The following is a 162,871-nucleotide window of genomic DNA, read 5'->3' as shown; positions in this document are numbered from 1 at the left end:
TTAAGAGCTTTCGTCTCAACCGAGGCGCGCATTCTACAGCAGCCTCTGTATCTGTCAAGCGGTTATTTTAAGAAGTTTTCAAAGTTTCCTTATCAACTTCAACCACTTGCGCTTCGATCAACATCACGTTGCTCGTTAGCGGGAGGCGAATTCTACAGCGTTACAACCTGCTGTCAACTGCCTTTTTTCACCGCTTTCGATCAACTTCATCGAAGCCTCTTCTTCGCTAGCCGAATCGTCCAACTCATTGATTACCAAAGAGTTTTTCGTTCTGTCTGCGCCAGAAGAGGTGCGAATTATAGAGAGATCTGAGAGGCCGTCAACCCCTAATTTTGAGCTTTATTCCAAAACCAGCGTAATACGCCCAAAAGCCTTCTTCCCAGCCTGGCAAACATGAGTCGCGCCCACTTTAAAGACGAACGAGCGATCAACAACTTCACCATCTATGCGCACACCACCCGAAGCCAGCAGGTCACGCGCCACTGCAGAGTTCTTAACAAGGCCTGCCTTATTAAGGACGGCCGAGATCGGCATATCTTCAGGGGCACTTACCGAGATTTCCGGCAGATCGTCCGGCAGCTCGCCTTCCTTCATACGATTACCCGCAGAGCGGTGCGCATTGGCAGCAGCTTCTTCACCATGGAAACGAGCAACGATTTCTTCAGCCAGCTTGATCTTGATGTCGCGCGGGTTAGCCCCTTTCTCACAATCCGCCTTGAAGCCATTGATCTCTTCCATGGAGCGGAAGCTCAGCAGCTCGAAGTAACGCCACATCAACGCATCCGGAATCGAAACCAGCTTGCTATACATAACGCCCGGCGCTTCCTGGATACCTACATAGTTACCCAGCGACTTGGACATCTTCTTCACGCCATCCAGACCTTCCAACAAAGGCATGGTGAGAATGCATTGCGCCTCTTGCCCATAGGCGCGCTGAAGCTCGCGCCCCATCAGCAAGTTGAATTTCTGATCGGTACCACCCAGCTCGACATCTGAACGCAGGGCAACAGAGTCATACCCCTGCACCAGCGGGTAAAGGAATTCATGGATAGCGATTGGCTGGCTGCTCTTATAGCGCTTGTCGAAATCATCACGCTCAAGCATTCGCGCCACGGTGTACTGCGAGGAGAGACGAATGAAATCAGCCGGACTCAGCTTGTCCATCCAGGTGGAGTTGAATGCCACCTCGGTCTTGGCCGGATCAAGAATCTTGAATACCTGGGATTTGTAGGTCTCGGCGTAATCGAGAACCTGCTCACGGGTCAGCGGAGGACGCGTGGCACTTTTACCACTCGGATCACCGATCATGCCGGTGAAGTCACCAATCAGGAAGATGACGTGATGCCCCAGCTCCTGAAATTGACGCAGCTTATTAATAAGCACGGTATGACCCAAGTGCAGGTCAGGTGCCGTAGGATCAAACCCGGCTTTAATACGCAGCGGTTGACCACGCTCGAGCTTCGCGACAAGCTCGGCCTCAACCAAAAGCTCATCTGCCCCACGCTTGATCAGCGCTAGCTGCTCTTCAACCGACCTCATATCCATCCCCTACTAATAGCCGTTTTCGAAAGGGGACCAACCATACAAGATCAGCGCCCAATTACAAGTTTTGCCCAGCATTGCGGGACGAATCGAAAGCCGATTCATCCGCAGGGTTGCTTCGCACAGGTTTTGGTTATATTTTATACAGTTATTTCATCTTCATCATGTCATTCATCTTTTCCAATTCATCTTTTTTCAAAGTCAAATTACCTATGATAGACACGCCGCCTAAAGCGCCACCGCTTTATCCCAAGACCCACCTGCTCGCAGCCAGCGGTATCGCAGCCCTGTTAAGCCTGGCGCTCTTGGTCTTTCCTTCAAGCGAAGTCGAAGCTAAAAAAACCGTTTTGAATCTTGATATGGAAGCGCCTGCTGATCAAAGCGCACCTAACCAAGACGCTCTGGAAACGACGGAAGCCACACAATCGGCAACAGATTCTCCATTCGCCCAGATCGACAATGGCGATGAGCAAGCCGAGAGCAACGCGACCAATGAGCCGCAGAGCATTGAAAAAGCTGCTGCTCCAGTCGTTGCAGCCAAAGACCCCAATCATCGGGAAGTCACCGTAACCAGAGGCGACACTCTGTCCACCCTGTTTGAAAAGGTGGGTCTTCCAGCTGCAACCGTGCATGAAGTCATGGCCAGCAACAAGGAAGCCAAACAATTCAGCCGCCTGCAGGATGGCCAGGTCCTGCAATTCGAACTGACGCCAGAAGGTCAGTTGAAGCAACTGCACACCAAGCTCAGCCAGCTGGAAAGCATCAGCCTGTCCAAGACGGGCAGCGGCTTCACGTTCAATCGTGAGATCAGCAAACCCGATGTACGTACCGCCTATATACACGGTGTGATCACTAACTCTTTGTCTCAGTCCGCCCAGCGCGCGGGCTTGTCGCACACCATGACCATGGACATGGCCAACATCTTTGGCTACGACATCGACTTCGCTCAGGACATCCGCAAGGGTGACGAATTCGACGTCATCTACGAGCAGAAGGTCATCAACGGCAAAACGGTAGGTACGGGCAATATTCTTTCTGCCCGCTTTACCAATCAGGGCAAGTCCTACTCCGCAGTTCGTTACACCAACAAACAGGGCAACACCAACTACTACACCGCTGACGGCAACAGCATGCGCAAGGCCTTCATCCGCACGCCCGTTGACTTCGCCCGTATCAGTTCAATGTTCTCCATGGGTCGCAAGCACCCCATCCTGAACAAGATCCGCGCGCACAAAGGCGTCGATTACGCAGCCCCACGCGGTACGCCAATCAAGGCCACCGGTGATGGCAAGGTATTGCTGGCCGGCCGTCGCGGCGGATACGGCAATACTGTGATCATTCAGCACGGCGATACATACCGCACGCTGTACGGTCACATGCAGGGCTTTGCCAAAGGCATTCAGACTGGCGGCACCGTCAAGCAAGGCCAGGTGATCGGCTATATTGGTACTACCGGTCTGTCGACAGGCCCGCATTTGCACTATGAGTTCCAGGTAAATGGCGTGCACGTCGACCCTCTGGGTCGCAAATTGCCGATGGCGGATCCGATCGCCAAATCCGAAAAACAGCGGTTCATGCAACAGAGCCAGCCATTGATGGCTCGTATGGATCAGGAAAAGGCCACCATGCTGGCCTCGAGCAAACGATAAGCCATGGCCTTCTTTTATATAGGTGTGATGTCCGGCAGCAGTCTCGATGGGATCGATATCGCCCTTGTTGAGCAGGATGACCGGCCAAGACTGTTGGCAACTCACTACATCCCGATGCCGGAAGACTTGCGCGCCGAGCTGCTGGGGCTTTGCTCCAGTGGGCCGGACGAGTTGGCTCGCGCGGCGATTGCCGAGCAGAAGTGGGTTCGCCTGGCAGCCGAAGGCGTGCTTACGCTCTTGAGTCAACAAGGCATGGTTGCCGGGCAGATTCGCGCCATTGGTAGCCATGGCCAGACCATTCGCCACGAACCCGCCCGCGGTTTCAGCATTCAGATCGGCAATCCGGCCCTGTTAGCAGAGCTGACAGAGATCACCGTGGTCAGCGATTTCCGTCGTCGCGACATCGCTGCTGGCGGTCAAGGCGCACCTCTGGTTCCCGCGTTCCATGAGGCGCTGTTCGACGACAATAAAGATCGTCGCGCCGTCCTCAATATTGGCGGTTTCAGCAACCTGAGCCTGATCGAGCTGGACAGGCCGGTAACCGGCTTCGACTGCGGTCCAGGCAACGTATTGCTTGATGCGTGGATTCAGTCGCAGCGCGGTGAAGGTTTCGACCGTGACGGCGCATGGGGCGCAAGTGGTACGGTTGATCCTGCACTGCTGAAAGCGCTGCTCAGCGACCCGTTCTTCCTGACCAAGGGTCCGAAGAGCACAGGCCGAGAGGTGTTCAACCTCGGCTGGCTGCACCACCATCTCTTCCAACTGCCGACGCTTTCTGCTGAAAACGTACAGGCAACGCTGATGGAGCTGACCGCGCTGGCGATTACCGAGTCCTTGCAATCAGCTCAGTCTGAAACCAAGGAACTGCTGATCTGTGGCGGTGGTGCGCACAACGTGGCGTTGACCAATCGTCTGGCTGAATTGCTTCCCGACACCAAAGTCAGCAGCACGGCTGCTTTTGGCGTTGATCCTGACTGGGTTGAAGCCATGGCATTTGCATGGCTGGCGCATTGCTGCCTGGAAGGCGTGCCTGCTAACCGCCCAACCGTGACTGGCGCTCAGGGTCTGCGAGTATTGGGCGCTATCTACCCGGCCTGACTCCAGACGAACAAAAACGCCGCGCATTAGCGCGGCGTTTTTATGTGTGCACAAAGATCAGATCGAGAATGAAGACCCGCAACCGCACGTGGTGGAAGCATTCGGGTTCTTGATAACGAAACGCGAACCCTCCAGGCCTTCCTGATAATCCACTTCAGCACCCGCCAGGTACTGGAAGCTCATTGGATCGACCACCAGGCTTACGCCTTCGCGCTCAACGATGGTGTCATCGTCGGCGACGTCTTCATCGAAAGTAAAACCATACTGAAAACCTGAACAACCGCCGCCCGTCACAAACACACGTAGCTTCAGGCGATCGTTACCCTCTTCATCGACCAGGGTCTTCACTTTGTGCGCAGCACCATGGGTGAACTGCAAAGCCGTTGGAGTGAAGGATTCGACGCTCATGTTAAATATCTCCCGGCGCTAAGCCGTCATAATGCGTAATGACGCGCATTATCCGCTTCTCCTAGAAAATTGGTCAACTATTCCAGAGCAGCGGCAAGTTTCAAGCCTCAAGCTGCAAGTGGTCGCACCAACCTCTTGAAGCTTGAAGCTTGAAGCTAAAAACTGCTCCTAAGGCATCATACCGGCATGGGACAGACCCAGCTTCTCGTCCAGCCCGAACATGATGTTCATGTTCTGAACGGCTTGGCCCGACGCACCCTTGACCAGGTTGTCGATAACCGAAAGCACGACCACCAGATCCCCACCCTGCGGACGGTGGACCGCAATACGGCAAACGTTGGCGCCACGCACGCTACGGGTTTCCGGATGGCTGCCAGCAGGCATTACGTCTACGAAAGGCTCGTTGGCATAACGCTTCTCGAACAGCGCCTGCAGATCAACCGACTTATCGACGACTGTGGCGTACAGCGTGGAGTGTATACCGCGGATCATTGGCGTCAGGTGCGGGACGAAGGTCAGACCAACATCCCCGCCAGCCGCGCGACGCAGCCCTTGGGTGATTTCAGGCAAGTGACGATGACCTTTGACGGCGTAAGCCTTGAAGCTTTCGTTGGCCTCGGAGTACAGCGAACCAATGCTCAAGCCACGGCCTGCACCACTGACACCGGACTTGCAGTCAGCAATCAAGCGCGTGTTGTCGGCAAGACCGGCTTCCAGCAACGGCAGGAAACCAAGCTGCGTAGCGGTTGGATAGCAGCCTGGCACAGCAATAAGGCGAGCCTGCTTGATTTGCTCACGGTTAACCTCAGGCAAACCATACACTGCATCCTTGAGCAGCTCGGGCGCACCGTGGGGCTGACCGTACCACTTTGCCCATTCAACCGAGTCCTGCAGACGGAAGTCAGCAGACAGGTCGATGACCCGAGTGCCGGCATTCAACAATTCACCCGCAAGGGAATGCGCGACACCGTGAGGCGTGGCGAAGAACACGACGTCACAGGCGCCGAGGGTTGCAATGTCAGGCACGCTAAATGCCAGGCCATCGTAATGCCCGCGCAGATTAGGGTACATATCAGCAACAGGCAGACCTGCCTCGGATCGAGAAGTAATAACGACCACTTCAGCTTGCGGATGCTGTGCCAACAGACGCAGCAACTCGACACCGGTGTAACCCGTGCCGCCGACGATACCGACCTTGACCATAACCTGCCCTCAACGTACCAACTGGAAAGCCGTCGATAATATGGGCCTGGCGCGTCTGCGACAACCGACAACGTGACGTATGGGCGCTCAAGCCACTACTATTTGCATACCGTGAACCTGGGAATAACTAAAAATGCTTTTATGGATCAAGGCTTTTCATATCGTTTCAGTGGTCTGTTGGTTCGCAGGGCTGTTCTACCTGCCAAGACTTTTCGTGTACCACTCCATGAGCGAGGACGCGGTCAGCCGCGAACGCTTCTGCACCATGGAGCGTAAGCTGTACCGGGGCATCATGGGCCCGGCGATGATTGCGACACTGATTTTTGGCATCTGGCTTATCGCCCTGGTGCCGGGGTACATGAGCCAGGCCTGGATGCATGCCAAGCTCACACTGGTCGTTCTGCTGATCGGCTATCACCATGTGTGTGGCGCACAGGTCAAACGCTTCGCTCGTGGCGAAAATGGCCGTAGCCATGTGTTTTATCGCTGGTTCAACGAAATCCCTGTATTGATCCTGCTGGCAGTCGTCATTCTGGTGGTGGTTAAACCTTTCTAATCTCCTGACGGGACCGTCTGCTCTTCCATAGCCGGTCCGCGTTGCCCTTCTCACGACAAGGAAGCCAAGCATGACCACCCCGCTGTTCAAGATTGTGTTCGAAGGGCAGTTGCGTAACGGTGTTGAGTTGCAAACTGCCAAGCTCAATCTTGCTAGCCTTTTCAAGAGTGAAGTGACCGCTGTAGACAATCTGTTCAGCGGCAAGCCCGTCGCCCTCAAGCGTGGGCTGACTCAGGCCGACGCTCAGGTCTACCTCAATGCACTCAACGATGCAGGGGTTGAAGCGCGCATTGAAACGGATCCCGTCGTCATCCTGAACGTTGAAGAAGATGAAAAAAGCTCGCCGAAGCTCTATTCCTCTCAGCAAGAACCGATCTCACCCTACGCACCACCCCGCGCAAACGTCGTAGATGCCGAGACAGGATACTCAGACCTTAAAGTCTTCAGCTTTCAGGGCCGGATTGGTCGTATTCGCTATCTGGCGTGGCTTTCAGTTCTGACGTTTACAGGGGCTATAGCTGCTGGCATATGTACATTGATCATGAGCGCTTCCTTGGTCGGAGGCGGGCTCGCGCTGGCGGTCGTTGGAGCAGCGGCGTTTTTGGTCACTCTCCAGATAGGTACCCAGAGGCTGCACGATGCGGGATGGTCTGCCTGGCTTCTGTGTTTGTATCTGGTGCCCTACGTAGGCTTCATACTGTCTCTGCTTCTGGTTTTCGCACCCGGAAATAAAACCACTAACCGCTATGGCCCACCGCCGCCGCCTAATAACCGTGGTGTCATTGCTCTGGCGTGTACCTGGCTGTTCTTTATTGGCTTGTCCACTCTTGCCACGTTGACTGGCGGGATACTCTCACTGAAAGAAGAGCTCTCGGACGTCACCACTCAATATGAGCAGTCACTGCCTGATGACGATCAATAGCCTGCATTCAAGGCCCTGGACTAAACTCCGCAGCCCGCACTACGCTCAACGGAGAACCGCATGACCCGTTACGCCTTGATCACCGGGGCAACCAGCGGAATTGGCCTGGCCATGGCCGAGGCCTTGGCACGCAGAGGACGGAGCCTGTTACTGGTCGCCCGTCAGCGCGATCTGCTGGAAACGATCGCCATTGAGCTGACTCAGCGCTTCGGCGTAGAGGTATTGATTCGCGCCTGCGATCTGGGCGAACCCTTGCGCCTGTCAGGTTTTCTGCTGGAACTGGAAGAAGAAGGTGCGCACCAGATCGACCTGCTGGTCAATTGCGCCGGTATCGGAACATCCGGCCCATTCCTGGCTCAGGACTGGGGATTGGAGCAGGACCTGATTGACTTGAACATTCTGGCCCTCACGCGCCTGTGCCACACGGTCGGAAACCTGATGGCACTGCAGGGCGGCGGGCAAATCCTCAACGTTGCATCTGTGGCTGCGTTCAGCCCAGGCCCCTGGATGAGCGCCTATTACGCAAGCAAAGCTTACGTGCTGCATTTTTCGGAAGGGCTGCGCGAAGAGGTCAAGAAGAACGGGATCAAAGTATCGGTCCTGTGCCCGGGCCCTACGCGCACCGGTTTTTTCCGTACAGCCCAGCTGCAAGTGGGCAAGAGCGGTAATCAGAAAATGATGAGCCCCGAAGAAGTGGCGCTGTACACCGTTCGTGCGCTGGCGAAGAACCGGGCGGTGATCATTCCCGGCTGGCGTAATCGATTGATCACTTTCAGCCCCAGACTGGTCTCACGCTGGGTAAGTCGCAATATTGCCGGGCTGATCAACAAATCCGTGTGTTCGCGCTGACCGAGAAATATTGGGCGCAGACCGATGCCCTCAGTACACTCGGTGCGGTCCATTCATCTGCACGTTCCATCCACTACAAGGAGCAAATGGCTGTGGATACTTTGTTCACCAAGATCATTAACCGCGAGATACCCGCAAAGATCATCTACGAAGACGATCAAGTGCTGGCCTTTCACGACATTGCCCCCCAGGCACCGGTCCATTTTCTGGTTATCCCGAAAAAACCGATCCGCACGCTTAATGACCTGACCGAAGAAGATAAAGGTCTGGCCGGTCATATCCTGTTCACCGCACAACGTCTGGCGAAGGAGCTGGGCTGTGAGGATGGATTCCGCGTCGTCATGAACTGCAATGAGCTGGGCGGGCAGACCGTCTATCACATTCACATGCATGTGCTGGGTCAGCGCCAGATGAACTGGCCGCCGGGTTAATCCCGACTTTCAAACACTTGCGTTACGGCTGGAGCCCGCCGGGGCTCTGGCTATCTGATCCAGCCCAAGCCTCGTCTGGCTGATTGGGGTAAACTGGCCCCCATGGTTTTTCCGGAGGTGCCCATGGCTACCGAACGTCACTACTCACCTATCGACCGTATTCTCTTGCAGGCGGACGCCGCGATGCGCACGCTGTTGCCGTCCAAGGGATACTCCTCTCGCCCCTCGCCTGCCCTCGTCCAGCCCGAAGTCGCGATGAGCGACGTTGATACCCGGCACGTTGCGGGCCTGATGCGCATCAACCACACAGGCGAAGTGTGCGCCCAGGCGCTGTATCAAGGGCAGGCACTCACCGCCAAATTGCCCGATATACGCAAAGCGATGGAGCATGCAGCAGATGAAGAGATTGACCACCTGGTCTGGTGCGAACAGCGCATTCACCAGTTGGGCAGCCATACCAGCGTGCTCAACCCACTGTTTTACGGACTGTCCTTCGGCATCGGCGCAGCGGCGGGATTGATCAGCGACAAGGTCAGCCTGGGCTTCGTCGCAGCGACTGAAGATCAGGTCTGCAAACATTTGAATGAGCACCTTGAGCAGCTCCCCGCCGAAGACGAAAAGTCTCGTGCGATTCTTGAGCAGATGCGTGCAGACGAAGAACACCATGCGCAAAGCGCCCTGGATGCAGGTGGTTTCCGCTTCCCGGCGCCGGTCAAGTTCGGCATGAGCGTGCTGGCCAAACTCATGACCAAAAGCACTTATCGAATTTGAAGCCGACAAGTTGCGAGCACAAAAAAAGGCGCCCATGTAGGGCGCCTTTCTTTTTGCCTGAAACCTAGACGGCGACGTTAACGTTGCGGCCGTAGAAGATTTCCAGCATTTCGTGTTTGACCTTGGCGGTCACCTGATCGCGTTGCACCGGGGAGAGGTTGCTGGTCGCGTCGCCGAACAGGTAGTTATCCAGTTCGAAGTTCTTGAGCAGCATCTTGGTGTGGAACAGGTTCTCCTGATACACGTTCACGTCAGTCATCTGGTAACTGTTGCGCGTGTCTTCAGAGAGGTAGTTCTGAATCGAGTTGATCTCGTGATCGATGAAGTGCTTCTTGCCTTCGACATCACGGGTAAAGCCGCGCACACGGTAGTCGACCGTCACGATGTCCGATTCGAACTTGTGAATCAGATAGTTCAGCGCTTTAAGCGGTGAAATCACCCCACAGGTTGACACGTCGATGTCCACACGGAAGGTCGCGATACCATCAACCGGGTGAATTTCCGGATAGGTATGGACGGTGATGTGGCTCTTGTCGAGGTGCGCCAGAATGGTTTCCGGCAGCGGGCCCGGCGACTCTTCGATCTGGCTTTCGGTAGGCGTTACCGGCTGCTCGGAAATCAGAATAGTCACGCTGGCGCCTTGAGGATCGTAATCCTGGCGGGCGATGTTGAGGATGTTGGCGCCAATGATATCGACGACATCGGTCAGAATCCGCGTCAGGCGTTCTGCGTCGTACACACTGTTGATGTACTCGACATAGGCCTGCTGGTCCTGCGGGGTTTCCGCATAGCAGATGTCATAGATGTTGAAGCTCAAGGTCTTTGTCAGGTTATTGAACCCGTGGAGCTTGAGTTTGCTTTTCACCGTTAAAAACTCTCTATATATGTGCGGCCCAAGCCACGTGATCAAGCATGCCCGTCAGTTGAGCAAAGCTCAGCTGCGTAGGACGGTTAACACCTCTTCGCGGTGGCGATTTTGGTTGTCTGGTCGGGAGCGGCCGCAAACAACCTGCGCATCCTGCTCCCTGAAAAAGGGGCGCATTATGCAGACGTCAGGAGCTGTCTGCCAGAGTGTGCGCCGCTTTTATGATAATTGGGTGTCGTCAGCCCAATTCGATGATTTCGTAGTCGTGAGTAATCTCGACCCCGGCATTGCCGAGCATGATCGAGGCTGAGCAGTATTTCTCGGCGGACAGCTCGATGGCGCGCTTGACCTGAGCTTCTTTCAAGCCACGGCCCTTCACCACGAAATGCAGGTGGATTTTGGTGAACACCTTCGGATCTTCGGTGGCGCGTTCAGCTTCCAGGAAGGCCTCGCAGCTCTCTACCGGCTGGCGTGACTTCTTCAAGATACTGACCACATCGAAGTTGCTGCAACCGCCAAGGCCGATCAGCACCATCTCCATAGGGCGCACGCCCAGATTGCGACCGCCACTCTCGGGCGGACCGTCCATCACCACTACGTGACCACTGCCGGATTCGCCGAGGAACATGGCTTCACCAGCCCATTGAATGCGTGCTTTCATCGCCAGGGGCTCCAATGCTGAAAAGGCCGCCAGCTTAGCACAGCGCTCGCCACGCCCTGACCGCGCCGATAAATTCCATTTCGCCACTAGCCTGTAGGAATTTTCGGAAATGGACTCAAATGAGATCCAAAAAGCTGGCTAAATGCAATCTGCTGCCGATAACGCTAACAATGCCTCCGGCGATGTACTTTTTCAGGACAAAAGAATGCTAGCTATTCCCCTGTCATCAAAGACCAAGCACCTGGAAAAGTTTCTGGCTCACGCCCAGCGTCGCCGTTATTCAGCAAAATCCAATATTATCTGTGCGGGTGATCGCTCCGAGTCCTTGTTCTTCATCATCAAAGGTTCGGTCACTGTGCTGATCGAAGATGATGAAGGCCGCGAGATGATCGTTGCTTATTTGAACTCGGGAGATTTCTGCGGCGAGTTGGGGCTGTTCGAACCCGCCGGGAATGAAAAAGAGCGTAGCGCCTGGGTGCGCGCCAAGACCGAGTGCGAAATTGCTGAAATCAGCTACGGAAAATTCCGCGAGATATCGCTGCTGGAACCGGAAATCCTTTATGCCCTTGGCGCTCAGATGGCCGAACGTTTGCGCAATACCACGCGCAAGGTTGGCGACCTGGCCTTTCTCGATGTGACCGGCCGTGTCGCGGGTACGCTGCTGGATCTGTGCAAACAGCCGGATGCAATGACTCACCCTGACGGCATGCAGATCAAGATAACGCGCCAGGAAATCGGACGTATCGTCGGCTGCTCAAGGGAAATGGTGGGCCGGGTGCTTAAAGCCCTTGAAGAACAGAAACTGGTCCACGTCAAAGGCAAGACGATGGTGGTGTTCGGGACGCGTTGAGGAGTTCTAACGCAGCAGGTATAGGACGACCCACTGTGGGAGCCGAGCTCTACGCAACGTCGTGGGACCGGCTTCAGCCGGGAAGAGGCCGGGACAGTCACTGAAATGCGTCGTCAGACATATCGCTTTCCCGGCTAAAGCCGGTCCCACGTCCTTTGCGGGTAGACATAAATCTCCCACAGCTCGCTTATCCGGGTTTATCGTTAGAAGCCACGCCCCAAACTGGACAAGTCTGTCTGATAAACACTCGCCAACCTCTCCAACATACCTTCAACCGCAAACGCCTCGCGCAATGCGATATGGCTGTCTGCTCGGACACGCTGATCAAGCTCGCAGATTTCGTTGAACCGATTAACGGCGGCGACCATTTCATGCCGTTCGTTATCGACCAACAATGCACCGTGGGCCAATACCACCGGTCTCAGTCCGCCCTGACTCTGGCGCCAGCGCTGGGCGGTGCCGACCATCTTGCGGCCATCAAGGTTGACATTGAAGCGGCCGTCACAGAACGCACCTTCCACCTCGCCTAACGAAGCAGCGCCACCCAGTTCGTTCAAGACATCCAGAATCGGCTGACACAGGCGGCGATAGGCGATTTCGATACGGTCGCGATCAGGGTCGATTTTGGGCTGGGCGTAAACCAGTGCGATATTCACAGTGGCCGACGATTGCGGTACGGGCTCACCACCGGTTTCCCGCAACAGAATTGGCCAGCCGCTGTCGGCGAGGGTTTCGCTGGCCTCTACAAATCCGGGCAAGCGGCTCATGCGGCGAGGCATCACCAGCGCCCGATCACTCGGGCGCCAGAGCAACAAAGCGAAATCGGTAACCCCGTCGCAGACCGAGGCAAGCAGGTCCTGCTCGGCTTTCAGGCCAGCTTCGACGCAGATATCAATGACTGAATCAGACATGTTGATCCTCTGTAAAACCTGTCGAAGCAACGCCCGAAATGATCAGTCGAGCGTAGAGCTGCGCACCGGCGGCGTACCGCGCTCAGGGAAGAACAGGCGCTGCAATTCATCACCCGGATGCTCGGCGCGCATGAACGCTTCGCCCACCAGGAAGGAATACACATCGCTGATTTCCATCAACTCGACATCGGCACGGTTGAGAATGCCGCTTTCAGTAATCACCAGACGATCACGCGGAATACGCGGGAGCAAATCAAGCGTGGTTTCGAGGCTCACTTCGAAGGTGTGCAGGTTGCGGTTGTTAACGCCAACCAGTGGGGTATCGAGGGTTTTCAATGCCCGGTCGAGCTCGTCACCGTCGTGTACCTCAACCAGCACATCCAGCCCGACGCTTTTCGCGACCGAGGCCAGCTCAGCCATTTTCACGTCGTCCAGTGCAGAGACGATGAGCAGCACGCAGTCCGCACCAAGGGCACGAGCTTCAATGATCTGATAGGGATCAATCATGAAGTCCTTGCGAATCACCGGCAACTTGCACGCTGCGCGCGCCTGCTGCAGGTAGGCGTCGGAACCCTGGAAATAATCGATATCGGTCAGTACCGAAAGGCAGGTCGCGCCACCCTTCTCATAGCTGCGGGCGATGTCGGCAGGTACGAAGTTCTCGCGAATCACGCCCTTGCTCGGTGAAGCCTTCTTGATCTCGGCAATGACCGCCGGCTGCTTGCCCTTGGCCTGCTTGATCAGTGCATCAGCGAAGCCACGAACCGGGTCGGCAGCTGCAGCCAGCTTCTCGATTTCAGCCAGACTGACGAGCGCACTGCGAGCTGCCACTTCCTCAGCCTTGCGGGCAAGAATTTTTTCCAGAACTGTTGGCACGCTCATTCTTCGTTCTCCTGCTTGAATACCGCGGTAAAGGCACCCAATTCTTCAAGCTTCTCCCGGGCCAGGCCGGTATGAAGCGCATCGTGAGCCAACTCGACACCTTCTTTGAGCGTGTAGGCATGGTCAGCAGCATAAAGCGCTGCGCCCGCATTGAGCACAATCATTTCAGCCGCTTTCTGGCCATTTTCGGTTTTGCGACGACCCAGCGCATCGCGGATCAGGACCAGTGAAGCTTCAGGGCCATCAACGCTCAGGCCAAACAGGCTCTGGCTTTTCATGCCCAAGTCTTCAGGCTGCACCCAATATTCGGTCACTTCACCATTTTTAAGTTCAGCCACAAACGTTGGCGCCGCCAGACTGAATTCGTCCAGCCCATCCTGAGAATGGACCACCAACACATGCTTGCTGCCCAGACGAAGCAACACTTCAGCCAAAGGGCGGCACAAGGCCTGACTGAATACGCCGACCACCTGATGGCGCACACCGGCCGGATTCGTAAGCGGGCCGAGCATATTGAACAGGGTACGCAGGCCCAAATCGCGACGCGGGCCGGCGGCGTGTTTCATTGCGCCATGATGCGCTTGGGCGAACATGAAACCGATGCCCACGCTGTCAATGCAGCGCGCCACTTGTACCGGCGTGAGGTTGAGATATACGCCAGCCGCTTCCAGCAAATCAGCACTGCCGCTCTTGCCCGAGACTGCGCGGTTGCCGTGCTTGGCGACGGTACAACCCGCCGCAGCAACCACGAAAGAAGAGGCTGTCGACACGTTAAAAATGTTGGCACCGTCACCGCCGGTTCCCACCACGTCCACTACGCCATCGAGGGTTTTCAGCTCGACCTTGTCTGCCAGCTCGCGCATGACGGACACCGCACCGACGATTTCATCGATGCTTTCGCTCTTCATGCGCATGCCCATCATGAACGCGCCAATCTGCGCTTCCGTGCACTGCCCGGTCATGATGGCGCGCATGACATCGCTCATCTCGGCAGTGCTCAAATCCAGGTTATCGACAACACGCCCCAGAGCGGTCTTGATGTCCATTGGCTTAGTCATAAATGAATCCTTAACCCTGACGAGTGCCGCCGGTTTGCTTGAGGAAGTTGGCGAACAGCTCGTGGCCCTGCTCGGTCAGAATCGACTCAGGGTGGAACTGGATCCCCTCGACGTTCAGTGTCTTGTGACGCAGGCCCATGATTTCGTCCATCGAGCCGTCTTCAAGCGCAGTCCAGGCCGTCACTTCCAGGCAATCAGGCAAGGTGTCCAGCTTGACCACCAGCGAATGGTAGCGAGTGACGGTCAGCGGATGGTTGAGGCCTTCAAACACGCCGTCGTCTTCATGAACGACCGGGCTGGTCTTGCCGTGCATGACCTGACGGGCGCGCACCACATCACCGCCGAACGCCTGACCGATCGACTGATGGCCCAGGCATACACCCAGAATCGGCAGTTTGCCCGCGAAATGTTTGATCACTTCCAGCGAGACGCCCGCTTCATTCGGCGTACAAGGGCCGGGCGATACGACAATGCGCTCAGGGTTGAGGGCTTCGATCTCGGCGACGGTCAATTCGTCGTTGCGGATCACCTTGACGTCGGCACCCAGCTCACCGAAGTACTGCACGACGTTGTAGGTAAAGGAATCATAGTTATCGATCATCAGCAGCATTTGGCTTAAACCCATTGAATTACTGACTATTTTTTCAACCTTCAAATCACTGCCGATTGAGTGCCCGCTAGTGTAACGACCGGGGTTTGGCCCGAAAAAGCGGCAGGGCGGATTTATAAAGGCGTATCAGGAGGTCCGGACAGGCCGGAAGAGAATAAGTCAGGCGCGCCAACGCCAACGGGCGTGAGCCTTGATAACACGCATCAAGAGTTTGCTGACGATCAACACAGGGGAGGTCTCGTTTTTACGTTCCGGCACATTAGCGTACCAATGAGTGGCGTGCAATATGAGGACGCTCTGGCACAGGGCTCATCTCATGGATTTGCTCAATGAGTCAGCTACGCTTTTGTAACGTAAAAGATACACCCGGAACCCGAAACACCACCGTCCGGCGGTTTATGACCAACTTGCTTGGCGCTGACGGTTGAGCTGGCTACTTTTCGTACACCCTATAAAACAACAAGAGGGATCTTGACCATGCGTCAAAACAAACCGTTTGCAGCGATCGCCGCCTGCTTGCTTGTGTCTTCCTGCCCGATCACATTCGCCGCCCCCTCCCCCTACTCAACCATGGTGGTCTTTGGCGATAGCCTGGCCGATGCCGGGCAGTTCCCCGATGCAGGTGGTCCAGCCGGTTCCACGCTGCGTTTCACCAACCGCACCGGTCCGACGTATCAGAATGGCAGCGGCGAATTCTTCAGCCTGAACTCTTCAGCCTTGCTCGGCTTGAAACTCAATGTCGCGCCTGGCGACCTGGCGGCGTCTACCTCACCGGTCAATGCGGCGCTCGGAGTGGCAGATGGCAACAACTGGGCGGTCGGGGGCGATCGCACCGATCAGGTGTATGAGGCGATCACCTCCGAGTCCAACGTGATTGACCCGGACAACGGTACGGTGTTTCGCACTCGCCCGGGCTATCTGGTGGCCAACAACTTCCGGGCAGACCCCAACGCCTTGTACTACCTGACAGGCGGGGGCAATGACTTCCTACAAGGCCGGGTACTGAGTCTGTCGCAATCTCGCGACGCGGCTGACCGTCTGGCGGACAGCGCGCAGGTGCTGCAACAGGCGGGCGCGAAATACATCATGGTCTGGCTGCTACCGGATATCGGTCAGACGCCAGCAGTGTCGGGGACGATCCTCGAACCCATCACCTCAATCCTCAGTGGGGCATTTAACGCACAGCTGGTAAGCCGACTGGCGCAAATCGACGCCGAAATTATCCCGCTGAACATCCCACGCTTCTTGTCTGAAACCCTGGATAACCCGGCGCGCTTTGGCCTGGCAGCCGATCAGGATCTGGTAGGGACCTGTTTTAACGGTAACAACTGCAGAGAAAACAGCGCTTATGGCCTGAACAGCGGCACGCCGGATCCCAGCAAGTTGTTGTTCAACGACGGCGTCCATCCCACCGAAGCCGGCCAGCGGCTGATTGCCGACTACGCCTATTCACTGTTAGCGGCGCCGTGGGAGATTTCCCTTTTGCCGGAAATGGCCAACGGCACATTACGTGCGCAGCAGGATGAATTGCGCAGCCAATGGCTGGCGGACTGGGGCAATTGGCAAGGCGTCGGGCAGTGGCGTGCAATTGTCGCCGCAGGTGGTCAGAAAATGGACTTTGATGCGCAGGACAACTCAGCAGAAGCAGATGGCAAAGGCTACAACATGACCCTCGGCGGCAGTTATCGCCTCGCTGATCACTGGCGAGTCGGCGTGGTGGGCGGAGCTTATCGGCAACAACTGGACGCCGGGGATCGGGATTCGGACTACAAACTCAATAGCTATCTGGCGACGGCCTTTGTCCAGTATCAGGCGAACCATTGGTGGGGTGATCTTGCTGCATCAGGTGGACATCTCGACTACGAGAATGCTGAGCGCAAGTTCGCGCTTGGCGTCAGCGAGGGTAATGAAAAAGGGGATACCGATGGCGAAATCTGGGGTGCCAGCGCGAGGTTAGGGTTTGATATCGCGGGCGTCAGCAGCCGTTGGCATTTATCGCCCTTCATCAGTGCGGACTACGCACATGTGAACGTGAATGGTTATTCAGAAAAGGGCACTCGCTCAACGGCGCTGACTTTTGATGATCAGACGCGCAAGTCACGACGCCTGGGTGCGGGTTTGCAGGGCAAGTTTCAGGTTACGGATACGACGCAGCTGTTCGCGGAAGTCGCGCATGAAAGGGAGTTTGAAACGGATCAACAGGAAGTGACCATCGCCTTGAACAGCCTGCCGCTCAACGACTTCACCCTGCAAGGTTATACGCCGCAACGAGATCTGAACCGCGCCACACTTGGCGTCAGCCAGAAACTGACCCGCGACCTGACGCTGCGCGGCGGGTACAACTGGCGCAAGAATGATGATGTCACCCAGCAAGGGGTGAATCTGGCAGTGAGTCTGGATTTCTAAACAGCCCCCCTGTGGGAGCGGTGCTTGGTCTGGGCGGCATTCCGACGATAAGAGTGACGCGATCTAAAGTGAACCGCGTCCAGCCTTATCGCGGGCAAGCACCGCTCCCACAGGGTTAAGCCTCACTGCTCCTGCCCAGCCAGCGCCACGGCGCGGAACATCGCGCGGCGTTTGTTCAGGGTTTCTTCCCATTCCAGCGCTGGCACCGAGTCAGCCACGATGCCGCCACCGGCTTGCACATGCAGCTCGCCGTTTTTGATCACAGCGGTACGAATCGCAATCGCAGTGTCCATGTTGCCGTTCCAGGCCAGATAACCCACCGCGCCGCCGTAGACGCCACGCTTCACCGGTTCCAGCTCGTCGATGATTTCCATGGCGCGGATTTTCGGCGCACCGGACAAGGTGCCTGCTGGCAGGATCGCCCGCAGTGCATCCATCGCCGTCAGGCCGCTTTTCAACTGGCCAGTAACGTTGGAAACGATGTGCATCACGTTCGAGTAACGCTCGATGACCATTTTTTCCGTCAACCGCACCGAACCGATTTCCGAAACACGACCGGTATCGTTGCGCCCCAGGTCGATCAGCATCAAGTGCTCGGCGATTTCCTTGTCATCGGACAGCAAATCCTTTTCCAGAGCGACATCCGCCTCTTCGTTGGCACCGCGTGGGCGAGTGCCAGCAATCGGGCGAACGGTGATCAGATTGTCTTCAACCCGCACCAATACTTCCGGAGAGCTGCCGACCACATGGAAGTCGCCAAAGTTGAAGAAGTACATATAAGGCGTCGGGTTGAAGCAGCGCAGTGCCCGATACAGGTCGATCGGTGCGGCCTTGAAGTCGATGGACATACGCTGCGACGGAACCACCTGCATGACGTCGCCCGCCAGGATGTATTCCTTGATGGTATCGACTGCCCGCTCATAATCGTCCTGGGTGAAACTCGAACGAAATACCGGATCAGCCGCTTGCGGCCGGGTCAGGTCCAGGCCACGACGCGGGGTGATGGGCTGACGCAGTTGTTCCATCAGTTCGTCGAGACGGGCCAGGCCGTTTTCGTAAGCGTCCTGCTGCGCCGGGTCAACCAGAACGATGGCGTGCATCTTGCCCGCCAGATTATCGAACACGACGACGGCATCAGACACCATCAGCAGGATATCCGGCACGCCCAGCGGATCAGGGTTCGGGCATTTGCCGAGACGTTTCTCGACATAGCGAACACAGTCATAACCGAAGTAACCCACCAGCCCGCCGTTGAAACGTGGCAGGCCAGGAATGGTTGGCACGTTGTAGCGAGCCTTGAAGGCTTCGACGAACGCCAGTGGATCCTCGGCCACCAGATGCTCGATCTCGACGCCATCGTGAGTGACACGAACATCGTGATCATGCACCCGCAACACGGTGCGGCATGGCAGACCGATGATGGAGTAACGGCCCCATTTCTCACCGCCCTGCACCGACTCCAGCAGATAGGAGTTCGGTTGGTCGGCAAGCTTGAGGTAGATCGACAGCGGCGTGTCGAAGTCGGCCAGGGTTTCGTAGGCCAACGGGATACGGTTATAGCCAGCAGCAGCCAAACGCAGGAATTCTTCGCGATTCATCATCAGCCTCATTGGTGAGGGTTAGCAGTCAGGTAAGCAAACGGTGCCGGATTCAATCTCCGGCCGGATTAAAGTCAGGCGCGCCAACGCCAGCGGGCCAAGGCCTTGATGACTTTCATCCAGAGTTTGCGAGTGACCACCACGATGGAATCTCTAAAGGACGGATCTTTGATTTCCGGCAACAGTATCCCAGCGTCCAGATCCAGGCAACCGGGAATCAGACGCCGCAGGTCATCAATGACCAGAGCCGGCGACTCTTCTTCAATTGGCCGCCCATGGTTATAGCCGTAGCTCATGGCAACACAGGGCACGCCAGCGGCTTTGGCAGCCTGTACGTCACTGCGTGAATCACCGACGAACAGCGACTGCGAGGCTGGGATATTGGTCATCTTCATGACAAAAAACAGCGCCGCCGGGTCAGGCTTTTTGGTTGGCATGGTGTCGCCACCGATGATCAGACGGAAGAAGCGGCCCAGTTTCATCTCATCCAGCAACGGCGCGACAAAGCGCTCCGGCTTGTTGGTGATCAGCGCCATTTCCACGCCCATCTTCTGCAGCCACTTCAGGGTTTCGCGAACACCAGGATAAACCGCCGTGAACTCATGCTTTTCGGCATAGAACTTCATGAAGATCTCCAGCGCCTGCTCGGCCTGGGCATCATCGACGCCGCTGTGGTCCAGATCATTGGCCAGTGCGCGGCGTACCAGAACCGGCGCGCCGTTGCCGATCCAGTTTCTGACCTGCGCCAGACCGGCCGCAGGACGATCCAGTTCAAGCAGCATTTTGTCGACTGCAACGGCCAGATCGGGTACCGAATCCACCAGGGTGCCGTCCAGATCAAACATGATCAGCTTTGGCAGGCGCCCCGGAAACAGTTGCTCGAAGCCGCTCATGCGCGGGACAGCGCCAGTTCTGCACGCATCTTGTCGATGACTTGCTTGTAGTCCGGCGTATTGAAGATGGCGGAACCGGCGACAAAAGTGTCAGCTCCGGCGGCCGCGATCTCACGGATGTTATTCACGTTCACGCCGCCGTCGATTTCCAGGCGGATATCCAGGCCCGATGCATCGATCAAAGCACGTGCTTCACGCAGCTTGTTCAGCGTGCCCGGAATGAATTTCTGACCGCCAAAACCAGGGTTGACGCTCATGAGCAGGATCATGTCGACCTTGTCCATGACGTACTCCAGCAGGTTCAGGGGAGTCGCCGGGTTGAACACCAGGCCCGCCTTGCAGCCGCCCTCTTTGATCAACTGCAACGAGCGGTCAATATGCTGCGTCGCTTCCGGGTGGAAAGTGATGTAGCTGGCACCCGCCTCGATGAAGTCGCCGATGATGCGATCCACCGGGCTGACCATCAGGTGCACATCGATGGGTGCTGTCACGCCATATTTACGCAACGCCGAGCACACCATCGGACCGATGGTCAGGTTCGGCACGTAGTGGTTGTCCATCACATCGAAGTGAACAATGTCGGCACCCGCGGCCAGCACAGAGTCAACTTCCTGGCCCAGACGGGCGAAGTCGGCGGAGAGAATCGATGGAGCAATGAGGAAGGGCTGCATGACGCACCTTTTTGAGCAGAATCACGGTGGCGCGCATTGTACTCCAAGCGTTTCCGGAAAACCCCAACCCCTGTAGGAGCTGCCGAAGGCTGCGAAGGCAATTTGTCTGATACACCTCTATTCGCAGCCTTCGGCAGCTCCTACAGAATTGCATCACTGCAGAAGGCCTCAATACGCAGCGCGATAGATCTTTTCGATATCCGCCGCCGTCAGCTTGCGCGGGTTGTTGCGCATCAGTCGGTCGATCTTGCTGGCCTCCTCAGCCATCGCCGGGATGGCATCTTCCGGCACATTGAAGCTGCGCATGCCTTTGGGGATGTCCACTGCTTGGCACAAATCAGCCATGGCCTGCACTGCCTGATTGGCCGCATCTTCATCGCTCAGATGCTCAACCCGCAACCCCATGGCTTCGGCAATGTCGCGAAAACGCTCCACACACGCCATCTTGTTCCAGGCCATTACATACGGCAGCAACAACGCATTACTGACGCCATGGGCAATATTGAAGCGTCCGCCCAGCGGATAGGCCAAGGCATGCACTGCGCCCACTCCGGCATTACCAAATGCCATACCCGCCATCAGGCTGGCGGTAGCCATATGCTCACGAGCGACAAGATCAGCAGGGTTGGCGTAAGCCTTGGGCAGCGCCTTGACGATGAGCTTGATCGCACCCAACGCCAGCGAATCCGTAATTAACGAGCGGTTGACTGACAGATACGACTCGATGGCATGCACCAACGCATCCACACCGCTGGCAGCCGTGACAGTGCGCGGGCAGGTCAGGGTCATGACCGGGCTGACCAGTGCGACGTCCGGCAGTAAATAATCGCTGACGATGCCCTTTTTCAGTTGTGCTTGTTTATCGGAAAAAATCGCCACATTGGTGACTTCCGAACCGGTGCCCGCCGTGGTCGGGATAGCAATCAGCGGTGGTCCTTTGCGCCAGACCTGATCCACACCGAACAGCTCGCCGAGCGGGCCGTCGTGACCGACGAACGCCGCAACGCCCTTGGCAATATCAATTGCACTACCCCCGCCCAGACCTATCAAACCGTCATGGCCTCCCTGGCGATAAGCAACCGTGCAGTCTTCAACGATGGAGATTTCCGGCTCGGGTTTGACCTGATCGAAAATCCCGTAGGCACGCCCACCCAACTGCGCCAGCGCAAGGTCGACTGTGCCGCTCTTGACCAGAATCGCATCGGTGACGATCAGTGGATTGCTGATGTTCAGGCGGGTCAGCTCGGCAGCCAGTTGCTCGATGGCAGCGGCGCCGGTAATCAGCTTATTGGCGATTTTGAATGCAGCAATACTCATCAGCTCGGCCCTTTGGAATTGTTTTGGCGAGGGAGGACGAGCAGAAGGATAGATCAAATAGAGATGAAGACCCGCAGGAGGGCATCCGGTGTCCATGGCACCGCGCTGTCGCGCAGAAAACACGGGCACTGTAGGAGTGAGCTTGCTCGCGATTCGGGCTCTTGGTCGACAGATTTATCGCCTGAACTAACGCAATCGCAAGCAAGCTTACTCATACAGGGGGCGCTGTTATTCCACCGCCGTACGCAACTTCTCGCTACGCCCGCGCAACCACTCCAGCACCAACAGCAATACCACCGAGAATCCGATCAGCAGCGTCGCAGCGGCGGCGATGGTCGGGCTGAGGTTTTCACGGATGCCGCTGAACATTTGCCTTGGCAGGGTCGCTTGCTCGGGACCGGCGAGGAACAGCGTTACGACCACTTCATCAAAGGATGTCGCAAAGGCAAACAGCGCACCGGAAATCACACCCGGCGCAATCAACGGCAAGGTCACCCGACGAAACGCTGTCAGCGGCGAGGCCCCGAGGCTGGCAGCTGCCCTGACCAGGTTATGGTTGAAGCCCTGCAACGTCGCCGACACGGTAATGATCACGAACGGCACGCCCAGCACCGCGTGGACCAGAATCAGCGACAGAAAGCTGTTACCCATGCCCAGCGGTGCGAAGAACAGGTAGCTCGCCACACCAATGATCACGACCGGCACCACCATTGGCGAAATCACCAAGGCCATGACCAACGCTTTGCCGGGGAAGTTGCCGCGGGTCAGGCCAATCGCCGCCAGTGTGCCGAAGACCATGGCCAGCACGGTCGCAGCGGGAGCGATGATAAGGCTGTTCTTCAGCGCACGCATCCACTCGTTGGAATTGAAAAAGTCCTGATACCAATGCAGCGAGAAGCCTTGCAGCGGGTAGACCAGAAAACTGCCGGAGTTGAACGACAGCGGAATGATCACCAGCACCGGCAACACCAGGAATAACAGAATCAGCCCGCACAGGATTCGCAAGGCGTAATACCAGACACGTTCCAGCGGCGAAGAGTATGAACTCAACATGGTAATTCTCCTCAGCTCAAACGCAGGCGGCTTGCGCCGACCAACCAGCTATAGATCAGATAAAGCACGATGGTCGCCAACAGCAGCAGGCCGCCCAGTGCCGTGGCCATGCCCCAGTTGATGCTGGTATTGGTATAGAAGGCGACGAAGTAGCTGACCATCTGGTCGTTCGGGCTGCCCAACAATGCAGGGGTGATGTAGTAACCGATCGACAGAATGAACACCAACAGGCAACCCGCGCCGATTCCGGCATAGGTTTGCGGGAAGTACACCCGCCAGAAACTGGCAAACGGGTTGCAACCCAGAGAGATGGCTGCACGCATGTAGGTGGGCGAGATACCTTTCATGACGCTGTAGATCGGCAGGATCATGAACGGCAGCATGATGTGCACCATCGAAACGTAAACGCCGACCCGGTTGAACACCAGCTCCAGCGGCTTATCGATGATGCCCATGGCCATTAGCGCGCCGTTGATCAGGCCGCTGGATTGCAACAAGACGATCCACGCAGCGACCCGGACCAGAATCGACGTCCAGAACGGCAGCAAGACCAGAATCATCAGCAAGTTGCTCTGCCGCGCTGGCAGGTTGGCCAGCAAATAAGCCAGCGGATAAGCCAGCACCAGACAGATCAGGGTGATCACAAACCCCATCCAGAAGGTGCGGGCGAAGATGTCCAGATAGATCGCTTGATCAGGGGTCGCAGGCGCCACTTCACCGAGGTCATCGATGCGATGGTCCACTGCGGCCAGCAGATAATAGGGGGTGACGCTGCTGGTATTGCGACGGATCACCTGCCAATAGGCCGGATCACCCCAGCGCTCATCCATTGCTTCGAGTGCATCTTTATAAGAGGCAGGCTCTTCTTTGAACGGCAGCGCACGTGCGGTGCTCGTCAGGAGGCTGCGATATCCGGCAAGCTCCATGTTCAGACGCTTGGACAGATCGCCCAACGTCGAATTCTTGCGGGTTTGCGCCAGGTCCATGCTCAGCGCTTTGTAGACCGGCTCCGGGGGCAAGCCCTTGCCGTCCCACTTGGCGACTTCGATTACGGTAGTCGGCAAAGCATTGACCACTTCCGGGTTGCCGACGCTCTTGTAGAGCAGCGCCACAATCGGCACCAGAAACACCAGCAGCAGAAAGATCACTAACGGCGCGATCAAGGCCTGGGCCTTCCAGCGGTTGACCCGCTCGGCACGAGCCAGGCGTTGCTTCAAGGTGGGGCTGGCGCCTTCAGTCAGGGGCACGGCGATGGCCATAGCGAACTCCGAAATCTTTAAACGGAGGTCGCGCTCCCTGCATAAGAGAGCGCGACCGGATCAAACTCAGCGTGATGCGCTTACTTGGCAGCCCAGGAGTTGAAGCGCTGTTCCAGTTGCTCACCGTTGTCGTTCCAGAACGCCACGTCGATCTGCACCTGATCCTTGATGTTCTCAGGGGTAGTCGGCATGTTCTGCAGGGTTTCGGCACTCAACAGTTTGACGGCATCGGTATTGGCCGGGCCGTAGGCGATGTTTTCCGAGAAGGTCTTCTGCTGTTCAGGCTGCAGGGTGTAAGCGATGAATTTCTTCGCCGCTTCGGCGTTTTTCGAGCCCTTCGGGATGGCCCATGCGTCGAAGTCATACACGCCACCGGTCCAGACCACTTTGAGTTTGCTTTCTTTAGCGACCGCCGCGATGCGGCCGTTGTAGGCGGAGCTCATGACCACATCACCCGATTGCAGGAACTGCGGCGGCTGTGCGCCCGCTTCCCACCATTGAATGCTTGGTTTGAGCTTGTCGAGCATCTTGAACGCGCGATCCTGACCGTCTTTGCTGGCCAGCACTTTGTAGACGTCTTTTGGCGCAACGCCATCAGCCATCAGTGCGAATTCCAGGGTGTACTTGGCGCCTTTACGCAGACCGCGCTTGCCCGGGAATTTTTCAGTATTCCAGAAATCAGCCCAGCCGGTCGGAGCTGTAGCCAGTTTGTCGGCGTTGTACGCCAACACGGTGGACCACACGAAGAAGCCTGCGCCACAGTGGGTGATAGCGCCTTTGACATATTTTGCAGTGTCGCCGAACAGAGCTGGATCCAGCTCCTCGAACATGTCTTCGTCGCAGCCGCGAGCCAGTTCCGGCGATTCAACTTCTACCAGGTCCCAGGACACGCTTTTGGTGTCGACCATGGCTTTGACCTTGGCCATTTCGCCGTTGTATTCGCCTGCGATGATTTTGCCATTGCCAGCTTTATCCCAAGGTGCGTAGAAAGCTTTTTCCTGAGCAGCCTTGTTGGCACCGCCAAACGACACAACGGTCAGATCAGCGGCCATAGCTTGCGCGGCACACATCATGCCCAGCGTAATTGCGGTGAGTTTCAAAGATTTGAGCATTTGATTGTTTTCTCCACGAGCAGTGTTGGTATATGCGTTGGGGGCGATGTGCTCGCCTCTGGCTGATGCCTTTTTATTGGTTATTGATAGATCAATGCACGTGCTGCAAGGGATCGAGCGCGCGAACGTGCTCGATTTGCCATCCAATTGGCACAACGTCGCCAACGCTCAGGGCCGGATCCAGCTCGGCGATGGGCTGTTTGACGAAGAAGTCGGTTTTGCCTGCCACTTCCAGGCGCACACGAACGTGGTCGCCCAAATACACAAACTCTGCAACGCGACCGGAGAAACGGTTCACGCAGCTCTCGCTGTTGCCATTCAAACTGATGCGTTCAGGGCGGATCGACAGAGTTACCGGGTCGCCGACCTGACCGACATTGACTGCCAGCGCCTCAACCTTCTCACCGCGCTCCAACTCAACGACACAACGCTCGCCGGTATGGCTGAAAAGCTTGCCGTTAAGTCGGTTGTTTTCACCGATGAAGTTGGCAACGAAGGTGTTCTTCGGCTCTTCATACAGATTGCGTGGTGGTGCGATCTGCTGGATTTCGCCCTGGTGAAACACGGCCACGCGGTCGGACATGGTCAGCGCTTCGCCCTGATCGTGAGTCACGTAAACAACGGTCACGCCCAAGCGCTGGTGCAGGTGTTTGATTTCCATCTGCATGTGTTCACGCAGTTGCTTGTCCAGTGCGCCGAGCGGCTCATCCATAAGAACCAGCTGCGGCTCGAAGACCAACGCACGGGCCAGGGCCACACGTTGTTGCTGACCGCCGGACAGTTGCGCCGGGTAGCGATGAGCGAACGTGCCGAGCTGAACCATGTCCAGCGCACGCTTGACCTTCTCGCTGACGTCGGCCTTGCCCATGCCACGCACGGTCAGCGGAAACGCCAGGTTTTCGGCGACGGTCATATGTGGGAACAGTGCGTAGTTCTGAAACACCATGCCGATGTCGCGCTTGTGCGGCGGCACGTTATTGATGGCGCGCCCTGCCAGGAGGATTTCCCCTGCGGTCGGCGTTTCGAATCCGGCCAGCATCATCAGACTGGTGGTCTTGCCCGAGCCGGACGGGCCGAGCAAGGTCAGAAACTCGCCTTTGCGAATGTCCAGATTAAGGTCTTTGACGATAAGGGCTTCGCCGTCGTAGCTCTTCTGCACACCACGGAAGCTGACCAGAACATCATTAGCCCCAGCGCTTGAATCGACGTTGCTCATTACCCACACCTTTGTTTTGTCTGCGTGGGATCAGCCTAGTTTAGGCTGGGAACCGCGCAAATCGGGGGGCAGGAGAGATTGGGGTAGGGATTGCCCTACACGGATGGCGGGGATAGGTATGTGCTCGACGACGAATCTCATCACCTTATCGCGGGCAAGCCACGCTCCCACAGGGGAATCAATCTTCTGTGGGAGCGTGGCTTGCCCGCGATAAGGTCAATGAGGTCTCGGACATGTCGTTTTCAGATCACAACAACTTATGCTCCATCGCATATTTCACCAGGTCAGCCAGGGAATGCAGGTTCATCTTCTGCATCAGCCGCGCTTTGTGGGTGCTGATGGTCTTGCTGCTCAGGTTCAGTTGCTGGGCGATATCGTTGACGTTGGCGCCCTGCGCCAAGCGCTCAAACACTGAGAATTCGCGCTCGGACAAGAGCGAGTGCAACGGCCTGTTATCCGTCAGGCCCACTTCGAAAACCATGCGGTCGGCGAGGTCCGGGTCGATGTAACGACCACCCGCCGCTACCCGCCGAATCGCCGTCAACAGCAGCGCCGGATCACTGTCCTTGGTCGCATAACCGGCAGCACCGACTTTCAAGGCCCGCGCCGCCATCTGTGCTTCGTCATGCATGGACAGCACAAGGATCGCGGGCGGGTTGGTCAGCGCACGAATACGCGGGATCGCCTCAAGGCCATTCACACCCGGCATGGAGATATCCAGCAACACCACCTCGCATTCAGTCTGGCGGAGAGTCTCCAGCAACTGCTCACCGTTACTGGCCTCGCCTACCACGAGCATATCCTTTGCCAGGCCGATCAACTGCTTGATGCCTTCACGAACAATAGTGTGGTCTTCAGCTACCAGTACACGAATCACTTGTGTTGCTCCTGCCGGGCTTGATGCAGCGGAATATAGGCACGCAAGGTTGTGCCTTCACCTGACTCACTGTCCAGTTCCAATCGACCGCCAAGCATTAACACCCGCTCACGCATGCCCACCAGCCCGAACGACACGACCTTACCCTGGGGCTGAACAAAACCAATTCCGTCGTCAGCGATGGTCAGGCACATCACGCCGTTATCCAGCGTGAGGCTCACGTCCACCGTGTGCGCCTGAGCGTGACGCATCACGTTAGTCAGCGCCTCCTGCAGAATCCGGAACATGCCAATCGCCAAGGCATCACTGAGCGGCGGCAAATTATCAGGCACGTCCACCAGACACGGAATCTGTGTGCGCGCCTCAAATCGTTGCGTCTGCCATTCGATGGCCGACGCGATGCCCGCATCGAGGATCGGCGGACGCAGCGCGGTCGCCACATCGCGTACCAGCTGGAACAATTGCGATATCAGGCGCTTCATGCTGTTGAGCCGGTCACGCAAGCCTGGATCAAGATCGGCATAAGCCAGCTCACACATGGATGTTTCCAGCTTGAGCACGGTCAGCATCTGACCCAATTCGTCGTGAACTTCCCGAGCGATGCGCGCCTTTTCCTCCTCGCGCACGCTTTCCAGATGCGCCGACAGCTCACGCAGTTGTTCGTGGTAACGACGGCGCTCGGTCACATCAGTGAGGAACACCACCAGATACTCGGACTCCTCGAAACGCAGGAAACTCAAGGAGACATCGGCAGGCAGAATGCTTCCGTCGGCGCACACGCAATTGGTTTCGAATGTCTGGGCAATCCCTTCGCTGGAGCGCGCACTTTTCCAAAGGCCCAACCAGCGGTCCATGTGCAGCGTGGGCTCGAAATCAATCAAAGGCCGATCCACCACACCGCCGGACGAATAGCCCAGCATCGCTTCTGCCGCATGGTTGGCATAACGCACGCGGCTGTCCCAGTTGACCCAGAGAATCCCCACAGTACTTTGATCGATGGAAAACTGTGCGAGCCTTAACGCCTCTTCGCCCGCCTCGCGCCGAGCCAGCTCTTCGCGAGCCAGCAACACATCGCGTTCCAGCGACTGCTGCTGACGTCGCTGCCAGATGACGATGGCAAAACTGGTCAGCAGCAATACCAGCAGCAACAGGCAGATGTTTTGCCAGAACCCAGGGGATTCGCTGGCTTTCACAGCGTTGAGCGGCAGCCAGCGTGCATGCAGTTGATCAAGCTCCTTGGCCGGAATCGCATGCAGGGCGACGCTGATAATGTCCGCCAACTCAGGCACATCGCGACGGGAGGCGACGCGCAGCAGTTGGGGATAGCCGATATCGCCGACAATACTCAGCCCGGCAAACTCCGGCTCGCGAGACAAGCGACTGAGTTGCGCCTCATCGAGCACGGCATAGCGCGCTTGCTGACTCAGCAATAATTGCAGTGCTTGCCGATCCAGCGGCACGCCTTGCAGATTGAGATGAGGATACGTGCTGCGCAGGTAATCGGCGGTCACGCTGGGCATGCGAATCGCAACCCGCGTCCGGCTATCAAGCTTCTCCAGGTCCACTACACCAGAACCATCGCGCTCGCCCACTACCAATTGCGAAATCCGCATGTAGGGATCGGAAAACAACCAGATACGAAGGCCCGCCGGAGTTTGGGTCAGGCCGGGAGCGATATCCACCATGCCTTGCGCCAAGGCTTCTTCCAAAGCAGCCTGATCAGGAAAGTTACGCCACAGCAGTTCAGTTTGCAGGCTCCTGCCGAGCATATTCATCAGGTCAACGCTGGCGCCGGAAAGCTGCTGCTGGCGACGATCAAGCTGCGCATAAGGTGCCTGCATGACCAGCCCGACCCGCAAGGGGCCACGCTTTGCAAGCCATGCGCGCTGCTCTGCCGACAGAGGTGTGGAAACAGCAGGCTCTGAATCAGCCTGAGCCACGGTGTTGAAAATCATCAAGAGCAGGGCCAGACAGCCGATAACTCCAGTGCGCAGCAGAACCATCATCAAGGTGTCGTTCCCATGTGTTCTATCTAGTCGTTTGAACCGATGCGCCACTCAAGCATAAGCCTGACAAATCCTTACCAACCCATTAGGCTGCCGGGATAGTTTCTGGCCTGGAATATCCGATGTCCTACACATTTCGCGCAACGCTTCCTTCGCTCTGTCTGGCGCTGATACTACCTTGCGCGTTGCCTGTCATGGCGGCTGATCCCGCGCCTGCAAAAGATGCTGCAACCGAACCTGCTGTGGAAAGGGCTCCCCTGCTACCCCGGACTCAAGAAGATGCGCTGGCCCTTGAAGGGCGCTTGCCGGTTGCCGATCAACAGCAATTGCAGGCTGGCGAAGACAGTTTCCTCGCCTTGTGGAAGCCCGCTAACACTGACGACCCAAGAGGTGCAGTGATCATTATTCCTGGTGCAGACGAGTCGGCTGATTCCCCGGATGTCGTAGGTCCGCTACGACGCAAGTTTCCGGACATCGGCTGGTCAAGCCTGAGCCTGACCCTGCCCGACCAGATGGCTGATTACAACCAGGCCAGAGCCGCCGATGCCCCTGCAGAAGAGGGCGCAGCAGACAAATCCAAAGACCCGGCCAAAGCCACCCCGCCAACCGATGCCGACAAAGCCGCTGCCGCGGAAAAAGAGGCTGCTGCCGAAACAGCCAGAGCCGCCGCCGCAGAAGAGCAGGCCAAGGCTCAGACTGAACGTATCTTTGCCAGAATTGAAAGCGGCATAAGCTTCGCACAACAGAACAAGGCTCGTAGCATCGTGCTGCTCGGTCATGGCAGTGGTGCCTATTGGGCAGCCCGCTACTTGAGCGAACGCCCGGCGCCATTGGTACAGAAATTCGCCATGGTCACGGCGCGAGAGCCCGCAGACGCCAAACCGCTGCTGACCGAACTGATACCGGGCCTTAAAGTGAAAACCTCGGACTTTATCTTCAAGGACCCGACCAACAGGGCGCCAATGGAGCGCCTGCAAATCAGCAAGCGCACAAAAGGACCGGGCTACAGCCAGATTCCCCTGACCGCGATTCCGGGTAACGCCGCCGCCGAACAGGAACAGATGTTCCGCAGGATCCGCGGGTGGGTTGAGGCGCAGTAAAGATGATTGATCGGAGCGGAAATGCTGCACCTGTGGGAGCGGTGCCTGGTCTGGGCGGCATTCCGACGATAAACGATAACGCGGTGTGTCGTCTTACTGCGTCTCATGTATCGCGGGCAAGCACCCACAGGAACTACTGATGACGCGGGACCGGCTTAAGCCGGGAAGAGGCCAGTACATTCAGTACATCTTTATCGTCAGAAATGCCGCCTTCCCGGCTAAAGCCGGTCCCACGTCAGATTGCAGACGAACATAGAATCTCCCGCAGAATAAAGCACAACACCATGATCAAAACCCGCGCCGCGCTCTGATCACTTTGTAGGCGTTATGCAAATCCTGAGTCCGGTCCGTCGCATCCCGCACCTGCAACTGGCTAGCGCCTGAACCAGCGACTTTATCCGGGTGATGTCGACTGAGCAGACGGCGATAGGCACGTTTTACATGCGCGGGGTCTGCATCGGCCTGCACACCCAGCAGCTTCAACGCGGCCTGGTAATCGTTGCTGTTGTTCGCCAGCGGTTTTCGCGGTGTTTCGTGTTCGGAAGCCAGGGAGTCAACCCTCGCTGGCGACCAGCCCAGCCATTTCCCCCACCAGACGATCAACTCCCGTTCGCCACGCGAAGGTCTGCCGTTGGCCCATGCCATGCGCCAACAGGCGCGCAGCAGCGCTTCTGCCGTGTGAGGCTGGGGGGCGAGACGACGCAGATAACCACGCAGATTATCACCCCCCTCCTTGCCTCGATTGAAGGCCGCAATTGCCCGACGCTGAGCGGGTTCGCTCATGCCCATACGACGCATTTCGACTCGCGCCTGCTGGATATGCTGCTCTACCACCCGACCGTCACTTTTAGCCAACCGGCCCAGCAGAACGAACAGCAACTCATCATCGCGCAGCGCCACTCGACCGCCCATGCGCTCACGCAAATGCGCCCAGCTTTGCAGTGCCAGACGCCGATCCAGCGCCTGTCCCAATAGCGCTCCCAGCAAGGCGCCCGGAATGCTCGCAATGGCAAACCCGGCTCCGGCGCCCAACAGGGTCGATGGCCAGAGCATTCAGTGTCCCGCCGCGATTAACTGTTCGACATGAGCAAGCCGCTCATGGGTGCCGACATCGACCCACTGCCCGGTAAAATGCTCACCGGTCACTTGCCCTTGTTCCATGGCGGCGCGCAACAAGGGCGCGAGCTTGAAAGCACCGGCCTGACAACCTGCAAACAGTTTCGGGTGAAGGATGGCGATGCCGCTGTAGGTGAGCCTTGCACCGGCATCGCTGGAATCACGAACCTGCCCGTCGATCAACGAAAAGTCGCCCTCCGGGTGGTGCTCCGGATTATCGATCAACACAAGGTGGGCGAGACCGGCCAGTGGTACACGCAGCGCGCTGAAGTTGTAATCGGTCCAGACATCGCCGTTCACAACCACAAAAGGCTCGTCACCGAGCAACGGCAGCGCACGTAAGATACCGCCGCCCGTTTCAAGCGGTTCGCCTTCAGGCGAGTACGCAATACGCAGCCCCAGACGCTCGCCGTTCCCCAGATAATCTTCAATCTGCTGCCCAAGCCAGGCGTGGTTGATCACCACATCGTGGAACCCTGCGTCGTGAAGTGCGCGCAGGTGATATTCAATCAACGGCACACCGCCTGCACGGACCAGAGGCTTGGGGGTGTGCAGGGTCAATGGACGCATCCGCTCGCCCTTCCCTGCTGCCAGAATCATCGCTTTCATGCCTGCCTCGTCAACACAATCGATAGCCTTATTTCAATGATGACCTTCATACCGTGGCGCGATTCAGAGCGATCCGCTCGCCGGTCGCTTCAGGCTGGTCAGCAAATTAGCCAGTTCAGCCAGCTCTGGTCGGCGCTCCAGCACCGCCTCTATATAAGCAAAGAAGCGCGGAACATCGGCCAGATAACGCGGTTTGCCGTCACGATGGCAAATACGGGCGAAAATCCCGATGACCTTCAAATGCCGCTGCACCCCCATCAGGTCACTGGCACGCAGAAACTCCGCAAAGTCATCCTGAACAGGAATTCCCGCAGCACGGGCCTTTTCCCAGTAAATTTCCAGCCAGGCGTGCACGCGCTCTTGCGGCCAACTGATGAAGGCGTCCTTGAACAGGCAGGTGACGTCGTAAGTAACGGGGCCGTAGACCGCATCCTGAAAGTCCAGCACCCCCGGATTGGGTTCGCTGAGCATCAGATTACGCGGCATGAAGTCTCGATGCACCAGCACTTTGGGCTGCGCCAGCGCACTCTCGATCAAGAGATCACTGACCCGTTGCCAACTCGCCAACTGCTGCTGATCCATCTCGATGCCGAGGTGCTTGCGCACATACCACTCAGGGAACAGTTCCAGCTCACGGCGCAACAAGGCGACGTCATAACCGGGCAACGGCGCGTCTATCGGCAACTGCTGGTAAGCCAGCAGCGCGTCGAAAGCATCGGCGAACAAAGAGTCCGCGTTTTGCTCGTTGATAACATCAAGATAGGTTTTTCGCCCAAGATCGCTTAACAGCAAAAAGCCTTGAACAAGATCTTCGGCATAAATTTCAGGAACATTAATCCCTGATTTATTTAACAAACGGGCGATATCCACGAACGGTTTGCAGTTTTCCTGAGGTGGCGGAGCATCCATCACAATAAAAGTTTGCTCACCGCCCTCCCAGCGAAAATAACGGCGGAAACTGGCATCGCTACTGGCCGCAGTCAACGTGGCCGGGGGAATCGCGCCCCAGCCGTGCGCTGAAAACAGCGCTGGAAGCTGCTCATCGAGCCAGGTTTTCAGGCGTTGCAGGCGTACATCTTGATCTGGCATTACAAGGGTCTCCGACGGCGCTAGCCGTCAAGCGGGTCATGCTTTATTATCCGACATCTTTTTCAGCCCATCGAGAGGCGTGCGGCCCCCCCGCGGGCAGATGGCGCGCAGGAAGCCCGGATTAATAAGATGGCATTGAAATCCCCCGCGTTTCGTAGAAAGTTTCCGTTGCTCATAACCGGCAGTTTGCTGGCGATGCAACCTCTAGCCACTCAGTTCGTGGTCGCCGCGGAACAGTATGACTGCTCAGTCTCTGCTTCGGGTGCCTGGAATTGTGCGCCGAAAAGCAATGCAGTCGAGCTGCCTCCGCGTCCAGTGCACAGCACTACGTCGGTCAGCTCCAACGGCACTGTCACATCGGACAGTAGCTCCACCAGCGAACCCGCCGCGGCCAAGCCGCAGCTGGTGACCGAAGCCAAAGGCCGCGGTCTCAAGTCGCGCAGTGCTGACTACAGCCACCTTGACTGGGTTCCTCGCGAAAGCCTGACGCCTGCTCAGCTCGCAGAAACCGGACCTTATTGCTCCGGGGCCTACGTCGAGCCGATTCGTCCTGGCATGGATGACAAGACGCCGAAGAAAGACGCGCCGATGTTCATCGGTGCCAAGGCTTCGCGTTATCAGCAGGAAGAACAGATTGCTTCGCTGGCCGGTGACGTCGTTCTGCGTCAGGGCAGCATGCAGGTTCAGGCCCAGGAGGCCAACCTGTATCAAGCCGAAAACCGCGGCGAGCTGAACGGCGATGTCCGCATGCGCGACAACGGCGCACTCATCGTAGGTGACCGTGCAGAGCTGCAACTGGACACCGGTGAAGCCCAGATCGACAACGCAGAGTACGTGCTGCACAAGTCGAACGTTCGCGGTAACGCCCTGTATGCCAAGCGTGCCGAGAACGCGATCATTCGCCTCAAGGACGGTACGTACACCACGTGCGAACCGAACAGCAACGCGTGGACGCTCAAAGGCAACAACATCACACTGAACCCGGCCACCGGCTTCGGTACGGCGACCAACGCCACCCTTCGGGTTAAAGACATACCGGTGCTCTACACCCCGTATATCTACTTCCCGATCGATGATCGTCGCCAGTCAGGTTTCCTGCCGCCGTCCTTCAGCACCAGCAGCGATACCGGCTTCATGCTGGTGACGCCGTACTATTTCAACCTGGCACCGAACTACGATGCCACGCTCTATCCTCGTTACATGGCCAAACGCGGCATGTTGATGGAAGGCGAGTTCCGCTACCTGACCAAAAGCAGTGAAGGTCAGTTCGGCGGCGCGTACCTAAACGACGACGATGACGAGCGCAAAGACCAGACGGATTACAAAGACACTCGCTGGATGATTAACTGGCAACACAAGGGTGGTCTTGACTCCCGCTGGTTGACGCAAGTTGATTACACCGATATCAGTGACCCGTATTACTTCCAGGATCTGGAGACCAGCCAGATTGGCGTGGAATCCCGAGAGTACATCAACCAGCAAGGCTCTTTGACGTATCGCGGAGATACATACACAGCCGCTATCAACGCGCAGGCTTACAAACTCGCGACAGTTTCCAAGATCACGCCGTATGACCGGTTGCCGCAAATTACTTTTAATGGCGCGCTGCCATACCATCCGGGCGGCCTACAGTTCGATTATGAAACTGAAGCGGTGCGATTTGATCGTGACCTGCGCAATGGCAACTACATTGATCAGGACGGCAACTCCGACCCGCGCCTGGACAACAACGTTACCGGCCTGGCACGTGCCAACGGTGATCGCCTGAACCTGGCTCCTTCGGTCAGCCTGCCGATGAACTGGACCTACGGATTCCTGACGCCGAAACTGAAGTATGTCTATACCCAGTACGAGCTGGATCTGGATGCACGGGGCAAGGCATCTCTGCTTGCCGATGAAGAGTACAGCAGCAGCCAAAGCCGCAGCGTACCGATCTTCAGTGTCGACAGCGGCCTGTACTTTGACCGGAACACCAACTGGTTCGGCAAGGATTATCGTCAAACGCTGGAACCCCGTTTGTTCTATCTCTATGTTCCTGAGAAAGATCAGACCGACATTCCGGTTTTTGACAGCTCCGAAACCACTTTCAACTATGCCTCACTGTTCCGCGATAACCGTTTCGCGGGCTCGGACCGCATTGGTGACGAGAACAAGCTCTCACTGGGTATTACAAACCGCTGGATTGAAGACAATGGTTTCCAGCGTCAGCGCTTCAGCATCGGTCAGGCTCTGTACTTCAAGGATCGTGAAGTTCAACTGCCGGGCGTGGTCTTCAAGGACCGTGACGATGCACAAGCCAACGTCTCGCCTTACGCACTGGAATACGAATACCGCTTCAACCGGGACTGGCGCCTGAATTCCGACTTCAACTGGGATCCGGACAGCCGCAGTACTCGCTCGGGCAGTGCGATGTTCCACTACCAGCCCGAAGACAATCCGAACAAGATCGTCAACTTTGGCTATCGGTATCGCGATGATCAGATCCGCTACGACCAGAACACCGGTCGATGGACAGTGGGTGGCGGCGATTACGGCACTCCGGGTCAACCGGGTTACGTGAAGGACTACTACAAGATCCAGCAGCACGACTTCTCGGTCATCTGGCCGATCGTGCCGCAGTGGAACGCAATCAGCCGCTGGCAGTTCGATTACAACCGCAATCGCACAATCGAGGCCTTTGGTGGTTTCGAATATGACAACTGCTGCTGGAAACTGCGCCTGATCAGCCGTTACTGGATTGATTACGACGAGTTCAGCCAGAACGAGCCTGAAAACGAAAAAGGCGACCGCGGCGTATTCCTACAAATTGTGTTGAAGGGACTGGGCGGTGTAACTGGCGCCAAGGTAGAGAGTTTCCTCGACAAAGGCATCCAAGGTTATCGTGAACGTGAAGACCAAGCTTTCTGATTGTCTGCGCCCGCTAATGCTGGGCGCGTTACTCCTGGGGACTGCAGCCCACGCTGCAGTTCAACAACTGGACAGCGTTGCAGCCATCGTCGATAACGATGTGATCATGAAGAGCCAAGTGGACCAGCGTGTCCGCGAGGTTCAACAGACCATTGCCAAACGCGGTTCAGGTGTTCCTCCCGCAGAGGCCCTGCAGCCACAGGTTCTGGAACGTCTGATTCTGGAAAACCTGCAGTTGCAGATAGGCGACCGCTCCGGCATTCGCATCACTGACGAAGAGCTGAATCAGGCAATCGGTACCATTGCTGAACGCAACAACATGAGCGTGGAACAATTCCGCGCCGCGTTGGCCCATGACGGCCTTTCCTACAACGACGCGCGCGAGCAGGTTCGTCGGGAAATGATCATCAGCCGGGTGCGTCAACGCCGTGTGGCCGAGCGTATTCAGGTTTCGGAACAGGAAGTGAAAAACTTTCTGGCTTCCGGCCAGGGTCAGGCTCAGTTGTCCGAAGAGTTCCACCTGGCGAACATCCTGATTGCTACGCCTGACAGTGCGTCGTCAGACCAGATTCAGGCCGCTGCTCGCAAGGCTCAGGATCTGTACAGCAAGCTCAAGCAAGGCGCGGACTTCGGTCAGGCCGCCATTGCCAACTCAGCCAGCGAAAGCGCCCTTGAAGGTGGTGACATGGGCTGGCGTAAAGCCGCTCAACTGCCGCCTCCTTTCGGCGACATGCTGGGTTCGATGCCGGTTGGTGACGTTACGCCTCCAGCCCGTACTCCGGGCGGTTTCATCATCCTCAAGCTGCTTGAGAAGCGCGGCGGCCAGGGTCAGACACAGATGCGCGATGAAGTACACGTGCGTCATATCCTGATCAAGCCAAGCGAAATTCGTAGCGAAGAAGAAACCCGGCGTCTGGCGCAGAAAATCTATGATCGCATCCAGAACGGCGATGACTTCGCTGAACTGGCGAAGAGCTTCTCGGAAGATCCGGGTTCGGCACTCAACGGTGGTGACCTTAACTGGGTAGACCCGAACTCGTTGGTTCCGGAGTTCCGTCAGGTCATGAACGACACGCCGCAAGGCACCTTGTCCAAGCCGTTCAAGACTGCTTACGGCTGGCACGTACTGGAAGTTCTGGGCCGTCGCGCGACGGACGCAACCAACCAGGCGCGCGACCAGCAGGCCCTGATGGTATTGCGCAACCGCAAGTACGATGAAGAGCTGCAAACCTGGTTACGTCAGATCCGTGACGAAGCCTACGTTGAGATCAAGCTCCCTGGCGCAGCCCAGGCTGCACAGTGAAACCCCGGCGTTTCGCACTGACACCCGGCGAGCCGGCCGGCATTGGTCCTGACCTTTGCCTGCTACTCGCCACGCAACTTCAGCCACACCCCCTTATTGCCATTACCAGCCGCGACCTGCTCACCGAGCGGGCCGCGCAGCTGGGCGTGGTTGTCGATCTGATCAACGTTACACCTGATGCCTTTCCGGACACCGCCGCTCCTGCCGGCAGCCTTTATGTCTGGGATACGCCACTGCACGAGCCGGTGATTGCGGGCCAACTGAACAAAGCCAATGGCGCGTTCGTCCTGCAAACCCTGACCCGCGCCGGACAAGGCTGTCTGGACGGCCATTTCGCCGGAATGATTACTGCCCCGGTCCACAAGGGCGTCATCAATGAAAGCGGCATCGCCTTTTCAGGCCATACCGAGTTTCTTGCCGAGCTGACCGGAACAGAACAAGTGGTGATGCTGCTGGCGACCGGCGATCTGCGTGTCGCGCTGGTCACCACTCACCTCCCGCTACGCGATGTTGCTGACGCCATCACCCCCGAGCGTCTGGAGCGCGTAACACGCATTCTGCACGCCGACCTGGTGAACAAGTTCGGTATCGCCCGGCCGCGTATTCTGGTGTGCGGGCTCAACCCTCATGCCGGTGAAAGCGGACATCTGGGTCGCGAAGAGATCGACATCATAGAACCTGCTTTGGAGCGTCTGCGCAGCGAGGGCCTTGATCTACGAGGGCCACTGCCAGCTGACACTCTGTTTACCCCCAAATATCTGGAGCACTGCGACGCAGTGCTGGCGATGTACCACGACCAAGGCCTGCCTGTGCTCAAGTACAAAGGCTTCGGCGCTGCCGTTAACGTGACTCTCGGCCTGCCGATTGTCCGAACCTCTGTCGACCATGGCACTGCGCTGGATCTGGCAGGCACCGGCAATATCGACACCGGCAGCCTGCAGGTCGCTCTGGAAACCGCCTATCAGATGGCCGAGACTCATTCATGACCGAGCAATTTCAACACAAGGCGCGCAAGCGCTTCGGACAAAACTTTCTGCATGACGCAGGCGTGATCGACAAGATCCTGCGAGCCATACGTGCCCGGCCGGAAGATCGCCTGCTTGAGATCGGGCCCGGCCAGGGTGCCTTGACCCAGGGCCTGCTTGGCAGCGGCGCACAACTGGACGTCGTGGAACTGGACAAGGATCTGATCCCGATCCTGATCCACCAGTTTGGCAGCAAGCCCAATTTCAACCTGCATCAAGGCGATGCACTGAAATTCGACTTCACCACCCTCAACGCACCGGCCAACAGCCTACGCGTGGTAGGCAACCTGCCTTACAACATCTCCACGCCGCTGATTTTCCATCTGCTGCATAACGCCAACCTGATTCGCGACATGCACTTCATGCTGCAGAAAGAAGTGGTTGAGCGCATGGCAGCAGTTCCTGGTGGCGGTGATTACGGTCGTCTGTCGATCATGGTTCAGTACCATTGCCGGGTTGAGCACCTGTTCAACGTCGGGCCGGGTGCTTTCAACCCGCCGCCAAAAGTGGATTCGGCGATCGTCCGACTCGTGCCCCACGAAACACTGCCGCATCCGGCCAAGGATCATCGCCTGCTGGAGCGTGTGGTACGTGAGGCGTTCAACCAGCGCCGCAAAACACTGCGCAACACGCTCAAGTTACTGCTCAGCAGTGACGATATTACTGCTGCCGGGGTCGATGGCAGTCTACGCCCCGAGCAACTGGATCTCGCCGCATTCGTTCGCCTCGCTGACAAGCTGAGCGAAATGCCAGCACAGGCCTGAGCCCAAAGGACATGTCGATGATCGAAGTCCGATTGGTCATTTATCGTTTACATGTCCTAGACTGATTCCACCGGCTTGCCGGTTTTATCCGCATCCGCTTCCAAGGCCTACCGAATGCCCGATTCCCGATACCAGGTCGACGTCAGCGTCGTCACACGCTTCCTGGCAGAGCAGTCACAACCCGAGCAGAATCGCTTTGCCTTTGCCTACACCGTCACCGTCCACAACAGCGGCGAACTGCCCGCCAAGCTGATGTCCCGGCATTGGGTGATCACCGATGGTGATGGCCATGTCGAAGAGGTACGCGGTGAGGGCGTGGTGGGGCAACAACCTTTGATTGCTGCCGGTAAAAGCCATACGTACAGCAGCGGCACCGTGATGACGACCAAAGTTGGCAACATGCAGGGCTCGTATCAAATGCTGGCTGACGACGGTAAGCGCTTCGATGCGGTGATTGCACCCTTTCGCCTGGCGGTACCGGGGTCCCTTCACTGATGGCGGTGTACGCCGTTGGTGACCTGCAAGGTTGCCTTGAACCACTGCAGTGCCTGCTGGAACATGTGAATTTCGACCCAACCAGGGATCGCCTCTGGCTGGTGGGCGATCTGGTCAACCGCGGTCCTCAATCGCTGGAGACCCTGCGCTTTCTGTACAGCATCCGTGACTCGCTGACCTGCGTACTCGGCAATCACGATCTGCATATGCTCGCCGCAGCGCGCAACATTGAGCGCCTGAAGAAAGGCGATACCCTGCGCCCCATTCTCGAAGCACCCGATCGCGATAACCTGCTGCAATGGGTACGTCAGCAGAAGCTGCTGCACTACGATGCCGAGCGCAACGTTGCCATGGCTCACGCCGGTATCCCGCCCCAGTGGACCTTGAAGAAAGCCCTCAAGCTTGCCGCTGAGGTTGAAAACGCCCTGCTTGATGACGCGCTTTACCCCCAATTCCTTGACGGAATGTATGGCAACGAGCCAAACAAGTGGGACAACGACCTGCATGGCGTTGCACGGCTACGGGTTATCACCAATTACTTCACCCGCATGCGCTTCTGCACCAGCGACGGCAGACTGGACCTCAAAGGCAAGGAAGGCATCGAAACCGCCCTGCCCGGCTATGCGCCTTGGTTCAAGCATCAGGACCGCAGGACACGCGATGTGAAAATCATCTTCGGCCACTGGGCCGCGCTGGAGGGCCGTTGCGACGAGCCTGATGTCTACGCGCTGGACACCGGATGCGTATGGGGCTCCGCCATGACCATGCTTAACGTTGATACGTTTGAGCGGTATCTCTGCGATTGCGATGATCACGGCAATGCTGAATCAGGGGCGACCCGAACCATTCTGCATGACCCGATTGGCGTGATCAGGCGCTAAACTCAGCACAACGCACTTCAACTGTAGGCGCTGCCGAAGTCTGCGAAAGCTGTATATCTGCCACACCTCCATTCGCAGCCGTCGGCAGCTCCTACAGAATCACACCCCGGATAACATTCAAAGGAGCCAACCATGACCGAATTCAAACGCATCCAACCAGAACAGGCTCAAGCCTTGCGTGAACAAGGTGCAGTGCTGGTGGACGTTCGCGATCCCCAAGCCTTCGCTGGTAACCACATCCCGGACTCCCAGCATCTGGACAACCACTCCATTGCCGACTTCATCCGCAATGCCGACCTGGACAAGCCCGTGGTCGTGGTCTGCTATCACGGTAACTCCAGCCAGAGCGCCGCGGCCTATCTGGTGAATCAGGGTTTCTCCGACGTATACAGTCTGGACGGCGGCTTCGAGCTATGGCGCAGCACCTTTCCAGCCGACACAGCCCAGGGCTGACAGAAAATATTTTTATTGCAGTTGATCCCGCGTCCTGCGCGGGCTCGCGACCTAACTGACGGACGGTCAGCCAGTCTTTCTGCTCATCCCTTCTTTATCTTTCCGATTCCGAACTATCCTTAGCCTCAGGCCATCCGTAATCAGGGGAGAGCCGGTACACCGGCGCGTGGGTCATCGGTAGCTACTTTTATGGTGTTTGGGGGGTAAACGGCAGCTGGATTCTCGGCTGCTGCCAACATCGACTGACGATCCGCCGCCGGCTCTACGTATCGAGCGAGGTGACGTCATGAGTATTTTTAGCCACTTCCAACAACGCTTTGAATCGACACGGCAGGAGGAGCTCTCCTTACAGGAGTATCTAGAGCTCTGTAAGCAGGATCGCAGCGCCTATGCGTCTGCGGCAGAAAGACTGTTGCTTGCTATCGGCGAGCCAGAGCTGGTTGATACCTCGACCAACTCCCGGCTTTCGAGGATCTTTTCCAATAAGGTCATCCGCCGCTACCCGGCCTTCGCTGACTTCCATGGGATGGAAGAATGCATCGACCAGATCGTCTCGTACTTCCGCCATGCCGCTCAGGGCCTGGAAGAGAAGAAACAGATCCTTTACCTGCTCGGCCCGGTCGGTGGCGGTAAGTCATCGCTGGCTGAAAAACTCAAACAACTGATCGAAAAAGTCCCGTTCTACGCGATCAAGGGCTCGCCGGTCTTCGAATCTCCGCTCGGTTTGTTCAACGCAACCGAAGACGGTGCGATTCTCGAAGAAGACTTCGGCATCCCGCGTCGCTATCTGAGCACCATCATGTCGCCCTGGGCGACCAAACGTCTGGCTGAGTTCGGGGGCGACATCAGCCAGTTCAAAGTGGTCAAACTCTATCCATCGATTCTTAACCAGATCGCGGTAGCCAAAACCGAGCCGGGCGACGAGAACAACCAGGACATTTCTGCACTGGTGGGTAAGGTCGATATCCGCAAACTCGAGGAATACCCACAGAACGACGCCGACGCTTACAGCTATTCTGGCGCGCTGTGCCGGGCCAACCAGGGCCTGATGGAATTCGTCGAAATGTTCAAAGCGCCGATCAAGGTGCTGCACCCACTGCTCACCGCTACCCAGGAAGGTAACTACAACAGTACCGAAGGCCTGGGCGCGATTCCGTTCACCGGTATTCTGCTGGCCCACTCCAACGAATCGGAATGGCACAGCTTCCGCAACAACAAGAACAACGAAGCGTTCATCGACCGGATCTACATCGTCAAGGTGCCGTACTGCCTGCGCGTGAGCGATGAGATCAAGATTTACGACAAACTTCTGTTCAACAGTTCACTGTCCAAGGCCCATTGCGCGCCAGACACCCTGAAAATGCTCGCGCAGTTCACCACCCTGTCGCGCCTGAAAGAGCCGGATAACTCCAACATCTACTCCAAGATGCGCGTGTACGATGGCGAAAACCTCAAGGATACCGATCCAAAGGCCAAGTCGATTCAGGAGTACCGCGACGGCGCAGGCGTCGACGAAGGCATGAACGGGCTGTCCACACGTTTTGCGTTCAAGATCCTGTCCAAGGTATTCAACTTCGATCCACACGAAATTGCCGCCAACCCGGTGCATCTGCTGTATGTGCTTGAGCAGCAGATCGAGCAGGAGCAATTCCAGGCTGAAACCCGCGAGCGGTATCTGCGCTTCATCAAGGAATACCTGGCGCCGCGCTACATCGAGTTCATCGGCAAGGAAATCCAGACCGCGTATCTGGAGTCCTACAGCGAATACGGGCAAAACATCTTTGACCGCTATGTGCTGTACGCAGACTTCTGGATCCAGGATCAGGAATACCGCGACCCGGAAACCGGAGAAATCCTCAACCGCGTGGCCCTGAACGAAGAACTGGAAAAGATCGAGAAACCGGCCGGCATCAGTAATCCGAAAGATTTCCGTAACGAGATCGTCAACTTCGTATTGCGCGCCCGTGCTAACAACAATGGCAAAAACCCGACCTGGCTCAGCTACGAGAAACTGCGCGTGGTGATCGAGAAGAAAATGTTCTCCAACACCGAGGACCTCCTTCCCGTCATCAGTTTCAACGCAAAAGCCAGCAAAGAGGATCAACAGAAGCACAACGACTTCGTTACCAGAATGGTCGAGCGGGGCTACACCGACAAACAGGTACGGCTTCTTTCCGAATGGTACCTACGGGTCCGGAAGTCGCAGTAGTAGAGAAGCAGCTGCAAGCTTCTAGCGACAAGCTGCAAGAGAAAAGCGGTCGAGTCCCGGGCTCGGGGTTGATGGCGCGCTCTCTTGCAGCTTGAAGCTTACGACTTGAAGCTCCCCGGAGGGGCCTATGAGCTATGTGATCGACCGACGTCTCAATGGCAAGAACAAGAGCACGGTAAACCGCCAGCGGTTTTTGCGGCGTTACCGTGATCACATCAAGAAAGCAGTCGAAGAAGCCGTAAGTCGCCGTTCCATCACTGATATGGAACATGGCGAGCAAATCAGCATTCCCGGTCGCGACATCGACGAACCGGTGCTCCATCACGGTCGTGGCGGTAAACAGACCGTGGTTCATCCTGGCAACAAGGAATTCACCACGGGTGAGCACATTGCCCGCCCACAAGGGGGTGGCGGAGGCAAAGGACCCGGCAAAGCCAGTAATTCCGGCGAGGGCATGGATGAGTTTGTCTTCCAGATCACTCAGGAGGAGTTTCTGGAGTTCATGTTCGAAGACCTCGAACTGCCCAATCTGGTCAAACGCAATCTGACCGGCACCGACACCTTCAAAACCGTACGAGCTGGTATAAGCAACGAGGGCAACCCCTCGCGCATCAATATCATCCGCACCCTGCGTTCCGCTCACGCGCGTCGCATTGCCCTGTCCGGCAGCAGCCGCGCCAAACTCAGAGAAACGATTACTGAACTGGATCGTTTAAAGCGTGAAGAACCGGACAACTTCGGGGACATTCAGGAGCTGGAAGCTGAAGTTGATCGCCTTAAAGCCCGCATTCGACGTGTACCGTATCTCGACACCTTCGATCTCAAATACAACCTGTTGGTCAAACAGCCCAACCCAAGCTCCAAAGCGGTGATGTTCTGCCTGATGGACGTTTCTGGTTCCATGACTCAGGCCACCAAAGACATCGCCAAACGGTTCTTCATCCTGTTGTACCTGTTCCTAAAACGTAACTACGACAAGATTGAAGTTGTATTCATCCGCCATCACACCAGCGCCCGGGAAGTCGACGAGGAAGAATTCTTCTATTCGCGGGAAACCGGCGGCACCATCGTTTCCAGCGCACTCAAGCTGATGCAGGAAATCATGGCTGAGCGCTACCCCACCAACGAATGGAATATCTACGCAGCTCAAGCCTCGGACGGCGACAACTGGAATGATGACTCGCCTATTTGTCGCGACATCCTGATCAAGCAGATCATGCCTTTTGTGCAGTACTACACGTACGTGGAAATTACCCCACGTGAACATCAGGCCTTGTGGTTCGAATACGAACGTATCGGTGAAGCATTCGCCGACACGTTTGCCCAGCAGCAGCTGGTCTCTGCCGGTGATATCTATCCGGTATTCCGTGAACTCTTCCAGCGCAGGTTAGTGACATGACCGCTAGAGAGCAGAAGCGCCAACCCTTGTCCACGGGTTCCGAGTGGACGTTTGAACTCATCCAGGCCTACGACCGCGAGATCAGCCGTATCGCGGAACGCTATGCGCTGGACACCTACCCCAATCAGATTGAAGTCATCACGGCCGAGCAGATGATGGATGCCTATGCCTCAGTGGGTATGCCCTTGGGCTATCACCACTGGTCCTACGGCAAACACTTCCTGAGCACGGAGAAATCCTACACTCGTGGCCAGATGGGTCTGGCCTATGAAATCGTCATCAACTCTGACCCCTGCATCGCTTACCTGATGGAAGAGAACACCATCTGCATGCAGGCACTGGTAGTGGCCCACGCTTGTTATGGGCACAACAGCTTCTTCAAGGGTAACTACCTGTTCAGGACCTGGACCGACGCCAGCTCGATCATCGATTACCTGGTGTTTGCCAAGCAGTACATCATGCAATGCGAAGAGCGCCACGGCATCGACGCGGTCGAAGACCTGCTCGATTCCTGCCATGCACTGATGAACTATGGGGTGGACCGGTACAAACGGCCCTACCCGATCTCCGCCGAAGAAGAACGTCGTCGGCAGAAAGACCGGGAAGAGCATCTGCAGAAACAGATCAATGATCTGTGGCGAACCATCCCCAAAAATGCCGACAAAAACGGCAAAGAGGACAACGCTCGCTTCCCCGCTGAACCGCAGGAAAACATCCTCTACTTCATCGAAAAACATGCACCGCTGCTGGAGCCATGGCAGCGTGAAATCGTACGTATCGTGCGCAAGATTGCGCAGTACTTCTACCCGCAGCGCCAGACTCAGGTGATGAACGAAGGCTGGGCAACGTTCTGGCACTACACGCTGATGAACGACCTGTATGACGAAGGTTTGGTCACCGACGGCTTCATGATGGAGTTCCTGACCTCACACACCAGCGTCATCTATCAACCTGGTTTCGACAGTCCCTATTACAGCGGCATCAACCCCTACACGCTGGGCTTCGCCATGTACCGCGATATTCGCCGTATGTGTGAAGAGCCTACCGAGGAAGATTACCGCTGGTTCCCCGAACTTGCCGGTACTGATTGGCTGACTGCGGTGAAGTTCGCCATGAGCAGCTTCAAGGACGAAAGCTTCATCCTCCAGTACCTGTCACCCAAGGTGATCCGCGATCTGAAGCTGTTCAGCATCATGGACGACGATCAGAAAGACGACCTGCTGGTGCCAGCCATTCACGATGAGCCCGGTTACCGGATCATTCGCGAAACCCTGGCGGCGCAGTACAACCTGGGCAACCGTGAACCCAACGTACAGATCTACAGCATTGATCGCCGCGGCGACCGCTCACTGACTCTTCGCCATCAACAGCACGACCGTAAACCGCTGTCTGAGTCCACTGACGAGGTGCTGAAGCATCTGCACCGGCTTTGGGGGTTTGATATCCATCTGGAGACGCTGCAAGGCGACCAGATCATGAAAACCCATCACGTCCCACCCAGGAGCGAGCATGCCGACAGTGAATATCCCCGGCTTGATATGGCGGTAGTGCATCTCTAGATGCTTGCATTGGAGGAGTCATTTAGTGAGGTATTTGTTTGGCACCCCATGACTATTGATTCGGTTTTACCTCCGCAAGAGCGACACAAGGTTTATCCTGTCGCGCTTACGGAGGTTTTTTATGCAGATCTATAAAGTCGGTGGCGCAGTGCGCGACCGCCTGCTGGGCAAACCGGTTACCGATGTCGATTGGGTAGTTGTGGGCGCAACTACCGACGAAATGCTGATCAAGGGCTATCGCCCGGTGGGTACAGACTTCCCGGTTTTTCTCCATCCACTGACGGGCGAAGAATACGCCCTGGCCCGCACCGAACGTAAAAGCGGGCGCGGTTATGGCGGCTTTGTGTTCCATGCCAGCCCCGACGTCACCCTCGAAGATGACTTGATCCGTCGCGACCTGACCATCAACGCCATCGCCGAAGATAAAGAGGGCAACCTGACCGACCCTTACGGCGGCCAGCGTGACCTTGAGGCGCGAGTTTTGCGTCACGTTTCCCCCGCGTTCGCCGAAGATCCCCTGCGAGTTCTACGCGTGGCGCGCTTTGCCGCACGGTACGCGCCGGAAGGTTTCAGCATCGCGCCTGAAACACTTGAGCTGATGCGTCAGCTAAGCGAATCAGGCGAACTTGATGCGCTGACGCCGGAACGCAGCTGGAAGGAAATTTCCCGCGCACTCATGGAAAAACAGCCACAAGTATTTATTCGCGTGTTGCGTGACTGCGGCGCTCTGAAGGAGCTTTTGCCGGAAGTGGACGCACTGTTCGGCGTCCCCCAGCCACCCGCCCATCATCCGGAAATAGACACCGGCGAGCATGTGCTGAGCGTTCTGCAACAGGCAGCCATCCATCAGCAACCGCTGAACGTACGCTGGGCCTGTTTGCTGCATGACTTGGGGAAAGGCCTGACGCCTCAAGACGAGTGGCCGAGGCATATTGCCCACGAACACACTGGCTTGCGCTTGATCAAGGGAGTGAATACTCGCTTCAAGGCGCCACGCGACTGTCAGGAGTTGGCGTTGCTTGTAGGGGAATATCACACCCATGGCCACCGGGCATTGGAACTGAAGCCTTCGACAGTGCTCGATTTGCTGCACAGTTTTGACGTCTATCGTCGGCCTCAGCGCTTCGAAGACTTCATCATCGCCTGCGAAATGGACGCCCGAGGCCGACACGGCTTCGAACAACGCGACTACCCGCAAGCCGAGTACCTGCGCGGCGCGGCACAAGCGGCACGCTCGGTATCGGTGCAGCCGCTGATCGAGAAGGGTTTCAAGGGGCAGGAGCTGGGCGAAGCGCTCAAGGCCGAACGACTGGATGCGTTGAAGGTTTACAAGGCGCAGTACAACAGTTGAGATTGATACGATCTTCTGTAGGGGCTGCCGAAGGCTGCGAAAACGATATACCTGATCGATCGCGTTCGCAGCCTTCGGCAGCTCCTACAACATTCAGCTATCCAGCAAACTCCGCGGCGTCAGCTGTGTTTCGCGCCACTCGAACGCCACCGGCCACAATTGCTGCTCGATCTGCGCATCAGCCCAAAGCTGCTCGAAAGAAACGCCAGCCTCAGGGTGCAGACGATCCGGTGCAATCAGCGACAACGGCCACAGCACGAAAGCGTTCTTGAGAATCTCGGCACGCGGCAGGATCAAACCGTCGAAGTCCCCCACCTGATCGCCATACAGCAGCACATCGATATCCAGCGGCAGTCCCTTGCGGTCAGGGGCATAACGGCCGTTATCAGCCTCGATAAACTTCAGACGGCGGTCCAGCTCCATCAACGGCAGCGCGGTCAAACCCGTCGCCACCAGGTTGTAAAACAGACCGCTCTTGATCCCGACTGGCTGACTTTCAAATACCGGCGAGCAAACGATTTCGCTGACGAAGCCGTCCAGCGCTTCCAGCCCCGCGATCAGGTGCTTCTCGCGATCGATATTACTGCCCAAACCAAGATAAACCCGTGTCAGCGACATCCGCGCTCGATCTCCACGCCCACACCGGCTGCAGCTGCAACAGCGCCAGGCTTGGTCAGTTTCAGGTGCAGCCACGGAATCTGGAATTCACTCATGAGCACCTCTGCCAGTCGTTCGGCAAAGGTCTCCACCAGCTGAAACTGCGCCTTATCGGCAAAATCCAGGATGCGAGTGGAGACGCTGGCGTAGTCGAGTGCCTTGCTCAGGTCATCACCAGCAGCGGCTGGTCGATTATCCCAGGCAAAACTCAGGTCCAGACGCAGGTACTGGCGAATGCCCCGCTCCCAGTCGTAAGCACCGATCACGGTATCGACTTCCAGACCTTCAATGAAAACTCTGTCCAAACACCACTCTCCACTGCACGACAAGGGCGCGATGCGCCGTTAGAATCAGGGCTTCCCAGCCCGGAATAGTTAGCATGTTTTGGTTACTGGCGATCTTCGCCTACCTGCTTGGCTCACTGTCCTTCGCCATTCTTCTGAGCCGCCTCACTGGCAGCCCGGACCCGCGCGCCAGCGGTTCTGGCAATGCGGGCGCGACCAATATGTTGCGTCTTGCCGGCAAAAAACTCGCGATCCTGACCCTGCTCGGCGACTTGTGCAAAGGCTTGATGCCTGTACTGATCGCCAATATGGCCGGGATGGATCCCAGAGCGCAGGCCTGGATTGGGCTCTGCGCGGTGCTGGGTCATCTGTTCCCGCTTTACTTTCGCTTCCGTGGCGGCAAAGGCGTCGCCACTGCCGCCGGTGTGTTGCTGGGGCTTTATCCGCCCGCCGCCATCCTGGCAATTTGTGCGTGGGCGCTGGTGTTCTATCTGACCCGCACCAGCTCGATCGCGGCCCTGATCGCCACGCCACTGACCCTGCCACTGCTGGCGTGGCAAGAACCCAGGGCGCTGCTGCCGATGACCTTGCTCACATTGCTGATTGTCTGGCGTCACCGGGGCAATCTACGCGACCTGTTTGCCGGGCGCGAACGGCATTTTTGAATTACCTGGATGAATCCGCCTCAAGTTGCACCTACAAACCCTGCAACTGCTCCATCGGCCAGCGGGCCTGAACGCTGATGCTCAAATCTTCTTTCTGACCGGCTTGCAAACGCTGACATCCGGCAAAGGCGATCATCGCGCCGTTATCGGTACAGAACTCAGGACGAGCGTAGAAAACATTGCCCTTGAGGTCGCCCAGCATTTTCTCCAGCGACGCCCGCAGGGACTTGTTGGCGCTCACGCCGCCTGCAATCACCAGACGCTTCATGCCGGTCTGCTTCAATGCGCGCTTGCACTTGATGGTCAAAGTCTCCACCACTGCCTGCTGGAAGGCCAGCGAGATGTCGCAACGAGTCTGCTCACTGTCGTCCCCAGTGCTCTGGCATTGCTGCCAGGTCGTCAGCGTGGAGGTTTTCAGGCCGCTGAAACTGAAGTCCAGCCCTGGGCGGTCCGTCATTGGACGCGGAAAGACAAAACGTCCGGCCACGCCTTTGGTCGCCAGCGCCGCAATTTCAGGTCCACCCGGATACTGCAGACCCATCATCTTTGCCGTTTTGTCGAAAGCTTCGCCCGCAGCGTCATCCAGCGTCTCGCCCAACAACTCATACAGGCCAATGCCATCGACCCGAACCAGTTGCGTGTGCCCACCGGACACCAACAAAGCGACGAACGGAAACTCCGGCGGCTGTGCTTCCAGCATCGGGGCCAGCAGGTGACCTTCCATATGGTGAACGCCTAGCGCAGGAATATCCCAGGCGAACGCCAGCGCCTGGGCACAGGACGCGCCGACCAGCAAAGCGCCTACAAGGCCCGGCCCTGCTGTGTATGCGATGGCATCAATGTCGGTAGTGACAACACCGGCGTCGGCTATGACCTGACGAATCAAAGGCAACATGCGCTTGACGTGATCACGTGACGCAAGCTCCGGCACCACACCGCCATAAGCGCGATGCAGGTCGATTTGACTGAACAAAGCGTCGGCCAGCAGCCCGCGCTCACTGTCGTAAAGCGCGACGCCGGTTTCGTCGCAAGAGGTTTCTAATCCCAGTACTAGCATGGGTTTGCGCCTTGTGTAGGCTGAATTCGAAGGCGCGCATAATAGTCGCCACCCGATGCTCCGACCAGCGGTTTTCGATCAGAGGCTTTGCATTCCTCTCAATGAGGGGTTAACATCCGCAACCCTTAAAAACCGACGTACTTATGTGCAGTCTTTGCACGAGACGTTGACCCCGGTAATGAATGAAGGTAGCTCTGGATGCCAGCCGTCAAAGTTAAAGAGAACGAACCCTTCGACGTAGCTCTGCGTCGTTTCAAGCGCTCCTGCGAAAAAGCCGGTGTTCTGGCTGAAGTTCGTAGCCGCGAATTTTACGAGAAGCCTACTTCTGAGCGTAAGCGTAAAGCAGCAGCCGCTGTTAAGCGTCACGCCAAGAAAGTACAGCGCGAACAGCGCCGCGCCGTTCGTCTGTATTAATTTACAGACGTCTGTCGCAAGCTTCTGCAATGCCCGGCCCCAAAGCCGGGCTAGCGGCAGTTAAGGCACAGCATAAGCTACATCGAAGAAGCACACGGGTCGCACATGCGCACCTGACACTTCCTCAAAGCACGTCCCGCCTGAGATTCAGGCCACGTTGATCACGTCATTCATGACGAACGCATCAAGGTGAATGACGAGTATGCCTTGATGATCTTCGCAAGAAGTTCAGCCAAGGCAGCGTCGCCCTCGACATGCTGAGCACAGCGAATCCGTAACCGGCATTCGATTTGCTACGAACAGCAACATGCTTAAAGCCGTCACTGCCTGAGTTCTGCTGCCTGATGTTAACAGCGGGTCACGGGTAGATTGCTGGCAGCTACCATTCCAGATAATGATGAGCAATCGCGCTCAAGTCAGGCTGTGCATGCCCTTGTGGCATTACAGAAAGACCCGCAGCAGCCGTTACATCCTGGATTCGCCACGAGCCTCATGGCGGAACGCTTGATATGAGAACGATATGGCCGGGCTGATTCCCCAAGGCTTCATTGACGACCTCCTGAACCGCACCGACATCGTCGATGTTGTCAGCTCACGTCTGCAATTGAAGAAAACCGGGAAGAACTTCAGCGCCTGCTGCCCGTTCCACAAGGAAAAGACCCCGTCTTTCAGCGTCAGCCCCGACAAGCAGTTCTACTACTGCTTTGGTTGCGGCGCAGGGGGCAACGCCCTCGGTTTCATCATGGACCACGACAACCTGGATTTCGTCCAGGCCGTCGAAGACCTGGCGAAATCAGCGGGCATGGAAGTCCCCAGAGAACAAGGCACCAAAGGGCAAAAGCCCCGACAGCCTGTGGACTCGCCCCTTTATCCGCTGCTCACCGCGGCCGCCGAGTATTACCGCCTTGCGTTGAAGAACCATCCATCGCGCAAAGCTGCAGTGGAGTATCTGAAAGGTCGCGGCCTTTCGGGGGAAATCGCTCGTGACTTCGGTCTTGGCTTTGCCCCACCCGGTTGGGACAACCTGCACAAGCACTTGAGCAGCGATACGCTGCAACAGAAAGCCATGATCGATGCCGGCCTGTTGATCGAGAATGCCGAAACCGGCAAGCGCTACGACCGCTTCCGTGACCGGGTGATGTTTCCAATCCGCGACAGCCGCGGCCGGGTCATCGCTTTTGGCGGACGAGTATTGGGCGACGACAAACCCAAATATCTGAACTCGCCTGAAACACCTGTATTCCATAAGGGCCAAGAGCTTTACGGCCTGTTCGAAGCGCGCAAATTCAACCGCAACCTCGATGAAATCATCGTGGTCGAAGGCTACATGGACGTCATTGCCCTTGCCCAACAAGGCTTGCGCAATGCCGTTGCCACACTGGGCACCGCGACCAGCGAAGAACACTTGAAGCGGCTGTTCCGGGTGGTGCCAAACGTCTTGTTCTGTTTTGACGGCGATCAGGCAGGTCGCAATGCCGCATGGCGCGCACTGGAAGCAACGCTTTCCAGCCTGCAAGATGGGCGCCGCGCGCGATTCCTGTTTCTGCCCGAAGGCGAAGACCCGGACACCCTGGTTCGCGCTGAAGGCACCGATGCGTTCAAAGCCCGCATCCATCAGCATGCCCAGCCGCTGGCCGACTACTTCTTCGAGCAGTTGACCAAGGAAGCAGACCCACGCTCCCTTGAGGGCAAGGCCCACATGGCCACCCTCGCCGCACCGCTGATCGACAAAGTGCCCGGCGCCAACCTGCGTACGCTAATGCGTCAGCGATTGACGCAGATAACCGGCCTGAGCAATGAAAACGTCAACCAGCTGGTACAGAACGCACCGGCGGAAGCGCCCCCGAGCTACGACCCCGGCTTCGATTACGACGCCATGCCCGACTATGCCGATTACCAGCCACAGGGCGGATACGAACACCCCCCTCAGCAGGAATGGACGCCGAAAAAATCCGGCGGCCAGGGCCAGAAAAAGTGGGAAAAGAAGCCGTGGGACAAAAAAGGTAAGCGCGGAGATGACGAACCACGTGCCCCGCGGACGCCGACGACCGTCGAACCACCAACGTTGACGGCATTGAGAACACTTCTGCATCACCCGGAGCTGGCCGAGAAAGTCGAAGATGCCAGCCACTTGGCCGCAGAAGATCATATTTATGCGCAGTTGTTGGTCGCTTTGCTCGAAGCTTTGCAAAAAAATCCGAAGCTGCGCTCGCTGCAACTGATTGCCCGCTGGCACGGCACCGAACAGGGCCGATTGCTGCGAGCATTAGCGGAAAAGGAATGGTTGATCTCGGCCGATAACCTTGAACAACAGTTTTTCGACACTATAACTAGGTTATCCGCCCGCCAACGCGAGCGCAGCCTGGAGCAATTAATCAGGAAGGAACGCCAGTCAGGCCTGGACGCAGAGGAAAAACTTCTGCTGCTCAAGCTGTTAAATCGGAATGTTCCTGCACAAACCCCGACCTCAACTGGCGCGTGAGGTCATAGCTCGGGTATAATCCCCGGCTTGTTTTTTGCCCGCCAAGACCTTCAGTGGATAGGGTGTTATGTCCGGAAAAGCGCAACAGCAGTCTCGTATCAAAGAGTTGATCACCCTGGGTCGTGAGCAGAAGTATCTGACTTACGCAGAGGTCAACGACCACCTGCCTGAGGATATTTCAGATCCCGAGCAGGTGGAAGACATCATCCGCATGATTAATGACATGGGGATCCCGGTACACGAGAGTGCCCCGGATGCGGACGCCCTGATGCTGGCCGACGCCGATACCGACGAAGCAGCCGCAGAAGAAGCGGCCGCAGCGTTGGCAGCGGTTGAGACCGACATTGGTCGTACCACTGACCCCGTGCGCATGTACATGCGTGAAATGGGTACGGTCGAGCTTCTGACCCGTGAAGGCGAAATTGAAATCGCCAAGCGTATCGAAGAAGGCATTCGTGAAGTGATGGGCGCAATTGCGCACTTCCCGGGCACGGTTGACCACATTCTCTCCGAGTACACCCGCGTCACGACGGAAGGCGGTCGCCTGTCCGACGTACTGAGCGGCTACATCGACCCGGATGACGGCATTGCGCCGCCAGCTGAAGTTCCGCCGCCTGTTGATCCGAAAACAGCCAAGGCTGCCGAAGGCGACGACGACGAGGAAGAGAAAGACGAATCTTCTGATGACGAAGAAGAAGTCGAAAGCGGTCCCGATCCGATCATTGCCCAGCAGCGTTTCGGTGCGGTTTCCGATCAGATGGAAATCACCCGCAAAGCCCTGAAAAAGCATGGCCGCGACAGCAAGCAAGCGATTGCCGAGCTGGTTGCACTGGCTGAGCTGTTCATGCCGATCAAACTGGTCCCTAAACAGTTTGAAGGTCTGGTTGAACGTGTTCGTAGCGCACTTGAGCGCCTGCGTGCTCAGGAACGCGCCATCATGCAGCTGTGTGTACGTGATGCACGTATGCCGCGCGCCGATTTCCTTCGCCAGTTCCCAGGCAATGAAGTTGACGAAAGCTGGACTGATGCCCTGGCTAAAGGCAAAAGCAAATACGCTGAAGCCATTGCCCGTCTGCAGCCTGATATCCAGCGCTGCCAGCAGAAGCTGACCGCACTGCAGACCGAAACCGGTCTGACGATTGCTGAAATCAAGGACATCAACCGTCGCATGTCGATCGGCGAGGCCAAGGCCCGCCGCGCGAAGAAAGAGATGGTTGAAGCCAACCTGCGTCTGGTGATCTCGATCGCCAAGAAGTACACCAACCGTGGCCTGCAATTCCTCGACCTGATCCAGGAAGGCAACATCGGCTTGATGAAGGCGGTGGACAAGTTCGAATACCGTCGCGGTTACAAGTTCTCGACGTACGCCACATGGTGGATCCGTCAGGCAATCACTCGCTCGATCGCCGACCAGGCACGCACCATCCGTATTCCGGTGCACATGATCGAGACGATCAACAAACTCAACCGTATTTCCCGGCAGATGTTGCAGGAAATGGGTCGCGAACCGACCCCGGAAGAGTTGGGCGAACGCATGGAAATGCCTGAGGATAAAATCCGCAAGGTATTGAAGATCGCTAAAGAGCCGATCTCCATGGAAACCCCGATCGGTGATGACGAAGACTCGCACCTGGGTGACTTCATCGAAGACTCGACCATGCAGTCGCCAATCGATGTCGCTACCGTCGAAAGCTTGAAAGAAGCGACTCGCGAAGTTCTGTCGGGCCTTACCGCCCGCGAAGCCAAGGTTCTGCGTATGCGCTTCGGTATTGATATGAATACCGACCACACGCTGGAAGAAGTTGGCAAACAGTTCGACGTGACTCGTGAGCGCATTCGTCAGATCGAAGCGAAAGCTCTGCGCAAGTTGCGCCACCCGACAAGAAGCGAGCACTTGCGCTCGTTCCTTGACGAGTAAGCGAGCAAAGCTGCACACAAAACCCCCGGCCCTGCCGGGGGTTTTGTATTATGGGTCGCAAATTTTCAACTTGGAGCGACGGTTTTCTCAGTACGGCTACACTCTTCGGAGTGCCATCACGCCATCATGAGGCTGCCATGTTACAACTGTCGGCCATTGTTCTTGCGTGTGCTCTCGCTCCTTCGGCAACCGCCGCACACTCGGAAAACCTTCCTGCCCCGAATCCAGTGGTGACGTCGGTTGCTCACCTGATGAATGCCAGCCCACTCCCAGGGCCTGCGACTCTGTATGCGACTTCATTCTCGCCGTCAGCCAATTCAGAACCGACGACTATCAGCGACACATCCCCAGGACAAGAAACAGCGTCTGAGTCTGGATCAGAGCCGATAGCACGTACCCGTGGCACAACATTCAGAGAAAGCTTTCTGCTTTATGGCTTACCGGGACTTTTGCTGCTGTGCACGGTTCTGATCATCGTCATTCGTGTCAATCGACAGCTAAGTTCGGAAATCACCCGAAGGATGGAGCTGGAGCAGCAGCTGCGAAGTAGCGAATATCACTATCGCGGCATGGTCGAGAGCCTGTCGGCAATTGCCTGGGAGGCCAACCCGGAAGATTATCAATACAACTATGTCTCACCTCAGGCTGAAAACCTGCTGGGCTACCCGCTTCATCAATGGAAGGAACCGGGGTTCTGGCAGAGCATCGTGCATCCTCAGGACTTGCAGAAGACTGAAGCATTTTGCAGACAGGCGGCCAGCAGTGGCAACGATCACAGCGTGGATTACCGCGTCATCAGCGCAAGCGGACGGACGCTCTGGGTACGCGACATCGTCAGCCTGATCAGACACGGTCGTAAACCCGTCATGCGTGGACTGATGATCGACATCAGCGAAACCAAACAAACCGAGGAGGCCTTGCGGCTTTCCGAAGGAAAATTCGCCTCGGTGTTTGCTCAGTGCCCGGACATTCTGGTGATCGCCAGCCTGGTGGACGGCACCGTTCTGGAAGCTAACAGCGCATTCGTCGAGCAAATAGGCTTACGCGTAGAGGACATCATTGGCAGGACGCCCACTGAACTCGACATCTGGGGTGTTCCGGGCATAGGCCCCGGGATACTGGAGCGCCTCCGGACAGGCAGCATCCGCAACCTTGAGATGCCCTTTCGACGCAAAGACGGCCGCATGTTCTCCGGGCTGGTTTCCGCCGAACCTTTTGACCTGGACTCCACGCGAGCGGTTGTCGTTGTCGTGCGGGATATCACCCAGCTCAAACAGGCTCAGCAAGAACTTCAGCTGTCCGAGGAGAAGTTCGCCAAATCATTCCACTCCTCCCCGGACGGCCTGCTGATCACCCGCCAGCGTGATGGAATGCTGGTCGAAGTCAACGAAGGGTTCAGCCGCATTACCGGTCACGAGAGCTCGACCTCACTGGATCACTCCGTGATCGATCTGGGGATCTGGGCCAATCTGGACGAGCGCAGCAAATTGCTGGAGCAGTTGAACCGCGAAGGTTTCGTCCGCGATTTCCGCAGCCACATCCGACACAAGGATGGTCAGATTCGGCTGTGTGAAATCTCGTCACGACCCCTGCTCATCGGCGGCGAAGCCTGCATGCTGACCATCGCCCGGGACATTACCGAGCGTCATCAAATGCAGGAAAAACTACAGCTAGCCGCCACTGTTTTCGAGAGCACCGCGGAAGGCGTATTGATTACCGATACCCGGCAGCGGATAAACGCCGTCAACCGGGCCTTCAGCGAAATCACCGGCTATAGCGAGCAGGAAGCTCTTGGTCAAACACCGAGCCTGATGGCTTCAGGTCTGCATGACAGCGCGTTCTATGCCGCCATGTGGTACCAGTTGACCGCGGAAGGACATTGGCAGGGAGAAATCACCAACCGCCGAAAAAACGGGGAGGTTTACCCAAGCTGGCTGACGATCAGCGCGGTCCGAAACCGGGAACAGTTCATCACCCACTTCGTCGCAGTCTTCGCTGATATTTCCAGCCTCAAACATGCTCAGGCGCGACTGGACTACCAGGCTCACCACGACCCACTGACCGGCCTGCCCAACCGCACGCTGTTCGAAAGCCGACTGCAAGCCGCTCTGCTGCACAGTCTGGAATCCAACAGCCTTGGTGCGGTGCTGTTTCTTGACCTTGATCGCTTCAAACACATCAACGACAGCCTTGGCCATCCGGTGGGCGACTTGCTGCTCAAAGGCATCGCACAGCGCCTCAAAGAAAACCTGCGCGATATCGACACGGTGGCACGCCTGGGTGGAGACGAGTTCATCATCCTGCTGCCAGGCCTGCTGCACCCCAGCGATGCCGAAGCGGTCGCCACCAAACTACTGAACTGCTTCACCGCCCCCTTTCAGGCCGGAGAACATGAGTTCTTCATGAGTGCCAGCATCGGTAGCTGCCTGTTCCCTACCGACGGGCATGACGTGGCGACCGTGGTGAAAAACGCCGATGCCGCCATGTACCGCTCAAAAGCCAAAGGTCGTAACCGCGTTGAAAGCTATACACAGGACCTGACTTCACAGGCGAGCGCCCGTATCGCTCTCGAGCATGAGCTGCGCCGAGCCATCGAGCGTGATGAGTTCAGCCTCTGCTATCAGCCAAAAATCAGCCTGCTCAACCAAAGACTCGTCGGCGCCGAGGCGCTGCTGCGCTGGACACACCCCACCTTTGGCGAAGTACCACCAGAGCATTTCATTCCTCTGGCTGAAGAGAACGGCATGATTCTGCAGATCGGCGATTGGGTACTGGAGCGCGCCTGTCGGCAACTGCACGAGTGGAACACGCATTACCCCCCTTTCGGGGCCCTGTCGGTGAATCTGGCGGGCGCTCAACTACGTCAGCCAAATCTACTGGCCCGGATCGAACAACTGCTCTCTGACCACCACCTCGCTCCCGACTGCCTGCAATTGGAGATCACCGAAAACTTCATCATGAGCCAGGCCGAGGAAGCCCTCGCCGTCCTGCACAAACTCAAAACCCTTGGCGTACAACTCGCGATCGATGACTTCGGCACAGGCTACTCATCCCTGAGTTATCTGAAGCGCTTGCCGCTGGACATCCTGAAAATCGACCAGTCGTTCGTACGCAGCCTGCCCGACGATCCACACGACGTCGCCATCGTCCGCGCCATCATCGCCTTGGGCCGCAGCATGCAACTGACCGTCATCGCCGAAGGCGTGGAGAACGACGAACAGCAGCAATTCCTCGCAAACGAAGGCTGCGAACAGATCCAGGGCTACATCGTCAGCCTCCCTCTCCCACCCGATGAATTCAGCTCGAAATTTCTTCGTACGACTCTTTCGGACTTTTCGGATAGCACAGCATCGAAACCGCCGTTATAATCCGCGGCCTACTGAGGGCCTATAGCTCAGTTGGTTAGAGCAGGGGACTCATAATCCCTTGGTCCACGGTTCGAGTCCGTGTGGGCCCACCAAATTAAAAAGCCGCGCTAATGCGCGGCTTTTTTTTGTTTTGGGTAGAAGGCTTTCATGCCACCGAACGCTTGAAAGGTCCTTAATAGGGACTTATCGGTCCCTTTTTAGGACCGATCGATTTTATATGCCACCCCTACCCTTAAGTTACTACCACGCCGCGCAGCAATGGGCGGCAAAGTCGTCTGCAATGCTACCTGCGCCTGAACGCAAGCCATCGCGAGCAAGCTCACTCCTACAGGAGGTCGGTACTTCCCATAAAGATTTGTCGCCTGTAATGCCGCACTCGCGAATGAATTCGCTCCTACAAGGACATTGTGTTGGCGGTACCGCCTCTCTCAATCCAACACCACATGCGGCAAAAACCGGCTGCTGTCCTTGGTGATCAAGCTGTCGTCTTCCCGGATGCCAATACCTGAAGCCAGGTCGCCCACAACCCATGAGCCGATGAGTGTGTAGCTGTCGCCGAAGCGGGGCAGCGGGGCGAACTGTTGGAGGATGTAGGGGGCGTCGTTGTAGGGGCCGTCTTCGAAAATGACTTCGTCACCGGGGGTGCGGATTTCGATGTTGGCGCCTTCGCGGGAGAAGTAGGGTTTGCGGACCCAGCCTTTCGGGACAGGTGCTCGTGGGTCTTTGTCGACGAAGGTTGGCAGCAGATTCGGATGGCCTTCGTTGAATTTCCAGAGCAGCGGCAGGATGCCTTTGTTGGAGATGATGGACTTCCACGCAGGCTCGATGAATTGCGTGTCGCATTGCGGGACTGCCTGACCATGGGGTTCGTGGAACACGTGCTCCCAGGCATGCAGTTTGAAAATACGCTCGATCCAGCGGCCCTCAAGATCGACGAAGCGGCCCTGAGAGTTGAGGCCAATGTCTTCGATATCGATATGCCGGGTTTCAATGCCGACATGCTCGGCCATCTTGCGCAGGAATTCGGTCGTGCCCCGGTCTTCTGCCGAACCTGACATGGCGGAGAAGTAGAAAGGCCCGCCCTCTCTGATGGCTGCAAAAGCCCGAACCAGATCTTCTGCCAGCGAATTGAACTGCGAGGCATGGGCAGGCAAGACGCCTCGGGCAATTTGCTCTTCCAGCCAGATAAGCTGAAATGCGCCAGCCTCATACGCAGAGGTTGGCGTATCCATGTTGCCTTCCAGCAGCTTGGCCGGATTCACGCCGTCATAACTGAAGTCGAAGCGCCCGTACAAATGTGGGTGCCCCTCCTTCCAGGACGTCCGGACCAGATCGAAGAACGCTGGCGGGATGGCCAGTTCGGTCAGCAACTCCTCGCTCTCTACCACCCGCTCGACGGCATCCATACACATCGCATGAAGCTCCTGAGTCGGTGCTTCAATGTCGCGGGTGATCTGGGCTTCGGTGAACTGGTAGTAGGCGCGCTCATCCCAGTAGCGCTCGCCGTCGATGGTGTGGAAATCAAATCCCTCACGCTCGGCGGTTTCGCGCCAGTCAGGGCGCTCTTCGATACTGATCTTTTTCATGGCTAGCGCTCCCGTCAGCCGCCGAAACCGCTGCTTTTGCCGCCCCAACCGCTGCGAGCCGTTGCCTGGCTGCCAAACCCGCCACGGGAAACCGACGATGAGACTGATGAGTTACGGCCCAGCGTGCTCTTGGTGTAAGAACCGGTTGAGCTGGTGCGCGCCTGCGTGGAATTGCCGAAGGTCTTGCCGCGCTCGATCTGACGGGACAGTGTCGAGGACTGATAGCCGCCGCGGGAGTCGCGTTCCTGATAGACCGGCTGGGAATAGTAACGACCGCCACCACCACTGAAGCCGTTGATCATGTTGCTGACCAACATGCCCATCAGAAACCCGTTGACGCCAGAGCTGGCGAAGCCTGAGCCCCCCGACTGGTTCGCCTGAGCCTTGGCAGCCTCGACCTGATCCTTGGGCAACTCACCGGAAATCTCCAGCTGAAAGCCGCCCATCTTGGGCGTGAATTTGCCGTCGGAATTCTGCTGGCAGTAATCAGGGACGAAATCCGCTTCACACGCGGCTGCGTTGTCGTAAGTAGGCGCGATACGGCGGTGATCCGCCAAGGCCGTCATGTAGGCATCCGAGCACACATCGACGGGGACCTTCTGGTCCACGCAGGATTGCACAGTCGGATACGTCTGCTGGGCCGTCACTTCCACAGTATCGGGCTTGCTGCACGCACTGATTGCCAGTGGCAGGGTGCTGGCCAGGACCAGCTTCAAAGAACTACGTCTCATCGAATACTCCTTTCGATCACAGGCAATCAGGTCGACGGCGTCATGCAGGCCGAATTGAGGAAGCCGACACTGATCGAAACGCTGGCCGCGTAAATGGCAGCGGCCAGTTCGCCACGAGTGATGCGAGCCGAGAGGTCTTTGAGAACAAAATTGGTTGCGGTAAATGCCAACAATTGCACAACGGCCGCGATGAGTGCCCAGATCACCACGTCCAGCACACTGATGCTGTAAGTGATCACGTTGCTGGCAGGCAGGGCGAAGCCAATCAATGCGCCGCCCAGCGCAATAGCTGCAGCGACATTGCCTTCACGAATCTGCACGAACTCTTTGTGCGGCGTCAGACGGGTGTAAGCCATCTGGAACAGACCAAACAAACCACCGGCCACAATGATGTAGATAATGAAACTCAGCACCGACTGAAAGCTGAGGGACAAACTGAGTGCATCAAGCATTTTTACTTCCTTTTAGAGGACGGTGAAGTCTGTGGACTGCAGCGTGACGCCAACCGAGGTAGTGAGCGAGACCACGCCCTCCTCATCCTCTTCGACAGACAGCAGCAAGAACTCGCGACGATCAATCAAGCCCGTGTCGCGGGCGTACAGCATACTCAAATGCTCGATGCGATAGCTGCCATCCGGGTTGGCAACTTCTTCGGTCATCGGGGTCAGCTCGGTCTGCCCCTCCTCAGTGCCCCACTGACGCTCGTACTCCCAGCCGTCATGCTCATACCGTGGCAAACCGATTTTTGATTCAGGGCCCACCAGACGCTTCAACTCCGATTCGCTGTTGATGGTCACGACGCTGCTGTAGCCGAACAGGATCACGTCCTGAACGTCTTCGGCGGCAGGGCCATTCATCATGACCTGCATCCAGTAGTCTTCATCTTCGAAGTAGAAGCGCACCAGCCGAATGGACTGTCCCAGATCAACGTGACCGACAGACCAGACCACTTCTTCATTGGGTACGACCAGTTCCGTATGCCCATCGAGCAGCAGCTTGAGCGAGTCATCAAGATCCAGCATGCGTCCGGTTGCCAGCCCAAACGGCGTGAGCAACGCCGCGCCATTCAACGGCGCGGTCGTGGCGGATGGCTTTGGCGGTGCCAGGCCCAAAGCTCGTTTTATCCAACTCATAATGTGTTTCCTTTCATTGGCGCCGAAGCAATGCTCTGCGCGAAATTTGCTCACACTGACGGTTTTTCACCCAGCCCCTTTGCGTGCATCAGCCAGGCCACGACAATACCGGCAAGCGCACCCGCAATGTGGGATTCAACCGAGACCCCCGGCACCGGTATGAAGCCCAGGATCAATCCGCTGTAGCCCACCAATGTCACCAATGCGATGGCGAAGCTGATCAGACTGCGCTGAAACCACGCGCGCGCCAAGAGATAAGCCCACAACCCAAAGATCAATCCACTGGCCCCGACATGAATCGTCGACCGCCCCACTGTCCAGACCAACAGGCCGCCCAGTAGCGTTATCAGCAACACTACACGGACATAACGCTGCAAGCCTTCGGTTGCGACCAGCCAGCTCAACACGATAAAGGGCAGCAGGTTACTCAGCAAATGACGAACAGAGCCGTGCAGAAACGGGGAAAAAATAATGCCTTGCAGCCCTGACCAGGTCCTGGGGACCAGGCCATGGCTGAGCAGACTGTTTGCGGTCAGCGAGTTAATCACCTGGACTGCGATCATCAAAGCGGCGAGGCCAAGAATAACGCGTAGTCCCTTTCCGACATTCATGTAGGCACCGATCGAACCAAACGAAGGCAATCAAGCAAAAGCAAACAGAAAAAAGGGGCAAACGGTTTTCCGCCTGCCCCTCTTTCAACAGTGTTACTGACCCGCGTTGCCACCCTGGTTCTGTGCCTTGAGGCGAGCCAGCACGTCAGCCGCACCACCGGTTTTCGCGCCGATACCGGCGTCCTGCAAACGACGCTCCAGATCACCACCGTTGGCGGCGTCCGCCAGCTCTTCGGCAGCTTCCAGTTTGGCGTCCTGCTCGTCCTGACGCTGCTTGATGCGCGCCAGCGAACCCACGGCAGTTTCCAGACGACCATTGGCACCGCCTGTGGCTGCGGCGGCGTTGATTTGCGCTTTCTGCACGCTGTCACGCGCCTTGGCCATGTCGGCTTGCTGACGCAGGCCCTTGATCTGGCTTTCGGCCTTGGTGACCTGAGCCGTCAACTTGGTGACCTGAATGCCGAACTGGTCAGCGGCGGCTTTTTCCTGATCGCGCAGTGCGGTCAGTTCGGAAACCTTTTCCGCACACTCCAGCGCCAGACCTTCTTCGCCCTTGTTCATGGCGGCGATGGCTTTCTGTTCCCAGTTAGCGATGTTCTTGTCGTGTTCGTCCACACGCTGTACGGACAGCTTGTGCTTGGCTTTGATCTGGATCAACTGGTTGCGGGCGGCGAGCATCGAAGCATCGGCGTCGCGGATTTCCTGGTCCAGAATTCGTAGTGCCTGAGCGTCGACGATTGCCTCACCGACCTCGGAGGCGCCGCCACGCATAGCGGTAACCATTTTCTTCCAAAGGCTCATTGATTTGTCTCCCGATTACTGTGAGTCAACTGTTAAAAAATCTTCGTAGGCATCAGCGGCGCGGATCACGTTGTCTGCCAGGGTAAACACTTCCTGGACAATGACGGTCAGTGAAGAAGCCGCGCTCAGTGCGCCAAACATGCTGTAGACGGTCTCGCCGTTCGGCATGGTTTCGATACCGATAGACGACAGCGGGAAAATGTCCCGGCTCCGCAAAACGGTGTCGTTGAATGCCGCGACGTCTTTTACCTGGGAGGCGTAAACCAGTACGCAATCCACAAGAATCTGGTCGCCAGCAATTGCAATGATGATCGGCAAGCCGCCGAAGTTGTTCATCGTCACGCTCAAGCTTGGCTCGGCCCCCTGGACCAGCGTCAACTCGACTTCATTACTCTTTACCACGTCCAGTTCAGCGAGCGCCGAGTGCAGCGTGTCGATGGTCCAGTTGGTATTTTCGCTCATGAATTCCTCCAGTTTGATGCGGTTACCCAAATAGGGCTGGCGTAACACTTTTTCGACGTGTCTCAAGACTTCAGCGTTTTCAGGAAGCACATAAAGCTCTCTTTTGACGTACCCGGCTGCCGTCAGCCGTGCACGCATTTCACGCATGTAGTCGGTTGAAGTTTTTCGAGCCATCCGAGCGCCTTCCAGGACATCACATGTGATGGTTCAGCAAGTTACTCTCAAAAAAACTGACATGCAATACCTCACATGTGATGAAACATTTCATCGCGACTGTGGCTTACTGACTTCATCCCGCGTCTCCTCCGGGATCGATTCTCAAACCGCGCGGTCTTTTACGCATGACCAATTCCCGCTCTCTCCGCTTGCCGTTCTGGTTGCGTCGCGTTTTGCGACCGTTGCTGGATCCTTATCGCCGTTTCCGCCATGCTCGCCTGATCCATGCGGCGCGAATCGCGGTCGGGTTGCTGGTGACGATTCTATTGACCACAGGGCTCAACCTGCCTCACGGCGAGTGGGCGTCGGTGACGATGCTGATCGTGATTGGCGGCTTGCAGCATCACGGCAATATCCGCAAAAAATCCGTCGAGCGTGCCTACGGTACGTTGATCGGCGCAGGGCTTGGGTTGCTGGTCGTTGTGCAGCAGGGCTATCTGGAGATACCGCTGCTGACGTACGCCATGATGTCGGTGATGTGCGGATTCTTTGCCTATCACGCGATTGGCAAAGGTGGTTATACCGCGCTGCTGTCGGCAATTACCCTGTTCATCGTTGCAGGCCATGGTTACAACCCGATCAGCGACGGCTTGTGGCGCACGGTCGACATCCTGATCGGTATCGCACTGGCCCTGGCGTTTTCCTTCGCACTGCCTCTGTATGCCGTGTTCTCTTGGCGCTACAACCTGGCCAGCGGCTTGCGCGACTGCGCGAAAGTGTATGGCCGCATCATCCATGGCCAGCCTGTTACCGCTGATGAGCACTTGAAGCTAATGGCGCGCCTGAACGGTACGATGCTGCAATTGCGCTCGCTGCTGCCGTCGGTGTCCAAGGAAGTGCGAATTTCCATGGTCGAGCTTGATGCGATTCAAGGGCACTTCCGTATGTGCCTGAGTACGCTGGAGATCCTTGCCAATATACGGCCAGATGATCTTGATCAAGCGGCCGGTCCAGAGTGGCGCGCACGTCTGGATACGGAGTTTCGCCAAACCCGTCGCCAATTGATCGCCATGGCGCGCGCGCTGCAAACCGGTGCTACAGAGCGCCTGCAGCGCACATCCGAAACGAACCTGCCAGACCTGGGTTACCCGATACCTGTGCAACTGACGGGCTATCACCTGTTGATGCTGCAACTGGCAAGCAACATCGACGGTCTGCAACAGCGACTCGCAAAAACTGCGAAGCGCTGGAGAATCTGATCAGTCCAGGCAAACGTTAACGCCTCGCACGCAGTCAGACCGGCAGATGACAGACCACCGAAACTGCGATAGCTTGCCCAAAGGCACGGTGACATTAGCCAAAGACCAGAAAGGAAGTTCAAACTTTCGCACTCCAAGGGGCAATCAATAGCCCCTTTTTCCGTACTTTTTTTTGCACATTTTCATGTGAAGGCTGCCGCCTTATCACTCTTTGAAGTACACGAAAATGATCGAACCCGAACGGATCGTCACTCTCTCCCGGGAAGTGGAAGCGTTAGCGAATCGAGGTGTCAGCGATATACAAATGATCACGCGGCAAACTCGACTATTGGCGATCAATGCGCTGATTGAAGCGGCGCATGCGGGTAAGGCCGGGCTGGGTTTTTCAGTGGTGGCAGAAGAGGTCAAGGACATTTCCGAACGGATTTCGAAAATTGCCAGCGGCCTGACCCAGGATTTGCAGGCCTCAGTCAACGAGCTAACTGACCTTGGACGTGGCATGTGCTTCGACGTACGCGGTCAGCGGCTGGCGGATCTGTCGCTGAACATGATCGAGATCATCGACCGCAACCTTTATGAGCGCACGTGCGATGTCCGCTGGTGGGCGACCGATGCCTCGCTGGTCGATGCGTTAACCACAACCACGCCGGAAACCAGCGCTCACGCCAGTGGGCGACTGGGGATCATCCTCGATAGCTACACCGTGTATCTGGATATCTGGGTTGCAGACACCAAAGGACGCGTCATCGCCTCAGGTCGACCGGACACTTTTGGCAAGGTCATCGGCGCCAACGTAGCCGAGGCTCCATGGTTCAAGCAAGCCGTGCGGCATTCATCGGGCGATCAGTATTTCGCCGGGGAAGTGGCAGTGGAACCGTTGCTTCACGGCTCGCAAACCTGTGCGTTCAGCGCTGCTGTGCGCAGCAAGGCTGGCAAGCAAACGCCGGTGATTGGCGTGATCGGTATTTTCTTTGACTGGAAAAACCAGGCGGACTCAATCATTAATGGTGTGCGCTTGAGCGACGAAGAGCGCTCCCGCAGCCGGGTGATGCTGGTCGACGCCAACCACAAGGTCATTGCCAGCTCCGACGCCCAGAGCCACTTGGGGCAAAACGTAGACCTGAAGGTCAAAGCCGGACAAGCCAGCGGTTACAGCGCTCAGCCCAACAACGTCATTCAGGGTTACTCGATGACGCCTGGATTTGAGACCTATCCCGGCATGGGCTGGCTGGGTGTGATTGAGCAGCAGTTGCCAGCGATAGAGGGGTAGCGCGGAGCAGATCAAGCGAACTGTTTGAAATGCACTCCTGTAGGAGCTGCCGAAGGCTGCGATGACGGTGTGTCAGGATAATTGCATCGCAGCCTTCGGCAGCTCCTACAGGGACCGCGTTCCTGCGTCACTACACTCAATACCCCGCCGCCGCCCCATTACTGCGCGGATCAAACGCACCCTCGAAAGAACCATTCGACAAACGCACTGCAGCCGCGGCATGCCCCATGGTTTCGGTAAAGGGCGCGAGTATCTCGACTTCATGACCGCGTGCTTTCAGTTGCTCGATCACCTCAGGCGCAATGCGTGACTCGAGCTTCAGGGTGTCGCTGCTATCGCCCCAGGTTCTGCCCAGCAACCAACGCGGTGCGGTAACCGCCTGCTGCAATGGCTGACCGAACACCGCGTATCGGCTGAACACCGCGGCCTGGGTTTGAGGCTGGCCGTCGCCACCCATGGTTCCGTAAACCAGCGTACGCCCATCACTCAACCGCGCCGCCGCAGGGTTCAACGTGTGGAACGGTTTCTTGCCGGGCTTCAGCGCCAATAGATGATCAGGATCGAGGCTGAACGAAGCGCCCCGGTTCTGCCAGTTCAAACCGCTCTCCGGCAACACGACGCCGCTGCCAAACTCGTGATAGATGCTCTGGATGAATGACACCGCCAAGCCGCTGCTGTCGATGATGCCCATCCAGATCGTATCGCCCGGTCCCTTGCCCTCACCCCAGAGTGCCGCGTGCTGCGGATCGATGCGCTGGGCCAAAGCGCTCAGGTAATCCGCTTCGAGACAGGCCTGCGGCTCGATGGTCATGTGCTCGGGATCGGTGATGTGTTCATCGCGCACAGCGAAAGCCAGTTTGGTGGCTTCCACCAGCGTGTGGATATGCTCGGCGCTGTCAGCCGTGCATTCGCTCAGACCCGCGTGATCTGCGATGCCAAGGATCAATTGCGACACCAGCCCCTGACTCGGCGGCGGCATATTGAACACGGTGCCAGCGCTGTGCTGGAGCGCTAAGGCCCGGACACGTTTGGCGCGATAACCCGCCAGGTCGCTGCGCGTGACCGGAGCGCCTGCCCGCTCTAGGTCCTTGGCGATGGAGTCCGCCAGTGAGCCGCGATAAAAACTGTCCAGCCCCTCCTCCGCCAGCGTTCGCAAGGTATTGGCGAGACGCGTTTGCTTGAACAGACTGCCTGCCAAAGGCGCTTGGCCGCTGTGCAAAAAGGTTTCGGCAAAGCCCGGAATATCCTGCAACTCAGCCTGCTTGCTCGCGGTTGCCATGTGCTGGGACGGCGTGACCGGAATGCCGGAATCCGCATAAAAGATCGCATCGGCCAACAGTCGAGGCAGCGGCAGACGACCGCCCCTTTCGGCGCTGACCTGCAACGCTTCTTGCCAACCGCCAACAGTACCGGCAACCGTCAGTGCAGCGTCAGGGCCACGAACCGGAATACGCGTCATGCCCGCGTAACGCTCCATTGTCGCAAGGCTGCCGGCAGGGCCGCTGGCATCAATGGCAACCGGCTCTCCCTCGGGCGGAACAATCAACCAGAAGCCATCGCCGCCCAGGCTGTTCATGTGTGGATACACCACCGCAATCGTAGCGGCCGCCGCGACCATCGCTTCAATCGCGTTGCCGCCCTCGCGCAATACGGCCAATGCCGATTGCGCAGCAAGGCTATGAGGCGCGACGGCGATCCCACGAGCAGCGAGCGTTGTATTAAGCATTCAGACTCCTTGGTTGACAGGCTGCGGGGCATTCTTCGCCAGCCAGTTGATACGCATGCGTTTGAGGACGAAAAAAGCCAGTGCAGCAGTAATGATGTCGAAGCTGATCGCGACAGCAAACACCGGTATCCAGCTGTCGGTGTATTGGTGCAGCAAGGCCGCGACCGGACCACCGAAGATTGAGCCGATGCCCTGGGCCATGTACAGAAAGCCGTAGTTGGTCGTCGCATTCTTACTGCCGAAGGTATCCGTCAGCGTCGAAGGGAACAGCGAGAAAATCTCACCCCAACCGAGAAATACCACGCCCGACAGCAGCACGAAAAGCACCGGGTTATCGATGGTCAGAAACCACAACGTCATGGCGACGCCTTCAAAAAAGAAGGCGAAGGCCATGGTGTTCTCCCGGCCCCAACGATCAGAGATCCAGCCAAACAAAGGCCGTGTCAGCCCGTTGCAAATACGGTCGATGGTCAGCGCCAGGGGTAAGGCAGCCATGCCCATGACCATCACGTTGGTCATGCCGAAGTCCTTGGCAAAACTGGCCATCTGCGAGGTGACCATCAGTCCCGACGTGGACATCATGGTAAACATCGCGAACATCAGCCAGAAGACCGGTGTTTTAAGCATCTCGCGCGGGGCCACATCGGCAACCACTCTGCCGACAATAGGCACTGACTGCTCGGCGAGTTGTGCAGGCGGTTGACGCAAGAACTGCGAAGCGACAAGACCCACGGCGCCGAGGATCAGGCCAAAGGTCATCAGCGTCGACTCCATGCCGACATCCTTGAGGCTGTTACTGATCGGGAAAGTCGTGAGCATCGCGCCCATGCCATAACCCGCCGCAACAGCGCCCGCCGCCAGACCACGGCGATCCGGGAACCAGCGAACCATCAAACCGACGATGCCGACATACACGATGCCGGTCCCCAAGCCACCCAGCAGGCCATAACTCAGGTACAGCGACGTCAGTGATGTCGCGTGACTGGCGAGCACCCAACTCAACCCGGAGAGAACACAGCCTGTAGCGATCAACTTGCGCAGACCAAAACGATCAATCAACCAGCCTTGGGCCGGTGAGAAGAACGTCTGCAGAATAATTAACAACGAGAATGTGATCTGTACCTGGGCCAGTGAAACACCCAGCTTCTGCGTTAATGGGCCGGTAAATAAAGTCCACACATATTGCGGACTGGAAATGGCCATCATACAAACCATGCCGATAACCAATTGATACCAGCGCGAGCTGAAGGCTCCGACGACAGGCTGCTCTAGCGTAAGCGTCTTGCTGACCATAACGAATCTCACTGTGCAAGTGGGTATACGTCTGTTCAGCAAGTGGCATGCCAATCCCGTTCAGGCGGCAATTGCAAAATTTATGAGATTTATATGACCAACCTGTTTTATACATGACTATCGCCCGCACTTATAACTTCCGAAGCAAAGGTCGAAATAACGGCATTAACAGTTTGGGAATTATATTTGCACAATACTTATTAACGATCATCACTCTACGCCTACCCTCCAGACTCATCTAACGCTGGCAAGACACAAGGCATCGCTTAACGGACACATTGCCTTTTTTGTTCACCTGTCGGCTCATAACGTGCGCACCAGAATGATTCTGCCTGCTTCGTTTTAGCCCGTACGCACCCTATTGGCGGCCACCACGGGTAATATGCCCGCAGCCTTGAAGGAGAGACTCTTGTCCACCACCCGCCAGCCCGTCCTTGATGAAGTCGACCGCCAATTGATCGCGGCCCTGCAGATTAACGCTCGCGAAAGCGTTGCCATGCTTGCCCGGCAACTGGGTATCGCCCGGACCACCGTGACGTCCCGGCTGGCGCGGCTGGAAAGTGCCAAGGTCATCACCGGCTACGGCGTGCGCCTCAGTCAGCGGGTGGTTGATGGGGGATTGCAGGCGTACGTCGGGATCACCGTACAACCGCGTTCGGGCAAGGAAGTGTTACGCCGCCTGAGCAGTCTGGCTCAGGTTCAGCAGCTGTGTGCTGTGAGTGGCGAATTCGATTACGTGGCCTGGCTGCGGACTGATTCGCCGGAGCAACTGGACCAACTGCTGGATTTGATCGGCAGCGTTGATGGCGTCGAGAAAACCACGACCTCGATCATTCTCAGCAGCAAGATTGATCGCGGGCAACCTGTTTAGAACAACGCGCCCCCTGTAGGAGCTGCCGAAGGCTGCGATGCATTTATCCTGACACACCGCCATCGCAGCCTTCGGCAGCTCCTACAGAAAATGCATTTCAATCCAAACGGTTTGGGCAGACAAAAAAAAACCGCCTGACTGATCAAAAACTTCGTCATATCGCACAAAATAACTCCATAACGACGACACTTTGCGTCTTATTTATGTCCCTGCGCTTGTCTAGACTGTGCCTTTCGCGTTCCAGCCAGGTCAGTCATGAAAAACAATCGCCATCCCGCAGACGGTAAGAAGCCGATCACTATGTTCGGCCCGGACTTCCCCTTCGCCTTCGACGACTGGATCGAGCACCCCGCCGGGCTGGGCAGTATCCCTGTCGAGAATCACGGTCAGGAAGTGGCGATTGTTGGCGCGGGCATTGCGGGATTGGTGGCGGCCTATGAACTGATGAAGCTGGGCCTCAAGCCCGTCGTCTACGAGGCATCAAAGATGGGCGGCCGTCTGCGCTCCCAGGCTTTCGAGGGGACGGAAGGCATCATCGCGGAACTGGGCGGCATGCGCTTTCCGGTATCCTCCACGGCGTTCTACCACTACGTCGACAAGCTAGGCCTGGAATCAAAGCCTTTCCCCAACCCGCTGACTGCCGCCTCCGGCAGTACCGTTATCGACCTGGAAGGCGTCACGTATTACGCGCAGAAACTCTCGGATCTCCCCGCTATGTTCCAGGAAGTGGCCGACGCCTGGGCCGATGCGCTGGAAGAAGGTTCGGGCTTCAAGGACATTCAGCAAGCCATCCGCGACCGCGATGTGCCGCGCCTCAAAGAGCTGTGGAACACCTTGGTGCCATTGTGGGATGACCGCACGTTCTATGATTTCGTCGCCACCTCCAAAGCGTTCGCCAAACTGTCGTTCTACCACCGTGAAGTCTTCGGCCAGGTCGGTTTCGGCACCGGCGGCTGGGACTCGGACTTCCCCAACTCGATGCTGGAAATCTTTCGCGTGGTCATGACCAACTGCGACGACCACCAGCACCTGATCGTTGGCGGCGTAGAACAAGTGCCGCTGGGCATCTGGCGTCATGTCCCGGAGCGCTGCGCCCACTGGCCTGAAGGCACCAGCCTTGCTTCTTTGCACCATGGCGCGCCCCGTACCGGCGTAAAGCGCATTGCCCGCGCTGAAGACGGTCTGCTGGCCGTCACTGATAACTGGGGCGACACCCGCCACTACGCCGCTGTTCTGACCACCTGCCAAAGCTGGTTGTTGACCACCCAGATCGAATGCGAAGAATCGTTGTTCTCGCAAAAAATGTGGATGGCGCTGGACCGTACGCGTTACATGCAATCGTCGAAAACCTTCGTGATGGTCGACCGCCCTTTCTGGAAAGACAAAGATCCGGAAACCGGCCGCGACCTCATGAGCATGACCCTCACCGACCGTCTGACCCGCGGCACTTACCTGTTCGATAATGGCGACGACAAGCCCGGGGTGATCTGCCTGTCTTACTCGTGGATGAGTGATGCGTTGAAGATGTTGCCGCAGCCCATCGAAAAACGGGTCAAACTGGCGCTCGATGCGCTGAAGAAGATCTACCCTAAAGTCGATATCGCGGCGCGGATCATCGGTGACCCAATCACTGTTTCCTGGGAATCGGACCCGCACTTCCTCGGCGCTTTCAAAGGCGCATTGCCGGGGCACTACCGTTATAACCAGCGGATGTATGCGCACTTCATGCAGCAGGACATGCCGGTCGAACAGCGCGGCATGTTTATCGCGGGAGACGACGTATCCTGGACCCCCGCCTGGGTCGAAGGCGCAGTGCAGACCTCACTGAACGCGGTGTGGGGCATCATGACCCACTTCGGCGGCAAGACCCACGCCGACAACCCAGGCCCCGGTGATGTGTTCCACGAGATTGGTCCCATCGCCCTGACCGACTGAACAAAAGGCTGAATCATGCGCATCGCCCTGTACCAATGCCCGCCCCTGCCGCTGGATATCGGCGGCAACCTGCAACGTCTGGATGATCAGGCGCGAGAGGCGGCAGCGCTCGGTGCGGAGTTGCTGGTTTGCCCGGAAATGTTCCTCACGGGCTACAACATCGGTGCCGAGGCGGCGCGTACATTGGCGCAACCCAGTGATGGCTTTGCGGCAGGCGACATCGCGGCCATTGCCAAGGGTTACGGCATCGCGGTCCTTTATGGGTATCCGGAGCTGGGTGCTGACGACCTGATTTACAACTCGGTGCAGTTGATCGACAGCCACGGCAAGACCCTTTGCAACTATCGCAAGACGCACCTGTACGGCGACCTGGACAAAGCGATGTTCAGTCCCGGCGAAGACCGCTTTCCGATTGTGGAATTGAACGGTTGGCGCCTGGGTTTTCTGATCTGTTATGACGTCGAGTTTCCAGAAAACACCCGACGTCTGGCTCTGGAAGGTGCCGAGTTGATTCTGGTGCCGACGGCTAACATGGCGCCTTATGATTTTGTCGCCGAGGTGACGGTTCGAGCCCGGGCTTACGAGAATCAGTGCTACGTGGTTTACGCCAATTATTGCGGCAGCGAGGGCGACATTCACTACTGCGGCCTGAGCAGCCTCTGCGCCCCGGATGGCAGCCGTCTGGCCGTGGCGCAACAGGACGAGGTTTTGATCTCGGGCACCCTGGATCGACAGTTGATGGAGCAGTCGCGATCGATCAATACCTACTTCAATGACCGGCGGCCGGGGTTGTATGTGGGGTTGGGTGAGGATTGAGCGGCAGCTCATGTCAAACACAATATAAATCACTGAATAGATGCGATTTTCATGTGGGAGCGGTGCTTGCCCGCGATAAGGCAGGATGCGATTCACTTTAGATCGCGGTTTCCTTATCGCGGGCAAGCACCGCTCCCACATAGAACCGTGTTTGCCGCGAGACCGCGCGGTGCCATGAATAACCAATTCCGCTAGCATGACCCGATCACGTCTCCCGGAACGCCCATGCCTGCCTCGCCCACCACCGAACACCTGACCCTCGCCAACGGCCTGAACGTCGTGCTGTGCCATTCGCCACGGCTCAAGCGCTGCGCCGCTTCGTTGCGGGTGGCAGCAGGGAGCCATGACGTGTCCGCTGCATGGCCGGGGCTTGCGCATTTTCTGGAGCATCTGTTCTTCCTCGGTACCGAGCGGTTTGCCGGGGATGAAAAGCTGATGGCCTTCGTACAGCGGCATGGTGGGCAGATCAATGCCAGTACTCGCGAGCGAACCACTGATTTCTTTTTCGAACTGCCGCTGGCGGTGTTCGCCCAAGGGCTGGAGCGCCTGTGCGATATGCTCGCTCATCCGCGCATGACGCTGGCGGACCAACTGCGCGAGCGGGAAGTCCTGCATGCCGAGTTCATCGCCTGGTCTCGCGACGCCACTGCGCGTCAGCACATGCAGATGCTGGAAAGCATTTCCGCCCGCCATCCCCTGCGCGCATTTCACGCTGGCAATCGCTACAGCTTGCCGGTGCCGCGTCGGGCTTTTCAGCAAGCGTTGCAGGATTTTTATCAGCGGTTTTATCAGGCCGGGCAAATGACCTTGTGTCTGGCTGGGCCTCAGTCGCTGGAGGAGCTAAAAGGGCTGGCGACGAATTATGGCGCAGGGCTGGCCAGTGGCGTAAAGGTCGCGCAAGAACAGCCGCCGAAGCTGGTTGATGATGAAAACCGGATACGCGTCAGTTCCGATCAGCAACTGCTTCTGGTCTGTGAGGATTTGCCTGAGGGGGCGGATGAAGCCGCCGCGTTTTTGTGTCATTGCCTGAATGGCAGTCGAGCGGAGGGCGTGGTTGAAGCGTTGAAGGCGGAGGTGGTTTATCAGTTTGCGGGTCAATTGTTGATCAAGGTCGACGCCATCGCGAGCAAGCTCACTCCTACAGGGGGGCGTGTTACATCTGTAGGAGTGAGCTTGCTCGCGATGGCGTCGGCACTGACACAAAACCTCAAAACCCATTGGCCATCCCTGCACAACGACTACAACCGCCTTCAGCAACGGCACCTGGATGTCAGCTCCCCTCTTGAGCTAGCGCACTACCACGCCCGCAACCTGCCAAAAGGCTTATCCGAGCAAGGCTGCACAGCACTGATCGCAATGCTGGAGCAGATTCAACCGGACACACAACCTTCAGAAATCCATTGGCAGTTCCCGAAACCAAACCCTTTCCTGACCGTACCGAGTAACGGCCACGAAGGCGCGATTTTTCTGCGCTGGTCTCTGCCTTGCCCGCAACCCACGCTGTGGCAAATGTTTGATCAGAGCCTTAAACCTCTGGCGCGGGATGCGAAGCAAGCAGGCGTCAACCTTGAGTTCAATGCTTATGGCCATTTCTGGCAACTCAAGCTGACCGGCCTCGACGCCCCCATTTCTGAAATCCTGAAGCATGCGTTACAACAATTGAATGCTCCAGACGATGCAGCCTTGGCGCGCCGGGGCCAGTCGAGCGATGAACCGGCCCTGATTCCAATCCGGCAGTTGCTCAAAGCACTGCCCGATTGCTATCTGAACGCAGCACCCGCCGACGAAACCGGCGACGTTCAAGCCTTCTGGCCCACAACGCAGTGGATCAGCTTCATGTCAGGCCTTGCGCAGGAAACGATCACCGCGCTGAACACCGTATTACTCAATACGCCGGGCCAGCGCGACGAGCAATCACTGCAAGCGCCAGCACTGGCATCCGGCAAACATTGGCAAGCTGCCGCGCCACACGCCTCGGAAAGCGCCGTGCTGCTATTCTGCACCACGCCCTCTTCCTCCATCGCCGATGAAGCGGCCTGGCGATTACTGGCTCATCTGGCGCAAGGCCCGTTCTACCAGCGCCTGAGGGTTGAGCTGCAACTGGGTTATGCGGTTTTCAGCGGTTTGCGACAGATCGCCGGACGAACGGGAATACTCTTCGGTGTGCAGTCGCCTAACGCCTCAGGCCCGCAACTGGTCGAGCACATCGAACAGTTTCTGAACGATCTGCCTGACTGGATCAATGACGTTGACCTGAACGTTCAGACTGAAGCCTTGCGCGCGCAACTGGACATAAACGCCATGGAAGCCCCGCAAGCGGCGGAGCTACGCTGGCAAGCGCATCTTGCGGGCCACGATGAGCGGTTTATGTCCGCGCTGGATGAAACATTACGAAACCTCGACAGGCACACTTTGTTGCAGGCCGCTGATAGCCTTCAACGGGCCACGGGCGGCTGGCTTTGCCTGACAAACAGCCCGCAAACACCATGGCGTGTTGCCTGATCATTACCAAAGCTGCAAAAGCTTTGTTCACGAATCCGACAGCCAGAATTTGTTAAATTAAGTAACATAGGTTCCTAATCATCGAACGTATGCCTTTGCAGGTGTACTAACGATTTACCACCCACCGCTGCAATCACCCAGAAGGAGTCTTTTATGTGGACTAAACCTGCTTACACTGATCTGCGTATCGGTTTCGAAGTCACGATGTACTTCGCAAGCCGTTGATGACAACGCGGTGCAAAGCCTCGGTTCGCCGGGGCTTTTTTTATTGGTAAGTCATTTTTTCTTTTTAGATCCTCTTTTCATGCCTCGCCCCAGGGAGCTGACATGCACATCCAGATTCTAGGTTCCGCTGCTGGCGGCGGCTTTCCGCAGTGGAACTGCAATTGCGCAAACTGCGCCGGTTTCCGCGACGGTAGCCTGCGGGCTCATGCCCGGACCCAATCGTCCATTGCGCTCTCTGACGATGGCATCAACTGGGTGTTGTGCAACGCCTCTCCAGACATTCGCGCACAGTTGGCCGGTTTCGGCCCGATGCAACCAGGCCGCGCCCTGCGCGACACCGGGATCAGCGCGATCATCCTGATGGACAGTCAGATCGACCACACCACCGGCCTGCTCAGCTTGCGCGAAGGTTGCCCGCATCAGGTCTGGTGTACCGACATGGTTCACGAAGACCTGAGCACCGGCTTCCCGCTGTTCAATATGCTCAAGCACTGGAACGGCGGTCTGGTCTGGAACCGCATTGAGCTTGAAGGCAGCTTTGTGATTCCTGCCTGCCCGAACCTGCGCTTCACGCCATTTCCGCTGCGCAGCGCAGCGCCGCCCTATTCGCCGCACCGCTTCGATCCGCATCCGGGTGACAACATCGGCCTGATGGTTGAAGACCTCAAGACCGGCGGCAAGCTGTTCTACGCGCCGGGGCTGGGCAAGGTTGATGATCCGCTGATGGAAAAAATGGTCGCTGCTGACTGCCTGCTGGTGGACGGCACTATGTGGGACGACGATGAGATGCAGCGTCGTGGCGTTGGCACGCGGACCGGTACTGAAATGGGCCATCTGGCACAAAACGGCCCTGGCGGCATGCTCGAAGTGCTTGAGCGCCTGCCGAAACAGCGCAAGGTGCTTATCCACATCAACAACACCAACCCGATCCTCGACGAAGACTCGCCCGAACGCGCTGAGCTTGCTCGCCGTAACGTCGAAGTGGCGTTTGATGGGATGAGTATTGAGTTGTAAGAGGCGTGAACACTGACCTGTGGGAGCGGTGCTTGGTCTGGGCGGCATTCCGACGATAAAGACACCTCGATCTGAAGTGAACCGCGTCCAGCCTTATCGTCGGAATGCCGCCCAGACCAAGCACCGCTCCCACAGGTCCGTGTCATTCAGAAAGAGATGTGTTGTTCACAGGAGCCAACATGAGCGAAGCAACGCCGCTGTCCACCGCTGAATTCGAACAGGCCTTGCGCGCCAAAGGCGCGTATTACCATATCCATCACCCCTACCACGTGGCGATGTACGAAGGCCGTGCGACCCGCGAACAGATTCAGGGCTGGGTCGCCAACCGTTTCTACTATCAGGTCAACATCCCGCTCAAGGATGCCGCCATTCTTGCCAACTGCCCGGATCGTGAAATTCGTCGTGAGTGGATTCAGCGCCTGCTGGATCACGACGGTGCGCCCGGTGAAGACGGCGGTATTGAAGCCTGGCTGCGTTTGGGTCAGGCCGTTGGGCTGGACCCGGATCAACTGCGCTCCCAGGAACTGGTTCTGCCCGGCGTACGCTTCGCCGTGGATGCCTACGTCAACTTTGCCCGCCGCGCCAATTGGCAGGAAGCCGCCAGCAGCTCGCTGACAGAGCTGTTCGCCCCGCAGATCCACCAGTCACGTCTGGACAGTTGGCCGCAGCATTACCCGTGGATCGATCCAGCTGGCTACGAGTATTTCCGTACCCGGCTGGGCCAGGCGCGTCGCGATGTGGAGCACGGCCTGACGATCACCCTGCAGCACTACACGACTTATGACGGCCAGCAGCGCATGCTGGAAATCCTGCAGTTCAAACTCGACATTTTGTGGAGCATGCTGGACGCCATGAGCATGGCCTACGAGCTGAACCGCCCGCCTTATCACAGCGTGACCGACCAACGGGTCTGGCATAAGGGGATTGCCCTATGAGCTTTGATCGACAACAAGTCCCGAGCTGGCGTCGAGGCTATCGCTATCAGTTTGAACCGGCGCAGAACGGCCACGTGCTGCTGTACCCGGAAGGCATGATCAAACTCAATGAAAGCGCCAGTGCCATTGGTGGCCTGATCGATGGCCAGCGCAGCGTAGCGGCCATCATTGAAGCCCTGAACGAGCAGTTCCCGGGCTTTCCCGAGCTCGGCAGCGATGTCGAGCAATTCATGGAGGTCGCCCGTGGCGAACACTGGATCGAACTTGCCTGAGTCGACCCCGGTTGAGTCAGCCATCAAGATTCCGCCCAAGCCCGCGGTTGGTTTGCCGCTGTGGCTGCTGGCCGAGCTGACGTATCGCTGCCCGCTGCAATGCCCGTATTGCTCGAACCCGTTGGACTTCGCCAAACAAGGCCAGGAGCTGACCACCGAGCAATGGTTCAAGGTCATGGCCGAGGCGCGGCAAATGGGGGCGGCGCAGATTGGCTTCTCAGGTGGTGAACCGCTGGTGCGTCAGGATCTGGCTGAGCTGATCCGCGAAGCCCGTCGGCTCGGTTATTACACCAACCTGATTACCTCGGGTATCGGTCTGACCGAACAGAAGATCATCGACTTCAAAGAAGCCGGGCTCGACCACATCCAGATCAGTTTCCAGGCCAGCGATGAGCAAGTGAACAACATGCTCGCAGGGTCAAAAAAAGCTTTTGCGCAGAAGCTGGAAATGGCCCGTGCGGTCAAGAAGCACGGCTACCCGATGGTGCTGAATTTCGTCACTCACCGGCACAACATCGACAAGATCGATAAAATTATCGAGCTTTGTATCGCCCTCGAAGCCGACTTCGTCGAGCTGGCGACGTGTCAGTTCTACGGCTGGGCGCACCTGAACCGCCAAGGCTTGCTGCCCACCAAGGATCAACTGGTTCGTGCCGAGCGGGTCACTAACGAATACCGCGACAAGCTCGCCGCCGAAAACCATCCCTGCAAGCTGATTTTCGTCACCCCGGATTACTACGAGGAACGTCCCAAAGCCTGCATGAACGGCTGGGGCAATATCTTCCTCACTGTGACCCCGGACGGCACCGCGCTGCCGTGCCATGGTGCGCGGCAAATGCCGGTGCAGTTTCCCAATGTCCGCGACCATACGATGCAGCACATCTGGTACGACTCGTTCGGTTTCAACCGCTTCCGTGGTTACGACTGGATGCCTGAACCGTGCCGCTCCTGCGATGAAAAAGAGAAGGATTTTGGCGGCTGCCGTTGCCAGGCATTCATGCTCACCGGCGATGCCGCCAATGCCGATCCGGTATGCAGTAAATCACCTCATCACGGGATGATTGTGCAGGCTCGCAAAGAAGCCGAATATGCGACTCAAACCATTGAGCAGTTGGCCTTTCGCAATGACAGAAACTCGCGCCTCATCGCCAAATCCTGACACGTTCACCGCAGCCCAGGCAGTCGCCGCTGGCGTCGATTTCGCCGAGTTGGCGGTTAGCCCGCTGGGGTTGTTCTGGAACGAATACCGGCCGGAGGATGGCGCGTGCCGCATCTGGCGCTGGTTTGAAGGCAACACGACCTGCCTGACGCCCGACGGCTTCAGCGTGCGCAGCCGGGTCTATGAATATGGCGGCGGGTCTTTCTGCCTGACTGACGATGGGTTGGTGTTCGTCAACGAAAGCGATCAGCAGCTCTATCGCCAGCCACTGGTGTTTGATGAGTTCGAGGGCGAAGGTCTGCCCGAAGCCATCACCACCGGCAAAAAACGCTACGGCGATCTGGTATTTGCCAACGGGCAGATTCTGGCCGTCGAAGAAGACAAAGAATTCCATCAACTGGTCAGCATTGACGTCGCCAATGGCAAGCGTCTGGTGCTCGCGCGCGGGGCGGATTTCTACGCATCCCCCACCCTCAGCCCTGATGGCCAGCGTTTGGCCTGGATCGAATGGCAGAAGCCACACCAGCCCTGGACAAGCACATTGTTAATGAGCAGCAAACGTCAGGCGGCGGGCGGTTGGTCCGAGCCGCGTTGCCTGGCGGGCGACCGCGATCAGGAGTCCATTCAGCAAGCACGTTTCGACGCTAACGGGCGTTTGTATTGCCTGAGCGATCAGGGCGGTTTCTGGCAGCCTTGTGTGGAAGGCTCATTCGGCCTGACCCACCTCAAGGCGTCCGACGCCGACCATGCGCCAGCACCTTGGCAACTGGGCGGCCGCAGTTGGTTGCCGTTACCTAACGGTGCTTACCTGGGTACCTGGTCGGAAAACGGCACAGGCGTGTTGGGGATGCGAGATTCCCACGGCACGCTGGAAGATTTCAGCGGCGAGTACAGCCGTTTCCGCAGTCTGGCGCTCGACGATCAATACGTTTATTGCATCGCGGCTTCAGCCACCCGCCCTTCGGCGGTCCTCGCGATCAGTCGCGAAGATCACAGTGTTCAGGTGCTGGCCGGAGGTGTCGCGCCCCTGCCGCCGGAGCAAATCAGCCGCCCACAAACATTGCGCTACAAAAGCGGCGATGGCGAAGCGCACGGCTATTTCTACCCGGCCATGAATGCTGTTGGCACGCCGCCGCTGGTGGTGTTTGTCCACGGCGGACCGACCTCGGCCTGCTACCCGGTGCTTGATCCGAAAATCCAGTACTGGACCCAACGCGGCTTTGCCGTGGCCGATCTCAACTATCGCGGTAGCACCGGATACGGCCGGGAATATCGGCAGAGCCTGCACCTGAACTGGGGTGTGGCCGATGTGGAAGATGCTTGCGCGGTGGTTGCTCACCTGGCCGGACGCGGACTGATCAATCCGGAACAAGCGTTCATTCGCGGCGGCAGTGCCGGGGGTTATACGACCCTGTGCGCACTGGCCTTCAAGAAAGTCTTCCGCGCCGGTGCAAGCTTGTACGGCGTCAGCGACCCACTAGCATTGGCCAAAGCCACGCATAAATTCGAGAGCGATTATCTGGACTGGCTGATCGGCGATCCTGAAGAGGACCTCGACCGCTATCACGCCCGTACGCCTCTGCTGCACGCCGCAGACATTCAGGTGCCGGTGATTTTCTTCCAGGGCGAGCTCGACGCCGTGGTCGTTCCTGAACAAACCCGCGCCATGCTGATGGCCCTGAAGTCCCGAGGCGTTGTGGCTGAGGGGCATTTTTACGCGGACGAACACCACGGCTTCCGCAAGGCGGTCAATCAGGCGGATGCGTTGACGAAGGAGTGGGCGTTTTATCGCAAGGTGATTGATGGGTGATCAACACTAACTTATCCACCTGACCCTGGCATCACGCTGTGGACCTGTAGGAGCTCACCGAGGTTACGAGGCCAGCGATGGCGGAGTGTCAGACATACCGCCATCGCTGGCCTCGTAACCTCGGTGAGCTCCTACAGATTGGGGTCAACTTATCGGTTCCTTCAAACCGAAGGCTGAGTCGCCTGCATCGACGGTCTCTGGCTGATTTCAAAATACCAGTTGGCCAGACGTGGATAGCGGTTGCGCCAGGCCAGGTCCGGCTGGCGAAAGTCGAGGTAGCCCAACGCTGCAGCGACGCTGATGGAGGCCACATCAAAAGCCGAGCTGAGCTCGGTAATCGCTTCCTGCTCGAAGTAAGCCAGGCTGCGCTCGACCTTTTCCTGCTGATTATCGAGCCAGAGGTCCCAGTGCTTTTCCACCGGGCGCAACGCTTGCTCATAACGAATCAACAAGGCCGCATCCAACAGCGCATCCGCCAGGGACGCCAGGGTCAGGCGTCGCCAGCGCGCCGAACCTTCACGAGGGATCAACGGGTTGCCGACATGCTGGCTGTCCAGGTAGTCAAGAATGACCCGGCTGTCATGAATGACGTTGCCGTCCGCCAGTCGCAGCGCGGGAAGCTTGCCAGCGGGGTTATCGTTGTTCAGCTCTTCCACCGGGGCGATGGGCGAAAGCGTAGTGGGCTGAAGGGTCACCCGGTCCAGTTGTCCCGTTTCATGCAGTACCAGCATCACCTTGCGGGCAAACGGCGAAGCAGCGTTGTAGTACAACGTCATGGTCGGCGCAGACATGGAGGTTCCTCGAATAAGACAGTCCCTCAGACTAGCCAGCGCCACAGCGGTCCGCAATATTTGCTTTCAAGACTTGCGAGTCAGCAAGCCTCTGATGCTGAACACTGCTGCGACTCCCATGCCCAGCCAGGCCAGCGCATCCCACCAGCCATCCCCCAACAACGCAGCGAAAAGCCCCAGCCCGGTCAGCAACGCAATCACTCCCGGCGCGGCAAAGGTCTTCCATAACGTAGAACGCTTCATTGCAGCGTCTCTTGCAGGGACACGTCGATTGGACGTGCAACCCTTCTGCGAACCCACCACAAATACAGCCCGCTGCTCAGGACAATGATCGTCAGCACATCAAGCGCTGCCCACAGCACTTTCATCGGCATACCGCCATAATCACCAAAGTGCAGCGGTTGGGACATGCCCAACGCATCCATGTACCAGGGCCGTTCGACCACCGCGGTGACGTTCAGAGTCTGCGCATCGATCAGCACCGGGGTCATCAAGTGCGCCGTCAGATGCGTATTCCCTTTCATGAACACCCCATAGTGGTGCTCGCTGGAGAAGCGCGTTCCGGGGAAGGCAATGAAGTCGATCTGCATACCGGGCGCTACGGATTCAGCAATCTCGACCAGACGCGTTGCGGGGGCAAGTTGAGTCAGCGGCGGCGCACCGCGATAAGGTTCGATCATGGCGGCCAGCGTGTCGTTACGCCACGAGGCGATCAACAGGTCAGCGCAGGCGCTGATCACTCCGGTCACGCCCACCACCAACGCCCAGGTCAGGGTCACGACGCCGATCAGGTTGTGCAGATCAAGCCAGCGCATGCGCGTTGATTTGTCGGCGCGCACGGTGGCGAATTTGAGTTTGCGCATGAACGGCGCATACAGCACTGTCCCGGAAATAATCGCCAGCACGAACATCAGGCCCATGAACGCCAGCAGTAACTTGCCCGGCAGCCCTGCATACATATCCACATGCAGGCGCAACATGACCATCATGAAACCGCCGTTTGCGGACGGCGTTTCCAAGGCTTCGCCGGTGCGCGAATCGAGCATGAAAGAGTGCGAATCGTTGGGTTCGGTGCCCGCCGTTTTGGCCATGATCGCCCAGACACCGTTCGGCTCGTCGTCCTCCCAGCCGAAGTACTGCATGACCTCGCCAGGACGATGAGCTTCGGCAGCTTCGACCAGTTGCTGCAGGTTGAGGTGCGGCGTGTCGGCTGGCATTTCCTTGAACTCAGGTGAATTGCCCAGCAGGTGATCAATTTCGTGACTGAACACCAGTGGCAGCCCGGTCAGCGCCAGCATCAACAAAAACAGGGTACAAATCAGGCTCGTCCAGGTATGGACGAAGGACCAGCGGCGCACGGTTTGGCTTTTCATGCTGTTCTTCTCGAAAACCTTTATCCAAAACAAAAAGGCCGCTGATCAGCAGCGGCCCTTTAGTACAAAATGAAATAACAAGAACGATTCGCGATTCTGTCAGAGCGTGGGATTACTGGCAAATGCTGGCTGTCGGATGGAATTCTTTGGAAAAACTTTGAGAGAGGTACGCCGTGTCGCTGACGCCGTGGGACCGGCTTTAGCCGGGAAGACTGCATTACTGACGATGGATATGCAGCGGCTGTACCGGCCCTTTCCCGGCTAAAGCCGGTCCCACGTCAGATTGCAGATAAACATAGATCTCCCACTGGTTTACCTCACCACGCCTTCCTCAATCAACAACTTGAGAATCGCCTCTGCCCCCGCCTCTGGCGTCACGCCCTTGAGCACTTGTCCGCCGCCACCGCTGGCTTTGGCCGTTGCGGCTTTCATGCGGTCAGCACCGCTTTTGGCTTTGATGACTTTCAGTCGCTTGGGCCGGGGTTTGGCCGGTTGCAGGACCGAGCCGCCGAGCAGTTCGTCGCTGATAATTTCCACCTGTTCGGCTGCAAGTGTGCCGCGCTGCGCTGGGCCGTAGGCGCTTTGACGGGGCTTGGGTGCGGCGTTATCCACCGTCGCCAGAAACGGCAGCCGTACTTTCAAACGCCGACGCTGACCACGAGGCAATGCCTGTAGCACCAGAGCAATGCCGTTATCCAGAGACTCAACTTCAGCCAGCCCCACCACCAGCGGCCAACCGAGCTTTTCTGCGAGCAAAAACGGCAACATGCCAGAGCCTTCTCCGGTTTCTGCCTGGCTTCCGGTAAGCACCACTTGCACGCCAGACTCACGGATGTAGTCCGTCAACGCAGGCAATGCGTCAGCGTTTTTGGGTTGCTCCAGTACATGCAGCTCGTCCAGCCCCATGCCCAGATAAGCCCGCAACGCAGGCTCTTCGGCGCTACCCGCGTGCAGCACGTGCAAGTTATCCCCAGCCAGTTGCAGGCCCATTTCGACAGCGCGAGCGTCCTGCTCGGCACGACGTGCGCGGCCGGATGTCGGGTGCGCGCCGATTGAGACCAGGCTGATGACGTGCACGGCAGCGTTACCCACAGAGGAAGCAGTTGGCTCAGGCCGCATCTTGTTTTGCTCCATGGCGATGGGTTTCCACCGCGTCGATCAGCGCCGCGAGGATTGCTGCGCTGTCGCCGATCACAGAAAGGTCGGCACGTTTGATCATGTCGCAACCCGGATCAAGGTTGATTGCCACGACCTTGTCGCACGCACCAATACCCTGCAGATGCTGGATCGCGCCGGAAATACCCACCGCCACGTAAACCCGCGCCGTGACCCAGGTGCCGCTCGCGCCGACCTGTCGATCACGGCCCATGAAACCGTCATCCACTGCCACGCGGGACGCACCTTCAGTCGCGCCAAGGGCCGCAGCGGTGCGGTGAAACAAATCCCAATCCTTGACGCCATTGCCGCCGGAGAAGATGAACTCCGCTTCCGCCATCGGAATCATGGCCGGGTCGACAGCGACAGCGCCGAGGTCTTCAATCCGCGGCAGGCTGCGCGCTACGCTTGTGGATAACTCAACCGGCAGCGCTTCATGACGGGTTTCGCTGACCGGTTCAGCACACTCCGCAGCAGCGATGATCAAGCGTGCCAATGGTCTTGAGATATCTTCCTGGCCCGCACCGGCGCGACCGATGCATTGCTCATCCTTGACTTGCCAGACACGCGTGGCAGGACGCTCGCCCAAACTGGCCGCGAAGCGACGACCCAACTCGCCGCCACCGCTGCGACTGTCCGGCAGCAGCCAGTGACGGGGGTTGAACTGGTTATCCACAGCCCGCAAGCCCTGGACACGCTGCTCCGGTGAGTAACCGCTGAACTCGCTACCTTCCAGAACCAGCAAACGATCAACGCCCGCCGTCGTGAAAGCACTCTCTTTATGCTCGCCAAACACCACCGCGAGTACAGCGCCACTCTGACCGGCAAGCTGATGAGCCAGGCCGAGCAGATCACGGTCGTGGCTGCTCAAACGTCCACCGACCATGTCCGGCGCAACGCAAATATAGAAAGCCGGTTGCGGCACTTGATGCAGCGGCAACTGCACTTCGGCTGCGGCTGAGCGTTTCACCGCTCCGCCTTGCTGAGCGCCACTGCGGTCGATTCGTTTGATGCCGTTGGGGCCGATAAAACCCACACCATGCACATTTCTGCGCATCAGGCCGTTAGGCCCCATCCAGCTGGATTGCGCCGGTTGCATGGCGGCGTGCAGTGGGTGCAGGCGGTTGCGGGCGATCCATTCAGCGCGAGGATCGCGACGGATAATGTCGCTCATCAGTGCACCTCCGCAGGTTCACGTTTTACTGGCGCAGGTTTGCTGGGGATAACTTCTTCCACCAATGCGTCAGCAACCAATTCAGCAATGTCTTTGATCATCGGTCGCGGCTCGACCACGCCTTCGAGCATCGCGGTGCATTGCGGGCAACCGACGGCCACCAGTTCGGCACCGGTTTCGCGGATGTCTTCCATGCGCATGTCAGGAATCCGTTGCTTGCCGGGAATATCCGTAATCGGCGCACCGCCGCCACCACCGCAGCAACGGGAGCGGAAACCGGAACGCTGCATTTCCTTGACCTCAATGCCCAGCGCACGCAACACATCACGCGGCGCTTCGTACTCACCGTTATAGCGGCCCAGATAACACGGGTCGTGATAGGTGACGCTGGAGCCTTTGTGCTGACCCAGATTCAGCGCGCCACCTTGAATCAACTCCGCCATGTAAGTGCTGTGGTGCTGCACCAGGTAATTGCCATCGAACGCGCCGTACTCGTTTTTCAGCACATGGAAGCTGTGCGGGTCGCAGGTGACGATGCGCTTGAAGCTGTATTTGCTCAGGGTCTGAATGTTGCGTCTGGCGAGCATCTGGAAAGTCGCTTCGTCACCGAGACGCCGCGCCACGTCGCCGCTGTCCCGCTCTTCCAGTCCAAGCACGGCGAAGTCGACTTTGGCTGCCTTCAGGACTTTGACGAAGGCGCGCAAAGTACGTTGATTGCGCATGTCGAAAGCGCCGTCGCCGACCCAGAACAGCACGTCGACAGCTTTTTTTTCGGAGAGCAGATTGAGGTTCAAATCCGCCGCCCAGTTCATCCGCCCGCCCGGAGCGAAACCGCCGGGGTTGTCCGTGGCGATCAGGTTTTCCAGCACTTCAGCGCCTTTGTTCGGCGTCGCGCCTTTTTCCAGGGTAAGGTGACGGCGCATGTCGACGATGGCGTCCACGTGCTCGATCATCATCGGGCATTCTTCGACACATGCCCGGCAGGTGGTGCAGGACCACAAGGTTTCAGGGTCTACCAGGCCGTTGACGATAGGTTGATGCGGATTGCCGCCGTGCAGACCGATCTCTTTGCCGGGATACGGGCTACCGGCAAATGTGGCGTCAGTGCCGCCGGCCAGACCCACGACCATGTCCTGAATCAGTTTTTTCGGGTTCAGCGGCTGGCCGGCTGCGAACGCCGGGCACGCGGCTTCGCACTTGCCGCATTGCACGCAGGCGTCAAAACCCAGCAGTTGGTTCCAGGTGAAATCCTTGGGTTTTTCTACGCCGAGCGGCGCGGTTTTGTCATTGAGGTCCAGGGGTTTGAGGCCGGTTGAGCGACCACCGCCAAAACGTTCGGCGCGACGATGCCAGGCCAGATGCAATGCACCGGCAAAGGCGTGCTTCATCGGCCCACCCCAGGTCATGCCGAAGAACATTTCCGACACGCCCCACAGGCAACCCAAGCCCAGCAACGCGACCAGCACCCAGCCGCCGAAGTCCTGCGGGAGAATCCCCGCCACCGGCAGCGTGACCAGAAAGAAGCTGACGGAAAACGCCATGAGGCTTTTCGGCAGGCGCATCCACGGGCCTTTCGACAGACGAGCCGGTGGATTGCGACGGCGCAGGAACATGAAGATCGCGCCGACAAACATCAAGGTCGATGCCAATAACAGGGCATAACCGAGGATGCGGCTGTGCAGCCCAAAGCCGTGTACGACGATAGCGAGCAATGCCGACAACACAAAGCCCAGCGCCGTCGCGACGTGGGTGTTGGCGATGTATTTATCCCGAGCCACGACATGGTGAAGATCAACCATGTAACGCTTGGGCATGGCCAGCAGCCCGCCGAGCAGGTCGACTTTAGAGGCCCGCCCGTTGCGCCACATATTCACCCGCCGCACAGCCCCCAGGACAGCAAGGCCCAGAGCAGCGAACAGCAAGATGGGAAGCAGTGTGTTCAGCATGTGAAGCTCCTACGGCGCGCGGTCCGACAGAGGTCATCGGTCTCCTGTAGGAGTGAGCTTGCTCGCGATCCAGTGCGCAGCGCTGGTAATGGATTCAAATTCAAACCCGATTGAAGGCCGTTCCGGCCTTATCGCGAGCAAGCTCACTCCTACAGGGGTACTCGTTTCTTCTGTGGTAGCTGGGCTTGCCCGCGATTGAGGCGCCGGGGTTCATCAAGACAACCGCGTCATCGTTCATCGCCAGCAAGCTCGGCTCCTACAGGGGTATTCGGTGTTTCCTGTGGGAGCGGTGCTTGCCCGCGATAAGGGCGCTGCGGTTCATCAGGGCAACCGCGTCATCGTTCATCGCGAGCAAGCTCTGCTCCCACAGAGGTATTCGGTGCTTTTCCGTAGGAGCGCGCTTGCCCGCGATACAGACACTGCGGAGTGTCAGGCAAACCCCGTTATCGTTCATCGCGGGCAAGCGCGCTCCTACGGGTTCGACTTAGAAATCCTTACAAAGCCGCAAGCCGTCATAGATCGCCGCATGGGTATTACGCTGTGCCACGCAGTCACCAATGCGGAACAACAGGTACCCGTCACCCGGCTCGCTCAGACACGGTTGCGGCTGGATAGCGAACAGCGCTTCGATGTCGATCTGGCCTTTGTTACGCGAGTCGGCTTTAAGGGCGTAGTAGAGTTCTTCGTCCGGGCGCACGCCGTTTTCAACGACCACCTGATCCACCACCCGCTCTTCTTTCGCACCGGTGTATTCGTTCTCCAGCACCGCCACCAGCTTGTCGCCTTCGCGGTAGACCTTCTCCAGCATCATGTCGCCGGTCATGATCACTTCTTTCGGATACATGCTGCGGTAGTAGGTCGGGAACGATGTCCCGCCAATTGCCACGCCCGGTTTGATATCGTCAGTGACGATCTCCACCTGGCTGCCTTTGTCGGCCAGGAAGTCAGCCGTCGACATCCCGGTAAATTCACAGATGGTGTCGTACACCAGTACGCTCTTGCCCGGCGCAACCTTGCCGTCGAGGATGTCCCAGCTGCTGACCACCAACCCTTCAGCCGCGCCCCAATGTTCGTTCTGCTCCAGAAACGGATGACCGCCCACCGCAAGCACGACGATGTCCGGACGCAGATCCATGATGGTGGCCGGGTCAGCCGCCGTGCCCAGACGCAGATCGACTTTCAAACGCGCCAGCTCCAGTTGGAACCAGCGGGTGATGCCTGCAATCTGGTCACGCTGCGGCGCTTTCGAGGCAGTAGTGATCTGCCCGCCGATGAATTCTTTCTTCTCGAATAGCGTCACGTCATGGCCGCGCTCGGCCGAAACCCGGGCCGCTTCCATGCCCGCAGGGCCGGCACCGACAATCACCACCTTGCGTTTCGGCCCGGTGGATTTTTCGATGATGTGCGGCACACCCATGTATTCACGGGAGGTCGCGGCGTTCTGAATGCACAGAACATCAAGGCCCTGATATTGACGGTCGATGCAGTAGTTGGCGCCGACGCACTGTTTGATCTGGTCGATCTGGCCCATCTTGATCTTGGCGATCAGGTGCGGGTCGGCGATGTGCGCGCGAGTCATGCCGACCATATCGACGTAACCGCCTTCGAGAATCCGCGTGGCCTGGTTCGGATCCTTGATGTTCTGCGCGTGCAACACAGGTGCCTTCACCACTTCCTTGATACCGGCCGCCAGATGCAAAAACGGCTCAGGTGGATAACTCATGTTCGGAATAACGTTGGCCAGGGTGTTGTGGGTGTCACAACCCGATCCGACGACGCCGATAAAGTCGATCATGCCGGTCTGATCGTAATACTTGGCGATCTCCTTCATGTCCTCGTGGCTGAGGCCGTCAGGGTGAAACTCATCACCGCAGATACGCAGGCCCACACAGAAATCCGGACCGACTTCCTTGCGCACAGCCTTGATGACTTCAAGGCCAAAACGCATGCGGTTTTCGAAGCTACCGCCCCATTCGTCAGTGCGTTTGTTGACCCGCGGGCTCCAGAACTGGTCGATCATGTGCTGGTGCACAGCCGACAGTTCGACACCGTCCAGGCCACCGGCCTTGGCCCGCGCCGCAGCGCTGGCGTAGTTGCCGATCACGCGCCAGATTTCTTCCGGCTCGATGGTTTTACAGGTCGCGCGGTGTACGGGCTCGCGGATGCCCGAAGGCGACATCAGGGTCGGCCAGTGATCACCGTCCCAACGGGAGCGACGGCCCATGTGGGTAATCTGAATCATGATCTTGGCGCCATGTTTGTGCATGGCGTCGGCAAGGTTCTGGAAGTGCGGGATGATCTTGTCGGTCGCCAGATTGACCGACTTCCACCAGCCTTGCGGGCTGTCGATAGCGACGCTGGAAGAACCGCCACAGATGGCCAGACCAATCCCGCCCTTGGCCTTTTCTTCGTAGTACTTCACGTAACGATCGGTGGTCATGCCGCCATCGGTGGCGTAGACCTCAGCGTGCGCAGTACTCAGTACGCGGTTGCGGATCGTGAGCTTGCCGATTTGAATCGGCTGAAACATCGCTTCGAAAGCCATAACACGATCCTCGACTTACAGCGGCTTGACGATGAACAGGCCGTCGTCGTGGCCTTCTTCCGAACCACCGTAAACCTGCTCGGCGACGGTACGAATCGGGCTGCCCGCTGCGGCGAAAATCTGGTCCATGGCACCGGCAAACCAACCCGTGAACATGTAATCCACTTTGCGGCCGACTTTGCCGTAGACGTACACAAAGCAGGAGTGCTCAAGCTTGACGCTGGCGGTACCCTTCTCCAGGTCGATGTCCTGAATCTTGAACAGACCCCAGCCACGCTGCGATAGACGCTTCATGTAATGCTCGAAAACCGCAACGCCTTCCAGACCGTGGCATTCGGCTTCTTTCTCACACCAGTGCCAGGCTGATTTGTAGCCCGCTTTGTAGAGGATTTCCGCATAGGCATCCGCACCCAGCACCTCTTCAATGCCCATGTGGTTGTTCACGAAAAAGTGACGCGGCACGTACAGCATCGGCAATGCATCGGAGGTCCAGACGCCGGTTTCGCTGTCGACTTCGATAGGCAGTTGCGGGGCGATTTTAGCCATGGGGTCAAACTCCAGATGTTCGGGGTACGCCCACTGCGCGAAATGGCAGTGGGGTGATCAATTCAGTAAAGGTTTTGCTCGTGATCGGGGTGTTACTCGCCCCAGACATCCTTGAGCACGTTGACCCAGTTCTCGCCCATGATCTTGCGGACCACACGCTCGGAGTGGCCGCGCTTGAGCAAGGTCTCGGTCAGGTTCGGGAACTCGCCAACCGTGCGGATACCCAGCGGGTTGATGATCTTTCCGAAGCTGGTCAGGCGGCGGGCGTAGCCCTTGTCGTGGGTCAGGTATTCGAAGAAGTCCTGGCCGTGACCCTGAGTGAAGTCGGTGCCGATACCGATGGCGTCTTCGCCGACGATGTTCATGGTGTATTCGATGGCTTCGGCGTAATCGTCGATGGTCGACTCAATGCCTTTGGCGAGGAACGGCGCAAACATGGTGACACCGACGAAACCGCCGTGATCGGCGATGAATTTGAGTTCTTCGTCGGACTTGTTGCGTGGGTGTTCTTTGAGGCCGGACGGCAGGCAGTGGGAGTAGCAGACTGGTTTTTTCGATTCCAGGATGACCTCTTCAGAAGTCTTGGAACCGACGTGGGACAAGTCGCACATAACGCCGACCCTGTTCATTTCTGCGACGATTTCGCGACCAAAACCGGACAGCCCGCCATCACGCTCGTAGCAGCCGGTGCCCACCAGATTCTGGGTGTTGTAGCACATCTGCACGATGCCAACGCCCAGTTGCTTGAAGATCTCGACATAGCCGATCTGGTCTTCATAAGCATGTGCGTTCTGAAAACCGAAGAGGATGCCGGTCTTGCCCAGCTCTTTCGCCTTGCGGATGTCGGCGGTGGTCCTTACTGGCATCACCAGGTCGCTGTTTTCGCGCATCAACTTCTGGCTTTTGCAGATGCTGTCGATAGTCGCCTGGAAACCTTCCCACACCGACACGGTGCAGTTGGCCATGGTCAGGCCGCCTTTGCGCATGTCTTCAAACAGCTCACGGTTCCACTTGGCGATGATCAGCCCGTCAATAACGATGCTGTCGGCGTGTAATTCGGCTGGGCTCATCAGGCTGTCCCCTTATTAAGTGCTTGTGCGCCGAATCGTGTGCCGACGCTATTGAGGCCAGCATATGCCTGAGGGTCGGCCGAGCCGGGTGCAAAAACGACAGGGGGTTTGCCGAAAGCGTCAAGAAACGACAAAGGGCGACAGGACGCCGCCGACGTGCATCTCGCCAACCTGTTCTTTAGAGCGCGCTTAGGCCAGAATCCAGCTCATCAAATGGAGTGGAGAGACTCGATGAACAAGGTTTTCCTGGCTTTGGTTCTTTTAGCGACTGGCATCGCGGGCGCTCATGCAGCACAAAACCCTGATGTTTCGCCATGCGACGGCGTCGAAGAGGACCAGCAGACCCTCGAATGCTCCAAGTACAGCCGCGACACGGCTGAGGAATTGCTGAAAGAGAACTTCCAGAACCTGTTGCAGCGGGTCAATACCCAGTTCGGGGCGAACAAGTCGCAGGCCAACGCCTTTGCGGAAAAACTCAAGACTGCCCAGCTAGCCTGGGAAAAGCTTCGCGACGCCGATTGCGCCGTGGAGGTGTTCCCGGCAGCGGCTGGCAGTAAAGCGTTCAACATCGCCCAGAACGATTGCCTGGCGCGTACCAGCGATGAGCGCTCCGAGTATCTGGAGTCGATCGCGCAGGAATGAACACCTGAATGAGCTATGGTGTCTGCCTTTTAACCAAGGCTGTGACGTAAAGGCTCATTCATGATCATTTGTGGTGTAGAAATCAAAGGCAGCGAGGCTATTTTTGCATTGGCGACCCGCCAGCAAGGTGGCCTGGAGCACTTGCCGCTGGCGACCAAAAAGCTGGCCCTCGAAGATGACGACGAGTCTGCCAACGTCAAAACCTTCGCGACCCAGATCGCCAGCTTCGTGCGTGAGAACGGCATCAGTCATGTCGTCATCAAGAAGCGCAGCAAAAAAGGCGAGTTCGCAGGCGGCCCGACGACGTTCAAGATCGAAACGGTTTTCCAGTTGCTGCGCGATTGCGAAGTGAACCTGTTGTCGCCGCAAACCATCAACGCGCAGAACAAGAAACACAACTTCGACCTGCCTGCTTCGCTGAACAAGTATCAGCACGAGGCGTACAAGGCGGCGTGTTCTGGGTTGATGAAGAGTAAGTAGCAGGCACCGCATGACCTTGCAGACAGGATTAGGTTTATGTGGGAGCGGTGCTTGCCCGCGATGAAGGCGACGCGATCTAAAGTAAACCGAGTCGCCCTTATCGCGGGCAAGCACCGCTCCCACAGGTCAGTATTTGCAACGCGATACCTTTTTTACAGTTCTGAGTCAGTCCATCAATTCAACACAGCCTTGCCAGCCCTTTCGCCCTTGCGACGACGGGAAACCAGGACGCCGGTGGCGATCACCAGAATACTCAGCAGGCCCGTCGCGATGATTTCTACGCGGTGCGACTCCTGGACCAGCATGACGCCCAGCACGCCGACGATGAACACGATCACCAACCAGGTCAGGTACGGGAACAGCCACATACGGAACGACAGGGTTTCACCTGCAGCAATGCTCTTCTGGCGCATGCGCAGTTGGGAAACCGCGATCACCAGGTACACCAACAGCGCGATCGCACCGGAGCTGGCGAGCAGGAATTCGAACACGGCAGCCGGGGCTACGTAGTTGGCAAATACCGTCAGGAACGCGGCCGCTGTAGACAGGATCACCGCCCAGTAAGGGGTACCACTTTTGCTGGTGCGAGTCGCAACCGCTGGCGCGTCGCCACGTTTACCCAGCGAGTAAAGCATGCGCGAGGCGGTGTACAGCGCCGAGTTCAGGCAGCTTGTGACTGCGATCAGTACCACGATATCCACAATCAGCTTGGCATTGGGAATGCCCATCATGTCCAGCACGGTCTGATAGGAACCCACTTCAGCCAAACGCGGGTCATTCCACGGCACAAGCGAAACAACGATGAAGATCGACACCAGATAGAACAGGCAGATCCGCCAGATCACCGAATTGGTGGCCTTGGTGATCTGCTTTTCCGGATTCTTCGATTCCGACGCAGCGATGGTGACGATTTCGGTGCCCATGAACGAGAACATGGTGGTCAGCATCGCAGCCAGCACAGCGCCCATGCCATTCGGCAAAAAGCCCTGAGTATCGAACAAATGGCTGACGCCGCTGACCTGGCTGTTGGGCAGCAGACCAAAAATAGCTGCAACGCCCAGCACGACAAAGCCGATGATCGCCAGGACTTTGATCAACGCGAACCAGAACTCGAACTCGCCGTAGTTCTTCACACTGAACAGGTTGGTGATGGTGAGCAGCAACGTGATCACCAATGTGAACACCCAGATGGCGATGTTCGGGAACCAGGCATGCAGAATGGTTGCGGCGGCGTTGGCCTCCAGGGGAATTACCAGCACCCAGAACCACCAGTACAGCCAGCCGATGGTGAAACCGGCCCAATGCCCGATCGCGCGATCGGCATACGTCGAGAAAGACCCAGTATCCGGCGCCGCGACAGCCATTTCGGCCAACATGCGCATGACCAGAACCACCAACGTACCGGCAGCGGCGTAAGCCAGGAGTACCGCCGGGCCCGCTTCGGCAATCGCATGCCCGGAACCCACAAACAGACCGGCACCGATGACACCGGCAATGGACAACATCGTGATATGCCGAGGTTTGAGCCCCTGATCGAGCTCTGAAGCGTTAGGGATACTGCTCATTCAAAAACTACCTTTGCGTGGTAATCGACTGCCTGACCGTCTTCGTAAAAAGAAAAAAACGGGGCGTTTTTTATTCTTTACGCAAATTCTGCGCCAGAATGATTCAAAAACGACGTCGCTCACGGAAACGTTAGTGCTAGAGCTCTCGGATTAACGGCGAGAAGAATCGTTTCAGCGAAGAGGTGACATGTTTTGTTACCGATGTGCACAGCATTACACAAAGAAAACGCACCAAAAATACACAGAGCGTTTAAGTGTGCACTATCCGAGTGCTTCTCTGGGTATCGGAAAAAGAAGCACAAAGCGGCAGGACGGGTCAGGCGGTTGATGGCTCTCTTGAGGCCAGCATATGAACATCTGTGGGAGATTCTATGGTTGTCTTCAAGCTTGATCTTGTAGGACCGGCTTTAGCCGGGAGGGCAGTATTTCTGCGATGGATTTTTAGCGAATGTACTGACGTCCTCCCGGCTAAAGCCGGTCCTACAAGATCAATAGCGCATGAGCAAGCTTGCGAGCCAACATAGAATCTCCCACAGGGGGCTGGCTTCATAATGACATTGTGTATTGATGCGCAAATGCTGAGCAACGCCGATACATGGCTTAACAAATGCTTCGGACGACCAGCGACATTTTGCGGTAATTCGTGTCCAACAGCAGTCGTCTTCACGCCAGCCCGATAAGTCCCGCAATTGCAACGGAGCAACACCCATGCAGATGTATAAAAAATTCCTGCTGGTCGCAGCCGCCACCCTGGCCTTTGCGACTGGTGCTTTTGCGGTGGAGAAGATGAAATTCGGCGTTGAGGGCGCTTACCCGCCGTTCAACGGCAAGGATGCCAGCGGGCAGGCAGTGGGCTTTGATGTCGAAATCGGCCACGCATTGTGCGCAAAAATGAAAGTCGAGTGCGAAGTGGTTACCACCGAATGGGAAGGCATCATCCCGGCGCTCAATGACAACAAGTTCGACTTCCTGATCTCGTCCATGTCGATCACCAAAGAGCGCGCCGAGCAGGTGGACTTCACCGAGCCGTATTATTCCAACAAATTGCAGTTTGTAGCCGCGAAAGGCAGCGAGCTCAAAACCGACAAGGATTCCATTCGCGATTCGCTGCTGGGCAAGACCATCGGCGCACAGGCGTCGACGCTTTCCGCGTCGTGGCTGCAGGAGAATCTCGGGATGGACATCACCCTGAAGCTCTATGACACTCAGGAAAGCGCCTTCACCGATCTGGCCGAAGGCCACGTGGACGCGATCCTCGCCGACAAATACGCCAGCTACGAATGGCTCAAGGGCCAGCCCGGCGCAAGCTTCGAGTTCAAAGGCGATCCTGTCCTGGACAACGACAAGATCGGCATAGCCGTACGCCTGAACGACCCGCTGCGCGCGCGCCTCAACCTGGCGATCAAGGAAATCATCGAAGACGGCACGTACAAGAAGATCAACGACAAGTACTTCCCGTTCAGCATTCTGTGATCCAAAGCGCCCGAGTAACACTTACGTATTAATATTTTTGTGAGCTCAGACGTCCTTTACGCGTAGACGCCCGATCAGGGCGCTGTTATGAAGAGGGCTGGCTTTCAACAGCCAGCCCTTTTACGCGTTTGAAACCGACAACTGACCATGGCCAACGACCCCGCTTTGCACGACGAACAGCTTCGCAGTCGATTCCGCGCCCTGGACAGCTTTCTGTTCGCCTGGCAGGGACTGTGGCGGCCGCGCCCCTTCACCCAGCTGCATTTACCCTGGGAGCAACAATACCCGGAACTGGCGGGCTGGTTACGCCAACGTTCGCTTGACCAGGCCGAAGCAGCCCACAACCACCCGGAGCAACTGACAGCACCGTTCCCCTTTCCACAGCTGGCGAGTGAGGCACAGGCGTTAAGCCAGGCGCATCCGCTGCCCGCCTTCGAGCTCACCTCTGTAGAGCCACGCATGAGTGTCGACGTGCCAGGCCGCAAATGGCAGCAGATCGAGGCGTTCGCCAGTTGCCTGAGTTTCGAGCACAAACCGGCTCACTGGCTGGAGTGGTGTTCGGGCAAAGGCCATTTGGGGCGGCGTCTGCTTGAGCCGAGTCAGAATCTTACTTGCCTGGAACGCGACCCGGCCCTCGTCGAAGCAGGAAAGCAACTCAGCGCGCGCCTGAACGTTGAGGCCGCTCATGTGCAACAGGACGTCATGGCTGACGATGCATGGCGTCGGCTTCAAGCGCATCACACGCCTGTCGCCCTGCATGCCTGCGGGGATCTGCACGTGCAATTGATGCGGCTGGCCAGCCAGGTAGGCTGCTCTCAGTTGGCAATTGCGCCGTGCTGCTACAACCGCATCGAGACCGAGTACTACCAGCCGGTATCAAGTGAGGGACAAGCGTCAGCGTTGAAGCTGTCGCGGGACGATCTTGGCCTGCCTCTGAGCGAAACGGTAACCGCCGGTGCCCGGGTCCGTCGGCAGCGCGACCAATCCATGGCTCGCCGTCTATCGTTTGATTTGCTGCAGCGACGTCTGCAAAACAGTCAGGATTACTTGCCCACGCCGTCGCTGCCCAGCGCCTGGCTGGATAAGCCTTTCGCCGACTATTGCCGCGATCTGGCAGCGCTGAAGGGTCTGCCAGCTGTTGGCGAACAACATTGGTCCACCCTTGAAGCTGCGGGCTGGGAACGTCTGGCACAGGTGCGCAATCTTGAATTGGTGCGCAACTTGTTCCGTCGTCCACTGGAGCTCTGGTTAGTGCTCGACAAGGCGCTTTACCTACAGGAACACCACTATCGCGTGAGCGTGGGCACCTTCTGTGAAAGCCATGTCACGCCACGTAATTTGCTACTGCTCGCACAGCTGCATTGACGTTCACCCGCTGAATAGCCTGTGGATAACTCTGTTGATGAAAAATTGGAAGCAGCGCTAATTACTTAGCAGGCTACTTATCCGAACGGTCAGGTGTACGCTGGCTTTTAAATAAAAACCCTTTTAAAAACATGATCTTGCTTAAAGACGAGAACATTTCCGGAAATTTCATTCCATTTGGTTATTTTGGCCTGCCACTTGTGCATAAAAATTTGCGCTCAACGTATACAAAAGGCCACCATCCAGCGGGTCAAGCATTCATGGGAAACACAATCCCTGCCTGCTGAAGCGTCTCTAGCGGGAAATTCCATGTCCGCCAGCAAGGTTGCTTTTGATCTTGCAGGACCGGCTTTAGCCGGGAGGACGTCGGGACATCCGCTGAACTTCCTTCGCCTGAAATGCTGTCCTCCCGGCTAAAGCCGGTCCTACGGGACAGAGCGGTCAATGTGCGCTGCTTGCCTCGATAAGGCTGAACACGATTCACTTTGGATCGCGGCGTCATTATCGCGAGCAAGCTCAGCTCCCGCAGGGTTTTGCACCACCTTGAGCCCCCACCGAATTCCTCTGTTGCCCCTCCCCCCCGTGGTCATTAGACTTACGCCTCATTTAAGCGAGAGCAGGGTCGATGTCCACGGTCTTTCCCGAAGATTCTGTCGGTCTAGTCACGCCGCAAACGGCGCATTTCAGCGAGCCTCTGGCACTGGCCTGTGGCCGCTCGTTGCCTGCCTACGATCTGATCTATGAAACCTATGGCCAACTCAACGCCGCGCGCAGCAATGCCGTGTTGATCTGCCATGCCCTTTCCGGTCACCACCACGCGGCGGGCTATAACAGTGTCGATGACCGCAAACCCGGTTGGTGGGACAGTTGCATCGGTCCCGGCAAGCCTATCGATACCAACCGTTTTTTCGTCGTCAGCCTGAATAATCTGGGCGGCTGCAATGGCTCGACAGGCCCGAGCAGTATCAACCCGGAAACCGGCAAACCCTTCGGTGCCAACTTTCCGGTCCTGACCGTTGAAGACTGGGTACACAGCCAGGCGCGGCTCGCTGACATGCTGGGCATCCAGCAATGGGCAGCTGTGGTTGGCGGCAGTCTGGGCGGCATGCAAGCACTGCAATGGACCATGACTTACCCGGATCGGGTTCGGCACTGCCTGGCGATTGCCTCGGCCCCAAAATTGTCGGCACAGAACATTGCCTTCAACGAAGTGGCGCGTCAGGCGATCCTCTCGGACCCGGAATTCCATGGCGGCGACTTCCAGGAGGTTGGTGTCATTCCCAAACGCGGGCTGATGCTGGCGCGCATGGTCGGCCACATCACTTATCTGTCCGATGACTCCATGGGCGAGAAATTCGGTCGTGGCCTGAAAAGCGAGAAGCTCAACTATGACTTCCACAGTGTGGAATTCCAGGTTGAAAGCTACCTGCGCTATCAGGGTGAAGAGTTCTCCGGCCGCTTTGATGCCAACACTTACCTGTTGATGACCAAAGCGCTGGACTACTTCGACCCGGCAGGCGCGTTCAACGACAATCTGGCTGCCACCTTCGCCAACGTGACCGCAGACTTCTGCGTCATGTCGTTCACCACCGACTGGCGCTTCTCGCCTGCCCGCTCCCGGGAACTGGTGGACGCACTGATGGCGGCAAAGAAGAACGTCTGCTATCTGGAGATCGACGCGCCTCAGGGCCACGATGCGTTCCTGATCCCGATCCCGCGCTACCTGCAGGCGTTCTCCAGCTACATGAACCGAATTGTACTTTGAGGACGCCATGAGAGCCGATCTGGAAATCATCCAAGAATGGATCCCTGCGGGCAGCCGCGTGCTCGACCTCGGTTGCGGCGACGGCGAACTGCTGGCCTGGCTGCGCGACAACAAGCAAGTCACCGGCTACGGCCTGGAAAACGACGCCGATAACATTGCCCGCTGCATCACCAAGGGCGTCAACGTCATCGAGCAGGACCTGGACAAGGGCCTGGGCAACTTCGCCAGCGACAGCTTCGATATCGTAGTCATGACCCAGGCGTTGCAAGCCGTGCATTACCCGGACAAGATCCTCGACGAAATGCTCCGCGTGGGCCGCCAGTGCATCATCACGTTCCCGAACTTCGGTCACTGGCGCTGCCGCTGGTATCTGGCGACCAAGGGCCGGATGCCGGTGTCGGACTTCCTGCCTTACACCTGGTACAACACGCCGAACATCCACTTCTGCACCTTCGAAGACTTCGAAGAGCTGTGCCGTGGCCGCCACGCCAAGGTCATTGATCGGCTGGCAGTGGATCAACAGCATCGGCACGGCTGGGCCAGCAAACAATGGCCTAACCTGTTGGGTGAGATAGGTATCTATCGAGTCAGCAGCCCGGGTTTGCAGGAACACAAGATCGCGGTTTGAAGCAAACCTGAAACCGGAATCTGTAGGAGTGAGCTTGCTCGCGATTCGGTTTCACTGGCGCTAAATTACCGTCTGAACAGACGCTATCGCGAGCAAGCTCACTCCTACAGGATCGTATTTTTCAATTCATAGACAGGAGAAAGATGATGCGTCGCCTGGCAATCATGTTGATGTGCGCCCTGAGCCTGTCGGCATTTGCTGCTGACTACGCCAAGCCCAACCGGCAGGAAACGTTCGGCGACGTGACCATCTACTACAACGCGTTCGCTTCAACCACCTTGTCAGTGGACGTGGCGAAAGCATCCGACCTGATCCGCAGCAAACAGCTGAACGTGCTGAATATCACCGTGCTCAAAGCGGGCAAGCCAGCGCCGTCCGTGGTGGCAGGCACCTACAAGGACCTTACCGGACGCCCAGAGCCTCTGACCTTCAAGCAAGTCACGGACAAAGGCTGGATCAGCTACATTGCGCAGTTCCCGCTTGAACAGGCCGGAACCTACACCTTCAACATCGATGTGAAAGCCGGGAATCAAGACAAGCATTCCTTCAGCTTCAATCAAGAACTCTATCCAGGCGAATGATGACCTTCCCGCAGCTCGTATTGGCCAGCCACAACGCTGGCAAGCTCAAAGAACTCCAGGCCATGCTCGGCGACAGCGTGCAACTGCGCTCTATCGGCGAATTCAGCAACGTGGAGCCGGAAGAAACCGGCCTGTCGTTCGTTGAGAACGCCATTCTCAAAGCCCGCAACGCGGCACGGATTTCAGGGTTGCCAGCGCTGGCTGACGACTCGGGGCTGGCGGTGGATTTCCTAGGCGGCGCACCGGGCATTTATTCTGCGCGCTATGCCGATGGAAAAGGCGATTCCGCCAACAACGCCAAATTGCTCGACGCCCTTAAAGAAGTCCCGCAAGAGCAACGCGGCGCGCAGTTCGTTTGCGTACTGGCGCTGGTGCGTCACGCCGATGATCCATTGCCGATCCTCTGCGAAGGCCTGTGGCACGGGCGCATCCTGACTGCTGCCAGCGGCGAGCACGGTTTCGGTTACGATCCATTGTTCTGGGTACCTGAGCGGGACTGCTCCAGCGCCGAACTAAGCCCCGCCGAGAAAAACCAGCTCAGCCACCGCGCCCGCGCCATGGCCATCTTGCGTCAACGCCTGGCTTTGAAATGACCCACGAAACGCCTGCAACGCCGCTGTTCCTCGGCACCACCGGTTTCTCATCGACCGAACCGAGGACAGCCTTGCCGCAACTGCCGCCGTTGTCGTTGTACATCCATATCCCGTGGTGCGTACGCAAATGCCCGTACTGCGACTTCAATTCCCACACCGCCAGCCCTGTGCTGCCGGAAGCGGAGTACATCGACGCGCTGCTGGCCGATCTGGATCTGGACCTGCCTTACGTTTATGGTCGCGAGCTCAGTTCGATCTTCTTCGGCGGTGGCACGCCGAGTCTGTTCAGCGCAGAAGCGCTGGGCCGCTTGCTCCAGGGAGTCGAGCAACGCATTCGTTTTGCCAGTGACATCGAGATCACCCTGGAGGCCAATCCCGGCACCTTCGAGCAGGTCAAGTTCAGCGCCTATCGCGGGCTGGGCATCAATCGCCTGTCCATTGGTATCCAGAGCTTCCAGGAAGCCAAACTCAAGGCACTGGGGCGTATTCACAACGGCGATGAAGCCATTCGGGCCGCCGACATGGCGCGTCAGGCGGGCTTCGACAACTTCAATATGGACTTGATGCACGGCTTGCCGGATCAATCGCCCGAGGATGCATTGGGCGATCTGCAACAAGCCATCGACCTGAAACCGACGCATTTGTCCTGGTATCAGCTGACGCTGGAGCCGAACACGGTGTTCTGGAACCAGCCGCCGACGCTGCCGGAAGATGACATTCTGTGGGATATCCAGGAAGCCGGGCAGTTGCTGCTGGCGCAAAACGGTTACGCGCAGTACGAAGTCTCGGCCTATGCGCAACCCGGCAGACCGGCGCGGCATAACCTGAATTACTGGAGCTTCGGCGACTTCATCGGTATCGGTGCCGGAGCCCATGGCAAGCTCAGCCATCCGGACGGGCGCATCGTACGCACCTGGAAGACCCGCTTGCCGAAGGACTATCTGAACCCGGCCAAGCCGTTCCAGGCCGGTGAGAAGCTGCTCAGCGTCGAAGAATTGCCCTTCGAATTCCTGATGAACGCGCTGCGCCTGACAAATGGAGTGGACGCTGCATTATTTCGCGAACGCACCGGTCTAAGCCTCGATTCGCTGGCCAGTGCGCGCCAGCAAGCCGAGCAACGTGGGCTGCTGCAAGCTGATCCGACCCGATTGGTCGCAACGCCGCAAGGTCAGTTGTTTCTCAACGACCTGCTGCAATATTTTCTTATCTAAGGACCCTGCATGGATTTGATACTGGACCTGCTCGCCACCATCTCCCGCTGGAGCCGCAGCAACCTCTCGGAAATATCTCTCGCCCTGGTGGGCTGTTTGCTGGTGTTGTTTGGCGCTGACTTCAAAGGCTGGGTCGAACAACGCATCAGCAGCTTCGCAGGCGCCTTGCGCATCCCGTTGATGGCCTTGCTAGTCACCATCGGTAGCGGCGCGGCACTGATCTACGCCACTCCGTGGGTGATTCGCGGCCTGAGCCAGTTCAACAACTACAGCCTGGCGCCGGTGTTGGTGGTGGTGCTGGTGTTGATCGGGGTTGTTGCGGACAGGAAGTAACGCTCAGTAGAAACGGTAGGAGCCAACTTGTTGGCGAGACATTGATCCTGCGAACACAGGAATATCGCCTCGCGAACAAGTTCGCTCCTACCGGAGGATCGGCGGATTAATCCACCTTCTCAAATTTCAAATCCCAAACCCCATGCCCCAAACGCTCACCACGGCGTTCGAACTTGGTGATCGGACGCTCCGCTGGTCGTGGCACGCATTTGCCGTCTTCGGCCTGGTTGCGATAGCCCGGCGCGATGTTCATCACTTCCAGCATGAATTCGGCATACGGTTCCCAGTCAGTGGCCATGTGCAGAACACCGCCGACCTTGAGCTTGCTGCGCACCAGTTCGGCAAATGCGGGCTGTACGATGCGGCGCTTGTGGTGGCGGCTCTTGTGCCATGGGTCCGGGAAGAACAGCATCAGACGGTCGAGGCTGTTATCGGCGATGCAACGGTTAAGCACTTCAATCGCGTCGCAATCGTAGACCCGTACGTTGGTCAGGCCCTGAGTCAGCACGCCGTTGAGCAGCGCGCCAACACCCGGATAGTGCACTTCAACACCGATGAAATCCTGATCCGGCGCAGCCGCTGCCATTTCCAGCAGTGAGTGGCCCATGCCGAAACCAATTTCCAGCGTGCGCGGCGCAGAGCGACCGAACACCTGATCGTAATCCACCGGTGCGTCGGTCAACGGCAGCACATACAGTGGACGACCTTGGTCCAGACCACGCTGCTGGCCTTCAGTCATGCGACCGGCGCGCATCACGAAACTCTTGATACGGCGGTGCTGGCGCTCTTCGCCTTCTTCGGCAACAGGCAGCTCTGGGTTTGGAACGTCTGGATCAGTCATCAAAAAATCTCATCAAACAACGCGTACATCTGAGTTGGAATGCGTTTGTGGTAGGAGCTAACTCGTTAGCGAGGCGGCGTATCTGGCAAACCACCTCGCCAACACGTTGGCTCCTACCAGTTGGTCATTTGTTACGGGACGCCGCTACCGGATCAACCCATCCAGCGGCGAAGACGCGCTGGCGTAAAGTTTTTTGGGCATACGGCCGGCAAGGTAAGCCATTCGGCCAGCAATCACCGCGTGCTTCATGGCTGCGCCCATCAGGATCGGGTCCTGGGCATGAGCGATGGCCGAGTTCATCAGCACCGCTTCACAGCCCAGCTCCATGGCAATGGTAGCGTCGGACGCAGTGCCGACACCGGCATCCACCAGCACCGGGACTTTGGTTTCTTCCAGGATGATCTGCAGGTTGTACGGGTTGCAGATCCCCAGGCCGCTGCCGATCAGGCCAGCTAGTGGCATGATCGCGATGCAGCCGATTTCAGCCAGCTGACGCGCAATGATCGGATCATCACTGGTGTAAACCATCACGTCGAAGCCTTCCTTGACCAGCACTTCGGCGGCCTTGAGGGTTTCGATGACGTTAGGGAACAGGGTTTTCTGATCCGCCAGGACTTCCAGCTTGACCAGATTTTTGCCATCGAGCAGTTCACGCGCCAAGCGACAGGTGCGCACCGCCTCGATTGCGTCGAAGCAGCCTGCTGTGTTCGGCAGGATGGTGTAGCGATCCGGCGGCAGGACATCCAGCAGATTCGGCTCACCCGGGTTCTGGCCCAGGTTGGTACGGCGAACCGCGACAGTGACGATCTCGGCACCCGACGCTTCGATGGCCAGACGGGTCTGCTCCATATCCACATACTTGCCGGTACCCACCAGCAGGCGCGACTCGAAAGTCCGACCGGCCAGGACAAACGGCTTGTCGCTGCGAACATTGCTCATTGGAAATCCTCTTGGAAGTTGAGGTCTTGCAGTTGAATCAGAAAACGTCGAAGCCTAGCCGCCGCCAATCGCGTGGACGACTTCGACCTGATCGCCTTCGCTCAGGGCCGTGGATTCATGCTGGCTGCGCGGCACGATATCCAGATTCAGCTCGACTGCGACTCGACGCCCGACAAGATCAAGGCGGGTCAGCAATGCCAGAACGGTCGCGCCGTCCGGCAATTCAAAGGGTTCACCGTTCAACTGAATGTGCATGCGCGGGAGCAGCCATCATTTTTGGGGGCGAGCATTCTAGCCCGATCAGCGGGTATGACCAAGGTAAAGCGATGTGTGGGGCCTCACCCGGTAGGAGCGAACTTGATCGCGAGGCGGTTTAGTTGACGAAGTTCATCTATCGCCTGTACGGACGCCTCGCGAACAAGTTCGCTCCTACCGATCCGTGGTCTGACGAGAATCAAACCCCACCCAACCGCCAAGCGGTCAAACCGAGCAACGCCCAGCCCACCAGAAACGCCAATCCGCCAAACGGGGTAATAATCCCCAGCTTGCTGATGCCGGTCAGGGTCAACAGATATAAGCTGCCGGAAAACAGCACAATCCCCAGCGCAAACGAGAACCCCGCCCAGGTCATGAGCCTGCCCGGAAGCTGAGCGGCCAGCACCGCCACGCCCAGAATCGCCAATGCGTGGATCAGTTGATAAAGCACACCGGTATGGAAAATCGCCAGATACTCAGGGCTCAGGCGGCTCTTGAGGGCATGGGCAGCAAAGGCTCCCAGCGCTACGCCGGTAAAACCAAAGAACGCTGCCAACATTAAAAAGCTACGAACCATAACTAACTCCGTTCAAGAATCGTCCAAAGGCGCACGGTCTGTATAATGGCCCGCTCAACGGGTTCGGCCAAGCCATCTCTATGCTGCGTTCACTAGTAAGTCGTGTCATCAAAGCCCTGCTCTGGTTTGCAGCGGGCAGCGTGTTGCTGGTCCTGATCTTCCGCTTCGTGCCGCCACCGGGCACGGCGCTGATGGTTGAGCGCAAGATTGAATCGTGGGTCGACGGCAAGCCGATTGATCTGCAGCGCACCTGGCAGCCATGGGACAAGATTTCCAACGACCTCAAAGTCGCGGTTATCGCGGGCGAAGATCAGAAGTTCGCTGAGCATTGGGGTTTTGATGTTGAAGCCATTCAGGCAGCCATTGCCCACAACGAGATGGGTGGTTCGATTCGCGGTGCCAGCACCCTGAGCCAGCAAGTCTCCAAGAACCTGTTCCTGTGGTCGGGTCGTAGCTATCTGCGCAAAGGCCTTGAGGCGTGGTTTACCGGACTGATTGAAATCCTCTGGTCCAAACAGCGGATCCTTGAGGTGTACCTGAACAGCGTCGAGTGGGATGACGGTGTGTTCGGTGCCCAGGCGGCGGCGCAGCATCACTTCGGCGTGAATGCCAGTGCGCTTTCGGTGCAGCAGGCCAGTTATCTGGCAGCCGTACTGCCCAACCCCCGAGAATGGAGCGCCAGCCGTCCGACCAGTTACGTCGCAGGCCGCGCCAGCTGGATCCGTCGGCAGATGCAGCAATTGGGTGGGGACGATTACCTGCTGGGTTTGAATAACAGCCGCAAGTTTTAGCGGGCCGACTCGAACCGGTAGGAGCGAACTTGTTCGCGAACGGCTGCGCAGCAGTCGTAAATCCAGCGACCCGATTCCAAAAAATGTACCGAGGCGCGGCCGTTGCTGCCGCTTCGCGCCAGATCGCGAATAAATTCGCTCCTACCGAGGCCGTCAAGAAGCCGGGATGTTATCCATCTGTGGGGCGCCCCAGATTCTGTAGGAGCGAACTTGTTCGCGAACGGCTGCGCAGCAGTCGTATCCAGCGACCCGATTCCGACAAATGCACTGAGGTGCGGCCGTTGCTGGCGCTTCGCGCCAGGGCGCGAACTGATCCCGATTAAAACGCTGGCACCACATCCCCGTGGTATTTCTCCAGGATGAACGCCTTCACTTCAGGTGAATTCAGCGCGGCACCCAGCTTTTTCACAGCAGGCAGATCTGCCTTGTCACGGCGTACGTACAGGTAGTTGGCGTACGGCGATTCAGAGCTTTCGATGAACAGCGCATCTTTATGCGGTTCAAGCTTCGCTTCCAGCGCGTAATTGGCGTTGATCAGCGCGAGATCAACCTGGCTAAGGGCGCGAGGCAGCATCGCCGCTTCCAGCTCTTTGAACTTCAGGTTTTTAGGGTTGCTGGTGATGTCCTGACGGGTCGCCATGATGTTACTTGGGTCTTTCAGGGTGATCAGGCCTTGCTTGGCGATCAGCAAAAGCGCACGTCCGGAGTTGGTCGGGTCGTTGGGGATAGCGATGGTTGCGCCATCCTTAAGCTCTGCAATGGATTTGATCTTCTTCGAGTACGCACCGAACGGTTCGATGTGTACCGCAACCACCGGCACTTGATCGCTGCCCGGATGACTCTTCTTGTAGGCGTCGTAATACGGCTTGCTCTGGAAGTAGTTGGCATCCAGTAAACCTTCATCCACCTGACGATCCGGCTGTACGTAGTCCGAAAACACTTTCACATCCAGGGTCACGCCTTCCTTGGCCAGGGTCGGCTTGAGGAATTCGAGAATTTCCGCATGAGGGACAGGCACCACTGCGATTTTCAGGGTGTCGGCATAAGCAGAACCTACAGCGGCGACCAATAGCGCCAGGGACAGAGCAACACGTTTCACGATACTTCACCTTTCAGAGTGGACAGATAAATACAGAAATCGGGCGTTTCAACGCTGATCGTCGAAACGCTTCAAGGAAAAGGCCGACAGGTCCACATCGCTCTTGCCGTTGATGCACCACTGCGCGATTGCTTCACCCAGCCCGGCGGAATGCTTGAAGCCATGGCCCGAGCAGGCGGAAACAACCAGCACGTTTTTCATGGCCGGGTGTTCGTCGATGATGAAGTTGTAATCGGGCGTGACGGTGTAGGCACACACTGAGGATTTGACGACGCGAGAGGTGACGCCAGCGATCTTGCCGCGAACCTGAGCGTCGAACATGTCCTGCTCTTCTGCGGCGCTGATGGTCCTGTCCAGAGAGCCTGCCGAAGAAGCGTCACGATACTGCTCGGTGGCGACTTTCATGCTGCCCTCACCCGGCAGTGGCGGGAAACCGTAGTTGACGTCTACATCACCAGGCCCGTGAGTCAGGATGAAGCTCGGCGATACTGGCGCGAATGTGGCGTCTTCTTCCAACTCGAACCAGAACAGCTTCTGACGACAGACCCGCAATAGCTGGTTGAAAGGCGCACCCAGTAAATCCGCCGACCACATGCCCGCGCTGACAACGACTTTATTAGCCTGGATTGTGCGTTTATCGGTGGTGACCGTGACGCCCTGCTCGATCGAAATGATGCCAGTGACGGTTTCACCGGTCAGCAACCTTGCACCATGCTGTCGTGCCAGCTTTAGCTGCACATCGATGCAGCGCTCCGGCCGCACATAGCCGCCGTCCGGCTCGAAATAGCCAATCGCGGAGTCCAGCACCGGGGTGAATTGCGGGAAGCGTTGGCGAATTTCCCCCGCATTTAGCACTTCGTGATCAATGCCGTAAGTCTTGGCGAGGTGAATGGTGCGATTGGTGAAATCGTTTTCGTCTTGAGGGTCATACGCAGGACTGGACGTCATCACCAGAACGCCACACTGCTCAAACAACGACTCCCCTGTCAGCGCCTCAAGTTCGCGCCAGATTCGGTGAGAGTTGTGGACGATCGGCACATATTCTGCGCCTTCACCCACGGCCAGACGGGTGATACGGGTGTCACCGTGGCTGGAGCCTTCGGTGTGGGGAGGATTGAAGCGGTCAACGCCGATTACATCAATCCCGGCTTTAGCCAATTGATACGCCGTGGCTGCGCCCATCGCGCCAAGTCCCAACACCGCTACTTCACACCGCTCGTCCATCGACTCACACGCCCAAAAAAGCAGACATTTGAATATTTATGCTTATGCAAGGCAACGGTCAAAAAGCCATAAGCTTATGCCGGAAAGCGCACACAAAACCTGGCGCAGCCCCGGTACTCAGACACCGCGCGGTCTCTCGGCGAACATGTGATCTGTAGGAGCGCACGAGCACCGCGAGGCCGCGATGGCGTCCTGTCTGATACACCGCTATCGCGGCCTCGCGGTGCTCGTGCGCTCCTACAGATATGTGTTGCTTCGCGACAGCGCGGAGCCATTGATACCGGATCAGTTCCTACAGATTCAATTGCGCAAACAAAAACGCCCCAACCAGTTTCCCGGTCAGGGCGTGTTGTTATCGACGGAACGCTTACGCGGCTATCGACAACTTGAGCTTGTTCATCGCGCTCTTTTCAAGCTGACGAATACGCTCGGCGGAGACGTTGTACTTCTGCGCCAGGTCATGCAGCGTGGCTTTTTCTTCCGCCAGCCAGCGCTGGTAGAGGATGTCACGGCTGCGGTCGTCCAGCACTTCCAGCGCCTGATGCAGATTGGCAGTGGAGTTGTCAGTCCAATCGGAATCTTCCAGCTGACGCGCCGGATCGTAACGATGGTCTTCCAGGTAGTTCGCTGGCGACTGGAACGCGCTGTCGTCGTCGGCTTCAGCAGCCGGATCGAACGCCATGTCGTGACCGGTCAGGCGACTTTCCATCTCGCGCACTTCACGCGGCTCAACGCCTAGGCTTTCAGCCACGCGATGAACTTCTTCATTGTTCAGCCACGCCAGACGTTTCTTCTGTCCGCGCAGGTTGAAGAACAGCTTGCGTTGGGCCTTGGTGGTCGCGACTTTAACGATGCGCCAGTTACGCAGGATGAACTCGTGAATTTCCGCCTTGATCCAGTGAACAGCGAACGAAACCAGACGCACACCCATTTCCGGGTTGAAGCGTTTAACGGCCTTCATCAGGCCAACGTTACCTTCCTGAATCAGATCTGACTGAGCCAGGCCGTAACCGGAATAACTGCGTGCGATGTGCACAACAAAACGCAGGTGGGCGAGGACCATCTGCCGAGCCGCCCCCAGATCCTGCTCATAATAGAGACTCTCAGCCAGTTCACGCTCCTGCTCAGGGGTCAGCAAAGGAATGCTGTTCACCGTGTGCACATAGGCTTCCAGGTTCGCACCCGGGACTAAGGCATACGCAGGTTGCAAAGAAGTGGTCATACGAAATGTTACCTCCGTCACATGACTCGTGCAGTTCAGCACTGCGAAATTGACTCGGGAACCGCTATACAAGTTCCCTGTATGAAAAAGTCAATACATGAAGAAAAATTTACCGAGGTGCCAGCTCTCTCAAATGGCGTGCTACTGCAATCCAGGCACCGATATACCCTAACAACACCGCTCCAAGCAAGAGTGATAGACCATCGGACGCCGGAACGCCAGCCAGAGAAAAATCACTTCCATACAGTCCGGCAAGGCCAATGACGGCATCGTTGAGCCAGTCGAGCCCGAAAGCCAGCACGCCCCAGGACAGAAATCCTGCCCCGAGGCCATACAATGCGCCCATATAAAGGAAAGGACGCCGTACATAACTATCGGTGCCGCCTACCAGTTTAATGACTTCGATCTCGGTGCGACGGTTCTCGATGTGCAGACGAATGGTGTTACCAATCACCAGCAACAATGCCGCGACCAATAGCACAGTCAGACCAAAGACAAAGCGGTCACCCAACTTGAGAATCGCTGCCAGGCGCTCAACCCAGACCAGATCCAGTTGCGCCTGTTCAACGTTGGGCATGCCTGCCAGCTGAGTACGCAAGGCCTCTAGCGCAGGCTTGTCCACCTCATCAGGCGTGACCAGCACAACGCCCGGCAACGGGTTTTCCGGCAATTCCTTGAGCGCTTCGCCCAGGCCTGACTGCTGCTGGAACTCGGCCAATGCCTGTTCCCGGCTTATGTATTCAGCCTCGGCAACGCCTGGCATCAGACGAATTTCGTTACGTAATTTTTCGCCCTCGCTGGCGCTGGTATCCAGCTTCAGGTAGATCGAGATTTGTGCAGCGCGCTGCCAGGAACCTCCCAAACGCTCGACATTGTTGAGCAACAACGACAAGCCCATGGGCAGACTCAAGGCAATCGCCATCACCAGACAGGTGAAGAAGCTGCCGATCGGCTGCTTACCCAGGCGCCGCAAGCTGTCGATCAAGCTTGAGCGATGCGCTTCCAGCCAAGCGTTGAACAGCGTACCGAAATCCGGGCCGTCATCGTCATGGCTGTTTTTTGACTTTTTCGGAGCAGGATCAGCGGCTTTCGGCGAGACGCGCTCGGAAACCTTCGGGGAACGTGTAGCACTCATACCCCAGCCTCCCCGTCACCGATGAGGCGACCGCGTTGCAGCGTGAGCATTCGGTGACGCATACGAGCAATCAGCGCCAGATCGTGACTGGCAATCAGCACGCTGGTGCCGAGACGATTGATGTCTTCGAACACACCCATGATTTCCGCTGCAAGCCGTGGATCGAGGTTACCTGTGGGTTCATCCGCCAGCAGCAAAGCAGGGCGGTGGACGATGGCGCGAGCGATGCCGACCCGTTGTTGCTGGCCGGTAGACAGATCGCCGGGGTACAGCTCGGCCTTGTCTGACAGTGCTACGCGCTCCAAAGCGGAGTCCACACGCTTGGTGACTTCCAGCTTGGACAACCCAAGGATCTGCAATGGCAGTGCGACGTTATTGAACACCGTGCGATCAAACAGCAACTGGTGGTTCTGGAACACAACGCCGATCTGCCGACGCAGGAACGGGATCTGTGCATTGCTGATCTGACCGAGGTCTTGCCCCGCCAGCAGCAGTTTGCCGGTGGTCGGGCGCTCCATGGCCAGCAGCAGGCGCAGCAAAGTGCTTTTGCCCGCGCCGGAGTGCCCGGTCACGAACAGAAATTCGCCACGACGCACTCGAAAGCTCAGCTCATGCAAGCCGACGTGTCCGTTCGGATAGCGTTTACCGACCTGTTCGAAACGAATCATGTGCGCTCGCGCTCCGCAAACAGGGCCTGAACAAACGGCTCGGCTTCAAAGGTACGTAGATCATCGATGCCTTCACCCACGCCGATGTAGCGAATGGGTAGATCAAACTGTTTGGCGAGGGCAAAGATCACACCGCCCTTAGCCGTACCGTCCAGCTTGGTCAGTGCCAGGCCGGTCAACGAGACAGCCTGGTGGAAATGCTTGGCCTGACTGATCGCGTTCTGCCCGGTACCCGCGTCTAGCACCAGCAGAACCTCGTGAGGTGCGTCTGCGTCCAGCTTGCCGATCACGCGGCGCACCTTCTTCAACTCTTCCATCAGGTTATCTTTGGTTTGCAGACGACCGGCGGTGTCGGCGATCAACACGTCGATACCGCGCGCCTTGGCGGCCTGCACGGCGTCGAAGATCACCGAGGCTGAGTCCGCGCCAGTGTGCTGGGCGATGACCGGAATCTTGTTGCGCTCACCCCAGACCTGCAATTGCTCGACGGCAGCGGCACGGAAGGTATCACCGGCAGCCAGCATGACTTTCTTGCCTTCCAGTTGCAGCTTCTTCGCCAGCTTGCCAATCGTCGTGGTTTTGCCTGCGCCGTTGACGCCGACGACCAGAATCACGAACGGCTTTTGCGCAGCGTTGATGACCAGCGGCTGCTCAACCGGTTTGAGCATTGCCGCCAGCTCATCCTGCAGAGAGGCATACAACGCCTGGGCATCGGTGAGCTGCTTGCGGGCTACTTTCTGGGTCAGGCTGCGGATGATGACACCCGTTGCCTCGACGCCAACGTCGGCAGTCAGCAGGCGGGTTTCGATTTCTTCCAGCAGGTCATCGTCGATGGCCTTCTTGCCCAAGAACAGGCTGGCCATACCTTCGCCAATGCTGGCGCTGGTCTTGGACAAACCTTGTTTGAGGCGAGCAAAGAAACCGGCTTTGGTGGCTTCAGGCTGGGCTGCAGCGGGGGCCGCCGGAGTTTCGATGATCGGTGCAACGGCTGCAACAGCGGCAGGCGCCATGGCAGCAACCACGGGAGGAACAACCGGCTCAGGTTGCGGCTCAGGCTCTACCGCAACTGGCTCTGGCTCTGGCTCTGGAGTGATGGTCGATTCTGGCTCGGCAATCGGCACGTCAATACGAGGCGATTCTGGCTGCGTCTCAACCGGAGCAGCAACAGGCGCAATCGGCGGCGTGACGTGCAGCTCGTATTCATTGACCAGCGCGACAGGCTCTTCGGCGACCGGCAAGGTCAGCCAAGGCTCAGGCATCGGCTCGCCCGGCTGACCAGGTTCAGCTGCGGTGTCCTGCGCTGACTCGGGCGTCAATACCGGAGCAGGCTGCGGCTCAGCCGCCAGCGGAGTCGATTCAATGACCGGCTCGGGCGCTGCTGTGGATAAGTCTTGAGGCTGTTCGGCAGTGGTTTCCTGCGGCTTTTTGCGCAGCCATCCGAACAGGCCTTTCTTCTCACCAGCCGGGGCTGGGATCTTCTTGTCGTCGTTGGAACCAAACATGGAGGACGGCTATCTCAAGGTAGCGACGCGCCAGAGCGGCGCCTCTGAAAAATTCTGGTATGCGAAACAGACTACATTTCAGTCTGCTTGTTCATCTGCTGGCCGAGCATAATCCGCGGATTACTGTAGGTGCGAGCGGCTTGCCACCATCGCTCGTAGGACCGGCTTTAGCCGGGAGGGCGGCATGTGGGCCGATCAAGATGCCTTGAATGTGCCATCCCCCTCCCGGCTAAAGCCGGTCCTACGGTTGCTGCGCAATGCGTTCCTGCATCTTTGTCATGGTCGCAGAGCAAACAGGCCGCTATCCTAACACCCCCGCGCCCGTGGACGCTAAGTTCAAACGGGCCGTCTTACAGGTTCAAATTACGAATGAATGCTCTAGCCCGCCGTGCCGCAGGCCTGCTGTTCGGCACAATTTGTCTGCCATTCGGCGCAATGGCCGCCGATCCGCAACCTACCCATGAATTCACCCTCGCCAATGGCCTCAAGGTCATCGTCCGCGAAGATCACCGCGCGCCGGTTGTGGTGTCGCAGGTCTGGTACAAAGTGGGCTCCAGTTACGAGACCCCAGGCCAGACCGGACTGTCCCACGCCCTTGAACACATGATGTTCAAAGGCAGCTCGAAAACCGGCCCCGGCGAAGCCTCGCTGATCCTGCGGGATCTGGGCGCTGAAGAAAACGCTTTCACCAGTGACGACTACACCGCCTACTACCAGGTATTGGCGCGTGATCGCCTGGCGGTGGCGTTCGAGCTGGAAGCCGATCGCATGGCGAGCCTGACGCTACCTGCCGACGAGTTCAGCCGCGAGATCGAAGTGATCAAGGAAGAACGCCGTCTGCGTACCGATGACAAACCGACATCGAAAGCCTACGAGCGCTTCAAGGCCATGGCTTACCCGGCCAGCGGTTATCACACGCCAACCATTGGCTGGATGGCTGACCTTGACCGCATGAAGGTCGAGGAACTGCGCCACTGGTATCAGTCCTGGTACGTACCCAACAACGCCACACTGGTTGTAGTGGGAGACGTCAAGCCCGACGAAGTCAAAGCCCTGGCTGAACGCTTCTTTGGCCCAATCGCGCGCCGTGACGTACCGCCTTCGAAGAAACCACTGGAGCTGGCTGAACCTGGCGAGCGTCGCATCACCCTGCATGTACAGACTCAACTGCCAAGCCTGATGTACGGCTTTAATGTTCCAAGTCTGGCCACTGCCGAAGACCCACGCTCGGTCAACGCCCTGCGCCTGATCGCGGCCTTGCTGGATGGCGGCTATAGCGCGCGCATCCCGACGCGTCTGGAACGTGGCGAAGAGCTGGTTTCCGGCGCTGGCTCGAACTACGACGCTTTTGCCCGCGGCGACAGCCTGTTCATGATCAGCGCCACGCCCAACACCCAGAAGAAGAAAACCCTGGCTGACGTTGAAGCCGGTATCTGGCGTTTGCTCGACGAGCTGAAAACCAAGCCGCCAACCAACGAAGAGTTGGAACGCGTACGCGCCCAGGTTATTGCGAGCCTGGTTTATGAGCGCGACTCGATCACCAGTCAGGCCAGCACCATTGGCGAACTGGAAACGGTCGGCCTGTCGTGGAAGTTGATTGACGAGGAACTGGCCGCGCTGCAAAGCGTGACTCCGGCTGACATCCAGAAAGCCGCCAGCACCTATTTCACCCGTGAGCGCCTCAGCGTTGCGCACGTTCTGCCTGAGGAGAAAGCAAAATGAGTGAGCGCAACGGCCCACGTAAGATGCTGTTTGGCCTGCTGTTGACCACCAGCCTCGGAGTTTTCGCGACCCAATCGGCATTGGCTGAAGAAGCCGCCGGCAATGCCGCAACCGCCCGTCCTGCTCTGGAGTCCTTGAAAGAACTCGACGGCAAGGCTCCGGCGCGTCGCACGCTGGATATTCAGACCTGGCAAACCGCGGAAGGCGCCAAAGTCCTGTTCGTCGAAGCTCACGAGTTGCCTATGTTTGATATGCGCCTGACTTTCGCAGCAGGCAGCAGTCAGGATCAGAACCTGCCGGGCGTCGCTGTGCTGACCAACGCCATGCTCAACGAAGGCGTGAAAGGTAAGGACGTGACCGCCATCGCTCAGGGCTTCGAAGGCCTCGGCGCGGACTTCAGCAACGGCGCCTATCGCGACATGGCAGTGGCTTCGATTCGCAGCCTGAGCGCGGCAGACAAGCGCGAGCCTGCGTTGAAACTGTTCTCCGAAGTAGTGGGCAAACCAACCTTCCCTGCCGACTCACTGACGCGCATCAAGAACCAGTTGCTGGCCAGCTTCGAATACAAGAAGCAGAACCCGGGTTCGCTGGCAGGCGAAGAGCTGTTCAAGCGTCTGTACGGCAATCATCCTTACGGTCATCCGAGCGAAGGCACTGCCGAGTCCATCAAACCGATCACCCTCGCGCAGCTCAAAGCGTTTCACGCCAAGGCTTATGCAGCTGGCAACGTGGTAATTGCGCTGGTGGGCGATCTGTCCCGCGACGAAGCTCAGGCGATCGCTGCGCAAGTCTCGGCATCGCTGCCTAAAGGCCCGGCACTGGCCAAGTTGCCAACCCCTGCCGAACCCAAGGCTGGCGAAACGCACATCGAGTTTCCTTCCAAGCAGACTCACCTGATGCTGGCGCAACTGGGCATCAAGCGTAACGACCCTGACTACGCGGCGCTGTCGTTGGGCAATTCGGTACTCGGCGGCGGTGGCTTCGGCAGCCGTTTGATGACTGAAGTCCGTGAAAAGCGCGGCCTGACTTACGGTGTGTCATCGGGCTTCACGCCAATGCAGACCCAAGGTCCGTTCATGATCGGCCTGCAGACCCGTGCCGAACTGAGCGAAAACACCCTGAAGCTGGTGCAGGACATCGTCCGCGACTTCCTTGCCAACGGTCCGACCCAAAAAGAGCTGGACGACGCCAAGCGCGAACTGGCCGGCAGCTTCCCGCTGACTGCGGCGAGCAACTCGTCCATCGTTGCGCAACTGGGCGCTATCGGCTTCTACGACTTGCCGCTGACGTTCCTCGAAGACTTCATGACCCAGTCGCAAAGCGTGACCGTGGAGCAAGTCAAAGAGGTAATGAACAAGCACTTGAGCGCTGACAAGATGGTCATCGTCACCGCCGGGCCGACCGTAGCGCAGAAGCCGCTGCCGCCGCCCACCGACAAACCTGCTGAACGCCCTCTTGGGGTCCCGGAGCATTAATGGCCAATCCACGCCCTAAGGGCCATAACGGCCTGGGCCAACTGCGCATCATTGGTGGCGAATGGGGGAGTCGCAAGCTGACCTTCCCTGACGCCCCCGGTCTGCGCCCGACGCCGGATCGTGTCCGCGAAACGCTGTTCAACTGGCTGGCGATGGACATCGCTGGCGCCAAGGTGCTGGATGTCTTCACCGGCAGCGGCGCGCTGTTTTTCGAAGCGCTGTCCCGTGGCGCCAGCAAGGGCCTGGCACTGGACAACAGTGCCGCAGCCATCGCGAGCCTGCGCCAGAACCTGAGCATGTTGAACTGCACCACTGGCCAGGTCACACAGGCCGACTCGCTGCGCCATCTGGAAACCCAGACCGCAGAGCCATTCGACGTGGTGTTCCTCGACCCGCCGTTCCACCAGAATCTGCTGGCCTCGGCCTGCGCGCTGCTGGAATCCCACGGCTGGCTGGCGGACAACGCCTGGATCTACACCGAAAGCGAAACCCCGCCATCGACCACCGGCTTGCCGGGTAGCTGGCGTCTGCACCGGGAGAAGAAAGCCGGGCAGGTGTATTACGCGCTTTGGCAGCGCGGGTGAATCTGATCCAACGCTGGTAAGGCTTCGCCTGGGCGGGATTCAATATTTGCTCGCCATCTGATGTTAACGACGTGGGACCGGCTTTAGCCGGTCCCACGACATTGCGCCGATTCTGTGGGAGCGGTGCTTGCCCGCGATAAGAACAACGCAGATTCCAGCCGAATCGCGTCTAGCCTTATCGCGGGCAAGCACCGCTCCCACAGGGTTCAGTGTCGGACTCACGGCATTGCAATGCATGGGAATAGAGCTAGACCCAACTACCCACCACCTATCCCCCACCCTTACCGCTGAGCAAAAAACGCTCTCGCGCCCCGCGTCACTTGTGGCAACTTACCTTTAATCCGCCATCGCAACCTGCCGAAAGAGGACAACCGTGCTCACACGCCCCGCTAAATCCTCCTTTGCCAACCGATTCGTTCCTGCATCAGGGCTGGGCAATCCTCATCTGCAAACGTTATGGGGGCCCTTATGGCGCAGGAAAACGTCCATCGAGCGTCAGCGCGAGCGCGTCTGGCTTGCCGATGGCGACTTCCTCGACCTTGACTGGTTTGGCCCCCATGAGCTGAACACGCCGCTGGTACTGGTGCTGCACGGCCTGACCGGTTCATCGAACTCACCTTATGTGGTCGGCTTGCAACAGGCGATCGCTCAGGAAGGCTGGGCCAGTGTCGCGCTCAACTGGCGCGGTTGTTCCGGCGAGCCGAACCTGCTGTCGCGCAGCTATCACTCCGGCGCCAGCGAAGACCTCGCTTCAGTGATTGCTCACCTGCGGACCAAGCGCCCACTGGCACCGCTTTACGCCGTGGGTTACTCACTGGGTGGCAACGTGTTGCTCAAATATCTGGGTGAGTCGGGCGTGAACAGTGATCTGCAAGGCGCAGTGGCTGTGTCTGTGCCTTTCCGGCTGGATGAATGCGCCGACCGCATCGGCATGGGCTTTTCAAAGGTCTACCAGCGGCATTTCATGCGCGAAATGGTTACCTACGTGAAGGACAAGCAGCGTCACTTCAAGAATGAAGGGATAAGCGAAGGGCTTGCGGAGCTGTCTGCACTGGGGTCTCTGGAAAACATGCGCACGTTTTGGGATTTCGATGGCCGGGTAACCGCCCCCCTGCATGGTTTCGCCAACGCCGAGGATTATTACCGCCGCGCGTCCAGCCGCTATTACCTGGGAGACATCCGCACGCCGACTCTGATTATCCAGGCGGCGGATGATCCCTTCGTGTTCAAGCACAGCCTGCCAGAAGCTGAGGAGCTGTCCGCCAGCACTGAATTCGAGTTACAGGAAAAAGGCGGGCACGTAGGGTTCGTCGATGGATCGCTGAAGAATCCCGGGTATTACCTGGAACGGCGGATTCCGCTATGGCTGACGAATGCGCATGGGACGGGGCTTTAGCTCACATTAACCATAGGCTTGAAACGCACATCTTAGGTAGGAGCGAACTTGTTCGCGAGGCGGCGTCCCTGAAGAAACGCGTCAAACCCTCTCGCCAACAAGTTGGCTCCTACCTTCAAGCGGTAACATGGCATTTCTACAGAAAACTGTCTTATGCCCCCGTCGCAACCTCTCGCCCCGGATCGGTGATCCACTCACTCCACGAGCCCGCATACAACGCCCCGAGCGGATATCCCGCCAGACACAACGCAAACAGGTTATGACAGGCCGTTACACCAGACCCGCAATAAGCGACCAGGCTTTCTGGCGGGCGCCCCTGAAGCTTTTCGGCAAAGCGTTGCTTGAGTTGCTCAGCTGGCAAAAAGCGTCCGTCCGGGCCGAGGTTTTCGTTGAATGCCGCACATTGCGCGCCGGGGATGTGTCCGGCAACAGGATCAATGGGCTCCACTTCCCCGCGAAAACGAGCTTCAGCACGGGCATCGATCAACGTCAGCTCCGGCTCGCCAAGCCGCGCCTGCAGTTGTTCGGCGTTCAGCACCAGCGAGCCGTCAGGCTGGCCAGTGAACGTCCCGGGTTCTTTACCTGGAGGGTCAAGGCTCAACGGCAAACCCGCAGCGTGCCAGGCCTTTAGCCCACCATCAAGAATGAACACGCCGTCGCGCTTGCCCAACCAGGCCAGCAGCCACCAGGCTCGAGCAGCGAACGCGCCAGGTCCGTCGTCATACAGCACGACATCGCTGTCGGCGTTGATGCCCCAATACTGCAAGCGTTCAACCAGCTTCTGAGGGTCCGGCAGAGGATGACGACCAGTCTTCCCCTTGCTGATCGGGCCGCTGAGATCGCGCTCCAGATCGGCAAAAGACGAGCCGTCGATGTGCCCGTCGGCATAGCTGCGTTGGCCGTAGGAGGTATCTTCCAGAGCAAAACGACAATCGAGAATCACCAGCCCCGGTTGTAGCTGGCGAGCGGCCAACTGCTGCGGGCTGATCAGTTGCGCGATAGGCATGACAGGCTCCTGTGGACAATTGAAAGGTTCAGCATTTTTCCAGATCGTTGCGGCTGATGATGTTCAGACTCCATCCGCCAGCGCTTGATGCAACGGCACGTAAAATTCTTCGCACAGCGCCTTCACTTCCTCTAGCGCCTGCGGGGTGACATAGCCCGATTCAAGCATCAGCACCTGATAAACGCCACGGCGCATGGCGTCCGCGCTCAGATGGGTGCTGTTTTCCCGCGTGGTGCAGAGGAAACGCACCCACGACGTGAGAACGATCCAGGTATTGAGCGTCAGCGATTCGATCTGCACTTTGTTCATCTGCAGGATGCCAGCGTCAACGAACCCGCCATAAATGGCCATGGCCTGAATCAGACAATGCTGGGAAAAGCGTCGATAACGCGCGGCCAGTTCGGGATCGCAATCGAGCAGATGCTCCAGATCGCGATGCAGAAAACGATAGCGCCACATCCCGTCGAGAATCTCCAACAAGTAATAACGCTTGTCTTCAACGCTGGGCAGGCGACCTTTGGGCGGGCGCAGAAAGGTGTTCACCAGCGTTTCATACTCAGTGAACAACTCGGCGATAATCGCCTGCTTGTTGGGGAAGTGGTAATACAGATTGCCCGGCGACATCTCCAGATGCGCCGCAATATGGTTGGTGCTGACGCTGCGTTCGCCCAGTTGATTGAACAGCTCCAGGCTGTTCAGCACGATCCGTTCACGGGTTTTGATACGCGGGGTCAGGCTCACACTTGATCGCTCGGCTGTTATTGGTATCCAGCGATCTTAGCGCAAGCGTGATGTCCGGGCATCAACCGCCCGAACATCACTTTCCCTCAAGGGCGCTTGCCAATTTCCACCTGTTGCGCCGTCCAAGGTTTGACCTGCTCGCTCAGCGTCAGCCCAAGTCCCGGCCGGGTCGGCACCAGCATGCGACCATCACGGGTTTCAAGACGCTCGTTGAACAACGGCTCCAGCCACTCGAAATGCTCAACCCATGGCTCGGTCGGGTAAGCCGCTGCCAAGTGAACATGCAACTCCATGGCGAAATGCGGCGCCAGCATCAGCCCGGCCTGTTCAGCCATGGCTGCCACCTTCAGATAAGGCGTAATACCGCCTACGCGCGGCGCGTCCGGCATCAGGAAGTCAGCGCCACGCAGCTTGATGAACTCGGCGTGTTCGGCGACGCTGGTGAGCATTTCTCCGGTAGCGATTGGCGTATCAAATTGCTGAGCCAGCGCCGCGTGGCCTTCAGCGTCATAGCAATCGAGCGGCTCCTCGATCCAGATCAGGTTGTACTCTTCAAACTTGCGGCACATGCGCTGGGCAGTCGGTCGATCCCATTGTTGATTGGCATCGACCATCAGCGGGAAGTTATCCCCAAGGTGTTTGCGGATGGTGCTGACGCGCTCGATATCCACCGCCCAGTCCGGCTGACCGACTTTCAGCTTGATGCCGCCAATACCTTTTTCCCGGGACAGATCCGTGTTTTTCATCAACTGATCCAGCGGCGTATGCAAGAAGCCACCGGAGGTGTTGTAGCAACGCACCGAATCACGCTGCGCACCCAGCAAACGAGCTAGAGAAAGGTTGGCGCGCTTGGCTTTCAGGTCCCACAACGCCACGTCGATAGCGCCAATGGCTTGAGTCGACATGCCGCTGCGACCCACCGAAGCGCCCGCCCAGCAGAGTTTGGTCCATAACTTGGCGATGTCGCTCGGATTCTCACCGATTAGCGCCGGAGCAATTTCCTGAGCGTGGGCAAACTGACCGGGGCCACCCGCGCGCTTGGAGTAACTGAAACCCAGGCCACTGTGGCCGTCGACCGTTTCGATTTCCACAAACAACATGGCAATTTCAGTCATGGGTTTCTGCCGACCGGTCAGCACCTTGGCATCGCTGATCGGGTTAGCCAGCGGCAGGAAGACCGACGAGACCTTCAACCAGGCAATCTGGTCATGATCGGAGGACTTGATGTTTTCTTGTTGGATGGACATGAGTAGCTCCCTGATGGATTCAAGAACGCGGTGAATTGAGGGCTGGCGATGGTTCGGCCTGAGCAGGAGGATCCTGAACGTCGTCCAGATCCAGGCGTTTGAGCGGGCCTACAATGAACAGATAGGAGAAAGCACCAAGCAGCCCCATGGCTGCGACGTACATCAGTGCGACGTCGAACGAACCGAGCTGGTTGATCATCACGCCAATGGCGATAGGGGTAACGATGCTGGCCAGGTTGCCGCAGAAGTTGAACATGGCACCGCTGACGCCCATGGCGCGCTTGGGTGACACGTCACCGACAATGCACCAACCCAGATTGCCAACGCCTTTGGCGAAAAACGCGATGGACATCACCAGAATCACTAGCGGAACGGACTGGGTGTAGTTGGCGACGACGATGCTGCTCGACAGCAACAATCCACAGATGATTGGGGTTTTGCGGGCAGCGGTCAGGCTGAAGCCCTTTTTCAGCATCCAGTCTGACCAAATGCCACCGATGATCCCGCCAAGACACCCGGCAATCGGCGGGATAGCCGCGACCAGACCCACCTTGAGCATGGTCATGCTCTTGGCTTCGATCAGGTAAGTCGGGAACCACGTCAGGAAGAACCAGGTGATTGAGGTCAGGCAAAACTGGCCCAGATAAATCCCGACCATCATTCGATTGCCGCCAATGGCGCGTACCCGCTTCCAACTGAACGGCGTCGGTGCATCGCCCATGGACGGAAGACCACCGCCCGCTTCGATGTAGTCGATTTCTGCTTGATTGGCGCGTGGGTCCTTGCGCGGCTCGTGAACCATCCTGAACCACAGCAAGCCAATCAGAATACCCGCCAGGCCCGTCGACCAGAACACGTGCTGCCAGCCGAAAGTACTGAGGGTCCAGACCATGATGGGTGTGAACACCGCCAGCGCAAAGTACTGGGCAGATTGAAAAATGGCCGTAGCCAACCCACGCTCCTGACGCGGAAACCACATCACGGTCAGGCGGTTATTGGCCGGGAATGCAGGCGCCTCAGCAACGCCCATCAGAAAGCGCAACGCAAACAGCGCAAAGAACGCCGAGCTGAAAAGATCGACGTAGCCCTGCAGAAAGGTCAGGGTCGACCAGAGAATCAAACTCAGGCCCAGCACCAGCCGCGAGCCGTAGCGATCAAGCACGACTCCGCCCGGCAATTGCATCGCGGTGTAAGCCCAGCCAAAAGCCGAGAACGCGATGCCCATGGTCATCGCATCGAAGCCCAGGTCCTTGCGCAACGCAGGTGCCGCAATGGAAAGCGTCGCCCGGTCTACATAGTTGAACACCGTGACAATGAAGATCATCGCCAGGATCACATAGCGGACGTTGGTCTTCGCTATTGAGGGTATGGAAGCTGTCACTTTTATTTTCCTTATTGTGATTGCTACGAATGACTTGCCGGCTGGATGAAGCTGGAACCTCAGATCTGAATTACAAATGATTGCGCAATCATTCGGGTATCAAAAAAAGCTCCACGTCTGAGCTCGGACGGGAGCGCTTGGGAAGATACTACTATGATTGCGCAATCATTCAATAGCACCGCTGATCAATTTCAGGCGAATGATTTCAGGTGGTGGCGCGGTCGATGAGGGTAAAACCGGTATCGATCCGCAAGGGATCTTCGGCGCCAGCGGGATAGTTAAAGCGTTCCAGAAGTGCCTGAGCGGCCATTTGACCAATACGAGAGCCATCAACCTTGACCGTCGACAGTGCTGGATAGACCTGCGCTGCGCTGCTCAAATCACCGAAGCCCATCACCGCCAGATCTTCCGGGACGCGCAGGCCTCGGCTAGCTGCTTCTGCCAGTACGCCCTGGGCGATGGTGTCCGAGCTGCAGATCACAATTTCAGGGCGCTCTTGCTGATCCAGCAGGCGGCGTAGACCTTCTCGGCCGATCTCCAGCGTGGCGGGCGGCGCGAGCACTTCAACCGGTACATCATGAACGCCATGGCGCTCCAGCTCGGCCAACAGACTTTTGCAGCGACGCATGCCACGGGGGTCGCTGATGGTCACCACCGAGAAACGCCGATAATTTTTTTCCAGCAAGTGCCGCGCGACAGACTCGCCCACCGCTTCGTGCGAAAAGCCCACCAGCATGTCGATGGGGGCTTCACTCAAATCCCATGCCTCGACCACCGGAATGCCAGCCTGGGCCAGGCGCATCCGGCTTGCCTCGGTATGCAGCGTGCCGGTCAGTACAATGCCGTCTGGCCGCCGCCCCAGGACCGCCTCAAGCAAGGTTTCTTCCTGCTCGGCGGAGTAGCCGGTCAACCCCAACAAGGTCTGGTAACCCGCTTTGGTGAGGCAATCCATCAGCGCCTGAACCGTATCGGCAAAGATCGAGTTGGCAATCGTCGGCAGGAAAATCGCCACTAATCGGCTTTTGTTGCTGGCCAGCCCACCGGCCAACATGTTCGACACATAACCCGTCGCGCGCACCGCTTCGCGCACCTTGTCGCGGGTCTTCTCGCTGACCAGCTCAGGCCGGTGCAACGCCCGGGAAACCGTCATCGGCGAAACCCCCGCCACCTTGGCGACGTCAATCAGCGTCAGGCTCGCGCCTTTGGGCGGGGATGCAATGATAGATCCCGCAGGAACGCCATCTGATGGTTTCGACATGAGTGTTTCCGGACTGCTGCGCTAGACCGGTAAAGATACCGCTTCCGGGGAGACAAATGTAGCCGGGGGTGTGAAGTGCTGATGTATCCCTATGGCGCATACGGTTCAAACAGCTGGTCGCCACATCCACTGTCATTAGGAGCACCTAATGCACTGCTTTTGAAGACGGTCGCCCTGCGTCACTGACACAGTGCTGTTGCGCAGCAAACAAAGCCCTGTAGGAGCGCACGAGCACCGCGAGGCCGCGATAGCGGTGTATCAGAAAGGTCGCCATCGCTGCGTCGCGGTGCTCGTGAGTTCCTACAGAAAAGCATTCCAAATCAAATAGTTGAATCTTGTTTGATCGGAGGTCGCCCTGCGTCAGTGACACCACTTGCCTCTGGTCATTCGAGCTGAAAAATACAGCAGCCCAACGCGGAATTTGACTTCCTAGAGCAACAACTCTAAAACCAGTGGATAACTCCAAACGGAATTGCCCTCATGCCTGCCGAACTCGCCTGGTTACCTGATCGTTCGCACCCCAAGAGCGAACTTGAGCGAGTGTTTGCTGAGCAGCGCAAGGCCTTTGCCGCCAATCCGATGCCCACCGCAGGTCAGCGCCTGCAATGGCTTGCCAGTCTGCATGAGCTGCTTTGCGCCGAGCAGCAGCCGTTGATCGAGGCAATAAGCAGCGACTTCAGCCATCGCAGCGCCGATGAAACGTTACTGGCCGAGTTAATGCCCAGCCTGTTTGGTATCAGGGACGCCCGTAAACAACTGAAAAAATGGATGCGGCCTTCACGGCGTAAAGTGGGCATCGCTTTTCAACCCGCATCGGCCAAGGTGGTGTATCAACCTCTGGGCGTCGTGGGCGTTATCGTGCCGTGGAACTACCCGCTATTTCTGGCCATCGGGCCAATGATTGGGGCGTTGGCAGCGGGTAACCGGGTAATGCTCAAACTCAGTGAATCAACACCGGCCACCGGTGAACTGCTCAAGCGTCTGTTCGCTCGGGTGTTCCCGGAGGACTTGGTAGCAGTGGTGCTGGGCGAAGCGGACGTCGGCATCGCATTCTCAGGATTACCGTTTGACCACTTGCTGTTTACCGGCGCGACCAGCGTCGGCAAGCACGTAATGCGTGCCGCAGCGGAAAACCTCACGCCGGTCACGCTGGAACTGGGCGGCAAGTCCCCGGCCATTGTTTCCCATGATGTGCCGCTCAAGGATGCAGCAGAACGTATCGCTTTCGGCAAGACGCTCAACGCCGGGCAGACCTGCGTCGCGCCTGACTACGTGCTGGTGCCGGAGGATCGCGTCGAAGAATTCATTGAAGCCTACAAAACCGCCGTCCTGAGGTTTTACCCTACCCTGACTGACAATCCGGACTACACGGCGATTATCAATCAACGTCAATTGGCTCGACTGAACCGCTATCTGGATGACGCCGCAGACAAAGGCGCGCAGATTATTTCCCTGTACAAAAGCGGCCAGGATCGACGCATGCCGTTCAGCCTGCTGCTAAACGTCAGTGACGACATGCTGGTCATGCAGGACGAGATTTTCGGTCCACTGCTGCCCATCGTGCCCTACTCACGCATCGACCAGGCATTCGCCTACGTCAACCAACGCCCTCGCCCACTGGCTTTGTACTACTTCGGCTACGACAAAGCCGAACAGCAACGCGTGCTGGAACAGACCCATTCCGGTGGCGTGTGCCTGAACGACACGCTGCTGCACGTCGCCCAGGATGACCTGCCGTTCGGCGGTGTCGGCCCTTCAGGCATGGGCCACTACCACGGCCATGAAGGATTTCTGACATTCAGCAAGGCCAAAGGCGTGCTGATCAAACAGCGTTTCAACATTGCGCGGCTGATCTATCCGCCTTATGGGAAGGCGATGCTAAGGCTGGTCTATAAATTGTTTATCCGGTGATGGCGGGGCTCTGTCTAGTGCATACGAATCGACACCCCACTGTAGGAGCTTACGAGCACCGCGAGGCAGCGATGGCGTTCTACCTGATACATCGCTTTCGCGGCCTCGCGGTGCTCGTGCGCTCCTACAGAACGCATCCCAATTCAATTGCATACATCTAGTTTGATGGGAGCTGCCCCGGTGTCCATCACACCGCGCTGACTCGCGGCAAACATGGCCCCTGTAGGAGTGAGCTTGCTCGCGATAACGTTCTGCCAATCAACTATGTTGTGACAGAAAGACCGCTATCGCGAGCAAGCTCACTCCTACATATCTACCGTTTCGCGATGTCCCGCAGGGATAAGGGATACACCGCTTTAATCCTCAATTTTGATAGCAATACGACCTTAGCCTTCAGCACTTCGACTTGGCCCACCGGGAATGCTGCGCTACCATCCGACTCCCCAAGGACTCCGACCAGGACGACGCGATGAACCGAGTGTTGTATCCAGGCACCTTCGACCCTATCACCAAGGGCCACGGCGATCTGGTCGAGCGCGCATCGCGCCTGTTCGATCATGTGATCATTGCAGTTGCCGCCAGCCCGAAGAAAAATCCGCTTTTCCCTCTGGAACAGCGTGTGGAGCTGGCCCGTGAAGTCACCAGGCATCTGCCGAATGTCGAAGTGGTAGGTTTTTCGACGCTGCTGGCGCACTTTGCCAAAGAACAGAATGCCAATGTATTTCTGCGAGGCCTGCGCGCCGTCTCTGACTTCGAATACGAGTTCCAGCTGGCCAATATGAATCGCCAATTGGCACCGGACGTCGAAAGTCTGTTCCTCACGCCATCCGAACGGTACTCGTTCATTTCCTCGACGCTGGTCCGTGAAATCGCGGCCCTGGGCGGAGATATCACCAAGTTTGTCCACCCGGCTGTCGCCGAGGCGCTGACTGAACGCTTCAAACGCTGAGTTTTACGGTAACGTCCGGGTGCAACGAAACGACTAATGCGGCACAATTCGCCGCATTAGATTTCATATGCCCCGGCATCGACCGTGGCAGGAGTGTTCCATGTCCCTGATCATCACTGACGATTGCATCAATTGCGACGTCTGCGAACCCGAGTGCCCGAACGAGGCAATATCTCAAGGCGAGGAGATCTACGTGATCAATCCGAGCCTGTGCACCGAGTGCGTTGGCCACTACGACGAGCCGCAATGTCAGCAAGTCTGCCCTGTGGATTGCATCCCGCTGGATGAAAATCGCGTGGAAAGCAAAGACGAGCTGATGACCAAGTACCTGATCATTACCGGCAAGGCTTGACCCCTCGGCGCTGCATCGCCGACATCCAGCTATCTTGCCGGCCGACCAAAGCGAACCCGGCATGATCCTCAAGCACGTTCTATCCAGCGTTTTTCTGCTTTGCGCCTTGTCAGCGCAGACCACCGTCGCTGCTGGCACAGCGTTTCCCCGCCCGGCACAGTCCGCCATCGCCAGCCCGCATCCAGAAGCCACGGCAGCGGGTCGGGAAATCATGGTAGCGGGCGGCAACGCTTTCGACGCCGCCGTCGCTATCAGCGCCGCACTGGCTGTAGTTGAACCCTACGGCTCGGGATTGGGGGGCGGCGGGTTCTTCCTGTTGCGCCAAAGCGGCGCGCAGACAGGCTATGTGTTTCTGGATGCACGAGAAAAAGCCCCGATCAACGCGACTTATGACCTTTATCGCCGAGACGGCAAGGTGCAACCCGGCCTTTCCTTGAACGGACCGCTGGCCGCCGCCATTCCGGGCCTGCCCGCAGCATTGGTCGAGCTGGCCGAGCGCTATGGCAAGCTACCGCTGAACATCTCCATGGCACCGGCCATTCGCCTGGCCTACCAAGGCTTCCCGGTCGACAGAATTTATCAGCAACGCGCTACGGCTCGCCTTTCGGCACTGCGCGACGATCCGGAAAGCGCTCGGCTGTTTCTGCGTAACGGCGAAGTCCCCGCGATGGGCACGATCATCCAGCAGCCGGAACTGGCCGTGACGCTGAATCGGCTGGCCAACAACGGCCGCGATGGTTTCTATGCAGGCCTGACGGCTCAGTCGATGGTCCAGGGCGTAAAGGCAGCAGGCGGCATCTGGAAGTCAGAGGATCTGGATCAGTATCAGGTTGCGACACGAGTGCCGCTGCGTTTTCGTTTGGACGACCAGCGAGAGCTGATCAGTGCCCCGCCTCCCTCCGCTGGCGGCGTAGCGTTGGCCCAAAGCCTGATGATGCTGCAACAACTCCCATGGCAGCAGTCAGACAAAGTGCAGCGCACCCACTACGTATTGGAAGTACTCCGGCGCGCCTATCGTGACCGAGGATTGCTGGGCGATCCGGACTTCGTCGCCAATCCCCTCGATCATCTGCTTGATCGCGAGTATCTGGTGCATCTGGCGGGCAGCATTAACCCTCAAGACGCGACGCCAAGCAGCAGCCTTGAGCCTTCACCGCGCTGGCGTGAAGGCGAACACACCACCCACTTTGCCGTGCTGGATACTGACGGCAATGCGGTCGCGGCGACGCTCTCGGTCAATTTACCGTTCGGCGCAGCGTTCACCGTACCGGGTACGGGCGTTGTGCTGAACGACGAAATGGATGATTTCGCTGCCGACCCGCAAGGCAGCAATGCTTATGGACTGGCAGGCAGCAAAGCCAACTCGATTGCGGCCGGGAAACGTCCGCTGTCCAGCATGAGCCCGAGTTTTCTGGAAAGCCCTGACGAATTCGCCGCATTTGGTACGCCGGGCGGCAGCCGCATCCCGAGCATGGTGCTGCTCTCGATGCTGGAGTATCTGAACGGCCAACCGATTGCCAGTTGGCCTGCCGTGCCGCGCTACCATCACCAGTATTTACCGGACGTGGTCGAGCACGAGCCGGGAGCGTTCAGTCAGGAAGACATGAAAGCGCTGCAATCGCGTGGTTATGACTTCAAGGAAGTTTCCCGCGGCTATGGCAATCAGCAAGTGTTGCTGTGGGACAAGGCAGGGAAACGTGTCGAAGCGGCGAGCGATCCGAGGGGCCTTGGGGTTTCAGAAACATTCGATCCGAAGGTCAGACAAATCTCGCCCTGAGCGGACAGGTCTACTCCTGCTTACCGTAACCGTCCCCAGTGCAACCCAGGCAGCGCACGAAAGCGGCTTTGCCAGGATCGACCACCAATGCTTTGCCGGTTGCACCGAGGTTACCGCCAGCGGCAGCGAATGGGGAGGCAATGACAAATAGACCGGCGCCGACAATAGTGGCCGCGATTAGCAACGGTCTGGCAATCAGCAAGTCGCCGATCATGGCGTAGGCCGGTGGATTCTGGATGCTGTAAACCGGGTCTCCGCTGCCGTGATTCACGGTTTCACTGGCCATTGCGGGCATCACCTGCAAACCGAAATTCAAAGCCAGGCTGGCGGCGATCAGTCGAAACGGCTTCATGGCATGGTCCTTCATGTGCAGCGGGATGGGTTGCCGTTAACTATAAACAGCGATGACGGTTAAGCAAGTGGGGCAGTATTGCGGATCATTTTGGGCCCACCAATATCTGATTCAACCGATGCCCCTGTAGGAGCTCACGAGCAACGCGAGGCAGCGATGGCGGTGTATCAGACAGAACGCTATCGCTGCCTCGCGCTGCTCGTGAGCGCCTACAAAAACGGGGAATAACCGGCCTACTTCTGACATTTGGGGCAATACACACTCGCCCGCTGCCCCAGCTTGATTTCACGCAACGTAGTGCCACAGATTTTGCAGGGCTGCTCACCGCGGCCATAGGCAAACAACTCTTGCTGAAAGTAACCGGGCTGACCATCACCACCAATGAAGTCACGCAACGTCGTACCGCCACGCTCGATGGCGGCGGCCAGGATGCGTTTGATCTCAATCGCCAATCTCAAATAACGGGCACGAGAAATGGTTTTTGCCTCACGGCGCGGATCAATACCCGCTGCAAACAATGCCTCGGTGGCGTAAATATTCCCCACGCCCACCACGACCGCGTTGTCCATGATGAACGGTTTGACTGCAATGGACTTGCCCCGCGAACGCTCGAACAGGCGCTGGCCATCGAAAAGATCGGTCAGCGGCTCAGGCCCGAGGCGTACCAGCAGCTCATGATTAAGCGGGTCCAGACTCCAGAGCATCGCACCGAACCGACGTGGATCGGTATAGCGCAGCGCCATGCCGGACTCCAGCTCGATGTCCACATGCTCATGCTTGAGCGCAGGCATGCCGGCTTCCACCAGACGCAAGTTGCCCGACATACCCAGGTGGCTGATCAACGTCCCTACTTCAGCCTGGATCAGCAGATACTTGGCGCGTCGCTCGACCACTACGATCTTCTGCCCTGAAAGGCGGACATCCAGATCTTCAGGGATCGGCCAGCGCAGACGTCGGTCACGCACGATGACGCGGCTGACACGTTGACCTTCAAGATGAGGCGCAATGCCCCGGCGGGTAGTTTCAACTTCGGGTAATTCAGGCATGGGTAACTCGGTGATGCGCGAAGCGATGCGACCGCGCGCGGGATCAGTGCGCGGACAGCTCGCGAATGCTTTCTTTGAGGTTTTCGAAATCGTAATCGGACAGCCCAACGTAATCGAGGATCAGATGCCCGATGGCATTCCACTCATGATCTTCATCCTCATTGCCGAGCACCTTGTGCGACGCGCAGATATGTTCGGCCATTTTCAGCACCGCCAGCAGATTTTTCAGCGGGGCATTGCGGTTGGAGTCATCCTGAAAAATCGCCAGCGCATTATGGTGGTTGGCGATGGCATTGGTGACATGTTCGGGCAAACGCCAGGACTTTGCAGTGAAATAGCCGACAACGGCGTGGTTGGTATCAAACGTTTCGTTCTCGGTGTCCACCACCCGGCGCTCCCCGCTCGCACTGGTATAAGCCTGCTCCAACACGTCCATATAGTTGGGAAAGCGCTTGAGCATCAGTGGAATACCGCAGTCATGGAACAGACCCAACGCGTAGGATTCGTCCACAGTCTGCGAGCCAATGCGCTTGGCCAGTGTCAGACTTGTCATCGCCACATCCTGCGTCGAATCCCAGAAACGGTTCAACGTCACGATGGTTTCGTCGCTCATTTCGCCCTTGATCGACTGCGCATTGATCAGGTTAATCACTGAGCGAATCCCCAACAGATTGACCGCCTTCTGGATCGAGGCAATCTTGTTGGCAAGTCCATAGTGAGCCGAGTTGACGATTTTCAGCAAAGCACCCGACAAACCGGGATCCTGAGAAATCAGCTTCGCGATCACATCAAGATCAGGGTCTGGCATGTACTGTTCCATCTGCAAATCAACCATGATTTGCGGTTGCGGAGGCACACTGATGCCCTGCAAGACTTGCTGAATCTGCTCGGACGTAAGCTCTTCGGACATAGGTAAACACTCAAGGACAGATCTGGATTCTACTCCTTCATACCCGTGGCTTTATAGCCACCAATGCTGACGGTAATCGACTTCAAGGCGTCAATTATCCCGTCATTGAAGTAGCAGCCCTTGCAAGCAGCTAAAAGATATCGATATGTGCGGTAATTTCAAGCCGGGAAGATTCTGTAGAAATTCATTTCAAAAACAGGACTCGGGCAGTCGGGATGCTCGTGCTCGTACTCACACAACCGCCAGCCGGTTAATTCACATCATCGCGCCCCAGAGCGGAATGACGCGGTATAATCCCGCTCTTTTTTCCGGAGCGACGTCATGTCCCTGCCTAGCTTGCGCCTCAAAGCCAACGCCGACCGTCGCCTGCGCGCCGGTCACTTGTGGGTCTACAGCAACGAAATCGACGTAGCCGCGACCCCGCTGCACGGCTTTGCCGCAGGTGATCAAGCCGTGCTGGAAGCCGCAGGCGGCAAACCGCTGGGCATCGTCGCCATGAGCCCGAACAACCTGATCTGCGCCCGCCTGCTGTCGCGGGACGTCAAGTTGCCGCTGGACAAGTCGTTGCTGGTGCATCGCCTCAACGTGGCCTTGTCTCTGCGTGATCGCCTGTTCGACAAGCCGTTCTATCGCCTGGTGTACGGCGATTCGGACTTGTTGCCGGGTCTGGTTGTTGATCGCTTCGGCGACATTCTGGTGGTCCAGCTGGCTTCCGCCACCATGGAAAAACACAAAGAAGACGTGCTTGCCGCTCTGATTCAAGTGCTCAAGCCAAGCGGCATTCTGTTCAAGAACGACTCGGCTGCCCGTGATGCAGAAGGCCTGAACCGTTACGTGGAAACGGCTTTCGGTCTGGTCCCGGAATGGGTCGCACTGGAAGAGAACGGCGTGAAGTTCGAAGCGCCGGTCATGGAAGGTCAGAAAACCGGCTGGTTCTACGATCACCGCATGAACCGCGCCCGCATTGCTCCGTACGTCAAAGGCAAACGCGTTCTCGACCTCTACAGCTACATCGGCGGCTGGGGCATTCAGGCGGCAGCGTTCGGCGCAACTGACGTGACCTGCGTTGATGCATCTGCATTTGCACTGGATGGCGTGGAGCGTAACGCTGCACTGAACGGCTTCGCGGAGAAACTCACCTGCATCGAAGGTGACGTGTTCGCAGCCCTTAAAGAGCTGAAAGCCAGCGAAGAGCGCTTCGACGTGATCGTCGCCGACCCACCGGCCTTCATCAAGCGCAAGAAAGACCTGAAAAACGGTGAGGCCGGATACCGTCGCCTGAACGAACAAGCCATGCGTTTGCTCAGCAAGGACGGCATCCTGATCAGCGCGTCGTGCTCGATGCACTTGCCGGAAGATGACCTGCAAAACATCCTGCTGACCAGCGCCCGCCACCTGGATCGCAACATCCAGCTGCTTGAGCGCGGCGGCCAGGGCCCGGATCACCCGGTACACCCGGCGATCGCCGAAACGCGTTACATCAAGAGCATCACCTGCCGGTTGTTGCCGAATAGCTAAGCTGCAACGACTCTCTTTGAATCAAGGGGAGTCGTTTTTCTCCAGCTGGAGTTTCAGGTCACGAGTAGCTGACTTGAAACCGAAGCTGACTATCATGAGCCCAAAAATAGCGACCGCGAAGCCTAAAAGAATTACGGCCTCCTGGTCGATTATCTCCGCGATAACCATCCCAAAAAACACCATGTTGCAGATGCCCATGATTATCATCGTCGGGATATAGCTCATTCCAGGATTGCCCTTATCTCTCAGAGCATCAAGCTGCTCTTGAGGCGAGATCAACATGCATTGACAATGTGGACAGGCCAAAGGCTGCCTTATAAACAATGTTTTTTGCTGTTCCTTGCTCGGTAAGAACGTTTTGCCGCACTCACCGCAATCCGCCTTCATGCCTACGACACAAACAAAACTGTCGCCCACCTCATCCTCCCGACCAAACCGGGCCTCCTTCGTGGAAAGCGCTCCGGTGCTTCGGCATCCTATAGAGATGATTGGATGTAAAAAATCCGTCAGCAGCACTTTCAGAAGCTTCCTACAAACAAAACTGTAATCTGGATATCACGACCATCTGCCAAACGATTTTGCGGTCGCCCAGGCCCAGACATTCCCTACCGCAAGTCAGAAAACCGTCACCGCCCCACCCCGGCAATGAACCCGAACGGTTTTTGACGGTCAGTGTGTGGGGATAAAAAAGGATGGCGTTGCTGGCGTTGAGCCCCAAAAGGCTCATGTATTCCCCTTGTCGCCTATGCCGATCATCCATCGCAGTTGCAGCGCTTTTGCCCTGCAGATCACTGCCCCATCTTTACCGGCCCGAACATCGGCGCCTTTATCTTTCCTTTTATCGAAGATAACCATGTCTATGTCTCGTCATCTTTCAGCGTTCATCTCTCGTCTTCCTCGTGTTTTCAACTACCGCACTCTGGGCGCGGGCTTGCTGATTGCGGCTTGCAGTACAGCCCATGCGGCAGAAACCAAACCCAACGACCGCTGGGTCAGTGACAGCCTCAACACCTACGTGCGCAGCGGACCCACCGACGGCTATCGTATTGTGGGCACCCTCAAGTCCGGGCAGAAGGTTGAGTTGATCAGCACCCAGGGCGATTACAGCCAGGTGCGCGAGGGTGGCAACTCGGTGTGGATTCCGACCGCCGACCTGCAAAGCCAGCCCGGCCAGGCTGAGCGTCTGCCGGAATTGACTCAGCAGGTGGCGGACCTGAGCGGCCAGCTCAAGACCATTGATGATGGCTGGAAGGTGCGCGTGCAAGGAATGCAGGAAACCCTGGATACCCGCAAAAAGCTGATTGACGAGCTGGAGGCCCGCAGCAAAGACCTCAACGAACAACTCACCGCAGCCCAGTCTGAACTGCGTACAACCCAGGCCAAACTCGGCGACGAAAACAACCTCGTCCTGATGCGCTACATGGTCTACGGCGGCAGCATCGCCGGAGCAGGCCTGCTGGTCGGCCTGATCATCCCGGCCATGACCCGTGGGCGTAAGAAGAATGATGGTTGGGTTTGAATTCGCGTAACGGCCTCTGACACCATCGCGAGCAAGCTCGCTCCTACAGTTGGAATCCTTTAGCAGGCCTGCTGGTCGGCCTGATCATCCCCGCCATGACTCGCGGGCGTAAGACGAATGGTTGGGTTTGAATTTGCGTAACGGCAACTGACGTCATCGCGGGCAAGCGCGCTCCTACAGTTGAAATGTGATCCTGTAGGAGCGCGCTTGCCCGCGATGGCATCGGAACAGACACATCAAGAGCCAGTTCAGAGCCACAGAGCCCACCGTCACCGCCTAACCTTCCTGTCTCAAATCAGGATGGAGGGCATGGTATGACTGATTCATGTCGCGGCTCGAAATTACGCCAAGGTCGCTATTGCGAGACCGGTCGCATTTATCTGCTGACATCCGTCACTCAAAACCGAGAACCCATTTTTTCTGACTGGACGCTGGGGCGACTCTTGGTGAGTGAGCTCCGCAAAGCACAAGATCAAGAGCTGGCGAACTCTTTAGCATGGGTAGTTATGCCGGATCATTTTCACTGGCTTATAGAATTGAAGAGCAGCGATCTAGGCATGCTTATGCGCAAAGTGAAATCCGGCAGCGCTCTTGCCATAACCAGAGCAAAAAACCAACAATTCAAGCTCTGGCAAAAGGGTTACCACGACCGGGCAATTCGACAAGAAAGCGAAATCATCCAGGCAGCGCGTTACATCATTGCCAACCCGATTCGTGCAGGCCTGGTAAAACGCTATGGCGACTACCCGCTTTGGGATGCCGTCTGGCTATAGATTTCATTCATCCATAAATCCACCCCGCCACATCCCTTCTCCCCCTCACAGGTGTAGAATCACGCTATTCATCGCCATTCATCCCCGGCGGGTTTATGAGCTCAGGCCGAGCGCACGGTGATCCCGTGGCGTCGGTTTCCCTCGCAGCAAGCGGTCACTGCCGTTTGTTCTGTGAAGACACTAGAAGCTCACTTCCTGTTTATTCAACTGATTAGCCGCCCGGAGTGCTCCATGCCTGATTACCGCTCGAAAACGTCCACCCACGGCCGCAATATGGCCGGCGCTCGTGCCTTGTGGCGCGCCACCGGGATGAAAGACGCGGACTTCAAGAAACCGATTATTGCCGTTGCCAACTCGTTCACGCAGTTCGTACCGGGCCACGTCCACCTCAAAGACATGGGCCAACTGGTTGCCCGTGAAATCGAGCGTGCCGGTGGGGTCGCCAAAGAATTCAACACCATTGCTGTGGATGATGGCATCGCCATGGGCCACGACGGCATGCTGTATTCGCTACCGAGCCGCGAGATCATCGCCGACTCCGTGGAATACATGGTCAACGCTCACTGCGCTGACGCCATCGTCTGCATCTCCAACTGCGACAAGATCACACCCGGCATGTTGATGGCTGCTTTGCGCCTGAACATCCCGGTGATTTTCGTTTCCGGCGGCCCGATGGAAGCTGGCAAGACCAAGCTCGCCTCCCACGGCCTGGACCTGGTCGATGCCATGGTCATCGCAGCCGACTCGACAGCCAGCGACGAAAAAGTCGCCGAATACGAGCGCAGCGCCTGCCCGACCTGCGGCTCGTGCTCCGGCATGTTCACCGCCAACTCGATGAACTGCCTGACCGAAGCACTGGGTCTGGCATTGCCGGGCAACGGCTCGACACTGGCCACTCACAGCGACCGCGAGCAACTGTTCCTGCAGGCTGGCCGGACCATCGTCGATCTGTGCCGTCAGTACTACATCGAAAACAACGACGCCGTGCTGCCGCGCAACATCGCCAACTTCAAGGCGTTCGAGAACGCGATGATGCTCGACATCGCCATGGGCGGTTCGACCAACACCATCCTGCACTTGCTGGCAGCCGCTCAGGAAGCCGAGATCGCTTTCGACCTGCGTGACATCGATCGCCTGTCCCGCACCGTTCCGCAGCTGTGCAAAGTGGCGCCGAACATCCAGAAGTACCACATGGAAGATGTGCACCGCGCAGGCGGTATCTTCAGCATCCTCGGCTCCCTGGCCCGCGGCGGTCTGTTGCACACCGACCTGCCGACCGTCCACAGCCCGTCCATGGCCGAAGCCATCGCCAAATGGGACATCACCCAGACTGACGACGAAGCCGTGCACACGTTCTTCCGTGCAGGCCCGGCCGGTATTCCGACGCAGACGGCGTTCAGCCAGTCGACTCGCTGGGAAACCCTGGACGATGACCGCGAAAACGGCTGTATCCGCAGTTTCGAACATGCGTATTCGCAAGAAGGCGGCCTGGCCGTGCTGTACGGCAACATCGCGCTGGACGGCTGCGTCGTGAAAACCGCTGGCGTCGACGAGTCGATTCACTTGTTTGAAGGCAACGCGAAGATCTTCGAAAGCCAGGACAGCGCAGTGCGTGGCATCCTCGCTGACGAGGTCAAAGCGGGCGATATCGTGATCATCCGCTACGAAGGCCCGAAAGGCGGCCCGGGTATGCAGGAAATGCTGTACCCGACGTCTTACCTGAAATCCAAAGGTCTGGGCAAAGCGTGCGCATTGCTCACCGACGGCCGTTTCTCGGGGGGTACTTCCGGCCTGTCCATCGGTCACGCGTCGCCTGAGGCAGCTGCGGGTGGTGCAATCGGTCTGGTGCGTGACGGCGATAAAGTGCTGATCGACATTCCGAATCGCTCGATCAACCTGTTGATCGATGACGCAGAGATGGCCTCGCGCCGTGCCGAACAAGACAAGAAAGGCTGGAAGCCGGTCGAATCCCGCCCACGTAAGGTGACGACTGCCCTGAAAGCCTACGCCCTGCTCGCCACCAGTGCCGACAAAGGCGCTGTGCGCGACAAGGCGTTGCTGGACAAGCTGGTGCCTTAAGCTTTCTCAGTGAACACAAAAAACCCGGCAGCGATGCCGGGTTTTTTATTGGACTGCCAGGATCAACGCAAAACCTGTGGGAGCGAGGCTTGCCCACGATAAGGACGCCGCAGGTATCAGGCACATCGCGTCCAGCCTTATCGCGGGCAAGCCTCGCTCCCACAGATCCAGCGTAAACCTGAAAGTAGTTCCTACTGAATCTCATCCGGCTTGACGATCACCCAGTTCTTGTCCGCCGTCACCGGCAAACCTTCTTTGGCCTGGGCCTCGGCATTGCTTTTGATCATGCCGTTGAGTTGGGTCATGTATTTGTCTTTGCGGTTAACCCACAAGTGCACACCGCCCTTGCTGACGTCTACACCGTGGAACAGCATGTAGCCATCGCTGGTGGGGGTATCGCCACCGACCAGAACCGGCTTCTTCCATTGGTCGATGTAGGTCAGGATGGCCGCCTGCTTGCCCGCCATCCAGGTCGCAGGTGTCCAGAGATAAGGCGTCAGCTCAAGACCAAAGTTGGCCTTCTCATCGTACTTGCCCGCCGTGATCTGCTTGCGCGCCGTAGTCAATTCTCCGGTTTTCTTGTCCTTGAGCAGCAGGGTCACGCCAATTACGTTTTGCGGTTTGACGTTGTAGCCGTACTTGGGATCAGAGGCGACCATCCGCACCAGCTCTTCGGATGCGGCGGTCATCACGTAGACCTCAATGCCGTTTTCCATCAGCTTGTTGAACAGCTCTTTCTGGCCGGTGAAGATACGTGGCGGCTCGACATCAAGCTTCTTGACCACATCACCCTCGTAGTAAGTCGCCGGAATCGGCTTACCCAAGGCCATCAGCTCATCGACATAGCCCTTGAGCTCTTTGAGGGTAAAGCCCGAAAACACCTGAGCGACCCATGGGTAGCAAACCATGTCGTCGACTTCACATAGGCGGTAGTAATAGCTGAACAGGCTTTCCTTGTGGTCAGCCGTGTCCTTGAAAGGCATGAGCTTGAGGGACGGATCGAGTTTCTCCCGGGTGATCAGCCCTTTGCTTTCCATGTACGGCAGCAGCGACTCTTCGAGGTCGAAGCGATAGCTGGTGTTGTCCATGTCGAAAACCGCGTAATTGCCCTTGTTGGCATTGGCAGTAATCATCGCATCGAGTGCTTTTGCGGCGGGCTCAGGCCAGTGCTTCAACTCGGTGGCAGCAAACGCCTGCCCGGCCAGACCAAGGCAGAGTGCAGCGGCAAGCAATCGTGGAGCGAACTTCATCGTGGTATCCCCCTGAAAGTTAAGAGGATCGACCGTAACAAATTATGATGACTGATTGGGGATACCAGCGACGGTGTACGTCCCGAAGGCGTCACCTTGAACGCGATTCGCGACGGAGCTTTCCGATTGCGACACTTTTATGACAGGACCACTCCATCCTCGGTAGGAGCGAACTTGTTCGCGAGGCGATATTCCAGACGGCGACAGGAACAAATGCCTCACCAACAATTTGCCTCCTACCGGCGCTCCCACACCTCGAAGCTATACGCAGGCTTGTCATCCACCGCCGGATTCACCACCTCGGACACCAACGCCCATTCGGCGAGATCAATCTCCGGAAACCACGCATCGCCTTCGGGGCTTAACGCCACACGGGTCAGGTACAAGCGATCTGCCTGAGCCAAACCCTGGGCATATAACTGCGCACCGCCGATCAGCATCACTTCCGCTATGCCCTGCTCACGCGCCCACTCGTCTGCGCGGGCAACGGCGGACTCCAGCGACGTGAAGACCTCGGCACCCTCCAGTTGCAGGTCCGCCTGACGCGTGACCACCAGATTCAAGCGACCGGGCAGCGGCCGACCCAGCGAATCCCAGGTCTTGCGGCCCATGATGATGGGCTTGCCCAAGGTCGTCGCCTTGAAATATTTAAAATCCCCCGGCAAGTGCCAAGGCATGGAATTGTCGACGCCAATCACTCGGTTCTCACCAAGAGCGGCAATCAGGCTAAGCGGAAGTTGATTTTTCATGGCGGCGAGAATAACAGACGCTGACACTGAATTCGTAGCGGCCGAACTGCTCGAATGCAGGGCGCAGAGGTTATGCTCCTTTACTGATTCATTCGACGAGACGCTGTGTGACTGCTCTGACTCCCCTCGATACCCTCTGGCTGACTGAAGCCGTGCGCCTGCGCGAAGAACAGGCCGGCCCGCTGGAAGACCTTGAAGCCAACCGTCGCGCCCGGGCCAACGGTGGCGACCTGACGAACCGCGTGCAAAACCGGGCCCTGTGGCTGGCCGAACGCGACGGCATGCGCGCCGCGCTACCACACTGGAAACAAGGCGCCCGTTTGGCGCTGATCGCATTGGCTATTTTCTCGGTGCTCAGCGGTGCCGGGTTGGCATTCGCGGCATTGGGCGACGGCCAGACGCCCGTCAACGTGTTCTGGGCGCTGGGCAGCCTGCTCGGGCTGAACCTGATTATGCTGTTCAGTTGGGCGATGAGCTTTAGCGTCACCGGACAAAATACTGCAAGCCTTGGACGTCTCTGGCTATGGCTCAGCGAAAAGCTCGCCCGTGATGCCCAGGCCGCACAGCTTGCCCCTGCGCTGATTGTGCTGCTGCAGCGCAAACGCCTGAATCGATGGGTGCTGGGGGCGCTGATCCATGGCTTGTGGCTGCTGGCACTGGTCAGCGCGCTGGTGCTGCTGTTGATGTTAATGGCGACGCGACGTTACGGCTTTGTGTGGGAAACGACTATTTTGGGCAGCGACACCTTCGTCAGTCTGACCCAGACACTCGGCATTCTCCCCGCTATGCTGGGCTTCACTGTGCCGGACGAGTCCATGATCCGCGCCAGCGGTGACAGCGCTCTAATTGTTGAATCAGGTCGCCAGGCCTGGGCGGCGTGGCTGGTGGGTGTGCTCTTGGTCTATGGCATCGTGCCGCGCCTGATCCTTGCGTTGGTCTGCCTGTGGCGCTGGCGCATCGGTCGGGCTGCGCTGAGTCTGGACCTGACCTTGCCCGGTTACAGCCAACTTCGCGAACGGCTTATGCCTAGCAGCGAACGACTTGGAGTCAGCGACGCAGCGCCAGAGCAACTGCATCAAGTACTGCCCAATGGCGCAGCACAACACAGCGATGGCGCATTGCTGGTCGCTATCGAGCTGGACGATGAACAGCCCTGGCCACCGCTATTGCCGGAAGGCGTGGTCGATGCAGGCATTCTCGACAGCCGGGAATCCCGGCAAAAACTGCTTGATCAACTGACCCGCTTCCCACCCGCACGACTGGTTATTGCCTGCGATCCGCGTCGCTCAACTGATCGCGGCAGCCTTGCACTGGTTGCCGAACTGGCTCGCTGTGCAGGCGCAACACGGGTCTGGTTGCTACCGGCTCCTGATGGGCAACATCTGAACGCCGAGCGAGTCAGCGACTGGCATGCAGCGCTGCAGCAACTGGATCTCGCGTGGAGCGACAGTGCACCCCTGAACTGGCTGGAGACAGGCCATGACTGACGAGGACAAGATCCGCCCGCTGAAACTGGCGGTGGTCGGCCACACCAATGTCGGCAAGACCTCGCTGCTAAGAACGCTGACTCGCGATGTAGGCTTTGGGGAAGTCTCTCACCGGCCAAGCACCACCCGCCATGTGGAAGGTGCGCGGCTGTCCGTGGATGGCCAGGCGCTGCTTGAACTGTACGACACGCCGGGCCTGGAAGACGCCATCGCGCTGCTGGATTTTCTCGAACGCCAGGATCGACCGGGCGAGCGGCTGGACGGTCCCGCCCGGCTCGCGCGCTTTCTGGAAGGCAGCGAGGCGAGACAGCGCTTCGAGCAGGAAGCCAAAGTCCTGCGCCAGTTACTGGCGTCGGACGCGGGGCTGTACATCATCGACGCCCGTGAGCCGGTGCTGGCCAAGTACCGTGACGAGCTGTCGATCCTGGCCAGTTGTGGCAAACCGTTGCTGCCCGTCCTCAACTTCGTCAGCAGCACAGAGCATCGGGAACCCGCGTGGCGCGAAGCCCTCGCACGCTTGGGCCTGCATGCACTGGTCCGTTTCGACAGCGTCGCGCCGCCAGAAGATGGGGAGCGGCGGCTTTATGAAAGCCTTGCCCTGCTGCTGGAAAACTCCAGAGATCAACTGGAACGGCTGATTCTGGATCTTGAGGTCCAGCGCGAAATCCGACGACAAAGTGCTAGCCGGTTGATCGCGCAGTTACTCATCGACTGTGCCGCCTGCCGCCGCGGTGTTTCAACTGAATCGGGCCAAGAGCAACAAGCTATCGATGAGCTGCGCAAAGCGGTGCGCCAGCGCGAACAGCGCTGCGTGGAAGAGCTGCTCAAGCTTTATGCGTTTCGCGTTCAGGACGCGGCATCCAGCGATTTGCCGCTGCTGGACGGGCGTTGGGGCGACGATTTGTTCAACCCGGAAACCCTGAAGCAACTGGGCGTACGAGTCGGCGGCGGAATTGCGGCAGGCGCAGCAGCAGGTGCCGGTGTCGATTTGCTGGTGGGCGGCCTCACCATGGGCGCAGCGGCCTTGGCCGGGGCGATTGCCGGTGGTGCATTACAGACTGCACGCAGTTACGGCGGACGATTGCTAGGCAAGATCAAAGGCCAGCGCGAACTGACGGTGGACGATGCCGTACTTCGCCTGCTTGCGCTGCGTCAGCGCCATTTGCTGATCGCCTTGGGCGCCAGAGGCCATGCCGCCATGGAAAGCATCCAGTTGACCACACCACAGGATAAAACCTGGCGTGAAGGCAAGCTGCCCGACGCGCTGCAAAAAGCCCGCGCTCATCCGCAATGGTCGTCGCTGAATCCTGGGGCGAAGCTGAATCAGGCTGAGCGGCAGGAGCAGATTGAAGAATTGGCGAAAGTGTTGGTAAAAACCTGACTGTATGGATGCTTGGGGATCACACCGCGAACCCTGCACCCCACAGGAACCACTAAGGACGTGGGACCGGCTTTAGCCGGGAAGAGGCCGGCTCATTCACTACATCTTTATCGTCAGGAATGCCGCCTTCCCGGCTAAAGCCGGTCCCACGTCAACTTGCAGACATAGAATCTCCCACAGAGGTGCAGCGCCGTTTGCAAATGTCCGGCAGTCGCATTCGTGATTTTTGATTACTCGATTTCCCCGGACACCGGTATCATCGCGCGCCCGATACACCCGGAACCGTATTGCTCATGAAACCGACCTTGATCGCCGCCGCAGAAATCGACCGTATCGATACCTGGGCCAAATACTCCAGCCATATGTGCGGAGGCTGCATTTCCAGCTGCTGCACGCTGCCTGTGGAAGTGAAGATCAAGGACTTGATCCGCATCGGCATCGTCGATGAATTCGAACGGGGCGAACCGGCGAAGAACATCGCCAAGCGTTTGCAGAAGGAAGGGATTGTCGAGCGTTACAACCAGAAATCCGAAATCTTCACCTTGCAGCGCATGAGCAACAACGACTGCCTGTATCTGGATCGCAAGAGCCGCTTGTGCACCATCTACGACAAACGCCCGGACACTTGCCGCAATCACCCCAAGGTTGGCCCGCGTCCCGGCTACTGCGCTTACAAGCCCAAAGATGTGGTTCGCCAAGCGAGCGGCACACTGAAGAACAACACCAGCACGCCGTTTCCGAAGTTCTGAGCAGCTTCTGACACCGCGCGGCGCTTTTGACATGGGCACCTGTGGGCGACTCTATGTTTGTCCGCAAGCTGATTGACGACGTGGGACCGGCTTTAGCCGGGAATACAGTATTTCTGCAGATGAAGATTCAGCATCTGTCCCGGCCTTTTCCCGGCTGAAGCCGGTCCCACGTCATCAAAGTCTACGATCAGCAAACGCCACACAAACAAAAACGCCCCCGACCTTGCGGTCGGGGGCGTTTTTTCAAGCCTGATTAAAAACTAATCAGTTCTTGGCTTTCTTGGCAGCGCGGGTACGCTCGCTTTCGTCCAGGATCTTCTTGCGAAGACGGATGGACTTAGGAGTCACTTCGCACAGCTCGTCGTCCTGGATGAATTCCAGAGCCTGTTCAAGGGTGAACTTGACAGGTGGAACCAGAGCGATGGTCTCGTCTTTACCCGAAGCACGCATGTTGTCGAGCTTCTTGCCTTTGGTTGGGTTGATACCCAGGTCGTTGTCGCGGCTGTTCAAGCCAACGATCTGACCGCAGTAGATCTCTTGACCGTGTTCAACGAACAGCTTGCCACGAGCCTGCAGGGTTTCCAGCGAGTAAGTCAGAGCCTTGCCGGTTTCAACCGAAACCAGAACGCCGTTCTGACGGCCCGACACGTCGCCCGACTTCATGGTGTCGTAGCGGTCGAAGATCGAGGTCAGGATGCCTGCACCGGAGGTGAGGGTCAGGAACTCGTTACGGAAGCCGATCAGACCACGAGCAGGGATGTTGTACTCAAGGCGCACACGGCCCTTGCCATCCGGAACCATGTTGGTCAGATCGCCTTTGCGCAGACCCATTTGCTCCATGATGGAACCCTGGGATTCTTCTGGCAGGTCGATGGTGACGTTTTCAAACGGTTCCTGCTTCACGCCGTCAACAACACGGATGATCACTTCCGGACGACCGACACCCATTTCGAAGCCTTCGCGACGCATGGTTTCGATCAGTACCGACAAGTGCAGCTCACCACGGCCCGAGACCTTGAACTTGTCAGCGGTGTCGCCTTCTTCAACGCGCAGAGCAACGTTGTACAGCAGCTCTTTGTCCAGACGTTCCTTGATGTTACGGGACGTCACGAACTTGCCTTCTTTACCGCAGAACGGCGAGTCGTTTACCTGGAAAGTCATCGAAACGGTAGGTTCGTCAACGGTCAACGGCACCATTGCTTCCACGTTCAGTGGGTCGCACAGGGTGTCGGAGATGAACAGCGAATCCATACCGCTGATGCAAACGATGTCGCCAGCTGCTGCTTCTTCAACGTCGATGCGGTGCAGACCGTGGTGACCCATCAGCTTCAGGATACGACCGTTACGGCGTTTGCCGTCGGCGCTGATCGCTACAACCGGGGTGTTCGGCTTGACGCGACCACGAGCGATACGGCCAACGCCGATAACACCCAGGAAGCTGTTGTAGTCCAGAGCGGAGATCTGCATCTGGAACGGACCGTCACGGTCAACAGACGGCGCTGGTACGTTGTCGACGATCGACTGGTACAGCGGGGTCATGTCTTCAGCCATTTCAGCGTGGTCCAGACCGGCAATACCGTTCAGGGCCGAGGCGTAGACGACTTTGAAGTCCAGCTGTTCTTCGGTAGCACCCAGGTTGTCGAACAGGTCGAAGATCTGATCCAGAACCCAGTCCGGACGCGCGCCTGGACGGTCAACCTTGTTGATGACCACGATTGGACGCAGGCCGGCTTCGAAAGCCTTCTTGGTCACGAAACGGGTTTGCGGCATAGGGCCGTCTTGAGCGTCAACCAGCAGCAGCACGGAGTCAACCATCGACATTACGCGCTCAACTTCACCACCGAAGTCGGCGTGGCCCGGGGTGTCCACGATGTTGATGTGGTAGCCGTTCCAGTTGATGGCGGTGTTTTTCGCCAGAATGGTAATACCGCGCTCTTTCTCCTGGTCGTTGGAGTCCATCACGCGCTCGTCGTTGAGCTCGTTACGCTCCAGAGTGCCGGATTGGCGCAAGAGTTTGTCTACCAGGGTGGTTTTACCGTGGTCAACGTGAGCAATGATGGCGATGTTGCGTAGATTTTCGATCACTTGTGTATCTCGATCAGAGGATTCGGTTAGCTGAATACTGCTAAACAGCTATTTATAACGTCAGAGTCGGCCAAAGCCGTTACGGCTAGACGACTGGCGTCGGGGGGCCGGTGACGCAAGCCACAGGCAAACAGCCCCGGGCACTTAGCTCGGTCTATAAACGCGCACATTGGCATACCCCTCACTGAGCAAATGGTGAGCATGCAGGCGACTCATGACGCCTTTGTCGCAATACAACAGGTACTGGCGCGTGTTATCCAGTTCCTTGAAGCGGCTGTTCAATGCATAGAACGGCAGCGCCTGTACTTCAATACCAGGCAATACCAGCGGCTGATCTTCCTGAGCATCCGGGTGACGGATGTCAACGATGACCTGCCCTGCCAGTGCCTGACTGACTTCTTCTATCTCGACACTCTGGCTCAGATCGTCAATCACACGATCGATCGAAACCAGTTTGGCGTTCTCCAGCGCTCGCTCGAGAACCGCCATGTCGAACTGTTGCTCTTCGTACTCAACGCGGTTGCGCTTGGCGTTGGTCTTGGGGTTGATCGAAATCACCCCGCAATACTCAGGCATGTGCCTGGCGAAATCGGCAGTACCGATTTCAACCGCCTGATCGACGATGTCCTGCTTGTGGCTGGTGATCAACGGGCGCAAGACCAGCTTGTCAGTCGCGGCGTCAATCAACGACAGGTTCGGCAACGTCTGGCTGGCAACCTGTGAAATCGCTTCGCCGGTAACCAGCACATCGATATCAAGACGGTCAGCGATAGAGGATGCAGCGCGTAACATCATACGCTTCAAAACTACACCCATATGACTGTTATCGACTTTCTGCAGTATTTCTCCGAGAACTTCCTCGAACGGCACGCTGATAAACAGCACGCGCTGGGAGCTGCCGTACTTCTTCCAGATGAAATGCGCGACTTCCATCACGCCCAGTTCATGGGCACGACCGCCCAGATTGAAGAAGCAGAAATGCGCCATCAGCCCGCGACGCATGACCTGATAGGCCGCCACGGTCGAATCAAAACCGCCGGACATCAATACCAGGGTCTGTTCGAGGGCGCCTAACGGGTATCCGCCGACACTGTTGTGCTGGCTGTGGATGACAAACAACCGTTTGTCGCGAATTTCCATTCGCACCACGATTTCCGGCTTTTTCAGCTCGATACCGGCTGCACCGCACTGCTTGCGCAACTGGCTACCGACGTACTTTTCGACATCCATGGAGCTGAATGCGTGCTTGCCGGCGCGCTTGCAGCGCACTGAAAACATCTTGCCCGGCAGCAAATCGGCGTAGTGCAGTTTGCACTTGGCAACGATGTCGTCCATGTCGCCCAGCGGGTATTCGGCAACCTGAAGAAAATTGGCGATGCCCGGCATGCAGCTCAGGCGGTCGGTCATGTCCTGCAGGGCCTTGGGGTCGGTCAGTTTCGTCTGAACCTCGAGGTTGTCCCACGAGCCATCCACCACCAGCACCGGGTCCAGATCACGGAGCACGGTGCGGATGTTCTTGGCCAGCTGGCGGATGAATTGCTTACGCACCGGCGGGCTTTTGATGATGATTTCGGGGAAGACTTTTACGATTAGTTTCATGAAAACAGCGCGCGAGGTGCCAGCCGAAAAAGAGGGGGCGGGATTATAGCGGAAATTGCTCAAGGTTTAACCAGTTATCGTGCAACCAATCATCGATGCACCAAAAAAGACCTGACGCCCATTATCAAGCCTCATTGTGGTGCGCCGAATTCTAAAATCGTCGATTTTTATCCCCGAATTGCTAGCGTTTCGGGCATAAAACCCATCTCGGGGCACTGGCATGCAATTTGCTCCCTTGTGAGGCAGGTTGCCTTGGCAGAGTATTTGCGCCGGCATCACCCAAATTCTAAGGGCCCAAACCATTAAATAGGCCCGAAGCCACCCGGAGGACACCATGTCGAAGTCGGTTCAACTCATCAAAGATCATGACGTTAAGTGGATTGATCTGCGCTTCACGGACACTAAAGGTACACAGCACCACGTGACCATGCCGGCTCGTGATGCGCTGGAAGACGACTTCTTCGAAGTCGGCAAGATGTTCGACGGCTCCTCCATCTCTGGCTGGAAAGGCATCGAAGCCTCCGACATGATCCTGCTGCCGGACGACGAAACTGCCGTTCTCGATCCGTTCACCGAAGACCCAACCCTGATCCTGGTTTGCGACATCATCGAACCTTCGACCATGCAAGGTTACGACCGCGACCCACGCGCTATCGCTCACCGCGCTGAGGAATACCTCAAGTCGACCGGTATCGGTGACACTGTATTCGCCGGTCCAGAGCCAGAATTCTTCATCTTCGACGAAGTGAAGTTCAAATCCGATATCTCCGGTTCCATGTTCAAGATCTACTCCGAACAAGGTTCGTGGATGTCCGACGCCGATATCGAAGGCGGTAACAAGGGCCACCGTCCAGGCATCAAAGGCGGTTACTTCCCGGTTCCACCATTCGACCATGACCACGAAATCCGCACCGCAATGTGCAACGCTCTGGAAGAAATGGGCCAGACCGTAGAAGTTCACCACCACGAAGTGGCGACTGCTGGTCAGAACGAAATCGGCGTGAAATTCAACACGCTGGTTAAAAAGGCTGACGAAGTTCAGACCCTGAAATACGTTGTTCACAACGTTGCTGACGCTTACGGCCGCACCGCGACCTTCATGCCTAAGCCTCTGTACGGCGATAACGGTTCAGGTATGCACGTTCACATGTCCATCTCCAAAGATGGCAAGAACACCTTCGCAGGCGAAGGCTATGCCGGTCTGTCCGACACCGCTCTGTACTTCATCGGCGGCATCATCAAGCACGGTAAAGCACTGAACGGCTTCACCAACCCGGCTACCAACTCCTACAAGCGTCTGGTTCCAGGCTTCGAAGCTCCAGTGATGCTGGCTTACTCGGCTCGTAACCGTTCCGCTTCGATCCGTATTCCTTACGTCAGCAGCCCTAAAGGCCGCCGTATCGAAGCTCGCTTCCCGGATCCATCCGCCAACCCTTACCTGGCTTTCGCAGCACTGCTGATGGCTGGCCTGGACGGCATCCAGAACAAGATTCACCCAGGCGACGCCGCTGACAAAAACCTGTATGACCTGCCGCCTGAAGAGGCCAAAGAGATCCCACAAGTTTGCGGCAGCCTGAAAGAAGCCCTGGAAGAGCTGGACAAAGGTCGTGCGTTCCTGACCAAAGGCGGCGTTTTCAGCGACGACTTCATCGACGCTTACATCGCTCTGAAAAGCGAAGAAGAAATCAAAGTACGCACGTTCGTACACCCACTGGAATACGAGCTGTACTACAGCTGCTGATCCAGTCGCGTCAGCAACTTTGACGCACAAAAGAGGCCTCCTTCGGGAGGCCTTTTTTATGGGCGGGGTTTAATATCCAGTAAATATTTGTTGCCTGAAGCGCTTTGCGCGAGTCCATGCTGTCGTATCGAGAACGCCGCCCCTGTAGGAGCGCACGAGCACCGCGAGGCCGCGATAGCGTTCTGTCTGATGTACTGCTATCGCGGCCTCGCGGTGCTCGTGCGCTCCTACAGATTCACTATCAAATTACATCCCGATTCAGAAAAGAGAAAAAGAGAGATGACCAATAAACCACGACTGCTTTTCCTCTGCGCCACCCTTGCCAGCCTGACCGCCTGCTCAGCCACACCGACGTCCTCACCCGCCCCTGCCCCCCTGGCACCTTTGATGGCAACGATCAGCGAACGCCTTGCCATTGCAGATCAGGTCGCGCTGACCAAATGGGACAGCGGGAAACCGATTCAAGACAGCCCACGCGAAGCTCAGGTCATCGCGGCAGCCGCAAAGCTTGCACCGACCTACAACCTGGATCCACAGGAGGTCAGCCAATTCCTCGCCGCGCAGATCGAAGCGAACAAGCTGGTGCAGTACGCACTTCTCGCGAAATGGCACGAAGCCGGCAAGGCGCCGGACACCCAAAGGCCGGATCTGGTCGGCCAGATCCGCCCACAGCTGGATCAACTGCAAACGCGACTGCTGCGCGAATACTCAGCCTTTGCGATGTACCGTCAGGACCCACACTGCCCAAACTGGCTGATTCAACAGTCCCGGGCGCAAGCCAAAGACCCGATTCATGATCTTGCGCTGACTCGCGCAGTAGGCGAGCTGTGCGTGATCCGTAAATGATCGCAAGCCGCATAAGCTGATTTATGTTCTATGCTGCGCCCATTACACCGCCAATCGCATCAACGCCACGGAGCCTGCATGCGCCGAAGCCTCATCTGTCTGCTGCTGTTGATCGCATTGCCCGCAGCAGCGCAGATCTACAAATACACCGATGCCAACGGTAACGCCGCGTTCAGCAATCAGCCGCCTGATGGCGTGAAGGCCAAGGTTGTCGAACTGCCGCCGCTCAATAGCGTTGATACCCAGAAAATGGCGACTCCGGTGACACCGCCGCAAAACCCGCAACCGCAGCCCCAGGCTCAGGCGCAGACGGGCTACGAAATCCTGGAGTTGACCGATCTTCCCGCCGACGAGGCGTTACGCGCCAACAACGGCACCTTCACCGTCGGCGTATCGATCAAACCAAGACTGATGCCAGGGCACTTGCTGCAACTGCTGGTCGACGGCGAACTCTACGGCCAACCGGGCAACGTGCCGCGCCTGCAGGTCGTCAATATTGATCGTGGCGAGCACAGCTTTGCAGTGGCTGTGCTGGATAATGGCCGCATCATCCAGCAAAGCCCAACCATCACTCTGACGGTGCAGCGCGTTCATGTCGGCAAACCTTGAATCCCTAATGCGGGTCAGCATGGTTTTCTGCTTGCTGATTGCGCTGCCTGCTCCGGCACTGGCGGAGGTGTACACCTACACGGACGCCCAAGGTAATCGGGTTTTCACCGATCAGCCTCACAAGAACGCCAAGCGCGTGGAGATCCTGCCCAGTAACAACACCACCGGATCGCCACCAAGACGTACCGTTCAGCAAAGCGCGCCACCCAAGGCAAAACCCAAAGCGATATTTCGTTACGACCTGCTACGGATTCTGGTGCCAGAACCGGACGCGACAGTGCGCAGTGCTCAAGGCGAACTGATTGTCACCGTCACCAGCGACCCCGCTTTGCAACCCGGTCATAGCTATCGGCTTCTGGTTGATGGCCAGCCTTACGCCCAAGCCGGACGAAGCCCTGTTTTTCCGTTGAAGAATGTGGATCGAGGCACCCATCAGGTCGCGGTGGAGATTCTCGATGAGACGGGACGCGTGCTGGAAAAAACGCCCAACCAGCCCTTCCATATGCTGCGTATTTCGTTGGCGCAAAAGCGTCTGGCCAATCCCTGCGAACCCGCTGAATATGGCATACGACCCGAGTGCCCTCTGAAAAACAAACCAGAAGAAGAAAGCAGCATCCTGCCTTTCTTTTGATTCAGATCCACACCCTGAAACACTAAAGCCCTAAATTGGTGCAAGATATTGCAAGCCAACAGAAGGCCGACCCCATTTTGGTTCGAAAATGCTCCGCACCAATGAACCATTCAAACGCACTGTCCAAAAAAAGCCCGATTTTGCGAATTAAACGCTTCTTTTCGGAGCCTTGGTTTGGTTTTTGCAACTTGGCTATAACAGCACCTTTATCTGCACTGGATACAAACGTATCAGTGGCGTTACCCACGCTGGAGAAGACCAACCAGCGCCTGCGACCCGAGGCTCGCCTGGAATCGCAATGAGCCAAAAGAGGTCAACGACTTTCATGACTATCAGCGACGCGCTGCACCGTTTGTTACTCGACAACCTGACCACTGCCACCATTCTGCTCAATGCTGACCTGCGCCTTGAGTACATGAACCCGGCAGCGGAAATGCTGCTGGCCATCAGCGGTCAGCGCAGCCATGGGCAATTCATCAGCGAGCTGTTCACTGAATCGGCAGAAGCCCTCAGCTCCCTGCGTCAAGCGGTGGAACAAGCGCACCCGTTCACCAAACGCGAAGCCATGCTCACCGCCCTTACCGGCCAGACGCTGACCGTTGATTACGCGGTAACGCCCATCCTCAGCCAGGGCGAGACCTTGTTGCTGCTGGAGGTCCATCCGCGTGACCGTTTGCTGCGCATCACCAAAGAAGAAGCGCAGCTGTCCAAGCAGGAAACCACCAAAATGCTGGTGCGTGGCCTGGCTCACGAAATAAAGAATCCACTCGGTGGTATTCGCGGCGCGGCGCAATTACTGGCCCGCGAGCTGCCTGAAGAGAGCTTGAAGGACTACACCAACGTCATCATTGAGGAAGCCGACCGCCTGAGAAATCTGGTGGACCGCATGCTCGGGTCGAACAAACTGCCTTCGCTGGCCATGACCAACGTGCACGAAGTGCTCGAACGTGTCTGCAGTCTGGTCGAAGCAGAAAGCCAAGGGTGCATCACGCTGGTGCGCGACTATGATCCAAGTATTCCCGACGTATTGATCGACCGCGAACAGATGATCCAGGCCGTGCTCAATATCGTGCGTAACGCGATGCAGGCCATCAGCAGCCAGAACGAGCTGCGTCTGGGCCGGATCAGCCTGCGCACCCGTGCGATGCGTCAGTTCACCATCGGCCATGTGCGTCATCGACTGGTCAGCAAGATCGAAATCATCGACAACGGCCCCGGTATTCCGGCCGAGCTTCAGGAAACCATTTTCTACCCGATGGTCAGTGGCCGCCCTGACGGCACTGGGCTCGGCCTTGCGATAACGCAGAACATCATTAGTCAGCACCAGGGACTGATCGAGTGTGACAGCCATCCTGGCCACACCACCTTCTCGATCTTCCTGCCGCTGGAACAAGGAGCAGCTTCGACATGAGCCGTAGTGAAACTGTCTGGATCGTAGATGACGATCGTTCCATTCGTTGGGTTCTGGAAAAAGCCTTGCAGCAAGAAGGCATGACCACACAAAGCTTTGACAGCGCCGACGGCGTGATGAGCCGCCTGGCACGTCAGCAGCCGGATGTGATCATCTCCGACATCCGCATGCCGGGTGCCAGTGGTCTGGACCTGTTGGCGCGCATTCGCGAGCAACACCCTCGCCTGCCGGTCATCATCATGACCGCCCATTCAGACCTGGACAGCGCTGTTGCCTCTTACCAGGGCGGCGCGTTCGAGTACCTGCCAAAACCATTCGACGTCGATGAAGCCGTTTCTCTGGTCAAGCGTGCCAACCTGCATGCCCAGGAACAACAAGGCATGGACGTTGCGCCGACGCTGACCCGCACGCCTGAAATCATTGGCGAAGCGCCAGCGATGCAGGAAGTGTTTCGTGCCATCGGCCGCCTGAGCCACTCCAACATTACCGTGCTGATCAACGGCGAGTCGGGGACTGGTAAAGAACTGGTTGCCCACGCCCTGCATCGCCACAGCCCGCGCTCGGCCTCGCCGTTCATTGCGCTGAACATGGCTGCGATTCCAAAAGACTTGATGGAGTCGGAACTGTTCGGCCATGAAAAAGGCGCGTTCACTGGCGCAGCAAACCTGCGTCGCGGCCGTTTCGAACAAGCGGATGGCGGCACACTGTTCCTCGATGAAATCGGCGACATGCCTGCCGACACTCAGACCCGTTTGCTGCGGGTTCTGGCTGACGGCGAGTTCTATCGCGTAGGCGGCCACACGCCGGTCAAAGTCGACGTGCGTATCATCGCGGCGACTCACCAGAATCTGGAAACACTGGTGCAGGCAGGCAAATTCCGGGAAGACTTGTTTCACCGTCTGAACGTGATTCGCATCCATATCCCGCGCATGTCGGATCGTCGTGAAGACATTCCGACCCTCTCCAAGCACTTCCTCAGTCGTGCGGCTCAGGAACTGGCGGTCGAACCGAAACTGCTCAAGGCGGAAACCGAGGAATACCTCAAACACCTGCCTTGGCCGGGTAACGTGCGTCAGCTGGAAAACACCTGCCGCTGGATCACCGTCATGGCCTCGGGCCGTGAAGTGCACATCAGCGACTTGCCGCCCGAGCTGCTGAGCCTGCCGCAAGATGCAGCCCCAGTGACCAACTGGGAACAGGCGCTGCGCCAATGGGCCGATCAGGCGCTGGCTCGCGGCCAATCCAGCCTGCTGGACAGTGCCGTACCGACTTTCGAACGCATCATGATCGAAACCGCTCTCAAGCATACCGCTGGCCGTCGTCGCGACGCCGCTGTACTGCTGGGCTGGGGCCGTAACACCTTGACTCGCAAGATCAAGGAGCTGGGCATGAAGATCGATGGTGGCGACGATGACGAGGGCGATGAAGGCTGATTAAAGCCTTCACCCAAAAGCCCAGGGTTGCGCCATGCAGCTCTGGGCTTTTCTGTTTTTGCATGCTGCTTGATGCAGATCCCGATTTAAATTCTATGTTTTAGCGCTATCTATGTGAGAGCCGTCCCGGTTTACCCGACACCGACACGAGCCCCTGTAGGAGTGAGCTTGCTCGCGATTGCGATCTCACCGTCATAACCGGATTGCCTGCTACAACGCTTCACGAGCAAGCTAATCTCTCATCAAAAAATGCAAAACAACTGGATTGAAATGCACTCTCTGTAAGAGCTGCCGAAGGCTGCGAAGCATTTATCCTGACACGCTGCGATCGCAGCCTTCGGCAGCTCCTACAGGTCCTGGGTTTGCTCAGGCTTCCCGAACATCAATGCCAATCCATGCCTGTCTATAACTGCGTTCAGCATGTAAAAGTATCGGCACATTAAGAATGGAGGTGGATCATGACTCAGAACAATCCTCGCAAAGTCGCCATTGTGACCGGAGCGTCTCGCGGCATTGGTGCCGAGATTGCTAAACGTCTGTCAGCCGATGGCTTTGCAGTTGTCGTCAACTACGCCAACAGCACTCACGAAGCTGACTCGCTGGTGGCTGATCTGGTCGCCAATGGCGGTCAGGCCATTGCAATCAAAGCCAACGTGGCCGACGCAAGCGACGTGCGCATCATGTTTGACGTGACGGAGCAAAAACTGGGTAAGGTCGACGTACTGGTCAACAACGCCGGGATCATGAAAACCATGCCCATTGCGGATACCAGCGATGAGTTGTTCGAACAGACGTTCGCCATCAACACGCGGGGCACCTTCAACACCTTGCGCGAAGCCAGCGCACGAATGAACGACGGCGGACGGATCATCAACTTTTCCAGCTCGGCGCTGGCGCTGAACATCCCAGGCTACGCGATCTACAACGCCACCAAGGCAGCCGTTGAATCGTTCACCCATGTGTTTGCCAAGGAGCTGCGCGGTCGTGACATCACCGTCAACGCAGTAGCACCAGGCCCCGTCGCTACCGAACTGTTCTTGAATGGCAAAACTGAAGAGCAGATCAAAAACTTCGCGAACATGCCGCCGCTGCAGCGCCTGGGTCAGCCAGAAGACATCGCCAATGTCGTGTCCTTTCTGGCCGGACCGGAATCAGGCTGGGTCAACGGGCAGATCCTGCGCGCCAACGGCGGGTTGGCCTGACTTAACGCTAGATCTGTAGGAGCGCACGAGCACCGCGAGGCCGCGATAGCGATCTGGCTGACAGACCGCCTTCGCCGCCCCGCGGTGCTCGGTGGAGCGCCACCCCCGATCGCTCCTGCAAAACAGCTTTAACGCACCAAATGCAGGAACTGCATATGGCGCTCGTACTGGTCGAGGATGTCGTTGATGACCTGATCCTTGGTGTAACCCACCAGGTCGTAATCCTGACTGCCTTCGCTCAGATGCACTTCGGCGCGGTAATAGCGACGATTGTTCAACTGCTTGGAGCCCATCCCGCCACGCGCAAACGACGGCGTGAAGAAGCCTTTCATCATCACCTGATAAATGAACGGCCGCTCTTCGCCATGGCCAATTTCCAGGCTGACGCTGTCGTTGGCCGGGTCAGGCTGAGTGACGACATTCAGACCTTTCTCGGCAAACACCGCCGTGACGTCTTCGATAGCCGGACGCACAGTTTGATCGAGGAAACGGTACACCTCGTCTCGCGACGGATAGTGCACGGCCTGGCTCAAGCGCTGACGCCAGCCGCCACGTCGCGAACCCGATACCGGGGCCAACGAATACAACTGCGCGATCTGTCGCTGGGACTCCATGAAGAACGCCTTGTGCAGACCCCACATCATCAACAGCAGAATCAGTGAGAACGGCAACGACGTCAGCACCACCGCTGATTTCAGCGCATCGATACTGCCGGAGAACAGCAAGCCACTGGTCACCAGCGCAGTCGCCACACCCCAGAACACCCGCAGCCACTTCGGACCGTCTTCATCAGCGTTACCGCCTTTGGCCGACAGCGTCGAAAGCACCACCGTGCCCGAGTCCGCCGAGGTGACGAAGAACACAAAGCTGATGAACACCGTCACCGCAATAACGGTTTTGCTCCATGGATAGGTTTCCAGCAGCAGGTAAAGGGTGCGTGATGGATCATCAATGGCCGACTGACCCAACGCGACCATACCGTGATTGAGCACCTGATCGATGGCGCTGTTACCGAAAATCGACATCCACGCCAAAGTGAAGCCCAGCGGAATCAGCAGTACACCGAACACGAACTCACGAATGGTCCGGCCACGGGAAATACGCGCAATGAACAGACCTACAAACGGCGACCAGGCAATCCACCAGGCCCAGTAAAACACCGTCCAGCCGCCCAGCCATTCGCTCGGCTTGTCGTAGGCATACACATCAAAACTCTTGGTGGTGATAGCCCCCAGGTAATCACCGATGTTCTGCACCAGCGTGTTGAGCAAATGCTGCGTCGGGCCAGCAAACAACACAAACAGCAGCAGCGCACAGGCCAGCAGCATGTTGATGTCGGACATGACGCGCACGCCTTTGTCGACACCGGCTATCGCCACCAGAATCGCCGCGCCCATCATCAGCGTGATCAGCCCGACCTGAATCCATTGGGTATGGGGAATATCAAACAGGTAATCCAGCCCGGAATTGAGGTGCAAGACCCCAAAGCCCATGTCAGCACCCAGACCGAAAATGGTCGCGATGATGCCGAAGCCGTCCACCGCATAACCGATAGGACCATTGATGCGCTTGCCGATCAGCGGGTACAGCGCGGAGCGCAGCGCCAACGGCAGGTTGTGGCGATACGCAAAATACGCCAGCGCCATGCCGACAAATGCAAACACACCCCAGCCATGCAGGCCCCAGTGCAGAAACAGCAACTGCATCGCCTGACGCGCCGCCTCAGTCGTGCCACCCTCGCCTTGCGGCGGCTGCAGCATGTGAGTCAGCGGTTCAGAGACGCAGAAGAAGAACAGCGTGATGCTGATCCCGGCAGCGAACAACATCCCCGCCCAGGACAGATAACTGAATTCGGGTTCGTCGTGGTCGGCACCGAGCTTGATCTTGCCGTAACCAGACAAGGCGGTGACCACCACGAAGACCAGATAAATCGTCATCGCCAGCATGTAATACCAGCCGACCGTATTGGCCGCCCAGTTCTGCGCCGCCAACAACCACTGGCCAGCAGCCTCAGGGAAGGAAATGACCAACACACCGAACAGCAAAATAACCGTCGCCGCGAAATAAAACACCGGCGGATTCATGCGAACCATACCGCTGGATTGGCTAGCAGGTGCACTCATGAGCCATGCACCTCAAGGTCGTAGGCAAAGACAGCAACAAACGGATTCAGCAAGGGTAAGCCTCCTGTTGTGAGCGGGCAGCGAACCACCGGTTTTAGTTGAACAAGCGTTCAATTAAAACATGGAAGCCCCGCAGAGACTAATCGCGAGGCCGATGGCGGCTGGCTCAAGGGAGGTTATGACGCCCGGTTCACGGGAATCGTTCCGTGGTGGGACCGCTTGTCGGGTTGGGGAATTCGAGGTGGCTCAGGGGTCACCACTTCCACTCCGCTTCGCGGAATTCAGCGTGTGGAATTACGGTCTTCAGGAAGGCAACGAAGTCATCGATTCTGGCTTTTTCGAGGTGGACTTCGAAGCCTGCCAAGGGATCGGCGTGAAAGCTGGGGACAACCATTTTCCGCTTGCGATCGATGAAGACTAGGTCATAGCGCGCCCAGTCAGTGGCGTGATGCTCAACGGGGTTTTCCCAGTTGAGCAGCTTAACTGCCGCAGCGATGGAAATACCCGCTGGCCCCGCAGCGATCCAGATCAGGCTTGGGTCTATTGAGATCATGGAGAGGATGGCTATGAGGGCGAAGATGGCGAGGCCTTTGAAGAACAAGGATCCAGATTTGGGGAAATTCAGCCAGTACTCGACTTCGCAGCCGGATTCGGTAAAGCGGTAGCTGTAAACTGTTTTTTGCCGAACAACGGCTATCCACAAAATAAACACAATCACCACTCCTACTACGCCGGAGTTCACCACCAAGTGCTTGGTGTGCTCATCCTCATAAACGAACCTTCCGTAAAGAAAAAATAATCCCGAAAAAAATGCAAGTACTGCCATACCAATATCCATTGGCAAGGTTGGCTGTGGATAAGCTTTTATCGTCCAGGCGACTACAGCGTTGTGAACACCAACTTCACTCTCAACCACTTTATTTAACTTCAAAATATGGGCACCGGATGAAGCACTAAACCAAATATTTTACAGTCATGCTCATCTGCCTTGCATTGGCCTCTAAAATACGCGAACAATGACTAATACCCAGCATTCCCCTCTTCAAAATCTACTGTAGAAGGGGCGTATTGCTTGCAAGCTTCAACAAACTCATCAAACCGCTGCTTGGGCAAAAAAACCTTGAAATACATGTAGTTTTGTTCAAACGGAATATCGGGATCGTATCTTCGCTGAAGAACCACGAGACTTCTCTTTCGATCCGCCACTATTAACTGCACTCTATCCCACTCAAAACTGTCGCTATCAATCTCATTCTCCCAGGCCAGCAGCTTCAACGCAGCCGGGATGGTAATAGCGCCAACGCCGACCAAAGCAAAAATCATCATTGGCATGATTGAGATTATGGCCAGCACGATGACCAATGCAAAAATCGCAATGCCTTTGAATATCCAACCGGCGCATTTTGGAAAGTACAGCCAGTAGTCGACTTCCCCGCCTTTCTCAGAAATGCGGTAAGAGTAAAAGGTTTTTTGTCGGGCGATTGTAACCCATAAGAAAAAAACCAGTGCCATGCCAAACAAGGCCGTATCCGTGAATAGATGCTTAGTATTTTCGTTCTGATGAAAAAAAGCGCCATAGAGATAACACATTAATGGAAACGAGCCAATTGCAATCATCGGTACGTCCACATATACCGTCGGATGCGCATGGACCTTAGTCTCCCAGTGCATCAATATCGGCCTGACTTCCATCTTCAGAGGTACATTTGCTCCGAGGGAAGCTTCACGTACTTGTGCATTTTCTTTCGCACTCATCTACTTCACTACTCTCATGTAAGAAAATTTTGGTATTAGAACCAAACATCCCCCAGTGGCGCAGGCCTAACCAGCCAAAAAACTTGGTGAAAGACCGAGTACTTTCCGCGAGCAAGTTCTACTCGCGCCTAGTACGCACTCGTAATCACTATAGCGGTACGGGTAGCTGCAAAGCGTCCGCGCGACCGCCTAATGACTCAACCGTCAGTGAGTTTTTATTTGAACCAACCACTCGACTCTCGCGGCCATCAGTCTCTCCCTCTGGAGCCAATTCAATTTGATAGCGATATCCTTTGTCGCCTTCTCGTATGGTCAGAATGTGTTCCGGGTACCAAACTTGCAGTTCCAGGTATTTCGCGCTTTCAGTCAGCGGAACCCAGGTTTGCCAGATAACGTCTTCGTCTGCTGGAGGCGAAATGGTTTGCGGCGGCTCGTTGAAGCGAGTCTGAGTTTTGAGCGGCGAGACTCTTCGCCACTGAGCAACAGCCTCAACTGTGCCGTAGCCACTGAAGCAGTCCTTCAAGCTATCGCCAACTTTCTCTACCGGAAAGACAGGAAGCGGTCGGCCGGTTGCAGTCAAATTCACATGCGCCAACTCACCTCGAATGGTGCCGGGCAATCGCAATTGCACCCAGGCGCCGTTTTGCGTCTCAGTCGGTAGATAACCAATATCAGGAAAATAATGTTGGCTAGCATGGAATGTTGGCTTTATGAAAAGCGCCGGAGCGAGTTGAATTTCAAGGAACGCTTGATTCTCCTCATTTTGGTCTTTAAAACGCTCATCCGGGTAGCGGGACCAGCAGCACTTGTGCAGCCAATGGCCGACTACGTCACGTTTCAAATAGTTGAGGGCCAACGTAGATAACAGATAGACCAAACCAATCACTACCACAAGGCCCATGACAACTGGATGCATAGCCCAAGCCGACATAGATCCGTATCCAGCCATAGCAGCGGCACCAGCGAAAGCTTGCGCGCCGCCAACAATCAACAGGGCGTCGACAGAGTAGATCTTTATGTCCATGACTTTTTTATCTAGAGCTACCGCCGTATTATTGTAATCATCTTTCAGGTCCCACCACTCTAACGACGCGGCCACAAGCGCAAAACCGCCGAGCCCAACCATCCGTGCGCCGAACCCACGAATCAACTTCCCCCAAGACGAAGTCTTTCCAGTCGTAGCAGCCCAATAGCTAGCCGACTGCTGGGTGATTTTCACAGTCTTGCTGTTGATTTGCGTCTCCAGCCCCTTCATCGCCCCCCACCCAGTCTCGACAAACACCGCCATCAACGCATTCCCGGTATAGGCCGCAGCTGACGCTACCTTCGCCCAGTCCTTCTTATTCAACTCACCATCCCGGCTAGCAGTTTCGTAAGTAACGAAGGTGTTAAGCAGGTTGATGGCCGCAATACCCCAGGTGATGGCGCCAGCGTTAAGGCCGTGTTCGGCGCTCCAGGCTTTGGCCTGTTTGCTCCATTCCTGCGTGAGTTGGCCGTGTTTGGCGGAGAAGTTCGCGATTTTGGCCTGCATGACTTGACCGTAGCGTTTGCTGCGATAGTCAAACAGCAGCGGCTCGTTGAGCCTGTGCTGTGTCAGCCGGTGCTGGATGTCTTGCATGATCGACGCAAGAGCACGGCGGTCATATTGTTTGGCCTGGTAGAGCCAGCGGTATTGAGCGGTTTTATAAAGATCACGCCCCTTGTTGAGCTCGGTCTTCCAGGCAGCGTGTTGTTTGGTGAAGTCCTCGTCGATTTGCAGTTTCTCGGGGTGGTTGAGCAGTACATGCCCCATGACCAAATTGCGCAGCATCAAGGCAGCGTTTTGATTGATGGCACCGCCGGCCAGACGACTGTCGACCGGAAAGAACGCCAGCTGGATGTTTTCCAAGGTCGCCTTGCCTGCACCTTTTGCCAGATCAACCAAGGCATTCAGGGTCATTTGCGCCGGTTCGCTCAGCGCCTTGATCCAAGGTTTTTCTGCCAAGGCATCGTGGGTGAGGAATCCGTTCAGTTCACCTGCCCGCCCTACTAATGCCGTGACATCGGAAATGCCCTGCATCACGCGGTTAGCTTCATTAGTCATGGCATCTTTGATTACATGGGAGAAGCCGAAACGAGCATGGCCGAACAGGGTTTTGCTGTTCTCTTCCTCCGCTTGCAGCCAGCGAGAGAAAGTGAGGTCCTGACTCAGGTTGCGAAGCAGGTCGGAAACAACTTCCAGCAACCACAGCAGCGAGGTTGAATGAGTGGTGTCGATGAACAGCCGAATCGGATCGGTGCCGATATAGCCGACTAATGCCTTGATGTCATTCTGGGTTTCAGTGACTTGCGCACGAAGGGCCTTCAGTTGCGCATTCTGGGTGTCGGAGTATTCCCGCGCAGCTTTCAGGTCGACCTCGCGTCGCCACTTGCTGCGGTCCTGCCAGCTTTTGCGCAGGTCGGGATCCGGCAAACTGCCGTAATTAGCCTTGAGCTCATCGCCCAAGGCTGCAGAGGGCAACTCAATGAGCCCCAAAACCTGACCGTCAGCACTTTGTTTGAGGTCATCTTCCACCTGAAGCTGCTCGAAATACGCCTCGATATCCTGGATGTACTGCCGGGTTTTCGCTTCATCTTTGAGTACCGCAGCAGGCAATAGCGACTTGTCCCCCGCTGTACCGCATAGCTTTTCTACAACGCCCGCGATATTCAGCGCATGCTCGTGCTCCAGCTGAAATTCATGAAGAGCGGCTTGATCAGTCGCTAGCTGCATGCCCAAGTCTTCGAGCATGGCCAAAGGATCGTCCAGCGCGATCAGTACAGAACTAGATGTGTCATCGACGCTACCGGTCCAAACCACATCGGCGGCCAAGGAAACAGAGGGATATTTGCCCTCGTCGTCCGCCTTAGGGGGATGGGCAGAATCAGCAAACCGGCCGTCGTGATTTACAGGATGAGGATCTACGTCTGCCACTACCCGCTTGCTCAGGCGGGTCAACGGCAGCGTATGCCATGCGCTCATGTGTCGGCTGTAATCGCGTAAGTCCAGCTCCCGCAGCCACGATGCGCGCTTCACGCCGCTGGCACTCATCAACTGGCACATGCGCCAGGTCCATTGATACGGCGAGAAGGCCATGCGTAACTTGTGAGTGCGGGGATAAAGAAGGTGGCTGCGGCTTTCACCTGAGGCAGACCGGATATCTTGCTCGACTTCGCCCCAGACAATCCGCGTCAGACTCGCGTCATACGCCTGAAAGCGGTACTCGTGCAGCACTTCATCCGTTTCGTCGTAGACGTACACAAAGCCATCGCGCAGCTGTCGCAAGGTGTAGCCGCGGCTTTGCAGTTTGGGAGGGCATTTCCATTTGCCCTCGGCACTCAGTGGCGTGAGCTGACTCGGATCGACGTCATAGCGGGAACGATCCAGCGCATAGCGCATGGGCACGATGGCCATATCAGGACCTTTGAACGGGCAGACTCCTGGATTAGCCATGGGCTTATCAGAGAACTGAGCGTCGCGACACTGCTGAGGGTTGCCGTTTTTATCAGCCATGGGCGTTATCCTTTTGCGCAGAGCGGTGCGCGTCGAAAGCTTTGATTCGTGCTTCGGGAGACAGGCGTGCATTTGCCGGATCGAGGGTCAACCAACTTTGGTAATGGCCATGCGGGCGAGCGGCGAAGTCCTGGCCATCGTCTGCGCACATCTCGATCCAGATAACCAGCCCTCGCTCGCTGGCAAGGCCCCATTCCAGGCCTGCTGTCAGGCTGGAATCCAACCAATAAGTGATCTGCGGACTGCTCATGCTGAAAAAGAACGAAGGGGTTCGCTCACTGAGCCATGCGTGAACACGCCCAAGAAACCGCCAGTGCTGGGTGCGCCCAAGCGCGAGTATCTGGTCGGGGCCCAGCAGTGCGCAGCGGTTGTCCCAAGGCAACCCGGCATCGCGTCCGCTGAATGTCTGCCAAGGAGGCTGCGACCGTGACTCCCACGTCTGTTTTGGCTTGGCTACCCACCAATGCTGGATAGGGCCCAGATGCAGGTTTTCCGGTCCAGAAAAGCTCGATAGCCAAAAATGCGCCACCAGCGGATCGGCGAAGCGCAGTAAACCGCTCCCACCGTTACAGTCGGGCGGGCTGATAAACCGTCTAAGGTGACTGGCGACTTCCTGAATCGAAGCCTCGCTAAAAATCAGCGTTGAGTCTGCCCATAGCGCCTCATCAACGAGCCAGTCCGACAGAAGCGTACTGCCTGGCATAGGCTTGACCAGAATGGGCCCAAGGTCGTAAAGGTCTTTCCAGCGAGTCCCCAAATACAGCGGGTCGATTTCAAACATCTCATGACGCTGATAAAGGCTGGCCAGTGCGCCGGGCCTTAATGCACCGTCGATCAAGAGGTAATTGGCCAAGGAGGGGGCAGTGTTCATGACGAACCTCCCTGCGCCAGCTCTTCCGCTTTGGCGGCTTCGCAGGCCTCACAGCGGGCGGGAAAAAGTTCGAACTCGTCACGGAGGGCTTGAACCGAGACCTCCATTACCGGCGTGGAAGAACCGCCCGGAACCGCTACTTGTTTTTCCAGAGGTACGGGTGGGACCGGAACGGCAGGCATCCCCGACACCGGAATCCCACCCAACAAAATCGGCACGCTGGTAAAAATCCCGGCGGGAGTAATCGATATCCAGTGACCACCTGCTTTGATCGTCGTACTGAGCGTGGCGTCGACAATCATGTTTTGCCCGGCCGACAGGTGTATTTCCTGCGCTGCGCTGACCAGATGATTGGCCGCGCTGATGTGCTGGTTACCGACCACCGTCAACGAGTCATCAGCCAGCACGTGGGTTTTGCGGGCACCGTGCGTGAGGTGGTGTTCTTCACCATGCAATTCGTGGCTGGACAGCCCGGTGACATTGACCTTGCGCTGGTTATCCACCTGGATCGACTGATCATTAAGTACATGCTCAGACCAGTTGCGTTGAGCGCGGATGGAAATGGACTCGGCACCTTTGCGGTCTT

General features: G+C 57.4%; 143 protein-coding genes, 1 tRNA gene and 2 pseudogenes. 72 read left to right on the top strand and 74 right to left on the bottom strand.

Going from position 1 to position 162,871, the window contains the following annotated elements:
* Positions 1-339 precede the first annotated feature (339 nt).
* Positions 340-1,539, bottom strand: a complete 1,200-nt coding sequence (gene tyrS / locus CKW31_RS25190) for a tyrosine--tRNA ligase (RefSeq protein WP_095101172.1) — start codon at positions 1,537-1,539, stop codon at positions 340-342.
* A gap of 215 nt (positions 1,540-1,754) precedes the next feature.
* Here tyrS and CKW31_RS25185 point away from each other — a divergent pair, with 215 nt between their 5' ends.
* Together CKW31_RS25185 and CKW31_RS25180 are read left to right on the top strand one after the other, a co-directional pair.
* Entirely contained in the window at positions 1,755-3,191 is a 1,437-nt protein-coding gene (locus tag CKW31_RS25185; protein ID WP_095101170.1) for a peptidoglycan DD-metalloendopeptidase family protein, read from the top strand.
* Between the two features lie 3 nt (positions 3,192-3,194).
* On the top strand, positions 3,195-4,289 hold the full coding sequence (locus tag CKW31_RS25180) for an anhydro-N-acetylmuramic acid kinase (RefSeq protein WP_095101168.1): 1,095 nt from the start codon (positions 3,195-3,197) through the stop codon (positions 4,287-4,289).
* Between the two features lie 57 nt (positions 4,290-4,346).
* Here the strand turns inward: CKW31_RS25180 and erpA are convergent, their stop codons facing one another.
* Both erpA and argC read right to left on the bottom strand, forming a co-directional pair.
* Entirely contained in the window at positions 4,347-4,697 is a 351-nt protein-coding gene (gene erpA / locus CKW31_RS25175) for an iron-sulfur cluster insertion protein ErpA (RefSeq protein ID WP_027900658.1), read from the bottom strand.
* Positions 4,698-4,865: 168 nt separating this feature from the next.
* Complete coding sequence (gene argC, locus CKW31_RS25170; RefSeq protein WP_095101166.1) at positions 4,866-5,900, bottom strand: N-acetyl-gamma-glutamyl-phosphate reductase; 1,035 nt, start codon at positions 5,898-5,900, stop codon at positions 4,866-4,868.
* A gap of 133 nt (positions 5,901-6,033) precedes the next feature.
* Here argC and hemJ point away from each other — a divergent pair, with 133 nt between their 5' ends.
* The 5 genes from hemJ to coq7 all read left to right on the top strand — a co-directional run bounded on the left by hemJ (position 6,034) and on the right by coq7 (position 9,429).
* Positions 6,034-6,456 (top strand): protoporphyrinogen oxidase HemJ, encoded by a 423-nt coding sequence (hemJ, locus tag CKW31_RS25165; protein ID WP_027900660.1) that lies wholly within the window; start codon positions 6,034-6,036, stop codon positions 6,454-6,456.
* A 70-nt stretch (positions 6,457-6,526) separates the two neighbouring features.
* Positions 6,527-7,378: a DUF805 domain-containing protein gene (locus tag CKW31_RS25160; protein ID WP_095101164.1), complete on the top strand. Its 852-nt coding sequence runs from the start codon at positions 6,527-6,529 to the stop codon at positions 7,376-7,378.
* Between the two features lie 60 nt (positions 7,379-7,438).
* Entirely contained in the window at positions 7,439-8,227 is a 789-nt protein-coding gene (locus tag CKW31_RS25155) for an SDR family oxidoreductase (protein WP_095101162.1), read from the top strand.
* Positions 8,228-8,319: 92 nt separating this feature from the next.
* Entirely contained in the window at positions 8,320-8,658 is a 339-nt protein-coding gene (locus CKW31_RS25150; RefSeq protein ID WP_027900662.1) for a histidine triad nucleotide-binding protein, read from the top strand.
* 123 nt (positions 8,659-8,781) lie between these two features.
* On the top strand, positions 8,782-9,429 hold the full coding sequence (gene coq7, locus CKW31_RS25145; protein ID WP_095101160.1) for a 2-polyprenyl-3-methyl-6-methoxy-1,4-benzoquinone monooxygenase: 648 nt from the start codon (positions 8,782-8,784) through the stop codon (positions 9,427-9,429).
* A gap of 64 nt (positions 9,430-9,493) precedes the next feature.
* Here the strand turns inward: coq7 and speD are convergent, their stop codons facing one another.
* Both speD and CKW31_RS25135 read right to left on the bottom strand, forming a co-directional pair.
* Positions 9,494-10,294 (bottom strand): adenosylmethionine decarboxylase, encoded by an 801-nt coding sequence (speD, locus tag CKW31_RS25140; protein ID WP_027900664.1) that lies wholly within the window; start codon positions 10,292-10,294, stop codon positions 9,494-9,496.
* Between the two features lie 238 nt (positions 10,295-10,532).
* Entirely contained in the window at positions 10,533-10,955 is a 423-nt protein-coding gene (locus CKW31_RS25135; protein WP_027900665.1) for an OsmC family protein, read from the bottom strand.
* Between the two features lie 205 nt (positions 10,956-11,160).
* Between CKW31_RS25135 and crp the strand changes: the two genes are divergently transcribed.
* The gene (gene crp, locus CKW31_RS25130; RefSeq protein ID WP_095101183.1) at positions 11,161-11,805 is read left to right on the top strand and encodes a cAMP-activated global transcriptional regulator CRP; all 645 of its coding nucleotides are present in this window, start codon (positions 11,161-11,163) and stop codon (positions 11,803-11,805) included.
* Between the two features lie 203 nt (positions 11,806-12,008).
* On the opposite strand, the gene CKW31_RS25125 is transcribed toward crp, so the two are convergent.
* From CKW31_RS25125 to CKW31_RS25110, 4 genes are read right to left on the bottom strand one after another with little or no spacing between them, the layout of a single operon-like run.
* Entirely contained in the window at positions 12,009-12,716 is a 708-nt protein-coding gene (locus CKW31_RS25125; RefSeq protein WP_095101158.1) for a lipoate--protein ligase family protein, read from the bottom strand.
* A gap of 42 nt (positions 12,717-12,758) precedes the next feature.
* Positions 12,759-13,598 (bottom strand): indole-3-glycerol phosphate synthase TrpC, encoded by an 840-nt coding sequence (gene trpC, locus CKW31_RS25120; protein WP_095101156.1) that lies wholly within the window; start codon positions 13,596-13,598, stop codon positions 12,759-12,761.
* Entirely contained in the window at positions 13,595-14,644 is a 1,050-nt protein-coding gene (gene trpD / locus CKW31_RS25115; RefSeq protein ID WP_095101181.1) for an anthranilate phosphoribosyltransferase, read from the bottom strand. Before trpD ends, trpC begins: the two co-directional genes overlap by 4 nt.
* Positions 14,645-14,666: 22 nt before the next feature.
* The gene (locus tag CKW31_RS25110) at positions 14,667-15,266 is read right to left on the bottom strand and encodes an aminodeoxychorismate/anthranilate synthase component II (RefSeq protein WP_095101154.1); all 600 of its coding nucleotides are present in this window, start codon (positions 15,264-15,266) and stop codon (positions 14,667-14,669) included.
* A 477-nt stretch (positions 15,267-15,743) separates the two neighbouring features.
* Here CKW31_RS25110 and estP point away from each other — a divergent pair, with 477 nt between their 5' ends.
* The gene (gene estP / locus CKW31_RS25105; protein ID WP_095101152.1) at positions 15,744-17,672 is read left to right on the top strand and encodes an esterase EstP; all 1,929 of its coding nucleotides are present in this window, start codon (positions 15,744-15,746) and stop codon (positions 17,670-17,672) included.
* A gap of 122 nt (positions 17,673-17,794) precedes the next feature.
* On the opposite strand, the gene trpE is transcribed toward estP, so the two are convergent.
* The 10 genes from trpE to CKW31_RS25055 all read right to left on the bottom strand — a co-directional run bounded on the left by trpE (position 17,795) and on the right by CKW31_RS25055 (position 29,674).
* Positions 17,795-19,270: an anthranilate synthase component I gene (gene trpE, locus CKW31_RS25100; RefSeq protein WP_095101150.1), complete on the bottom strand. Its 1,476-nt coding sequence runs from the start codon at positions 19,268-19,270 to the stop codon at positions 17,795-17,797.
* Between the two features lie 74 nt (positions 19,271-19,344).
* On the bottom strand, positions 19,345-20,163 hold the full coding sequence (locus CKW31_RS25095; protein WP_095101148.1) for a phosphoglycolate phosphatase: 819 nt from the start codon (positions 20,161-20,163) through the stop codon (positions 19,345-19,347).
* Positions 20,160-20,834 (bottom strand): ribulose-phosphate 3-epimerase, encoded by a 675-nt coding sequence (gene rpe / locus CKW31_RS25090; protein WP_027900674.1) that lies wholly within the window; start codon positions 20,832-20,834, stop codon positions 20,160-20,162. The genes CKW31_RS25095 and rpe overlap by 4 nt, the downstream gene beginning before the upstream one ends.
* Positions 20,835-21,002: 168 nt before the next feature.
* Entirely contained in the window at positions 21,003-22,151 is a 1,149-nt protein-coding gene (locus tag CKW31_RS25085) for an iron-containing alcohol dehydrogenase (RefSeq protein WP_095101146.1), read from the bottom strand.
* Between the two features lie 228 nt (positions 22,152-22,379).
* On the bottom strand, positions 22,380-23,204 hold the full coding sequence (locus CKW31_RS25080; RefSeq protein ID WP_095101144.1) for an ABC transporter permease: 825 nt from the start codon (positions 23,202-23,204) through the stop codon (positions 22,380-22,382).
* An 11-nt stretch (positions 23,205-23,215) separates the two neighbouring features.
* Positions 23,216-24,463 carry an ABC transporter permease gene (locus CKW31_RS25075; protein WP_095101142.1) on the bottom strand — a complete coding sequence of 416 codons (1,248 nt, stop codon included), beginning with the start codon at positions 24,461-24,463 and terminating at the stop codon, positions 23,216-23,218.
* An 80-nt stretch (positions 24,464-24,543) separates the two neighbouring features.
* On the bottom strand, positions 24,544-25,575 hold the full coding sequence (locus CKW31_RS25070; protein ID WP_095101140.1) for a polyamine ABC transporter substrate-binding protein: 1,032 nt from the start codon (positions 25,573-25,575) through the stop codon (positions 24,544-24,546).
* A gap of 91 nt (positions 25,576-25,666) precedes the next feature.
* Positions 25,667-26,791, bottom strand: coding sequence for an ABC transporter ATP-binding protein (locus CKW31_RS25065; protein ID WP_095101138.1), 1,125 nt, complete (start codon positions 26,789-26,791; stop codon positions 25,667-25,669).
* 247 nt (positions 26,792-27,038) lie between these two features.
* Positions 27,039-27,668, bottom strand: a complete 630-nt coding sequence (locus CKW31_RS25060) for a response regulator transcription factor (protein WP_095101136.1) — start codon at positions 27,666-27,668, stop codon at positions 27,039-27,041.
* Entirely contained in the window at positions 27,665-29,674 is a 2,010-nt protein-coding gene (locus CKW31_RS25055; protein ID WP_095101134.1) for a histidine kinase, read from the bottom strand. Before CKW31_RS25055 ends, CKW31_RS25060 begins: the two co-directional genes overlap by 4 nt.
* 122 nt (positions 29,675-29,796) lie before the next feature.
* On the opposite strand from CKW31_RS25055, the gene CKW31_RS25050 reads away from it, so the two are divergent.
* On the top strand, positions 29,797-30,774 hold the full coding sequence (locus CKW31_RS25050; protein ID WP_095101132.1) for an alpha/beta hydrolase family protein: 978 nt from the start codon (positions 29,797-29,799) through the stop codon (positions 30,772-30,774).
* 288 nt (positions 30,775-31,062) lie between these two features.
* Here CKW31_RS25050 and CKW31_RS25045 read toward each other — a convergent pair whose 3' ends face one another.
* The 3 genes from CKW31_RS25045 to CKW31_RS25035 form a co-directional block, all read right to left on the bottom strand.
* Positions 31,063-31,827 (bottom strand): DnaJ domain-containing protein, encoded by a 765-nt coding sequence (locus CKW31_RS25045; RefSeq protein ID WP_095101130.1) that lies wholly within the window; start codon positions 31,825-31,827, stop codon positions 31,063-31,065.
* Positions 31,828-32,499, bottom strand: coding sequence for an N-acetylmuramate alpha-1-phosphate uridylyltransferase MurU (gene murU / locus CKW31_RS25040; RefSeq protein ID WP_095101128.1), 672 nt, complete (start codon positions 32,497-32,499; stop codon positions 31,828-31,830).
* A 63-nt stretch (positions 32,500-32,562) separates the two neighbouring features.
* Positions 32,563-33,588: an aminoglycoside phosphotransferase family protein gene (locus CKW31_RS25035; RefSeq protein ID WP_095101126.1), complete on the bottom strand. Its 1,026-nt coding sequence runs from the start codon at positions 33,586-33,588 to the stop codon at positions 32,563-32,565.
* A 129-nt stretch (positions 33,589-33,717) separates the two neighbouring features.
* Here CKW31_RS25035 and CKW31_RS25030 point away from each other — a divergent pair, with 129 nt between their 5' ends.
* From CKW31_RS25030 to CKW31_RS24980, 11 genes are all read left to right on the top strand, one after another.
* On the top strand, positions 33,718-36,495 hold the full coding sequence (locus CKW31_RS25030; protein WP_095101125.1) for an LPS-assembly protein LptD: 2,778 nt from the start codon (positions 33,718-33,720) through the stop codon (positions 36,493-36,495).
* Entirely contained in the window at positions 36,476-37,798 is a 1,323-nt protein-coding gene (surA, locus tag CKW31_RS25025; RefSeq protein ID WP_176469981.1) for a peptidylprolyl isomerase SurA, read from the top strand. The genes CKW31_RS25030 and surA overlap by 20 nt, the downstream gene beginning before the upstream one ends.
* Positions 37,795-38,784 (top strand): 4-hydroxythreonine-4-phosphate dehydrogenase PdxA, encoded by a 990-nt coding sequence (gene pdxA / locus CKW31_RS25020; RefSeq protein WP_095101121.1) that lies wholly within the window; start codon positions 37,795-37,797, stop codon positions 38,782-38,784. The genes surA and pdxA overlap by 4 nt, the downstream gene beginning before the upstream one ends.
* The gene (gene rsmA / locus CKW31_RS25015) at positions 38,781-39,587 is read left to right on the top strand and encodes a 16S rRNA (adenine(1518)-N(6)/adenine(1519)-N(6))-dimethyltransferase RsmA (protein WP_095101119.1); all 807 of its coding nucleotides are present in this window, start codon (positions 38,781-38,783) and stop codon (positions 39,585-39,587) included. The genes pdxA and rsmA overlap by 4 nt, the downstream gene beginning before the upstream one ends.
* A 114-nt stretch (positions 39,588-39,701) precedes the next feature.
* Positions 39,702-40,082: a Co2+/Mg2+ efflux protein ApaG gene (apaG, locus tag CKW31_RS25010; protein WP_027899453.1), complete on the top strand. Its 381-nt coding sequence runs from the start codon at positions 39,702-39,704 to the stop codon at positions 40,080-40,082.
* Entirely contained in the window at positions 40,082-40,963 is an 882-nt protein-coding gene (locus CKW31_RS25005) for a symmetrical bis(5'-nucleosyl)-tetraphosphatase (protein ID WP_095101117.1), read from the top strand. Before apaG ends, CKW31_RS25005 begins: the two co-directional genes overlap by 1 nt.
* 132 nt (positions 40,964-41,095) lie before the next feature.
* Positions 41,096-41,416, top strand: a complete 321-nt coding sequence (glpE, locus tag CKW31_RS25000) for a thiosulfate sulfurtransferase GlpE (RefSeq protein ID WP_095101115.1) — start codon at positions 41,096-41,098, stop codon at positions 41,414-41,416.
* Between the two features lie 286 nt (positions 41,417-41,702).
* A complete protein-coding gene (locus CKW31_RS24995) occupies positions 41,703-43,625 on the top strand; it encodes a PrkA family serine protein kinase (protein WP_027899456.1) in 1,923 nt (640 codons plus the stop codon).
* A gap of 127 nt (positions 43,626-43,752) precedes the next feature.
* Positions 43,753-45,024, top strand: a complete 1,272-nt coding sequence (locus tag CKW31_RS24990) for a YeaH/YhbH family protein (protein WP_095101113.1) — start codon at positions 43,753-43,755, stop codon at positions 45,022-45,024.
* Positions 45,021-46,583 carry a SpoVR family protein gene (locus CKW31_RS24985; protein ID WP_095101111.1) on the top strand — a complete coding sequence of 521 codons (1,563 nt, stop codon included), beginning with the start codon at positions 45,021-45,023 and terminating at the stop codon, positions 46,581-46,583. The genes CKW31_RS24990 and CKW31_RS24985 overlap by 4 nt, the downstream gene beginning before the upstream one ends.
* 121 nt (positions 46,584-46,704) lie before the next feature.
* Positions 46,705-47,934: a multifunctional CCA addition/repair protein gene (locus tag CKW31_RS24980; RefSeq protein ID WP_095101109.1), complete on the top strand. Its 1,230-nt coding sequence runs from the start codon at positions 46,705-46,707 to the stop codon at positions 47,932-47,934.
* A 93-nt stretch (positions 47,935-48,027) separates the two neighbouring features.
* On the opposite strand, the gene folK is transcribed toward CKW31_RS24980, so the two are convergent.
* Together folK and folB are read right to left on the bottom strand one after the other, a co-directional pair.
* Positions 48,028-48,552, bottom strand: a complete 525-nt coding sequence (folK, locus tag CKW31_RS24975; protein ID WP_095101107.1) for a 2-amino-4-hydroxy-6-hydroxymethyldihydropteridine diphosphokinase — start codon at positions 48,550-48,552, stop codon at positions 48,028-48,030.
* Positions 48,543-48,896, bottom strand: a complete 354-nt coding sequence (gene folB / locus CKW31_RS24970) for a dihydroneopterin aldolase (protein ID WP_095101105.1) — start codon at positions 48,894-48,896, stop codon at positions 48,543-48,545. The genes folK and folB overlap by 10 nt, the downstream gene beginning before the upstream one ends.
* A gap of 74 nt (positions 48,897-48,970) precedes the next feature.
* On the opposite strand from folB, the gene plsY reads away from it, so the two are divergent.
* The gene (gene plsY / locus CKW31_RS24965) at positions 48,971-49,540 is read left to right on the top strand and encodes a glycerol-3-phosphate 1-O-acyltransferase PlsY (protein WP_095101103.1); all 570 of its coding nucleotides are present in this window, start codon (positions 48,971-48,973) and stop codon (positions 49,538-49,540) included.
* A gap of 31 nt (positions 49,541-49,571) precedes the next feature.
* Here the strand turns inward: plsY and tsaD are convergent, their stop codons facing one another.
* Positions 49,572-50,597, bottom strand: coding sequence for a tRNA (adenosine(37)-N6)-threonylcarbamoyltransferase complex transferase subunit TsaD (gene tsaD / locus CKW31_RS24960; protein WP_095101101.1), 1,026 nt, complete (start codon positions 50,595-50,597; stop codon positions 49,572-49,574).
* 198 nt (positions 50,598-50,795) lie between these two features.
* On the opposite strand from tsaD, the gene rpsU reads away from it, so the two are divergent.
* The 5 genes and pseudogenes from rpsU to CKW31_RS24935 all read left to right on the top strand — a co-directional run bounded on the left by rpsU (position 50,796) and on the right by CKW31_RS24935 (position 58,871).
* The gene (gene rpsU / locus CKW31_RS24955; protein WP_002551877.1) at positions 50,796-51,011 is read left to right on the top strand and encodes a 30S ribosomal protein S21; all 216 of its coding nucleotides are present in this window, start codon (positions 50,796-50,798) and stop codon (positions 51,009-51,011) included.
* A 520-nt stretch (positions 51,012-51,531) separates the two neighbouring features.
* Positions 51,532-53,493, top strand: coding sequence for a DNA primase (gene dnaG, locus CKW31_RS24950; protein WP_095101099.1), 1,962 nt, complete (start codon positions 51,532-51,534; stop codon positions 53,491-53,493).
* 67 nt (positions 53,494-53,560) lie between these two features.
* Positions 53,561-55,411: an RNA polymerase sigma factor RpoD gene (gene rpoD, locus CKW31_RS24945; RefSeq protein WP_095101097.1), complete on the top strand. Its 1,851-nt coding sequence runs from the start codon at positions 53,561-53,563 to the stop codon at positions 55,409-55,411.
* A 425-nt stretch (positions 55,412-55,836) separates the two neighbouring features.
* Positions 55,837-58,779, top strand: a pseudogene (locus CKW31_RS24940) (EAL domain-containing protein); the annotation flags it as partial.
* A 15-nt stretch (positions 58,780-58,794) separates the two neighbouring features.
* Positions 58,795-58,871 (top strand) — tRNA-Ile (locus CKW31_RS24935).
* Between the two features lie 336 nt (positions 58,872-59,207).
* Here the strand turns inward: CKW31_RS24935 and CKW31_RS24930 are convergent.
* From CKW31_RS24930 to CKW31_RS24900, 7 genes are all read right to left on the bottom strand, one after another.
* Positions 59,208-60,365 carry a glutathionylspermidine synthase family protein gene (locus CKW31_RS24930; RefSeq protein WP_095101093.1) on the bottom strand — a complete coding sequence of 386 codons (1,158 nt, stop codon included), beginning with the start codon at positions 60,363-60,365 and terminating at the stop codon, positions 59,208-59,210.
* 14 nt (positions 60,366-60,379) lie between these two features.
* Entirely contained in the window at positions 60,380-61,096 is a 717-nt protein-coding gene (locus CKW31_RS24925) for a DUF1190 domain-containing protein (RefSeq protein ID WP_095101091.1), read from the bottom strand.
* Positions 61,097-61,122: 26 nt separating this feature from the next.
* Positions 61,123-61,548, bottom strand: coding sequence for a DUF350 domain-containing protein (locus tag CKW31_RS24920; protein ID WP_095101089.1), 426 nt, complete (start codon positions 61,546-61,548; stop codon positions 61,123-61,125).
* A gap of 12 nt (positions 61,549-61,560) precedes the next feature.
* Positions 61,561-62,229 carry a DUF2491 family protein gene (locus CKW31_RS24915; RefSeq protein ID WP_095101087.1) on the bottom strand — a complete coding sequence of 223 codons (669 nt, stop codon included), beginning with the start codon at positions 62,227-62,229 and terminating at the stop codon, positions 61,561-61,563.
* Positions 62,230-62,279: 50 nt separating this feature from the next.
* Positions 62,280-62,840, bottom strand: coding sequence for a rhomboid family intramembrane serine protease (locus CKW31_RS24910; RefSeq protein ID WP_095101085.1), 561 nt, complete (start codon positions 62,838-62,840; stop codon positions 62,280-62,282).
* A 93-nt stretch (positions 62,841-62,933) separates the two neighbouring features.
* Complete coding sequence (locus tag CKW31_RS24905) at positions 62,934-63,641, bottom strand: PspA/IM30 family protein (RefSeq protein WP_027899473.1); 708 nt, start codon at positions 63,639-63,641, stop codon at positions 62,934-62,936.
* A 15-nt stretch (positions 63,642-63,656) separates the two neighbouring features.
* Positions 63,657-64,277, bottom strand: coding sequence for a YjfI family protein (locus CKW31_RS24900; RefSeq protein WP_095101083.1), 621 nt, complete (start codon positions 64,275-64,277; stop codon positions 63,657-63,659).
* Positions 64,278-64,444: 167 nt separating this feature from the next.
* Between CKW31_RS24900 and CKW31_RS24895 the strand changes: the two genes are divergently transcribed.
* Positions 64,445-65,518 (top strand): FUSC family protein, encoded by a 1,074-nt coding sequence (locus tag CKW31_RS24895; protein ID WP_095101081.1) that lies wholly within the window; start codon positions 64,445-64,447, stop codon positions 65,516-65,518.
* 226 nt (positions 65,519-65,744) lie between these two features.
* Positions 65,745-66,788, top strand: a complete 1,044-nt coding sequence (locus tag CKW31_RS24890) for a methyl-accepting chemotaxis protein (protein ID WP_095101079.1) — start codon at positions 65,745-65,747, stop codon at positions 66,786-66,788.
* A 136-nt stretch (positions 66,789-66,924) separates the two neighbouring features.
* Here CKW31_RS24890 and CKW31_RS24885 read toward each other — a convergent pair whose 3' ends face one another.
* Positions 66,925-68,514: a gamma-glutamyltransferase family protein gene (locus CKW31_RS24885; RefSeq protein ID WP_095101077.1), complete on the bottom strand. Its 1,590-nt coding sequence runs from the start codon at positions 68,512-68,514 to the stop codon at positions 66,925-66,927.
* Positions 68,515-69,807 carry an oxalate/formate MFS antiporter gene (gene oxlT, locus CKW31_RS24880; protein ID WP_095101075.1) on the bottom strand — a complete coding sequence of 431 codons (1,293 nt, stop codon included), beginning with the start codon at positions 69,805-69,807 and terminating at the stop codon, positions 68,515-68,517.
* 409 nt (positions 69,808-70,216) lie between these two features.
* Between oxlT and CKW31_RS24875 the strand changes: the two genes are divergently transcribed.
* The 10 genes from CKW31_RS24875 to CKW31_RS24830 all read left to right on the top strand — a co-directional run bounded on the left by CKW31_RS24875 (position 70,217) and on the right by CKW31_RS24830 (position 81,346).
* Complete coding sequence (locus tag CKW31_RS24875; RefSeq protein ID WP_027899479.1) at positions 70,217-70,678, top strand: Lrp/AsnC family transcriptional regulator; 462 nt, start codon at positions 70,217-70,219, stop codon at positions 70,676-70,678.
* A 255-nt stretch (positions 70,679-70,933) separates the two neighbouring features.
* Positions 70,934-72,613 carry an NAD(P)/FAD-dependent oxidoreductase gene (locus CKW31_RS24870; RefSeq protein ID WP_095101073.1) on the top strand — a complete coding sequence of 560 codons (1,680 nt, stop codon included), beginning with the start codon at positions 70,934-70,936 and terminating at the stop codon, positions 72,611-72,613.
* Positions 72,614-72,628: 15 nt separating this feature from the next.
* Positions 72,629-73,429 carry a carbon-nitrogen hydrolase family protein gene (locus CKW31_RS24865; protein ID WP_095101071.1) on the top strand — a complete coding sequence of 267 codons (801 nt, stop codon included), beginning with the start codon at positions 72,629-72,631 and terminating at the stop codon, positions 73,427-73,429.
* Between the two features lie 225 nt (positions 73,430-73,654).
* Positions 73,655-75,931, top strand: coding sequence for a pyrroloquinoline quinone biosynthesis protein PqqF (gene pqqF, locus CKW31_RS24860; protein WP_095101069.1), 2,277 nt, complete (start codon positions 73,655-73,657; stop codon positions 75,929-75,931).
* A gap of 153 nt (positions 75,932-76,084) precedes the next feature.
* Entirely contained in the window at positions 76,085-76,156 is a 72-nt protein-coding gene (gene pqqA / locus CKW31_RS24855) for a pyrroloquinoline quinone precursor peptide PqqA (RefSeq protein WP_008365141.1), read from the top strand.
* A gap of 102 nt (positions 76,157-76,258) precedes the next feature.
* Positions 76,259-77,170: a pyrroloquinoline quinone biosynthesis protein PqqB gene (pqqB, locus tag CKW31_RS24850; RefSeq protein WP_095101067.1), complete on the top strand. Its 912-nt coding sequence runs from the start codon at positions 76,259-76,261 to the stop codon at positions 77,168-77,170.
* Between the two features lie 179 nt (positions 77,171-77,349).
* On the top strand, positions 77,350-78,105 hold the full coding sequence (gene pqqC, locus CKW31_RS24845) for a pyrroloquinoline-quinone synthase PqqC (protein ID WP_095101066.1): 756 nt from the start codon (positions 77,350-77,352) through the stop codon (positions 78,103-78,105).
* Complete coding sequence (gene pqqD / locus CKW31_RS24840; RefSeq protein ID WP_027899483.1) at positions 78,102-78,377, top strand: pyrroloquinoline quinone biosynthesis peptide chaperone PqqD; 276 nt, start codon at positions 78,102-78,104, stop codon at positions 78,375-78,377. Before pqqC ends, pqqD begins: the two co-directional genes overlap by 4 nt.
* Positions 78,349-79,536: a pyrroloquinoline quinone biosynthesis protein PqqE gene (gene pqqE / locus CKW31_RS24835; protein ID WP_176469980.1), complete on the top strand. Its 1,188-nt coding sequence runs from the start codon at positions 78,349-78,351 to the stop codon at positions 79,534-79,536. Before pqqD ends, pqqE begins: the two co-directional genes overlap by 29 nt.
* Positions 79,502-81,346 carry a S9 family peptidase gene (locus CKW31_RS24830; RefSeq protein WP_095101064.1) on the top strand — a complete coding sequence of 615 codons (1,845 nt, stop codon included), beginning with the start codon at positions 79,502-79,504 and terminating at the stop codon, positions 81,344-81,346. The genes pqqE and CKW31_RS24830 overlap by 35 nt, the downstream gene beginning before the upstream one ends.
* 161 nt (positions 81,347-81,507) lie before the next feature.
* On the opposite strand, the gene CKW31_RS24825 is transcribed toward CKW31_RS24830, so the two are convergent.
* The 9 genes from CKW31_RS24825 to CKW31_RS24780 all read right to left on the bottom strand — a co-directional run bounded on the left by CKW31_RS24825 (position 81,508) and on the right by CKW31_RS24780 (position 91,946).
* Positions 81,508-82,137 carry a glutathione S-transferase family protein gene (locus tag CKW31_RS24825; protein ID WP_176469979.1) on the bottom strand — a complete coding sequence of 210 codons (630 nt, stop codon included), beginning with the start codon at positions 82,135-82,137 and terminating at the stop codon, positions 81,508-81,510.
* A gap of 66 nt (positions 82,138-82,203) precedes the next feature.
* Positions 82,204-82,380 carry a hypothetical protein gene (locus CKW31_RS24820; protein ID WP_095101063.1) on the bottom strand — a complete coding sequence of 59 codons (177 nt, stop codon included), beginning with the start codon at positions 82,378-82,380 and terminating at the stop codon, positions 82,204-82,206.
* A complete protein-coding gene (locus tag CKW31_RS24815) occupies positions 82,377-83,510 on the bottom strand; it encodes a PepSY domain-containing protein (protein ID WP_095101062.1) in 1,134 nt (377 codons plus the stop codon). The genes CKW31_RS24820 and CKW31_RS24815 overlap by 4 nt, the downstream gene beginning before the upstream one ends.
* Positions 83,511-83,822: 312 nt before the next feature.
* Positions 83,823-84,629: an electron transfer flavoprotein subunit beta gene (locus CKW31_RS24810; protein WP_095101061.1), complete on the bottom strand. Its 807-nt coding sequence runs from the start codon at positions 84,627-84,629 to the stop codon at positions 83,823-83,825.
* Entirely contained in the window at positions 84,619-85,839 is a 1,221-nt protein-coding gene (locus CKW31_RS24805; protein ID WP_095101060.1) for an electron transfer flavoprotein subunit alpha/FixB family protein, read from the bottom strand. Before CKW31_RS24805 ends, CKW31_RS24810 begins: the two co-directional genes overlap by 11 nt.
* Positions 85,839-87,785 carry a dimethylglycine demethylation protein DgcB gene (gene dgcB / locus CKW31_RS24800; RefSeq protein ID WP_095101059.1) on the bottom strand — a complete coding sequence of 649 codons (1,947 nt, stop codon included), beginning with the start codon at positions 87,783-87,785 and terminating at the stop codon, positions 85,839-85,841. The genes CKW31_RS24805 and dgcB overlap by 1 nt, the downstream gene beginning before the upstream one ends.
* 484 nt (positions 87,786-88,269) lie before the next feature.
* Complete coding sequence (dgcA, locus tag CKW31_RS24790) at positions 88,270-90,330, bottom strand: dimethylglycine demethylation protein DgcA (RefSeq protein ID WP_095101057.1); 2,061 nt, start codon at positions 90,328-90,330, stop codon at positions 88,270-88,272.
* A gap of 15 nt (positions 90,331-90,345) precedes the next feature.
* Entirely contained in the window at positions 90,346-90,876 is a 531-nt protein-coding gene (locus CKW31_RS24785; RefSeq protein ID WP_095101056.1) for a DUF5943 domain-containing protein, read from the bottom strand.
* A gap of 92 nt (positions 90,877-90,968) precedes the next feature.
* Positions 90,969-91,946 (bottom strand): dipeptidase, encoded by a 978-nt coding sequence (locus CKW31_RS24780; RefSeq protein ID WP_027899496.1) that lies wholly within the window; start codon positions 91,944-91,946, stop codon positions 90,969-90,971.
* A gap of 231 nt (positions 91,947-92,177) precedes the next feature.
* Between CKW31_RS24780 and CKW31_RS24775 the strand changes: the two genes are divergently transcribed.
* Positions 92,178-92,588, top strand: coding sequence for a lysozyme inhibitor LprI family protein (locus CKW31_RS24775; RefSeq protein WP_095101055.1), 411 nt, complete (start codon positions 92,178-92,180; stop codon positions 92,586-92,588).
* Between the two features lie 60 nt (positions 92,589-92,648).
* Positions 92,649-93,068, top strand: a complete 420-nt coding sequence (locus CKW31_RS24770; RefSeq protein WP_095101053.1) for a DUF3010 family protein — start codon at positions 92,649-92,651, stop codon at positions 93,066-93,068.
* Positions 93,069-93,241: 173 nt separating this feature from the next.
* Here CKW31_RS24770 and gabP read toward each other — a convergent pair whose 3' ends face one another.
* Entirely contained in the window at positions 93,242-94,633 is a 1,392-nt protein-coding gene (gene gabP / locus CKW31_RS24765) for a GABA permease (RefSeq protein ID WP_095101051.1), read from the bottom strand.
* Between the two features lie 708 nt (positions 94,634-95,341).
* Here gabP and CKW31_RS24760 point away from each other — a divergent pair.
* The 8 genes from CKW31_RS24760 (at position 95,342) to CKW31_RS24725 (ending at position 102,582) form a co-directional block, all read left to right on the top strand.
* Positions 95,342-96,106, top strand: a complete 765-nt coding sequence (locus CKW31_RS24760; protein WP_095101049.1) for a transporter substrate-binding domain-containing protein — start codon at positions 95,342-95,344, stop codon at positions 96,104-96,106.
* A gap of 147 nt (positions 96,107-96,253) precedes the next feature.
* Positions 96,254-97,471, top strand: coding sequence for a methyltransferase (locus tag CKW31_RS24755; RefSeq protein WP_095101047.1), 1,218 nt, complete (start codon positions 96,254-96,256; stop codon positions 97,469-97,471).
* Positions 97,472-98,096: 625 nt separating this feature from the next.
* Positions 98,097-99,236 (top strand): homoserine O-acetyltransferase, encoded by a 1,140-nt coding sequence (locus CKW31_RS24750; protein WP_095101045.1) that lies wholly within the window; start codon positions 98,097-98,099, stop codon positions 99,234-99,236.
* A gap of 7 nt (positions 99,237-99,243) precedes the next feature.
* Complete coding sequence (metW, locus tag CKW31_RS24745) at positions 99,244-99,864, top strand: methionine biosynthesis protein MetW (RefSeq protein ID WP_095101043.1); 621 nt, start codon at positions 99,244-99,246, stop codon at positions 99,862-99,864.
* 146 nt (positions 99,865-100,010) lie between these two features.
* Complete coding sequence (locus CKW31_RS24740) at positions 100,011-100,445, top strand: DUF4426 domain-containing protein (protein WP_095101041.1); 435 nt, start codon at positions 100,011-100,013, stop codon at positions 100,443-100,445.
* Positions 100,442-101,038, top strand: a complete 597-nt coding sequence (rdgB, locus tag CKW31_RS24735; RefSeq protein ID WP_176469978.1) for an RdgB/HAM1 family non-canonical purine NTP pyrophosphatase — start codon at positions 100,442-100,444, stop codon at positions 101,036-101,038. Before CKW31_RS24740 ends, rdgB begins: the two co-directional genes overlap by 4 nt.
* Positions 101,035-102,249 (top strand): radical SAM family heme chaperone HemW, encoded by a 1,215-nt coding sequence (hemW, locus tag CKW31_RS24730; protein WP_095101037.1) that lies wholly within the window; start codon positions 101,035-101,037, stop codon positions 102,247-102,249. The genes rdgB and hemW overlap by 4 nt, the downstream gene beginning before the upstream one ends.
* Positions 102,250-102,258: 9 nt before the next feature.
* A complete protein-coding gene (locus CKW31_RS24725; RefSeq protein ID WP_087268516.1) occupies positions 102,259-102,582 on the top strand; it encodes a DUF3392 family protein in 324 nt (107 codons plus the stop codon).
* 106 nt (positions 102,583-102,688) lie between these two features.
* Here the strand turns inward: CKW31_RS24725 and trmB are convergent, their stop codons facing one another.
* From trmB to CKW31_RS24705, 4 genes are all read right to left on the bottom strand, one after another.
* Positions 102,689-103,336 (bottom strand): tRNA (guanosine(46)-N7)-methyltransferase TrmB, encoded by a 648-nt coding sequence (gene trmB / locus CKW31_RS24720; RefSeq protein WP_214658295.1) that lies wholly within the window; start codon positions 103,334-103,336, stop codon positions 102,689-102,691.
* Between the two features lie 231 nt (positions 103,337-103,567).
* Positions 103,568-104,362 carry a thiazole synthase gene (locus CKW31_RS24715; RefSeq protein WP_095101034.1) on the bottom strand — a complete coding sequence of 265 codons (795 nt, stop codon included), beginning with the start codon at positions 104,360-104,362 and terminating at the stop codon, positions 103,568-103,570.
* A 54-nt stretch (positions 104,363-104,416) separates the two neighbouring features.
* On the bottom strand, positions 104,417-104,617 hold the full coding sequence (gene thiS, locus CKW31_RS24710) for a sulfur carrier protein ThiS (RefSeq protein WP_087268510.1): 201 nt from the start codon (positions 104,615-104,617) through the stop codon (positions 104,417-104,419).
* A gap of 199 nt (positions 104,618-104,816) precedes the next feature.
* Complete coding sequence (locus CKW31_RS24705) at positions 104,817-105,194, bottom strand: DUF423 domain-containing protein (protein ID WP_095101032.1); 378 nt, start codon at positions 105,192-105,194, stop codon at positions 104,817-104,819.
* Between the two features lie 80 nt (positions 105,195-105,274).
* Here CKW31_RS24705 and mtgA point away from each other — a divergent pair, with 80 nt between their 5' ends.
* Positions 105,275-105,985, top strand: a complete 711-nt coding sequence (mtgA, locus tag CKW31_RS24700; RefSeq protein WP_095101030.1) for a monofunctional biosynthetic peptidoglycan transglycosylase — start codon at positions 105,275-105,277, stop codon at positions 105,983-105,985.
* A 319-nt stretch (positions 105,986-106,304) separates the two neighbouring features.
* On the opposite strand, the gene CKW31_RS24695 is transcribed toward mtgA, so the two are convergent.
* The 6 genes from CKW31_RS24695 to ftsY all read right to left on the bottom strand — a co-directional run bounded on the left by CKW31_RS24695 (position 106,305) and on the right by ftsY (position 112,835).
* Positions 106,305-107,084 (bottom strand): MetQ/NlpA family ABC transporter substrate-binding protein, encoded by a 780-nt coding sequence (locus CKW31_RS24695; RefSeq protein WP_095101028.1) that lies wholly within the window; start codon positions 107,082-107,084, stop codon positions 106,305-106,307.
* A gap of 48 nt (positions 107,085-107,132) precedes the next feature.
* Entirely contained in the window at positions 107,133-108,308 is a 1,176-nt protein-coding gene (solA, locus tag CKW31_RS24690; RefSeq protein WP_095101026.1) for an N-methyl-L-tryptophan oxidase, read from the bottom strand.
* Between the two features lie 367 nt (positions 108,309-108,675).
* Positions 108,676-109,530: an RNA polymerase sigma factor RpoH gene (gene rpoH, locus CKW31_RS24685; RefSeq protein ID WP_027899700.1), complete on the bottom strand. Its 855-nt coding sequence runs from the start codon at positions 109,528-109,530 to the stop codon at positions 108,676-108,678.
* Positions 109,531-109,639: 109 nt separating this feature from the next.
* Positions 109,640-110,665 carry a permease-like cell division protein FtsX gene (ftsX, locus tag CKW31_RS24680; RefSeq protein WP_095101024.1) on the bottom strand — a complete coding sequence of 342 codons (1,026 nt, stop codon included), beginning with the start codon at positions 110,663-110,665 and terminating at the stop codon, positions 109,640-109,642.
* Positions 110,662-111,333, bottom strand: coding sequence for a cell division ATP-binding protein FtsE (ftsE, locus tag CKW31_RS24675; protein WP_027899698.1), 672 nt, complete (start codon positions 111,331-111,333; stop codon positions 110,662-110,664). Before ftsE ends, ftsX begins: the two co-directional genes overlap by 4 nt.
* Positions 111,330-112,835, bottom strand: a complete 1,506-nt coding sequence (ftsY, locus tag CKW31_RS24670) for a signal recognition particle-docking protein FtsY (protein ID WP_095101022.1) — start codon at positions 112,833-112,835, stop codon at positions 111,330-111,332. Before ftsY ends, ftsE begins: the two co-directional genes overlap by 4 nt.
* 369 nt (positions 112,836-113,204) lie before the next feature.
* Between ftsY and CKW31_RS24665 the strand changes: the two genes are divergently transcribed.
* The 4 genes from CKW31_RS24665 to CKW31_RS24650 all read left to right on the top strand — a co-directional run bounded on the left by CKW31_RS24665 (position 113,205) and on the right by CKW31_RS24650 (position 118,012).
* A complete protein-coding gene (locus CKW31_RS24665; protein ID WP_087268492.1) occupies positions 113,205-114,557 on the top strand; it encodes a pitrilysin family protein in 1,353 nt (450 codons plus the stop codon).
* Positions 114,554-116,032, top strand: a complete 1,479-nt coding sequence (locus CKW31_RS24660; RefSeq protein WP_095101020.1) for a pitrilysin family protein — start codon at positions 114,554-114,556, stop codon at positions 116,030-116,032. Before CKW31_RS24665 ends, CKW31_RS24660 begins: the two co-directional genes overlap by 4 nt.
* Positions 116,032-116,616 carry a 16S rRNA (guanine(966)-N(2))-methyltransferase RsmD gene (gene rsmD, locus CKW31_RS24655; protein WP_087268486.1) on the top strand — a complete coding sequence of 195 codons (585 nt, stop codon included), beginning with the start codon at positions 116,032-116,034 and terminating at the stop codon, positions 116,614-116,616. Before CKW31_RS24660 ends, rsmD begins: the two co-directional genes overlap by 1 nt.
* Positions 116,617-116,989: 373 nt before the next feature.
* Entirely contained in the window at positions 116,990-118,012 is a 1,023-nt protein-coding gene (locus CKW31_RS24650) for a hydrolase (protein ID WP_095101018.1), read from the top strand.
* Between the two features lie 151 nt (positions 118,013-118,163).
* Here CKW31_RS24650 and CKW31_RS24645 read toward each other — a convergent pair whose 3' ends face one another.
* From CKW31_RS24645 to CKW31_RS24625, 5 genes are all read right to left on the bottom strand, one after another.
* A complete protein-coding gene (locus tag CKW31_RS24645; protein ID WP_095101016.1) occupies positions 118,164-119,018 on the bottom strand; it encodes a sulfurtransferase in 855 nt (284 codons plus the stop codon).
* 63 nt (positions 119,019-119,081) lie between these two features.
* Positions 119,082-119,753: a TetR/AcrR family transcriptional regulator gene (locus tag CKW31_RS24640; RefSeq protein WP_095101177.1), complete on the bottom strand. Its 672-nt coding sequence runs from the start codon at positions 119,751-119,753 to the stop codon at positions 119,082-119,084.
* Positions 119,754-119,845: 92 nt separating this feature from the next.
* Positions 119,846-121,006 (bottom strand): mandelate racemase/muconate lactonizing enzyme family protein, encoded by a 1,161-nt coding sequence (locus CKW31_RS24635; RefSeq protein ID WP_095101014.1) that lies wholly within the window; start codon positions 121,004-121,006, stop codon positions 119,846-119,848.
* 19 nt (positions 121,007-121,025) lie between these two features.
* Positions 121,026-122,330 carry an MFS transporter gene (locus CKW31_RS24630; protein WP_095101175.1) on the bottom strand — a complete coding sequence of 435 codons (1,305 nt, stop codon included), beginning with the start codon at positions 122,328-122,330 and terminating at the stop codon, positions 121,026-121,028.
* Positions 122,331-122,592: 262 nt separating this feature from the next.
* Positions 122,593-123,645 carry a LacI family DNA-binding transcriptional regulator gene (locus CKW31_RS24625; protein ID WP_095101012.1) on the bottom strand — a complete coding sequence of 351 codons (1,053 nt, stop codon included), beginning with the start codon at positions 123,643-123,645 and terminating at the stop codon, positions 122,593-122,595.
* Between the two features lie 480 nt (positions 123,646-124,125).
* Between CKW31_RS24625 and CKW31_RS24620 the strand changes: the two genes are divergently transcribed.
* The 4 genes from CKW31_RS24620 to ggt all read left to right on the top strand — a co-directional run bounded on the left by CKW31_RS24620 (position 124,126) and on the right by ggt (position 128,634).
* Positions 124,126-125,556, top strand: coding sequence for a coniferyl aldehyde dehydrogenase (locus tag CKW31_RS24620; RefSeq protein WP_095101010.1), 1,431 nt, complete (start codon positions 124,126-124,128; stop codon positions 125,554-125,556).
* Between the two features lie 469 nt (positions 125,557-126,025).
* The gene (gene coaD, locus CKW31_RS24615; RefSeq protein WP_095101008.1) at positions 126,026-126,505 is read left to right on the top strand and encodes a pantetheine-phosphate adenylyltransferase; all 480 of its coding nucleotides are present in this window, start codon (positions 126,026-126,028) and stop codon (positions 126,503-126,505) included.
* Positions 126,506-126,605: 100 nt separating this feature from the next.
* Positions 126,606-126,857 carry a YfhL family 4Fe-4S dicluster ferredoxin gene (locus CKW31_RS24610; RefSeq protein WP_095101006.1) on the top strand — a complete coding sequence of 84 codons (252 nt, stop codon included), beginning with the start codon at positions 126,606-126,608 and terminating at the stop codon, positions 126,855-126,857.
* A 61-nt stretch (positions 126,858-126,918) separates the two neighbouring features.
* Complete coding sequence (ggt, locus tag CKW31_RS24605; RefSeq protein ID WP_095101003.1) at positions 126,919-128,634, top strand: gamma-glutamyltransferase; 1,716 nt, start codon at positions 126,919-126,921, stop codon at positions 128,632-128,634.
* Between the two features lie 10 nt (positions 128,635-128,644).
* On the opposite strand, the gene CKW31_RS24600 is transcribed toward ggt, so the two are convergent.
* From CKW31_RS24600 to CKW31_RS24590, 3 genes are all read right to left on the bottom strand, one after another.
* Entirely contained in the window at positions 128,645-128,986 is a 342-nt protein-coding gene (locus CKW31_RS24600; RefSeq protein ID WP_095101002.1) for a multidrug transporter, read from the bottom strand.
* Between the two features lie 233 nt (positions 128,987-129,219).
* Entirely contained in the window at positions 129,220-130,032 is an 813-nt protein-coding gene (gene mutM, locus CKW31_RS24595; protein ID WP_027899682.1) for a bifunctional DNA-formamidopyrimidine glycosylase/DNA-(apurinic or apyrimidinic site) lyase, read from the bottom strand.
* A gap of 43 nt (positions 130,033-130,075) precedes the next feature.
* Complete coding sequence (locus CKW31_RS24590) at positions 130,076-130,888, bottom strand: HDOD domain-containing protein (protein ID WP_176469983.1); 813 nt, start codon at positions 130,886-130,888, stop codon at positions 130,076-130,078.
* A gap of 375 nt (positions 130,889-131,263) precedes the next feature.
* On the opposite strand from CKW31_RS24590, the gene CKW31_RS24585 reads away from it, so the two are divergent.
* On the top strand, positions 131,264-132,460 hold the full coding sequence (locus CKW31_RS24585) for a class I SAM-dependent rRNA methyltransferase (RefSeq protein ID WP_095100998.1): 1,197 nt from the start codon (positions 131,264-131,266) through the stop codon (positions 132,458-132,460).
* Positions 132,461-132,481: 21 nt separating this feature from the next.
* On the opposite strand, the gene CKW31_RS24580 is transcribed toward CKW31_RS24585, so the two are convergent.
* Both CKW31_RS24580 and CKW31_RS30155 read right to left on the bottom strand, forming a co-directional pair.
* The gene (locus CKW31_RS24580; RefSeq protein ID WP_095100996.1) at positions 132,482-132,976 is read right to left on the bottom strand and encodes a hypothetical protein; all 495 of its coding nucleotides are present in this window, start codon (positions 132,974-132,976) and stop codon (positions 132,482-132,484) included.
* Positions 132,977-133,183: 207 nt separating this feature from the next.
* The gene (locus tag CKW31_RS30155) at positions 133,184-133,315 is read right to left on the bottom strand and encodes a hypothetical protein (RefSeq protein WP_256582728.1); all 132 of its coding nucleotides are present in this window, start codon (positions 133,313-133,315) and stop codon (positions 133,184-133,186) included.
* Between the two features lie 4 nt (positions 133,316-133,319).
* Here CKW31_RS30155 and CKW31_RS24570 point away from each other — a divergent pair, with 4 nt between their 5' ends.
* From CKW31_RS24570 to ilvD, 3 genes are all read left to right on the top strand, one after another.
* The gene (locus CKW31_RS24570; RefSeq protein WP_176469982.1) at positions 133,320-133,979 is read left to right on the top strand and encodes a TIGR04211 family SH3 domain-containing protein; all 660 of its coding nucleotides are present in this window, start codon (positions 133,320-133,322) and stop codon (positions 133,977-133,979) included.
* 314 nt (positions 133,980-134,293) lie between these two features.
* A complete protein-coding gene (locus tag CKW31_RS24565; protein WP_095100990.1) occupies positions 134,294-134,752 on the top strand; it encodes a transposase in 459 nt (152 codons plus the stop codon).
* A 231-nt stretch (positions 134,753-134,983) separates the two neighbouring features.
* Positions 134,984-136,831 carry a dihydroxy-acid dehydratase gene (gene ilvD / locus CKW31_RS24560; protein ID WP_095100988.1) on the top strand — a complete coding sequence of 616 codons (1,848 nt, stop codon included), beginning with the start codon at positions 134,984-134,986 and terminating at the stop codon, positions 136,829-136,831.
* 191 nt (positions 136,832-137,022) lie between these two features.
* On the opposite strand, the gene CKW31_RS24555 is transcribed toward ilvD, so the two are convergent.
* Both CKW31_RS24555 and CKW31_RS24550 read right to left on the bottom strand, forming a co-directional pair.
* Positions 137,023-138,081, bottom strand: coding sequence for a phosphorylcholine phosphatase (locus CKW31_RS24555; RefSeq protein WP_095100986.1), 1,059 nt, complete (start codon positions 138,079-138,081; stop codon positions 137,023-137,025).
* A 236-nt stretch (positions 138,082-138,317) separates the two neighbouring features.
* The gene (locus tag CKW31_RS24550; RefSeq protein ID WP_095100984.1) at positions 138,318-138,830 is read right to left on the bottom strand and encodes a dihydrofolate reductase; all 513 of its coding nucleotides are present in this window, start codon (positions 138,828-138,830) and stop codon (positions 138,318-138,320) included.
* A 107-nt stretch (positions 138,831-138,937) separates the two neighbouring features.
* Here CKW31_RS24550 and CKW31_RS24545 point away from each other — a divergent pair, with 107 nt between their 5' ends.
* From CKW31_RS24545 to CKW31_RS24535, 3 genes are all read left to right on the top strand, one after another.
* Complete coding sequence (locus CKW31_RS24545) at positions 138,938-140,317, top strand: DUF2868 domain-containing protein (RefSeq protein ID WP_095100982.1); 1,380 nt, start codon at positions 138,938-138,940, stop codon at positions 140,315-140,317.
* On the top strand, positions 140,310-141,698 hold the full coding sequence (locus tag CKW31_RS24540) for a GTPase/DUF3482 domain-containing protein (protein WP_095100980.1): 1,389 nt from the start codon (positions 140,310-140,312) through the stop codon (positions 141,696-141,698). The genes CKW31_RS24545 and CKW31_RS24540 overlap by 8 nt, the downstream gene beginning before the upstream one ends.
* Positions 141,699-141,991: 293 nt before the next feature.
* Complete coding sequence (locus tag CKW31_RS24535) at positions 141,992-142,447, top strand: YkgJ family cysteine cluster protein (RefSeq protein WP_087268430.1); 456 nt, start codon at positions 141,992-141,994, stop codon at positions 142,445-142,447.
* A gap of 264 nt (positions 142,448-142,711) precedes the next feature.
* On the opposite strand, the gene typA is transcribed toward CKW31_RS24535, so the two are convergent.
* On the bottom strand, positions 142,712-144,532 hold the full coding sequence (typA, locus tag CKW31_RS24530; RefSeq protein WP_095100978.1) for a translational GTPase TypA: 1,821 nt from the start codon (positions 144,530-144,532) through the stop codon (positions 142,712-142,714).
* Positions 144,533-144,676: 144 nt separating this feature from the next.
* Positions 144,677-146,131 (bottom strand): tRNA uracil 4-sulfurtransferase ThiI, encoded by a 1,455-nt coding sequence (gene thiI, locus CKW31_RS24525; RefSeq protein WP_095100976.1) that lies wholly within the window; start codon positions 146,129-146,131, stop codon positions 144,677-144,679.
* Between the two features lie 334 nt (positions 146,132-146,465).
* Here thiI and glnA point away from each other — a divergent pair, with 334 nt between their 5' ends.
* The 7 genes from glnA (at position 146,466) to CKW31_RS24485 (ending at position 154,004) form a co-directional block, all read left to right on the top strand.
* Positions 146,466-147,872, top strand: a complete 1,407-nt coding sequence (glnA, locus tag CKW31_RS24515) for a glutamate--ammonia ligase (protein ID WP_095100975.1) — start codon at positions 146,466-146,468, stop codon at positions 147,870-147,872.
* A 279-nt stretch (positions 147,873-148,151) separates the two neighbouring features.
* A complete protein-coding gene (locus CKW31_RS24510; RefSeq protein WP_095100973.1) occupies positions 148,152-148,718 on the top strand; it encodes a chorismate mutase in 567 nt (188 codons plus the stop codon).
* Positions 148,719-148,796: 78 nt separating this feature from the next.
* Entirely contained in the window at positions 148,797-149,327 is a 531-nt protein-coding gene (locus CKW31_RS24505; protein ID WP_095100971.1) for a DUF4124 domain-containing protein, read from the top strand.
* 7 nt (positions 149,328-149,334) lie between these two features.
* Complete coding sequence (locus CKW31_RS24500; RefSeq protein ID WP_095100969.1) at positions 149,335-149,958, top strand: DUF4124 domain-containing protein; 624 nt, start codon at positions 149,335-149,337, stop codon at positions 149,956-149,958.
* Between the two features lie 325 nt (positions 149,959-150,283).
* The gene (glnL, locus tag CKW31_RS24495) at positions 150,284-151,369 is read left to right on the top strand and encodes a nitrogen regulation protein NR(II) (protein WP_027902132.1); all 1,086 of its coding nucleotides are present in this window, start codon (positions 150,284-150,286) and stop codon (positions 151,367-151,369) included.
* Positions 151,366-152,802 (top strand): nitrogen regulation protein NR(I), encoded by a 1,437-nt coding sequence (gene ntrC / locus CKW31_RS24490; RefSeq protein ID WP_095100967.1) that lies wholly within the window; start codon positions 151,366-151,368, stop codon positions 152,800-152,802. Before glnL ends, ntrC begins: the two co-directional genes overlap by 4 nt.
* Positions 152,803-153,260: 458 nt before the next feature.
* Entirely contained in the window at positions 153,261-154,004 is a 744-nt protein-coding gene (locus CKW31_RS24485; RefSeq protein WP_095100965.1) for an SDR family oxidoreductase, read from the top strand.
* 128 nt (positions 154,005-154,132) lie between these two features.
* On the opposite strand, the gene betT is transcribed toward CKW31_RS24485, so the two are convergent.
* From betT to CKW31_RS29915, 6 genes and pseudogenes are all read right to left on the bottom strand, one after another.
* Positions 154,133-156,088: a choline BCCT transporter BetT gene (betT, locus tag CKW31_RS24480; RefSeq protein WP_214658341.1), complete on the bottom strand. Its 1,956-nt coding sequence runs from the start codon at positions 156,086-156,088 to the stop codon at positions 154,133-154,135.
* A 292-nt stretch (positions 156,089-156,380) separates the two neighbouring features.
* Positions 156,381-157,058, bottom strand: coding sequence for a hypothetical protein (locus tag CKW31_RS24475; protein WP_141230182.1), 678 nt, complete (start codon positions 157,056-157,058; stop codon positions 156,381-156,383).
* A gap of 89 nt (positions 157,059-157,147) precedes the next feature.
* Positions 157,148-157,882 carry a hypothetical protein gene (locus CKW31_RS24470; protein ID WP_095100959.1) on the bottom strand — a complete coding sequence of 245 codons (735 nt, stop codon included), beginning with the start codon at positions 157,880-157,882 and terminating at the stop codon, positions 157,148-157,150.
* Between the two features lie 148 nt (positions 157,883-158,030).
* Positions 158,031-161,414, bottom strand: coding sequence for a toxin VasX (locus tag CKW31_RS24465; protein WP_095100957.1), 3,384 nt, complete (start codon positions 161,412-161,414; stop codon positions 158,031-158,033).
* Positions 161,407-162,285, bottom strand: coding sequence for a DUF4123 domain-containing protein (locus CKW31_RS24460; RefSeq protein WP_095100955.1), 879 nt, complete (start codon positions 162,283-162,285; stop codon positions 161,407-161,409). Before CKW31_RS24460 ends, CKW31_RS24465 begins: the two co-directional genes overlap by 8 nt.
* Positions 162,282-162,871 (bottom strand): annotated as a pseudogene (locus CKW31_RS29915) (type VI secretion system tip protein VgrG); the annotation flags it as partial. The pseudogene CKW31_RS29915 and the gene CKW31_RS24460, both read right to left, overlap by 4 nt.

The organism is Pseudomonas sp. Irchel 3A5, from assembly GCF_900187575.1.
In the GTDB taxonomy this organism is placed as follows: Bacteria; Pseudomonadota; Gammaproteobacteria; order Pseudomonadales; family Pseudomonadaceae; genus Aquipseudomonas; species Aquipseudomonas folii.
The sequence above is the reverse complement of the archived record's forward strand: the minus strand, read 5'-3'. Positions and strand labels throughout refer to the sequence as shown.

Coding starts and splice junctions, on each gene's coding strand:
- CKW31_RS25075 (WP_095101142.1), bottom strand. CDS start 24,463: ATGGCCATCGCCGTGCCCCTGACTGAAGGCGCCAGCCCCACCTTGAAG.
- glnL (WP_027902132.1), top strand. CDS start 150,284: ATGACTATCAGCGACGCGCTGCACCGTTTGTTACTCGACAACCTGACC.
- CKW31_RS24715 (WP_095101034.1), bottom strand. CDS start 104,362: ATGAGCAATGTTCGCAGCGACAAGCCGTTTGTCCTGGCCGGTCGGACT.
- ftsE (WP_027899698.1), bottom strand. CDS start 111,333: ATGATTCGTTTCGAACAGGTCGGTAAACGCTATCCGAACGGACACGTC.
- dgcA (WP_095101057.1), bottom strand. CDS start 90,330: ATGGCTTTCGAAGCGATGTTTCAGCCGATTCAAATCGGCAAGCTCACG.
- trmB (WP_214658295.1), bottom strand. CDS start 103,336: ATGCGCGCCGGTCGCATGACTGAAGGCCAGCAGCGTGGTCTGGACCAA.
- CKW31_RS25050 (WP_095101132.1), top strand. CDS start 29,797: ATGTCCTACACATTTCGCGCAACGCTTCCTTCGCTCTGTCTGGCGCTG.
- rpoH (WP_027899700.1), bottom strand. CDS start 109,530: ATGACCACTTCTTTGCAACCTGCGTATGCCTTAGTCCCGGGTGCGAAC.
- CKW31_RS24740 (WP_095101041.1), top strand. CDS start 100,011: ATGCGTCGCCTGGCAATCATGTTGATGTGCGCCCTGAGCCTGTCGGCA.
- rpe (WP_027900674.1), bottom strand. CDS start 20,834: ATGCAGCCCTTCCTCATTGCTCCATCGATTCTCTCCGCCGACTTCGCC.
- CKW31_RS24465 (WP_095100957.1), bottom strand. CDS start 161,414: ATGGCTGATAAAAACGGCAACCCTCAGCAGTGTCGCGACGCTCAGTTC.
- pqqB (WP_095101067.1), top strand. CDS start 76,259: ATGCACATCCAGATTCTAGGTTCCGCTGCTGGCGGCGGCTTTCCGCAG.
- CKW31_RS24885 (WP_095101077.1), bottom strand. CDS start 68,514: ATGCTTAATACAACGCTCGCTGCTCGTGGGATCGCCGTCGCGCCTCAT.
- rsmA (WP_095101119.1), top strand. CDS start 38,781: ATGACCGAGCAATTTCAACACAAGGCGCGCAAGCGCTTCGGACAAAAC.
- pqqF (WP_095101069.1), top strand. CDS start 73,655: ATGCCTGCCTCGCCCACCACCGAACACCTGACCCTCGCCAACGGCCTG.
- pqqC (WP_095101066.1), top strand. CDS start 77,350: ATGAGCGAAGCAACGCCGCTGTCCACCGCTGAATTCGAACAGGCCTTG.
- solA (WP_095101026.1), bottom strand. CDS start 108,308: ATGGACGAGCGGTGTGAAGTAGCGGTGTTGGGACTTGGCGCGATGGGC.
- crp (WP_095101183.1), top strand. CDS start 11,161: ATGCTAGCTATTCCCCTGTCATCAAAGACCAAGCACCTGGAAAAGTTT.
- CKW31_RS24665 (WP_087268492.1), top strand. CDS start 113,205: ATGAATGCTCTAGCCCGCCGTGCCGCAGGCCTGCTGTTCGGCACAATT.
- ntrC (WP_095100967.1), top strand. CDS start 151,366: ATGAGCCGTAGTGAAACTGTCTGGATCGTAGATGACGATCGTTCCATT.
- CKW31_RS24660 (WP_095101020.1), top strand. CDS start 114,554: ATGAGTGAGCGCAACGGCCCACGTAAGATGCTGTTTGGCCTGCTGTTG.
- CKW31_RS24705 (WP_095101032.1), bottom strand. CDS start 105,194: ATGGTTCGTAGCTTTTTAATGTTGGCAGCGTTCTTTGGTTTTACCGGC.
- CKW31_RS24550 (WP_095100984.1), bottom strand. CDS start 138,830: ATGAAAAATCAACTTCCGCTTAGCCTGATTGCCGCTCTTGGTGAGAAC.
- trpC (WP_095101156.1), bottom strand. CDS start 13,598: ATGAGCGTGCCAACAGTTCTGGAAAAAATTCTTGCCCGCAAGGCTGAG.
- ftsY (WP_095101022.1), bottom strand. CDS start 112,835: ATGTTTGGTTCCAACGACGACAAGAAGATCCCAGCCCCGGCTGGTGAG.
- dgcB (WP_095101059.1), bottom strand. CDS start 87,785: ATGCTGAACACACTGCTTCCCATCTTGCTGTTCGCTGCTCTGGGCCTT.
- CKW31_RS24625 (WP_095101012.1), bottom strand. CDS start 123,645: ATGTCGAAACCATCAGATGGCGTTCCTGCGGGATCTATCATTGCATCC.
- CKW31_RS25095 (WP_095101148.1), bottom strand. CDS start 20,163: ATGAGCGGCTTCGAGCAACTGTTTCCGGGGCGCCTGCCAAAGCTGATC.
- CKW31_RS24750 (WP_095101045.1), top strand. CDS start 98,097: ATGTCCACGGTCTTTCCCGAAGATTCTGTCGGTCTAGTCACGCCGCAA.
- CKW31_RS25005 (WP_095101117.1), top strand. CDS start 40,082: ATGGCGGTGTACGCCGTTGGTGACCTGCAAGGTTGCCTTGAACCACTG.
- CKW31_RS25030 (WP_095101125.1), top strand. CDS start 33,718: ATGGCATTGAAATCCCCCGCGTTTCGTAGAAAGTTTCCGTTGCTCATA.
- erpA (WP_027900658.1), bottom strand. CDS start 4,697: ATGAGCGTCGAATCCTTCACTCCAACGGCTTTGCAGTTCACCCATGGT.
- thiI (WP_095100976.1), bottom strand. CDS start 146,131: ATGAAACTAATCGTAAAAGTCTTCCCCGAAATCATCATCAAAAGCCCG.
- CKW31_RS24905 (WP_027899473.1), bottom strand. CDS start 63,641: ATGAGCCTTTGGAAGAAAATGGTTACCGCTATGCGTGGCGGCGCCTCC.
- CKW31_RS25085 (WP_095101146.1), bottom strand. CDS start 22,151: ATGAGTATTGCTGCATTCAAAATCGCCAATAAGCTGATTACCGGCGCC.
- CKW31_RS24980 (WP_095101109.1), top strand. CDS start 46,705: ATGCAGATCTATAAAGTCGGTGGCGCAGTGCGCGACCGCCTGCTGGGC.
- estP (WP_095101152.1), top strand. CDS start 15,744: ATGCGTCAAAACAAACCGTTTGCAGCGATCGCCGCCTGCTTGCTTGTG.
- pqqD (WP_027899483.1), top strand. CDS start 78,102: ATGAGCTTTGATCGACAACAAGTCCCGAGCTGGCGTCGAGGCTATCGC.
- CKW31_RS24470 (WP_095100959.1), bottom strand. CDS start 157,882: ATGAGTGCGAAAGAAAATGCACAAGTACGTGAAGCTTCCCTCGGAGCA.
- CKW31_RS24815 (WP_095101062.1), bottom strand. CDS start 83,510: ATGAAAAGCCAAACCGTGCGCCGCTGGTCCTTCGTCCATACCTGGACG.
- CKW31_RS24535 (WP_087268430.1), top strand. CDS start 141,992: ATGAAACCGACCTTGATCGCCGCCGCAGAAATCGACCGTATCGATACC.
- CKW31_RS24925 (WP_095101091.1), bottom strand. CDS start 61,096: ATGAGACGTAGTTCTTTGAAGCTGGTCCTGGCCAGCACCCTGCCACTG.
- CKW31_RS25125 (WP_095101158.1), bottom strand. CDS start 12,716: ATGTCTGATTCAGTCATTGATATCTGCGTCGAAGCTGGCCTGAAAGCC.
- CKW31_RS25045 (WP_095101130.1), bottom strand. CDS start 31,827: ATGCTCTGGCCATCGACCCTGTTGGGCGCCGGAGCCGGGTTTGCCATT.
- CKW31_RS24990 (WP_095101113.1), top strand. CDS start 43,753: ATGAGCTATGTGATCGACCGACGTCTCAATGGCAAGAACAAGAGCACG.
- CKW31_RS24540 (WP_095100980.1), top strand. CDS start 140,310: ATGACTGACGAGGACAAGATCCGCCCGCTGAAACTGGCGGTGGTCGGC.
- hemW (WP_095101037.1), top strand. CDS start 101,035: ATGACCCACGAAACGCCTGCAACGCCGCTGTTCCTCGGCACCACCGGT.
- ftsX (WP_095101024.1), bottom strand. CDS start 110,665: ATGAGTGCTACACGTTCCCCGAAGGTTTCCGAGCGCGTCTCGCCGAAA.
- thiS (WP_087268510.1), bottom strand. CDS start 104,617: ATGCACATTCAGTTGAACGGTGAACCCTTTGAATTGCCGGACGGCGCG.
- CKW31_RS25070 (WP_095101140.1), bottom strand. CDS start 25,575: ATGCTCAAATCTTTGAAACTCACCGCAATTACGCTGGGCATGATGTGT.
- folK (WP_095101107.1), bottom strand. CDS start 48,552: ATGTCGCTGACACGGGTTTATCTTGGTTTGGGCAGTAATATCGATCGC.
- glpE (WP_095101115.1), top strand. CDS start 41,096: ATGACCGAATTCAAACGCATCCAACCAGAACAGGCTCAAGCCTTGCGT.
- CKW31_RS24985 (WP_095101111.1), top strand. CDS start 45,021: ATGACCGCTAGAGAGCAGAAGCGCCAACCCTTGTCCACGGGTTCCGAG.
- rpoD (WP_095101097.1), top strand. CDS start 53,561: ATGTCCGGAAAAGCGCAACAGCAGTCTCGTATCAAAGAGTTGATCACC.
- CKW31_RS24900 (WP_095101083.1), bottom strand. CDS start 64,277: ATGGCTCGAAAAACTTCAACCGACTACATGCGTGAAATGCGTGCACGG.
- CKW31_RS24915 (WP_095101087.1), bottom strand. CDS start 62,229: ATGAGTTGGATAAAACGAGCTTTGGGCCTGGCACCGCCAAAGCCATCC.
- CKW31_RS25055 (WP_095101134.1), bottom strand. CDS start 29,674: ATGATGGTTCTGCTGCGCACTGGAGTTATCGGCTGTCTGGCCCTGCTC.
- CKW31_RS25135 (WP_027900665.1), bottom strand. CDS start 10,955: ATGAAAGCACGCATTCAATGGGCTGGTGAAGCCATGTTCCTCGGCGAA.
- CKW31_RS24890 (WP_095101079.1), top strand. CDS start 65,745: ATGATCGAACCCGAACGGATCGTCACTCTCTCCCGGGAAGTGGAAGCG.
- CKW31_RS24555 (WP_095100986.1), bottom strand. CDS start 138,081: ATGAAGTTCGCTCCACGATTGCTTGCCGCTGCACTCTGCCTTGGTCTG.
- tyrS (WP_095101172.1), bottom strand. CDS start 1,539: ATGAGGTCGGTTGAAGAGCAGCTAGCGCTGATCAAGCGTGGGGCAGAT.
- hemJ (WP_027900660.1), top strand. CDS start 6,034: ATGCTTTTATGGATCAAGGCTTTTCATATCGTTTCAGTGGTCTGTTGG.
- CKW31_RS24610 (WP_095101006.1), top strand. CDS start 126,606: ATGTCCCTGATCATCACTGACGATTGCATCAATTGCGACGTCTGCGAA.
- CKW31_RS24510 (WP_095100973.1), top strand. CDS start 148,152: ATGACCAATAAACCACGACTGCTTTTCCTCTGCGCCACCCTTGCCAGC.
- mtgA (WP_095101030.1), top strand. CDS start 105,275: ATGCTGCGTTCACTAGTAAGTCGTGTCATCAAAGCCCTGCTCTGGTTT.
- trpD (WP_095101181.1), bottom strand. CDS start 14,644: ATGGACATCAAGACCGCTCTGGGGCGTGTTGTCGATAACCTGGATTTG.
- CKW31_RS24995 (WP_027899456.1), top strand. CDS start 41,703: ATGAGTATTTTTAGCCACTTCCAACAACGCTTTGAATCGACACGGCAG.
- CKW31_RS24630 (WP_095101175.1), bottom strand. CDS start 122,330: ATGATCTTCATTGTCACGGTGTTCAACTATGTAGACCGGGCGACGCTT.
- oxlT (WP_095101075.1), bottom strand. CDS start 69,807: ATGGTCAGCAAGACGCTTACGCTAGAGCAGCCTGTCGTCGGAGCCTTC.
- CKW31_RS24770 (WP_095101053.1), top strand. CDS start 92,649: ATGATCATTTGTGGTGTAGAAATCAAAGGCAGCGAGGCTATTTTTGCA.
- CKW31_RS25160 (WP_095101164.1), top strand. CDS start 6,527: ATGACCACCCCGCTGTTCAAGATTGTGTTCGAAGGGCAGTTGCGTAAC.
- argC (WP_095101166.1), bottom strand. CDS start 5,900: ATGGTCAAGGTCGGTATCGTCGGCGGCACGGGTTACACCGGTGTCGAG.
- CKW31_RS24820 (WP_095101063.1), bottom strand. CDS start 82,380: ATGAAGCGTTCTACGTTATGGAAGACCTTTGCCGCGCCGGGAGTGATT.
- CKW31_RS24895 (WP_095101081.1), top strand. CDS start 64,445: ATGACCAATTCCCGCTCTCTCCGCTTGCCGTTCTGGTTGCGTCGCGTT.
- rpsU (WP_002551877.1), top strand. CDS start 50,796: ATGCCAGCCGTCAAAGTTAAAGAGAACGAACCCTTCGACGTAGCTCTG.
- plsY (WP_095101103.1), top strand. CDS start 48,971: ATGTTTTGGTTACTGGCGATCTTCGCCTACCTGCTTGGCTCACTGTCC.
- dnaG (WP_095101099.1), top strand. CDS start 51,532: ATGGCCGGGCTGATTCCCCAAGGCTTCATTGACGACCTCCTGAACCGC.
- CKW31_RS24810 (WP_095101061.1), bottom strand. CDS start 84,629: ATGCGGCCTGAGCCAACTGCTTCCTCTGTGGGTAACGCTGCCGTGCAC.
- CKW31_RS24645 (WP_095101016.1), bottom strand. CDS start 119,018: ATGCCTATCGCGCAACTGATCAGCCCGCAGCAGTTGGCCGCTCGCCAG.
- CKW31_RS24725 (WP_087268516.1), top strand. CDS start 102,259: ATGGATTTGATACTGGACCTGCTCGCCACCATCTCCCGCTGGAGCCGC.
- CKW31_RS24830 (WP_095101064.1), top strand. CDS start 79,502: ATGACAGAAACTCGCGCCTCATCGCCAAATCCTGACACGTTCACCGCA.
- rdgB (WP_176469978.1), top strand. CDS start 100,442: ATGATGACCTTCCCGCAGCTCGTATTGGCCAGCCACAACGCTGGCAAG.
- rsmD (WP_087268486.1), top strand. CDS start 116,032: ATGGCCAATCCACGCCCTAAGGGCCATAACGGCCTGGGCCAACTGCGC.
- CKW31_RS24865 (WP_095101071.1), top strand. CDS start 72,629: ATGCGCATCGCCCTGTACCAATGCCCGCCCCTGCCGCTGGATATCGGC.
- CKW31_RS25185 (WP_095101170.1), top strand. CDS start 1,755: ATGATAGACACGCCGCCTAAAGCGCCACCGCTTTATCCCAAGACCCAC.
- CKW31_RS24485 (WP_095100965.1), top strand. CDS start 153,261: ATGACTCAGAACAATCCTCGCAAAGTCGCCATTGTGACCGGAGCGTCT.
- gabP (WP_095101051.1), bottom strand. CDS start 94,633: ATGAGCAGTATCCCTAACGCTTCAGAGCTCGATCAGGGGCTCAAACCT.
- apaG (WP_027899453.1), top strand. CDS start 39,702: ATGCCCGATTCCCGATACCAGGTCGACGTCAGCGTCGTCACACGCTTC.
- CKW31_RS24460 (WP_095100955.1), bottom strand. CDS start 162,285: ATGAACACTGCCCCCTCCTTGGCCAATTACCTCTTGATCGACGGTGCA.
- CKW31_RS30155 (WP_256582728.1), bottom strand. CDS start 133,315: ATGGTTATCTTCGATAAAAGGAAAGATAAAGGCGCCGATGTTCGGGCC.
- CKW31_RS24775 (WP_095101055.1), top strand. CDS start 92,178: ATGAACAAGGTTTTCCTGGCTTTGGTTCTTTTAGCGACTGGCATCGCG.
- coq7 (WP_095101160.1), top strand. CDS start 8,782: ATGGCTACCGAACGTCACTACTCACCTATCGACCGTATTCTCTTGCAG.
- CKW31_RS25080 (WP_095101144.1), bottom strand. CDS start 23,204: ATGTTGAGTTCATACTCTTCGCCGCTGGAACGTGTCTGGTATTACGCC.
- CKW31_RS25110 (WP_095101154.1), bottom strand. CDS start 15,266: ATGCTGCTGATGATCGATAACTATGATTCCTTTACCTACAACGTCGTG.
- CKW31_RS24505 (WP_095100971.1), top strand. CDS start 148,797: ATGCGCCGAAGCCTCATCTGTCTGCTGCTGTTGATCGCATTGCCCGCA.
- CKW31_RS25155 (WP_095101162.1), top strand. CDS start 7,439: ATGACCCGTTACGCCTTGATCACCGGGGCAACCAGCGGAATTGGCCTG.
- ilvD (WP_095100988.1), top strand. CDS start 134,984: ATGCCTGATTACCGCTCGAAAACGTCCACCCACGGCCGCAATATGGCC.
- CKW31_RS24565 (WP_095100990.1), top strand. CDS start 134,294: ATGACTGATTCATGTCGCGGCTCGAAATTACGCCAAGGTCGCTATTGC.
- CKW31_RS24500 (WP_095100969.1), top strand. CDS start 149,335: ATGCGGGTCAGCATGGTTTTCTGCTTGCTGATTGCGCTGCCTGCTCCG.
- CKW31_RS24920 (WP_095101089.1), bottom strand. CDS start 61,548: ATGCTTGATGCACTCAGTTTGTCCCTCAGCTTTCAGTCGGTGCTGAGT.
- CKW31_RS24930 (WP_095101093.1), bottom strand. CDS start 60,365: ATGAAAAAGATCAGTATCGAAGAGCGCCCTGACTGGCGCGAAACCGCC.
- CKW31_RS24870 (WP_095101073.1), top strand. CDS start 70,934: ATGAAAAACAATCGCCATCCCGCAGACGGTAAGAAGCCGATCACTATG.
- ggt (WP_095101003.1), top strand. CDS start 126,919: ATGATCCTCAAGCACGTTCTATCCAGCGTTTTTCTGCTTTGCGCCTTG.
- tsaD (WP_095101101.1), bottom strand. CDS start 50,597: ATGCTAGTACTGGGATTAGAAACCTCTTGCGACGAAACCGGCGTCGCG.
- glnA (WP_095100975.1), top strand. CDS start 146,466: ATGTCGAAGTCGGTTCAACTCATCAAAGATCATGACGTTAAGTGGATT.
- CKW31_RS24755 (WP_095101047.1), top strand. CDS start 96,254: ATGGCCAACGACCCCGCTTTGCACGACGAACAGCTTCGCAGTCGATTC.
- CKW31_RS24825 (WP_176469979.1), bottom strand. CDS start 82,137: ATGTCTGCGCCGACCATGACGTTGTACTACAACGCTGCTTCGCCGTTT.
- betT (WP_214658341.1), bottom strand. CDS start 156,088: ATGAATCCGCCGGTGTTTTATTTCGCGGCGACGGTTATTTTGCTGTTC.
- CKW31_RS25180 (WP_095101168.1), top strand. CDS start 3,195: ATGGCCTTCTTTTATATAGGTGTGATGTCCGGCAGCAGTCTCGATGGG.
- CKW31_RS24635 (WP_095101014.1), bottom strand. CDS start 121,006: ATGTCCATCCAACAAGAAAACATCAAGTCCTCCGATCATGACCAGATT.
- CKW31_RS24600 (WP_095101002.1), bottom strand. CDS start 128,986: ATGAAGCCGTTTCGACTGATCGCCGCCAGCCTGGCTTTGAATTTCGGT.
- CKW31_RS24760 (WP_095101049.1), top strand. CDS start 95,342: ATGCAGATGTATAAAAAATTCCTGCTGGTCGCAGCCGCCACCCTGGCC.
- CKW31_RS24585 (WP_095100998.1), top strand. CDS start 131,264: ATGTCCCTGCCTAGCTTGCGCCTCAAAGCCAACGCCGACCGTCGCCTG.
- CKW31_RS24910 (WP_095101085.1), bottom strand. CDS start 62,840: ATGAATGTCGGAAAGGGACTACGCGTTATTCTTGGCCTCGCCGCTTTG.
- CKW31_RS24805 (WP_095101060.1), bottom strand. CDS start 85,839: ATGAGCGACATTATCCGTCGCGATCCTCGCGCTGAATGGATCGCCCGC.
- trpE (WP_095101150.1), bottom strand. CDS start 19,270: ATGAATCGCGAAGAATTCCTGCGTTTGGCTGCTGCTGGCTATAACCGT.
- CKW31_RS25035 (WP_095101126.1), bottom strand. CDS start 33,588: ATGCCAGATCAAGATGTACGCCTGCAACGCCTGAAAACCTGGCTCGAT.
- murU (WP_095101128.1), bottom strand. CDS start 32,499: ATGAAAGCGATGATTCTGGCAGCAGGGAAGGGCGAGCGGATGCGTCCA.
- CKW31_RS24780 (WP_027899496.1), bottom strand. CDS start 91,946: ATGAGCCCAGCCGAATTACACGCCGACAGCATCGTTATTGACGGGCTG.
- CKW31_RS25065 (WP_095101138.1), bottom strand. CDS start 26,791: ATGAGCAACGTCGATTCAAGCGCTGGGGCTAATGATGTTCTGGTCAGC.
- CKW31_RS24570 (WP_176469982.1), top strand. CDS start 133,320: ATGTCTCGTCATCTTTCAGCGTTCATCTCTCGTCTTCCTCGTGTTTTC.
- mutM (WP_027899682.1), bottom strand. CDS start 130,032: ATGCCTGAATTACCCGAAGTTGAAACTACCCGCCGGGGCATTGCGCCT.
- metW (WP_095101043.1), top strand. CDS start 99,244: ATGAGAGCCGATCTGGAAATCATCCAAGAATGGATCCCTGCGGGCAGC.
- coaD (WP_095101008.1), top strand. CDS start 126,026: ATGAACCGAGTGTTGTATCCAGGCACCTTCGACCCTATCACCAAGGGC.
- CKW31_RS24785 (WP_095101056.1), bottom strand. CDS start 90,876: ATGGCTAAAATCGCCCCGCAACTGCCTATCGAAGTCGACAGCGAAACC.
- CKW31_RS24620 (WP_095101010.1), top strand. CDS start 124,126: ATGCCTGCCGAACTCGCCTGGTTACCTGATCGTTCGCACCCCAAGAGC.